This is a genomic window from Enterobacter chengduensis (assembly GCF_001984825.2).
Classification (GTDB): domain Bacteria; phylum Pseudomonadota; class Gammaproteobacteria; order Enterobacterales; family Enterobacteriaceae; genus Enterobacter; species Enterobacter chengduensis.
The window spans coordinates 458,093-687,855 of record NZ_CP043318.1; the positions used below are offsets into that span (position 1 = coordinate 458,093).

General features: G+C 54.0%; 214 protein-coding genes, 5 tRNA genes, 9 pseudogenes and 1 other annotated feature (2 of these 229 running past the window's edge). Of the genes and pseudogenes, 137 read left to right on the forward strand and 91 right to left on the reverse strand.

Annotated features, from left to right (window positions below):
• Both FY206_RS02230 and FY206_RS02235 read right to left on the reverse strand, forming a co-directional pair.
• Positions 1–22, reverse strand: partial view of a nucleotidyltransferase-like protein gene (locus FY206_RS02230; RefSeq protein WP_009654824.1) — the 5' portion only. Its footprint begins 1,115 nt before the window's first position; 22 of the gene's 1,137 nt are visible here — the first part of the coding sequence; its start codon is at positions 20–22; its stop codon lies beyond the left edge, outside the window.
• On the reverse strand, positions 15–641 hold the full coding sequence (locus FY206_RS02235; RefSeq protein ID WP_016154438.1) for a Cap15 family cyclic dinucleotide receptor domain-containing protein: 627 nt from the start codon (positions 639–641) through the stop codon (positions 15–17). Before FY206_RS02235 ends, FY206_RS02230 begins: the two co-directional genes overlap by 8 nt.
• Positions 642–1,049: 408 nt before the next feature.
• Between FY206_RS02235 and FY206_RS02240 the strand changes: the two genes are divergently transcribed.
• The 3 genes from FY206_RS02240 (at position 1,050) to FY206_RS02255 (ending at position 4,585) form a co-directional block, all read left to right on the forward strand.
• On the forward strand, positions 1,050–1,634 hold the full coding sequence (locus FY206_RS02240; protein WP_009654820.1) for an MFS transporter: 585 nt from the start codon (positions 1,050–1,052) through the stop codon (positions 1,632–1,634).
• 283 nt (positions 1,635–1,917) lie between these two features.
• Complete coding sequence (locus tag FY206_RS02245; RefSeq protein ID WP_009654821.1) at positions 1,918–4,056, forward strand: AAA family ATPase; 2,139 nt, start codon at positions 1,918–1,920, stop codon at positions 4,054–4,056.
• A 280-nt stretch (positions 4,057–4,336) separates the two neighbouring features.
• Positions 4,337–4,585, forward strand: a complete 249-nt coding sequence (locus FY206_RS02255) for a hypothetical protein (RefSeq protein WP_016154436.1) — start codon at positions 4,337–4,339, stop codon at positions 4,583–4,585.
• Between the two features lie 384 nt (positions 4,586–4,969).
• Here FY206_RS02255 and FY206_RS02260 read toward each other — a convergent pair whose 3' ends face one another.
• Positions 4,970–5,332 (reverse strand): ArsR/SmtB family transcription factor, encoded by a 363-nt coding sequence (locus tag FY206_RS02260; protein ID WP_016154435.1) that lies wholly within the window; start codon positions 5,330–5,332, stop codon positions 4,970–4,972.
• Positions 5,333–5,377: 45 nt separating this feature from the next.
• Positions 5,378–6,382 carry a cation diffusion facilitator family transporter gene (locus FY206_RS02265; RefSeq protein ID WP_009654826.1) on the reverse strand — a complete coding sequence of 335 codons (1,005 nt, stop codon included), beginning with the start codon at positions 6,380–6,382 and terminating at the stop codon, positions 5,378–5,380.
• A 185-nt stretch (positions 6,383–6,567) separates the two neighbouring features.
• Between FY206_RS02265 and FY206_RS02270 the strand changes: the two genes are divergently transcribed.
• A complete protein-coding gene (locus tag FY206_RS02270; RefSeq protein WP_009654818.1) occupies positions 6,568–9,063 on the forward strand; it encodes a heavy metal translocating P-type ATPase in 2,496 nt (831 codons plus the stop codon).
• 13 nt (positions 9,064–9,076) lie between these two features.
• Positions 9,077–9,541: a Cu(I)-responsive transcriptional regulator gene (cueR, locus tag FY206_RS02275; RefSeq protein WP_016154433.1), complete on the forward strand. Its 465-nt coding sequence runs from the start codon at positions 9,077–9,079 to the stop codon at positions 9,539–9,541.
• A gap of 89 nt (positions 9,542–9,630) precedes the next feature.
• On the opposite strand, the gene FY206_RS02280 is transcribed toward cueR (FY206_RS02275), so the two are convergent.
• Positions 9,631–10,083: a Cd(II)/Pb(II)-responsive transcriptional regulator gene (locus FY206_RS02280; protein WP_009654812.1), complete on the reverse strand. Its 453-nt coding sequence runs from the start codon at positions 10,081–10,083 to the stop codon at positions 9,631–9,633.
• Positions 10,084–10,164: 81 nt separating this feature from the next.
• Between FY206_RS02280 and FY206_RS02285 the strand changes: the two genes are divergently transcribed.
• The 7 genes and pseudogenes from FY206_RS02285 (at position 10,165) to FY206_RS02315 (ending at position 19,971) form a co-directional block, all read left to right on the forward strand.
• A complete protein-coding gene (locus FY206_RS02285; RefSeq protein ID WP_016154432.1) occupies positions 10,165–12,660 on the forward strand; it encodes a heavy metal translocating P-type ATPase in 2,496 nt (831 codons plus the stop codon).
• A 92-nt stretch (positions 12,661–12,752) separates the two neighbouring features.
• Positions 12,753–13,157 (forward strand): helix-turn-helix domain-containing protein, encoded by a 405-nt coding sequence (locus FY206_RS02290; protein ID WP_071532327.1) that lies wholly within the window; start codon positions 12,753–12,755, stop codon positions 13,155–13,157.
• Positions 13,141–13,410 (forward strand): hypothetical protein, encoded by a 270-nt coding sequence (locus FY206_RS02295; protein ID WP_223175622.1) that lies wholly within the window; start codon positions 13,141–13,143, stop codon positions 13,408–13,410. The genes FY206_RS02290 and FY206_RS02295 overlap by 17 nt, the downstream gene beginning before the upstream one ends.
• Before the next feature lie 312 nt (positions 13,411–13,722).
• Entirely contained in the window at positions 13,723–14,670 is a 948-nt protein-coding gene (lpxC, locus tag FY206_RS02300; protein WP_023302364.1) for a UDP-3-O-acyl-N-acetylglucosamine deacetylase, read from the forward strand.
• A 219-nt stretch (positions 14,671–14,889) separates the two neighbouring features.
• Positions 14,890–15,324, forward strand: coding sequence for a Cu(I)-responsive transcriptional regulator (gene cueR, locus FY206_RS02305; RefSeq protein WP_023336667.1), 435 nt, complete (start codon positions 14,890–14,892; stop codon positions 15,322–15,324).
• 149 nt (positions 15,325–15,473) lie between these two features.
• The gene (locus tag FY206_RS02310) at positions 15,474–18,914 is read left to right on the forward strand and encodes a molybdopterin-dependent oxidoreductase (RefSeq protein ID WP_023302365.1); all 3,441 of its coding nucleotides are present in this window, start codon (positions 15,474–15,476) and stop codon (positions 18,912–18,914) included.
• 322 nt (positions 18,915–19,236) lie between these two features.
• A pseudogene (locus FY206_RS02315) lies at positions 19,237–19,971 on the forward strand (IS5 family transposase).
• On the opposite strand, the gene def reads toward FY206_RS02315, so the two are convergent.
• The gene (gene def, locus FY206_RS02320) at positions 19,960–20,412 is read right to left on the reverse strand and encodes a peptide deformylase (RefSeq protein WP_016154430.1); all 453 of its coding nucleotides are present in this window, start codon (positions 20,410–20,412) and stop codon (positions 19,960–19,962) included. The pseudogene FY206_RS02315 and the gene def overlap by 12 nt on opposite strands.
• Before the next feature lie 176 nt (positions 20,413–20,588).
• Positions 20,589–21,956, reverse strand: coding sequence for an OprD family outer membrane porin (locus FY206_RS02325; protein WP_016154429.1), 1,368 nt, complete (start codon positions 21,954–21,956; stop codon positions 20,589–20,591).
• Between the two features lie 382 nt (positions 21,957–22,338).
• On the opposite strand from FY206_RS02325, the gene FY206_RS02330 reads away from it, so the two are divergent.
• Positions 22,339–22,695: an IS4/Tn5 family transposase DNA-binding protein gene (locus tag FY206_RS02330; protein ID WP_016154428.1), complete on the forward strand. Its 357-nt coding sequence runs from the start codon at positions 22,339–22,341 to the stop codon at positions 22,693–22,695.
• Between the two features lie 671 nt (positions 22,696–23,366).
• On the opposite strand, the gene FY206_RS02335 is transcribed toward FY206_RS02330, so the two are convergent.
• From FY206_RS02335 to FY206_RS02350, 4 genes and pseudogenes are all read right to left on the reverse strand, one after another.
• Positions 23,367–23,579 carry a YdgH/BhsA/McbA family protein gene (locus FY206_RS02335; protein ID WP_016154425.1) on the reverse strand — a complete coding sequence of 71 codons (213 nt, stop codon included), beginning with the start codon at positions 23,577–23,579 and terminating at the stop codon, positions 23,367–23,369.
• Between the two features lie 426 nt (positions 23,580–24,005).
• On the reverse strand, positions 24,006–24,746 hold the full coding sequence (istB, locus tag FY206_RS02340) for an IS21-like element helper ATPase IstB (protein WP_269150626.1): 741 nt from the start codon (positions 24,744–24,746) through the stop codon (positions 24,006–24,008).
• Between the two features lie 13 nt (positions 24,747–24,759).
• Positions 24,760–26,303 (reverse strand): annotated as a pseudogene (istA, locus tag FY206_RS02345) (IS21 family transposase).
• A 267-nt stretch (positions 26,304–26,570) separates the two neighbouring features.
• Positions 26,571–27,026, reverse strand: a pseudogene (locus tag FY206_RS02350) (IS66 family transposase); the annotation flags it as partial.
• Between the two features lie 50 nt (positions 27,027–27,076).
• Between FY206_RS02350 and FY206_RS02355 the strand changes: the two are divergent.
• Together FY206_RS02355 and FY206_RS02360 are read left to right on the forward strand one after the other, a co-directional pair.
• Positions 27,077–28,317, forward strand: a protein-coding gene (locus tag FY206_RS02355) for an IS3 family transposase (protein WP_162838707.1) whose coding sequence is annotated in 2 segments (ribosomal slippage) — positions 27,077–27,392 and positions 27,392–28,317 — 1,242 coding nt in all. Because the reading frame shifts where the segments join, the coding sequence is not laid out codon by codon here.
• Positions 27,385–27,501, forward strand: a sequence feature (AL1L pseudoknot). Its footprint overlaps the gene before it by 117 nt.
• 46 nt (positions 28,318–28,363) lie before the next feature.
• Positions 28,364–28,591, forward strand: a pseudogene (locus tag FY206_RS02360) (transposase domain-containing protein); the annotation flags it as partial.
• A gap of 177 nt (positions 28,592–28,768) precedes the next feature.
• Here the strand turns inward: FY206_RS02360 and FY206_RS02365 are convergent.
• The 4 genes from FY206_RS02365 to FY206_RS02380 all read right to left on the reverse strand — a co-directional run bounded on the left by FY206_RS02365 (position 28,769) and on the right by FY206_RS02380 (position 34,025).
• Entirely contained in the window at positions 28,769–30,730 is a 1,962-nt protein-coding gene (locus FY206_RS02365; protein ID WP_016154418.1) for a DUF3732 domain-containing protein, read from the reverse strand.
• Positions 30,727–31,215 (reverse strand): three component ABC system middle component, encoded by a 489-nt coding sequence (locus FY206_RS02370; RefSeq protein WP_016154417.1) that lies wholly within the window; start codon positions 31,213–31,215, stop codon positions 30,727–30,729. Before FY206_RS02370 ends, FY206_RS02365 begins: the two co-directional genes overlap by 4 nt.
• Positions 31,212–32,435, reverse strand: a complete 1,224-nt coding sequence (locus FY206_RS02375) for an ABC-three component system protein (RefSeq protein ID WP_016154416.1) — start codon at positions 32,433–32,435, stop codon at positions 31,212–31,214. Before FY206_RS02375 ends, FY206_RS02370 begins: the two co-directional genes overlap by 4 nt.
• 567 nt (positions 32,436–33,002) lie before the next feature.
• Positions 33,003–34,025 carry an IS110 family RNA-guided transposase gene (locus tag FY206_RS02380; RefSeq protein WP_016154415.1) on the reverse strand — a complete coding sequence of 341 codons (1,023 nt, stop codon included), beginning with the start codon at positions 34,023–34,025 and terminating at the stop codon, positions 33,003–33,005.
• A gap of 175 nt (positions 34,026–34,200) precedes the next feature.
• Here FY206_RS02380 and FY206_RS25500 point away from each other — a divergent pair, with 175 nt between their 5' ends.
• Positions 34,201–34,383: a helix-turn-helix domain-containing protein gene (locus FY206_RS25500; RefSeq protein ID WP_223226790.1), complete on the forward strand. Its 183-nt coding sequence runs from the start codon at positions 34,201–34,203 to the stop codon at positions 34,381–34,383.
• A gap of 43 nt (positions 34,384–34,426) precedes the next feature.
• Here the strand turns inward: FY206_RS25500 and FY206_RS02390 are convergent, their stop codons facing one another.
• Positions 34,427–35,617 carry a tyrosine-type recombinase/integrase gene (locus FY206_RS02390; protein ID WP_016154414.1) on the reverse strand — a complete coding sequence of 397 codons (1,191 nt, stop codon included), beginning with the start codon at positions 35,615–35,617 and terminating at the stop codon, positions 34,427–34,429.
• A 175-nt stretch (positions 35,618–35,792) separates the two neighbouring features.
• Positions 35,793–35,868: transfer RNA gene (locus FY206_RS02395), tRNA-Phe, on the reverse strand.
• Positions 35,869–36,037: 169 nt separating this feature from the next.
• On the opposite strand from FY206_RS02395, the gene FY206_RS02400 reads away from it, so the two are divergent.
• Entirely contained in the window at positions 36,038–36,883 is an 846-nt protein-coding gene (locus FY206_RS02400) for an AraC family transcriptional regulator (protein ID WP_032643750.1), read from the forward strand.
• Between the two features lie 36 nt (positions 36,884–36,919).
• Positions 36,920–37,510 (forward strand): LysE family translocator, encoded by a 591-nt coding sequence (locus tag FY206_RS02405; protein ID WP_032643752.1) that lies wholly within the window; start codon positions 36,920–36,922, stop codon positions 37,508–37,510.
• Here FY206_RS02405 and FY206_RS02410 read toward each other — a convergent pair.
• The 5 genes from FY206_RS02410 to aspA all read right to left on the reverse strand — a co-directional run bounded on the left by FY206_RS02410 (position 37,507) and on the right by aspA (position 43,089).
• Positions 37,507–38,082, reverse strand: a complete 576-nt coding sequence (locus tag FY206_RS02410; RefSeq protein ID WP_032643754.1) for a transcriptional regulator — start codon at positions 38,080–38,082, stop codon at positions 37,507–37,509. The genes FY206_RS02405 and FY206_RS02410 overlap by 4 nt on opposite strands.
• Positions 38,083–38,131: 49 nt before the next feature.
• A complete protein-coding gene (locus tag FY206_RS02415; protein ID WP_032643756.1) occupies positions 38,132–39,823 on the reverse strand; it encodes a protein-disulfide reductase DsbD in 1,692 nt (563 codons plus the stop codon).
• Positions 39,799–40,122, reverse strand: a complete 324-nt coding sequence (gene cutA / locus FY206_RS02420; RefSeq protein ID WP_014168278.1) for a divalent cation tolerance protein CutA — start codon at positions 40,120–40,122, stop codon at positions 39,799–39,801. Before cutA ends, FY206_RS02415 begins: the two co-directional genes overlap by 25 nt.
• 113 nt (positions 40,123–40,235) lie before the next feature.
• Positions 40,236–41,537: an anaerobic C4-dicarboxylate transporter gene (locus tag FY206_RS02425; protein WP_024907357.1), complete on the reverse strand. Its 1,302-nt coding sequence runs from the start codon at positions 41,535–41,537 to the stop codon at positions 40,236–40,238.
• Positions 41,538–41,652: 115 nt separating this feature from the next.
• Complete coding sequence (gene aspA, locus FY206_RS02430) at positions 41,653–43,089, reverse strand: aspartate ammonia-lyase (protein ID WP_003855923.1); 1,437 nt, start codon at positions 43,087–43,089, stop codon at positions 41,653–41,655.
• Positions 43,090–43,424: 335 nt separating this feature from the next.
• Between aspA and FY206_RS02435 the strand changes: the two genes are divergently transcribed.
• On the forward strand, positions 43,425–43,889 hold the full coding sequence (locus FY206_RS02435; RefSeq protein ID WP_023616652.1) for an FxsA family protein: 465 nt from the start codon (positions 43,425–43,427) through the stop codon (positions 43,887–43,889).
• Between the two features lie 23 nt (positions 43,890–43,912).
• Here the strand turns inward: FY206_RS02435 and yjeH are convergent, their stop codons facing one another.
• Complete coding sequence (gene yjeH / locus FY206_RS02440) at positions 43,913–45,160, reverse strand: L-methionine/branched-chain amino acid transporter (RefSeq protein ID WP_032643758.1); 1,248 nt, start codon at positions 45,158–45,160, stop codon at positions 43,913–43,915.
• Positions 45,161–45,339: 179 nt separating this feature from the next.
• Here yjeH and FY206_RS02445 point away from each other — a divergent pair, with 179 nt between their 5' ends.
• The 3 genes from FY206_RS02445 to FY206_RS02455 all read left to right on the forward strand — a co-directional run bounded on the left by FY206_RS02445 (position 45,340) and on the right by FY206_RS02455 (position 47,796).
• Positions 45,340–45,633, forward strand: a complete 294-nt coding sequence (locus tag FY206_RS02445; RefSeq protein WP_003855929.1) for a co-chaperone GroES — start codon at positions 45,340–45,342, stop codon at positions 45,631–45,633.
• 31 nt (positions 45,634–45,664) lie between these two features.
• A complete protein-coding gene (gene groL, locus FY206_RS02450; protein ID WP_014882201.1) occupies positions 45,665–47,308 on the forward strand; it encodes a chaperonin GroEL in 1,644 nt (547 codons plus the stop codon).
• A gap of 134 nt (positions 47,309–47,442) precedes the next feature.
• On the forward strand, positions 47,443–47,796 hold the full coding sequence (locus tag FY206_RS02455; protein WP_008502942.1) for a DUF4156 domain-containing protein: 354 nt from the start codon (positions 47,443–47,445) through the stop codon (positions 47,794–47,796).
• Between the two features lie 47 nt (positions 47,797–47,843).
• Here FY206_RS02455 and epmB read toward each other — a convergent pair whose 3' ends face one another.
• A complete protein-coding gene (gene epmB / locus FY206_RS02460) occupies positions 47,844–48,872 on the reverse strand; it encodes an EF-P beta-lysylation protein EpmB (RefSeq protein ID WP_032643760.1) in 1,029 nt (342 codons plus the stop codon).
• 40 nt (positions 48,873–48,912) lie between these two features.
• Here epmB and efp point away from each other — a divergent pair, with 40 nt between their 5' ends.
• The 3 genes from efp (at position 48,913) to ecnB (ending at position 49,924) form a co-directional block, all read left to right on the forward strand.
• Positions 48,913–49,479, forward strand: a complete 567-nt coding sequence (gene efp / locus FY206_RS02465) for an elongation factor P (RefSeq protein ID WP_008502940.1) — start codon at positions 48,913–48,915, stop codon at positions 49,477–49,479.
• Between the two features lie 58 nt (positions 49,480–49,537).
• Positions 49,538–49,669, forward strand: a complete 132-nt coding sequence (locus FY206_RS02470; RefSeq protein ID WP_032643762.1) for an entericidin A/B family lipoprotein — start codon at positions 49,538–49,540, stop codon at positions 49,667–49,669.
• 108 nt (positions 49,670–49,777) lie between these two features.
• Complete coding sequence (gene ecnB, locus FY206_RS02475; protein WP_003025482.1) at positions 49,778–49,924, forward strand: lipoprotein toxin entericidin B; 147 nt, start codon at positions 49,778–49,780, stop codon at positions 49,922–49,924.
• A 37-nt stretch (positions 49,925–49,961) separates the two neighbouring features.
• Here ecnB and FY206_RS02480 read toward each other — a convergent pair whose 3' ends face one another.
• Positions 49,962–50,561, reverse strand: coding sequence for a helix-turn-helix transcriptional regulator (locus FY206_RS02480; RefSeq protein WP_032643765.1), 600 nt, complete (start codon positions 50,559–50,561; stop codon positions 49,962–49,964).
• Between the two features lie 261 nt (positions 50,562–50,822).
• On the opposite strand from FY206_RS02480, the gene sugE reads away from it, so the two are divergent.
• Positions 50,823–51,140: a quaternary ammonium compound efflux SMR transporter SugE gene (sugE, locus tag FY206_RS02485; protein ID WP_006178944.1), complete on the forward strand. Its 318-nt coding sequence runs from the start codon at positions 50,823–50,825 to the stop codon at positions 51,138–51,140.
• On the opposite strand, the gene FY206_RS02490 is transcribed toward sugE, so the two are convergent.
• Entirely contained in the window at positions 51,137–51,667 is a 531-nt protein-coding gene (locus FY206_RS02490; RefSeq protein ID WP_032643767.1) for a lipocalin family protein, read from the reverse strand. The genes sugE and FY206_RS02490 overlap by 4 nt on opposite strands.
• A gap of 153 nt (positions 51,668–51,820) precedes the next feature.
• Positions 51,821–52,966, reverse strand: a complete 1,146-nt coding sequence (locus FY206_RS02495; protein WP_032644152.1) for a cephalosporin-hydrolyzing class C beta-lactamase ACT-53 — start codon at positions 52,964–52,966, stop codon at positions 51,821–51,823.
• A gap of 132 nt (positions 52,967–53,098) precedes the next feature.
• On the opposite strand from FY206_RS02495, the gene ampR reads away from it, so the two are divergent.
• The gene (gene ampR / locus FY206_RS02500; protein WP_032643769.1) at positions 53,099–53,974 is read left to right on the forward strand and encodes a LysR family transcriptional regulator AmpR; all 876 of its coding nucleotides are present in this window, start codon (positions 53,099–53,101) and stop codon (positions 53,972–53,974) included.
• 29 nt (positions 53,975–54,003) lie between these two features.
• Here the strand turns inward: ampR and frdD are convergent, their stop codons facing one another.
• From frdD to frdA, 4 genes are read right to left on the reverse strand one after another with little or no spacing between them, the layout of a single operon-like run.
• A complete protein-coding gene (frdD, locus tag FY206_RS02505) occupies positions 54,004–54,363 on the reverse strand; it encodes a fumarate reductase subunit FrdD (protein WP_032643770.1) in 360 nt (119 codons plus the stop codon).
• A gap of 10 nt (positions 54,364–54,373) precedes the next feature.
• Entirely contained in the window at positions 54,374–54,769 is a 396-nt protein-coding gene (gene frdC, locus FY206_RS02510) for a fumarate reductase subunit FrdC (RefSeq protein WP_032643771.1), read from the reverse strand.
• 10 nt (positions 54,770–54,779) lie between these two features.
• Positions 54,780–55,514 (reverse strand): succinate dehydrogenase/fumarate reductase iron-sulfur subunit, encoded by a 735-nt coding sequence (locus FY206_RS02515; protein ID WP_032643773.1) that lies wholly within the window; start codon positions 55,512–55,514, stop codon positions 54,780–54,782.
• On the reverse strand, positions 55,507–57,297 hold the full coding sequence (frdA, locus tag FY206_RS02520) for a fumarate reductase (quinol) flavoprotein subunit (protein ID WP_032643775.1): 1,791 nt from the start codon (positions 57,295–57,297) through the stop codon (positions 55,507–55,509). Before frdA ends, FY206_RS02515 begins: the two co-directional genes overlap by 8 nt.
• 310 nt (positions 57,298–57,607) lie before the next feature.
• On the opposite strand from frdA, the gene epmA reads away from it, so the two are divergent.
• The gene (gene epmA / locus FY206_RS02525) at positions 57,608–58,585 is read left to right on the forward strand and encodes an elongation factor P--(R)-beta-lysine ligase (protein WP_032643778.1); all 978 of its coding nucleotides are present in this window, start codon (positions 57,608–57,610) and stop codon (positions 58,583–58,585) included.
• Between the two features lie 198 nt (positions 58,586–58,783).
• A complete protein-coding gene (gene yjeM, locus FY206_RS02530) occupies positions 58,784–60,283 on the forward strand; it encodes a glutamate/gamma-aminobutyrate family transporter YjeM (RefSeq protein ID WP_032643780.1) in 1,500 nt (499 codons plus the stop codon).
• A gap of 37 nt (positions 60,284–60,320) precedes the next feature.
• Here yjeM and mscM read toward each other — a convergent pair whose 3' ends face one another.
• The 3 genes from mscM to rsgA all read right to left on the reverse strand — a co-directional run bounded on the left by mscM (position 60,321) and on the right by rsgA (position 65,782).
• Positions 60,321–63,644: a miniconductance mechanosensitive channel MscM gene (gene mscM / locus FY206_RS02535; protein WP_032643782.1), complete on the reverse strand. Its 3,324-nt coding sequence runs from the start codon at positions 63,642–63,644 to the stop codon at positions 60,321–60,323.
• A 19-nt stretch (positions 63,645–63,663) separates the two neighbouring features.
• Positions 63,664–64,632, reverse strand: a complete 969-nt coding sequence (gene asd, locus FY206_RS02540) for an archaetidylserine decarboxylase (RefSeq protein ID WP_032643784.1) — start codon at positions 64,630–64,632, stop codon at positions 63,664–63,666.
• Positions 64,633–64,729: 97 nt separating this feature from the next.
• Positions 64,730–65,782: a small ribosomal subunit biogenesis GTPase RsgA gene (gene rsgA, locus FY206_RS02545; RefSeq protein ID WP_032643786.1), complete on the reverse strand. Its 1,053-nt coding sequence runs from the start codon at positions 65,780–65,782 to the stop codon at positions 64,730–64,732.
• 107 nt (positions 65,783–65,889) lie between these two features.
• On the opposite strand from rsgA, the gene orn reads away from it, so the two are divergent.
• From orn to FY206_RS02565, 4 genes are all read left to right on the forward strand, one after another.
• Positions 65,890–66,435 (forward strand): oligoribonuclease, encoded by a 546-nt coding sequence (gene orn / locus FY206_RS02550; RefSeq protein WP_032643791.1) that lies wholly within the window; start codon positions 65,890–65,892, stop codon positions 66,433–66,435.
• A 196-nt stretch (positions 66,436–66,631) separates the two neighbouring features.
• Positions 66,632–66,707 (forward strand) — tRNA-Gly (locus tag FY206_RS02555).
• A gap of 36 nt (positions 66,708–66,743) precedes the next feature.
• A tRNA-Gly gene (locus tag FY206_RS02560) sits at positions 66,744–66,819 on the forward strand.
• Positions 66,820–66,855: 36 nt separating this feature from the next.
• Positions 66,856–66,931, forward strand: a tRNA-Gly gene (locus FY206_RS02565).
• 270 nt (positions 66,932–67,201) lie between these two features.
• Here FY206_RS02565 and queG read toward each other — a convergent pair.
• Complete coding sequence (gene queG, locus FY206_RS02570) at positions 67,202–68,341, reverse strand: tRNA epoxyqueuosine(34) reductase QueG (protein ID WP_032643793.1); 1,140 nt, start codon at positions 68,339–68,341, stop codon at positions 67,202–67,204.
• Here queG and nnr point away from each other — a divergent pair.
• The 14 genes from nnr (at position 68,340) to rlmB (ending at position 84,124) form a co-directional block, all read left to right on the forward strand.
• Positions 68,340–69,863, forward strand: coding sequence for a bifunctional ADP-dependent NAD(P)H-hydrate dehydratase/NAD(P)H-hydrate epimerase (gene nnr, locus FY206_RS02575; RefSeq protein ID WP_032643795.1), 1,524 nt, complete (start codon positions 68,340–68,342; stop codon positions 69,861–69,863). The two genes, queG and nnr, sit on opposite strands and share 2 nt — an antisense overlap.
• Complete coding sequence (gene tsaE / locus FY206_RS02580; RefSeq protein ID WP_013095283.1) at positions 69,856–70,317, forward strand: tRNA (adenosine(37)-N6)-threonylcarbamoyltransferase complex ATPase subunit type 1 TsaE; 462 nt, start codon at positions 69,856–69,858, stop codon at positions 70,315–70,317. The genes nnr and tsaE overlap by 8 nt, the downstream gene beginning before the upstream one ends.
• A gap of 16 nt (positions 70,318–70,333) precedes the next feature.
• Entirely contained in the window at positions 70,334–71,671 is a 1,338-nt protein-coding gene (gene amiB / locus FY206_RS02585) for an N-acetylmuramoyl-L-alanine amidase AmiB (RefSeq protein ID WP_032643797.1), read from the forward strand.
• A 9-nt stretch (positions 71,672–71,680) separates the two neighbouring features.
• A complete protein-coding gene (mutL, locus tag FY206_RS02590; RefSeq protein ID WP_032643799.1) occupies positions 71,681–73,525 on the forward strand; it encodes a DNA mismatch repair endonuclease MutL in 1,845 nt (614 codons plus the stop codon).
• Positions 73,518–74,468 carry a tRNA (adenosine(37)-N6)-dimethylallyltransferase MiaA gene (gene miaA, locus FY206_RS02595; RefSeq protein ID WP_032643804.1) on the forward strand — a complete coding sequence of 317 codons (951 nt, stop codon included), beginning with the start codon at positions 73,518–73,520 and terminating at the stop codon, positions 74,466–74,468. Before mutL ends, miaA begins: the two co-directional genes overlap by 8 nt.
• A gap of 85 nt (positions 74,469–74,553) precedes the next feature.
• A complete protein-coding gene (hfq, locus tag FY206_RS02600; protein ID WP_008502919.1) occupies positions 74,554–74,865 on the forward strand; it encodes an RNA chaperone Hfq in 312 nt (103 codons plus the stop codon).
• A 74-nt stretch (positions 74,866–74,939) separates the two neighbouring features.
• Entirely contained in the window at positions 74,940–76,220 is a 1,281-nt protein-coding gene (gene hflX / locus FY206_RS02605) for a ribosome rescue GTPase HflX (RefSeq protein ID WP_032643806.1), read from the forward strand.
• 56 nt (positions 76,221–76,276) lie between these two features.
• Positions 76,277–77,536 (forward strand): FtsH protease activity modulator HflK, encoded by a 1,260-nt coding sequence (gene hflK / locus FY206_RS02610; protein ID WP_032643807.1) that lies wholly within the window; start codon positions 76,277–76,279, stop codon positions 77,534–77,536.
• Between the two features lie 2 nt (positions 77,537–77,538).
• The gene (gene hflC, locus FY206_RS02615; protein ID WP_010427498.1) at positions 77,539–78,543 is read left to right on the forward strand and encodes a protease modulator HflC; all 1,005 of its coding nucleotides are present in this window, start codon (positions 77,539–77,541) and stop codon (positions 78,541–78,543) included.
• Positions 78,544–78,614: 71 nt separating this feature from the next.
• Positions 78,615–78,812, forward strand: a complete 198-nt coding sequence (locus FY206_RS02620; protein ID WP_032643808.1) for a DUF2065 domain-containing protein — start codon at positions 78,615–78,617, stop codon at positions 78,810–78,812.
• Positions 78,813–78,915: 103 nt separating this feature from the next.
• Positions 78,916–80,214, forward strand: coding sequence for an adenylosuccinate synthase (locus tag FY206_RS02625; RefSeq protein ID WP_024907332.1), 1,299 nt, complete (start codon positions 78,916–78,918; stop codon positions 80,212–80,214).
• 201 nt (positions 80,215–80,415) lie between these two features.
• Entirely contained in the window at positions 80,416–80,841 is a 426-nt protein-coding gene (nsrR, locus tag FY206_RS02630; RefSeq protein WP_023310139.1) for a nitric oxide-sensing transcriptional repressor NsrR, read from the forward strand.
• Positions 80,842–80,879: 38 nt separating this feature from the next.
• Positions 80,880–83,324 carry a ribonuclease R gene (gene rnr, locus FY206_RS02635; protein ID WP_032643809.1) on the forward strand — a complete coding sequence of 815 codons (2,445 nt, stop codon included), beginning with the start codon at positions 80,880–80,882 and terminating at the stop codon, positions 83,322–83,324.
• A 65-nt stretch (positions 83,325–83,389) separates the two neighbouring features.
• Positions 83,390–84,124 (forward strand): 23S rRNA (guanosine(2251)-2'-O)-methyltransferase RlmB, encoded by a 735-nt coding sequence (rlmB, locus tag FY206_RS02640; protein WP_032643810.1) that lies wholly within the window; start codon positions 83,390–83,392, stop codon positions 84,122–84,124.
• A gap of 107 nt (positions 84,125–84,231) precedes the next feature.
• Here rlmB and FY206_RS02645 read toward each other — a convergent pair whose 3' ends face one another.
• Positions 84,232–85,374, reverse strand: coding sequence for an IS481 family transposase (locus FY206_RS02645; protein WP_423751906.1), 1,143 nt, complete (start codon positions 85,372–85,374; stop codon positions 84,232–84,234).
• A gap of 130 nt (positions 85,375–85,504) precedes the next feature.
• Positions 85,505–86,779, reverse strand: a complete 1,275-nt coding sequence (locus tag FY206_RS02650; protein WP_032643812.1) for an MFS transporter — start codon at positions 86,777–86,779, stop codon at positions 85,505–85,507.
• Between the two features lie 193 nt (positions 86,780–86,972).
• Here FY206_RS02650 and FY206_RS02655 point away from each other — a divergent pair, with 193 nt between their 5' ends.
• Entirely contained in the window at positions 86,973–88,595 is a 1,623-nt protein-coding gene (locus FY206_RS02655; protein WP_032643813.1) for an isovaleryl-CoA dehydrogenase, read from the forward strand.
• Here FY206_RS02655 and FY206_RS02660 read toward each other — a convergent pair.
• From FY206_RS02660 to bsmA, 3 genes are all read right to left on the reverse strand, one after another.
• A complete protein-coding gene (locus FY206_RS02660; RefSeq protein ID WP_032643814.1) occupies positions 88,592–90,523 on the reverse strand; it encodes a methyl-accepting chemotaxis protein in 1,932 nt (643 codons plus the stop codon). The genes FY206_RS02655 and FY206_RS02660 overlap by 4 nt on opposite strands.
• A 172-nt stretch (positions 90,524–90,695) precedes the next feature.
• Positions 90,696–90,983 (reverse strand): DUF1471 family protease activator YjfN, encoded by a 288-nt coding sequence (gene yjfN, locus FY206_RS02665; RefSeq protein ID WP_032643815.1) that lies wholly within the window; start codon positions 90,981–90,983, stop codon positions 90,696–90,698.
• Between the two features lie 136 nt (positions 90,984–91,119).
• Complete coding sequence (bsmA, locus tag FY206_RS02670) at positions 91,120–91,449, reverse strand: biofilm peroxide resistance protein BsmA (protein WP_025758271.1); 330 nt, start codon at positions 91,447–91,449, stop codon at positions 91,120–91,122.
• Between the two features lie 137 nt (positions 91,450–91,586).
• On the opposite strand from bsmA, the gene yjfP reads away from it, so the two are divergent.
• Complete coding sequence (gene yjfP / locus FY206_RS02675) at positions 91,587–92,309, forward strand: esterase (protein ID WP_032643817.1); 723 nt, start codon at positions 91,587–91,589, stop codon at positions 92,307–92,309.
• Here the strand turns inward: yjfP and ulaR are convergent.
• Both ulaR and ulaG read right to left on the reverse strand, forming a co-directional pair.
• The gene (gene ulaR / locus FY206_RS02680; RefSeq protein ID WP_032643819.1) at positions 92,306–93,061 is read right to left on the reverse strand and encodes an HTH-type transcriptional regulator UlaR; all 756 of its coding nucleotides are present in this window, start codon (positions 93,059–93,061) and stop codon (positions 92,306–92,308) included. The two genes, yjfP and ulaR, sit on opposite strands and share 4 nt — an antisense overlap.
• Positions 93,062–93,171: 110 nt before the next feature.
• Positions 93,172–94,236, reverse strand: coding sequence for an L-ascorbate 6-phosphate lactonase (gene ulaG / locus FY206_RS02685; RefSeq protein WP_032643820.1), 1,065 nt, complete (start codon positions 94,234–94,236; stop codon positions 93,172–93,174).
• Positions 94,237–94,594: 358 nt separating this feature from the next.
• On the opposite strand from ulaG, the gene ulaA reads away from it, so the two are divergent.
• Genes ulaA through FY206_RS02715 form a run of 6 tightly spaced genes read left to right on the forward strand, consistent with a single transcriptional unit; the run spans position 94,595 to position 99,002 of the window.
• A complete protein-coding gene (gene ulaA / locus FY206_RS02690; RefSeq protein ID WP_045890410.1) occupies positions 94,595–95,995 on the forward strand; it encodes a PTS ascorbate transporter subunit IIC in 1,401 nt (466 codons plus the stop codon).
• Between the two features lie 12 nt (positions 95,996–96,007).
• On the forward strand, positions 96,008–96,313 hold the full coding sequence (ulaB, locus tag FY206_RS02695; protein ID WP_003856022.1) for a PTS ascorbate transporter subunit IIB: 306 nt from the start codon (positions 96,008–96,010) through the stop codon (positions 96,311–96,313).
• 9 nt (positions 96,314–96,322) lie between these two features.
• A complete protein-coding gene (ulaC, locus tag FY206_RS02700; protein ID WP_032643822.1) occupies positions 96,323–96,790 on the forward strand; it encodes a PTS ascorbate transporter subunit IIA in 468 nt (155 codons plus the stop codon).
• A 12-nt stretch (positions 96,791–96,802) separates the two neighbouring features.
• Positions 96,803–97,453, forward strand: coding sequence for a 3-keto-L-gulonate-6-phosphate decarboxylase UlaD (ulaD, locus tag FY206_RS02705; RefSeq protein WP_023334265.1), 651 nt, complete (start codon positions 96,803–96,805; stop codon positions 97,451–97,453).
• A gap of 9 nt (positions 97,454–97,462) precedes the next feature.
• Complete coding sequence (locus tag FY206_RS02710) at positions 97,463–98,323, forward strand: L-ribulose-5-phosphate 3-epimerase (RefSeq protein ID WP_032643823.1); 861 nt, start codon at positions 97,463–97,465, stop codon at positions 98,321–98,323.
• Positions 98,316–99,002 carry an L-ribulose-5-phosphate 4-epimerase gene (locus FY206_RS02715; RefSeq protein WP_032643824.1) on the forward strand — a complete coding sequence of 229 codons (687 nt, stop codon included), beginning with the start codon at positions 98,316–98,318 and terminating at the stop codon, positions 99,000–99,002. The genes FY206_RS02710 and FY206_RS02715 overlap by 8 nt, the downstream gene beginning before the upstream one ends.
• Positions 99,003–99,141: 139 nt before the next feature.
• On the opposite strand, the gene yjfY is transcribed toward FY206_RS02715, so the two are convergent.
• A complete protein-coding gene (gene yjfY / locus FY206_RS02720) occupies positions 99,142–99,417 on the reverse strand; it encodes a DUF1471 family protein YjfY (RefSeq protein WP_032643825.1) in 276 nt (91 codons plus the stop codon).
• 341 nt (positions 99,418–99,758) lie between these two features.
• Here yjfY and rpsF point away from each other — a divergent pair, with 341 nt between their 5' ends.
• From rpsF to rplI, 4 genes are read left to right on the forward strand one after another with little or no spacing between them, the layout of a single operon-like run.
• Positions 99,759–100,154, forward strand: a complete 396-nt coding sequence (rpsF, locus tag FY206_RS02725; protein ID WP_014830397.1) for a 30S ribosomal protein S6 — start codon at positions 99,759–99,761, stop codon at positions 100,152–100,154.
• A gap of 6 nt (positions 100,155–100,160) precedes the next feature.
• The gene (priB, locus tag FY206_RS02730; RefSeq protein WP_008502895.1) at positions 100,161–100,475 is read left to right on the forward strand and encodes a primosomal replication protein N; all 315 of its coding nucleotides are present in this window, start codon (positions 100,161–100,163) and stop codon (positions 100,473–100,475) included.
• A gap of 4 nt (positions 100,476–100,479) precedes the next feature.
• Entirely contained in the window at positions 100,480–100,707 is a 228-nt protein-coding gene (gene rpsR, locus FY206_RS02735) for a 30S ribosomal protein S18 (RefSeq protein WP_000135199.1), read from the forward strand.
• A 41-nt stretch (positions 100,708–100,748) separates the two neighbouring features.
• Positions 100,749–101,198, forward strand: coding sequence for a 50S ribosomal protein L9 (gene rplI, locus FY206_RS02740; protein ID WP_024907318.1), 450 nt, complete (start codon positions 100,749–100,751; stop codon positions 101,196–101,198).
• A gap of 68 nt (positions 101,199–101,266) precedes the next feature.
• Here rplI and FY206_RS02745 read toward each other — a convergent pair whose 3' ends face one another.
• Positions 101,267–101,911: an OapA family protein gene (locus tag FY206_RS02745; RefSeq protein WP_032643826.1), complete on the reverse strand. Its 645-nt coding sequence runs from the start codon at positions 101,909–101,911 to the stop codon at positions 101,267–101,269.
• Positions 101,912–102,144: 233 nt separating this feature from the next.
• On the opposite strand from FY206_RS02745, the gene bamJ reads away from it, so the two are divergent.
• Together bamJ and cycA are read left to right on the forward strand one after the other, a co-directional pair.
• Positions 102,145–102,765, forward strand: coding sequence for a BamJ family beta-barrel-assembly machinery protein (gene bamJ / locus FY206_RS02750; RefSeq protein WP_008502892.1), 621 nt, complete (start codon positions 102,145–102,147; stop codon positions 102,763–102,765).
• 310 nt (positions 102,766–103,075) lie between these two features.
• Positions 103,076–104,485: a D-serine/D-alanine/glycine transporter gene (gene cycA / locus FY206_RS02755; RefSeq protein ID WP_032643827.1), complete on the forward strand. Its 1,410-nt coding sequence runs from the start codon at positions 103,076–103,078 to the stop codon at positions 104,483–104,485.
• 86 nt (positions 104,486–104,571) lie between these two features.
• Here cycA and ytfE read toward each other — a convergent pair whose 3' ends face one another.
• Entirely contained in the window at positions 104,572–105,234 is a 663-nt protein-coding gene (gene ytfE, locus FY206_RS02760; RefSeq protein ID WP_032643828.1) for an iron-sulfur cluster repair protein YtfE, read from the reverse strand.
• 245 nt (positions 105,235–105,479) lie between these two features.
• Between ytfE and FY206_RS02765 the strand changes: the two genes are divergently transcribed.
• Positions 105,480–107,129 (forward strand): methyl-accepting chemotaxis protein, encoded by a 1,650-nt coding sequence (locus FY206_RS02765; protein ID WP_032643829.1) that lies wholly within the window; start codon positions 105,480–105,482, stop codon positions 107,127–107,129.
• 79 nt (positions 107,130–107,208) lie between these two features.
• Here FY206_RS02765 and FY206_RS02770 read toward each other — a convergent pair whose 3' ends face one another.
• The 3 genes from FY206_RS02770 to FY206_RS02780 form a co-directional block, all read right to left on the reverse strand.
• Positions 107,209–108,174 (reverse strand): DMT family transporter, encoded by a 966-nt coding sequence (locus FY206_RS02770; protein ID WP_032643830.1) that lies wholly within the window; start codon positions 108,172–108,174, stop codon positions 107,209–107,211.
• A 75-nt stretch (positions 108,175–108,249) separates the two neighbouring features.
• On the reverse strand, positions 108,250–109,074 hold the full coding sequence (locus FY206_RS02775) for an AraC family transcriptional regulator (protein WP_032643831.1): 825 nt from the start codon (positions 109,072–109,074) through the stop codon (positions 108,250–108,252).
• 81 nt (positions 109,075–109,155) lie between these two features.
• Positions 109,156–110,004, reverse strand: coding sequence for an SDR family oxidoreductase (locus tag FY206_RS02780; RefSeq protein WP_077064391.1), 849 nt, complete (start codon positions 110,002–110,004; stop codon positions 109,156–109,158).
• Between the two features lie 84 nt (positions 110,005–110,088).
• Between FY206_RS02780 and FY206_RS02785 the strand changes: the two genes are divergently transcribed.
• Complete coding sequence (locus FY206_RS02785) at positions 110,089–110,475, forward strand: winged helix-turn-helix transcriptional regulator (protein ID WP_032643833.1); 387 nt, start codon at positions 110,089–110,091, stop codon at positions 110,473–110,475.
• A 531-nt stretch (positions 110,476–111,006) separates the two neighbouring features.
• Here the strand turns inward: FY206_RS02785 and FY206_RS02795 are convergent.
• The gene (locus tag FY206_RS02795) at positions 111,007–112,950 is read right to left on the reverse strand and encodes a bifunctional 2',3'-cyclic-nucleotide 2'-phosphodiesterase/3'-nucleotidase (protein WP_077064390.1); all 1,944 of its coding nucleotides are present in this window, start codon (positions 112,948–112,950) and stop codon (positions 111,007–111,009) included.
• Positions 112,951–113,140: 190 nt separating this feature from the next.
• Between FY206_RS02795 and cysQ the strand changes: the two genes are divergently transcribed.
• Positions 113,141–113,881, forward strand: coding sequence for a 3'(2'),5'-bisphosphate nucleotidase CysQ (gene cysQ, locus FY206_RS02800; protein WP_032643835.1), 741 nt, complete (start codon positions 113,141–113,143; stop codon positions 113,879–113,881).
• Here the strand turns inward: cysQ and FY206_RS02805 are convergent.
• A complete protein-coding gene (locus FY206_RS02805; RefSeq protein ID WP_032643836.1) occupies positions 113,875–114,432 on the reverse strand; it encodes a YtfJ family protein in 558 nt (185 codons plus the stop codon). The two genes, cysQ and FY206_RS02805, sit on opposite strands and share 7 nt — an antisense overlap.
• A 324-nt stretch (positions 114,433–114,756) precedes the next feature.
• Here FY206_RS02805 and FY206_RS02810 point away from each other — a divergent pair, with 324 nt between their 5' ends.
• Complete coding sequence (locus tag FY206_RS02810; protein WP_008501430.1) at positions 114,757–114,963, forward strand: DUF1107 domain-containing protein; 207 nt, start codon at positions 114,757–114,759, stop codon at positions 114,961–114,963.
• Between the two features lie 77 nt (positions 114,964–115,040).
• Here the strand turns inward: FY206_RS02810 and paeA are convergent, their stop codons facing one another.
• The 6 genes from paeA to FY206_RS02840 all read right to left on the reverse strand — a co-directional run bounded on the left by paeA (position 115,041) and on the right by FY206_RS02840 (position 122,650).
• Positions 115,041–116,378: a polyamine export protein PaeA gene (gene paeA, locus FY206_RS02815; RefSeq protein ID WP_032643837.1), complete on the reverse strand. Its 1,338-nt coding sequence runs from the start codon at positions 116,376–116,378 to the stop codon at positions 115,041–115,043.
• Positions 116,379–116,575: 197 nt separating this feature from the next.
• On the reverse strand, positions 116,576–118,123 hold the full coding sequence (locus tag FY206_RS02820; protein WP_032643838.1) for an MFS transporter: 1,548 nt from the start codon (positions 118,121–118,123) through the stop codon (positions 116,576–116,578).
• Between the two features lie 79 nt (positions 118,124–118,202).
• Positions 118,203–119,222 (reverse strand): Gfo/Idh/MocA family protein, encoded by a 1,020-nt coding sequence (locus FY206_RS02825; protein ID WP_032643839.1) that lies wholly within the window; start codon positions 119,220–119,222, stop codon positions 118,203–118,205.
• 12 nt (positions 119,223–119,234) lie between these two features.
• Positions 119,235–120,302 (reverse strand): Gfo/Idh/MocA family protein, encoded by a 1,068-nt coding sequence (locus FY206_RS02830; protein ID WP_032643840.1) that lies wholly within the window; start codon positions 120,300–120,302, stop codon positions 119,235–119,237.
• Positions 120,299–121,483 carry a Gfo/Idh/MocA family protein gene (locus FY206_RS02835; RefSeq protein ID WP_032643841.1) on the reverse strand — a complete coding sequence of 395 codons (1,185 nt, stop codon included), beginning with the start codon at positions 121,481–121,483 and terminating at the stop codon, positions 120,299–120,301. The genes FY206_RS02830 and FY206_RS02835 overlap by 4 nt, the downstream gene beginning before the upstream one ends.
• Positions 121,484–121,498: 15 nt before the next feature.
• A complete protein-coding gene (locus FY206_RS02840; RefSeq protein ID WP_032643842.1) occupies positions 121,499–122,650 on the reverse strand; it encodes a Gfo/Idh/MocA family protein in 1,152 nt (383 codons plus the stop codon).
• Between the two features lie 193 nt (positions 122,651–122,843).
• On the opposite strand from FY206_RS02840, the gene FY206_RS02845 reads away from it, so the two are divergent.
• Entirely contained in the window at positions 122,844–123,902 is a 1,059-nt protein-coding gene (locus FY206_RS02845; RefSeq protein WP_080500342.1) for a LacI family DNA-binding transcriptional regulator, read from the forward strand.
• Here the strand turns inward: FY206_RS02845 and msrA are convergent, their stop codons facing one another.
• Positions 123,903–124,544, reverse strand: a complete 642-nt coding sequence (msrA, locus tag FY206_RS02850) for a peptide-methionine (S)-S-oxide reductase MsrA (RefSeq protein ID WP_032643844.1) — start codon at positions 124,542–124,544, stop codon at positions 123,903–123,905.
• 224 nt (positions 124,545–124,768) lie between these two features.
• Between msrA and tamA the strand changes: the two genes are divergently transcribed.
• The 5 genes and pseudogenes from tamA to FY206_RS02875 all read left to right on the forward strand — a co-directional run.
• Positions 124,769–126,502: an autotransporter assembly complex protein TamA gene (gene tamA / locus FY206_RS02855; protein ID WP_077064388.1), complete on the forward strand. Its 1,734-nt coding sequence runs from the start codon at positions 124,769–124,771 to the stop codon at positions 126,500–126,502.
• Positions 126,499–130,275, forward strand: a complete 3,777-nt coding sequence (tamB, locus tag FY206_RS02860) for an autotransporter assembly complex protein TamB (RefSeq protein ID WP_032643846.1) — start codon at positions 126,499–126,501, stop codon at positions 130,273–130,275. Before tamA ends, tamB begins: the two co-directional genes overlap by 4 nt.
• A 2-nt stretch (positions 130,276–130,277) precedes the next feature.
• Positions 130,278–130,622 (forward strand): gamma-glutamylcyclotransferase family protein, encoded by a 345-nt coding sequence (locus tag FY206_RS02865; RefSeq protein WP_014882267.1) that lies wholly within the window; start codon positions 130,278–130,280, stop codon positions 130,620–130,622.
• 121 nt (positions 130,623–130,743) lie between these two features.
• Positions 130,744–130,902: an AbrB/MazE/SpoVT family DNA-binding domain-containing protein gene (locus FY206_RS02870; protein ID WP_080283033.1), complete on the forward strand. Its 159-nt coding sequence runs from the start codon at positions 130,744–130,746 to the stop codon at positions 130,900–130,902.
• Positions 130,896–131,159: pseudogene (locus FY206_RS02875) on the forward strand (type II toxin-antitoxin system ChpB family toxin); the annotation flags it as partial. The gene FY206_RS02870 and the pseudogene FY206_RS02875, both read left to right, overlap by 7 nt.
• Before the next feature lie 88 nt (positions 131,160–131,247).
• Here the strand turns inward: FY206_RS02875 and ppa are convergent.
• On the reverse strand, positions 131,248–131,778 hold the full coding sequence (gene ppa, locus FY206_RS02880) for an inorganic diphosphatase (RefSeq protein WP_010427397.1): 531 nt from the start codon (positions 131,776–131,778) through the stop codon (positions 131,248–131,250).
• A gap of 309 nt (positions 131,779–132,087) precedes the next feature.
• On the opposite strand from ppa, the gene ytfQ reads away from it, so the two are divergent.
• From ytfQ to FY206_RS02905, 5 genes are all read left to right on the forward strand, one after another.
• Entirely contained in the window at positions 132,088–133,044 is a 957-nt protein-coding gene (gene ytfQ, locus FY206_RS02885) for a galactofuranose ABC transporter substrate-binding protein YtfQ (protein ID WP_014882271.1), read from the forward strand.
• 136 nt (positions 133,045–133,180) lie between these two features.
• Complete coding sequence (gene ytfR, locus FY206_RS02890; protein WP_032643847.1) at positions 133,181–134,683, forward strand: galactofuranose ABC transporter, ATP-binding protein YtfR; 1,503 nt, start codon at positions 133,181–133,183, stop codon at positions 134,681–134,683.
• Positions 134,684–134,693: 10 nt separating this feature from the next.
• Positions 134,694–135,719, forward strand: a complete 1,026-nt coding sequence (gene ytfT / locus FY206_RS02895; RefSeq protein ID WP_167513843.1) for a galactofuranose ABC transporter, ATP-binding protein YtfT — start codon at positions 134,694–134,696, stop codon at positions 135,717–135,719.
• Positions 135,706–136,707: a galactofuranose ABC transporter, permease protein YjfF gene (yjfF, locus tag FY206_RS02900; RefSeq protein ID WP_080500341.1), complete on the forward strand. Its 1,002-nt coding sequence runs from the start codon at positions 135,706–135,708 to the stop codon at positions 136,705–136,707. Before ytfT ends, yjfF begins: the two co-directional genes overlap by 14 nt.
• A gap of 84 nt (positions 136,708–136,791) precedes the next feature.
• Positions 136,792–138,363 carry a methyl-accepting chemotaxis protein gene (locus FY206_RS02905; protein WP_032643849.1) on the forward strand — a complete coding sequence of 524 codons (1,572 nt, stop codon included), beginning with the start codon at positions 136,792–136,794 and terminating at the stop codon, positions 138,361–138,363.
• On the opposite strand, the gene FY206_RS02910 is transcribed toward FY206_RS02905, so the two are convergent.
• Both FY206_RS02910 and fbp read right to left on the reverse strand, forming a co-directional pair.
• Positions 138,335–138,691, reverse strand: a complete 357-nt coding sequence (locus FY206_RS02910) for a helix-turn-helix domain-containing protein (RefSeq protein WP_032643850.1) — start codon at positions 138,689–138,691, stop codon at positions 138,335–138,337. The genes FY206_RS02905 and FY206_RS02910 overlap by 29 nt on opposite strands.
• Before the next feature lie 148 nt (positions 138,692–138,839).
• A complete protein-coding gene (gene fbp / locus FY206_RS02915; RefSeq protein ID WP_032643851.1) occupies positions 138,840–139,838 on the reverse strand; it encodes a class 1 fructose-bisphosphatase in 999 nt (332 codons plus the stop codon).
• 197 nt (positions 139,839–140,035) lie between these two features.
• On the opposite strand from fbp, the gene mpl reads away from it, so the two are divergent.
• Positions 140,036–141,412 (forward strand): UDP-N-acetylmuramate:L-alanyl-gamma-D-glutamyl-meso-diaminopimelate ligase, encoded by a 1,377-nt coding sequence (gene mpl / locus FY206_RS02920; protein WP_032643852.1) that lies wholly within the window; start codon positions 140,036–140,038, stop codon positions 141,410–141,412.
• A gap of 100 nt (positions 141,413–141,512) precedes the next feature.
• On the opposite strand, the gene yjgA is transcribed toward mpl, so the two are convergent.
• A complete protein-coding gene (gene yjgA, locus FY206_RS02925) occupies positions 141,513–142,064 on the reverse strand; it encodes a ribosome biogenesis factor YjgA (RefSeq protein WP_032643853.1) in 552 nt (183 codons plus the stop codon).
• A 95-nt stretch (positions 142,065–142,159) separates the two neighbouring features.
• Between yjgA and pmbA the strand changes: the two genes are divergently transcribed.
• The 12 genes from pmbA (at position 142,160) to FY206_RS02985 (ending at position 152,929) form a co-directional block, all read left to right on the forward strand.
• Complete coding sequence (gene pmbA, locus FY206_RS02930; protein ID WP_032643854.1) at positions 142,160–143,512, forward strand: metalloprotease PmbA; 1,353 nt, start codon at positions 142,160–142,162, stop codon at positions 143,510–143,512.
• Between the two features lie 41 nt (positions 143,513–143,553).
• The gene (gene cybC / locus FY206_RS02935; protein WP_014882281.1) at positions 143,554–143,940 is read left to right on the forward strand and encodes a cytochrome b562; all 387 of its coding nucleotides are present in this window, start codon (positions 143,554–143,556) and stop codon (positions 143,938–143,940) included.
• A 316-nt stretch (positions 143,941–144,256) separates the two neighbouring features.
• On the forward strand, positions 144,257–144,595 hold the full coding sequence (locus tag FY206_RS02940) for a glycine dehydrogenase (protein WP_025911967.1): 339 nt from the start codon (positions 144,257–144,259) through the stop codon (positions 144,593–144,595).
• A 10-nt stretch (positions 144,596–144,605) separates the two neighbouring features.
• Complete coding sequence (locus FY206_RS02945) at positions 144,606–144,968, forward strand: SFCGS family glycine-rich protein (RefSeq protein WP_006810339.1); 363 nt, start codon at positions 144,606–144,608, stop codon at positions 144,966–144,968.
• Positions 144,969–144,970: 2 nt separating this feature from the next.
• Positions 144,971–145,270, forward strand: a complete 300-nt coding sequence (locus tag FY206_RS02950; protein WP_006810338.1) for a DUF4312 family protein — start codon at positions 144,971–144,973, stop codon at positions 145,268–145,270.
• 22 nt (positions 145,271–145,292) lie between these two features.
• Positions 145,293–146,069: a DUF4311 domain-containing protein gene (locus FY206_RS02955; RefSeq protein ID WP_032643855.1), complete on the forward strand. Its 777-nt coding sequence runs from the start codon at positions 145,293–145,295 to the stop codon at positions 146,067–146,069.
• A gap of 13 nt (positions 146,070–146,082) precedes the next feature.
• The gene (locus FY206_RS02960; protein ID WP_010427370.1) at positions 146,083–146,724 is read left to right on the forward strand and encodes a DUF4310 family protein; all 642 of its coding nucleotides are present in this window, start codon (positions 146,083–146,085) and stop codon (positions 146,722–146,724) included.
• Between the two features lie 42 nt (positions 146,725–146,766).
• Positions 146,767–147,900, forward strand: coding sequence for an amidohydrolase/deacetylase family metallohydrolase (locus FY206_RS02965; RefSeq protein WP_032643856.1), 1,134 nt, complete (start codon positions 146,767–146,769; stop codon positions 147,898–147,900).
• Positions 147,884–149,002 (forward strand): DgaE family pyridoxal phosphate-dependent ammonia lyase, encoded by a 1,119-nt coding sequence (locus tag FY206_RS02970; RefSeq protein WP_032643857.1) that lies wholly within the window; start codon positions 147,884–147,886, stop codon positions 149,000–149,002. The genes FY206_RS02965 and FY206_RS02970 overlap by 17 nt, the downstream gene beginning before the upstream one ends.
• Positions 148,999–149,739 (forward strand): 2-dehydro-3-deoxy-phosphogluconate aldolase, encoded by a 741-nt coding sequence (gene dagF / locus FY206_RS02975; protein ID WP_032643858.1) that lies wholly within the window; start codon positions 148,999–149,001, stop codon positions 149,737–149,739. Before FY206_RS02970 ends, dagF begins: the two co-directional genes overlap by 4 nt.
• Positions 149,740–149,862: 123 nt before the next feature.
• Positions 149,863–150,999, forward strand: a complete 1,137-nt coding sequence (locus tag FY206_RS02980) for a lactonase family protein (RefSeq protein WP_032643859.1) — start codon at positions 149,863–149,865, stop codon at positions 150,997–150,999.
• 19 nt (positions 151,000–151,018) lie between these two features.
• On the forward strand, positions 151,019–152,929 hold the full coding sequence (locus tag FY206_RS02985) for a BglG family transcription antiterminator (protein WP_032643860.1): 1,911 nt from the start codon (positions 151,019–151,021) through the stop codon (positions 152,927–152,929).
• 32 nt (positions 152,930–152,961) lie between these two features.
• Here the strand turns inward: FY206_RS02985 and nrdG are convergent, their stop codons facing one another.
• From nrdG to treR, 5 genes are all read right to left on the reverse strand, one after another.
• Positions 152,962–153,426, reverse strand: a complete 465-nt coding sequence (gene nrdG / locus FY206_RS02990; protein ID WP_032643861.1) for an anaerobic ribonucleoside-triphosphate reductase-activating protein — start codon at positions 153,424–153,426, stop codon at positions 152,962–152,964.
• Between the two features lie 105 nt (positions 153,427–153,531).
• Complete coding sequence (gene nrdD / locus FY206_RS02995; protein WP_032643862.1) at positions 153,532–155,670, reverse strand: anaerobic ribonucleoside-triphosphate reductase; 2,139 nt, start codon at positions 155,668–155,670, stop codon at positions 153,532–153,534.
• A gap of 375 nt (positions 155,671–156,045) precedes the next feature.
• Positions 156,046–157,689 carry an alpha,alpha-phosphotrehalase gene (treC, locus tag FY206_RS03000; protein ID WP_032643863.1) on the reverse strand — a complete coding sequence of 548 codons (1,644 nt, stop codon included), beginning with the start codon at positions 157,687–157,689 and terminating at the stop codon, positions 156,046–156,048.
• Positions 157,690–157,740: 51 nt separating this feature from the next.
• On the reverse strand, positions 157,741–159,159 hold the full coding sequence (gene treB, locus FY206_RS03005; protein ID WP_032644154.1) for a PTS trehalose transporter subunit IIBC: 1,419 nt from the start codon (positions 159,157–159,159) through the stop codon (positions 157,741–157,743).
• Positions 159,160–159,288: 129 nt separating this feature from the next.
• Positions 159,289–160,236 (reverse strand): trehalose operon repressor TreR, encoded by a 948-nt coding sequence (gene treR / locus FY206_RS03010; RefSeq protein WP_032643864.1) that lies wholly within the window; start codon positions 160,234–160,236, stop codon positions 159,289–159,291.
• 391 nt (positions 160,237–160,627) lie between these two features.
• On the opposite strand from treR, the gene mgtA reads away from it, so the two are divergent.
• Together mgtA and FY206_RS03020 are read left to right on the forward strand one after the other, a co-directional pair.
• Entirely contained in the window at positions 160,628–163,336 is a 2,709-nt protein-coding gene (gene mgtA / locus FY206_RS03015; protein WP_032643865.1) for a magnesium-translocating P-type ATPase, read from the forward strand.
• Positions 163,337–163,535: 199 nt separating this feature from the next.
• Complete coding sequence (locus FY206_RS03020; RefSeq protein ID WP_032643866.1) at positions 163,536–165,920, forward strand: beta-N-acetylhexosaminidase; 2,385 nt, start codon at positions 163,536–163,538, stop codon at positions 165,918–165,920.
• A gap of 76 nt (positions 165,921–165,996) precedes the next feature.
• Here FY206_RS03020 and gbpA read toward each other — a convergent pair whose 3' ends face one another.
• The 5 genes from gbpA to FY206_RS03045 all read right to left on the reverse strand — a co-directional run bounded on the left by gbpA (position 165,997) and on the right by FY206_RS03045 (position 169,592).
• Positions 165,997–167,448, reverse strand: a complete 1,452-nt coding sequence (gene gbpA / locus FY206_RS03025) for an N-acetylglucosamine-binding protein GbpA (RefSeq protein WP_032643867.1) — start codon at positions 167,446–167,448, stop codon at positions 165,997–165,999.
• Positions 167,449–167,586: 138 nt separating this feature from the next.
• Positions 167,587–167,973 carry a 2-iminobutanoate/2-iminopropanoate deaminase gene (gene ridA, locus FY206_RS03030; protein WP_003863373.1) on the reverse strand — a complete coding sequence of 129 codons (387 nt, stop codon included), beginning with the start codon at positions 167,971–167,973 and terminating at the stop codon, positions 167,587–167,589.
• A gap of 73 nt (positions 167,974–168,046) precedes the next feature.
• Positions 168,047–168,508 carry an aspartate carbamoyltransferase regulatory subunit gene (pyrI, locus tag FY206_RS03035; protein ID WP_032643868.1) on the reverse strand — a complete coding sequence of 154 codons (462 nt, stop codon included), beginning with the start codon at positions 168,506–168,508 and terminating at the stop codon, positions 168,047–168,049.
• Between the two features lie 12 nt (positions 168,509–168,520).
• The gene (gene pyrB, locus FY206_RS03040; RefSeq protein WP_032643869.1) at positions 168,521–169,453 is read right to left on the reverse strand and encodes an aspartate carbamoyltransferase; all 933 of its coding nucleotides are present in this window, start codon (positions 169,451–169,453) and stop codon (positions 168,521–168,523) included.
• Positions 169,454–169,487: 34 nt separating this feature from the next.
• Entirely contained in the window at positions 169,488–169,592 is a 105-nt protein-coding gene (locus FY206_RS03045; RefSeq protein WP_022646880.1) for a pyrBI operon leader peptide, read from the reverse strand.
• On the opposite strand from FY206_RS03045, the pseudogene FY206_RS03050 reads away from it, so the two are divergent.
• Positions 169,572–169,689 (forward strand): annotated as a pseudogene (locus FY206_RS03050) (hypothetical protein). The gene FY206_RS03045 and the pseudogene FY206_RS03050 sit on opposite strands and share 21 nt — an antisense overlap.
• 3 nt (positions 169,690–169,692) lie before the next feature.
• On the opposite strand, the gene FY206_RS03055 reads toward FY206_RS03050, so the two are convergent.
• The 5 genes from FY206_RS03055 to arcA all read right to left on the reverse strand — a co-directional run bounded on the left by FY206_RS03055 (position 169,693) and on the right by arcA (position 174,975).
• The gene (locus FY206_RS03055) at positions 169,693–170,172 is read right to left on the reverse strand and encodes an arginine repressor (RefSeq protein ID WP_023334317.1); all 480 of its coding nucleotides are present in this window, start codon (positions 170,170–170,172) and stop codon (positions 169,693–169,695) included.
• Between the two features lie 75 nt (positions 170,173–170,247).
• Positions 170,248–171,651, reverse strand: coding sequence for a YfcC family protein (locus tag FY206_RS03060; RefSeq protein WP_032643870.1), 1,404 nt, complete (start codon positions 171,649–171,651; stop codon positions 170,248–170,250).
• A 47-nt stretch (positions 171,652–171,698) separates the two neighbouring features.
• Complete coding sequence (gene argF / locus FY206_RS03065) at positions 171,699–172,703, reverse strand: ornithine carbamoyltransferase (protein WP_032643871.1); 1,005 nt, start codon at positions 172,701–172,703, stop codon at positions 171,699–171,701.
• Between the two features lie 129 nt (positions 172,704–172,832).
• The gene (gene arcC / locus FY206_RS03070) at positions 172,833–173,744 is read right to left on the reverse strand and encodes a carbamate kinase (RefSeq protein WP_032643872.1); all 912 of its coding nucleotides are present in this window, start codon (positions 173,742–173,744) and stop codon (positions 172,833–172,835) included.
• A gap of 10 nt (positions 173,745–173,754) precedes the next feature.
• Positions 173,755–174,975: an arginine deiminase gene (arcA, locus tag FY206_RS03075; RefSeq protein WP_032643873.1), complete on the reverse strand. Its 1,221-nt coding sequence runs from the start codon at positions 174,973–174,975 to the stop codon at positions 173,755–173,757.
• 675 nt (positions 174,976–175,650) lie between these two features.
• Here arcA and FY206_RS03080 point away from each other — a divergent pair.
• Entirely contained in the window at positions 175,651–176,106 is a 456-nt protein-coding gene (locus tag FY206_RS03080; protein ID WP_032643874.1) for a YhcH/YjgK/YiaL family protein, read from the forward strand.
• Between the two features lie 97 nt (positions 176,107–176,203).
• Here the strand turns inward: FY206_RS03080 and argF (FY206_RS03085) are convergent, their stop codons facing one another.
• A complete protein-coding gene (argF, locus tag FY206_RS03085) occupies positions 176,204–177,208 on the reverse strand; it encodes an ornithine carbamoyltransferase (protein ID WP_032643875.1) in 1,005 nt (334 codons plus the stop codon).
• Positions 177,178–177,273: a putative translational regulatory protein ArgL gene (gene argL, locus FY206_RS25505; protein ID WP_214517575.1), complete on the reverse strand. Its 96-nt coding sequence runs from the start codon at positions 177,271–177,273 to the stop codon at positions 177,178–177,180. The genes argF (FY206_RS03085) and argL overlap by 31 nt, the downstream gene beginning before the upstream one ends.
• 99 nt (positions 177,274–177,372) lie before the next feature.
• Here argL and rraB point away from each other — a divergent pair, with 99 nt between their 5' ends.
• The 7 genes from rraB (at position 177,373) to FY206_RS03120 (ending at position 182,243) form a co-directional block, all read left to right on the forward strand.
• On the forward strand, positions 177,373–177,798 hold the full coding sequence (gene rraB / locus FY206_RS03090) for a ribonuclease E inhibitor RraB (RefSeq protein WP_006810300.1): 426 nt from the start codon (positions 177,373–177,375) through the stop codon (positions 177,796–177,798).
• Between the two features lie 46 nt (positions 177,799–177,844).
• Entirely contained in the window at positions 177,845–178,603 is a 759-nt protein-coding gene (gene miaE, locus FY206_RS03095; protein ID WP_032643876.1) for a tRNA isopentenyl-2-thiomethyl-A-37 hydroxylase MiaE, read from the forward strand.
• A 30-nt stretch (positions 178,604–178,633) separates the two neighbouring features.
• Positions 178,634–179,356 (forward strand): topoisomerase II, encoded by a 723-nt coding sequence (locus tag FY206_RS03100; protein WP_077064384.1) that lies wholly within the window; start codon positions 178,634–178,636, stop codon positions 179,354–179,356.
• Positions 179,357–179,462: 106 nt separating this feature from the next.
• Positions 179,463–179,547 (forward strand) — tRNA-Leu (locus FY206_RS03105).
• A 164-nt stretch (positions 179,548–179,711) separates the two neighbouring features.
• The gene (locus tag FY206_RS03110; RefSeq protein ID WP_023185880.1) at positions 179,712–180,974 is read left to right on the forward strand and encodes a tyrosine-type recombinase/integrase; all 1,263 of its coding nucleotides are present in this window, start codon (positions 179,712–179,714) and stop codon (positions 180,972–180,974) included.
• A 30-nt stretch (positions 180,975–181,004) separates the two neighbouring features.
• The gene (locus tag FY206_RS03115) at positions 181,005–181,643 is read left to right on the forward strand and encodes a hypothetical protein (RefSeq protein WP_044699122.1); all 639 of its coding nucleotides are present in this window, start codon (positions 181,005–181,007) and stop codon (positions 181,641–181,643) included.
• Between the two features lie 369 nt (positions 181,644–182,012).
• Positions 182,013–182,243: a helix-turn-helix transcriptional regulator gene (locus FY206_RS03120; protein ID WP_044699119.1), complete on the forward strand. Its 231-nt coding sequence runs from the start codon at positions 182,013–182,015 to the stop codon at positions 182,241–182,243.
• Positions 182,244–182,339: 96 nt separating this feature from the next.
• On the opposite strand, the gene FY206_RS25250 is transcribed toward FY206_RS03120, so the two are convergent.
• The gene (locus FY206_RS25250) at positions 182,340–182,525 is read right to left on the reverse strand and encodes a YlcI/YnfO family protein (protein ID WP_000190569.1); all 186 of its coding nucleotides are present in this window, start codon (positions 182,523–182,525) and stop codon (positions 182,340–182,342) included.
• Positions 182,526–182,715: 190 nt separating this feature from the next.
• Here FY206_RS25250 and FY206_RS25255 point away from each other — a divergent pair, with 190 nt between their 5' ends.
• The 12 genes from FY206_RS25255 (at position 182,716) to FY206_RS03185 (ending at position 195,344) form a co-directional block, all read left to right on the forward strand.
• Complete coding sequence (locus tag FY206_RS25255; RefSeq protein ID WP_001118612.1) at positions 182,716–182,892, forward strand: host cell division inhibitor Icd-like protein; 177 nt, start codon at positions 182,716–182,718, stop codon at positions 182,890–182,892.
• Positions 182,885–183,244, forward strand: coding sequence for a hypothetical protein (locus tag FY206_RS03130; protein ID WP_149067758.1), 360 nt, complete (start codon positions 182,885–182,887; stop codon positions 183,242–183,244). Before FY206_RS25255 ends, FY206_RS03130 begins: the two co-directional genes overlap by 8 nt.
• Before the next feature lie 31 nt (positions 183,245–183,275).
• Positions 183,276–183,560, forward strand: coding sequence for a hypothetical protein (locus tag FY206_RS03135; RefSeq protein WP_149067759.1), 285 nt, complete (start codon positions 183,276–183,278; stop codon positions 183,558–183,560).
• Positions 183,557–183,940 (forward strand): DUF5375 family protein, encoded by a 384-nt coding sequence (locus tag FY206_RS03140; protein WP_044699115.1) that lies wholly within the window; start codon positions 183,557–183,559, stop codon positions 183,938–183,940. Before FY206_RS03135 ends, FY206_RS03140 begins: the two co-directional genes overlap by 4 nt.
• Entirely contained in the window at positions 183,937–186,609 is a 2,673-nt protein-coding gene (locus FY206_RS03145; RefSeq protein ID WP_149067760.1) for a TOPRIM and DUF927 domain-containing protein, read from the forward strand. Before FY206_RS03140 ends, FY206_RS03145 begins: the two co-directional genes overlap by 4 nt.
• A gap of 401 nt (positions 186,610–187,010) precedes the next feature.
• On the forward strand, positions 187,011–187,772 hold the full coding sequence (locus FY206_RS03150) for a phage polarity suppression protein (protein WP_149067761.1): 762 nt from the start codon (positions 187,011–187,013) through the stop codon (positions 187,770–187,772).
• Positions 187,772–188,044 (forward strand): ogr/Delta-like zinc finger family protein, encoded by a 273-nt coding sequence (locus FY206_RS03155; RefSeq protein ID WP_044699108.1) that lies wholly within the window; start codon positions 187,772–187,774, stop codon positions 188,042–188,044. Before FY206_RS03150 ends, FY206_RS03155 begins: the two co-directional genes overlap by 1 nt.
• 19 nt (positions 188,045–188,063) lie before the next feature.
• Complete coding sequence (locus tag FY206_RS03160; RefSeq protein WP_044699107.1) at positions 188,064–188,876, forward strand: hypothetical protein; 813 nt, start codon at positions 188,064–188,066, stop codon at positions 188,874–188,876.
• A 293-nt stretch (positions 188,877–189,169) separates the two neighbouring features.
• Positions 189,170–191,407, forward strand: coding sequence for an AAA family ATPase (locus tag FY206_RS03165; RefSeq protein WP_077064595.1), 2,238 nt, complete (start codon positions 189,170–189,172; stop codon positions 191,405–191,407).
• Between the two features lie 4 nt (positions 191,408–191,411).
• Positions 191,412–192,254 carry a hypothetical protein gene (locus FY206_RS03170; protein ID WP_044699103.1) on the forward strand — a complete coding sequence of 281 codons (843 nt, stop codon included), beginning with the start codon at positions 191,412–191,414 and terminating at the stop codon, positions 192,252–192,254.
• A gap of 486 nt (positions 192,255–192,740) precedes the next feature.
• The gene (locus FY206_RS03175; protein ID WP_032643879.1) at positions 192,741–194,000 is read left to right on the forward strand and encodes a tyrosine-type recombinase/integrase; all 1,260 of its coding nucleotides are present in this window, start codon (positions 192,741–192,743) and stop codon (positions 193,998–194,000) included.
• Between the two features lie 223 nt (positions 194,001–194,223).
• Positions 194,224–195,344, forward strand: a protein-coding gene (locus tag FY206_RS03185; RefSeq protein WP_085950818.1) for an IS3-like element ISSen4 family transposase whose coding sequence is annotated in 2 segments (ribosomal slippage) — positions 194,224–194,482 and positions 194,482–195,344 — 1,122 coding nt in all. Because the reading frame shifts where the segments join, the coding sequence is not laid out codon by codon here.
• A gap of 991 nt (positions 195,345–196,335) precedes the next feature.
• Here FY206_RS03185 and FY206_RS03195 read toward each other — a convergent pair.
• Positions 196,336–196,962, reverse strand: a complete 627-nt coding sequence (locus FY206_RS03195) for a TetR/AcrR family transcriptional regulator (protein ID WP_049006209.1) — start codon at positions 196,960–196,962, stop codon at positions 196,336–196,338.
• A gap of 138 nt (positions 196,963–197,100) precedes the next feature.
• Between FY206_RS03195 and FY206_RS03200 the strand changes: the two genes are divergently transcribed.
• From FY206_RS03200 to FY206_RS03225, 6 genes are all read left to right on the forward strand, one after another.
• Complete coding sequence (locus FY206_RS03200; RefSeq protein ID WP_072001243.1) at positions 197,101–197,388, forward strand: YtcA family lipoprotein; 288 nt, start codon at positions 197,101–197,103, stop codon at positions 197,386–197,388.
• A 9-nt stretch (positions 197,389–197,397) separates the two neighbouring features.
• Entirely contained in the window at positions 197,398–198,417 is a 1,020-nt protein-coding gene (gene mdtN / locus FY206_RS03205) for a multidrug transporter subunit MdtN (protein WP_032643898.1), read from the forward strand.
• 12 nt (positions 198,418–198,429) lie between these two features.
• Entirely contained in the window at positions 198,430–200,409 is a 1,980-nt protein-coding gene (locus FY206_RS03210) for an FUSC family protein (RefSeq protein WP_052687587.1), read from the forward strand.
• Positions 200,410–200,694: 285 nt separating this feature from the next.
• On the forward strand, positions 200,695–202,275 hold the full coding sequence (locus tag FY206_RS03215) for an AMP-binding protein (RefSeq protein ID WP_045281923.1): 1,581 nt from the start codon (positions 200,695–200,697) through the stop codon (positions 202,273–202,275).
• Entirely contained in the window at positions 202,272–202,724 is a 453-nt protein-coding gene (locus FY206_RS03220; protein WP_032643899.1) for a MarR family winged helix-turn-helix transcriptional regulator, read from the forward strand. The genes FY206_RS03215 and FY206_RS03220 overlap by 4 nt, the downstream gene beginning before the upstream one ends.
• Before the next feature lie 22 nt (positions 202,725–202,746).
• The gene (locus tag FY206_RS03225; protein WP_032643900.1) at positions 202,747–203,283 is read left to right on the forward strand and encodes a hypothetical protein; all 537 of its coding nucleotides are present in this window, start codon (positions 202,747–202,749) and stop codon (positions 203,281–203,283) included.
• Positions 203,284–203,406: 123 nt separating this feature from the next.
• Here the strand turns inward: FY206_RS03225 and FY206_RS03230 are convergent, their stop codons facing one another.
• On the reverse strand, positions 203,407–204,111 hold the full coding sequence (locus tag FY206_RS03230) for a hypothetical protein (protein ID WP_376711895.1): 705 nt from the start codon (positions 204,109–204,111) through the stop codon (positions 203,407–203,409).
• Here FY206_RS03230 and FY206_RS03235 point away from each other — a divergent pair.
• The 7 genes and pseudogenes from FY206_RS03235 to FY206_RS03260 form a co-directional block, all read left to right on the forward strand.
• A pseudogene (locus FY206_RS03235) lies at positions 204,022–204,315 on the forward strand (antirestriction protein); the annotation flags it as partial. The gene FY206_RS03230 and the pseudogene FY206_RS03235 overlap by 90 nt on opposite strands.
• A gap of 157 nt (positions 204,316–204,472) precedes the next feature.
• A pseudogene (locus FY206_RS03240) lies at positions 204,473–204,729 on the forward strand (type IV toxin-antitoxin system YeeU family antitoxin).
• Positions 204,730–204,749: 20 nt separating this feature from the next.
• Positions 204,750–205,103 (forward strand): TA system toxin CbtA family protein, encoded by a 354-nt coding sequence (locus FY206_RS03245; RefSeq protein WP_032644160.1) that lies wholly within the window; start codon positions 204,750–204,752, stop codon positions 205,101–205,103.
• Positions 205,104–205,348: 245 nt separating this feature from the next.
• Positions 205,349–206,356: a restriction endonuclease gene (locus FY206_RS03250; RefSeq protein WP_032643901.1), complete on the forward strand. Its 1,008-nt coding sequence runs from the start codon at positions 205,349–205,351 to the stop codon at positions 206,354–206,356.
• A gap of 510 nt (positions 206,357–206,866) precedes the next feature.
• Positions 206,867–208,192: a site-specific DNA-methyltransferase gene (locus FY206_RS03255; RefSeq protein WP_077064143.1), complete on the forward strand. Its 1,326-nt coding sequence runs from the start codon at positions 206,867–206,869 to the stop codon at positions 208,190–208,192.
• Between the two features lie 55 nt (positions 208,193–208,247).
• A pseudogene (locus tag FY206_RS25510) lies at positions 208,248–208,965 on the forward strand (ATP-binding protein); the annotation flags it as partial.
• 3 nt (positions 208,966–208,968) lie between these two features.
• Positions 208,969–210,327, forward strand: a complete 1,359-nt coding sequence (locus FY206_RS03260; RefSeq protein ID WP_374206931.1) for a hypothetical protein — start codon at positions 208,969–208,971, stop codon at positions 210,325–210,327.
• A 257-nt stretch (positions 210,328–210,584) separates the two neighbouring features.
• On the opposite strand, the gene FY206_RS03265 is transcribed toward FY206_RS03260, so the two are convergent.
• The gene (locus tag FY206_RS03265) at positions 210,585–211,454 is read right to left on the reverse strand and encodes a phosphorothioated DNA-binding restriction endonuclease (protein WP_032643903.1); all 870 of its coding nucleotides are present in this window, start codon (positions 211,452–211,454) and stop codon (positions 210,585–210,587) included.
• A gap of 300 nt (positions 211,455–211,754) precedes the next feature.
• Between FY206_RS03265 and FY206_RS03270 the strand changes: the two genes are divergently transcribed.
• From FY206_RS03270 to FY206_RS03285, 4 genes are all read left to right on the forward strand, one after another.
• Complete coding sequence (locus FY206_RS03270; protein ID WP_077064144.1) at positions 211,755–212,222, forward strand: SymE family type I addiction module toxin; 468 nt, start codon at positions 211,755–211,757, stop codon at positions 212,220–212,222.
• A gap of 217 nt (positions 212,223–212,439) precedes the next feature.
• Complete coding sequence (locus tag FY206_RS03275; RefSeq protein ID WP_045345955.1) at positions 212,440–212,898, forward strand: STM2901 family protein; 459 nt, start codon at positions 212,440–212,442, stop codon at positions 212,896–212,898.
• A complete protein-coding gene (locus FY206_RS03280; RefSeq protein WP_032643904.1) occupies positions 212,892–213,224 on the forward strand; it encodes a DUF1493 family protein in 333 nt (110 codons plus the stop codon). Before FY206_RS03275 ends, FY206_RS03280 begins: the two co-directional genes overlap by 7 nt.
• 18 nt (positions 213,225–213,242) lie before the next feature.
• Positions 213,243–213,740 (forward strand): Hcp family type VI secretion system effector, encoded by a 498-nt coding sequence (locus FY206_RS03285; RefSeq protein ID WP_032643905.1) that lies wholly within the window; start codon positions 213,243–213,245, stop codon positions 213,738–213,740.
• A gap of 55 nt (positions 213,741–213,795) precedes the next feature.
• Here the strand turns inward: FY206_RS03285 and FY206_RS03290 are convergent, their stop codons facing one another.
• Positions 213,796–214,137 (reverse strand): hypothetical protein, encoded by a 342-nt coding sequence (locus FY206_RS03290; RefSeq protein WP_032643906.1) that lies wholly within the window; start codon positions 214,135–214,137, stop codon positions 213,796–213,798.
• A gap of 175 nt (positions 214,138–214,312) precedes the next feature.
• A complete protein-coding gene (gene trpS / locus FY206_RS03295; RefSeq protein ID WP_032643907.1) occupies positions 214,313–215,317 on the reverse strand; it encodes a tryptophan--tRNA ligase in 1,005 nt (334 codons plus the stop codon).
• Positions 215,318–215,516: 199 nt separating this feature from the next.
• Here trpS and fosA point away from each other — a divergent pair, with 199 nt between their 5' ends.
• On the forward strand, positions 215,517–215,942 hold the full coding sequence (gene fosA / locus FY206_RS03300) for a FosA/FosA2 family fosfomycin resistance glutathione transferase (protein ID WP_032643908.1): 426 nt from the start codon (positions 215,517–215,519) through the stop codon (positions 215,940–215,942).
• Here the strand turns inward: fosA and FY206_RS03305 are convergent.
• A complete protein-coding gene (locus FY206_RS03305; RefSeq protein ID WP_032643909.1) occupies positions 215,928–216,935 on the reverse strand; it encodes a LacI family DNA-binding transcriptional regulator in 1,008 nt (335 codons plus the stop codon). The genes fosA and FY206_RS03305 overlap by 15 nt on opposite strands.
• A 185-nt stretch (positions 216,936–217,120) precedes the next feature.
• On the opposite strand from FY206_RS03305, the gene FY206_RS03310 reads away from it, so the two are divergent.
• Positions 217,121–218,209 carry a cellulase family glycosylhydrolase gene (locus FY206_RS03310; protein WP_032643910.1) on the forward strand — a complete coding sequence of 363 codons (1,089 nt, stop codon included), beginning with the start codon at positions 217,121–217,123 and terminating at the stop codon, positions 218,207–218,209.
• A 50-nt stretch (positions 218,210–218,259) separates the two neighbouring features.
• Positions 218,260–219,654: an MFS transporter gene (locus tag FY206_RS03315; RefSeq protein WP_032643911.1), complete on the forward strand. Its 1,395-nt coding sequence runs from the start codon at positions 218,260–218,262 to the stop codon at positions 219,652–219,654.
• Positions 219,655–219,694: 40 nt separating this feature from the next.
• Here the strand turns inward: FY206_RS03315 and mcrC are convergent, their stop codons facing one another.
• From mcrC to FY206_RS03345, 6 genes are all read right to left on the reverse strand, one after another.
• Positions 219,695–220,828 (reverse strand): 5-methylcytosine-specific restriction endonuclease system specificity protein McrC, encoded by a 1,134-nt coding sequence (gene mcrC, locus FY206_RS03320; protein ID WP_045890406.1) that lies wholly within the window; start codon positions 220,826–220,828, stop codon positions 219,695–219,697.
• The gene (locus tag FY206_RS03325; RefSeq protein ID WP_032643912.1) at positions 220,825–222,777 is read right to left on the reverse strand and encodes an AAA family ATPase; all 1,953 of its coding nucleotides are present in this window, start codon (positions 222,775–222,777) and stop codon (positions 220,825–220,827) included. Before FY206_RS03325 ends, mcrC begins: the two co-directional genes overlap by 4 nt.
• 131 nt (positions 222,778–222,908) lie before the next feature.
• Positions 222,909–223,730: an alpha/beta fold hydrolase gene (locus FY206_RS03330; RefSeq protein ID WP_032643913.1), complete on the reverse strand. Its 822-nt coding sequence runs from the start codon at positions 223,728–223,730 to the stop codon at positions 222,909–222,911.
• Between the two features lie 30 nt (positions 223,731–223,760).
• Positions 223,761–225,380: an MFS transporter gene (locus tag FY206_RS03335; RefSeq protein WP_032643914.1), complete on the reverse strand. Its 1,620-nt coding sequence runs from the start codon at positions 225,378–225,380 to the stop codon at positions 223,761–223,763.
• Entirely contained in the window at positions 225,377–225,784 is a 408-nt protein-coding gene (locus tag FY206_RS03340; protein ID WP_032643915.1) for a DoxX family protein, read from the reverse strand. The genes FY206_RS03335 and FY206_RS03340 overlap by 4 nt, the downstream gene beginning before the upstream one ends.
• Positions 225,784–227,655 carry an amidohydrolase gene (locus FY206_RS03345; RefSeq protein WP_032643916.1) on the reverse strand — a complete coding sequence of 624 codons (1,872 nt, stop codon included), beginning with the start codon at positions 227,653–227,655 and terminating at the stop codon, positions 225,784–225,786. The genes FY206_RS03340 and FY206_RS03345 overlap by 1 nt, the downstream gene beginning before the upstream one ends.
• A 218-nt stretch (positions 227,656–227,873) precedes the next feature.
• Between FY206_RS03345 and FY206_RS03350 the strand changes: the two genes are divergently transcribed.
• The 5 genes from FY206_RS03350 to FY206_RS03370 all read left to right on the forward strand — a co-directional run.
• Positions 227,874–228,560, forward strand: a complete 687-nt coding sequence (locus FY206_RS03350) for a hydrolase (RefSeq protein WP_023331928.1) — start codon at positions 227,874–227,876, stop codon at positions 228,558–228,560.
• 61 nt (positions 228,561–228,621) lie between these two features.
• Entirely contained in the window at positions 228,622–228,843 is a 222-nt protein-coding gene (locus FY206_RS03355) for a DUF1427 family protein (RefSeq protein WP_032643917.1), read from the forward strand.
• Positions 228,840–229,100 (forward strand): XapX domain-containing protein, encoded by a 261-nt coding sequence (locus FY206_RS03360; RefSeq protein ID WP_032643918.1) that lies wholly within the window; start codon positions 228,840–228,842, stop codon positions 229,098–229,100. The genes FY206_RS03355 and FY206_RS03360 overlap by 4 nt, the downstream gene beginning before the upstream one ends.
• 23 nt (positions 229,101–229,123) lie before the next feature.
• Positions 229,124–229,504 (forward strand): response regulator transcription factor, encoded by a 381-nt coding sequence (locus FY206_RS03365; protein ID WP_032643919.1) that lies wholly within the window; start codon positions 229,124–229,126, stop codon positions 229,502–229,504.
• A 9-nt stretch (positions 229,505–229,513) separates the two neighbouring features.
• Positions 229,514–229,763: the beginning of a trifunctional serine/threonine-protein kinase/ATP-binding protein/sensor histidine kinase gene (locus FY206_RS03370; protein WP_032643920.1), read on the forward strand. 5,333 nt of this gene lie beyond the right edge of the window; the window shows 250 of its 5,583 coding nt (coding positions 1–250); the start codon lies at positions 229,514–229,516; its stop codon lies beyond the right edge, outside the window.

The window sequence follows — 229,763 nt, forward strand, 5'->3', positions numbered from 1 at the left end:
GCGCACTAAATGAATTAGACATTGTCGATCCTAGTGATTGTCATTGTTCCGTAAGTAGCCCGGCCTTGACCGTTAAAATAATGGCCTTCAGCAGATTTGAGTCCGTCGTCGAACCTGAACTCTGCGAATCCAACATGTGAAGTCAGGTGTTCTTCACCTGTCTTGGGTTGGTTGCGGTAGTTATAAAGCAGCTGGTAACCAATTCCCTCGTCATGAATGATGGAGGCTGTCACACTATCCGAATGCGATGATTGAGTTTTCAGATGAATTCTGACTTTGTCCCATGACTGGACAATTCTCAGCTCACCTTCCCAGGGTTTACCACCTTCAGATCGGGTATGGCCTTCAACATTCCAGCGGCCTGCAAGATTTGGCACACATAAAAATTTCCCGAGGTAGGTGTTATGCCAGAGATTTTTATCAAACCATGTATACAACCCCATGTAGATCCCACCGGCGCTAATAAGTGAAAAAACTGAGGCAGGTATGTGGCTGTTAATGTGAAAGTTTTTCAGCCATTCGATTAGTGTGAGTGCTAGTAAAATCAGAACGAACGATATAACTGAGGCAACAATGGCAATATATCGGCCGACTTTACTGCGGTTAAAACCGCAAATCACAATGTACTCGTGACTTTTCATGAAATGGCGTCCAAGTGAGATGAAAACTAAAAAAACTATATATAGGTAATTTTACTATATCAAACCCTAGATATGGATGGATTGACAGTTATTTCTCGGTATGGTTATCAGAACGAGTTTTAAGTAGATCTGGAAGAAGATACATCCAGATTTCAGTCAGATACCGCCATCGTCATGTCAGCAGGAACCGGATTGATTTCCTCGTTTCATAGCGGTCAGGCTTGCCTGAAAATGATACCTTCGCAGGGAATGTTGATTGAGCTGGGCGGTGTCATTTTTCTGTTTATAGGCGGATTACTTGCAACCCTTGGCTGGCAGTGGCCGTTTTTGCTTCATCTTTTTGCCTAGGTTCTTCTGGTTATGCAGCTGGCGTTTGTGCCGTAACAATTGTCCTCTGGGACAGAAAACATGAATGAAAACGCCGGAGAAAGCGAATCGGTGAGTGCGACTCGATTAGCGCCTGTGCTTTTTGCAGCCCTGCTGTCCATGATTTGCTTCTTCACCAGCATTATCATCATTCCGCAGGTGTTTAGCTGCATGGCTATTGGGGCAGCAGAAACCGGATACTTTCTGTCGTTTATCTCACTGGTCGCCGTCGGGGCTGCTGCGATGATGCCGCGCCTCATAGCGCGTTTACGTGAGTACGGAAATCTGTACACGGCGTTTAGCTGCTACGCTGCCGGACATTTCATATTTTCATTCGCTGATAATGTAGTGTTCTACATCGCTGGCGGGGTTTTAATGAGTTGTGGGTTTGGTCTGTCGGTGCCGCTTGTGAATCATATGACAGTCGAGCAGAGTCACGCTCGCGTCCGGGGACGTAACCTTGCCTGGCTTTCTATGGCTATATTCTCCGGCCAGTTTTTATCATCATTCATGGAAATCATCCTAGGAGATTCATCAGTCGTCTTCCGGGGGACCGCGACAATTGCGGTGGCGGTAATTGTCGCTCTCATGGTGATACACCGGAAACGTCGCTTTAAAACGGCATAACGTCTGTCAGTATCAGCAACGCCGACATTGCTGAGCCGGCTTAGTCTGGTGCGGGTACTGAGGGTGCAAATGTCCGCTCTTGGCACGAAGCGGACATACATCACAAGCGCCGTACATACGCTCTATAAAACAACTGCTCCGGCGCTGCGGTACCAAGGGCGAATCCCGGAGTGCTTTACTCAAAAATGAAACGGTGCTTATATGTTCTGGCTTCAGCTTAAATAATTAATCGGGCCTGCAATATACGGGGCCTGCTCAGTGTCTTTGCCGTAAAGGATTAGGTATGGAAATTGAAATTAATTGCTGTAATAACATCGATAAAGCAAATATAACTCTGGCAGAAAAAAAACTAAATATTAAATTTGCGCCTAACGGCACCGGAAAAAGCACCATTTCCCGCGCGATTCAGTGTACGGTAAACGGGGATGAACAGGGTCTCAGCGACCTGCTTCCGTTTAGATACCGTGGTTCTAATCCCGATGCAGTACAGCCTAGGGTAACTGGTGTCGATGGCCTGCAAAACGTCATGTGCTTTAATGAAAAATATGTCGATCAATTCACTTTTCAACCAGACGAGTTAGTAAGTAATAGTTTTGACATCTTCATCAAAAGTGAAGCGTATCACGAGACAGAACGCGAAATCGAAGCCATGGTCGTGGCCATACGGCAGCAGTTTGCTGATAACGTCGGGCTTGAAGAATTCATCACGCACCTGGGGGAACTCAGCGCCGCATTTAAGCTGAGTAGTACCGGGATTGCAAAAACGTCTACCGGTATGAAAGGCTTATCCGCTGGCAACAAGCTTCAGCACATTCCCGACGGTTTGGAATCTTATAAGCCGTACATCCAAAGTAAAAGCAGCGTAGAGTGGATCGAGTGGCAGACCCGGGGGTATGAGAAATTCTCCGCGCTATCCGACGGCTGCTGTCCGTTCTGTACTGGCGACTCCCGTGAAAAGGCCGAGCAGATTAGCCGCGTCAGCGCGGAGTATGATAAGGCTGTCATTAAAAACCTGATCGGCCTGATCGGCGTGCTAGATAAACTCGGCGAATATTTTTCAGAGCCTGCCCGTGCCCGCCTCGCTGATATTACAACCCTAAAAAGTGGGCTGGAAAAACAGCACGAAGAATATCTCGTGACAGTGAAGAAGCAGACAGACAGCCTGATAAATATGCTGAATACCCTTAAGACTCTTAACGGCTTTACGTTCAGCGCTTCAACCAACGTCAAGGCTGCACTGGAAGCCTGTCGCCTAGACGTGAAGTTTTTCCCGGAGCTGCAGTCGGATAAAACGGCCCGCACCGTAGCCAGTCTCAATACCTCTTTAGACGACCTGACGACGCAGGCCGGACGCCTGCAGGGTCAAATAAATAAGCAGCGTCAGGGCATGCAGAAGCTGATCCTCAAGCATAAAACCGATATCAATACCTTTCTGGCTTACGCAGGCTATCGTTATCAGGTGGATATCACTGGGGAAGGCGATAAATGTCGGCTGAAACTGCGCCACGAAGACTTTGAAGGCTACGTCAGCGGCGGCAGCCAGCATCTCAGCTACGGTGAACGCAACGCCTTTGCCATTGTTCTGTTTATGTATGAATGCTTAGCCAAGAAGCCAGGCCTGATCATTCTTGACGACCCGATTTCATCGTTTGATAAGAACAAGAAATTTGCCATCCTGGAGATGCTGTTTCGCCGCAATACCGGTGAGTGCCTGAAAAATGAAACGGTACTGATGCTGACTCACGATGTTGAGCCTATTATTGATACACTGAAGTCCGTCAGGAAGCTGTTCAGTAATCTGGTTACGGCCTCACACTTGCACTACAGCGCAGGCTGCATCACCGAGCAGCTCATCGGTGAAAGTGATATCCGCACTTTTGCTCAGATCTGCCAGTCTGTCACTGACTCTGATAGTGAAGACATCATCAAGTTGATCTATCTTCGCCGACATTATGAAATTATGGACGACCTCGGTGATGCCTATCAGGTGCTGTCAAACCTTTTTCATCACCGTGAAACGCCCATCGACACCCGTGAACCCGTTGTGCAGGGAGTGGGACATCCTGAAATGTCCGCAGAAAAAGTTGCCTTCGGCTGCCAGGCAATCGCCGATCGCATTCCCGGCTTTGACTACCAGGCCACTTTCGTTCAGCTCACCGACCCGGATCGTATACGTGCGCTTTATCTGCTCTGCCGTAATGGCTACGAGAAACTGCAGGTGTTCAGGTTGCTTCAGACCGGACTCGAGAACGCAGTAATACGTAAATTCATGAATGAGACCTACCACATTGAAAATGAATTTATCTGTCAGCTGGATCCTGCCCGGTTTGATCTCATTCCTGAATATGTCATCAGGGAGTGCGACGCGCTTATACTTCCTCCTCCACCGGCAAATGACGATGCGCTGGAAGAAATTGCCTGACCTGTCGGAGGCGCGAGTATATTAATGCGCTTCAGTTTTCAGTGCGGCTCCAGTCAGGGCCAATAACCACCAGCAGGCGATTACGGTCTGTTACCCGGACCGTTTTCCCCTACCGCAGCGACCTGATGAGCTTCCGGCCTCGCGGCTGGGCCTGACATTCAGAGTGCTGACTGTACCAAGGCAGCGCCACCTCAAGGGAGCAGGAAGGCGACAGGATACATGATCTTGCACGGTAATCGGATGCATTACGGTAAGCAATTCCATCACATGAAGATAAACAATGAACCATCCTGAAATTCACGTCAAAGACTGGATTGATGTGGGCAATCGTGAGTGTGTGGTGCAACGACTTCTTCCTCCAGTGTCTCCCGTCGGCGTCTGTATTGTTGTTCTGAATAAAACCAAACCGACCACCCGGATCGCTGGTTGGAAAGGTGAAAAGTGGTACTTCATGCCCAGCCATGACTTTGGTGGCTATGCAGATGAGTATGATCCCTGTGTACGTGAACTGAAACGGGGCCGTCGCTGACCCCACGAGGTAATGTAGTGCAACTGCGTTTAGGCCAGACTACACGTCACAACACAAGGGCTGCATTCTGATGTTGACCATAACGCATTGTGATGTAGCAATGTCCGCTTTTGGCACGAAGCAGACAAACTAGATTATCCGTGGCTATTCAATAAGCTTGCAAAGCAAGGTTTCTCCTTCATGAGGTGGCCTGCTCACTTCGCTTTATCTGGTGATAGTGAACCATCAGGTATTTATTACATACAAGGGAAGGGGGCAGGTTTCATTATTAAAAGGTTAATTATTAAGGTTTTAATAAATTAATGATGAAACAACTCACCAAAGTAATGAAAAACTAAGGTGAGTTGGAATTACACAAGCTCTACTTATCAAAATTCATTCGGGTTATTCTTCAGCTATGTGAAATACCATGTCCTGAAGAACATGACTTACATGGTGATCCATTATGCTATAAAATATGTACTTACCCTTTCTCTCTCCGCGAACAAGCCTTGCACTTCGTAACAACCTCAGATGATGACTGACCAGAGATTGTGATAACTGGAGCGACTCAGCAATGTCGCCTACAGAGACCGAACCACGCATACAGTAAAGCAGGATTCGTAGTCTTGACTGGTCCCCCAGTAGATGGAAAATCTCGGAAAGTTGCCCAATGTCGTTTTGCGAGAGCATTGATAGATCTGGCTCCGCGACATGATCTGTCGCGGAACAGTCTTGTATGTTGCCGCAATCTGATGTGCTGGACATTATGATTCTCCCTCCTAAATTGATAGTGCATCACCAGAGGCCTGATTAATGTTTGTGGCCTGGACTAGAATGGTTATGCTTTTTTCCGTGTTCGTGTTCGTGTTCGTGTTCGTGTTCGTTACGCAGTTTTGTCGGTGAAAGGCTGCATGTATTATCGTTTTGATCGTAATTCCAGTCGATTCCCACAGTTGCATGTTCTATTTTGAACTGCTCATAAAGTTCTTGTTTTACAAGCTTCACAACGTCTTTTACGTCCACATCTTCCTTGGCTCTTACTTCCAGTGTTGCCATCGTCCGACCTGAGGTTATTTGCCAGACATGAATATGACTTACGGCTGCTAAGCCCTTAACAGAACTGATTAGTCTCTGTTCCACCTTGTCTGGGGAGGCATCTTCAGGCGCTCCTTCTAACAGGATGTGCAGCGATTTTGCTAATAATTTCCAGGCACTACGTAAAACCAGTGCTGCGACAAGAACGGAAAGTATTGGGTCAATCGGTGTCCAGCCCGTGTAGTAAATGACAATAGCGGCGACAATAGCGCCAACAGAACCCAATAGATCACCCATCACATGTAAAATAGCACCTTTGACATTAACATGATCGGTCTCACCACGGGTCATGATCCATAATACCAATATGTTGACCAACAATCCTGCAATGGCAACGATCAGCATTGGGCCTGCCAGTATAATTGGTGGAGCTTGTAACCTTTCCCATGCCTCATATGCAATCCACGCCACAATAGCGAAGAGTGTCAGGGCATTAAAGAATCCCGCGATGACTTCAAATCGCAAATATCCAAAGGTTCGTTTGCTATCAGCAGCTCGACGGCCAAAACGGAATGCCGCATAAGCCAGCGCCAAAGCTACTGCATCTGTAAGCATGTGGCCTGCATCTGCCAGCAATGCTAATGAGCCAGAAAGTATCCCTCCAACAGCTTCGACCACCATAAATGTGAATATCATGAGGAAGGAGATAAGGACTTTACGCTCGTTTGCACTGGTTACTGCTGGAGTATGGTCATGCTCGTGATCATGTGATTGTGACATAGGGCCTCAAGCGGTTGGTTATACATGATGCCTTCAATATAACATATGAATATGTGTTCATGTAAAGGGTTTTTATATCCATTCCTTCCACGGCATCGGCATGTTCAAAATAATGCGCTTGACCTTCCCACGATGGTAAGCCTTAAGGTTGTTCTTTATCTGACCATAACGATGAGAAATACATCATGAGCATTCAAAAAAAACAGCATTCTAATGATGGTGAAACTCAAGTCAGCTTGCCCATTGAGGGAATGACTTGTGCAAGCTGCGTTGGACGAGTTGAAGCCGCTCTGGCTAAGGTTGAAGGCGTACAAAACGTAAGCGTTAACCTTGCAACAGAGCGTGCAGATATCCGCCTAAATGCATTCGTTAATCGTATGGCGTTGGTTGAAGCAGTTGAAAAGGTTGGTTATGAGGTTCCTCAAGCTTCTGTAGAGTTATCAGTTCAGGGCATGACATGTGCATCATGCGTAGGGCGTGTCGAAAAATCGCTCCGAGCGGTTAAAGGTGTAAAAGAAGCCACTGTTAATTTAGCGACTGAAAGAGCTACTGTACGTGGAACCGCAGGAGTTGATGACCTCATAACTGCTATCGAAAAAATCGGTTATGAAGCCAGCCTGGTTGATAACCAAAGCCAGAATAATGATAGTGCCGCAGAAAAAAAAGATGCTGAAAAGGTTGCGTTGAAGAAAGATTTAGTTCTGGCGACCGTACTTGCGTTACCAGTATTTATTCTGGAAATGGGGTCGCATGTGATACCGGGAATGCATCAATGGATAATGGATACCATTGGGCTCCAGGAAAGCTGGTATCTCCAGTTTGTATTAACATTGCTGGTGTTGGCTATTCCGGGGCGGCGCTTTTACCTGAAAGGTATTCCCGCGTTATTAAGACTTGGCCCAGACATGAACTCTCTCGTCTCCGTCGGGACTCTCGCTGCATTCGGTTATTCAATGATTGCGACCTTTGCTCCAGGTCTTTTGCCTCAAGGTACCGTCAATGTGTATTACGAAGCTGCTGCGGTAATCGTCGCTCTTATTCTTTTAGGACGATTTATGGAGGCGCGAGCTAAAGGTCGAACGTCTGAGGCTATCAAGCGTTTGGTTGGATTGCAGGCCAAAGAGGCGCATGTGCTGCGTAACGGCATTGTCATCGATATTCCCATTAGTGATGTAGCCCTTGATGACATTATCGAAGTTCGACCAGGTGAGCGGATACCTGTTGATGGTGAGGTGAGTGAAGGAACAAGTTTTGTCGATGAATCGATGATAACGGGGGAGCCTATCCCCGTCGAGAAAGTTCCCGGAAGCTTAATGGTTGGCGGGACTGTTAACCAGAAAGGAGCATTGAGGTTGCGTGCAACAGCCGTTGGTGGCCAGACGATGTTGTCACAAATAATCAGAATGGTAGAGCAAGCCCAGGGCTCTAAACTACCTATACAAGCCGTGGTCGATAAGGTGACATTATGGTTTGTTCCTGTGGTGATGCTGGCAGCGTTGTTAACTTTCCTTGCCTGGTTAACATTTGGGCCATCACCGGCCCTGTCTTTCGCACTGGTTAATGCCGTGGCTGTATTGATCATTGCCTGCCCATGTGCAATGGGATTGGCTACCCCAACCTCTATCATGGTAGGTACTGGGCGTGGTGCAGAAATGGGGATCTTGTTCCGTAAGGGAGAAGCTCTGCAGTTGCTTAAAGATGCCAGGGTTGTCGCTGTAGACAAAACAGGTACTTTGACTGAAGGGCGCCCAGTAATGACAGACCTGGAGTTGGCCGAAGGGTTTGAGCTTGACTTAGTATTAGCAAAAGTTGCCGCTGTTGAATCACGTTCGGAACATCCTATTGCCCGCGCTATCGTTGAAGCTGCTCTAGGAAAAGAGATATCGCTGCCAGCGTTGACTGAGTTTGATTCAATTACTGGGATGGGCGTCAGGGCTACCGTAGACGGAGAGCGCGTAGAGGTCGGGGCCGATCGATTTATGCGTGAGTTAGGCTTGGATATCGAGTATTTTTCAAAGACTGCGATACGCCTTGGAAACGAAGGAAAATCGCCACTCTATGTTGCTATTGATGGACGTCTGGCTGCCATTATCGCAGTCGCTGACCCTATTAAATCAAGTACGCCGATTGCCATAAATGCATTGCACCAACTGGGGCTCAAAGTCGCAATGATTACCGGTGACAATGCCAATACAGCAAATGCGATTGCGAGACAGCTTGGTATTGATGAAGTGGTTGCCGAAGTGTTGCCAGAAGGGAAAGTTGAAGCAGTTCGTCGGTTGAAGGAGTCTTACGGTAAGGTCGCTTATGTTGGTGATGGCATTAATGATGCCCCAGCTTTAGCCGTGGCAGATATTGGGCTTGCAATTGGTACAGGTACCGATATAGCGGTGGAATCTGCTGATGTTGTCTTAATGTCCGGCAACCTACAGGGTGTGCCTAATGCTATTGGATTGTCTAAGGCAACCATAGGTAACATCAGGCAAAATCTTTTTTGGGCGTTTGGTTATAATGCCGCATTGATCCCTGTAGCAGCAGGCCTGCTGTACCCTGCCTATGGATTGCTGCTTTCACCAATCTTTGCTGCAGGCGCGATGGCGCTATCCAGTGTATTTGTCCTGGGCAACGCACTTCGTTTGCGTCGGTTCCAGCCTCCGCTGGCAGAAGACTCTGAGCACTAAGAAAAGGGGAGCTATGAACATTGGTAAAGCATCGAACGAATCAGGAATCTCCGCAAAGATGATTCGCTATTACGAGCAAATTGGTCTGATTCCTGCTACTGGCCGTACCGAAGCGGGCTACCGTGATTATGCACCCAATGATGTCCATCGTCTGATTTTTATCCGCAGTGCGCGCGATCTTGGTTTTTCTCTTGAAGAGATAGCCGATTTGCTCAAGTTATGGAATGACAAATCTCGCCAGAGCGCCGATGTTAAACGTCTGGCACAAGAGCATATGGATGATTTAGAGCGACGTATGGAAAATATGCGACGAATGGCAGATACACTCAGAGCTCTGATCAAAAGCTGTGCTGGGGATGAGCGAGTTGAATGCCCAATACTCCAGACATTAATGACCGCTGATGCTAAAAGCCATCCTGGTAAGAGAGAAGGGGCAGTGCAACGTCGTTCTCGTGGTAACGAAATGGAAAAAGCCTGACCCCTTATTTTAAGGGCATGATGGCGTAGCACAAAGCTGTATGGGCTTGTGTTACGCCATCAGTCTAATCAACTTATAAGCGCACACCACTAATGCACACCCCCCAAGTGGTCAGTTGGTACGGTTAAAGGAAGATCACCATTCTCTTCATCAGCAGTCAATTTCTGTACTATCCCGCATTCGTCCACGCTCCGGTCTGAGCTGCAATAGTTATTAAGTTCTTTGAGTTGTATTTCCAGGGCTATTAATTCTTTAATACGATGCTGAACATGAGTGAGATGGGCACTGATTATTGCATCAATGGGGCCACAGTCTTTACCGTGATTATTCATTGCCAGTAGCAATGCACGTATTTCCTCATGGGTCATATCAAGAGAGCGGCAGCGTCGGATAAATAATAACTTTTCCAGATGAGTATTGTTGTAACGGCGATAGTTATTTTCAATATCTCTTAATGGAGCCTGAAGTAATCCTTCTTTCTCATAGTACCGAATAGTTTCCACCGGACAATCCGCCTTACGGGCCAATTCACCAATTTTCATGCCTCCCCCCTTATGCGCTTGACCCTCTAGTTAGATTAGGGTCTTTAATCGTCAGTATAGTTAACAGATGAGGCAATGAAAATGAGTGGTGGTGTAAAAAATAGCAAAAACCCTGCAGGAGACGAAGCGGCTAGTTGCTGTGAAACGTTCAATTTAGGGACAGGACTCCGGGTTAAGAATACTGGTGAATCACATAAAGCAAATGATCATGCACATGATCAGCAGGCTCATAATCACAAGAAATGCAGTGATGATCATTCCCATGAAGGTCATAACCATGAAGGCCATAACCATGAAGGCCATAATCATGATGCCCATAGCCATGGCGGCGAAGGGCATTCGCATGATGAGCATAATCATAAGGGATGTAACCATGCTCATGCCGCGCAAGAGCATTCTCATGAAGGCCACGATCACGGCCATGAGGGGGATTGTTGCTCCGCTGCTCCAGAACAATTGAGTAGCCTAGGGGGCTCGCAGGTTGTGGCTGGTGGATTACGGACAGAAATTCGCATTATGCAGATGGATTGTCCTGTTGAAGAAAATCTTATCAAAAAGAAACTGGGTGGAATGAGCGCTGTTAAAGAGCTTGATTTCAACCTGATGCAGCGTGTTTTGACTGTAACCCATACACCGGATTCGCTTGAAGCTATCATGGCTGCAATTCGCTCGTTGGGATTCGCGCCAGAAGTCTCTGATAATACTAGCGGCAAGAAAAATACCCAGGAGAAAAAAAAGCCCTGGTGGCCATTAGCTCTTGCTGGCGTAGCTGCTCTTGCAGCCGAAGTGATGCACTGGGCTGATATGCCTGACTGGCTAGAAGCTGGGTTGGCTTTGATAGCAGTGCTTTCTTGTGGTCTGACAACCTACAAAAAAGGTTGGATTTCGATTCGCAATGGCAACTTGAATATCAATGCACTAATGAGTATTGCCGTTACTGGGGCTTTGGTCCTTGGGCAGTGGCCAGAAGCGGCGATGGTTATGGTGTTATTCACCATTGCCGAGCTGATAGAAGCCAAATCACTTGATAGAGCCAGAAATGCAATAGGTTCCCTGATGAACCTGACTCCTGAAACTGCAATGGTCCAACAAGCTGATGGAACATGGCAGGAAGTTGACGCCAGTAGCGTACAACCGGGCAGTATTGTCAGGGTAAAACCAGGTGAACGAATTGGTCTCGACGGAGAAATCGTCAAAGGCCAAACCACCATTAACCAAGCTCCAATTACAGGTGAAAGTATGCCTGTCGATAAAATTGCGGGCGATGCTGTATTTGCTGGAACAATAAATCAGTCAGGCTCTTTTGAATATAAAGTCACTGCAGCTGCAAATAATACAACCCTTGCTCGCATCATTCATGCCGTTGAGCAGGCGCAAGGCGCCAAAGCAGCTACACAACGTTTTGTTGACCGCTTTTCCCAGATTTATACCCCCGTCGTTATGGGTATTGCTGTTGCGGTTGCTGTATTGCCACCATTGTTTGGGGCAGGAACATGGCAGGAGTGGATCTATAAAGCTTTAGTTATGCTTGTCATTGCGTGTCCATGTGCCCTGGTTATTTCTACGCCAGTAACGATTGTTAGTGGACTTACTGCAGCTGCTCGCAAAGGGATTCTCATTAAAGGCGGTGTTTATCTTGAGCAGGGACGTAAGCTAAAAGCCCTTGCGCTGGATAAAACAGGAACTATTACCTATGGGAAACCAGTACAAACCGACGTAATGGTATTCAATGGGTGGAGCGAGCGTGAAGTTCGTACTACTGCAGCTAGTCTCGCTAGTTACTCTGATCACCCTGTTTCACTGGCAATTGTGAATGCTTCTGCTGATTTGAAAAAGCAGGATGTTGACAGCTTTGAAGCGATTGTTGGGCGAGGTGTGCATGGCGCGATTACAGGTAAGGATTTTTACCTTGGTAACCTGCGTTTGACTGAAGAACACTTTAATTGTCCATCAGAGATTAAAGCAACAGTACAAAGGCTGGAAAGCCAGGGTAAAACAGTTATTTTACTCAATGATGGTAAGCAAGTGCTTGGGTTGTTCGCTGTTGCTGATACTGTTAAAAACAGCAGCCGTGAAGCGATTGAACAACTTCATGAACTTGGCGTTAAAACTATTATGCTGACTGGTGATAACCCACATACAGCTAAAGCAATCGCATCTCAGGTTGGAATCGATGAGGCTCGAGGGAATCAATTGCCAGAAGATAAACATCGTGCAGTTGAAGAGCATTCACGGATTGGAATCACTGGGATGGTTGGTGATGGTATCAATGATGCACCGGCTCTGGCTGCAGCTGATATCGGTTTTGCTATGGGCGCAATGGGTACTGATACGGCGATTGAAACTGCAGATGTAGCCTTAATGGATGATGACCTGCGTAAAATCCCAGCCTTTGTAAAATTATCCCGACAAACGTACAGCTTACTCGTGCAAAATATCAGCCTCGCTCTAGGTATTAAAGCCGTATTCCTTGTACTCACGCTCATGGGAATGGGAACTATGTGGATGGCTGTATTTGCTGATGTTGGTGCCAGTCTTCTGGTTGTGGCAAATGGCCTGAGGTTATTACGAAAATAAAGAGTTGGGTCCCTGAGTTCTTCATGGATGACAGACTCAGAGACCGTATTCTGGTTTGAATATATTCATAGAATATGGTTTGGGGGGAGAGAATGGACACCAGGAAATATTCTGAAAGTGTTGTCAAAGATATTTTGCAGTGGGTTGAAAGTTCATTGAATACAACCTTGCCAGTAGAATTTATTGCTGAGAAGTCTGGGTATTCACGATGGCATTTTCAACGTTTGTTTAAACAGACGACCGGTGTTGCGCTGGGTGAATATGTTCGTGCTCGTCGATTATCATGTGCTGCGATTGATCTGAAATTGACTTCCAGAACAGTCCTAGACATTGCACTTCAGTATGGTTTTAATTCGCAACAAACTTTCACGAGAGCTTTTAAAAACAAGTTTCATCTTCCTCCCGGTCGGTACCGCAAGCAAGGGAATTGGAATTTATCAGCGCTGTGTCCATCTTTACTTTCAGATTATGAGGAGAGATATGCCAATGTTAGTTAATGACCCCGTATTAATTTCTATGATAGAAGATCTGACTGATAAGTATAATAAAATGCAGGATTTTTTAATCGATGATGAACCTTGTATTGATATCGTACGGTCGGTGTATGAGTTGGAGTGTACAGTTAGTGAATTCAAAAAAAGAATTATACTTCAACATATTTCCTATTGCCATTCAGATGAATGTGATGACCCTGACCTGCATGTCGCCTTAATTGACAATATAAAAAACATACTTGACTATCTTGAATAATTTTACAAGAAGGGCATTAGGCTTTCTTAAAACCATTTGTGTTTTGGATGAATAAATATTTTTAATTCACTGATTTCCGTATGGTCTCAACCATAAAGAATATGATGGTAACTAACCCGGGTCAGTCAGTGCGACTCATGCAAGATGCTTGATGTGTATATCGTATAAAATCTTGACCCTATATCAACTTCATGGTTTTTAATGGAACCAAGTCGAGAGTAGCGAGGACGATGAACAGAGCAATAGGGGGAATCATCAATGGAACCTTGTTGCGGACGTTCTGCCTAGTCGCTAGAGCAAACAGAGGTCTCCATGATCAAGCAAAAAACTATCAAGAATATTGTTGAATTAAACGGTATTGGCTTGCATAGCGGTAAAACCGTTAACATGAAAATCATGCCTGCTGGTGCCGATAGTGGCATACGGTTCCGTAGAACAGATGTAACTCCTGTTGTTGATATTCAGCTCCGTGCCGATCAGATTCATGACACTATGCTGGCAACAAGCATTATCAACCCTCAGGGAGTTCGAGTTTCAACAATCGAGCATTTCCTTTCTGCGGTGTCTAGCATGGGGCTTGATAACCTCTTGGTGGAGCTCGATGCTCCAGAACTTCCCATTCTCGATGGGAGTGCCAGAGGATTCATAGACTCAATAATGCACGCTGGTTTGATAGAGCAGTGTGCGCTAAAAAAATATCTTCTGATAAAAAAAACGGTTTCCGTAAAAGATGGCGACAAATGGGCTCTTTTGCATCCAGACTCAAAGTTCTCGATCGATTTTATGATTGATTTTAAGCATCCCTTGATTTCTGCTGAGACTAATAGATTAAATATTGAAGTGTCGAAAGAAAACTATATTAGCGAGATTGCTGATGCCAGAACTTTCGGATTTGTTCGTGATGTAGAACTTCTACAACAAAAAGGTCTTGGGTTAGGGGCAAGTTTGAACAATGCGATAGGGCTTGATGAATATAGCGTTCTGAATCCGGAAGGTCTGCGATTTAATAACGAACTTGTGCGACATAAAACACTGGATGCGATTGGAGACCTCTTTGTATCAGGCCATAATATTATTGGCGCCTACCATGCTTATAAGTCAGGGCATGCATTAAATAATAAGTTGATGCTTGCACTGTTGAATGATGTCGAATCATGGGAATTAGTGAGTGTTGGTGAATATAAAAATGATGCCACTAGAGAAACCATCCTTTCTAAACCCAAAGAAGAGTGTTTTGAGTCATTAAGTATGTGGTCATAAGGGATATGAGTATGTTCGTCACATCTGGTTTTTTACACAGCTTATCTTGATGATTTTTTTCTTGACCTTACCACCACGGGAAGGTCTAGGCTGGATATCGACTAAGTCTTGATGAGCCAAACGGTAACCGTATCACTACGTATGCAAGGTAAGAGTGTCAGAAACGACGTCATTTGAAACTGGATCTGATATTAACAGAATACATTTTGGGAGGTAAGGATGAACATTGGTGATGCTGCCCGGTTATCCGGAGTTTCCGCCAAAATGATCCGCTATTACGAAGAGGCGGGATTAATACCGGAAGTTGCAAGAACTGCAGCCGGGTATCGGATGTACAGCGATATTGATGTGTACAAATTGCATTTTATACGTCGATGTCGGGAGTTAGGTTTCTCTCTGGCGCAAACAGGAGAACTTCTCTGTCTTTGGGGTAACCATTCGCGCCAAAGCGCTGATGTGAAAAAATTAGTCGAGTCACACATCCGCGAGTTGACTGTAAAAATTCAAGAATTTCAGCGTATGGCATCAATACTTACAACGCTTTCTGATTGCTGTGCAGGGGATGATAAGCCTGAATGCCCTATTTTGCGTGCACTGTATCTTGCAGATGTTAACGGTTTGCAGGAATCAGATTCTGGCCCTGAAATTACTTAGCCGCTACCCATATATGACAGTAATTTCAACTGAAATTACGCCCACAAAACAAGATGATATTAACATTAATTGGGTTAGTAATTCTTGGGTGAAAAGAAAGCAATGTGGTTTTTAAAATATATTAACTGTTTTTAGTAGTGAGGTTTACAATGTCAGATATTATTCCCGGATATTGCACACTTTGCCGTTCGCGTTGCGGGACGTTGAATGAAGTAGCAAATGACCACCTGATCAAGGTACGGGCCAACCCTGAACATCCTAATGGTAAGGCCATGTGTATGAAGGGCAAAGCGGCACCTGAGCTGGTGGACAGCGCAAATAGAATTCTGTACCCGATGAAGAGAACCCATCCTAAAGGTGCCGAGAACCCGGGCTGGAAACGTATAAGTTGGGAAGAGGCTATGTCAACGATAGCCGGACAACTGGAAAAATTTAAACGAGAGAACGGAGCTGAATCTGTCGCTTTCGGTTTTACGAGCCCAAGCGGTACCCCCCTCAGCGATGCAATTGAATGGTTAGAGCGATTTGTTCGTATCTATGGCAGCCCAAACACCAGCTATGGAACTGAAATATGTAACTGGCATAAAGACGTTGCACATCGATGGACCTTTGGCTGCGGCATCCCTGTTGCTGACTATTCCCATGCCGATCTTATCCTTCTTTGGGGGCATAACCCCGCGAATACTTGGCTTGCCCAGGCTAGTGCGATTGGTACTGGTCGAAATAACGGTGCAAAACTGATCGTCGTGGATCCTCGCCCGACACCTTTAGCGAAAGAAGCAAATGCCTGGCTTGATGTCAATCCTGGAACTGACGGTGCATTAGCTTTGGGGTTAAGCCATCTCCTGGTAGAAAGAAACCTGTTTAATCATGAGTTTGTTCGAAACTGGACTAATGGTCCTTTGTTGGTTCGAAATGATAATGGTTATTTTCTTCGGGAAAAAGATATTAACCCACTTGCCATCAGTAATCGCTATACAGTTTGGGACGAACACAACCAGCAAGTCACATTTATCGATTCCGAGACTCGAACTGAAGAAACGCTGACGCCTACAGCTGCACTTGAGGGTAATGTTGAAGTTGCAATAGCTGATGGTGCAAAAATTTCCTGCCAAACGGCGTTTTCATCTTTTAAAGATATGTTGGCTAATTATGACCCAGAAAACGTAAGCCGTATCACCGGGGTATCTGTTGCATCAATTGAAGCCGCTGCGAGTTTGATTGCCGGGGCCAAGAAAATCGCCTACCACAGTTGGTCTGGAGTGGCACAACACACTAATGCCACCCAAACAGAACGTGCGATTGCGACACTGTATGCTTTAACCGGTTGTTTCGATCAGGAAGGATGTAATCGAATCTATGCCAGCCACCCGGTGAATGTGGTTAATTCACCGACACTGATGCCAAAATCACAATGGGATAAAGCATTAGGTCTTGAAGAAAGGCCTATCGGGCCGCCTTCACAAGGTTGGGTTCATTCTCAGGATATCTGGCATTCAGTATTAGAAGGTACACCCTATAAAATTCGCGGGTTAATTGGCTTTGGTGCCAACATATTACTTTCACAAAGTGATACTTCTCTCGGACAACAGGCGCTTGAGGCACTTGAGTTTTATGCCCATGTAGATTTGTTTGAAACGCCTACATCAAAGTATGCTGATATCCTTCTGCCAGTAAACACTGCCTGGGAGCGCGAAGGCCTAAGAACCGGGTTTGAAAGTAGTGCTGCTGCTCAGGACCACATTCAGTTGAGAAAAAAAATGGTCTCTCCGCGCGGTGAAAGCCGTTCCGACCTTGAGATTGTTTTCGATCTTGCATGCCGGTTAGGAATGAATGAAGCGTTCTTCGACGGCAATATTGAGGCAGCCTGGAATTATCAACTAGAACCATTAGGTTTGACTGTTGAGATGCTCAGAAATAAGCCAGAAGGTTACGATATCCCGCTTGAGCATAAAGTCAGAAAATATGCTTTCAGAGACCCAAATAGTGGATATCTGGCAGGTTTCAATACAGAAACAAAACGTGCAGAGTTTTACTCTGAGATCCTTCATCGCTATGGTTACAATCCTTTACCTGAGTATGTACAGCCGCAAGAATACCAGCGCAACGATCCTGATTATCCACTAATGCTGACATCCGTTAAAAGCGGATTCTTCTGTCATAGCCAACATCGAAGCCTGACTAGCCTACGAAAAAAAGCACCTTATCCAACGGTAGACATTTCGGCAGCTCTGGCTGACGAAGAAGGTATCAAGACGGGGGATTGGGTAGAAATTGAAACGAGAGCAGGTCTTGCTCGATTTAGAGCAAAAGTGGAAGCCAAACTCTCTCATGAAACTGTAATTGCTGAGTTTGGGTGGTGGCAGGCTTGTCCTGATTTTGGCAAACCTTCATACCCGGTTAAAGGTGAGTACAGTAGCAATTACAATAGCTTAATCAGCGGTGATAGCTATGATCCAGTCAGCGGTGCTTTACCTTTGCGTTCATTCCGCTGCCGCATTCGCCGCTTGAATGATTTTGAGCTGATAAGACGCCCCTGGGAAGGTCGTAAAACATTCAAAGTCATTGAACTGAAAAAAGAAGCAGATAATGTTACGACAGTTACCTTCCAATCGAATAGTGAAGGCTACTTACCTGATTATGAACCGGGCCAGCATATCACTGTTAGCTGTTGTCCGATGAGCGATTCTGAAGAGATCGTTACCCGGGCGTATTCGCTGACAGGCCCTGCGTTTGTTCATGACCGTAAAACCTATTCCATTTCTGTCCGTCATCAGAAAGCGACTGATGAGAAAGGTGAATATGTAGAAGGAATAATGTCATCCTACATAAACACGCATTTGCAGATAGGCAAGGATGTTGAACTTACGCCTCCTGGGGGGAATTTCATTGTCCCGCTCAATGCCGTCCAGCCTGTCGTAATATTTGCTGGCGGTATTGGAATTACTCCATTCATTTCCTATCTGGAGTCTATTAACCCCCAAGCGGAAGGTCCGGAAATCTGGCTTTTCTATGCTAATCAAAATAGTAGGCTACATGCGTTTAAGAAAAGAATTGCGGAGCTAAATGCGTCTATTGACAGGCTTAAAGTAATTAATATCTACAACCAGCCCCTCGACTGTGATATTCCAGGATTGGATTATGATAGAGCTGGTTATGTTGGTGCGGGAGATGTCGAGGCATATCTTATTGAGAATAATGCTCGTTATTACATGTGTGGTCCGCAGCCTATGATGGATGCGATATCCCGAGGGCTTCAGGAGAGAGGTGTACCTGCATTTGCTATTTTCTACGAGATATTTCGTTCTCCGACAAAAATAAATAATGATCCCTCATTACGTCATAAAGTAATTTTTGCAAAATCAGGAAGAGAAGAGATCTGGACCACGGATAAAGGTACTCTGCTGAATTTTGGAGAAAAACTTGGGATTAAAATGCCTAGTGGTTGTCGTGTTGGACAATGTGAAAGCTGTTCAACTAAGGTGATTGCCGGGAACGTGCAGCATCTGAATGGTGTGGAACCCTCTGATGAGGGTGCATGTTTGACATGCCAGTGCATTCCTGCCGGTGATATCACTATTGATGCCTGAGATAGGTATTAGCATCCTTTACATCAGGCCATTTTAGTGGTCTGATGTTATTCAATGGATAACGCTATGTTTTAAAGACATTTTTAATTATTTTGCGCCAATCCAACTCAATAACCGATTTAATGAATTATTTCAGTGCGATCTTCATGAATTTTTATCATCCTCCCCCTTACCTTCAAGTTACTGCAAGTCTTAGCCTGTAAGAAATTACTACAGTCACCAGTTTCGGATTGGCCGAGGAGTTTTAGTGAATGAAAGGCTTGCAATGATAAAATTGAAACTTCATTGTTTTTCTGCATCGAGCCTAAAAAAATGACCGGGTATCCCTGAGCACAAAACCAGCCATCCACTCGATACATACAGGAAACGCGTTGATAACCGCGCTGCCATGGATGCCATATTCTTCTTCCTCAGGACTGGTTGTCTGAACGCCACCGGGATATGTTCATCGAGTTCTGCACACCGGCGCTTTAAGGAGTGGCACGATTCAGGCATTTTTGAGCGCTTCTGGCAGAACGGTTTGCTTGCCTGCGAGCATCTGGACAGCATTGACTGGTCCTGGTTGTCGATGGACGGTTGTATGACCAAATCGCCGCTGTCAGGAACAAAAAACAGGTCGCAATCCTAAGGACAAAGGGAAACAAGGTGTAAAGCGCAGCCTGCTGACGGACGCCAGGGGGCTTCCTCTGTCGCTGGTCGTCGCAGCAGCGAACACGCACGACATCAAATTGGTTGCGGATACGCTCGATGCCCTTCAGGCGGGGCATCCGGGGGGAAACTCAGGCTCTGTCTGGACAAAGGTTACGAAGCTGGATGGCTGAAAACGTATCTGCAGAGTCGCCGTTACGAGCCACATATTCAGTCCCGTAAAGAGGAGTCTGACGCCAGTAAAAACAGGGACTTCAAAGCCCCTCTCTGGGGCGTTGAGAGGACTCATAGCTGGATGAATCGCTTTCGCCGGGTTCTGACCCGATGGAAAAAGAAGGCCGAAAATTACGAGGCTATGTTGCATTTTGCCTGTGGTCTTATCGTCTGGAATAAAGTCCTATTGAGATAGGCTCTTAGTTAATAGAATCCCGTTCATATGGTCTATCATATGCTGTATACAGATCGAGAGAGTACCACTTGCACTAAAATTTATTGTATTCCCAAAAGCATCAAGAGCGGTGACATTTATTTTCTCTGCACGGTATACAAAACGACTGGTTCCTGGTATAGAAAGACATTTTTCCTCAGTGATATTTTTTTCTTCCTTACTCTCAGCAATTACCGGATTAATTAATACTATTGGTTGCACCAGCGATTCAGGGACATCAATTACAGCAATCCTTTGGTGAACACCAACCTGGGTTGCTGTTAAACCTACACTGGATGTACCGTACATAGTGGTAATCATATCCTTAATAAATTGCCGGGTTATCGGTGAAATATGTTCGACGGGCATTGCAATGATCTTCAATTTGGGATCCGGATACTTTAAAACTGATAATAATGACATGCAAGGCTACTCTTTATTTAAATGGCAGTAAAAACGATATGTTTTAAGTCGGACCTGAGTGGAGAACCGGGACAGAAATAACTACCGGACTGACAGCCAGATATAAATCTTCTGCTGCCTGCGAACGTCATTCCGGTCTGTCCTGCTCAACAGCACAACAGACCGGAAACACTATATCAGAGAAGAGGAAGGGTATAACTGACTGTAACCCGGGTTTCATCCTGGTCACGCTGTCCAGCAGAGCCTTTTCTACTTGTGTCAGGCAGAGCGCTGCGCATTGTGGCATTTTTTACGGAGATGCCAAGTCCGTTAAGTATTCCCTCGGGGATAGTATAACTCAGGGCAATATCCCGTTCCCATTCCCCCTTTCGCCCATTCCCGGTATCAATATTATCGGCGTTCAGATAGAGGATACTTAGATTCAGCCCTTTGAGCCCTGCATCAGCAAAATTATAGGCGTACCGTGCCAGCCAGGTTCGCTCCCCCGCCCTGCTGAATTTTAGCAATTGTGCATCAGTAATTAACCAGGTGCTTGTTCCTTCTCCATCACCACGATTCAGATATGGAAAGTCACTTTTCCCCGTCAGCCACTGATAACCACTGCTCACACTGTGACCTCCAGAAGACCATGTCAACTGACCGCTATAAACATTGTTGTCCACTTCTCCCTTTGTGCGATTATTTCCGTAATAACCAGTACTTACATATCCGGCACTCCGTCCTGCAGCACTTCCGTTCTTTCCGTCTGCATCGCTGATGAATATACGAATATCTGATTTCAGGTTCCCGGAAACGATTTTCAGGTTATGTGCCAGTCCGATATAGTTTTGTCTGTAAAAATTATCCAGCTCACCGTAATAGTATGAGAGAGTCATGTCTTTCATAAGAGTATAGTCACCACCGGCGAAATAAAAACGATTACTGCTCCGTGAAGTGGGACCACTTCCATTGGCTCCGGCAATGGACATTCCGCGCATATCTGTGGAGTTACGTCCTTTTGTATGTGTGAGAACGCCGCCGGTCAGACTCAGATCGTCGATATCTGTTGATGATATTTGTCCTCCCTGATATGTCATGGGCAAAAGGCGGGCATCGTTGTATATAACGACGGGATTTTTGGGCTGAAGCGTTCCATAACGGAGTTCCGTATCAGATATTTTTGCCCTGCCGGTAACCCCCAGGCTACCGAACTGATGAACCGCTCTGCCATCATTGTCTAGCGGAAATACTGTACCGGGTTGCCGACCTGACGCCGGTGAGCCTGCTTTACCTCCTCCGTCAAGTCTGATGCCCAGTAGCCCCAGAGTGCTCAGTCCGAATCCCACTGGCCCTTCAGTATAACCTGAATCGTAATTGAGGATGAACCCCTGTCCCCATTCTTCCTGTTTACTGAACCCGTCCCCACTGCGATTATCTGTATTAATATAGAAATTGCGGAGTGTGAGATTGGCCTTACTGTCTTCAATAAAACCGGCTATCGCATTAGGGACTGTAACTCCCGGCATCAAAGCTACAGCAGATATTACGAGTGTAACTATTCTCATTCAGGTAATTCCTTTAGCTTGCCTGATATCAATATACGCGGTAACACGAAGGGAAAATGGCAGAAAATAATGAGGTATTTGTTTACCGCTGCACTAAGTACGAATCCAGTTCATATCAAAAACCATGAAGTGGCTACAGGGTCAAGACTTTTTTTTTCAGACTGACTGCTTATACCATGGATTGGCCCTATGCACCGTGTTTCTGCTGGTTGTAAGACAGGAGACTTCCGTTTAGACCGGCACTGTTTTCAGGGAGGGAATCAATCTGATGTATCAAGCGAATTGGGTTAATTGTAAGCGTCCAGCGAGACTTGCAACTACCCACAATTATATTAAGGTAATCATTATGATAATCAGCTAAATTACTTTCAGGGATGGTTGAATGATTAATCAGGAACAGACTTCGCTTTCATGGCTCGATGAGGAAATTAATTCTTCTGTCTTTAGCGATCGCCGCCGTGCCAGTCGTTTTAAAAGTCTCATGCAAAAACTCTGGCGGGGGATGGGCAACAGCCTCCCTTTTGCCTGCCAGGATAATGCAGCAACAAAAGCCGCTTACCGGTTCCTTTCCAGTGACAGGATTGATGAGCAGCACCTGCTGCAGGGACATTCCGAGGCTACCAGTCAAAGGATATATGCGCTGCAAGGTGAGAAGATTCTACTGCTTCAGGACACCACAACATTTGGCTACCACCGGGATAACCCTGATGCAGTAGGATTTGCAGGCAATCACACCTAATCAAGATGGGGAATGATGCAGGTGTCAATTGTGGGATCCTGATGCATTCGAGCCTGGCAGTGACGACATCAGGGCTCCCGCTGGGTCTGACCGCGGTGAAGTTCTGGACCCGAAAAAAATTCAAAGGCACTAACGCACTTAAAAGGAAAATTAATCCGACCGTTTTTTTACATCAGATCACTGGCTGACAGTCAAAGACGTGGCTCACGTCTTCATGGTTGACATAGTCTGTCCGGACAGAGATGTCCATATCCGAGCAAGTTTCCGGCAGGAACGAGGTTGCCATAGCTCCGGATGAGAGCATGCCAGTCAGAATCAGTACTGCAGTCACGCTAAATTTTTTCATCTGTATATTCCTCTTCATCAGATATCGCCGTTTCACCTGTTAATGTGTATTAAAAACCCTGTGGTTCATACAGGGTCAACACCCTTACGCTGTTTTTTCTGGTGGGATAAGGACAAAAAAAAAGGCTACCTGGGGGTAACCTGACTAAAACAGTCATCAAGGAAAACGGACAACAGGGATAGGGTTGTCCTGGAGGGTGTGTCCGCATGTGAGGTCGCCGGCGGAACCGGAGGTGACCCCCACTATAGTGGCAGTCAGTCCGGCAGTTCCCTCTGCGACCATCTCACGCGTTTACTGCTCAGGTTCAGGGTAATACCGTCCCGGATTACTTATCAAGTACTGCAGTCACGCGGGCAACGTTTTTCTGGTCTGCACTGGTGATGCGGTAGGACGAAGCACCGGATTCCTGGGCGATAGCGGCAATTTTCGCTTCCGCGTTGTTCAGGGTGTCAGCAGTAACGCTGACGGACTGGGCGAAGCCGGAGAAAGAAACTACGGAGAGCATACCGGCAGCAGCAAGCAGTTTGATGTTTTTCATGGTCATATTCCTTGGGTTATCTGGTCATCTGGTCATCTGGTGATACCGGCGTCATCGCCGTCTCACCTGTTGATGTGTATTAAAAACCCTGTAGTAAATACAGGGTCAACAAGTTATTTTGTAAATTATTGTCGGCTGTGTTTTTGTCGTTTTCATACAACCCAGCTCTTGAAAGAGCCTCACTGTGGCTGACGAGAAATGAGAAAATACGGCCGTAACAGACACCGCGAAACCGGGATTGCGCTGGGGAGATAGGTCGGTGCAGGGCAAGTTAACTTACAGGATTAGTGAGGGTTTATGATGTTACGGCTACTGATTAAGTACGCGTGCGTATTCTGGCGAAGTTGAACGGTTATTCCGGAGGAACGTGAACGCGTTATTCCCTAACGCGCCCTAACTTCTTTTTATTACACCGACCGTTCACTTTCAGTCAACCTGTGCCAGTCGTTTTCTCATCGACTCACCCTTCATTTCCAGCCGGTGGGAGTTATGCATCAGACGATCAAGGATCGCGTCTGCCAGCGTGTTATCGCCAACGCAGCCATACCACTCATCCGTTGGCAGCTGGCTTATCATCACCGTGGCGTTCTTTCCGTATCTGTCATCCATCAGTTCCAGCAGATCGTTACGCTGCGCTGGCAGCAACGGCTCAAGGCCCCAGTCATCCAGGATAAGCAGCTGCGTTTTTGACAGCTGAGCCAGCTGCTTTCGGTAACTACCGTCTGCGCGGCTGTGCGTCAGTTCAACCAGCAACCGGTTCAGTCTCCAGTACTGTACGCTGTAACCCTGCTGGCAGGCGTTGTTGCCAAGGGCGCAGCCCACATAGGTTTTGCCGCAACCGCAGGGGCCGGTTATCAGCAGGTTCTGCCCCCTGACCACCCATTCGTTCTGGCTTAGCTGAGCGATCCGAGAACGTTCCAGGTTTCTCGCTGGCTGGTAGTCGATGTCCTGGACCGAGGCTTCAAGCCTCAGGCGGGCTTTTTGTAGCAGACGTTTCTGTTTACGCTGATCCCTTTCGAGTGATTCGCGCGTGACCAGCAACGCCAGTCTTTCCCTGAAGGAGAGCTCTTCGTAAGTGCCGGGTTGCTCCATCTGTGAGGACAGCGCGGCCGCCATTCCCGTCAGTTTCATTTCTGTCAGCTGTTTCATCAGCGTATGTGGCATTATCGGATCCCTTGTTTCAGTGGAAGTGGCGTGGGCCACGGATGTTTTCATGTTCCTGAGGAAGCTCCCGGGACGGGTGCAGATCTTTGTCCGCCGGAACCAGGTCGCGGTTATTCTTCAGGATCGACTTTATCTGCTTCAGCCGGGTTAACCCCTCTGCATTGGCCAGCCGACAGCTGTTATTGACGCGCTCAGAAGGATATTCACGCGTCAGGCTCAGCAGCCCCAGACACAGGCGATAGGCCTGTTCCGGATGCGCTTTTTCAGCCAGACGCTCGCTGACCCACGTGAAGGTGTCGGAGCCCACACCGGCCGCCCAGCTTTTCAGCCGCTCTGGCGTCCACTGCTGATGATGACGATGGCGCTCCGGCATATGTTCTGCTGCCGTACTGTTGCCCGGATGAAGACGCCGCGGGTGACTGGCGATCATCTGCCCGTCAGACCAGACTTCAAGCAGGTTGTCGAAGGCATGAAGCTCCACCGTTTTACCGACGTGCTGATGGGGGACTGAGTAGTGATGCTGTTCATATTCCACGTGATAATCGATATTCACCTTCGCTTTTTTGATGTGCCGGTAGCGCCACTGCTGCACCGGTAATGGCCTGAGCACAGTTTTGTCCAGCCTTTCGAAGGCCTCACGGCGATTGCCCGGCAGTTTTTTGAAGGGACGTTCGTTGAGCCCGGTTACCAGCGTACGGATACAGTGGTTCAGCTCAGCAAGCGAGAAGAAGACCTGGTGACGGAGCCGGGCCAGGATCCAGCGTTCGACGATCTGAACGCCAACTTCCGCCTTCGGCTTGTCTCTGGGTTTTCTGGGGCGGGCAGGTATCACCGCAACCTGATAATGCTCAGCCAGCTGCTGATAGGAGGGATTCAGTTCGGGATCGTAACGACTGGCTTTGCTAACCCCGCTTTTCAGGTTATCCGGAACCAGGATTTCGGGGACTCCACCGAAGAACTCCAGCATCCTGACGTGGCTGAGAAGCCAGTCTGACAGCGACTGCGTATAGGTAGCCTCCGCGAAGGTGTAGTTTGATGCGCCCAGCACCGCCACGAAGATCTGGGCCTGCCGGCATTCACCCGTCTCAGGTGAGATAACCGACACTGTGGGTCCACAATAGTCGATAAAGCATTTTTCACCGGCAAGATGCTGCTGGCGCATGGAGCGTTTCTGTGACTGGCACCAGGTCTGGTAGCGGCAGCAGAACTGCGAGTAGCTGTACGCCCGAACCGGCATCCTCTGGCAGTATTCCTCCCACAGCAGGTGGCGGGTGACGCCTTTTTACGCAGCTCCATATGGATTTCAGCCCAGTCGGGATCCTCCAGCGCGCCAGGACGACTGTCAGACTCAGGATAAAGCAGACTGGCAAGTAGGGGCTCTGACATTCCTTCCGGAAGTGGCCAGGAGATCCCAGCGGCTTCAAGTCGTTTGAGCATTTTCTGGATGGCACCCGTGCTGACATCTGCGCACTGGCTTATCTGGCGGAAGGACAGGCCGACTTCAAAACGCAGCCTTAAAATTTCATGGATTTTATGCATTGCGATTCTCTTGTTTGGCATATATCACACCCTGGAATAAAAGGGATAGATATAGCATCAAAAATCAATGCGTTAAGAATGATTCTGGCAACGTGAACGGCAATTCCGGTCGGGTGAACACCGATTCTGGCAAAATGAACAGTGATTCTGGTCATGGTGCAAAATCGGGGTATTTTCCGCCGGAATACGCGTTCACGCAAAACCAGAAATAGCGTTCACGTTCCGCCAGAATACGCAACGCGATCACCGCCGGAATGTGTAAGCGTTAAACGAGCGCCGTATTGACGGTTATTTATCGGTAAGAACCACGTTCCATGGCAGCAGTTCCGCCACTTTGTTGCTGGGCCATTCCGGCAGTACGCTCAGGATATGGCGAAGGTAGGCCTCCGGATCGATACCATTGAGCCTGCATGTTCCGATAAGACCATACAGCAGGGCTCCGCGCTCACCGCCGTGGTCGCTGCCGAAGAAGATAAAATTCTTTTTCCCAAGACAGACGGCACGAAGGGCTCGTTCGGCTGTGTTGTTATCAGGCTCTGCCAGGCCATCATCACAGTAGTAGCACAGCGCATCCCACTGGTTCAGGGCATAAGCGAACGCTTCGCCCAGACGGGATTTTTTCGACAGAGTGGCGCTTTTCTCCACTAACCAGTCATGCAGGGATATCAGCAGCGGCTTACTTCGGGACTGCCTGGCTGCCAGCCGCTCAGTTGCAGGGAGGCCCCGTATTGCTTCTTCGATTGAACCGCCCCGGGAATCCTGGAGACTAAACTCTCAGTAAAAGGAGATCCCTGATGAAATCAAAATCAGCTAATCGTTACCCGCCGGAATTACGTGAGCGCGCTGTCAGAATGCTCATTGAGCATCTTGATGAATATGACTCTGAACCGGATGCTATCCGTGCCATATCGTCAAAAATTGGTTGTCATTACGATACCCTGAAAGGCTGGCTACGCCAGCACAGAAATGACTTACGCGGTGGTATCAGCCCCGTCAGGACTGGTGATGGCGAGCTGACCAGTAACGAACGTCAACGTTTAAAAGAGCTGGAGAGGGAAAACCGGGAGTTGCGTCGCAGCAATGATATTCTGCGTCAGGCATCAGCCTATTTTGCTCAGGCGGAGCTCGACCGCCACTGGAAAAAATAATGCCACTGCTCGAACGTCTGAGTGGTGCCCACGGGGTCGGGCCGGTATGCCGCGAGCTGGATATTGCCCCGTCGACATATTACTGGCATCAGCAACGTCAGCAATCGCCGGAAAAACACAGCCTGCGCTCGCAGCGTGATGCGCTTCTGAAGGTGCAGATACAGCGGGTGTACGACGATAACTATGGCGTCTATGGAGCCCGCAAGGTCTGGCGTCAGTTACAGCGGGAGGGCATCGGCGTGGCCAGATGTACAGTGGTACGGTTGATGAAACTGATGGGGCTCGCAGGCGTGCTCCAGGGCAAAAAAGTCCGCACCACAACCAGTCGCAGAGATACCGCAGCACAGGACAGGGTAAACCGCCAGTTCGTAGCGGAATGTCCCAACCAGCTTTGGTGTGCAGATTTTACCTACGTCATCACCTGGCAGGGCTTCGCCTATGTGGCGTTCATTATCGACGTGTTCGCTGGCGTCATCGTGGGCTGGCGGGTCTCATCATCGATGGAAACGTCGTTCGTCCTGGATGCGCTGGAACAGGCACTGTGGTCACGGCGACCTTCGGGCACCATCCATCACAGCGACAAAGGCTCTCAGTATGTCTCGCTGGCCTACACGCAGCGGTTGCAGGATGCAGAGCTGCTGGCTTCCACGGGGAGTACCGGTGACTCGTATGATAACGCGATGGCGGAGAGTATCAACGGTCTGTACAAAGCGGAGGTCATCCACCGTCAGGCCTGGAAGAAGCGCTCAGAAGTGGAACTGGCTACGCTGGCATGGGGGGACTGGTACAACAATCGTCGGTTGCTGGAACGACTTGGTCACATCCCTCCGATAGAGGCAGAAAAAGCGTATTACGCTTCCATCGGGAACAAGGTTCTGGCAGCCTGAACTTCCGAACTTAACTCTCTCCAGGAAAACCGGGGCGGTTCAGTATGAAAACGCCCTCCGGGTGGTTGCGCTGGGGCGCCGTAACTACATGTTCTTCGGCTCTGATGGTGGTGGTGACAGTGCGGCAGTGATGTACAGCCTGATCGGTAGCTGCAAACTTAACGGCATCGAGCCGGAAGCCTGGCTGCGCCATGTGATCAGCGTCATCAACACCTGGCCCGCCAACCGCGTGAAAGAACTGCTGCCCTGGAACGTCACCCTCTCTGTAAACTAATTTTTACCCCACGTCCTTCACGGTGCGCTTACGGTCAGGCGGAGTTAAGGTATTGTAGAAGTGTTGATTTCGGCGGGCTTAGAATGCAAAAACGGACCACCATGGAGGTCCGTTGATATGAATTTGGTGCAAGACTCGCAATCGAACCAAAGATGCGGGGATTTTCAAAACTCGTGCTTAATTTGGTAATTCTGACGGTAAAGGCCAGTCTTCTGGTACCAGGGCAGGGGGCTTGGTCCAGGGAAGCTCGGTTAAAGCATCCTGGAACCACTGGTCGCGAAGATTTGCGTGCTCTGTCACGATAAGCTGGAAGCCTGGGACTTCTTCTTGTGTAAACTTCAGCAGTAACGCAAACAGTCTACGTACTGCTGCTAAGTCAGCATCAGCTTCCGTTTTCTGAACAGTACCATCAGCTTCCTGGTAAATTTTTTCAGAAGGGAAATAAACTTGGGTAGGCTGATCAATTAAAAGAAACTGAGGAATGGGGCAATTGTTCTTTGAAGCAAAGAGATGAAGGGCTAACAAGGCAGACAGGTGATAAGCGAGATGATTTTCGCCACCGCCAGTTCGACTCATTGGTACCGGACGATCTGTACGATCAAAGATAATAGTCATTTGGCTTAGATCAAACCGTGCAGGGAGCCCCTGAAATTCTGCATCAAAAGCCTGGATGTAGCGTGTAATCTGTGACGAAATGTTATTCAGAATAGATATGAGTCTTTCATGGCTGCTATCAGCTCCAAATTTCCTTTGTAGGTCTTCGACTTTGAGCTTTAGACGACGATTTTCTGCTTCATATGTGGCCAGTTCTGAGTTAGGTACAAGGTCTTCAAGGAACAAACTTATACGACCAATTACTCTTGCCGCAGCATTATTGCGTGTGCCTAATTGCTCAATAACTTCGTTTGCCGCGATTGCCGCAGCAAGCTCCACTTCTTTGGCTCTTATCGAACTTACAATGGTCTGAACCTCATCTTCTAGTTCAGTAAGATAAACATCCATTTTAGGGCGTTGGCCAGCCACAATGCTCATTTCAGCGTCGAGAGTTGTTAGTTCGCTCAGGAGTGCTTTAGCAATTGGAGATTCCAGTGCTAAATTTGCTTCACAGAATGGCCATTGCCATTCACCAGTTTCCGGATTTTTCGGTAGAGCCTTGATAGAAGATAATCGGTCTTGCTGCTCTAAAACTTCGTTTTCAAAATTACCTGATTGCTTGGCATACATCCGAGCAGAATCAATTCGGGACTGGGTCTGACGTCTGTCTTGTCGTAAACCAGCAATTTCATTTTCAAGAATGGATATTCTATGTCCATCGTCTTCAGGTAGGGGGGACGGAATCCATTGCATTGCAGAACGCAAAACATCAATTACTTCGTCAGTTCCGATTCTCTCTTTGTCTTGTGTGATGATACCCACGGCTCTGGCTTCAGATAAAAGCCCAGAACCTTTTAGCAGTGATGTATCGATTGTATCGCGAGCTTGTTCAAGACGTTTGGCGTTGATTTTCAGATCTCGTTGTGCTGTTCGGAGTTTGGCCTCAAGTTCATAGCGATCATTTGATGAAATACCTAAAAGAATCGGTAATGTGTCGCGAATAGCTTGTGGCTGAAATGCCTCATTTTGTCGATAAAAAAGTTGATCTTTATTTGCTACAAGGCCCTGCTTTTGGAAAAGGTAATAAAAAGTATGCTTGATGTTTGCTTCAAAGCTTTCTCTGCTGTGCCCAATTGCCACGTCTGTACGGTTCTCGCGGATGCCAAGTAATCGTGACAACAGTGCGACTACAGAATCATCATCGGTGTTAACCGAGAGGTCTTTGAAATTTGGTGCGGTCAGTTCATTTCCTCGTCGCAGCATAACGGTGCCACAGCTTGTGGCTCCTGCATTTGGTGTTGGTTTCGCGATTAGTACTTGTTCCTGTGAAAATTGATAAATGACTGCGAACCATGACACTTTATCGCGAATAATACCTTCTGGTACGTTAAAAGTAGATCGACCCATACAGTATTCAATGATCTCAGAAAGAGCTGATTTACCGGTTGAGGAACGGCCAGTAATGACATTTAAACCATTAACCTTAAATTGCAGGTCCCGACGTTGGCCATCATGGCTGTAGACATGAATCGACTTAATTTTCATGGGCGTATTCCAAAGGTCGTGTACACCGTAACGCGATCTGCAATACGGGCAAATTCTTTTCCTATATAGCGCGCGACACGCTGGCATGAGATTGATTCTTCAGTCCCTATGACCGATTTGCGAACTTTATTAGGTATTGTTTTCAATCGGCCGTCTTGCGTTACGACAAAACATCCTCGTTCCATGAGCACTCCAAAAGCTTCAAGCGTAAATGGCAGCATATTATTGACGCGGTTAGCAAAATTAATGAGTAATTTGGGATTGTTTTCTATAGTTTTCAAAAGGTAGCGGCGAGGATTTTCAGCAAACACTTGGCGAGAATCTTTTTGCAGACATAATGGTAAAACTAAAAGAGCGAGAGAAAATGGCATGCCCTGTGAGTTTTCCTCTTCGTAGCTCTGCATTGCTCTGAATAGTACAACACCACAAAATGCAGGATTGAAAAGATTCCTTATCTCGAATGGACGCTGATCCCATTGCTTCATGCTTGGGCTCCCAACAATTGCCCAATTCTATTTAGGAAGTGGGGATGCCAGAAAATTTTGGGTAGTGGTCTACTGTTCGCAAGGATGTGAAATCCTCCTCGAACTACATAAGGCTCAGTCACTCGTTCTCGGATTCGCAATGAGTGAATATTACCACTTTCAAGATCGGCCCATTGATACAATGCTTTTCCCGCAGTAATAAGTACTTCGTCAGCTGAATTTTCATCTAATTCTTCAAAAACTACGTCTTTATAGCGACTCCATTCATCAACAAGGCGGTCTTCATAATCTTCCATCTCTCCTGTTACCAAAAGGTTTTCACGCGCCCATGAAGAACGCTGCTCAAATGCTCGGTAGTAGTCGAGAATAGCGTTTCGGATACGATTAGAGGAAACCCCTATTTCACGGAGTTGCACAACAAAGAGCCTGGGATCATTCATCGCATCGATTTCTCCAACGGGAATTTTTCCTCTGAACGTAATCGGCAGATTGTCCGATTTGTACTCTTCAGAAAATGCTGCAAGTTTGTCGGAAATCTCATAACCAAAAATCGCCTCTTTACGTTTCCCTGTTAGCAGATCGACTATCGTGTTATTCCACCACCCTTCAAGTCGTTCAAAAATAGCGTCTCGGTTATCGCGTCTAATGATACGCATGTGTTGATTTTTGATAATTGTTGGGAGGTCTTCAATGCGAGGCCCGCCATCAAATATGATTATCCGTGATAAGAAGTCATCTTTTTGCTCATCAGTCAGTTTATTGAACTCATCGGCTATTGCCGTGATCAGTTTTGACTTGCTTCTAGCCAGAGCTGTGTTGGTGAGTTGAGTTATTGATACTGAATTATCGTCTTTTGTTGGCGGTTCGACTAAGAAGTGTTGCAGGAACGAGGAGTTTGAGATAGATCCGGTCGTAAACAAAAAGAAACGAAGATTTGCTTCGGTTTTACCATCACGATTATAGCGGTCAAGCCAGATGCGGACTGACTTCCAAAAATCGGTAGACAGGTCGGTTAGAGTATCCCCATCCCCTTTGTGTTTGAGCGATGCCAGTGTTTTGACACCATCAAAACTAACGAAGTCTAGGTCATCATCTTTTTCGATCAAAACAGATGTATCTTCTGGCCACTGAAGAAGCTTAAGTAGCGCAAAACGAGGCTGATAGATATACCCTAAGCCCTGTTCACCAGCAGCGTATTGATCGCTAGATACTCCGGTCATTTTAAGTCCCTGCGTCGATTGCGCTTTCAGCTGTACGGAAAATGGCTCATGAAAGCAACAAGTTACCATCCAATGTTTGGTGGTACGTATCACATCATCGATATTAGCTTAAAACAATACCACTGTGTTTCCTGCGTGAATAGAAAAAGTAAGTACTTGAGAATGCTAAATGTGAAGTGAATAGCCTTCCGTGCCGAGGTTTATCGTGCTGATGAGGCACTTTGTAACCTGAATGGAAAACGGCGTTCGGTCATGTGAAGGTTTTTGTTGTAAAAACGCTTCTTAATAGGGGGACCTATATGGTCTTCCCCCGTATTGCAAGAACGCAGTGACAATGAAAGTAACAGGTTTGCTTTCGTATATTCGGCCTGTTGATGAAGCTACTGCTTCTGGCCTTGATGAAACATTCGCGCATATCGTCCTTAACGCTTACACGGCCTTGATTAATTCTGGCCAAGCCCCGATCCCAGGTTTTCGATATGCAGGTTTGACCTGTTTTTCATCGTTTCTGCTTTCTACGCAATGCTGGAGTTAACGGTATAAATTACCCTGTTTCAACTTCTTATTTCATGCTACCGAAACCCGGTAAACTTCATTACGAGTGATAATAACCCAGACAATACGAATTAACTTATTTGCCAGGGCGACGACTGCCCTGTTAAATCCTCGTTTCTCCCGGACCAGGTTAACCCATGAGCTAAGTTGATCCGTTTTGCCTGCGGATCTGAACAAAACAGCTCGGGCACCATGTATCAGCATTGATCTGACGTAGCTGTTTCCACATTTGGTGATCCCCAGAAGAACCTGTTGCCCCCCTGTGCTGAATTGTCGTGGAACCAACCCAAGAGCCGCTGAAGCATCCCGACCTCTTTTAAACTGTTTTCCATCACCCATCCAGCTTTTCACTGCCAGACTAACCAGTGGACCAAAACCCGGAATAGAAAGTAGGCGCTGGCATACTGAATCCCCGGCGGCATTTTTTCGCTGTCGGTTGTCATACCATATGAGTTCATCATCCAGAGCCGCCAGCCGCTGATATTGCCGTTGTAACAGTTCACGCATCTGGGGCGTAAATCCATTCTCTGCATCTTCAAGCAACTCGGGTAATTTACGTCGAAGCTCAGTTGCGCCTTTACGCAAAACAATACCATACTCTGCCATTAACCCTCTGATATGGTTGATTAACTGCGTTCTTTCTTCAGAAACAAGTCGTCGCATTTTTAAAAAGGTTTGTTCATCCTGCTGAGATAGCGTTTTTACCGGAACTGGGCGAATTGTTCCGTGCCAGCAGGCTTCGGCAATGGCCTGAGCATCGTTATAGTCGTTTTTCTGGCGACGCTGATAAGCCCTGACGTGCTGAGCGGGTAGCATCACAACATCATGCCCCGTCTTTTGAATTTCTCTGGCCCAGTGATGAGAAGCACCACATGCCTCCATGGCGACAATCATCCTGGACTGTGTCGTAAACCAGCCAATCAACTTTTCACGAGAGAGCTTAATCCTTCCACCAGGCTTCCCTTCCGGTGAAAGGCTGAAAAGATAAAAATTTGTTTTCGCAAGATCAATTCCAATAATGTTCAGCCTTGACATGGTTTCTCACCCTTTCAACGCTGATTGAATTACCACCATCATGACGGTATTGAGAGTCGCCGTGAAGGAGGGGGTAGACCATCTCATCGCTTACGTTGCTGATGAAGACATTACAAACATCGCGGTGTATTAATCAACGGGGATCAGGTCAACCCGCCTCAACAATGGCGAGTCACTGACCGTCAGGAGCCTTGCTGACGAATTTAGCATTTGCGAAAAAACAATACGGCGTGATCTGACCGAACGTCTTGCTTACCTGAACTTGCTCCGACAGGGAAAGCAGTACTGGATCGCTTCACGTTTAAGTCCATACAGCGCGGTAAATATGCCAGAAGGTTATAGAACAAACAAAAAATAAAAGAATTACGTTCCCCGCACCTTCAGGTGCGGGTGAACAACCACTAACTTTTTGTCGATGAACTGAGAAGATTGTCAATATAATCAGCGTACCACTGCATCATTTCTCGTCTTCCATCCAGATACTGTGCATGGTTATATGTGCCGCGAATGCTGTTTTTATCCACGTGAGCGAGCTGCATCTCGATCCAGACTGTATTAAACCCCTGCTCATGCAAAATGGTGCTCATAGTGTGGCGAAAGCCGTGTCCGGTAGCTTTACCATCGTAGCCGATACGTTTGATAACCATGTTGATACTGGCTTCACTCATCGGTTTGTTGATGTTGCAGCGCCCTGGAAACACGAGTTGATACTGACCGGTATAAGTGCGGAGTTCCAGCAGGATCGACAGAACCTGGTCTGACAAAGGCACCAGATGTTTGCGGCGCTTTTTCATCCGGCTTTCGGGGATTGTCCACAATGCATTCTCCAGATCAAACTCTTGCCATTCTGCAGCGCGAAGTTCAATCGTACGAACCCCCGTCAGTAGCAGCAGACTGGTTGCCATACGCGTAATGCAACTGCCATGGTAATTAGCCAGACTGGCAAGGAACGCGGGTAACTCGGATGCCTGTAGGTGAGGGAAGTGCTCGGTCTTTGGTGCGGTCAGAGTACCGGTCAGTTCCGCAGCTGGATTAATCGTCGCACGCCCTGTTGCTATGGCGTAACGGAAGATCTGATTGCAGTACTGCCGGACCTTACGTAATTTTTCCAGCGAACCGCGTTTTTCAATCAGCCGTAAAACTTCCAGCATCTCCAGAGGCAGGATCTCAGCGACAGGGCGTTTGCCCACATACGGGAAAATATCCTTCTCCAGCGCCTCCTGAACGCTTTCTGCGTAGCTTTCCGACCATGAGATACACTTATGCTTATGCCACTCCATGGCGAGTGCCCTGAAGGTATTTACGACGGATATTTTTTTGGCGAGTTTTTCGAGCTGCTTTTTCTCACTCGGATCGCCGCCATCAGCAATCACTTTTCTGGCTTCATCGCGTTTTACACGCGCGTCAGCCAGAGAGATTTCAGGATAAACACCGATAGATAACTTTTTCTCTTTACCGGCGATACGGTATTTCATACGCCAGTAGCGTTTTCCGGTGGTGGTTACCAGGAGAAAAAGGCCACGTTCGTCAGAGAGTTTATAGTCCTTCTCTTTAGGCTTGGCGGTCTCGACCTGCCGGGCTGTCAGTGCCATATGGGGGCCTCAATTTTCATTGAACACAAAGAGCCCCCTGAAAAGCCCCCGGATGCAACTTGATTTAGAGAGAATCGAGTTGAGGTCAGTGGAGTTCGTAATGTTGGAAAGTGGCGTATAGCAGTGATTATACTTGAGTTTTGTGATGTTTGGGAGACGTACATTGAAGTGAAAGTGGTGCCCGGACTCGGAATCGAACCAAGGACACGGGGATTTTCAATCCCCTGCTCTACCGACTGAGCTATCCGGGCAACGGAGCGCATTAAACCGCAATCACGCTCGATCGTCAACATTATTTAGGTAAAAGCTGTTCAACTGCTTAAGTTTGCGGCAATCTGTTCGTTTTAGCCGTGAAAATGCACAAATCTTCCAGACAGAACCAGTGTAATACGGCAATGCTGATAGTAAGAGGAGGGCAGTATGGCGAATGACTGGCTTGAACTGCGTCAGCATGCAGATACGGGCATTGAAACGATTAAAGCGCATTTCGAAGGGCATGCCTTTGATCCGCACTGGCACGATAGCTATCTGGTAGGAATAACCCTCTCCGGCACGCAGCAGTTTCACTGTCGCCGTGAGCGTCATCGTAGCCAGCCTGGCGACGCATTTCTCCTTGAACCCGGTGAAATTCACGACGGCGATGCGCCTGTAGAAGGCGGCTTTACCTATCTGACCTTCTATCTGGATGAGCGCTGGCTTCATCGTGCGCTACATGGGCTTTACGAATCTACTCCCGGGAGTTATTCACTCCATTTTGCCCAAACGCTGACGCGAGAGCCGCAGCTGGTGCGCGTTATCGGTGAGACATTCTCTACCCTGCATAATGATGAGATGAAAATCGTTCAGCAGAGCACGATGGATAATCTGCTCTCCCGAATCACCGCCCATTGCCACTGGCGTAAAAAACTGCCGTCGCAGTTACAAAGCGCTGCCGTGGCGCACCGTGCGCGCGACTATCTCTACGCCCATATCGGCGAGAACGTAGGGCTTTCAGACCTTGCGCGCGAGACGGGGACGGATCGTTTTACCCTGACGCGCTGTTTTAAGCGCGAGTTCAACCTGGCGCCGCACGCATGGCTTATTCAGCTGCGTCTGGCAAAGGCCAGGCAATTGCTGGCGCGTGGCGACCAGCCCGTTGACGTGGCTGCCGCAGTGGGTTTTGCCGATCAAAGCCATTTGGGACGTTGGTTCCAGCGGGCTTACCGCCTCTCTCCTGCACACTACCGACGGTTGTGCACAAACCTTCCAGACGTTTCCAAAAAATAACGGCACATTCATGGCTCTAATAAAAAGGAGCCTCCTGTGAGTTTAATACCCTTTCTGCTGTTCGCATTTGTCGCCTCCATTACGCCGGGGCCAACCAATATCCTGGTGCTGACGAACAGCCAGCACTTCGGCGTAAAGAGTACCGTACCTGCTGTTCTGGGCGGGTGTATCGCCGCCAGTGCAATTGTGCTGGTATCAGGCGCGGGCGCTGGAGAAGTTCTGCGTCAGTATCCTCTGGTACGTCAGATAATGAGCTGGACAGGCGTGCTGTGGCTAAGCTGGATGAGCTGGCAACTGTTTCGCGCCCCGGCCACTCGTCTTTCCACTGAAAGCCCTATCCGATTCACCGCTCAGGCGGCGGCGCTGCTGCAGATAGTGAACCCCAAAACCTGGATGATGGCGTTGGCCGTCGTTAGTCTGTTTGCCCCTGCTGGCGACCATGCATTATGGGATATTGCGCTAATGGCGCTATGGTTTCTGCTGATCTCAATAGCCTGTTTGATGTGCTGGGCGTGGTTGGGGAAGGCGGTGAACCGAATTTTCCGCACCACCGTGGCGATGGTGCGTTTTCAGCGCCTGATGGCGCTGTGCCTGCTTGTCTCCGCCTGGGCGGGCATTCTGGTTTAGGTCAGTGCACCGCCCATACGGCACTGAGCAAAACGCAAAATATCTTCCGCCAGGCGATGCGCCGTATCTACATCGGCCTGGCTGCGGTTCACCAGCATGCGGCTGAGGCAACCTTCCAGCACCAGCTCCATCTGCTTCGCCACCATTGCCGGATCATCAACTTCCAGCGTGGTCAGCAGCTCGTGGGTGAAGTCATGTGCCGCCCGTTTTTGCTGGTCCGCCAACTGGTGGATAGGATGGCCAGGGTCGGGAAAATAAGTGCAGGCGGCGATGAACAGACAGCCCGGGTAGCGGTTGTTGCTGACGCATTCCGTCAGGGCGGTATACCGCGCCAGCAGCTTTTGCTCCGCAGTCAGCTCTTCATTCAACATCAGTTGCCTGCGCCAGATATCCACCTGCTGGCTGAGATAGCGCAGGGCATCATAGAGTAGCGCCTCTTTATCCGGCCAGAAGCGCTTAAGTTCATCCAGAGGATAATCGATACGGTCGGCTACCATCTCAAGCGTGGTGCTGGCGATCCCTTGAATCTCAAGTAATTGCAGGGCTTGTCCCAGTACGTCTTCACGTTGCACGATTATCTCCTCCGCTATTCCCAACGGTTTGTTCCGTTTAAAGTGTTGTTTACGGTTGGCGATTGCGCAAATGCGCGCTAAATGCTGCTGCATCCATAAACCCGGTTACACGCTGTTCTGGCTGCTCCTGGCCCTGTTGATTAAAGAACAGGATGGTTGGCAGCCCGAGTACGTTAAGCTGCTTCAGCAGAGCCTTATCCTGCGCATTGTTGGCGGTCACATTCGCCTGAAGTAACACGGTCTCTTTCAGGGCGCTTTGTACCTGCGGATCGCTAAAGGTGTATTTTTCAAACTCTTTACAGGCGACACACCAGTCGGCATAGAGATCGAGCATCACCGGTTTACCGTTCGCCTTTGCCAGGGCACTGTTGAGTTCATCCACGTTTTGAATCTGGGTGAAGTTCAGATGTGCCTGAGTCTGACTCACCGGCGAACCGAACGCCCAGTCCTGCAGAGGACGAACGCTCACCAGCGCGGCAGCCAGCAGCAGGATTTGCACCAGGCGCATCCATGGCTTCTTCGCCCCGAGGCTGACGATAAATGCCCAGGCAAAGAATGCGACGCCAAGCGTCGCCCACAGGCGCAGGCCCCATGCGTCGCCGATGATACGCTCAAGGAGGAACACCGGCAGCGCGAGGATGACAAAGCCAAATGCGGTTTTCACGGTCTCCATCCACGGGCCGCTTTTCGGCAGCAGTCGATTGCCGAAGACCGTGACCAGGATCAGCGGCAGCCCCATGCCAAGAGCGTACAGGTACAACGTTCCGCCGCCGAGCCACATGTTGCCGCTTTGGGCGATATAAAGCAGGATGGCGCTCAGCGGGGCGGTGGTGCAGGGGGAACAAATCAAACCGGCGATGGCGCCCATCACAAATACGCCGCCAGGCGAGCCACCCTGCTGGCGGTTACTCATCAGCGTTAGGCGCGTTTGAAGTGCCGACGGTAACTGCAGCGTGAACAATCCGAACATCGACAGTGCCAGCAGAATGAAGACCACGGACAGGCCAATAAGGACGTAAGGATGCTGCAGTGCGGCCTGGAACTGTAGCCCGGCAGCGGCAACCACAAGGCCAAGGGCGGTGTAGGTCAACGCCATGCCCTGCACGTAAATAAAGGCCAACAGCAGCGCGCGTGCGGTGGAAAGCCGTTGCTTACCGCCCAGCACGATGCCAGAGATGAGCGGATACATCGGCAGCACGCAGGGGGTAAAGGCAATGCCAATGCCAATCAGTAAGGCCCACAGCGCGGAGAACGGCAGGTCAGCAGGAGCTTCACGCTTCTCGCCCGAAGGCAGAGGGATAACCGCGGCAGCCGCTTTCACTTCACTGAGCGGAACGACCTTCGTTTCCGGCGGATAGCAGAATCCCGCGTCCGCGCATCCCTGATAGGTCACCGTCAACGTCGCGCCTTTATTCGCCTGATTCACCGTGACGGGGACGCGCAGGCCCTGGCGGTAGATTTCACTCTTACCGTAGAACTCGTCCTCATGCCACTCGCCAGCGGGCATCTGTAATGCGCCCACGCTGGCCTGCGAAGGGGTAATGCTTACCTGCTTGCGATAGAGGTAATAGCCCTCTTTTACCTGCCAGGTAAGCGTCAGGTCGTGCTGGTTTTGCTGAAAATCGAAAACAAACGCCTGGTCGGCGGGAATGAAGTTCGAACGGCCGGGTGCGTCAAACAACCCGGCAAAAACTGATGTGCTGCACAGCAGCAGGATCAGCGTAAGGAAGCGTTGAGCCATGAGAGATAGTCGTTATCGCCATGAACCACTGGCAAGACCAGCAGTTCCGGGGTTTGGTAAGGATGATGAGACTTGAGGCAGTCCAGAAGCGCCTGCTGATTCGCCAGATTCGTTTTGAGCAGCATCTGGACTTCGTACTCTTGCTCCAGCTTGCCTTCCCAGTAATAAAGGGACGTGGCCCCGGGGAGGAGCGTCACGCAGGCTGCCAGTTTTTCGGCCAGCACTTTGGCGGCGAGATCCTGGGCAGAGGCTTCATCAGGGGCGGTACACAGTACGACAACAGCATCAGGCGTGTTCACAAGTGGACCTCCTCATCACGAAAGGCTTCACTATATCACGCAAGGCGGTTGGTCATTAATGAAACGGGCCGCAGAGCGGCCCGATTTTAACTATTTTTACAATCATTCACCGTTTACAGCACCACGCCGCCAATGATAAAGCCGAGGATCACGCAAAGCGAAATGGCGACCACGCCAGGGATCAGAAACGCGTGGTTAAACACATACTTACCAATACGGGTTGAGCCAGTATCGTCCATCTCCACTGCCGCCAGCAGGGTTGGGTAGGTTGGCAGAACGAACAGGGCCGAAACCGCCGCGAAAGAGGCAATCGCCGTCAGCGGCGTAACGCCCAGCATCAGTGCCGCAGGCATCAGCGCTTTGGTGGTCGCTGCCTGCGAGTAAAGCAGGGTAGCGGCAAAGAACAGCACCACCGCCAGCAGCCACGGATAGTTGTGCAGCAGGTCGCCCGCTACGGTCTGAATATCGCTGATGTGCGCCTTCACGAAGGTATCGCCGAGCCATGCCACACCCAGTACGCACACGCAGGCGCTCATACCGGATTTGAAGGTGCTGGCGTTCAGCACTTCACTGGTGTCAATTTTACAGGTGATGCTAATCAGCGTCGCGATAGTCAGCATAAACACCACAATCGCTTCGTTACGCGGCAGGACCGGGTTCTGGATCAGACCCACGGTGTCGCTGATGGCGGTCGCGTAGAACATCACCGCGACGATACCGATCAGGAACAGCAGCACGGAGCGCTTCGCGTGCGGCTTCAGCTCGAAGACCTGGCTGCCGCGCAGGCTCACTTCGCCTTTTGCCAGACGCTCCTGGTACACCGGATCGTCCTTCAGCTCGGCGCCGAGGAAGTTACACAGCACGGCGGTAATCATCACCGCAATCAGCGTCACCGGAATACAGATCGCCAGCAGCGTCAGATAGCTCACGCCCATCGGCTCGAGGATACCGGCGAAGAAGACCACCGCTGCGGAAATCGGCGAAGCGGTAATCGCAATCTGGGACGCGACGACGGCAATAGAGAGCGGACGAGAAGGACGGATACCCTGCTCTTTCGCCACTTCGGTAATCACCGGTAGCGTAGAGAAAGCGGTGTGGCCCGTGCCGGCGAGAATGGTCATAAACCAGGTCACCAGCGGAGCAAGGAAGGTAATGTACTTTGGATGGCGGCGCAGCATTCGCTCCGCCAGGCTCACCAGGTAGTCCATACCGCCTGCCACCTGCATGGCGGCAATAGCGGCAATAACAGCCATTATGATTTCGATAACGTCGAACGGGATAGCGCCGGGTTTAATCTGAAAGATAAGGGTAAGAACGAGCACTCCAAGACCGCCGGCAAAACCGATGCCGATACCCCCGAGTCGTGCTCCCAAATAAATCGCCAACAAGACGATGACGAGTTCTGCTCCAAACATAAGGACCTGCCTTGCTTATTAACAAGTTGATATTGAATTGTTGTATTTTGGTAACGCCTAAAAAGAAAAAAGGCACGTCACAAGTGACGTGCCCTAAGAAGCCTAGCCTGAACGGTTACTGTTCGCTTTCATCGGTATATCGTTTCGCTTTATAGGCCGGGTGCATCAGGTTCTGGGCGGAGAAGATATCGTCCAGCTCGGCTTCGGTCAACAGCCCGCGCTCCAGCACCACTTCACGCACGCTCTTACCGGTTTCGGCACAAATCTTACCGACGATGTCACCGTTGTGGTGACCGATGAACGGGTTGAGGTAGGTGACGATCCCGATGGAGTTATAGACATAACCTTCACAGACTTCTTTATTGGCCGTGATGCCGTTAATGCATTTTTCCAGCAGGTTGTAGCAGGCGTTGGTCAGGATGTGGATAGATTCAAACATCGCCTGGCCAATCACAGGCTCCATGACGTTCAGCTGCAGCTGACCCGCTTCAGAGGCCATGGTCACGGTCGTATCGTTACCGATGACTTTGAAGCAAACCTGGTTCACCACCTCTGGAACGACCGGGTTCACCTTGGCTGGCATGATGGACGAACCCGCCTGCAGTTCTGGCAGGTTGATTTCGTTCAGGCCAGCGCGCGGACCGGAAGAGAGCAGGCGCAGGTCGTTACAAATTTTGGACAGTTTCACCGCCAGACGTTTCAGCGCGCTGTGTACCATGACGTAGGCGCCGCAGTCTGAGGTGGCTTCAATCAGGTCTTCTGCAGGCACAACCGGCAGGTTAGAAACTTCAGCCAGCTTCTGTACCGCCAGCTGCTGATAGCCATCCGGTGTGTTCAGACGCGTACCGATGGCGGTTGCGCCCAGGTTCACTTCCAGCAGCAGCTCGGAGGTGCGCAGCAGGTTTTTCGTTTCTTCGTTGAGCAGCACGTTAAACGCGTGGAATTCCTGGCCGAGGGTCATCGGTACCGCGTCCTGCAGCTGGGTACGCCCCATTTTCAGGATGTCCTGGAACTCAACCGCTTTACGCTGGAAGCCATCGCCCAGCTGGTTGATCGCATCCACCAGCTTCACGACAGAGGCATATACCGCGATACGGAAGCCGGTAGGGTAGGCGTCGTTGGTAGACTGGCATTTGTTAACGTGGTCGTTCGGGTTCAGGTACTGGTATTCACCTTTCTGGTGACCCATCAGCTCCAGGCCGATGTTTGCCAGCACTTCGTTGGTATTCATGTTGACGGAGGTACCCGCGCCGCCCTGATAGACGTCAACCGGGAACTGATCCATGCATTTGCCGTTGTTCAGCACTTCATCGCAGGCTGCGATAATCGCATTTGCCGCGCTTTTAGGAATGGTTTGCAGCTCTTTGTTAGCCAGGGCTGCGGCTTTCTTCACCATCACCATGCCACGGACAAACTCAGGGATATCGCTGATTTTGCTGTTGCTGATGTAGAAGTTTTCAATCGCTCTCAGAGTGTGAACACCGTAGTAGGCATCCGCTGGAACTTCCCTGGTACCCAACAAGTCTTCTTCGATACGAATGTTGTTTAACATGTGAACCTTCTTTTCAAGCTGCCGATGGATTGTACTAAACACACAGTATATATGTGGTTTTGAATATTTTCTGACCGACGATTATTCCCTCAATCAGCCAGATGCTCGAGATCATATGCTGATGATAGCGAATTGCCGTAAGCTGGATCACTTATTATCGAGCCGATTCCATGATAATTATTAATCTGTGAAATGGGTCACCGCTTTAATATTTCCAGAAAAAATATCCGTGCAAACCGATTGAATTTTCGCTAATCGACACCATCTCATACAAACGCGCGTCGCGAACACATTCAGACAGGGGCCCGATGGCACCTGCCACACAGGAGATGCCAGTGCGCTGGATACCGTTTATTGCTTTCTTTCTCTATGTTTACATTGAGATTTCCATTTTCATCCAGGTGGCCCATGTGCTGGGCGTCCTGCTGACGCTGATTCTGGTGATTTTCACCTCCGTTATCGGCATGTCGCTGGTGCGTAATCAGGGTTTCAAAAATTTCCTGATAATGCAGCAGAAGATGGCCGCAGGCGAAAGCCCGGCGGAAGAGATGATCAAAAGCGTGTCGCTGATTATCGCGGGGCTGCTGCTGATTCTGCCGGGGTTCTTCACCGACTTCCTTGGACTTCTGCTGCTTCTGCCGCCGGTGCAAAAGCACCTGACCATGAAGCTGCTGCCGCATCTGCGCTTTAGCCGTATGCCCGGCGGCGGGTTTAGCACCGGGCCAGGCGATACCTTCGAAGGGGAGTATCAGCGTAAGGATGAACAGCACGACCGTTTAGACCATAAAGACGATCGGTGATGTTGTTGCCCGGTGAGCTTAGCTTACCGGGCCTCCGCGTTTTGCCGCTTCGGTAAAAACATCCACAGCCCCGCCAGCATCACGATCGCGTACAGGCTCTTCCATCCCACCATCGCCAGCAACAGCAGGCAAAGCACGCCCCCAACGACCGCCAGCGCTTTATAATGACCTTTCAGCAAACGACATCCCGCCAGCATGCACAGCAGGTAGATCATGATGAAAATGCCGTTGGCGTAGACGATCAGCGCGTCGAGATTGATCTTCAGCGCGTAAATACACAGCGTGCTCAGCACGCAGCAGCCCAGTACGGCATTCAGGGCATTTAACGGAAGCTGGCGTTTGGACAGACGCGCGAGGCGATTCTCAGGTTTGTAGAGCGCCTGCGACCACACCAGCCGGGCAAAGCTCTGGATATAAATATTCAGGCTGGCAAAACAGGCCAGATAGCCGATGACGCAGGCGATCCACAGCGCCTTCACGCCGAACAGTTCCACTACGATACCCGGCAGCGATGCCGCAGCAGCGAGATCCGCGCCGAACGCGTTGAAGTGTAATACCAGCACGGTGCACGCCCAGTAAACCGTGCCTGCCAGCAGCAGGCCTATCATCAGCGCGCGGGGGAAATCGCGTTCAGGCTGCTTAAATTCAGAGGCCAAATGGGCAAAGGCCTCCAGACCCACAAAACACCAGAACATAACGGAGAGCGCGGCGAAAAGCTGCGAGCGATCGACGTCTTTCACCGCCGGGAAGGGAATGTCCTTGATGGTAATATCGCCCGCCCACCAGATAGCGGCAACGAGCGCGACGATCAGCACCGCAACCAGCGTCTGCAGGTTGGCGCTGGAGCTGGCCCCGCGAGAGCCCACCCACCAGACGATAGCCAGCGTACCCAGTTCGGCCAGCAGTAGCTGCTCGTTATGCCAGCCAAACAGCGCCTGACCAAAGCCGGTGGCAATATGCAACGCCGCGGGAAGACCAACCGGAATGACGGAGAGAAACAGCCAGCCGGTCACTCGCTGTAATCGCGGGCCAAAGGCCAGCCCGACAAAGTGCGCCACGCCGCCCGCGCTGGGGAAATGTCGCCCCAGGATGGCGAACACAATGGCGATCGGGAAAACCAATACAATCAGCGCGGGCCATGCCCACAGGCTATTATTTCCAGCCACCATCGCCGCCAGTGCGGGTACGGCAAACACGCCCGTCCCTAACAAGGAGGTCGAGAGCAGACCAACACCCTGCGCCAGCCCCAACTCCTGCTTGAGTCCACTCATTAACATTGCCCTGCCCGTACCCAAAGAGAGGCGATGGTAACACTTTCGCAAATTTTTTTTTCGACTCCCCCTTGAAGGGCTAAAAAGCTATCCCCATCTCTCAGGGCACTAGTCGGAAAACCGCATGCGGGCCGGCGTCATCCATAACTGATAATGACTTTCTCAAAGGAGAGCTATCAATGAGTATTCGTCCGTTACATGATCGTGTGATCGTCAAACGTAAAGAAGTTGAAACCAAGTCTGCTGGCGGCATCGTTCTGACCGGTTCTGCAGCAGCCAAATCAACGCGTGGCGAAATCATCGCTGTCGGTAAGGGCCGCATCCTGGAAAACGGAACTGTGCAGCCGCTGGACGTTAAAGTTGGTGACATCGTAATTTTCAACGATGGCTACGGCGTGAAATCCGAGAAGATCGACAATGAAGAAGTGTTGATCATGTCCGAGAGCGACATTCTGGCAATTGTTGAAGCGTAATTTACGCACGAGAATTTGAGGAAATAAGAACATGGCAGCTAAAGACGTAAAATTCGGTAACGACGCTCGTGTAAAAATGCTCCGCGGCGTAAACGTACTGGCCGATGCAGTTAAAGTGACCCTGGGCCCGAAAGGCCGTAACGTAGTGCTGGATAAATCCTTCGGCGCGCCAACCATCACCAAAGATGGTGTTTCCGTAGCACGTGAAATCGAGCTGGAAGACAAGTTCGAAAACATGGGCGCTCAGATGGTGAAAGAAGTTGCCTCTAAAGCGAACGACGCTGCAGGCGACGGTACCACCACCGCGACCGTTCTGGCGCAGGCCATCATCACCGAAGGTCTGAAAGCCGTTGCGGCGGGCATGAACCCAATGGATCTGAAACGCGGTATCGACAAAGCTGTCGCTTCCGCTGTTGAAGAGCTGAAAGCGCTGTCCGTACCGTGCTCTGACTCCAAAGCCATTGCTCAGGTTGGTACCATCTCCGCTAACTCCGACGAAACCGTGGGTAAACTGATCGCGGAAGCGATGGACAAAGTCGGTAAAGAAGGCGTGATCACCGTTGAAGACGGTACCGGTCTGGAAGACGAACTGGACGTGGTTGAAGGTATGCAGTTCGACCGCGGCTACCTGTCCCCATACTTCATCAACAAGCCAGAAACTGGCGCTGTTGAGCTGGAAAGTCCGTTCATCCTGCTGGCTGACAAGAAAATCTCCAACATCCGCGAAATGCTGCCAGTGCTGGAAGCCGTTGCGAAAGCAGGCAAACCGCTGGTTATCATCGCTGAAGACGTTGAAGGCGAAGCGCTGGCAACGCTGGTGGTCAACACCATGCGCGGCATCGTGAAAGTGGCTGCGGTTAAAGCACCTGGCTTCGGCGATCGCCGTAAAGCGATGCTGCAGGATATCGCTACCCTGACCGGCGGTACCGTGATCTCCGAAGAGATCGGTATGGAGCTGGAAAAAGCGACCCTGGAAGACCTGGGCCAGGCGAAACGCGTTGTGATCAACAAAGACACCACCACCATCATCGACGGTGTGGGTGAAGAAGCCGCTATTCAGGGCCGTGTTGGTCAGATCCGTAAGCAGATCGAAGAAGCAACCTCTGATTACGACCGTGAAAAACTGCAGGAGCGCGTAGCGAAACTGGCAGGCGGCGTTGCGGTAATCAAAGTTGGTGCGGCGACCGAAGTTGAAATGAAAGAGAAAAAAGCGCGCGTTGACGATGCCCTGCACGCGACCCGTGCTGCGGTAGAAGAAGGCGTGGTTGCCGGTGGTGGCGTTGCGCTGGTGCGTGTTGCCGCTAAGCTGGCTGGCCTGACCGCTCAGAACGAAGACCAGAACGTGGGTATCAAAGTTGCGCTGCGCGCAATGGAAGCGCCTCTGCGTCAGATCGTTTCTAACGCCGGTGAAGAGCCATCTGTGGTTGCCAACAACGTGAAAGCGGGCGAAGGTAACTACGGTTACAACGCGGCAACGGAAGAATACGGCAACATGATCGACTTCGGTATCCTGGACCCAACAAAAGTGACCCGTTCTGCTCTGCAGTACGCGGCCTCTGTTGCGGGTCTGATGATCACCACCGAGTGCATGGTGACCGATATGCCTAAAGGCGACGCGCCTGACTTAGGTGCTGCCGGCATGGGTGGCATGGGCGGTATGGGCGGCATGATGTAATCGTGCGCTCTACGTCGTAGAATGTGAAAAACCCCCGGGCAGAGATGCTCGGGGGTTTTTCTTTTGGTCATCTTTTAGGTATAAGATCTACACACGGACAACTACTGTCCAGCTTATTGAAAACGAGGAATAACATGCGCGTAAAAGTCTGTGCAGGGATTGTAGGGGCAGCATTGCTGCTGGCGGGTTGTAGCTCCAGCAATGAGCTGTCGGCAGCGGGCCAGGGCGTTCGCTTTGTGGAAGATAAGCCTGGCAGTGAATGCCAGCTGTTAGGCACGGCAACCGGTGAGCAAAGTAACTGGATGTCGGGTCAGCATGGCGAAGAAGGCGGCTCAATGCGCGGTGCGGCAAACGCCCTGCGTAACCAGGCTGCAGCCATGGGCGGCAACGTGATTTACGGCGTGAGCAGCCCAACGCAGAGCATGTTGTCCAGCTTCGTGCCGACCGCCAGCCAGATGACGGGCCAGGTCTACAAGTGCCCGAACTGATGGCCTTTTTCCCTCTCCCTGTGGGAGAGGGTTAGGGTGAGGGGAAACTAGCACTGCCGCAGCTGCAAATCCAGCGGCGTCTTGCTCGGCTCTCCGCCAATCTCGCGTGCCAGCTTCGGCACCATATAGCCTGAAACCAGCGTTAACAGTTCGCGCATAATCTGCCGGGCTTCTTCATCCGTCACCATGAAATGCGCCGCGCCCTGAACGCGATCCAGCACGTGCAGGTAATAGGGCATCACGCCCGCATCAAACAGGGCATTGCTCAGGTCAGCCAGCACGCGGGCGTTGTCATTTACGCCGCGCAGCAGCACGCTCTGGTTCAGCAGCGTCACGCCCGCTTTACGCAGTCGCGCCATCGCCGCGCGAAACGCATCGTCAATTTCGTTGGCGTGATTGATATGATTTACCAGCAGCACCTGCAGACGAGACTGCTCCAGGCGCGCCACCAGGCCGTCGGTGATGCGTGCAGGGATAACAATCGGTAAACGGCTGTGAATGCGCAGGCGCTTAACGTGCGGGGTGGCTTCAAGCTGGGTCATCAGCCAGTCCAGCTCATGATCTTTCGCCATCAGCGGGTCGCCGCCGGAAAAAATAATCTCATCCAGCTCCGGATGGGCGGCGATATAGTCCAGCGCGACCTGCCAGTTGCGTTTATTGCCCTGGTTTTCGGCATAGGGGAAGTGCCGACGGAAGCAATAACGACAATTTACCGCGCAGCCGCCTTTTACCAGCAGCAGGGCGCGGTTGTGATACTTGTGCAGTAAACCCGGCACCACGCTGTTTTGCTCTTCCAGCGGATCGGTGCTGTATCCCGGCGCAGTAATGAACTCATCCTGCGACGTAAGCGTCTGTTTTAAGAGCGGATCGTCGGGGTTGCCTTTCTCCATTCGCGCCACAAAGGCACGGGGAACGCGCAGGGCGAAAAGGCGCTTTGCCTCGCGGCCTGCAAGCAACGCTGGGTGCTGATCGAGGTCTAAAAGACGCAGCAATTCATCAGGACTGGTGATTACATCGGCAAGTTGCGATAACCAATCTTCTCTGGACGGGGTGTTTAGGGTTACAATATGCGCCATTTTGTGGCTTAGCTACCAGTTAACAAATTTAGAGGGCCTTATGGCAACGTACTATAGCAACGATTTTCGTGCTGGTCTTAAAATCATGATGGACGGCGAACCGTACGCGGTTGAAGCCAGCGAATTCGTTAAACCAGGTAAAGGCCAGGCATTCGCACGCGTTAAGCTGCGCCGTCTGCTGACCGGTACCCGCGTTGAGAAAACCTTCAAGTCTACTGACTCTGCTGAAGGCGCTGATGTTGTAGATATGAACCTGACCTATCTGTACAACGACGGTGAGTTCTGGCATTTCATGAACAACTCCACTTTCGAACAGCTGTCTGCTGATGAGAAAGCGGTTGGCGATAGCGCTAAATGGCTGCTGGATCAGGCTGAGTGCATCGTGACCCTGTGGAACGGCCAGCCTATCGCTGTGACCCCACCAAACTTCGTAGAACTGGAAATCGTTGAAACCGATCCAGGTCTGAAAGGTGATACCGCAGGTACCGGCGGTAAACCAGCCAAACTGTCTACCGGTGCAGTGGTTAAAGTGCCACTGTTCGTACAGACTGGCGAAGTGATCAAAGTGGATACCCGCTCCGGCGAATACGTGTCCCGCGTGAAGTAATTTACGTCATGATTGACGGCGCAGCGCCCGCTGCGCCTGATTTTTGCAGGCAGGGATGATGAAACGTACCGTTAAAATTCTGCTACTGTTGGCGCTTTCCAGTGCATTGCTTTCCGGATGTAACACCGCGCGCGGCGTGGGTGAAGATATCCAGGATCTCGGCCATATCATTTCTCACGCTGCCAGCTAACACCGTTTAATTTTCCTAAAAATGCTTCCTTTTCCGTCAAACGGCGGGATCTTGTCTATTCTTAAGTTGCTATACACAAAACAACTTTGGCTATAAAAGGAAGATATTATGGTTAAGAAGACAATTGCAGCGATCTTTTCAGTCCTGGTGCTTTCTTCAGTGTTAACGGCCTGTAATACCACGCGCGGCGTCGGTCAGGATATTTCTGAAGGTGGTAGCGCAATTTCTGGTGCGGCAACAAAAGCTCAGCAGTAATATATATACGGTACGAGATCCGTCGGGTTTCGTACCGTCAGCTTTCTGATTCCTGCAGGGATAAGAACGGAGAAAAACGCGTATCCATATGCAGTTTCATGCGGATATTGCGCTTGTAGGTATAGACCGTTTTTCCGTTGATACTCAGGTGAGCGGCAATTTTTTGATTGCTCGCACCGTCCATCCACAACGTCAGCACCTTCTCTTCCTGCCGGGTCAGCAAGGGGGCCGCCGCCGTTGACCGTTCCGCGCATGCGCGCGAAATCAATGCGTCGTTGATGACCGTTGCCACTTCTTCAAGACCGGCATTTTTCAGCAATGACGACCACACCGGGAACTGCCCGAGCCAGTCGGTCATGCCGCGGTCTTCTCCCGATTGCAGCAAAATAAACGGCAAGCGTTCACTGGCATTAAGCAAGGACGAGAGCTGCTGAAAATGGTGGATATCCTGCCTGAAGCCGTACAGGTCAGCGATAACCAGCGTGGGTTTCCATTGCAGAATGTGCTCCCTGGCAAGGAACAGGTTATTCAGCCCGGTCACAACGTATTGTCCCGGGAACAAACCGGAATGATTGAGCCATGCTTCAAACCCCGTGCGGGTGAAGTGACAACGGTCAATCACAAGAATCTTGAACATATTTTATTCGCAGTCGGCTAGTGGTTTGGCTTCCTGCCATCAGAAAGCACATCATCATAGAGAAGTCGGATGAGTGCTAAATGCCGGAACTACGGGCCATACTGCGGCTATTTCTTGCCTTAACGTGTTCAGCAAAAAATGATTGAAAAAAAATAGCACGCTAACCACAATATGGGGCGTAATCTCTGCCTTACGGGACGACCCGTAAGCGTTTCTTTCACCGGGGACGGCCCCAGCTTGTATTAAGTTAAGGAGCCTGAAATGTCCTGGATCATTCTTTTTATCGCTGGCCTGCTCGAAGTGGTATGGGCGATTGGTCTCAAATACACCCACGGATTTACCCGCCTGACGCCCAGCGTCATTACCGTTACCGCGATGATCGTCAGTATTGTTCTGCTCTCCTGGGCGATGCGCTCCCTGCCTGTGGGAACGGCGTATGCCGTCTGGACGGGCATTGGTGCCGTGGGTGCCGCCATCACCGGCATTCTGCTGTTGGGTGAGTCGGCGAGTCTGGCGCGTATCGCCAGCCTCGCGCTGATTGTGGCGGGAATTATTGGGCTTAAGCTCAGCACCCATTAATGGGGCTGTTTAACCCAGATAAGTTTTGATACATCAAACCCTTGCCGGGTCGCGACGTCCAGCATCTGCTGTTTCATTTCTGGCGAAATAGTTGGCGTGCGGGAGAGTATCCACAGATAGTCGTGATCCGGCCCGCAGACCAGCGCGTGACGGTACTCTCTGTCGAGGGCGATCACGTTATAGCCGCCATAGAAGGGGCCAAAGAAAGAGACTTTAAGCGCGGCCCTTCGCGGGTCGCCCGTGAAGTACGCTTTCCCAACTGACTGTTGCCACATCTCCCGGTCGGGATTATAGCCCCGGTTGATCACCTGAATACCGCCATCCTCCATCGGACTGTAATTCGCAGTGACCTTCTCCAGGCCCTGCTCAAACCGATGGTCGAGGCGCGCGATTTCATACCATGTTCCAAGGAAGCGTTGTGCATCGAAAGGCGTAACGACGGTAACGCCAGGAGGTGGGGTTGGGGAACTGCAGGCAACCACTAAAAACGCGGCTGTCACCGCGGCGATAACAGGCAGAATGCGCATAGGAGTTTCCTTACTGTTTTTTGTTAAGTGTAGATGACGGCAAGGAAAATGTGGGGGAGCGTGCGGTTTGTTTCGCCGGGTGGCGCTGCGCTTACCCGGCCTACAAAATCAATCGCCCTCTCCCTGTGGGAGAGGGCATCAGGCCGCAATGTTTTACTGCAATGCGTCGAGAATGCGGTACGCCGCCTCCACCCGCGCAGGGTTTGGATAGCTTTTATTCGCCAGCATCACGATGCCGAGATTTTTCTCCGGAATAAATGCTACGTAGCTGCCAAACCCGCCGGTAGAGCCTGTTTTATGGACCCAGGATGCCTTAACCGGCGGCGCTGGGGGATTCACCTCCCTCGCAGGCAGCGGCGCCAGCGCCACCTTATTGTCGCTACCGTCAACCACGGTTTTGGCATCGACCGGCCAGTTAAGCATTTCCCAGCCTAAGCCCTGGTACATCGCCCCCACGCGCCAGTAGCGAGACTGCGCCAGGGTGATACCTTGCCCGAGCGACGTATCCTGAAGGGCTTCCGGCTTCATGTTGACCATCACCCAGCTTGCCATATCCTGCACGTTGGTTTTCACGCCATAAGCTTCTGCGTCGAGCATGCCCGGCGAAACGTGCACCGCTTTACCGTCACGGTATCCCCAGGCGTAATGCGCCTCTTCCGCTTTCGGAACGTTAATCCAGGTATGGTCCAGCTTGAGCGGCTTAAGGACCCGCGTCGTTATGGCCTGCTCATAGCTCATGCCGGAAGGCTGCACCGCCAGCGCGCCAAAAAGACCGATGCTGGCGTTGGCGTAAAGACGCGTGGTACCCGGCTTCCACTGCGGCTGCCAGTTTTGATAAAAGCGCAGCAGAGAGGCATTATCCGTGACATCATCCGGTACCTGTAGCGGCAGACCTCCTGCGGTATAGGTGGCCAGATCCAGCATGCGGATCCCCTGCCACTGCTTGCCTGTCAGCGCGGGCCAGTACTTTGTCACAGGGTCGCCCAGCGATATTTCACCGCGAGCAACGGCATCGCCACCCAATACGCCGGTGAAGGTTTTACTTATAGATCCCAGCTCGAACAGGGTCTGTGGGGTAACGGGTTTGTTCTTTGCGACATCGGCTTTGCCAAAGGTAAAGTAGTGCGGCTGACCCTCATAAATCACCGCCACCGCCATACCCGGAATGGCCTGCGCTTTCATTAACGGCGTAACGGTTTGTTCCACCACTTCAGCCAGCTGTTTTTCTGACAGCGGTCCAGCCAGCGCTGAGCAGGAGGTGCTGAGCAGCAGGGCGCAGCAAAGAGTTTTTGTCATCATCATTTATCTTCCGTAATAGCAGTTCAAGGGAGTGTCCGGGCCCGTCAGACCGCTGTAGTCTGGTGGATTTGACTATGGCTGACAAACGGTTAAATTTAGCATTAGCTGTTAATTTTTCTAACGGATGAGGCCATGACGCGCAGCTATCTTCCACTCAATTCCCTGCGGGCGTTCGAAGCAGCCGCCCGGCACCTCAGCTTTACGCATGCGGCAATCGAGCTCAACGTCACCCACTCGGCGATTAGCCAGCACGTAAAGGCGCTGGAGCAGCACCTGAATTGCCAGCTGTTTGTCCGCGTTTCGCGTGGGCTGATGTTGACCACCGAAGGCGAGAATTTGCTGCCGGTGCTGAATGACTCGTTCGATCGCATCGCCGGAATGCTGGATCGCTTTGCCAGCCAGCGCGCTCAGGAGAAGCTCAAAATAGGCGTGGTGGGGACGTTTGCCACGGGGTTTCTATTTTCTCAGCTCGCGGACTTTCGCCGCTGCTATCCGCATATCGATCTTCAGCTTTCCACCCATAACAATCGCGTCGATCCGGCCGCTGAAGGTCTCGATTACACCATTCGCTACGGCGGCGGCGCGTGGCATGGAACCGATGCGGAATTTCTTTGCTCTGCGGCGCTGGCGCCGCTCTGCACACCCGACATCGCCTCCTGTCTGAAAAGCCCGGCAGATATCCTGAAGTTTACCCTGCTGCGCTCCTACCGGCGCGACGAGTGGGCGGCGTGGATGCAGGCTGCGGGTGAACATCCTCCCTCGCCGACGCATCGGGTTATGGTGTTTGATTCGTCCGTGACCATGCTGGAAGCCGCGCAGGCGGGCGTAGGAATTGCCATTGCGCCTGTCGATATGTTTACCCATTTGCTCAGCAGCGAGCGCATCGTGCAGCCGTTTGCAACGCAGATTGACCTTGGAAGCTACTGGCTCACGAGGCTGCAGTCTCGCGCAGAAACCCCCGCCATGCGTGAGTTTGCCCAGTGGCTGGTAGAGAAGATGCAGAAATAAAAGGCCCGCCGGATGGCGGGCCAGAGGCGTCAAAGGGTGACTACGGCAATCAGCGTCACCACGGTCAGGATCGTCGCCAGACCGTAGAACACCCATTTCCCGCTTGGGACATGGATTTTCAGGTCATGCATCGCGTGGTGAATACGGTGCAGACCACACCACAGCGGCAGGACGATCATCAGGAAGATGAACACGCGGCCAATAATGCTGCTCGCGAACGCCAGCACGCGCTCGTAGCTCAGCGCATCGCCCGGGAACAGCCCCAGCGGCAGCATAATGCCGACCAGCAGGATGATGACGGGCGCGATGATGGCACTCCACATGCCGCCTGCGCCAAACAGGCCCCAGAAGACCGGCTCGTCCGAACGTTTTGGATTTGGATTGATCACGGGTGTCTCCTTACCAGAACAGTGCGACAAACAGAATGACCACAGTGACCAGGATCGTCACCCCCCAGAGTCCCTTAATCACCGGCTCTGGTCCCATTTTCTCGTCTTTTATGACGATGTTCGCGGCTTTTGGTGCCAGTTCAAACCAGGTTTTGGTATGAAGCAGCGCGGCCGCGAGCACGATCAGGTTCAGAACAACGATGATGGGGTTTTGCAGGAAACCGACAAAGTTCGCCCAGGTTTCCGGCCCGTGCTTGAGGGCAAAAACGCCGTACATCAGCTCAAGGCTGAACCAGACAGCCGGTACCGCCGTGCCTTCACGCAGCATGTAAAAGCGATAAAACGGCAGATTTTTCCACCAGGTGGACGGCACTGGCCGCACGTAGGCTTTGCGTTTAGTCGTCATCATGCACTCCTTAGCGTGGTTTCAGGGTTGCGATAAGAAAGTCTTTCGAGCTTTCCACTTTACCCTGCTGAATGGCGGCGGCCGGGTCGACGTGCTTCGGACAAACTTCGGAGCAATAACCCACAAAGGTACAGCTCCAGACGCCGTTCTGGCTGTTGAGCTGCGCCATACGTTCTTTTTTACCGTGGTCGCGGCTGTCTTCGTTGTAGCGGTGCGCCAGGGTAATGGCGGCCGGGCCGATGAACTCCTTGTTCAGGCCAAACTGTGGACAGGCGGCGTAGCACAGGCCGCAGTTGATGCAGCCGGAGAACTGATGGTATTTCGCCATCTGCGCCGGCGTCTGGGTATTGGGCCCCTGATCCGGCGTGCGCGGGTTGCCAATAATGTACGGCTTAATGGCTTCGAGGCTTTCGATAAAGTGGGTCATATCGACCACCAGATCGCGCTCAATTGGGAAGTTGCCCAGCGCTTCAACCTTAATGCCTTTGGTGTAATCGCGCAGGAAGGTCTTACAGGCCAGCTTCGGCACCTTGTTGACCATCATGCCGCAGGAGCCGCAGATCGCCATGCGGCAGGACCAGCGGTAGCTCAGGTCCGGTGCCAGGTTGTCTTTGATATAGCCGAGCGCATCCAGCAGGGAAGTTTGCTCGTCATAAGGCACTTCATAGAAAACGCTGTGCGGTGCGGCGTCCACTTCCGGATTGTAGCGCACCACTTCAACTTTCAGTTTTTGCATCTCAGCCATTCGCCTTCTCCTTCTTCTCGGCGTCCTCTGCTTCTGCACCGTACACGCGTTTCGCCGGCGGCAGCGTGGTGATTTTCACGTCGCTGTAGTCTAGACGCGTGGTGCCATCCGCATCGCGCCAGGCGAGAGTGTGTTTCAGGAAATTGACGTCGTCACGTTCGGTACAGCCTTCGTCCAGGCGCTGGTGGGCCCCGCGCGACTCTTTACGCGCCAGCGCAGAGTGCGCCATACACTCTGCGACGTTCAGGCCGTGGCCCAGCTCGATGGTATAGAGCAGGTCGGTGTTGAAGACGCTGGAGGTGTCGGTAATGCGCACGCGCTTGAAGCGCTCCTGCAGTTCCGCCAGCTTGTCGACGGTTTTCTGCATCAGCTCAGGGGTACGGTAGATACCGCAGCCTTCTTCCATCGACAGACCCATTTCATCGCGGATCTTCGACCAGTTCTCGTTACCTTCCTGGTTCACCAGATCTTTCAGGCGTTTTTCAACGTCTGCGACCTGCGCATCCAGCGCGGCACCGTTGGCTTCGCCTGCGGTTGCCGCTCGCTCCATCGCGCGCTCGCCCGCCATGCGGCCAAAGACGACCAGCTCCGCCAGCGAGTTAGATCCGAGGCGGTTAGCGCCGTGCAGGCCCACGGAGGAACACTCGCCGACGGCGAACAGGCCCTTAATTCGGGTTTCACACTGCTGGTCGGTTTCGATCCCGCCCATGGTGTAGTGCGCCGTTGGGCGAACCGGAATCGGCTCTTTCACCGGGTCAACGCCCACATAGGCTTTCGCCAGCTCGCAGATGAACGGCAGACGTTCCAGCAGCTTCTTCTCGCCGAGGTGGCGTAGGTCAAGATAGACCACATCGCCGCGCGGGGTGGAGATGGTGTTGCCTTTGCGCCACTCGTGCCAGAAGGCCTGAGAAACTTTGTCGCGCGGACCGAGTTCCATATATTTGTTCTTCGGCTCGCCGAGCGGCGTTTCCGGGCCCATGCCGTAATCCTGCAGATAGCGGTAGCCATTTTTGTTGACCAGAATACCGCCTTCACCGCGGCAGCCTTCCGTCATCAGAATGCCGGAGCCCGGCAGGCCGGTTGGGTGATACTGCACAAACTCCATATCGCGCAGCGGCACGCCGTGGCTGAGCGCCATGCCCATGCCGTCGCCGGTAACGATGCCGCCGTTAGTATTGTAGCGGTACACGCGTCCCGCGCCGCCCGTTGCCATCACCACCGCGTTAGCGCGGATCTGGACAAGCGTGCCTTCCATCATGTTCATCGCCACCAGGCCACGCGCCTGGCCGTCATCAACCAGAATGTCGAGGACGAAGTGTTCATCGAAGCGCTGAATTTGTGGGAACTGAAGGGAGGTCTGGAACAGGGTGTGCAGCATGTGGAAGCCGGTTTTATCGGCGGCGAACCAGGTGCGTTCGATCTTCATTCCGCCAAAGCGGCGGACGTTGACGCTGCCGTCCGGGCGGCGGCTCCACGGACATCCCCACTGCTCAAGCTGGGTCATTTCCGTAGGACAATGGTGCACAAAGTAGTCAACGACATCCTGTTCGCAAAGCCAGTCGCCCCCTGCAACCGTGTCGTGGAAATGGTATTCAAAGCTGTCATGATCCTGCGCAACGGCGGCGGACCCTCCTTCTGCTGCCACTGTGTGACTACGCATTGGATAGACTTTTGAAATCAATGCGATTTTAGCGTTGGGATTAGCTTGTGCTGCAGCAATCGCAGCGCGTAATCCAGCCCCGCCAGCGCCTATTACGGCAAGATCGGCTTGAAAAGTTTGCACGACATTCCTCCAGGTTTTTGTTATTTCGCAACGCGACAAACTAAAGGTAGTTCACCCGCCCAAAGGGACGATTGCGAAAGCGTTTCCACTGCTCCTTTATGGGTAAAACAGTATAACCGTGTAGATGACAGGGAAATTTGACGTGTTCGATTTTTTTGCTGTTCTGTGCGGTGATTTATCATAGTGATTGATGAATTGCGTCACACAATTGTTCACCTAAATGAAATGCGCGTTTTTACTGCGCAAAATTTGTCTCCGCCCCTGCTAACGAGTAGACTTCGTGCCCTTGTCTGAAATCGGAGAACAACTCATGAGCGAAACGGCCACCTGGCAGCCGAGCGCATCCATCCCTAATCTGTTAAAACGCGCAGCAATTATGGCGGAGATCCGCCGTTTCTTTGCCGATCGCGGCGTCCTGGAGGTGGAAACCCCGTGCATGAGTCAGGCAACGGTGACGGATATTCATCTCGTCCCGTTTGAAACCCGTTTTGTTGGCCCCGGCCACTCTCAGGGCATGAATTTGTATCTGATGACCAGCCCGGAGTACCACATGAAACGCCTTTTGGCGGCAGGATGTGGTCCGGTGTATCAGCTGTGCCGCAGCTTCCGTAATGAAGAGATGGGGCGACACCACAACCCGGAATTCACCATGCTGGAGTGGTACCGCCCGCATTATGATATGTACCGCCTGATGAATGAGGTGGACGATCTGCTGCAGCAGGTGCTGGAGTGCTCAGAAGCCGAAACGCTCTCCTATCAGCAGGCATTCCAGCGCCATCTGGACATCGATCCGCTGTCGGCGGACAAAGCCCAGCTTCGCGAAGTGGCGGCAAAACTGGATCTGAGCAACGTGGCGGATACCGAAGAGGATCGCGATACGCTGCTGCAGCTGCTGTTTACGTTTGGCGTTGAACCGCAGATTGGCAAAGATCGTCCGACGTTTGTCTATCACTTCCCGGCAAGCCAAGCGTCACTGGCGCAGATCAGTACCGAAGATCATCGTGTCGCAGAGCGTTTTGAGGTCTATTTCAAAGGCATCGAACTGGCGAACGGCTTCCACGAGCTGACCGATGCCCGCGAGCAGCAGCAGCGCTTCGAGCAGGATAACCGCAAGCGCGGTTCGCGCGGACTGCCGCAGCAGCCTATTGATGTGAATCTGCTTGAAGCATTAAAAGCAGGCTTGCCGGATTGCTCCGGCGTCGCGCTGGGCGTTGACCGCCTGGTGATGCTGGCCCTGGGCGCAGAGCAGCTGGGCGATGTGATTGCCTTTACGGTCGATCGCGCGTAAAGAATTGCCGGGTGGTGCTATCGCTTACCCGGCCTACGCTTCTGGTGGCAATTATCCTTTCCATTTCTTCATGGCAACATTAAAAACTGCCATTTTCTGTGTACACGGGTCTTTTTCTTAATTTGCCCCTTATAGCCACAATGTTTATCTGGTCTTCTGCTACCATCCGCGCAATTTAATTCCTCTTCGGATGGTGCTATGTCCCAGTCACTTAAAAAGATGACCCTCACCGGGCTCATCCTGATGATCTTTACCTCAGTCTTTGGCTTTGCCAACAGCCCGTCAGCGTTCTATCTGATGGGCTACAGCGCGACGCCGTTTTATATCGTTTCTGCACTTTTCTTCTTTATCCCGTTTGCGCTGATGATGGCGGAGATGGGCTCGGCTTACCGGAAAGAAGAGGGCGGGATCTACTCATGGATGAATAACAGCGTCGGTCCGCGCTACGCGTTTATCGGCACGTTTATGTGGTTTTCGTCCTACGTGGTCTGGATGGTCAGCACGGCGGCCAAAGTGTGGGTGCCGTTCTCAACGTTTCTTTTCGGTGCCGATCAAACGCAGGTCTGGTCTTTAGCCGGGCTGAGCTCCACGCAGGTCGTTGGGATTCTGGCGGTCTGCTGGATGGTGGTGGTGACGCTGGTGGCGTCAAAAGGCATCAACAAAATTGCCCGGATTACCGCGGTTGGCGGTATTTCAGTGATGTGCCTGAACCTGGTGCTGCTGCTGGTGAGTATCGCGATTCTGTGCCTCAACGGCGGACATTTTGCGCAGGAGGTCAATTTTGTTTCATCGCCTAATCCGGGCTATCAGTCCGGGCTGGCTATGCTCTCCTTCGTGGTATTTGCCATCTTTGCTTACGGCGGTATTGAAGCCGTAGGCGGCCTGGTCGATAAAACGGAAAACCCGGAAAAGAACTTTGCGAAAGGCATTATTTTTGCCGCCATCGTCATTTCCATCGGCTATTCGCTGGCCATTTTCCTCTGGGGCGTCAGCACAAACTGGCAGCAGGTGTTGAGCAACAACACGACTAACCTTGGCAACATCACCTATGTGCTGATGAAAAGCCTGGGGATGACGCTGGGACAGGCGATGAACCTGAGTCCAGAGGCGGCATCGGTAATGGGCGTCTGGTTCGCGCGGATTACCGGCCTGTCGATGTTCCTGGCGTACACCGGCGCGTTCTTCACGCTGATCTACTCCCCGCTTAAAGCGATTATTCAGGGTACGCCGAAGGCGCTGTGGCCTGCGCGTATGACCCAACTCAACGCGACGGGTATGCCTGCCAACGCGATGTGGATGCAGTGTCTGCTGGTGTGCGTGTTCATTCTGCTGGTGTCATTTGGCGGCGATACGGCGTCTGCGTTTTACAACAAGCTGACCCTGATGGCGAACGTGTCGATGACGCTGCCGTACCTGTTCCTGACCCTGGCATTCCCGTTCTTTAAGGCGAAGCAGGATCTCGAACGTCCGTTTGTGATTTTTAAAACCCGCGCGGCAACGCTGCTGGCCACCTCGGTGGTGCTGCTGGTGGTGGCGTTTGCCAACATCTTCACCATTATTCAGCCGGTGATTGAGGCGAACGACTGGAACAGCGCGCTGTGGATGGTCGGTGGACCGATCTTCTTCTCGCTGCTGGCGATGGGGATTTATGAGAATTACCGTCGTCGCGCGACGGCGTTCGTCCCAGACGTGGCGTAGCGGTAGTATTCCCCTCCCAAAAGGGAGGGGAGATGCGTTACAAACTGCCCGCCGGGCGCGTACGCGCTGCTGACGTCAGCGTTCTTCCCGTTTTACGCCCGTCCAGGCTTTCCAGACGCATCTGGAACGGTGGGAACGGCATATCAATACCGTGTTCGCGGAAGCCAGCCAGAATCAGCTGGTGGATCTCATGACGCAGCGGCATACGGTGCCCCATTTCGGCGGCGTAGATACGCAGCTCGAAAATCTGAATCCCCTGCTGTAAATCCACGAGGAAGACTTCCGGCGCCGGGTTGTCAATGACCAGCGAGCAGCGCTCCGCGGCGGTGTAGAGGATCTGGGTGACCTCTTCGCTGTTGGCGTCCGACGGGGCCGGTACCGTCAGCACCACGCGCGTCACGGAGTCCGACAGCGACCAGTTGATGAACTGCTCGGTGATGAACGCCTTGTTTGGCACGATGATCTCTTTCCGATCCCAGTCGCTGATCGTCGTCGCACGGGTGTTGATCTTCGTGATGCTGCCGGTCAAATCGCGGATCGTCACGGTATCGCCAATGCGGATCGGTTTTTCGAACAGAATGATCAGGCCAGAGATGAAGTTGGCGAAGATCTCCTGTAAACCAAAACCTAGCCCTACACCCAGGGCGGCCACCAGCCACTGCAGCTTCGACCACTCAATCCCGATCATCGAGAAGCCAACCAGCCCGCCAAACAGCATGATCAGATATTTGGTAATGGTGGTAATTGCATAGCCCGTACCTGGGGTTAAATCCAGGTGCTGCAGCAGCGCCAGCTCGAGCAGCGCCGGGAAGTTGCGCACCAGCTGCGTAGTGATAATCAACACCAGAATGGCAATCAGCACTGCGCCTAAGGTTATCGGCTCCAGGCTCTCGACACCCTGCACCGTGGAGGTCACGTCCCAAAGAGAGATGTTTTCCAGGAAGCCAAATGCGGAGTGGATCTCCGACCACAGGAAGATCACCGAGAGGAGAGCAATCAGCATCAGGATGGAGCGAACCAGGCGCAGGGACTGGGTGCTGATGGCATCCAGATCCAGCTCGACCTCATCCGCTTCCGCCGTGCCTTCCGTGCTGTTGACGTGGTTTGGCTCTTCCTCACCCCGCGCACGCTGGGCGAGGATCTCTGCCCGGCGATGCTTGGCGCGGTCGAAGGCCAGACGGCGGCGCTGGATCAGCATCCAGCGGCGGATCACGTGGTACACCACCAGAAGCAGGAACCAGATGGCCACCGAGGTTTCCAGTCGCGCCAGCAGGGCCTGCGAGGTTGCCAGATAGCCCACCGCGGCTGCCAGCATCGCAATCAGAGGCGCGCTCAGCAGCAGGTTCCAGAGGAGCCGGTTGAACATGTTGTCGCCGCTGCCGGATTTATCCAGATACAGCGGTATCCCCGCGCGTTTCAGGCTGAGCGTGACGATGGCCAGCGCGCCGCATATCAGCATAAAGCAGAGGCGCCCCAGCGAGCCTGAGAACTCCCGGTCGTTGAGATTATCGAACATGATCAGCGCCATAATCAGCGGCACAATCAGCCCGATGCTCATCAGGTAGTAACGCATGGCGCGCGCGACGCGGTTACGCGGCCAGCCGAAGTGGGCAATAAACAGGCCATTGGGGCGCGCGAAGGTGGCGCAAATCATGACCACCCACAGCAGCGGCACGGTGGCGGTGACGCCATCGCCAATCGCTACCGCAAGCGGGTAGGGCCAGGCTTCCCGCAGGCCATACCCCAGCGTCATCCACAGCACCGGCAGCGGGGAGGCGACGAGAATCGACCAGAATACCGTGCGCAGCGTCAGCCAGAAGTGATCCTGGGTGACTTTCCCGACCCTTGAGCTGGACCGCTCCAGGAAACGGGTGAAATGTCTGCGCGAGTAAATGCTAAAGCCCACCAGAATCAATGCCCCCAGCAGCGGGAAAATGGTCTCCTTGCTGGTGAACATCATCACGCTGGCCTGTCCCAGCTGGCTGACGGTGTCCAGCGAAATCAGACGGCGCAGGTCCTGGACAATCTCAATCGGCCACGAGAAGGTCATCGGACGCACGTCGGACGTCCAGAAGAGATATCGGTGCGTGGCCTCGTTCACCTCTTTCAGCGCGTCTTCCAGCTGGCTGTTGGACACTTTTAGCTTGGTCAGCTCCAGAATCAGCGTATCCCCGCCCTGGAGCAGAGAGTTCAGCAGCTCACGCTGGGTACGCAGCTGGGCTTCCAGAATCCGGTTCTGATCGCTGGTCAGGGGCTGTCCGTCAGCCTGACGGATCTGGCGGATTTGCGGCTGTTTATTGAGGAGGTCTTCAAAGTGCAGTCGCTGAACGCGCAGCTGGGCCATCTCGGTATCCAGCTGCTGCGGCTTAGGCATTTCCGGCAGGCGCGAGACCTGGGCGCGTAGCGCTTCGCCCAGGAGGTTCGATGACCCGAGCCACTGGGACTGCTCGCGCAGGGTGTTGAGCGCCTGGCGAACCTGCAGTGTTTGATTGGTCGCCTGACGCTGCTGCGAGGCAACCAGATCCATGCGCTGCGCCTGCTGGTTCAGCGCGGCAGAAAGCTCGCGGTTGACCCTGAATTGTTCGTTGATACCGGCAGGCAGGTTTTCGCTGTTTTCCGCCAGCAGTTCTGTACTTTCCAGCGCGCGCTCCGCTTCACGCTGGCGTTGGCTGTTGAGCTGATTGCGCAGGGCCTGAAGATAGGCGTCAAGCTGCTCGCTCTGCTTCTGAGCAAGTTCAGAGCGCATCCGCGACAGTTCCTGGCGGTTATTGGCGGAAAGCTGCGCCAGCTCCAGCTCATCGACAAGGGCCTTCAGGCGAGCCGATTCTGCCTGCAGGCCCAGATTTTGCGCCTGAGCCTGTGGCGTATTGCCGCTTTGCGTACCTACGCGACGCTCCACTTCATTAAGCTGGCGGCGGGCGTCCGTTTGCTGCTGTGGAAGCTGGCTAAGGGAGTCGGCAATTTCACGCGCTCGCTCCTGCTCCTGCTGGGCTAGGCGGCTTTTTTCCAGAAGCTGGCTGCTGACCTGCAGGATCTCCTGGTTCAGGGCGTCGGAGGTCATGCCTGCGGGCACGTCACGCGGCTCGTCACGCAAATTATTGAGCTGTGAGCGCAGCGTCTGCGAGAGTTTGGGGAAGTTGTCGATAACCTGCTGATATTGCTGAGCGCGCTCAAGCGAGCCTTTTCGCTCCTCAAGCGCGTTCAGGGCTGCCTGGAGCGACTCGACGGTCTCTGGCTGAGCGGGTTTTGCCGCTTTGGCCTGTTCCAGTTCCTGGGTTATCTGTTTGGCGTCGGGGGCTGTCGCTGCGTACGCCCCCATGCTGAGGCACCAGGCCATCAGTAGAACGATAATCGGGCGCACGTCAGCGTTCCTTCTGTAGTTAGCCTTCGTCTTTTTTGTCGTCAACCAGCGGGCTGGCGTCGTGCTCGGCGTGGATCTCTTCCTGTGAAAGCGGCGCGGGTTCTGCATCCGGCGTCACGAAGGTTTCGGTCGAGACCGCCAGCGGCTGGCCCAGTTTGGTGACCGACAGGCTTTCGAGCTGTTCAGCCAGCTTCACCTTGCCCGGCGCAAACAGGTTGATCACGGTGGAGCCCAGCTTGAAGCGACCCATCTCCTGACCTTTCAGCAGGGCGACAGAGCCTTCCGCTTCACCGGCAGGCCAGGTCCAGCGCTTGATCACGCCTTCGCGCGGTGGGGTAATGGTGCCTGCCCAGACGGTTTCGATGCTGCCTACGATGGTTGCACCGACCAGAATCTGCGCCATTGGGCCAAATTCAGTATCGAACAGGCAGATGACGCGCTCGTTACGGGCAAACAGGTTCGGCACGTTCTGCGCGGTGAGGTGGTTCACGGAGAACAGGTCGCCCGGCACGTAGATCATTTCACGCAGGATACCGTTACACGGCATGTGCACGCGGTGATAGTCGCGCGGTGACAGATAGGTGGTGGCAAACGTACCGTTGCGGAACAGGTCCGCCATCAGGTAATTGCCCGCCAGCAGCGCTTCCAGGCTGTAGTTATGGCCCTTCGCCTGCAGAATTTTGTCGTCTTCGATGTTACCCAACTGGCTGATCACGCCGTCTGCCGGCATCACCAGGACGCCAGGGTCGGTGTTCAGCGGACGCACGTCGTCACGCAGCGGGCGCACGAAGAACTCGTTGAAGGTGCGGTAGCTGGCGGTATCCGGCTTCTGCGCCTCTTTCATGTCGACCTTGTAATATTTTACGAAAAGGTCGATGACCAGTTTGGTCAGCCAGCCCGCGCGTTTGCTTGCGCCCCAGCCCGCCAGGCGAGTGAGCCACAGTTTTGGCAGAATGTATTGAAGCGAAAGTTTAAATGCGTTTAACAAGGTAGCCTCCAGGCCATTGTTTTGTCGTTCCTGATCCGGCGTTAAGCCGCCGGAACCTGAAAAAAGGGGACGATTTTAGCGATGCTTAGCTTAGTTGTCAGTTATCAGAATCAGAAAAGTTTTTACGCGTTTTTACGTCTTCCATGCTCTCAAGAATGCGGTGATAGTTTTCAAAGCGAGTCTCCGCAATTTCACCGTTCTCAACCGCTTCGCGGATAGCGCAGCCAGGGTCGTTATCGTGTTTACAGTCGCGGTATTTGCAAGCGCCTAAATATTCATGGAATTCGACAAATCCGTTAAAGATTTGTTCCGGCTCAAGGTGCCACAAACCGAACTCACGCACGCCCGGGGAGTCGATCACGTCGCCACCGTGCGGGAAGTGATACAGACGCGAGGCGGTGGTGGTGTGCTGGCCAAGACCCGAGACGTTGGACACATCGTTAGTCAGGATCTCCTGCTGGAGGCCAAGCAGGTTGTTGAGCAGGCTTGATTTGCCCACGCCGGACTGGCCCGCAAAAATGCTGATGCGGTCGGTAAGCGCCTCTTCAAGCGGTTTCAGGCCATCCCTGGTGTGGCTGGAGACCATCAGCACGCGATACCCAATCTTGCGGTAGATATCCATCTGCTCGTTCACGAAGGCCATGCCGTCGTCATCCAGCAGATCGATTTTGTTCAATACGATGATCGGTTCAACCTGCAGCGTTTCGCAGGCGACAAGGTAACGATCGATGATGTTGAGCGAAAGCTCAGGTAAAATCGCCGAAACGATGACGATCTGATTAATGTTGGCGGCAATCGGCTTCACGCCATCGTAGAAATCCGGGCGGGTGAGCACCGACGTGCGTTCATGCACGGCCTCAACGATCCCCTTAACCGTGACCCCTTCAGCGGCCTCTTTGCCTGGTCGCCAGACCACGCGATCGCCGGTCACCAGTGAACGGATGGTGCGACGGATATTGCAACGGTGAATATTCCCGTCGGCGGATTCGACATCGGCATGCATACCGAAACGGCTTATGACGACGCCTTCTGTCGCTTCACCAAACAGGTTGTCGTCATAATCCGGCTTCTCCGAAGTGGTTTTAAGACGGCGCTGGTGGTTGGCGTTTACGCGGCGCTGCTGCCCTTTGGAGAGTTTATTTTTACTCAATCGCGCTGGCTCCTGGTCGCCCGTAAGGGGCAAAACCTCTATGATACACTCTAATTAATACTAGTTAACCTGCTACTGCCGGTTATGCGAGAAGGGTGGAAAATAACATGAGCGCGGATGAAAACAACCTGATTTGGATCGATCTCGAAATGACCGGGCTGGATCCCGAGCGCGATCGCATCATTGAAATTGCAACGCTGGTGACGGACGCCAACCTGAATATCCTGGCTGAAGGGCCAACGATTGCGGTGCATCAGTCCGACGATCAGCTGGCGTTGATGGATGAGTGGAACGTGCGCACCCACACCGGCAGTGGCCTGGTGGAGCGTGTGAAGGCGAGTACGTTCGGCGATCGCGAGGCGGAGCTGGCGACGCTTGAGTTCCTGAAGCAGTGGGTTCCGGCAGGTAAATCGCCTATCTGTGGGAATAGCATCGGCCAGGATCGCCGCTTCCTGTTTAAGTACATGCCGGAGCTGGAGTCTTATTTCCACTACCGTTATCTGGATGTCAGCACCCTGAAAGAGCTGGCGCGTCGCTGGAAGCCTGAAATCCTCGACGGCTTTAAAAAGCAGGGAACCCATCAGGCGATGGACGACATTCGGGAGTCCGTGGCGGAGCTTGCGTACTACCGCGAAAACTTTATTAAGCTGTGATTTTGAGATCCGGCGCCTTGCGTGGCCGGGTTTTTGTCGTTAAATTGTTCAGCTTGCCGATTTAATAAGCATTTGAACTGAATTTCGAAAAAATCGCTTTAAGGGGGGTTGCAGCTAAAAGGATTTCTCGTATAATGCGCCTCCCGTAACGACAGAGAATTACGCGTTACGACAGCAACAAAAGCAGTACAGATTTGCGGGAATAGCTCAGTTGGTAGAGCACGACCTTGCCAAGGTCGGGGTCGCGAGTTCGAGTCTCGTTTCCCGCTCCAAAATTTGAAAGTGCTTTCACAGCACAGACTGCCCAAGCGGGAATAGCTCAGTTGGTAGAGCACGACCTTGCCAAGGTCGGGGTCGCGAGTTCGAGTCTCGTTTCCCGCTCCAAAATTTGAAAGTGCTTTCACAGCACGGACCACCCAAGCGGGAATAGCTCAGTTGGTAGAGCACGACCTTGCCAAGGTCGGGGTCGCGAGTTCGAGTCTCGTTTCCCGCTCCAAATTCTTCATCATCTCTTAAATATCCACAGCGAAGTGTTTCGTTGGGGACGTTTTCTATTGTCTTTGAAATACTCTTGTAAACAGAGTTATCCACAGAAACTGCGCTTAACCGGAATAGGGTTAAAACTTAGCAGGGTGAATAATATCTTTATAAGTTTCTGTACTTAATGAATAAAATTTGATTTCAAAATGTTATTGAGATCACTTGACCTCATCCCCAGCCCAGATGGCTCTTGAGTTTGTAATTTTATTCACAGGCTGTGAATAGTTCAGGCATCCCGCGTAAGTCCTTTTTCGATTACCCTTACCAGACGCTGTTTCTTCGGTAGCTGAACCTCGACTACACAGGCATTGCGCTTCTCAATTTGCTGCGCAATCGCCCATTCTATGTGTTCGTCAAGAAGTGGGTGCTCACCTCTACGGCTTTCAAGTGCCCGCAGATTCGCTTCATCCCAGGGAGCATTACCCAGGGCGACGGCAACATTACGCAGCCAGCGCAGATGGCCGATACGGCGAATGGCCGAACCTTCCGTCACTTTCAGGAACCAGGCTTCGGTCCAGGCGAACAGCTCAACGAGCTGCGGCGCGTGCAGCGCCTTACGCGGGCTGAAATCCTCTTCGTCCGTCAGCTGGGAATAGCGGTTCCACGGGCAGATCAGCTGGCAGTCGTCGCAGCCGTAGATGCGGTTGCCGATAAGCGGCCGAAATTCTTCTGGAATGGCCCCTTCCAGTTCGATAGTGAGGTAGGAGATGCAGCGGCGCGCATCAACGGTGTAGGGCTCGACGATGGCACCCGTCGGGCAAATGGTCATGCAGGCCACGCAGCGGCCGCAGCCTTCTTCTACCGGACCGTCTATCGGCAGCGGCAAATCAATCAGCAGTTCACCCAGGAAGAAGAACGATCCGGCGTCGCGGCTAAGGATAAGTGAGTGCTTACCTGTCCAGCCAAGCCCGGCTTTTTCGGCGATCGGGCGCTCAAGAATAGGCGCGGAATCGACAAAGGGTCTAAAATTCAGCGAAACACAGTGCTGCTGAATGGTTTCCCCGAGCTTTTTTAAACGGTTGCGCAGAAGCTTATGGTAATCACGTCCCAGGGCGTAGCGGCTGACGTAACCCAAAGAGGGGTCTTTTAGCGTGCGCGCAAAGGCCGCGTTGGCGGGCAGGTAGTTCATGCGCACGCTGATGACGCGTAACGTGCCCGGCAGGAGCTCGTGTGGACGGGCGCGCATCATGCCATGACGCGCCATCCACTCCATTTCGCCGTGGTATTGTTTATCCAGCCAGGCCTGCAGTTTTGGCTCGCTGGCCGAGAGGTCGGTATCGGTAATGCCCACCTTCTGGAAGCCAAGTTCAGCACCCCACTGTTTTATTTTTTGCGCTAATTCATTGAGATCGAGGGGCTGTGACATGACGGACCATACGGTGAAGAAAAACCCCGCAAGTATACCACATTCCATCTGGCATGCGGATGACCTCCGGCGCGCCGAAAAAGAGGCCGCGGACAGCCTCGGGATTACCCTGTATGAACTGATGCTGCGCGCGGGTGAGGCGGCGTTTAACGTTGCCCGCAGCGCGTATCCGCAGGCCGCTCACTGGCTGATTCTGTGTGGGCACGGCAATAACGGCGGCGACGGCTACGTTGTCGCCCGTCTTGCGGCTGCGGCAGGTATCCGCGTGACGCTGCTGGCCCTGGAGAGTGAGAAACCGTTGCCGGAAGAGGCGGACGCGGCACGCACGGCGTGGCTTAACGCAGGCGGTGTGATTCATGCGCCGAATATCCTCTGGCCAGAGGCGGTGGATCTGATTGTTGACGGTCTGCTGGGCACCGGGCTTCGCAGCGCGCCTCGCGAAAACGTTGCTGCGCTGATTGAACGCGCGAACAGACATTCCGCGCCGGTTGTCGCCCTGGATATTCCCTCTGGCCTGATTGCACAAACCGGCGCGACGCCGGGAGCGGTGATTCAGGCTGCGCACACGGTGACCTTCATCGCACTCAAGCCGGGGTTGCTGACCGGCAAAGCGCGAGACGTTGTTGGCGTGTTGCACCACAGTGCGCTGGGGCTGGAGAGCTGGCTGGCCGGGCAGGAAATACGCATCGCGCGTTTTGATGCGTCGCAGCTTGCAGCGTGGCTCCCGCCGCGCAGACCGACGTCCCATAAGGGCGATAGCGGCAGGCTGGTGATAATTGGCGGCGATCGTGGCACGGCAGGTGCGATTCGTATGACCGGCGAAGCGGCATTACGCAGCGGTGCTGGCCTGGTGCGAGTGCTCACCCGCATTGAGAATATTGCGCCGATCGTTACCGCCCGACCGGAGCTGATGGTCCACGAACTCACGGCCCAGGCGCTTGAAGAAAGCCTTGAATGGGCAGACGTGGTGGTGATTGGGCCCGGGCTTGGACAGCAGGCATGGGGTAAACAGGCCCTGCAAAAGGTCGAGAATTTTCGTAAACCGATGCTGTGGGATGCCGACGCGCTTAACCTTCTGGCAATAAACTCCGATAAGCGTCACAATCGCATTCTCACGCCACACCCCGGCGAAGCCGCGCGACTGCTTAACTGCAGCGTGGCAGAAATTGAAAGCGATCGCTTACTTTCTGCTCAGCGTCTGGTAAAACGTTACGGAGGTGTTGCTGTTTTAAAAGGGGCAGGCACCGTTGTCGCCAGCGACGAGACGCAGGGTATTATTGATGCCGGCAATGCGGGCATGGCAAGCGGCGGCATGGGCGATGTGCTTTCCGGCATCATTGGCGCATTGCTTGGACAGAAACTTCCCCTTTATGATGCAGCCTGTGCGGGCTGCGTGGCCCACGGCGTCGCGGCGGATAAACTGGCTGCGCGTTACGGCACGCGCGGTATGCTGGCCACCGATCTTTTTTGCACGCTGCGGCGTGTTGTTAACCCGGATGTGATTGACGTAGAAAATGACTAATCGAGCGATTCCTTTACCTGATGAACAAGCCACTTTAGAACTCGGCAAGCGCGTGGCGCAGGCCTGTCAGGGGGCAACCGTCATTTATCTGTATGGTGATTTAGGTGCGGGTAAAACCACCTTCAGCCGGGGTTTTTTGCAGGCGTTAGGGCATAACGGGAATGTCAAAAGCCCAACCTACACGCTGGTAGAACCGTATACCCTTGAGAATCTCATGGTGTACCACTTCGATTTATACCGACTTGCGGATCCTGAGGAGCTGGAATTTATGGGGATCCGTGATTATTTTGCCAATGATGCCATCTGCCTGGTGGAGTGGCCGCAACAAGGTGCGGGTGTGCTGCCTGACCCGGATGTCGAAATTCACTTAGATTACCAGGCACAAGGGCGTGAGGCGCGCATCAGTGCGGTTTCCTCATCAGGCAGTTCCTTACTGGCGCGTCTGGCCGGTTAAGCGTAGGGATGACGGGATGATAAATCGCGTTAAAGGCTGGTTGTTGGCTGCCACCGTGCTGCTGTGCGCGCAGGCCGGGGCGGCAAACCTCTCGGATATTCAGGTATCAAACGGCGAAAGCCAGGCCCGGATCACGTTCAGCTTTATGGGCGATCCTGAGTATGCATTTTCACAGCCAGACAGCCACAGCGTGGCGCTGGATATCAAACAGACGGGCGTGATCCAGGGGCTACCGCTGCAGTTCAGCGGTAACAACCTGGTGAAAAGCATCCGTTCGGGAACGCCCCAGGACAGTCAGTCGTTACGCCTGGTGGTCGATCTGACCGAAAAGGGTAAAACGAAGGCGGTGAAGCAGCAAAACGGCGCGAACTATACGGTCGTTTTTACCATCAATGCAGACGTGCCGCCGCCTCCACCGCCGCCGGTCGTCGCGAAGCGCGTGGAAGAGCCGGTGTATACGCCGCGTCCTGCGGAACCCGCGCGTAATCCGTTTAAATCGCAGAACGATCGCATTACTGCGGCAACCAGCAGCAATACGGTGACGCGTCCGGCGGCCAGCGCGCGACGCGCGACGGTCAGCGGTGACAAAGTGATCATCGCCATTGACGCGGGCCACGGCGGGGAAGATCCGGGGGCGATTGGCCCTGGCGGCACGCGCGAGAAAAACGTGACTATCGCTATCGCGCGTAAACTGCGTTCGCTGCTCAACGACGACCCTATGTTTAAAGGCGTGTTGACCCGCGACGGGGACTACTTTATCTCCGTCATGGGGCGCTCGGACGTGGCGCGCAAGCAAAACGCCAACTTCCTGGTCTCCATTCATGCGGACGCTGCGCCGAATCGTAGCGCGACCGGCGCCTCGGTTTGGGTGCTGTCGAACCGTCGCGCCAACAGCGAAATGGCCAACTGGCTGGAAGAGCATGAGAAGCAGTCCGAGCTGTTAGGCGGCGCGGGCGACGTGCTGGCGAACAGCCAGTCCGATCCGTACCTCAGCCAGGCGGTGCTGGATTTACAGTTCGGTCATTCTCAGCGCGTCGGGTATGATGTCGCCACTAACGTATTGAGCCAGCTGCAAAGCATTGGCGTGCTGCACAAACGTCGCCCTGAGCATGCCAGCCTCGGCGTTCTGCGCTCGCCAGATATCCCGTCCATCCTTGTAGAGACGGGCTTTATCAGTAACAACGGTGAAGAGCGTCTGCTGGGAAGCGACAGCTACCAGCATCAAATTGCCGAAGCGATTTATAACGGTCTGCGTAAATACTTTGAGGCGCATCCGCTGCAGTCCGCACCGCAGAGCGGCGCTGCCCAGACGGCCAGCGCAGCGCTGCCGGGTGAGATGACCGCGACCAACTAAGGAGAATTCATGCCGATTCAGGTTCTACCGCCGCAGCTCGCGAACCAAATCGCCGCCGGTGAGGTGGTTGAACGCCCTGCGTCGGTGGTGAAGGAGCTGGTGGAAAACAGCCTCGATGCGGGCGCAACCCGCATTGATATTGATATCGAACGCGGTGGCGCGAAGCTTATCCGCATTCGCGACAACGGCTGTGGCATTAAAAAAGAGGAGCTGGCGCTGGCGCTGGCGCGTCACGCCACCAGTAAAATTGCTTCTCTGGATGACCTGGAAGCGATTATTAGCCTCGGCTTTCGCGGTGAGGCGCTGGCCAGCATCAGCTCGGTTTCGCGCCTGACGCTGACCTCCCGTACCGCTGAACAGCAGGAGGCCTGGCAGGCCTACGCCGAAGGGCGCGATATGGACGTGACGGTCAAGCCCGCGGCGCATCCTGTCGGCACTACGCTTGAAGTGTTAGATCTCTTCTACAACACCCCCGCCCGACGCAAGTTTATGCGTACCGAGAAGACCGAGTTCAGCCATATCGACGAGATCGTTCGGCGTATCGCGCTGGCGCGTTTTGACGTCACCATTAACCTCAGCCACAACGGCAAGGTGATGCGCCAGTATCGCGCGGTGGCGGAAGGCGGGCAGAAAGAGCGTCGTCTGGGGGCGATCTGCGGCACGCCGTTTCTGGAACAGGCGCTGGCCATCGAGTGGCAGCACGGCGATCTGGCTTTACGCGGCTGGGTTGCCGATCCAAACGCGAGCAGCGCTGCGTTCTCTGAAATTCAGTATTGCTACGTCAACGGCCGCATGATGCGCGACCGCCTCATCAATCACGCGATTCGCCAGGCCTGCGAAGACAAGCTCGGGGCCGATCAGCAGCCTGCTTTCGTCCTTTATCTGGATATCGACCCCCATCAGGTGGATGTGAACGTTCATCCTGCCAAGCATGAGGTACGGTTCCACCAGTCGCGTCTCGTTCACGACTTCATATATCAGGGCGTGGCCGCCGTGTTGCAGCAGCAGGCAGAGCCCGCGCTGCCGCTGGAGAACGACGCGCCTGCACCACGTCCGCTGCCCGAAAACCGCGTGGCAGCGGGCCGCAACCATTTTGCGGAGCCTGCCGTCGCGCGTGAGCCTGAAGCCCCGCGCTTCTCATCCGCAGGGAGCGCGCCGCGTCCAACGGGCGCGAACTACCCGAATGCCCAGCCTGGCTATCAAAAGCAGCAGGGGGCGTTGTACCGCAAGCTGCTGGAAACGCCAGCCGTGGAGCGTAAAGAGCCTCTTCCGGCCCCTCAGCCTTCACTGGACGGCCATAGCCAGAGTTTTGGCCGGGTGCTGACGATCGTTGCGCCGGATATGGCGCTGCTTGAACGTAACGGCAAAGTGATGCTTCTGGCCCTGCCGGTCGCCGAACGCTGGCTTAAACAGGTGCAGCTCACGCCGGGGGAAAACGCAGCCTGCGCGCAGCCGCTGTTGATTCCGGTACGACTGAAAATATCCCCTGACGAAACGAGGGTATTGCAGCGCGTCGGGTCGCAGCTTGCGCAGATGGGTATTGAAACTGTGCTCGAACCACAACATGTGACAATTCGTGCAGTGCCTTTACCCTTACGCCAACAAAATTTACAAAACTTGATTCCTGAACTGATAGGCTACCTGGCGCAGCAAACATCGTTTGATGCCGCCAACACCGCGCAGTGGATCGCCCGCCATCTGGCAAGCGAACACGCGCCGTGGAGTATGGCGCAGGCCATCAGCGTGCTGGCGGAGGTGGAACGTCTCTGCCCGCATCTGGTAAAAACGCCGCCGGGTGGTTTATTACAACCTGTTGATTTACAAACGGCGATGAACGCCCTGAAACATGATTGACGTAAGTAAGGCGAGCCTGCCTAAGGCAATTTTTTTAATGGGCCCAACGGCCTCGGGCAAAACGGCGCTCGCCATTGAGCTGCGTAAAGTTTTGCCTGTAGAGTTGATTAGCGTCGACTCCGCCCTCATCTATCGGGGGATGGACATCGGCACGGCGAAGCCTGACGCAGACGAGCTGCGTGCGGCACCGCACCGTTTGCTGGATATTCTCGACCCGGCTCAGGCGTACTCCGCAGCGGATTTCCGCCGGGATGCCCTGGGCGAGATGGCCGAGATAACGGCGGCGGGACGTATACCGCTGTTGGTTGGTGGAACCATGCTTTATTTCAAGGCGCTGCTGGAGGGGTTGTCACCTCTGCCATCTGCGGACCCGGAAATAAGAGCAAAAATTGAGCAGCAGGCGGCAGAGCAGGGTTGGGACGTTTTGCATCAGCAACTGGCGGAGATTGACCCGGTTGCTGCAGCGCGGATCCATCCAAATGATCCGCAAAGGCTTTCCCGGGCACTGGAAGTTTTTTTCATTTCGGGTAAAACTTTAACGGAACTGACGCAAACGTCAGGAGACGCTCTGCCGTATCAGGTGCATCAGTTCGCCATCGCCCCGGCGAGCCGTGAACTGCTCCATCAGCGAATTGAGCAGCGTTTTCATCAGATGTTAGCTTCAGATTTTGAAGCAGAAGTGCGGGCGCTCTTTGCCCGTGGAGATTTGCATACGGACATGCCTTCCGTTCGTTGTGTGGGATACCGCCAGATGTGGTCGTATCTTGAAGGTGAGATTTCATACGATGAAATGGTTTATAGAGGTGTTTGCGCCACGAGACAGTTAGCGAAGCGCCAGATCACCTGGTTGCGCGGTTGGGAGGGGGTTCACTGGTTAGACAGTGAAAAACCGCAACAGGCGTTAAACGAAGTGATTGAGGTTGTTGGTGATATCGCTCACTGAATGTGTACAATTGAGACGTATCGTGCGCAATTTTTCAGAATCGCAAGGTTCTAAGTACAAAACAAGCATATAAGGAAAAGATAGAATGGCTAAGGGGCAATCTTTACAAGATCCGTTCCTGAACGCATTGCGTCGGGAACGTGTTCCAGTTTCTATTTATTTGGTGAATGGTATTAAGCTGCAAGGTCAGATTGAGTCTTTCGATCAGTTCGTGATTCTGTTGAAAAACACGGTCAGCCAGATGGTCTACAAGCACGCTATTTCTACCGTTGTTCCGTCTCGTCCGGTATCTCATCACAGTAATAACGCTGGCGGCGGCACGGGTAGTAACTACCATCATGGCAGCAACGCGCAGGGTTCTTCAACGCCAGCGCAGGACAGCGACGAGACCGAATAAGGTTTCGCACTGTTATCCACACGGGGAGCCAGGGATCCTGCGTTCCCCGCTGATCTTTTTAGAGAGGTTTACGCTTGTTTGACCGTTATGATGCCGGTGAGCAGGCGGTGCTGGTACACATCTATTTTTCGCAAGACAAAGATATGGAAGACCTCCAGGAGTTTGAATCTCTGGTCTCTTCCGCCGGTGTCGAAGCAATGCAGGTGATTACCGGTAGCCGTAAAGCGCCGCACCCAAAGTATTTTGTTGGTGAAGGTAAAGCAGTCGAAATTGCGGATGCCGTAAAAGCAGCCGGCGCGTCAGTCGTGTTGTTTGATCATGCGCTGTCTCCAGCCCAGGAGCGCAACCTGGAAGCCCTTTGCGAATGCCGTGTTATCGATCGCACGGGTTTGATTTTAGATATTTTTGCTCAGCGTGCTCGTACCCACGAGGGGAAACTGCAGGTTGAGCTGGCGCAGCTGCGCCATCTGGCAACGCGTCTGGTGCGTGGCTGGACACACCTTGAAAGACAAAAAGGCGGGATTGGTTTGCGCGGCCCGGGTGAAACCCAGCTCGAAACCGACCGTCGTTTGCTTCGTGGCCGAATTACCCAGATCCTCTCGCGTCTGGAACGCGTAGAGAAACAGCGTGAACAGGGGCGTCGGGCGCGAACCAAAGCGGACATCCCGACGGTGTCGCTGGTGGGTTATACCAACGCCGGTAAATCGACCCTGTTTAACCAGATTACCGAGGCTCAGGTGTATGCCGCAGACCAGCTGTTTGCGACCCTGGACCCTACGCTGCGCCGTATTGACGTTGCAGACGTGGGTGAAACGGTGCTGGCGGATACCGTAGGGTTTATCCGCCACCTGCCGCACGATCTGGTGGCGGCGTTTAAGGCCACCCTGCAGGAGACGCGTCAGGCGACGCTGCTGCTGCACGTGATAGATGCGGCAGACGTGCGGGTGCAGGAAAACATCGACGCGGTGAACGTGGTGCTCGAAGAAATTGACGCCCACGAGATCCCAACGCTGTTGGTCATGAACAAGATCGATATGCTGGACGATTTCGAACCGCGTATCGACCGAGATGAAGAAAACAAACCGATTCGGGTCTGGCTTTCTGCCCAGACCGGTATTGGCGTGCCACTGCTTTTCCAGGCTTTGACAGAACGTCTTTCCGGTGAGGTGGCTCAGCACACGCTGCGACTGCCGCCACAGGAAGGCAGGCTGCGCAGCCGGTTTTATCAGCTTCAGGCGATAGAAAAAGAGTGGATGGAGGATGACGGCAGCGTGGGGATGCAGGTGCGTATGCCGATCGTTGACTGGCGTCGCCTCTGTAAACAAGAACCTGCCCTGGCGGACTATATCGTCTGATCGGAAAGGGGATGCCTGAATAATTCGCCCTTGCATAACAAATATGGAGCATATACATGGCGTGGAATCAGCCCGGTAATAACGGACAAGACCGCGACCCGTGGGGAAGCAGCAAACCTGGCGGCAACTCTGAGGGAAATGGCAACAAAGGTGGTCGCGAGCAGGGGCCGCCGGATCTGGATGATATCTTCCGCAAGCTGAGCAAGAAGCTTGGTGGCCTTGGCGGAGGAAAAGGTTCTGGCTCGGGTGGCAACTCCACTCAGAGTCCGCGCCCACCGATGGGTGGCCGCGTTGTAGGTATCGTGGCCGCTGCGGTGGTCATCATCTGGGCAGCCAGCGGGTTCTACACCATTAAAGAAGCAGAACGCGGCGTGGTCACCCGTTTCGGTAAGTTCAGCCATCTGGTTGAGCCGGGCCTGAACTGGAAACCGACCTTCATTGACGACGTGACCGCGGTCAACGTGGAGTCCGTCCGTGAACTGGCGGCCTCCGGCGTGATGCTGACCTCTGATGAAAACGTGGTGCGCGTCGAGATGAACGTGCAGTACCGCGTGACCGACCCTGAGCGTTATCTGTTTAGCGTGACCAGCGCCGATGACAGCCTGCGTCAGGCGACCGACAGCGCCCTGCGTGGTGTGATCGGTAAATACACCATGGACCGCATCCTGACCGAGGGTCGTACCGTTATTCGTAGCGATACCCAGCGCGAGCTGGAAGAGACCATTCGTCCGTACAACATGGGTATTACCCTGCTGGACGTCAACTTCCAGGCTGCGCGTCCGCCGGAAGAGGTGAAAGCCGCCTTTGACGATGCGATTGCTGCGCGTGAAAACGAACAGCAGTACATCCGTGAAGCAGAAGCGTACACCAACGAAGTCCAGCCACGCGCTAACGGCCAGGCGCAGCGTATTCTGGAAGAAGCGCGCGCGTACAAGACGCAGACCATTCTGGAAGCGCAGGGTGAAGTGGCTCGCTTCGCGAAGATCCTGCCGGAATATAAAGCGGCACCGGAAATTACCCGTGAGCGTCTCTATATCGAGACCATGGAAAAAGTGCTGAGCCACACCCGCAAAGTGTTGGTTAACGACAATAAAGGTGGAAACCTGATGGTTCTGCCGCTGGATCAGATGCTGAAAGGCAATGCTGCGCCAGCCGCGAAAGGCGACACCAGCGGCGCGAACAACCTGCTGCGTCTGCCGCCTGCCTCAACGGGCAGCGCCAGCACGAACACAACGCCTTCTTCGAACGATGGTGACATTATGGACCAACGCCGTGCTAACGCGCAGCGTAACGACTACCAGCGTCAGGGGGAATAAGGATGCGTAAGTCAGTTATTGCGATCATCGTCATCGTACTGGTCGTGCTTTATACCTCGATCTTTGTGGTGAAAGAGGGCGAGCGTGGGATCAAATTCCAGTTCAGCAGCGTCGTGCGTGATGGCGACAAGCGCCCGGTGATTTACGAGCCGGGTCTGCACTTCAAGGTGCCGTTCATTCAGTCGGTGAAAACCCTTGATGCGCGTATCCAGACCATGGATAACCAGGCCGACCGTTTCGTGACCAAAGAGAAGAAAGACCTGATCGTTGATTCCTACATCAAATGGCGCATCAGCGATTTCAGCCGTTACTTCCTGGCAACGGGCGGCGGCGACGTTTCTCAGGCCGAAGTGCTGCTGAAGCGTAAATTCTCTGACCGTCTGCGTTCTGAAATTGGTCGTCTGGATGTGAAAGACATCGTGACCGACTCCCGCGGTCGTCTGACTCTGGAAGTGCGCGATGCGCTGAACTCCGGAACCGCGGGCACGGAAGACGAAGTGGAAACGCCAGCAGCGGATGATGCGATTGCCAAAGCGGCTGAACGCGTTCAGGCGGAAACCAACGGCAAAGTGCCGGTGATCAACCCGAACAGTATGGCTGCGCTGGGTATCGAAGTGGTGGACGTGCGTATCAAGCAGATCAACCTCCCGGCAGAAGTGTCCGAGGCGATTTACAACCGTATGCGCGCCGAGCGTGAAGCGGTAGCCCGTCGTCACCGTTCACAGGGCCAGGAAGAGGCTGAGAAGCTGCGTGCGGCAGCGGACTATGAAGTCACCAAGACGCTGGCGGAATCTGAGCGTCAGGGCCGTATCCTGCGCGGTGAAGGTGATGCCGAAGCGGCGAAGCTGTTCGCGGACGCCTTCAGCCAGGATCCTGACTTCTACGCCTTTATCCGTAGCCTGCGCGCTTACGAGAATAGCTTCCAGAGCAACCAGGATGTGATGGTGCTCAGCCCGGACAGCGATTTCTTCCGTTATATGAAGACGCCGACCAACGCTACGCGATAAACTCAGGCTCGTTTGAGTATTCAAACCACCGCTCTCAACGGAGCGGTGGTTTTCTTTTATGAGGAATAAAAATGAATTCAACGATCTGGCTCGCACTGGCTCTGGTCCTGGTGCTGGAAGGTCTTGGACCGATGCTCTATCCGCGCGCCTGGCGTCGAATGATCGCCACGATGAGCAGTCTTCCCGATAATATTTTGCGTCGTTTTGGCGGCGGTCTTGTGGTTGCGGGCATCGTGATCTACTACATGTTGAGGAAAACGATTGGCTGATCAAAAAGTGGTCGGATTTGGGATATTCTGAGGTCAAAAAGTGCTGTATATCTGAAAAAGCGATGGTAGAATCCATTTTTAAGCAAACGGTGATTTTGAAAAAATGGGTAACAACGTCGTCGTACTGGGCACCCAATGGGGTGACGAAGGTAAAGGGAAGATTGTTGATCTTCTGACTGAACGGGCTAAATATGTTGTACGCTACCAGGGCGGTCACAACGCAGGCCATACTCTCGTAATCAACGGTGAAAAAACCGTCCTCCATCTTATTCCATCAGGCATTCTTCGTGATAACGTCACCAGCATCATCGGTAACGGCGTTGTGCTGTCTCCTGCTGCGCTGATGAAAGAGATGAAAGGTCTGGAAGACCGTGGTATCCCTGTTCGTGAGCGTCTGCTGCTCTCCGAAGCCTGCCCGCTGATCCTGGATTATCACGTGGCGCTGGACGTTGCGCGTGAAAAAGCACGCGGCGCGAAAGCGATCGGCACCACCGGTCGTGGTATCGGCCCGGCTTACGAAGATAAAGTTGCGCGTCGCGGTCTGCGCGTGGGCGACCTCTTCGACAAAGCCACCTTCGCTGAAAAACTGAAAGAAGTGATGGAATATCACAACTTCCAGCTGGTGAACTTCTACAAAGCTGACGCTGTTGACTACCAGAAGGTGCTGGATGACGTCATGGCGATTGCAGACATTCTGACCGGTATGGTTGTTGATGTGTCCGATCTGCTGGACCAGGCGCGCAAGCGTGGCGATTTCGTCATGTTTGAAGGTGCGCAGGGTACGCTGCTGGACATCGACCACGGTACCTATCCGTACGTAACCTCCTCGAACACCACCGCAGGTGGCGTGGCGACTGGCTCTGGCCTGGGTCCGCGCTATGTGGATTATGTTCTGGGCATCATCAAAGCGTACTCCACTCGCGTGGGTGCGGGTCCATTCCCGACCGAGCTGTTTGATGAAACCGGCGAGTTCCTGTGCAAGCAGGGTAACGAGTTTGGCGCGACCACCGGTCGCCGTCGTCGTACCGGCTGGCTGGATGCGGTTGCCGTGCGTCGTGCTGTGCAGATCAACTCCCTGTCTGGCTTCTGCCTGACCAAGCTGGACGTACTGGACGGCCTGAAAGAAGTGAAAATTTGCGTCGGCTACCGTATGCCAGATGGCCGCGAAGTGACCACCACGCCGCTGGCTGCTGACGACTGGGAAGGCATCGAGCCAATCTACGAAACCATGCCGGGCTGGTCTGAGACCACTTTCGGTGTGAAAGAGCGTAGCGGCCTGCCGCAGGCGGCGCTGGATTACATCAAGCGTATTGAAGAGCTGACCGAAGTGCCGATCGATATTATTTCTACCGGCCCGGATCGTACCGAAACGATGATCCTGCGCGACCCGTTCGACGCATAATGATGGTTTCGCCCGGCGGCGCTGCGCTTGCCGGGCCTACAAAACCCATCGTAGGCCGGATGAGCAACGCGTATCCGGCTTTTTTATCCTCCGTTCTCCTTTCAGTTCAAATAAATTAGCCGCTATCTATCTGGCTGGTTTATCATCATTAATGAATATCTCTGCGGTTTGACCGCGTTTTCCCTTTTTCCTGAGGTTGATGTGCAGTTAACAAGTTTCACCGATTACGGCTTACGTGCGCTGATTTACATGGCGTCGTTACCTGATGGGAAGATGACCAGCATCTCTGAAGTCACAGAGGTCTACGGCGTATCCCGTAATCATATGGTCAAAATAATCAATCAACTTAGTCGTGCCGGATACGTTGCTGCCGTCCGCGGGAAGAATGGTGGGATCCGTCTCGGTAAACCGGCGCAGAGTATTCGTGTTGGCGATGTGGTACGTGAACTGGAGCCGCTGTCTCTGGTGAACTGCAGCAGCGAGTTCTGCCACATTACGCCCGCTTGCCGCCTGAAAAAGGCGCTTTCAAAGGCCGTGCAAAGTTTTCTCATGGAACTGGATAACTACACGCTGGCCGATTTGGTTGAAGAGAATCAACCGCTTTATAAATTATTGCTGGTGGAATGAAGAAAACGTCCACCGGAGCTGACAACGGAGGAACCGACATGTCACATGATCCTTTCCAGGAACGCGAAGCCGAAAAATACGCGAATCCTATTCCCAGCCGCGAGTTCATCATTGAACACTTAACAAAACGCGAAAAACCCGCCAATCGTGAAGAACTTGCCGTAGAATTAAACATTGAAGGTGAAGAGCAAATTGAAGCCCTTCGCCGCCGCCTGCGCGCGATGGAGCGTGACGGGCAGCTGGTCTTTACCCGCCGCCAGTGCTACGCGCTGCCAGAACGCCTCGATCTGCTGAAAGGGACCGTCATTGGTCACCGCGATGGCTTCGGCTTCCTGCGCGTGGAAGGCCGTAAAGACGATCTCTACCTCTCATCTGAACAGATGAAAATGTGCATCCACGGCGACCAGATCCTGGCGCAGCCGCTGGGCGCTGACCGTAAAGGCCGCCGCGAAGCGCGCGTGGTCCGCGTGCTGGTGCCAAAAACCAGCCAGATTGTTGGCCGCTATTTTACCGACGCGGGCGTGGGCTTTGTGGTGCCGGACGACAGCCGTCTGAGCTTCGACATCCTGATTCCGCCTGAAGAGGTAATGGGCGCGCGCATGGGTTTTGTGGTGGTGGTGGAACTCACCCAGCGCCCAACCCGCCGCACCAAAGCGGTCGGTAAAATCGTGGAAGTCTTAGGCGATAACATGGGCACCGGCATGGCCGTTGATATGGCGCTGCGCACCCACGAGATTCCGTACATCTGGCCGAAAGCGGTTGAAGAGCAGATCGAAAGCCTGCGCGAAGAAGTGCCGGAAGAGTCTAAAGCGGGCCGCGTGGATCTGCGCTCCCTGCCGCTGGTCACGATCGACGGTGAAGATGCTCGCGACTTCGATGACGCCGTTTACTGCGAGAAAAAACGCGGTGGCGGCTGGCGTCTGTGGGTAGCGATTGCAGACGTCAGCTACTATGTTCGTCCGCACACTCCGCTGGATAACGAAGCCCGCAGCCGCGGTACCTCGGTCTACTTCCCGTCGCAGGTTGTGCCGATGCTGCCGGAAGTGCTGTCTAACGGCCTGTGCTCCCTGAACCCGCAGGTTGACCGCCTCTGTATGGTTTGCGAGATGACCATCTCCAACAAAGGGCGCTTAACCGGATACAAATTCTACGAAGCGGTGATGAGCTCGCACGCGCGTCTGACCTACACCAAGGTCTGGCATATGCTGCAGGGCGACCAGGATCTGCGCGAACAGTACGCGCCGCTGGTCAAACACATCGAAGAACTGCATAACCTCTACAAAACGCTGGATCAGGCGCGCGAAGAGCGCGGCGGGATCTCGTTTGAGAGCGAAGAAGCGAAATTCATTTTCAACGCAGAACGCCGCATCGAGCGTATCGAGCAGACCCAGCGTAACGATGCGCACAAGCTGATCGAAGAGTGTATGATCCTGGCGAACATCTCGGCGGCACGTTTCGTTGAGAAAGCCAAAGAGCCTGCGCTGTTCCGTATTCACGATAAACCGTCGACGGAAGCCATCACCGCGTTCCGCTCCGTGCTGGCTGAACTGGGTCTGGAACTGCCTGGCGGCAACAAGCCGGAGCCGCGCGATTACGCCGAGCTGCTGGAGTCCATTAGCGACCGTCCTGACGCAGAAATGCTGCAGACGATGCTGCTGCGCTCTATGAAGCAGGCGATTTACGATCCGGAAAACCGGGGACACTTCGGCCTCGCGCTGCAGTCTTACGCCCACTTTACGTCGCCGATTCGTCGTTATCCTGACCTCTCTCTGCACCGTGCGATCAAGTATCTGCTGGCGCAGGAGCAGGGCCATAAAGGAAACACGACTGAAACCGGTGGCTACCACTATTCGATGGAAGAGATGCTGCAGCTGGGTCAGCACTGTTCCATGACCGAACGCCGTGCCGATGAAGCCACGCGCGACGTGGCGGACTGGCTGAAGTGTGACTTTATGCTCGACCAGGTGGGTAACGTCTTCAAAGGCGTGATTGCCAGCGTGACCGGCTTTGGCTTCTTCGTGCGTCTGGACGAACTGTTCATCGACGGTCTGGTGCACGTCTCCAGCCTGGATAACGATTATTACCGCTTCGATCAGGTTGGCCAGCGCCTGATTGGCGAATCGGGCGGCCAGACCTATCGTCTGGGCGACCGTGTCGAAGTGAAGGTCGAAGCCGTGAATATGGACGACCGTAAAATCGACTTCAGCCTGATCTCCAGCGAGCGTGCGCCGCGCAACGTCGGTAAAACCGAGCGTGAACGGGCGAAAAAAGGCGGAAACGGTAAGCCGGGCGGCGGTAAACGTCGTCAGGCTGGCAAGAAGGTGAACTTCGAGCCGGACAGCGCGTTCCGCGGCGAGAAGAAACAGAAGCCGAAGGCGGCGAAGAAAGAAGCCCGTTCAGCGAAGAAACCTTCCGCGAAGACGCAGAAAATAGCGGCCGCCACCAAAGCGAAGCGCGCAGCGAAGAAAAAGCAGGCGGAGTAATTTTCCCCTCACCCGGACCCTCTCCCCAGTGGGGAGAGGGGTAATATTTATTACGAGAACCATCAATGAGTGAAATGATTTACGGCATCCACGCGGTGCAGGCCCTTCTTGAGCGCGCACCGGAGCGTTTTCAGGAAGTCTTTATTCTGAAAGGGCGTGAAGATAAGCGTCTGATGCCGCTGATCCACGCGCTGGAAGCGCAGGGCGTGGTGATCCAGCTGGCAAACCGCCAGTTCCTGGATGAGAAAAGCGACGGTGCGGTGCACCAGGGCATTATTGCCCGCGTGAAGCCGGGGCGTCAGTATCAGGAAAACGATCTGCCGGATCTGATCGCTGAACTGGAGAATCCGTTCTTCCTGATCCTCGACGGCGTTACCGATCCGCACAACCTCGGCGCGTGCCTGCGCAGCGCCGATGCGGCGGGCGTGCACGCGGTGATCGTGCCGAAAGATCGCTCTGCGCAGCTCAACGCTACGGCGAAAAAAGTGGCCTGCGGCGCGGCGGAAAACGTACCGCTGATCCGCGTGACCAACCTGGCGCGCACCATGCGTCTGCTGCAGGAAGAGAACATCTGGATCGTCGGCACCGCCGGTGAAGCGGATCATACCCTGTACCAGAGCAAAATGACCGGCCGTCTGGCGCTGGTGATGGGTGCGGAAGGTGAAGGCATGCGCCGTCTGACGCGCGAGCACTGCGACGAGCTGATCAGCATCCCGATGGCGGGCAGCGTGTCGTCCCTGAACGTGTCTGTTGCAACGGGCATCTGCCTGTTTGAAGCGGTGCGCCAGCGGGGAGAATAAACAGCAAGGCCGTCCACAGGACGGCCTTTAGTGTTTTCTCCCTCTCCCCGTGGGTGTACGGTCCGGGGACATGGTAGACAGGTGTTCGGGGACATGGTGAACACTTTTTAACATCCTTTACCCATGGTGATCGACTTTTTCTTCAGGTCGATCACCCCCACTTTCGTGCTGTACCACCACACTTCATAGCAGCCATCCTCCTGCGTCTCCTTCAGCCCCACCCGTTCTCCCCTGAACGCCTTTCCTGCATTCAGACTGGCTCCCTGTAAGCTCAGCTTCCCGCTGATATCCACTTTCCTGACCAGCACACCTTCATCGTATTCCGGGGGCGTCACGCTGCCGCTGTACTGCCGCGCAGACGGCTGATAGCGTGAGGCCGGGACCGCCATATCCAGCGCCTCGTGCGGGCGTTCAAGGTTATAGACCGTCCGCCAGTGGTCAAAGGCACGCTGCAGCTCGCCGCTGTCCGCGAACCATTTCCCCTGCAGCACTTCCGCCTTCAGGCTGCGGTGAAAACGCTCCAGCTTGCCCTGCGTCTGCGGATGATATGGCCGGGAGTGACCCACCTTAATACCCAGACGCATCAGCCACAGCTCCAGCGCCGTCCAGATGCCGGTTGTGTCGCCCCACGGTGAGCCGTTATCCATCGTCATCCGGTCCGGCAGGCCGTAGCGTTCAAAGACGCTGACCAGCTGTTGCTGCACGGTCTCACGCCGTTCATCGGTACAGTGTGTGAGGCACAGGGAAAAACGGGAGTGGTCGTCGAGCAGGGTGAGCGGATGGCAGCGGCCGCCGCCAAAGGGGAAGTGCCCCTTAAAATCCATCTGCCAGAGCCGGTTCGGGGCGTCATGTTCGAACCGTCCGGTGGCCGGAATACCCGGAGCCGTGCCGGGCAGCAGGCCGTGACGGGCCATCAGGTTATGGACAGTGCTGAAGGCAGGCATACGGTGTCCCTGGTCTTCCAGCCAGCGCTTAATCTTGCGGGCGCCCCAGCGTTCATGACGGTCATGGGCCATGCGCAGCAGGGCGGTGACGTCGTCAGACGAGCGGTTGGGGGAATGATGCGGCGTGCGGGGGCGGTCCTGCAGGCCGGGTTCGCCCTCGACAGCCCAGCGCTGAAGCCACTTGTAGCCGGTAGCAGGTGAAATGCCGTAGCGGCGGCAGAGGGAACGGATGTTCGCCCCGTCCTGCGAGGCGAACAAAACAAACTCGGTACGTAATGACATGGTATCTCTCGCATCCCACGGCATAAGCGACTCCATAAACGGGTTCTTATGCCTTAGTTGTAAGTGTCTACCATGTCCCCGAACAAGTGTTCACTATGTCCCCGGACTGTACAGTGGGAGAGGGCCGGGGTGAGGGCACCAGACGGTGATAACCTCACTCCTCCAGCGACCGCAAATGGTCATCTTTCCTCAGCGTCATCAGCGCGAAAATACTCACCACTGCCGTCGCCATCACGTAATATGCCGGAATATCCAGGTTACCCGTCTGCTTAATCAGCCCGGTAATGATTAACCCCGCACAGCCCGAAAAAATCGCGTTCGACAACGAGTAGGCCAACCCCAGCCCGGTATAGCGCACGCGCGTCGGGAACATCTCAGAGAGCATCGCCGGGCCCGGCCCCGCCAGCATTCCCACCAGGCCACCCGCAATGAGCACCACTATCGCCTTGACCGCCAGCGTGCTCGACTCCGCCTGCAAAATTTTCAGCAGCGGCAGGGCGAGGATCAACAGCAGCGCGGTGGCGATAATCATCACCGTGCGACGCCCGATCCGGTCGCTCAGGAGCCCCGAAGGAATGATGGTGAGTGCAAAACCAATATTCGAAATCACCGCAATCAGCAGGGCCTGGTTAAACCCGGTGTGCAGCGCCGACTGCAGATAGGTTGGCATAATCACCAGGTAGGTGTACCCCGCCGCAGACCAGACCATCACGCGCCCAATCCCCATCACGATGGCCCGGAGCGTGGCGGCCGTATCCGCCTGTGCGACAGCCGGTTTATCCTGCTGCTGCACAAAGCTGGGCGTCTCTTCCATACTCACGCGCAACCACAGCGCAACGACGCCCATGGGCAGCGCCAGGAAGAAAGGAATGCGCCAGCCCCAGTCGTGCAGGGCCTCAGGCGTGAGAAGGGCGGAGAGCAGCGCCACGATGCCCGCCCCCGCTAGCAGCCCCAGCGCCACGGTGAAGGATTGCCACGCACCATAAAGCCCGCGTTTGCCGCGCGGGGCGAACTCCGTCATCAGCGAGACCGCGCCGCCGTATTCGCCGCCCGCAAACAGCCCCTGCAGGATGCGCAGCAGCGTAATAATGAGCGGTGCGGCAATCCCGATGCTGGCGTAGACCGGCACCATGCCGATGGCGGCCGTCGCGAGCGTCATCAGCACCAGCACAATGATTAGCGTCGGCTTACGGCCTATCCGGTCGCCGATGCGGCCAAACACCACCGCACCCAGCGGGCGGAAGAAGAACGCGATGGCGAAGGAGGCGTAGGTGAGGATCAGGCTGGTGAGCCCCGCTTCCCCTTCAAGCTGGAAGAAGTTCTTCGCAATCACGGTTGCCAGAAAACCGTAGACCGCAAACTCATACCACTCGATAAAGTTACCAATGGAGCCTGCAATTAATGCTCGCTTGTGCGCTTCCGGTTGCATAACGATCCTCACTGACAGGGGTAAGAATAAATTATTCAACAAAAGCGAAGTCATGAAATAGTTTATTCTTATGTTCTGTGAGCTATTTCACGAATGATATCAGCGGGATCGTGAACGTGTGACTCCCCTCCCATGCAGCGCGCGCGCGGTCTGTCCATACTTACCGTCATTGCCACTGAAGGAGGGAGACAGCATGCACTGGCAGACCCATACCGTTTTTAATCAACCCGCGCCGCTTTCCAACAGCAACCTTTTCCTCTCTGACTGCGCCCTGCGTGACGCGGTTTCCCGCGAGGGTGCCGAGTGGGATGTTGATCTGCTCGCCAGCATCGGGCAGCAGTTAGGTACCGCGGAGTCGCTGGAGCTGGGCAGGCTGGCGAACGTCAATCCGCCGGAGCTGCTGCGCTATGATGCCACCGGGGAGCGGCTCGATGACGTCCGCTTTCACCCGGCATGGCACCTGCTGATGCAGGGGCTGTGTGCTAACCGCGTGCATAACCTGGCGTGGGAAGAGGAGGCGCGTAAAGGGGCGTTTGTCGCGCGGGCCGCACGCTTTGTGCTTCATGCTCAGGTAGAGGCGGGAACGCTTTGCCCGGTCACCATGACGTTTGCCGCAACGCCGCTGCTGCTGCAGGCGCTCCCCAAACCCTTTCACAACTGGCTGACGCCGCTGCTCAGCGATCGCTACGATCCCCATCTGTCCCCCGGTGCGCAAAAGCGCGGCCTGCTGATCGGCATGGGGATGACGGAAAAGCAGGGCGGCTCGGACGTGCTGAGCAACACCACCAGAGCGGAAAAATGTAGCGACGGCAGCTACCGGCTGGTGGGGCATAAATGGTTTTTTTCCGTCCCGCAAAGCGATGCGCACCTGGTGCTGGCCCAGGCTAAGGGCGGGCTGTCCTGCTTTTTTGTGCCGCGCTTTTTGCCTGACGGGCAGCGTAACGCCGTCCGGCTGGAGCGCCTGAAGGACAAGCTCGGGAACCGCTCCAACGCCAGCAGCGAGGTGGAGTTTCTTGATGCCGCCGGCTGGCTGCTGGGGGAAGAAGGCGAAGGGGTACGGCAGATCCTCAAAATGGGCGGACTGACGCGCTTTGACTGCGCGCTGGGCAGCCACGGGCTGATGCGGCGGGCGCTGTCCGTGGCGCTGTACCATGCCCATCAGCGACAAACCTTCGGCAAAAATCTCATCGATCAGCCGCTCATGCGCGAGATGCTAAGCCGGATGGCGCTGGCGCTGGAGGGGCAAACGGCGCTGCTGTTCCGCCTGGCCCGGGCGTGGGATAAGCGTGCGGATCCGCATGAGGCCGCGTGGGCGCGGCTGTTTACTCCGGTCGCGAAATTTAGCGTGTGCAAAGCGGGCATTCCGTTTGTGGCAGAAGCGATGGAGGTGCTCGGGGGCGCAGGGTATTGCGAGGAGAGTGAACTTCCTCGCCTGTATCGCGAGATGCCGGTGAACAGTATCTGGGAGGGATCCGGCAACATCATGTGCCTGGACGTGCTGCGCGTGCTGGCGAAGCAGCAAGGCATTCACGACCTGCTTGCCGATGAGTTTGCGCAGGTGAAAGGGCAGGACAGACACTTCGACCGCAGCTGGCGACAGCTTCAGCAAAAATTGCGTAAGCCGCAGGAGGCGCAGGGGCGGGAGATCGCGCAGCAGCTTTTCTTGCTCGGTACCGGAAGCCAGATGCTGCGGCACGCATCGCCTCCGGTGGCGCAGGCGTGGTGCCGCATGATGCTGGACACCCGAGGCGGGACGCTGATGAGCGCGCAGGTGCAAAACGACCTGCTGCTGCGCGCCACGGGCAGAGTCGGCTAGCCTTTCAGCTGGAACAGGCTTACCAGCTGAGTCAGGTGTGAGCCCTTCTCGCGCAGCGTTTGAGCGGTTTGTTCGCTGCGCGAGATGCGATCGGCATTGATATGCGACGCTTCGCCAATATGGGTCATGGCGAGATTCACCTGGCCGATCCCGGCCGACTGCTCGCGTGAGGCATGGTTAATCTCGGTGACCAGCTGGCTGATGTTATCGATATGAATGATGATGTCATCCATCGCCAGGCGCGTCTGTTCAGACAGCGCATGACCTTCACTCACTTTTCTGAGCGTATCGCCAATCAGCTGTTCAATCTCCTTCACCGCATTCGCGCTGCGTCCCGCCAGGGCGCGAACTTCCTGCGCCACGACCGCAAACCCTTTTCCGTGCTCGCCCGCGCGGGCCGCTTCCACTGCCGCATTCAGCGCCAGAATATTGGTCTGGAACGCGATGGACTCGATCACGCGCGTGATGTCTTCGATGCGTTTTGACGCTTCGCGAATGTCGTCCATGGTCGACACCGCGTGGGTGACCGTCTCACCGCCCTGATGAACCGCGAGCGAGGTTTCACCCACCAGCTGCTGGGTTTGCTCCATATTGGCGGCATTTTGCTGCACGGTGGCAGCCAGCTGCTCCATGCTGGCGGACGTCTCTTCCACGCTGCTGGCCTGCTTGTTGATCTGTTCTGAAATCTCGCCGGTGTCGGCGGCCAGCGCGTTGGTGCCCAAATGGATCTCGCCCGCGGCCTCGCGGACCTGCAGGACAATTTGCTGCAGGCCGCCGCCGATGCCGTTAATGGCGTCGATCAGCTGGCCAACTTCGTCCTGGCGCGTTACCGGCAGGCTGGAGCGAAGATCCCCTGCGGCATATTGCCGGGCAAGGTGGATCACGCTGCGCAGCGGCCGGGTCAGCACGCGGCGAATAAGAATCACGAACAGGCCAGCAAACAGGATAGATAAGACCACGCCGGCCAGCAGGAAACGATCGCGCATGGCGGTAACGCTTGAGAGCAGCACTGACTTGTCCACTTCGCCGACGATAGTCCAGTTCCAGCCCGGCAGCGGCGTATAGGCCATTTTCAGCGTGCGCCCGTCGTCGCTTACGCGTTCCAGGGTGCCGGGTTTGTCGCCCAGTAGCTGTTGCTGCGTCGCGCCGTCCCACTTCGGCAGTTTGCCCTCTTCGCTGGCATGGAACAGGTATTGCCCGCGCGTTTTGCCGCTGCTGCGATCCAGCACGAAGAAGTGGCCGCTCTCGCCCAGGCGGCGGTTGAGGATTTTCTCGCGCATGACGTTCCAGGAGTGGGTGATGTCCACCCCGACAAAGACGATCGCAATGACCTGTCCCTCGGCGTTTTTTACGGGCTGGTACTGGGTGATGTAGCGCTTGCCAAACAGCAGCGCCAGTCCACGGTAGACTTCACCTTTGCTGACGGCCGCAAAGGCCGGGCTGGCGGTATCCAGAACGGTACCCATGGCGCGGTCGCCGTTCTCTTTGCGCAGGGAGGTGGCAACGCGAATAAAGTCGTTACCGCTGCGAACAAACAGCGTGGAGATTGCTCCCGTACGATTCAGGAAGTCATCAGAAAAAGTCGTGTTTTCATGCAGTTCAGTGTCTCCGCCTTTCAGCAGCGGAACGGTGAGCCCGTTTATGGTCCGTGTCTGCTGCGTATCGACGCTAAACGGCTGGGGCAGAAATGTCGTAAACAGCCGGGTATAGCTTTCGACTTCCTCGCTCAGGCTGGTATTAAACATCTGCACCATATCAACCATGCCGGTGGACTGATTGTGCAGATCTTCGACCGCAAGGGCTTCAAGCTGCTGGCTGGCTTTTTGGCTGAGCAGGAAAGTGAACAGCAGAAACAGCGTGGCGACGCTGACGCCCGTCAGCAGCGATAGCTTTGTTCCAAGGCCCGCACGGCGGAAAAAATTGATCATAAATTGCTCATCATTGAAAAGGTATGGTTCTTCAACGGCAGAGCGGGGATTACGTTTACTGAATTAATGTAACAAAAAGTTATTTTATTGTTATTAATCAGTTTTTAATAAGATAAAAAATTTGCAAAAGCGAAAAGCCACTAAAAATAAGTGGCTTTTATCAGGAGGATTATTACACGTAGAGAATGGCCTGTACCCGCCAGTGGTCGATATGGTTATCTTCCTGCATCTGGATGATGCGATACCATGAAGCACCCTGCTCGTCGGCTTTTAATGCCACGAGGCGTTCAACGTCTTGCGGGCTCCCCGAGATATTATTCACGGAGATCTGGCCAATTTCATTCAGGCCAGTCACGCAGTCAGCACTGGCGAATTCAGCCGACTGCGCGGTGGTGGTCACCAGGCCTGCTGAGAGCAGCAGAGAGGTCAAAGCAAGAGTTCGTTTCATCGTCAGCTCCATTTCACATATCTCCGGTATCCGCCGGGCAATCCTTCGCGAATAAACTCCCTTCCATTGGCGCGGGCATGGAGTTTATTGTGGACAGGAAAATGTCTATGGACGCAAAGCAGTGTAAATCTCGTTCAAAGGAAAACCATTATTTACGGTACAAAATGGCCTGCGAATACCACTGTCCCGTGATGATGGTTTCGTCAATCATAATGATGACGTAATAATCTGCTTTGGCGGCGACGGCCTGTGCTTTTATTGCCTCTTCTGCGTCATCCGGGGAACCGCGAACCAGCGCGGAGACGGTGCCCATTCGTTGTAATCCTTCCGTCTGATTACGACGAATCTCCTGTGGATGATCGGCGACCGGTGGAGCGGGTTGCGGCGTTCCCTGCAGCGCGCTACAGCCACTGAGCAGAAACACCAGCAATAAAGCAGCAAACCTGCGCATAACCATATCTCGTTTCCTGATAGCCATAGTGTAGTTGTCTGTGAATTTAGTTTTGGGGGAATGTTCCCGAAGTGTTATCTGGGACGTATATTTCGAATGAAAATGACGTGAAAGCGTAACCCAGTTCTCAACATTATGAATCATACATTCGTACAGGGTCGACAATGATTGAAATTGAAATACGCCACCTCGGCGACCATGAAATTTTACACGCCATACCCGCGGGTAAACGCGATAAACCGCTGCCTGTTGTGGTTTTTTATCATGGGTTTACCTCATCGAAGCTGGTTTACAGTTATTTTGCGGTCGCGCTGGCGCAGGCGGGTTTTCGCGTGGTGATGCCCGATGCGCCGGACCACGGCGCACGCTTTATGGGTAATGAACAGGCGCGCCTTGGGCGGTTCTGGCAGATTCTGCACGGGAGCCTGACCGAGTTTGCCGGGCTGCGCGATGCGCTTTATGAGGCGGGGCTGGTGGCCGACAATCGTCTGGCGGTTGCCGGGGCATCGATGGGCGGTATGACGGCGCTGGGGATCATGACGCATCACCCTGAAGTGACGTCGGTCGCCTGTCTGATGGGCTCGGGCTACTTTACGTCGCTGGCGCAGACGCTTTTCCCGCCGCAGGATTTAACGGAAATCACCGCGATGCTGGCAGAGTGGGACGTGTCTCGGGCATTGCCGCGCGTGGCCGACCGCCCGCTGCTGCTGTGGCACGGTGACGCGGATGATGTGGTTCCGCCGGAGGGAACCTTTCGCCTGCAGCAGGCGCTAATGAATGAAGGCCTGGACGGTAATCTGACCTGTCTGTGGGAGCCGGGCGTTCGCCACCGCATCACGCCAACGGCGCTGGACGCCACGGTAGCGTTTTTCCGCCAGCACCTTTAAACGCGCAGGACCTTCACGCCCTGATCTTCCAGCTTCTGGAGGATCTCAGGGTTGGCCCCTTTGCCGGTGATCACCATGTCGATCTGTTCGGCACGGCTGAATAACATGCCTGCGCGCTCGCCCACTTTGCTGCTGTCGACCAGCACAACGAGCTTGCCCACGACGTTGAGCATGTTTTGCTCCGCCATTGCCGTCAGCATATCGGTTTTATACAGGCCGTCCGCCGTCAGGCCTTTGCCGCTGGTAAACATCCAGTGCCCGGCGTAGAGGCTGTTTTCGCTGTCCTGCGGGCTAAGAGTGATGGACTGGCTTTTGTTGTACTGACCGCCCATGATCACGACGCTTTCATGCTCCTGATCGATCAGATAGTTGGCCAGCGGCAGGTAGTTGGTGATGATCTGCACCGGCTTGCCGCACATTTCACGGCCCAGCAGAAAGGCGGTGGAGCCGCAGTTAATAACCACGCTCTCGCCGGGATTCACCAGCTGCGACGCGGCTCTGGCGATCCGCACTTTTTCATCATGATTCTGCGCCTGATGAATATTCATCGGCGTCCAGCGGGGGCGCTGCTGGCTAATCGCTTCCGCGCCGTTGCGGACCTTTTTCAGCTTGCCGCTTTCATCCAGCTTGTTGATGTCTCGCCGCGCGGTGGCGGGGGAGATCCCTAAACGTTCGATCGCTTTCTCGACGGTGATAAACCCGGTTTGCGCCAGGAGTTCGAGGAGAATTTGATGCCGTTGCGCTTCCGTCATGAGCTATTCCGATAAGAATTGATTTAAAAAGATGATATTTGAAATAGCGTGAAATTACTAAAAGAAATATGGCATCGCCAGACATCACGTCTGGCGATGTGGCTGCTCAATCAGAGGAAGGACTTGAACGGCAGGTCTGGCTCAATGGTGAAGCAATCGTCGAAACCACGTGGATAGTGATATTCCAGATTATCTTTGTCCAGTGGCCAGGTGAACTTGCCGCCGACCTGCCAGATGAACGGCTTGAAGCCGTACTTCAGGCGATCTTTTTTCATCTCCCACAGCACGCGGATCTCCTGAGGATCTGCCTGGAAGTTTGACCAGATGTCGTGGTGGAACGGAATCACGACCTTGGTGTTCAGCGCTTCCGCCATACGCAGCATATCGGCGCTGGTCATCTTGTCGGTAATGCCGCGCGGGTTCTCGCCATACGACCCGAGCGCCACGTCGATCTGGTGTTCGTTACCGTGCTTCGCATAGTAGTTCGAGTAGTGGGAGTCACCGCTGTGGTACAGGGAACCGCCAGGGGTTTTAAACAGGTAGTTCACCGCGCGCTCGTCCATGCCGTCCGGCAGCACGCCTGCGGCTTTCCGATCGGCCGGAAGCGTAATCAGCGCGGTACGGTCAAAGGCATCCAGCGCGTGGATTTCAATGTCTTTGATTTTCACCACGTCGCCAGGCTTCATCACGATGCAGCGCTCTTTTGGCACACCCCAGCCAATCCAGAGATCCACGCAGGTCTGCGGTCCGATAAACGGCACGTCGTCCGCACAGTTTTGCATCACCGCTGCCGCCACGTTCACGTCGATGTGATCGTTGTGATCGTGAGTGGAAAGCACAGCGTCGATCTGGCGAATGGCAAACGGATCGAGCACAAACGGCGTGGTACGCAGGTTCGGCTGCAGTTTTTCCACGCCCGCCATGCGCTGCATCTGATGGCCTTTTTTCATCAGCGGGTTGCCGTGGCTTTGCTTGCCGGTGCCGCACCAGAAATCGACGCAGATATTGGCACCGCCCTCAGATTTCAGCCAGATACCGGTACAGCCCAGCCACCACATTGCAAACGTGCCAGGAGCAACCTGTTCCTGCTCGATCTCTTCATTCAGCCAGCTGCCCCACTCCGGGAAGGTGCTCAGAATCCATGATTCACGGGTGATGGTGTTCACTTTACTCATCGTTTTGACTCCTGGTTTAATCAAAAATGATCACATTGTGATTTGTTGTGATTAACTCTGGCACCATTTGACGGGCTTTGCAATGACAAAAGCGCGTAATTTTAACTGCCTGACATCACAGAACCTGAGTTTTATTCTTGTTAGACTATCCTTTAATAATCATTAATTGCATGAATTATAAAGAAAAATACATATAAGATGCGTGGTAGTGAAAATCATTACTAACGCCATGGAAATAATTTGTGTGATGCGTCACAAATAATCAAATGCAATCTTGTGGTGATTATTTCTGATTACTAGAGTGATGGCACCAACCACACAGGGATTGCCCCTCGTGTTCTCATTTCTGGAGAGAGTTATGGAGATCCTCTACAACGTCTTTACCGTTTTCTTCAATCAGGTAATGACCAACGCCCCGCTGCTGCTGGGTATCGTGACGTGCCTGGGTTACATTCTGCTGCGCAAAAGCGTCAGCGTGATTATCAAGGGAACCATTAAAACCATTATCGGTTTTATGCTGCTGCAGGCGGGTTCAGGCATCCTGACCAGCACGTTTAAGCCGGTTGTCGCCAAAATGGCGGAAGTTTACGGCATAAACGGGGCGATTTCCGACACTTACGCCTCCATGATGGCAACGATTGACCGCATGGGTGACGCCTACAGTTGGGTGGGCTACGCGGTTCTGCTCGCGCTGGCGCTGAACATTATCTACGTGCTGCTGCGCCGCATTACCGGCATTCGCACCATCATGCTCACCGGGCATATCATGTTCCAGCAGGCGGGGCTGATCGCGGTTTCTCTCTATATCTTCGGCTACCCCATGTGGACCACGATTATCTGCACCGCGGTGCTGGTCTCGCTCTACTGGGGCATTACCTCTAACATGATGTACAAGCCAACCCAGGAAGTGACCGACGGCTGTGGCTTCTCCATCGGCCACCAGCAGCAGTTCGCGGCATGGATTGCCTATAAAGTTGCGCCATACCTGGGCAAAAAAGAGGAGAGCGTTGAAGACCTCAAGATGCCCGGCTGGCTGAATATCTTCCATGACAACATCGTCTCAACCGCCATTGTCATGACTATCTTCTTCGGCGCCATTCTGCTCTCCTTCGGCATTGACGTGGTGCAGGCGATGGCAGGCAAAACGCACTGGACGGTGTATATCCTGCAGACCGGTTTCTCCTTTGCGGTGGCCATTTTCATCATCACTCAGGGCGTGCGCATGTTCGTCGCCGAACTCTCTGAAGCCTTCAACGGTATCTCCCAACGCCTGATCCCCGGTGCCGTGCTGGCGATTGACTGTGCCGCTATCTACAGCTTTGCGCCAAACGCCGTCGTCTGGGGCTTTATGTGGGGCACCATCGGTCAGCTGATTGCGGTGGGCATCCTGGTCGGCTGCGGCTCCTCCATCCTGATTATTCCTGGCTTTATCCCGATGTTCTTCTCCAACGCTACCATCGGCGTCTTTGCTAACCACTTCGGCGGCTGGCGCGCAGCGCTCAAGATCTGCCTGGTGATGGGCATGGTGGAAATCTTCGGCTGCGTGTGGGCGGTCAAGCTCACCGGTATGAGCGCCTGGATGGGCATGGCGGACTGGTCAATTCTGGCACCGCCGATGATGCAGGGCTTTGCCTCTGTCGGGCTGGTCTTTATGGCCGTCATCATCCTGATTGCTCTGGCTTATATGTTCTTCGCTGGCCGTTCGCTGCGAGCTGAAGAAGATGCGGAAAAACAAACAGCAGAAGTGTCTGCTCATTAAGGAGTTTCGATTATGACCGTACGTATCCTGGCTGTGTGTGGCAATGGGCAAGGCAGCTCCATGATCATGAAGATGAAAGTGGACCAGTTTTTAACCCAGTCCAACATCGACCACACGGTAAACAGCTGTGCAGTGGGTGAATACAAAAGTGAACTGAACGGCGCGGATATCATCATCGCCTCTACCCATATCGCCGGTGAAATCAGCGTGTCGGGCAATAAATATGTGGTAGGCGTGCGCAACATGCTGTCGCCTGCGGATTTCGGGCCAAAACTGCTGGAAGTGATTAAAGAGCACTTCCCACAAGACGTGAAGTAAGGACGCCACATGAAACTACGTGATTCGCTGGCAGAAAATAACTCCATCCTTTTACAGGCTGAGGCCAGCACCTGGCAGGAAGCGGTGAAGCTGAGCGTGGATCTGCTGGTTAAGGCTGACGTTGTCGAGCCGCGTTACTACCAGGCCATTCTGGATGGCGTGGCGCAGCACGGCCCTTACTTTGTGATTGCCCCGGGTCTGGCTATGCCGCACGGGCGTCCTGAAGAGGGGGTGAAGAAAACTGGCTTCGCGCTGGTGACGCTGAAAACGCCGCTGGTGTTTAACCACGAAGATAACGACCCGGTCGATATTCTGATCACCATGGCCGCCGTGGATGCGAACACCCACCAGGAGGTGGGCATCATGCAGATCGTCAATCTGTTTGATGATGAAGCCAATTTTGACCGTTTACGCGCCTGCCGTACCGAGCAGGACGTGCTGGATTTAATCGATCACGCCACCGCGGCGGCTGTTTAAGAGGGAATTGAAATGTCATTACCAATGTTGCAGGTCGCGCTGGATAACCAAACGTTGTCCCACGCTTACGAAACCACCCGCCTGATCGCGGAAGAAGTCGATATCATCGAAGTGGGCACCATTCTGTGCGTCGGCGAGGGCGTGCGTGCCGTTCGCGACCTGAAGGCGCTCTATCCGCACAAAATCGTGCTGGCAGATGCCAAAATCGCCGATGCGGGCAAAATCCTCTCCCGCATGTGCTTTGAAGCCAACGCCGACTGGGTCACCGTGATCTGCTGTGCGGATATCAACACCGCCAAAGGCGCGCTGGACGTGGCAAAAGAGTTTAACGGCGACGTGCAGATTGAGCTGACCGGTTTCTGGACCTGGGAGCAGGCTCAGGAGTGGCGCGATGCGGGCATTCAGCAGGTGGTATATCACCGCAGCCGCGACGCGCAGGCCGCAGGCGTGGCGTGGGGCGAGGCGGATATCAGCGCGATCAAGCGTCTGGCCGATATGGGCTTCAAAGTCACCGTGACCGGTGGCCTGGCGCTGGAAGATCTGCCGCTGTTCCAGGGTATCCCGATTCACGTCTTTATCGCCGGTCGCAGCATTCGTGATGCCGCGTCTCCGGTGGAAGCGGCGCGTCAGTTCAAACGTTCAATCGCTCAGCTTTGGGGCTAAGGAGCGGGTATGTTGTCAAAACAGGTCCCGCTTGGCATCTATGAAAAGGCACTCCCTGCGGGGGAGTGCTGGCTGGAGCGGTTACGGCTGGCAAAACAGCTGGGTTTCGATTTTGTCGAAATGTCCGTGGATGAGACGGACGAGCGTCTCTCTCGCCTCGACTGGAGCCGCGAGCAGCGCCTGGCGCTGGTGAGCGCCATTGCCGAAACGGGCGTGCGCGTGCCGTCCATGTGCCTGAGCGCCCATCGCCGTTTTCCGCTCGGTAGCGAAGACGATGCCGCGCGCGCGCAGGGGCTGGAGATCATGCGTAAAGCCATCCGCTTTGCGCAGGATGTCGGTATCCGCGTGATTCAGCTGGCGGGGTATGACGTTTACTATCAGGACGCCAACGATGAAACGCGCCGTCGTTTCCGTGACGGCCTGAAAGAGAGCGTAGAGATGGCAAGCCGCGCGCAGGTGACGCTGGCGATGGAGATCATGGACTACCCGCTGATGAACTCCATCAGCAAGGCGCTGGGCTACGCGCACTATCTGAACAACCCGTGGTTCCAGCTTTATCCCGATATCGGCAACCTGTCGGCATGGGATAACGACGTGCAGATGGAGCTGCAGGCGGGCATCGGGCATATCGTGGCGGTGCATGTTAAAGATACCCGTCCTGGCGTGTTTAAAAACGTACCGTTCGGCACCGGGGTGGTGGATTTCGAACGGTGCTTCGAGACGCTCAGGCAGACAGGCTATTGCGGGCCGTACCTGATTGAGATGTGGAGCGAAACGTCAGACGACCCGGCTGCGGAAGTGGCCAGGGCGCGGGACTGGGTGCGCGAGCGTATGGCGCGGGCGGGGCTGCTGGAGGCTGAACATGCTTAAGCTTAAACAGCAGGTCTTTGAGGCCAACATGGATCTGCCGCGCTACGGGCTGGTGACGTTCACCTGGGGTAACGTCAGCGCGATTGATCGTGAACGCGGCGTCATCGTCATCAAGCCCAGCGGCGTGGCGTATGAGACCATGAAGGTCGACGATATGGTTGTCGTGGACCTCGAAGGAAACGTCGTCAAGGGGCAGTGGCGTCCTTCTTCGGATACCGCTACCCATCTGGCGCTTTATCGACGTTATCCCTCCCTCGGTGGGGTAGTGCATACGCACTCCACCCATGCCACCGCCTGGGCACAGGCAGGGCTTGCCATCCCGGCGCTGGGCACGACCCACGCGGACTACTTCTTTGGCGATATCCCCTGCACGCGCGCATTAACGCAGGATGAAGTCGAAGGCGAGTACGAGCTCAACACCGGCAGGGTGATTATCGAAACGCTGGGTGAGGCAGAACCGCTGCATACGCCGGGGATTGTGGTGTATCAGCACGGTCCGTTCTCCTGGGGAAAAGATGCCCACGACGCCGTCCATAATGCGGTCGTCATGGAGGAAGTGGCCCGCATGGCGTGGATTGCCCGCGACATCAACCCGCAGCTTCAGGGCATTGATGATTACCTGATGAACAAGCATTTCATGCGCAAGCACGGCCCGAATGCCTACTACGGGCAGAAGTGAATAAGCGCTCTGGAATACCGAAAACAGTTGTAACCGGTGGTATTCCGGAGCCTTTCACAAAAAAAGCCCCCGGGCAGGGGGCAACGTCAACTATGGCTATGTTCTCGTTGTTGGCTTTCCTGGTGCTAGCGTTAAAGCGTTATCGGTAAATATCTGCACTGGCGTGCATATTGCCGTTGCTGCCGGGCTCACGGATTAACATCACGTGATAATAGGCTGCGCCCTGTGCATCGGTTTCTTTGTTTAGTGCCTGATCTGCTTCACTTTCTGTGGCGAAATTATGATTGATGTAAATGACGCCCAAGCTTTGCACATCATCCATGTTTCTGGCCTGTCGGCCGTCTATCTTGATGGCTGCCATCGCGTTTGCACTGAGCAAAAGCGCCGCCATTATGGCTAATGCGATTTTTTTCATGATATGCGCTCCACGACTGCGTGCGGTGTGAGGGGGGATGCTCCTCCTTTTATTCGGGTGATCTCTGATTAAAGTGTAATCACTCATCCGGCGGGGATGCGTGACCATTTCTGATGCAGTTGTTCAAAAAAACAACGCTTCCGGATGTGACCAATTTTAAATCACCCACTTAGACCCGCTTCGCGCTTTGTGCGAATTATTTGTGCAATCAGCTTGAGTTTCCGGGGGCGCGCAAGTATTATGACGCGTCAATTTTTCAGCCGACCTTTAACACGTTCCTTGCCTCCCCGGGCCTCGGCTGACCCAGACAGGAGGCTGAATAATCCGTAAGGAGCAATTCGATGCGTCATTACGAAATCGTTTTTATGGTCCATCCTGACCAGAGCGAACAGGTTCCGGGTATGATCGAGCGCTACACTGGTGCAATCACTGCAGCAGCGGGCACGATCCACCGTCTGGAAGACTGGGGCCGCCGTCAGCTGGCTTATCCGATCAACAAACTGCACAAAGCTCACTACGTTCTGCTGAACGTTGAAGCGCCGCAGGAAGTGATCGATGAGCTGGAAACTAACTTCCGCTTCAACGATGCCGTTATCCGCAGCATGGTTATGCGTACTAAACACGCAGTTACCGAAGCATCTCCGATGGTTAAAGCGAAAGACGAGCGCCGTGAGCGTCGCGATGATTTCGCAAACGAAACCGCAGATGATTCTGATGCTGGGGATTCTGAAGAGTAATTTCTGATGACCAACCGTCTGGCGTTGTCCGGCATCGTATGCAGGGCTCCCCTTCGAAAGGTCAGTCCATCAGGAATTCCGCATTGCCAGTTCGTGCTTGAGCATCGTTCTGTGCAAGAGGAAGCCGGGTTTCACCGGCAGGCGTGGTGCCAAATGCCCGTTATTATTAGCGGACACGAAAACCAGGCCATTACTCACAGTTTAACGGTCGGTAGTGCAGTAATCGTTCAGGGGTTCATCTCTTGCCACAAGGCAAAGAACGGCCTGAGCAAAATGGTTCTGCATGCCGAGCAGATTGATTTGATAGATTCTGGAGACTAGCCATATGGCACGTTATTTCCGTCGTCGCAAGTTCTGCCGTTTCACCGCGGAAGGCGTTCAAGAGATCGACTATAAAGATATCGCAACGCTGAAAAACTACATCACCGAAAGCGGTAAGATTGTCCCAAGCCGTATCACCGGTACTCGTGCAAAATACCAGCGTCAGCTGGCTCGCGCTATCAAACGCGCTCGCTACCTGTCCCTGCTGCCGTACACTGATCGTCATCAGTAATCGGGCACGGTCCATTAATACGACTTTAAGAGGATAAGGTAATGCAAGTTATTCTGCTTGATAAAGTAGCAAACCTGGGCAGCCTGGGTGATCAGGTTAACGTTAAAGCGGGCTACGCTCGTAACTTCCTGGTTCCACAGGGTAAAGCTGTTCCAGCTACCAAGAAAAACGTAGAGTTTTTCGAAGCACGTCGCGCTGAACTGGAAGCCAAACTGGCTGACGTTCTGGCGGCTGCTAACGCTCGCGCTGAAGCAATCAACGCACTGGGCACCGTTACCATCGCGTCCAAATCTGGCGACGAAGGTAAACTGTTCGGTTCCATCGGTACCCGCGATATCGCTGATGCAGTAACTGCTGCAGGCGTTAAAGTGGCTAAGAGCGAAGTTCGTCTGCCGAACGGCGTTCTGCGTACCACTGGTGAGCACGAAGTTGACTTCCAGGTTCACAGCGAAGTGTTCGCTAAACTGGTTGTTAACGTTGTAGCTGAGTAATTTTTTACTCTGCTCACGTTGAAACGCCGGCCTTGTGCCGGCGTTTTGCTTTTTACCGATCCGGAAGCTTAACGCGCCCTGATGAAACTGCCGTCCGGCTGACGGGTAAACAGCACCTGTTGTCCATTTCCGGTATCAATCGTTAACCCCGTCACCACACCGCTGGCATTCTGGCGAATCTGTACCATCTGACCATTTTGCAGGTTACTGAGCGGCTTACCCGCACCTTCCACTTTCGCCATGGCATACACGTCGGTGGGCGGCAGGTTGTGATCGCGGAACAGCTGCGCCAGGGTTTTGCCCGGCTCTACGCGATAGGAACGCCACTGTTGCTCAATGCCGGTGGGCTGTTGCGCCTGAGGCTGAGAGGGGGCAGCGGCCTGATCCTGCGGCTGTTCATCCTGAATGGGTTCTGGCTCAACCGGCGCCACCTGACCCGGATCGTTAGACGGGGTGACGAGCTGCGTCTGCATCGGCTGGGCGTCAGGCTGCGGCCGCGTCTGCGACTGAATGTCCAGTTGGGCATTGCGGGTGACGGGGGCGGTATCAACATCATCACCGCCGGAAGGAAGCAGGAAGCCCACAATCACCATCAGCGCGCCAATGATGATCCCTCTGCGATGCAGAGGAGGCAGCGGGTCCATGATGCGAAAATTGTCCGGCGCCTGCCAGATTTTCGCCAGGGTAGGTTTCAGTTCAATTCGCCCGGGCATGGCACTCCTCCTGCTCCGCGTATTTTTTATCCTGTGCCCCGAAGTATAGTTTGCTAACTGCCTGAACGGCGTAGTAAACCCGACATCCGTGACATCAGTTCGGGATTAATCCTGGTTATCTCTATTGTTTCTGTTTCGTCGCGGTTTGTCACCTTAACTTCAGACAAAGTTTTACCCATAAGGGCATGGCTGATATGCTGCCCGCTACTTTAAATGTGATGGAAGGAAAACCCATGACCACCCCGACTTTTGACACTATCGAAGCGCAGGCAAGTTACGGTATCGGCTTGCAGGTAGGACAGCAGCTGAGCGAATCCGGCCTGGAAGGTCTGTTACCTGAAGCGCTGGTGGCGGGTATCGCTGACGCGCTGGAAGGCAAACAGCCTGCCGTGCCGGTTGACGTCGTGCACCGCGCGCTGCGTGAAATCCACGAACGTGCTGACGCCGTGCGTCGTGCGCGCTTTGAAGAGATGGCCGCCGAAGGTGTGAAATATCTGGAAGAGAACCGCGAGCGTGAAGGCGTGAACAGCACCGAATCCGGCCTGCAGTTCCGCGTGATCAACCAGGGCGACGGCGCTATCCCGGCGCGTACCGACCACGTTCGCGTACACTACACCGGCAAGCTGATCGACGGTACCGTGTTCGACAGCTCCGTAGCGCGCGGCGAGCCGGCAGAGTTCCCGGTCAACGGCGTTATCGCAGGCTGGATCGAAGCGCTGACTCTGATGCCGGTGGGTTCCAAATGGGAGCTGACCATCCCGCACAACCTGGCCTACGGCGAGCGCGGCGCTGGCGCGTCCATCCCGCCATTCAGCACCCTGGTGTTTGAAGTCGAGCTGCTGGAAATCCTGTAATCGATTTTTCTTATTTCCTCTCCCCGCATGGGGAGAGGAAAATAGCGTTAAAACCTATAGTTACGGCGCAATCAACATTTTATCTTGCAAACGAAACTGTTGCGTGTATTTTTGTGAGCTGTTTCGCGCTGTATGAGTGATATGACACTCACTTTCAACATATTATTAACATAATATCTAAATCATAGTATTCATCCCGCCGATTCTTACCTAATATCGATTAGCCCTTACAGGGAACGTCATCTTTTGACGTATTTAAAGGCCAGAAGAGCCTTAACAACACAGACAGGCATAAACAGGAAAATATCACATGGTAGATCAGGTCAAAGTCGTCGCCGGCGAAGAGGCGTCGTCTGAACAGTCGCTACGGCGCAATCTCACAAACCGTCATATTCAGCTTATTGCGATTGGGGGTGCCATCGGTACCGGGCTGTTTATGGGGTCAGGCAAAACCATCAGTCTCGCCGGGCCGTCAATCATATTCGTTTATATGATTATCGGTTTTATGCTGTTCTTCGTGATGCGTGCGATGGGTGAACTGCTGCTCTCGAACCTCGAATACAAATCCTTCAGCGACTTCGCGTCTGACCTGCTCGGGCCGTGGGCGGGCTATTTCACCGGCTGGACCTACTGGTTCTGCTGGGTCGTTACCGGCATGGCGGACGTCGTGGCGATTACCGCCTACGCGCAGTTCTGGTTCCCGGGGCTGTCGGACTGGGTCGCCTCGCTGGCGGTCATCGTTCTGCTGCTGAGCCTTAACCTCGCCACCGTTAAAATGTTCGGCGAGATGGAGTTCTGGTTCGCGATGATCAAAATCGTGGCCATTGTCGGCCTCATCGTCGTGGGCCTGGTGATGGTGCTCACCCACTTCCAGTCGCCAACCGGCGTTCAGGCGTCGTTTACCCATCTGTGGAATGACGGCGGCTGGTTCCCGAAGGGCATCAGCGGCTTCTTTGCCGGCTTCCAGATTGCGGTGTTCGCGTTTGTGGGGATTGAGCTTGTCGGAACGACCGCTGCGGAAACCAAAGATCCGGAGAAGTCCCTCCCGCGCGCCATCAACTCTATTCCGGTGCGTATCATCATGTTCTACGTCTTCGCGCTGATCATCATCATGTCCGTGACGCCGTGGAGTTCGGTGGTGCCAAGCAAGAGCCCGTTCGTTGAGCTGTTCGTGCTGGTAGGCCTGCCTGCCGCCGCGAGCCTGATTAACTTCGTGGTGCTGACCTCTGCTGCCTCGTCTGCCAACAGCGGCGTATTCTCCACCAGCCGTATGCTGTTTGGCCTTGCGCAGGAAGGCGTGGCGCCGAGCGCGTTCGCCAAGCTCTCTAAGCGTGCGGTACCGGCAAAAGGGTTGACCTTCTCCTGCATGTGCCTGCTGGGCGGCGTGGTGATGCTTTACGTGAACCCAAGCGTGATTGGCGCCTTCACCATGATTACCACGGTCTCTGCGATCCTGTTTATGTTCGTCTGGACCATCATCCTCTGTTCATACCTGGTGTACCGCAAGCAGCGCCCACACCTGCATGAGAAGTCGATCTACAAGATGCCGCTGGGCAAGCTGATGTGCTGGGTGTGCATGGCGTTCTTCGTCTTCGTGCTGGTGCTGCTGACGCTGGAAGATGATACCCGTCAGGCGCTGATCGTTACGCCGCTGTGGTTTATCGCGCTGGGGCTGGGCTGGGTGTTTATCGGTAAGAAACGGATGGCAGGCATGCGTTAAGCATGTTGCCGGGTGGCGCTTACGCTTACCCGGCCTACGTTCGAGGACGTTGCAGGCCCGGTAAGCGTGAGCGCCACCGGGCTTTTTTATTCCCCCGCTAATGCCCGCGGAAACAGAACGTTATTCTCAAGACTGATGTGTTCCATCAGGTCGTCGATCGTCTCGTTAATGCCGTTGTACATTGCTTTCCACGTCGTGCACGCCTCTGGCGGCGGCGTGACGTTGTTGGTGATGTGTTTGATCACTTCCAGCAGTTCGCCCGCGTCATCGTGCTCGCGTTCCATCACGCTAATCGGCCCCATCGCCTGGCTGCCCATTCCCTGTTTAATCATCGGGAAGAGGATCTGCTCTTCCTTCATCATGTGGCTGGAAAGCTCTTCGTGCAGCAGGGTCAGGTACTTCGCCAGACCGCGCGGAACGGAAGGTTTGTCGGCGTGAACGCGCTCGACCTTGGTCGCCTGCAGGATCAGCTCCGGCAGTTGCTCCCGGTGGCGGTCGTGGTATCGCACGATGATGCGATCGATGATGTCCGCGAGCGGAGCGGTTCGCCAGTCTTTGTCGACGGGCTGCCCGACAAGCTGCGCCAGCTCGGCTTCAATCACCTCAACGTCCAGTTCCTTGCGTGAGGCCGCACGCGTCAGGGTTTGCTTACCGCCGCAGCAGTAATCCATATCGTACTTACGGAACAGCGCAGAAGCGCGAGGAATGGAGAGCGCCAGCTCGCCAAGGGGTTGGTCGCGAAAGGCCATAGCAGTTACCTCGTCATCAAGAATATAAGATGCATATTAAATGCATCTTTAAGGCGGCGCTATAACCCTTTAGAGGGAAGGGAAAAAATGTGAGGCAGATCACGTAAAAAATATTCGGTTTAACGCTCTGAATGGACTCAGGAAAGTGGTTTAGAAACTTTTTAAAGGTGGAGAAACAGTAAACAACCCGCTGCGCCTGCCGATATATCCACGTCAGACAAACCTGCATATAACAAAGGCAACGCATGTTTAAACGTATAAAAGTCATTACCCTTCTGATTTCGGTACTGCTTGCGCTCGGCATCATGCAAGTGATTTCCGCCGGTATCTTTATCAACGCGCTGAATAACGATAAAAACAACTTCACCGTATCGCAGCTCTCCAGCCAGAACGTGGCGGAGTTTACCGATGCGTGGATCAGCCTGAACCAGGCGCGCGTTACCCTGAACCGTGGGATGCTGCGTCTGCAGAGCAGCATGGCCTCTCAAATTAACGGCGGTCAGCTGAACGAGCTGGTGACCACGGCGAAAAACCTGCTGGCTGAAGCCCAGGTCCATTACGATAAATACTATGCCTTACCGGACACGCCGGGCATGGATGAGAACCTGACGAATCAGCTTGAAGAGCAGTACCGCATTTACTCTGCAACGCTGACGCAAATGAACGTTCTGCTGAGCCAGGGCAATCTGGAAGATATGTTCAAGCAGAATGCCGAACAAAAGCAAAACGCGATGCAGAAGGTTTATCGTGAATGGCGTGAAGCGCAGGCCGCGCTCACCGATAAAGGCATTCGGGATAACGAAAGCGATTACAAGCACATCCTGTGGATCCTCTCTGCGGTGATGCTGCTGGTGATTGCGGTGATTATCTCCAGCTGGGTCGCCATGCGCCGCGTGCTGCTGCTGCCGCTGGAGGAGGTGATTAACCATATTCGCGCCATTGCGGCAGGGGATTTAACCCAGCCGATTCAGGCAGAAGGTAAAAATGAAATGGCCCTCCTGGCGCGCAACGTGCAGGAGATGCAAACCTCGCTGGCGAACACCGTGGGCGTGGTGCGTGAAGGTGCCGATACCATCTACACCGGAGCCGGTGAAATCTCCGCGGGCAGCAACGATCTCTCTTCCCGTACCGAGCAGCAGGCCGCCTCTCTGGAAGAGACGGCAGCCAGCATGGAGCAGCTGACGGCCACCGTGAAGCAAAACGCCGATAACGCGCGTCAGGCTTCGCGTCTGGCGCTGGACGCCTCCTCAACGGCGAAGAAGGGCGGTAACGTGGTGGAAGGCGTGGTGCGCACAATGGACGAAATTGCCACCAGCTCCAGCAAAATCGCGCAAATTACTAACGTGATCGACGGCATTGCCTTCCAGACTAACATTCTGGCGCTGAACGCGGCGGTGGAAGCGGCGCGCGCGGGCGAGCAGGGGCGTGGCTTTGCGGTGGTGGCAGGGGAAGTGCGTACCCTTGCCCAGCGCAGCGCCCAGGCGGCGAAAGAGATCAAGGCGCTGATCGACGATTCCGGCGAACGCGTGAACGCGGGCTCGCAGCTAGTTAACGAAGCCGGGGCGACGATGGCAGAGATCGTCAATGCGGTCACGCGCGTCACCGACATCATGGGCGAAATTGCCTCGGCCTCTGACGAGCAGAGCCGCGGTATCGACCAGGTAGGCCAGGCGGTAGCCGAGATGGATCGCGTGACCCAGCAGAACGCCTCGCTGGTGGAGGAGTCTGCCGCGGCGGCAGCGGCGCTGGAAGATCAGGCTGCACGCCTGAACGACGCGGTGGCGGTGTTCAAAATTACCCGCAACCAGGCGGTTAAAGCCGCGCCGGTGAAAACCTATGTGCCAAAAGCGCAGGCCGTAGCGGCGGCGTCTGAAGGGAACTGGGAGACGTTTTAAGGGCTTGCCCGGTGGCGGCTACGCCTTACCGGGCCTACGGTTTTGTAGGCCCTGCAAGCGCAGCGCCGCTGGGCAACGCTCACACCTCCGATGCCGGAACAACCCTCGGTTTTTCCGGCTTCGCTCTTACCGCCATCACCACCCCCACCACCAGCAGCGCGATCCCGCAGGCCGTGAAGAGCGGCGGCACGCTCTGGCGCATCAGGAAGGTATAAAGCAGCCCGGCCAGGGTTTCGAAAACGATCAGCGGCCCCAGGATCACCGTCGGCAGCTTCTGGCTGGCCACGTTCCAGCACAGCGCGCCCACCCAGGAACACAGCACCGCAATCGCCACCATCAGGCCAATAAACACCCACGGTCTCGGCCCGAAGGGCTGGGCGAAGTCCGGGTGCTGATGGCCCAGCCAGAGGCATGCGCCGAGATACCCCACGACTGAAACGGGCAGCGTGACCAGCGCCTGCGCCGTTGCCCACATCATCGGGTGCTTGTCCGGGTTCTCCCGCAGCCAGCGCGCGTTGCGCAGGGCATACCATGCCCAGCACGCCACGGAAATGAACGCCAGCACAATGCCGGAGCCGTAACGCCACGGGTCAACGTCTGCCTGCCCGTGACGCAGCTCGGCAATATTGACGCATACCAGCCCCACGGCGGTGCAGATCAGCGCTGGGGCCATTTTTGCCCACGGCAGTTTGCCATCGCGGTGGCTATAGAGCAGGTTAGCAAAGACGGGGATGACGACCGGCAGCGTGCCGATGATCATGGTCGATACCGGCGCGCCGGTACGCTGAATAGCACTCGCGAGGCAAACGTAATAGATAAGATTGCCCATCATGGTCAGCGCCAGCGCGGTCACCCAGTCCTGACGGCTGAGCTGACGCAGGCGCGCGCGTCCCAGCCACGCAAGAGGCAGGGCAATCAGCCCCAGCGCCAGATAGCGCCCGGTCGACTGCAGTATTGCCGGGTACTCCGGCACAATCAGCGGGCCGACAAAAATCAGCCCCCACATCATCCCGGCCAGCAGGGCATACAACACACCACTAATCATTTTTCCACCTACAGATATTTATGCTGTATGGAGTGTAGGAGGGGGAAATGCGCGCGTATTGTATGAGGTTGCGCATTAGCGCCGGATGACCTGCTTCTGGTAACGCACGGGGGTAATGCCGTAGCGGCGGGTAAACGCACGGGTCAGGTGCGACTGGTCGGTCAGCCCGGTCGCGGCAGCCACTTCGGCAGCGGGCATGCCGTGGGTGAGGAACGCTTTGGCGCGCCACAGGCGAATGGCCATCAGCATCTGGTGCGGCGTCACGTGAAAATGGGCTTTGAACTGGCGCTGGAAATGGTACGGGCTGAGCGACACGACGCGGGCCAGCTCGTCCAGCGTCAGGGCGTGCATGTAGTTGTCGTGCAGATACTCACGGACCCGTTCGAAGCGGTGCGCGCCTTCCAGAACCACCGGCGCGTGATGGGCAAACGGCCGGAAGGTCTCGATCAAATCCAGCAGTAATCCCTTTTGCGCAAGCGGATCGTCCGTGTGCCACAGGCCGTAAATGAGCCTGCCGATCTGCTGCGAGCGCAGCGGGTCATGACGGGTTACCTCGCTGAACCACCAGTCCCGGAGGCCGGTCACCTCTTCCAGCAGATCGGGTTCGATATAGACCATCCGATAGCGCCAGCCGCCTTCGGTGGCGGATTCGCCGGTATGGATTTCGTCCGGGTTCATGGTGACGACGGATTTTTCCGCCGCGAGATGCAGGGTACCGCGGTAGCGAAAGCGTTCGGCACCGGTTTCAATCGTGCCGATCCCGAAGGCTTCATGGGTATGGGGCTCAAAGGCGTAGTCAGAGATATGCGCGTGATACAGCTCCAGGCCCGGCAGCTGCGCCAGATGGCGAAAGCGCGCGCTGTCTCTCTCATCAATAAACTGTTCCGGTACGCCTTGCACGGTGAGCCTCCTTACGGGTCATCGCTTCATTATCAGAGATGACCCGCAGGGATGCCACAAAAAATAACCAATTCGTAACAATTACAGGATGGCGTTGACGCTCTCCGCCAGCGGGGTGGTCGGACGGCCAATCAGCCCGCTCAGGGTACGGCTGTCGTCAAAGAGACCCCCTTTGGACGCACCGACGTCGGAGTCCGCCAGCATATCTGCCAGCCCGGCAGGCAAGCCGACGCTTTTCAGGGCGGCGGCAAAATCCGCTTCGCTGAGATTCTGGTAGGTCACCGGCTTCCCGCTCTGTTTGCTGAGTTCAGCCGCCAGCTCGCTCAGCGTCCAGCCGCGATCGCCCGCCAGTTCATACACCTTGCCCGCATGGCCCTCTTCCGCAATCACCTTAGCTGCCGCTGCGGCATAGTCTGCACGGGTTGCAGAGGCAATTTTGCCTTCGCCTGCCGCACCAATAAACACGCCGTGCTCAATCGCCGGTGGCGCGCTCGCCAGGTAGTTTTCGGTATACCAGCCGTTGCGCAGCAGGGCATACGGAATGCCGGATGCCGCCAGCGCTTTTTCAGTGTCAACGTGTTCAACGTGCAGACCAAGCGGTGATTTATCCGCATGCAGCAGGCTGGTGTAGGCGATAAATTTCACGCCTGCCGCTTTGGCGGCGTTAATCACGTTCTGGTGCTGGGTTGCGCGCTGCCCGACTTCGCTGGAGGAGATCAGCAGCAGCTTATCCACGCCGCTCAGCGCGGCGGTGAAGGCGGCTTGGTCCGTGTAGTCCGCCTGACGAACCACAAGCCCCTCCTGGCTCAGGGCCTGCGCCTTCGCCGGGTTACGGACGATGGCCACAATCTGGCTGGCCGGAACGGTTTTCAACAGCTGTTCGATAACGAGATGGCCAAGCTGGCCGGTAGCGCCGGTAATCGCGATCATGATGAATCTCCTTCGTGTTTGTCTGGTGTTGTGGCACACTAGCACCATAGCTAACTTTTAGTAAGTACGTACAAAAAGGTAAGTATGAAAACAACGATACCGACGCTCAGCGAGCAAATGCGCGATGGCAATCTTTTCGCGGAGCAGTGCCCTTCACGCGAGGTGCTCAAGCACGTTACCAGCCGCTGGGGCGTCCTGATTCTGCTGGCCCTGCGCCAGGGAACGCATCGCTTTAGCGATCTGCGCCGTAAAATGGGCGGGGTGAGCGAAAAGATGCTGTCCCAGTCGCTTCAGGCGCTGGAGCAGGACGGGTTTGTCGATCGCGTGTCGTATCCGGTGGTGCCGCCGCACGTTGAGTATAGCCTGACGCCGATGGGCATGGAGGTCAGCGAGAAGGTCGCCGCGCTGGCGGACTGGATTGAGGTGAATACGCCGAAGGTGATGGCGAATCGGGACGAGCGCGCGGCGTAAAAGCCGGGTATGTGCGGCCTGATGCCCTCACCCTGGCCCTCTCCCACAGGGAGAGGGATCCCCACAAAATAATACTCGCACGGACGCCCCCTCTCCATTGAGGGAGAGGGCCGGGGTGAGGGGGAACATACGGCTGTGGGGGCATTCCGTTCACTTTATGTTCCTTGCTACTCTGTGACGACATGACCGGTGAACGTGCCAGGGTGGCTCAATCGCCACCACCCTGGCGACCCGGGCTCCCGGCGGTAAATCGCCGCTTCGCGGTGCCCTCAGCTTATTCCTTCCGGCTTATCGGGGACGGGCGGAGGTAACGTCCCTGTAAAGCCCGCCCTCTCGGCGCATCCATGCGCCTTGCCCCGGCCTGCAGGAAACGCTTCGGCGATTTACAGCCGGACCAGGTCATTGCTGTGAGGCATTCATAATCCTGATGCTAAATATGTCGCTTCAGGTAAAAAAATTACTGGGGATTCCTCAGCCCACAGGGAGAGGGAATAAACACCAAAAACGACAACGTGCGTTGCCGTTTTGCTTTTACCTGCTCAGGTCTACCTGATAAATCGCGAAGCCAATATCATCCGTCGCGACCTGCTTCATCGGATACTGCGCCTTCTCCTTGATAAACGCCGCGGCCTTATCGGACGGTGACGTTTCGAAACGGATATCCAGCGGCGTATCGCTGTGGATCGGCGCCAGACGCCAGTTGTTGTCCACCGCCGGGCGTATTTCGCCCGCCTTTTTCGACTCCGCGCTGATCCACGCCGCCAGCACCGAGCGGTTCTCGTCCGGCGAGGCAAAGGCAATGTGGCTATCTCCCGTACCGGCAAACTTACCGCCGTAGGCGCGGTAGTTGTTGGTCGCCACCAGGAAGGTCGCATTTGGATCGATCGCCTTGCCGTTGAAGGTCAGGTTCTTGATACGCTCCGCCTGCAGGTTGATCGCCTGACACTCGCCGTCATATTTTGCCGGCTGGGTGACGTCAATCTGGTAGTTCACGCCGTCGATCACGTCGAAGTTATAGGTGCGGAAGCCGTCCCAGTTAATCAGCGGCTGCGGCTTGCTGCTGTGCGGGTCAATCTGGTTAAACTGCCCGGCAGAGCACTCCAGCCACTCTTTGACTTCTTTACCCGTCGCTTTTACCACCACCAGCGTGTTCGGGTAGAGGTAGAGATCGGCGGCGTTACGGAAGGTAAGCTGGCCCTTTTCGACTTCCACATAGCTAGCCGGATCGTTTTTACGCCCGCCCACCTTGAATGGCGCAGCGGAGGAGAGCACCGGCAGCTTTGCCAGATCCGGATCGCCCTGCACAAAGTGTTCGGCATAGGCCTTCTGCGCCATGTTGACCACCTGAACGGTCGGGTCGTCCTGCACCAGCGCCAGGAAGCTGTACATATTATCGGCGGATTTGCCGATCGGCTTGCTGACGAACTCGCGAGTGGCGTCGTGATCGTGCTTCAGCACGTTGACCAGCTTTTTATCTTCCGCGGCCAGTGATTTTTTCGCCGCCGCGTCGTAAATCGGGCGCGCTTCGGCTTTTGACTGGGTGACCTTCCAGCTGCCGCCGTCTTTATTGAGTACGAGATCCACCACCCCCAGGTGGTCGCCCCACATGCCCGGCATCACCGACGGCACGCCGTTGAGCGTCCCTTTCTCAATATCCGCGCCTTTTATGCTGGCGAAATCCTTGCCCGGGAAGACCGCGTGGGCGTGGCCGAACAGGATCGCGTCAACGCCGGGAACATCACTCAGGTAGTAAACCGAGTTTTCCGCCATGGCCTGGTACGGATCGGCGGAGAGGCCGGAATGGGCGACCACCACGACCAGATCGGCGCCTTTCTCACGCATTTCCGGCACGTATTTGCGCGCGGTTTCGGTGATGTCGTTCACGGTCACCTTACCGTCGAGGTTGGCCTTATCCCACGTCATGATCTGCGGCGGGACAAAACCGATATAGCCGATTTTCAGCGTCTGCTTTTTACCGTCCCTATCGACGACGTCCGTCTCTTTAATCATATAAGGGGTAAAGAGCGGCTTTTTGGTCTTAACGTCGATGATATTGGCGTTAACGTACGGAAACTTCGCACCGGCGAGGGCGTCGTGCAGGTATTTTAGGCCGTAGTTGAATTCGTGGTTGCCGAGGTTGCCGACGGTATAGTCCAGGGTGTTCATCGCTTTATACACCGGATGGATCTCGCCTTTTTTCAGCCCCCGGGTCGCCATGTAATCCCCGAGCGGGCTGCCCTGAATGAGATCGCCATTGTCGACCAGCACGCTGTTTTTCACTTCGCCACGCGCCGAGTTAATCAAACTTGCCGTACGTACCAGTCCGAATTTTTCCGTTGGGGTATCTTTGTAGTAATCGAAGTCCATCATGTTGCTGTGCAGATCGGTCGTTTCCAGAATACGCAGATCTACCGTCGCCGCCTGCACGCTCGCTGCAATCAGCGTCGCCAGAAGCGTTGCACTAAACTTAATCATCAGAGGAGTCCTTTTTTCGATGCAGACCACAAAAGAGTATGTATCTATAGCGTGTTGCTTACAGAAATGTGAATCCTGACAGAAAAATGGAACCTGAAACCGGAATTGCTTCACAGATAGCGGAATTGTTCACATTACGATATAACTAAAACAAAGAGTTAACCTCACTGCGTTAACAAAGAGGTGGAAAATGCTAGATAAAATTTGTCAGCTCGCACGGGATGCGGGAGATGCCATCATGCAGGTGTATGACGGTATAAAGCCTATGGAGGTTGTCAGCAAAGCGGACGACTCTCCGGTCACGGCGGCGGATATTGCGGCGCATAAGGTGATTCTGAAAGGGCTTCAGGACTTCACGCCGGATATCCCTGTTCTGTCAGAAGAAGCGCCGCAAAGCTGGGACGAGCGCCAGCACTGGCAGCGCTACTGGCTGGTCGATCCGCTGGACGGTACCAAAGAGTTCATCAAGCGCAACGGTGAATTCACCGTTAATATCGCCCTGATTGAGAAGGGCAAAGCGGTGCTGGGCGTGGTTTACGCGCCGGTCATGAAGGTGATGTACAGCGCCGCAGAAGGGAAGGCGTGGAAGGAAGAGTGCGGCGTGCGCAAGCAGATTCAGGTGCGCGATGCCCGTCCACCGCTGGTGGTGATTAGCCGCTCCCACAGCGACAGCGAGCTGCAGGAGTACCTGCAGCAGCTGGGCGAACACCAGACCACCTCGATTGGCTCCTCGCTGAAATTCTGCCTGGTGGCGGAAGGCCATGCGCAGCTTTACCCTCGCTTTGGGCCAACCAACGTCTGGGATACCGCGGCAGGTCATGCCGTTGCCGCGGCCGCCGGGGCGCATGTTCATGACTGGCAGGGCAAGCCGCTGGATTATACCCCGCGCGAATCCTTCCTTAACCCCGGCTTCCGCGTCTCTATTTACTGAGCCAGAAGCTTATGCAGCAGGTCGACAACCTGCTGCACCTCTTCCTGGGTTAACGCGCCGTCTTTCGCCCACTGTACGCGACCGTCCTTATCCAGCACGATAATCGCGGAGCTCTCTTCTTCCAGCTGCCAGGCCTTACGGGTCACGCCGTTGCTGTCGACGATAAACTGCGACCACGGATAGAGCTTTTTATTGCTCTCAAGGCTTGAGCGCACGAACATTCCGGAGCCCGGAATGGCGTCATCGGTATTGACGATCGTGGTGGTCTGGTAGCGGTCGTGGGGGAGTTTTGCGGCCTTGATCGCTTCCACCAGGCCGGCATTTTTCTCTTTTGCAGATGTACGACCGGCAATATGTTGTACAACTCTCACTTTGCCCGCAAGCTGCGCGCTATTCCAGGGTTTGTAGCTAAACTTATCATTGTCGAGAATCAATTCTCCCCGGTCCGCAATGCCGACTGGCGGTACACGTTGTCCTTTTTCAATGTTGTGAGCGGAAGCCCACAGGGGCAGCAGCAGGCAGGCTGCTGCAAGGATATTACGTAGGGTCATGGCGTTTCCTTATTGTTTGCAGGTGATCCGACCACTTGGTCTTGCGCTTTTAATCATAAGTGCGATCAATGTGGTTTTCCCGCAATCCCGATGCCAGTTTGCGGGTTAACGCACATATCCATGAAAAAACGACGGCTTATACTGCCCTCAGTCACGCTTTGCAAAGATTATTCTGAATAATTGTAATCAAACGGTAAATAAACTTATGCACACTGGGTAACACCGTAGTTCTGGTCTATAGTCATTGGGCATTAAAATTTGCGCTCAGGACAGTCGGGCCGATTGTGGCACCGCAAGAGCGTATGATTCGCAGGAGATACAAGAATGAAAATTTTCCAACGCTACAACCCGCTTCAGGTGGCGAAGTACGTGAAGATCCTGTTCCGTGGACGGTTGTACATCAAGGATGTTGGCGCTTTTGAGTTTGATAAGGGCAAAATCCTTGTCCCAAAAGTGAAGGACAAACAGCACCTGTCTGTGATGTCCGAAGTCAACCGTCAGGTTATGCGTCTGCAAACTGAGATGGCTTAACCAACGTGCTATGCAGTAGTCGTAGATAAAAAGACGGCTCCCGATGGGAGCCGTTGATGTTTGTGGGGGCAGGAACCTTACGCCGACACTTTTTCTTCCGCATCCGGCAGCTTCGGTACCAGCACGGTCGGTTTGTTATCGATGCGCGTCACCAGCAGCTGGTCGATGCGGTAGTTATCAATATCCACCACCTCAAACTTGTAGCCGGAGAACTTCACCGAGTCGGTACGTTTCGGGATTTTACGCAGCATAAACATCATAAAGCCGCCGATGGTCTCGTAGTTTCCGGACTGCGGGAACTCGTCGATATCCAGCACGCGCATCACGTCTTCAATCGGCGTGCCGCCATCAATCAGCCATGAATTATCGTCACGCTGAACAATCTGTTCTTCCAGCCCCTGGCCCACCAGGTCGCCCATCAGCGTGGTCATCACGTCGTTGAGGGTGATAATACCGACCACCAGCGCGTATTCGTTCATGATCACCGCGAAGTCTTCCCCGGCGGTTTTGAAACTTTCCAGCGCTTCGGAGAGCGTCAGCGTGTCCGGCACAATCAGGGTATTGCGGATCTGCACGCCGCTGTTCAGCGCCAGGCTCTGGTTTGCCAGCACGCGGTTCAGCAGGTCTTTGGAGTCGACGTAACCGATGATGTGGTCGATATCTTCATTACAGACCAGGAACTTAGAGTGCGGATGCTGCGCCACTTTGTTCTTCAGGCTCTGCTCATCTTCATGTAAATCGAACCAGATAATGCTTTCACGGCCCGTCATGGAAGAGGGCACGGTACGGGATTCCAGTTCGAATACGTTCTCAATCAGCTCGTGTTCCTGCTTGCGCAGCACCCCGGCCAGCGCGCCGGCTTCTACCACCGCATAGATGTCATCAGAGGTGATATCGTCTTTACGCACCATGGGCAATTTAAAGATGCGGAAAATGACGTTTGCCAGACCGTTGAAGAACCACACCAGCGGACGGAATACGTACAGGCAGAAGCGCATCGGGTTGATGATACGCAAAGCCACAGCTTCTGGCGCAATCATACCGATGCGTTTCGGGGTCAGGTCTGCAAAGAGAATGAACAGGCCAGTCACCAGTGAGAAGGAGAGGATAAAGCTCAGCTGTTCGGCCAGTTCAACGGACATGTACTGCACAAACAGGCTATAAAACGCCGGAGAAAACGCCGCATCACCCACGATACCGCCAAGAATGGCGACCGCATTGAGGCCAATCTGCACCACGGTGAAGAACATGCCCGGGTTTTCCTGCATTTTCAGGATGCGGGTGGCATTGATGTTGCCCTCGTCGGCAAGCAGCTTCAGTTTGATTTTACGGGACGCGGCCAGCGAGATCTCAGATATCGAGAAAAATGCGCTGACGGCAATCAGACAAAGTATTACTAAAATACTGTTTAACATAGTTTATCCGGCTTCTCGCCAGATCCTCAGAAGGGGAGTTGATACCATTTGTGTGAAAACACGTAGAACACCAGCTCGTAGCGTTGAGCCGATTATTTCAGCGGGTAGTATAGCGTAAAGAGATGTAAATCTGCCAGAGGTCACATTTTGGCATAAAAACAGACCGGACAGCGGGGCAGGCTGCCCGGTCTGCGCGGCTATTTCACGGGAGACAAACGGGCACTTCCCACCGTCTGTCGTGTGGCATCGCCTCCCCAAACCTGGTCATACTCGTATCCGGTTAACTGCTTGATGACCGCCCGAGTCCTGTCGTCGCAGTCGCGGTAATCACCGCCCAGTTTCCGCCGCGCAATCTCCTTAAGAAGCAGCTTATGCGTCTCGCGGGTGAGCTTAAACTTATAGGTCGTGAAGAAACTCACCGCCAGAAGCGCCGCGGTGGCGAAGATCATCAGGCCGATAATGGCCCCCAGCGCGCTTTCCGGCTGCGCGCCGCTGCCCTTCACGAAGCCGGACTCCTGCAGCACCAGACCGATAATCATGATGGCCATCGCCACGGTACTTTTGCGGGTCAGGACCATGACGCCGGCAAAAATCCCTTCGCGGCGCTGCTGCGTCACCATCTCGTCGATATCCGGAATGAAGCTGTAGATATTCCACGGAATGTAGTAAAGGCCGGAGCGTGCGGCACCCAGCAGGATAAAGACCGCCGAGAACAGCAGCGTCGGCACCTGCGTTTCGGTGAGGTAGACCGTAAACAGGAATGCCAGCACGCAGAAGATACAGCCGTAGGAGAGGCGCAGCGCGGCGGAAGGGGTAACATTCAGCCGGTTCAGCAACAGCATAAACCCATACGTGCCCGGCACCGAGGCGAAGGCCGCAATGCTCAGCCAGCCGGATACCGCTGCCGCATCCTGGCTCAGGCAATAGACGACATAATAGGTAAAGACCGAACCGAATACGTCCATTGCCGTAAACGAAAAGATATAAATAATGATATGCAGCCGGAACGCGCGAATGCGGAATGAAGAAAAGAGATCCAGAACCAGATATTTCAGGTGATTGAGTATCCCGCTGCTGCGCTGGTTATCCACTTTAAAGTCGGACTCCTGCGGTACATCTTTGGCTTCCCAGGTGGTGTACCAGGTAATAAACACCGCAAGGCAAAATACGCAGGAAAAGATTAGCCCGGTAAGGGTATAGGTAAACGGATTATCTTTACCCGTGAACTGCATAATGACGCCGGGAACGGAAACCGCAAGAAAGCCCCCGAGCTGAGAGCAAATCATGCGCACGCCGGAGAGGCGGCTACGCTCTTCATAGCGGTTTGTCATTTCCGCCGCCAGCGTCTCCCACGGGACCAGCACCATCGCCGACAGCAGTTCAATCGAGAGATAGGTGCCCAGGTAATACCAGTAGCCCATGTCCGTCAGCCACAGCAGGGCATACAGAAACATAAGCGGTGAGCTGAGTAATAAAAAGAAGCGGCGGCGGCCAAATTTACGTCCGAGCCAGGTATCACCGAAATTATCGGTGACGTATCCCATAATCGGGCTTAAGAGTGCGTCAATAACGCGGGCAATGGCGAATATTGAACCCGCTTCAATCACTGAGAGTCCGCAATAGGTGGTGTAAAAAAAGAGCAGCCAGGTGCCGATAATGGCAAAAGCGCCCCCGCCAAACAGATCGGTTACCCCGTAGCCAAGCGCTACGCCGTAACCAACTCTACGTTCAGTTGGTTTGACCATAATAATATCCAGTGTAGGGTAGTGATTAACCTGTGTTTCAGGTCGTTTTTTTATTTACTGCTGGACGACACTTACGTTTCTAATTATTGATATCTATCCATTGTCTTAATTGAGATGAGCGATAAATGGCCTCCACAAGGGTGAGTGATTTCCCGGCAGCATGGATATCGATGTAGTCCGTTTCCGGGTGATGAATGGCATGATAAAAACGGCGGATCGCCTGCTGGTGTCCCAGCCCCCAGTAGCTTTTGACCGAGCCGTCAGGGGAATCATCGGTTGCCAGCTTGCGGCGCTCGCCCGGGGTAATGCGCCAGAGCTCGTTGTCATTGAGCAGCAGCGAACCCCGTTCGCAATGGATCTCAAGCCAGAGGGGGGAATCCGCGGTATTGCAGTTGCTGGCATAAAACAGGCCGCGCGCGCCGTTAGCAAAGTGCAGCGTCGCCATTGCGCTGTCCTCCCCTTCGGTGATGTCCGCCAGCTCGCCGCTATCCACTACGCCTTTCAGGCGCGTGACCCCGCCGGCGAACCACTGCATCAGGTCGAGGGTATGGATCGCCTGGTTGATCAGCAGACTGCCGCCTTCCGTTGCCAGCCGGCCACGCCACGGACTTTCGGCGTAATAGGCGCCCGACCGTGACCACGTCAGCACCGCCTTCATGCCGAGCATCTTCCCCAGCCCGCCCTCGCTTAACTCCTGGCGGATGCGCAGGCTGGTGGGGTTGAGCCGGTTCTGATAGCAAACGCCGAGCAGACCCGGCGCCTGCTCGACGGCCTGGACGATATCGCCGAATTCACTGCTGTTCATCCCCACCGGCTTTTCGCAGAACACATGCTTCCCGGCGGCGAGCGCCGCCAGGATCATACGTTTATGCTCGAAATGCGGCGTACAGATATGGACCACGTCGATGGCATCATCCAGCAGCATTTCCCGGTAATCCTGATAAAAACGGCACTGATAGGCCATCGCCAGCGTCAGTCCTTTAACGCTGTCGATGTCTACCAGCGCGCGCAGTGCGACGTTGGGGATCTGGCGTAATGCATTCACATGGCAGCTGTGAATCGCACCGGCACCGATAACCGCTGTATTCAGGATCCTCATCGTTGCCTCCCGTTATGCCGTCGCGTTGGCCAGCATCTGAGCCTTCACGCAAAGTTCCGCCGCCTTGAAGGCGTGCGCCTGCGTCATGGCGTTTTCGGTTCTGTGCAGGCAGTCGAGGATCAGTTCACCAAAGAACGGGAACCCGACCTGTCCGGCGACGGGATACCGGAATTCGCCCTCTTTGTTCACCAGGTAAACCACATCCTGCTCGCCGCGGGTTAAATCGACATATTTGCGGATTTCGATATAGCCTTCGGTGCCGAGCAGCGTCAGGCGACCGTCGCCCCACGTTGAAAGTCCGTCCGGCGTAAACCAGTCGCAGCGGAAATAGCCGCTGGCACCGTTTTCGCCTTTCAGCATCGCGTCGCCGAAGTCTTCGAAGGCGGGATACTGCGGGTGTTTAACGTTGCGAACCCGGCTTGCCACCACCGAGGCGTCGCTGTTGCCGGTGTAAAAAAGAAACTGCTCAATCTGGTGGCTGCCGATATCGCAGAGAATGCCGCCGAAGTCGCGACGATCATAGAACCACGCCGGACGACCGGTTCCTTCCCGGTGCGGTCCGGTTCCCAGAGTTTGCACGACGCGGCCAATCGCGCCCTGCTGCACCAGCTGTCCGGCAAAGACCGCGCTCTCTACGTGCAGACGCTCGCTGTAATACACCGCGTATTTCTTTCCGGTTTGCTCCACCATCGCTTTGGCATCGGCCAGCTGTTCAAGGGTGGTGAGCGGCGCTTTATCCGTGAAATAGTCCTTCCCTGCGGCCATCGCTTTCAGCCCCAGCGCACAGCGCTCGGACGGGATGGCTGCACCCGCCACCAGGCGCACCTCGTCGTCGTTGAGTATCACGTCCAGCGACGACGCCACGTTGGCCTGCGGGTATTGCTGGATGAATTTATCCACTTTCGCCGGGTCAGGGTCGTACACCCATTTCAGCGTGGCGCCGGCTTCAATCAGGCCGTTGCTCATGCCGTAAATATGCCCGTGGTCGAGTGCGGCAGCGGCAAAAACAAATTCACCTTCCCGGACAACCGGCTGCGGTTTGCCTACCGGGGCATAGTTCATTCCGTCCTTCTTGTTCATGATGACATTCCTCGATCCAGATCTTTTCCCAGGGGGATGGCACCGACTTCGCTGAAGTTGGCCACGCTTGCGGACTTCTCATAAAAACGGGGGGCGAGGGCGTTCGTCCCGCCGGTACGGTAAAACGGGTCATCGCGCTGAATCGGCAGCGGGACGACGGTGCGGGTAATGGCTGATTTATAAATTGCGGTAATCAGTTCGAGGGAACGCTTACCCTGCAGGCCATCCACTAACGGTGCCGTGCCGTGCTCGATGGCATAAAGCAGGTCGTTAATCTGCCCGTTGTGTAGCGTCCATTCGAGTTTCCGGGTGTCGTGAAAAATAGCGTTGAGTTGCGCTTCTCGCGCCAGATCGTGGCTTTCCTGTGGAAAGCCGTTATCGGCACTCACGCTGGCAAAGGCCTGCCACGGCGCGGAGATACGCGCTTTCTCGCCCTGAATGATGATTTTCTGATCTTCCCCGTGGTGCACCACCGAGGCGGTAAGCTGCGTGAGCGCCCCGTTCGGGTATTTGAAGATCGCGGCGCTGAGGTCTTCCACCTCGGCATTGTCGTGCGCCACGTTGGTCATCATTGCCACGACCTCCGACGGGTAGCCGAGCATCCACTGGATGGCGTCGATGTGGTGAACCGCGTGGTTAAGCGTGCAGCCACCGCCCTCTTTTTCCCAGGTGCCACGCCACCACAGGTCGTAATAGCAGCGTCCGCGCCACCAGAACGAATCCACCTGCGCATGGCATATTTTCCCCGCGAGGCCGGAATCCAGCGCCGCTTTTAAGCGCCAGAAAGCATCGGTAAAGCGGTTCTGGGCAATAATGGAGAGCGTTTTACCGCTGGCCTGCTGTGCGGCGATCATCGCGTCGCACTCCTCCAGCGAGGCGGCCATCGGTTTTTCGCACAGCACATGGCACCCCGCGCGCAGGGCATCAATGCTAATCTCCGCATGAACGTAGGGCGGCGTGCAGACGTCGACGATGTCCGCATCGGGCTCCGATGCCAGCATCTGCTGGTGGCTTGCGTACACGCGGGCATCCGTCAGGCCGTAGCGTGCTTTTTTCTCGTAGGCTTTTTCCGGGTAGATATCGACCAGCGCGACGATCCGGCAACGCTGACCAAACTGCAGATAGCCCTGGATGTGGTTATGCGAGATATTTCCTGTTCCCACGATAGCGACATTTAACATCGTGTTTCTCCGCTGTTACCAGGTGCCAGAGGCGTCCAGCGTGATGCTGGCGGCCTCTTTAGCCACTGAGGTACTGATACGCTGCTGAAGCAGGCGCAGATACTGTTTCTCGTTGAGCGGCAGGTCGACCCAGTCGTCTGTCCAGGTGGAGAGGTGCATGGCGTTGGAAAGCGTCAACCCGCGGATCCCTTCCAGACCCGGCGCAATCAGCGGCTCGCCGCGCAGAATGGCGGCAGAGAAATTGGCGGTAATAACGTGGTGTTCGCTGCATTCCGGGGCAACGGGGATGGAGACCTCCCAGCATTCGGGTTCACCAAAACCGTTTTGCCAGCGGGCGTTGAAGGCGGTTTCGGATTCACGCAGCCGCCAGTAGCGCAGTTTCCCCTCTTCGACGACCACCTTGCCGAGGTCGCCAACGATTTCCAGGCGGTTGGTCCCCGGTGTTTCCGCGACGGTAGTGATAAACACGCCCGTCGCGCCACTGGCATACTCCGCATAGGCGGTGACCTCGTCTTCCACTTCGATATCGCGATGCTTGCCGAACTGGCAAAACGCGCGCAGACGAACAGGCATCCCGACCAGCCACTGCCAGAGATCGAGCTGATGCGGATCCTGGTTGAGCAGTACGCCGCCGCCTTCCCCTTTCCAGGTGGCGCGCCAGCCGCCGGAGTTGTAGTAGCTCTGCGAGCGATACCAGTTGGTGATGATCCAGTTGGAGCGGCGGATCTCGCCCAGTTCGCCGCTGTCGATAAGGTCTTTGACCTTCTGGTAGAGCGGGTTAGGGCGCTGGTTGTACATGATGCCAAACACCACGCCGCACTCCCGGGCGCAGGCGTTCATCTCCTGCACCTGAGCCGTGTACACCCCTGCCGGTTTTTCGCACAGGGTGTGGATGCCGCTGCGCATCGCCAGCATCGACAGGCGCGGATGCTCATAGTGCGGCGTCGCGACAATCACCGCGTCGATCAGTCCGCTCTGGAGCATCTCCTGCGCGTCGCTGAACAGGGGGAGATTGCCGACCAGCTGGCGAATGGCCGGATGCTTTTCCGGTGCATTATCGCAAACCGCCGTCAGGCAGGCATCGCTGACCGTACCCGCCAGTAAATAGCGCGCGTGGACCGTGCCGATATTACCTATTCCAATAATGCCAAAACGTACCTTCTCCATGTCACACCTTAATTTCTGTTGAAAAGAAGTGATGACCGGAAAATAGGAAAAGCGGACAGCAGCGACAATGTGTTTTTGTGAGAATACTCGCAAGGTGATTAAGTAATCTCCAGGCCTTTTGAAATTTGGTTTTAAAATCAAAAGACTGTTTCTGCAAATATTTGCAAAAACTGAATGAGAGCGAGGTCACACTATGCCGGGCAGGTTAAAAATGGAGGAGATAGCGGCCCTGACGGGCTATTCCGTCAGTACGGTGTCTCGGGTATTAAGCGGCAAATCGTATACCAGCGATAAAGCCCGGGAGGCGATCGTTCGTACTGCCAGGGAATTAGGCGTGCTGGAGTCCGTGGCCAGCGGCAGGCTGTTAATTAACGGTATCGCTGTTTTTGCACCAGAAAGAACCTTTCAGGGACGCGGGGATATTTTTTATCTGGAAGTGACTAAAGGGATCGCTGAAGCCTGCGCGCGGCACAATGTATGGGTGAGCTGCTGTGGATTAGAAGAACAGCACGCCGATGTGAAATTATTTATGGAAAAGGCCGGTCAGAAGAATATTAACGCGATAATTATTATTGGGACTGATGATTCCACCATATTTAAACTGGCGAGTACGCTAAATAAACCCTGCGTGTTAATTAATTCCATTGACCGGGATCGCGAGCAGGATGCCGTGTCGCCCGATCACCGGGCGATTGGGTTTACCGCCATGCACTATCTTTTTGAGCAAGGGCATCGGCGTGTGCTCACGCTCACCTGCCTGCGGCGAGAAACGCTTTACGCGCGTCTGGACGGCATTAAAGAGGCGTACCGCCATTTTCACGTGGGCTTTGATCCCCAGCGTGATTTGCTCGTGACGGAGTGGTTTACCGCCGAAGAGGCCGAGCGGGCCCTGGACGCGTGGCTGAAGAGCCATGATAAATCGCAGTGGCCGGAGGTGATTTTCCCGAACAGCACCAGCATGGTGGAAGGCGTGGTCAGGGCGTTGACCCGACACGGGCTGCGCATTCCGGAAGATATTTCACTGATAACGACCGATTTTGCATGGAACCTGGCGCACCGTCTGGAAAAACCGGTCACGGGCGTGACGGTGCCCTGTCGGGAGCTGGGGATTGAAGCCGTTCACCTGCTGCAAACGCGGCTCAACCGACCGCAGGCGCCGGTCTTTAACCTGCTATTGCAGGGAAAAGTGATGGATTACGGTTCGGTCTGTAATGCGACGCGCCACGCGGCTCGCGTGGCGCTGGAACGGTGATCAGGCCAGCTGTGGCGGCAGGCAGACGCCGATGCCCCCGATACCGCAGTAGCCGTACGGGTTTTTGTGCAGGTACTGCTGGTGATCGTCCTCGGCGTAGTAGAACGGTTTTGCGGTGGTGATTTCCGTGGTCACCTCGCGCGTATCGCCCGCTTCACGCATGGCCTGCTGGAAGCGCTCAAGGCTGGCGCGCGCGGCGGCATCCTGCTCGGGCGTGAGCGGATAAATGGCCGAGCGGTACTGCGTGCCGTGGTCGTTGCCCTGACGCATGCCCTGCGCCGGGTCGTGGTTTTCCCAGAAGACCTGCAGAAGCTGCTCGTAGCGGATTACGGTTGGGTCATACACCACGCGTACCGCTTCCGCATGCCCGGTTTCGCCAGAGCAGACTTCGCGGTAGGTTGGGTTCGGCGTGTAGCCGCCCGTGTATCCCGCGGCCGTGCTGTAAACGCCGGGCAGCTGCCAGAAGAGGCGCTCAACGCCCCAGAAGCAGCCCATGGCGAAGAGGGCGATTTCCATGCCATCCGGCACGTTGGTCATAGAGTGGCCATTAACGGCGTGTAAGGTCGCCACAGGCATAGGGGTGTTGCGTCCCGGTAATGCATCTGCTTGTGAAACCAGATGCTTTTTGTCGAATAAACTCACGATGGGGCCTCCCGGGGTGCGATGTTTCAGTTAAGGTTGTCACGACGCGTTTAATTGAACACAATAAATGCGCTGAATGAGTCTAGATTTAATCATAAAAAATATTTGGGTGTTACACCCATTTTCAACCCGCGATTCGGGTTTTTGGCCAACGGGCCGTATTTTGCCGCGGAGCGGCAGTTCATTTGCTTCCAGGGTGGAAACAGGGATATTCAGGAGAAAACGTGACAAAAATCCGCCAGTTATGTCTAGTCAGTGTATTGCTGACAAGCGGGATTGCCAGCGCGGCGAATGTCCGTTTGCAGGTTGAGGGGTTATCCGGGGCGCTGGAAAAAAACGTGCGTGCGCAGCTATCGACCATCCAGAGTGATGAGGTGACGCCGGACCGGCGTTTTCGCGCGCGCGTCGACGATGCGATCCGGGAAGGGCTAAAAGCGCTGGGTTATTACGAACCCACCATTGATTTCGATCTCCGCCCGCCGCCAAAGAAGGGGCGTCAGGTGCTTATTGCCCGCGTTTCGCCGGGTGAGCCGGTACGGATTGGCGGCACGAACGTCATCCTGCGCGGCGGGGCGCGTACCGACCGGGATTACCTGGACCTGCTCAGCACGCGGCCGAAAATCGGTACCGTGCTTAACCACGGCGACTACGACCATTTCAAAAAAGAGCTGACGAGCGTTTCCCTGCGCAAGGGCTACTTTGACAGCCAGTTCGATAAAAGCCAGCTGGGCATTGCGCTGGATCGGCATCAGGCCTTCTGGGATATCGACTACGACAGCGGGGAGCGCTACCGCTTTGGGGATGTGACCTTTGAAGGTTCGCAAATTCGTGAAGAGTACCTGCAAAACTTCGTGCCGTTCAAAAAAGGCGATTACTACCAGTCGAGAGACCTGGCGGAACTGAACCGTCGTCTTTCCGCGACCGGCTGGTTTAACTCCGTGGTTGTCGCACCGGAATTTGAGAAGTCTCGCAAAACCAAGGTGTTGCCGCTGCATGGCGTTGTTTCGCCGCGCACCGAGAACACCATTGAGACCGGGGTTGGCTATTCGACGGACGTCGGCCCGCGCGTGAAGGCTACCTGGAAAAAGCCGTGGATGAACTCCTACGGCCACAGCCTGACCACCAGCGCCAGTATTTCCGCTCCGGAACAGCAGCTTGATTTCAGCTACAAAATGCCGCTGCTGAAAAATCCGCTTGAGCAGTATTACCTGGTCCAGGGGGGCTTTAAGCGCACCGACCTGAACGATACCGAGTCCGACTCCACCACGCTCGCCTTGTCGCGTTTCTGGGATCTCTCCAGCGGCTGGCAGCGCGCCATTAACCTGCGCTGGAGCCTGGACCACTTTACCCAGGCCAACGTCACCAATACCACCATGCTGCTCTATCCTGGGGTGATGATCAGCCGCACCCGCTCGCGCGGCGGCCTGATGCCGACCTGGGGGGATTCCCAGCGTTACTCCATCGATTACTCCAACACCATGTGGGGTTCTGACGTAGACTTCTCGGTCATTCAGGCGCAAAACGTCTGGATCCGCACGCTGTATGACAAACACCGCTTTGTGATGCGCGGCAATCTCGGCTGGATTGAGACCGGCGACTTCGACAAAGTGCCGCCGGACCTGCGCTTCTTCGCCGGGGGCGACCGCAGCATTCGCGGCTACAAATACAAATCTATCGCGCCTAAAGACGATGACGGCAAGCTGATCGGGGCCTCCAAGCTGGCGACCGGCTCGCTGGAGTACCAGTACAACGTCAGCGGAAAATGGTGGGGCGCCATGTTCGTCGACGGCGGCGAAGCGGTGAGCGATATCCGCCGCAGCGACTTTAAAACCGGCGCGGGCGTAGGCGTACGCTGGCAGTCGCCCGTCGGGCCGATCAAGCTCGATTTCGCCGTGCCGGTCGGCGATAAAGAAGAACACGGTTTACAGTTTTACATCGGTCTGGGGCCAGAATTATGAGTTTATGGAAGAAGATAAGCCTCGGGGTGCTGATTTTTATCGTGCTGCTGCTCGGTACGGTGGCGTTTCTGGTGGGAACGACGACCGGGCTGCATCTGCTGTTTAACGCCGCGAACCGCTGGGTGCCGGGGCTGGAAATTGGTCAGGTGACGGGCGGCTGGCGCGACCTGCGTCTGAAGAACATCCGCTATACGCAGCCGGGCGTGGCGGTAAACGCCGGGGAGTTTCACCTGGCGGTGAAGCTGGGCTGCCTGCGGGACAGCAGGCTCTGCGTCAACGATCTGTCGCTTAAAGACGTTAACGTGGCGATCGATTCGAAGAAAATGCCGAAGTCCGCGCCGGTCGAGGAAGAGGACAGCGGCCCGCTCAATCTCTCCACGCCGTACCCGATCGCGCTTTATCGGGTGGCGCTCGATAACGTTAATATCAAAATCGACGACACCACCGTGTCCGTGATGGATTTCACCTCCGGCCTGCGCTGGCAGGAGAAAAACCTCACCCTCACGCCAACCTCGCTGCAGGGCCTGCTGATCGCGCTGCCGAAAGTGGCCGACGTGGCGCAGGAAGAGATCGTCGAGCCGAAGATCCAGAACCCGCAGCCGGAAGAAAAGCCGCTGGGCGAAACGCTGAAGGATCTCTTCTCGAAGCCTGTCCTGCCGGAAATGACCGACGTGCATCTGCCGCTGAACCTCAATATTGAGGAGTTCAAAGGCGAGCAGCTGCGCCTGACCGGCGATACCGATCTGACCGTTTACACCATGCTGCTTAAGGTCAGCAGCATTGACGGCAGCATGAAGCTCGACGCGCTGGATATCGACACCAACCAGGGCTCGGTGAACGCGTCAGGGAATGCCCTGCTGCGCGACAGCTGGCCGGTGGATATTACGCTGAACAGCGCGCTCAACATCGACCCGCTGAAGGGCGAAAAGGTAAAGGTTAAAGTCGGCGGGGCGCTGCGCGATAAGCTGGACGTCGGGGTGAATCTCTCCGGCCCGGTGGACATGGTTCTGCGCGCGCAAACGCAGCTGGCGGAAGCCGGCCTGCCGCTTAACCTTGAGGTCGTCAGCAAGCAGCTTTCCTGGCCGTTCACCGGCGAAAAGCAGTTCCAGGCCGACGATATGAAGCTGAAGCTGAGCGGCAAGATGACCGACTACACGCTCTCGTTCCGCACCACGGTGAAGGGGCAGGGCGTGCCGCCCGCGGACATCACGCTGGATGCGAAGGGCAACGAACGGCAGATCAACCTCGACAAGCTGACCGTCGCGGCGCTGGAAGGCAAAACCGAGCTGACCGCGCTGCTCGACTGGCAGCAGGCAATCAGCTGGCGCGGCGAGCTGAAGCTGACGGGCATTAACACCGCCAAAGAGGTGCCGGACTGGCCGTCGAAGCTGGATGGCCTGATCAAAACGCGCGGCAGCCTGTACGGCGGAACGTGGCAGATGGACGTGCCGGAAATCAAGCTCACCGGGAACGTGAAGCAGAACAAGGTTAACGTTGAAGGCTCGGTGAAAGGCAACAGCTACCTGCAGTGGGTGATCCCGGGCCTGCACGTCGCGCTGGGGCGCAACACGGCGGATATCAAAGGCGAGCTGGGGGTGAAAGATCTGGAGCTGGATGCCGCCATCGACGCGCCGAATCTGGACAACGCCCTGCCGGGCCTGGGCGGGACGGCGAAGGGGCTCGTGAAGGTGCGCGGCACGGTAGACGCGCCGCAGCTGCTGGCGGATATCACCGCCAATAACCTGCGCTGGCAAGAACTGAGCGTTGCTCGCGTCCGGGTGGAAGGGGATGTGAAATCCACTGACCAGATCGGCGGTAACCTGAACCTGCGCGTGGAGCGCATTTCGCAGCCTGACGTGAACATCAGCCTGGTCACCCTGGATGCAAAAGGGAACGAGAAGCAGCACGACCTCCAGCTGCGGGTGCAGGGCGAGCCGGTCTCCGGCCAGCTTCACCTGACCGGCAGCTTCGACCGCAAAGAAGAACGCTGGAAAGGGACGCTGGACAACACGCGCTTCAATACCCCGGTCGGGCCGCTGGCGCTGTCGCGCTCCATCGCGCTGGACTACCGCAACGCCGAGCAGAAGATCGGCATTGGGCCGCACTGCTGGACCAACCCGAATGCGGAACTGTGCGTACCGCAGACCATCGATGCGGGCGCGGAAGGGCGCGCGCAAATCAACCTTAACCGCTTCGATCTGGCGATGCTGAAGCCGTTTATGCCGGACACCACCCAGGCCAGCGGCGTCTTCAGCGGGAAAGCCGACGTGGCCTGGGACACCACTAAAGAGGGGCTGCCGCAGGGCAGCGTTACGCTGTCCGGGCGTAACGTGAAGGTGACGCAGGAGATCAACGACGCGCCGCTGCCGGTGGCGTTCGATACCCTCAACCTGAGCGCGGACCTGCATAACAACCGTGCGGAGCTGGGGTGGCTGATCCGTCTTACTAACAACGGTCAGCTTGACGGGCAGGTCCAGATTACCGACCCGCAGGGACGGCGTAATCTGGGCGGCAACGTCAATATCCGCAACTTCAACCTGGCGATGGTGAACCCGATTTTCGCCCGCGGGGAAAAGGCCGAGGGCATGCTGAACGCCAACCTGCGCCTGGGCGGCAACGCGCAAAGCCCGCAGCTGTTCGGTCAGATGCGCCTCAGCGGCGTGGACATCGACGGCAACTTTATGCCGTTTGACATGCAGCCCAGCCAGATTGCGATGAACTTCAACGGCATGAGCTCGACGCTGAGCGGATCGGTACTGACGCAACAAGGTCAAATCAACCTGAGCGGCGACGCAGACTGGAGCCAGCTCGACAACTGGCGGGCCCGTATTGCCGCGAAGGGCAGCAAGGTGCGTATCACCGTGCCGCCAATGGTGCGCCTGGACGTCTCGCCTGATGTGGTCTTTGAGGCCACGCCAAGCCTCTTCACGCTTGACGGTCGCGTCGACGTGCCGTGGGCGCGCATCGTGGTTCACGACGTGCCGGAAAGCGCGGTCGGCGTCTCAAGTGATGAAGTTATGCTCAATGAAAATCTGAAACCTGTCGAACAGAAGAGCGCTGGCATACCGATTAATAGTAACCTTATCGTGCACGTGGGGAATAACGTGCGCTTGGATGCGTTTGGGCTGAAGGCGAGGCTCACGGGCGACCTGAAGGTGGCGCAGGATAAACAAGGGCTTGGCCTCAACGGGCAGATCAATATTCCTGAAGGGCGCTTCCACGCCTATGGTCAGGATCTGATTGTCCGTAAAGGCGAGCTGCTGTTCTCTGGTCCACCGGATCAGCCCCTGTTGAACATCGAAGCGATTCGTAACCCGGAAGCGACGGAAAACGACGTCATTGCCGGGGTACGCGTCACCGGTTCCGCCGACGAACCGAAGGCGGAGATCTTCTCTGACCCGGCGATGTCCCAGCAAGAGGCTCTTTCTTACCTTCTGCGTGGACAAGGTCTCGACAGCGGTCAGAGCGACAGTGCGGCGATGACCTCGATGTTAGTGGGGCTGGGGGTTGCACAAAGTGGGCAGGTTGTGGGTAAAATCGGCGAGACGTTCGGCGTAAGCAATCTGGCGCTGGACACCCAGGGCGTGGGTGACTCCTCGCAGGTGGTGGTCAGCGGCTATGTGCTGCCGGGTCTGCAGGTAAAATATGGTGTGGGGATCTTTGACTCACTGGCAACACTCACGTTACGCTATCGCCTGATGCCTAAGCTATATCTGGAAGCAGTGTCCGGCGTAGACCAGGCACTTGATCTGCTCTATCAGTTTGAGTTTTAGCAATGCGAATATTTGTCTACGGCAGTTTACGAACCAAGCAAGGCAACAGTCACTGGATGACCAATGCCCTGCTGCTGGGGAATTACAATATCGAGAACTACCAGTTGTACAGCCTGGGCCACTATCCAGGCGCGGTTCCGGGTGAAGGAACAGTACAGGGTGAAGTGTATCGTATTGATAACGCAACGCTTGCCGAACTTGATGCCTTGCGCACCAGGGGCGGTGAATACGCACGCCAGTTGATCCAGACGCCGTACGGTAGCGCGTGGATGTATGTCTACCAGCGTCCGGTCGACGGGTTAACGCGGATTGTAAGCGGTAACTGGTTAGACAGAGACCAGTACTGAAAAACGACAACGCCACCGGAAGGTGGCGTTGTTTTTTTGTGCGGCGGCTCGCAGTCCGCAGTGAAATTTCCTCCTGCTTTCTTTTTTCCTTCGAGCGTTATTCCTAATACCAGGTCAGAGTATGGAGACTCAGGTGACAAATAATCAGTTAGTGCTCACTCCGGTGAGTAAGCAGTACTCGCTTGAAGAGTTGTTGGCGCAGTGTGATATGTCAGCCCCGGAAGTTAACAAACAGGACGTATGGGGCACGTCAGGTCCCGTAGGTGATGAAGTATGGTGAAGCGACCTTGTTTTGAACGAGGTGATATCGTTCTCGTCGGCTTCGATCCTGCAAATGGTCATGAACAAAAGGGCGCAGGCAGGCCCGCGTTAGTGCTATCCGTTAGCGCATTCAACCAGCCTGGAATGACGCTGGTTGCGCCTGTTACACAGGGGGGCAATTTTGCCCGCTATGCGGGTTTCAGTGTGCCGCTGTCTTGTGAAGAAGGGAATATTCAGGGCGTCATTCTGGTAAACCAGATCCGAATGATGGATTTGGGTCTGGCAAAAGTTAAGCCAGGGCTTAGCTATATGGCAGATATAAAAAAGCCCCGACTCGCGGGGCCTTCATTATCAGCAGTAAGAATTATTTCTTAGCAGCGCGTTCGAAAGAGGCGATGATTTCTGCTTTCGCCGCTTCCGCGTTGTCCCAGCCGTCAACTTTAACCCACTTGCCTTTTTCGAGGTCTTTGTAGTGCTCGAAGAAGTGAGTGATCTGCGCTTTCAGCAGCTCTGGCAGGTCGTTCACATCTTTGATGTGATCGTACTCTTTGCTCAGCTTGGTGTGCGGTACCGCAACCAGCTTGGCATCTTCACCGGATTCGTCGGTCATTTTCAGCACGCCAACTGGACGGCAGCGAATGACGGAGCCTGGCTCCAGCGGGTATGGCGTTGGGACCAGCACGTCAACCGGGTCACCGTCCAGAGACAGGGTGTGGTTGATGTAGCCGTAGTTGCACGGATAGAACATCGCGGTAGACATGAAACGGTCTACGAACAGGGCGCCGCTCTCTTTGTCCACTTCGTATTTGATCGGATCTGCGTTAGCCGGGATTTCGATAACAACGTAGATGTCTTCTGGCAGTTCTTTACCCGCTGGGACGTTGAGTAAGCTCATGTCGGTGTCCTTTAAAATGGATGGTAAATTCGTGGCAGGTATTATAGCCAACTCGCGCTGAATGTCTCCGCCTGTTTTCGCTTTCTCTCCCCGCTTTCTCCACTTTTCAGACCGATTCCATGACAGGAAAATCCATAAACGTAGCCGCATTTTTAATGGTGAAATGAAAGCGATTACAAACTTGTGATTAACGTTTTATTCACTTTTCTGAAGTGTGATGTAACGCAATTCGTTACCTATTTCATGGGCTATAGTCATTCCGCAGAACATCTTTTAACCAACAATAACTCACCCTACGAGGACGTTCATATGTGGAAGCGCTTACTCCTGGTCACAGCAGTTTCGGCAGCCATGTCGTCTATGGCGATGGCCGCTCCCTTAACCGTAGGTTTTTCGCAGGTCGGCTCTGAATCTGGCTGGCGAGCGGCAGAAACCAACGTGGCGAAAAGCGAAGCTCAGAAACGCGGCATCACCCTGAAAATCGCCGATGGTCAGCAAAAACAAGAGAATCAGATCAAAGCCGTGCGCTCCTTTATCGCCCAGGGCGTGGATGCCATCTTTATTGCCCCCGTCGTGGCGACCGGCTGGGAACCCGTCCTGAAGGAGGCGAAAGACGCTGAGATCCCGGTCTTCCTGCTTGACCGTTCCATCGACGTCAAAGACAAATCTCTCTATATGACTACCGTCACCGCCAACAACGTGCTTGAAGGGCAATTGATTGGCGACTGGCTGGTGAAACAGGTCGACGGCAAGCCGTGTAACGTCGTTGAGCTGCAGGGCACCGTGGGTGCGAGCGTGGCTATCGACCGTAAAAAAGGCTTCGCTGAGGCCATCGCGAAAGCGCCAAACATCAAGATTATCCGCTCTCAGTCCGGCGACTTTACCCGCAGTAAAGGCAAAGAGGTCATGGAGAGCTTCATTAAGGCGGAAAACAACGGCAAGAACATCTGCATGGTTTACGCCCACAACGATGACATGGTAATCGGTGCGATTCAGGCGATCAAAGAAGCGGGCCTGAAGCCGGGCAAAGATATCCTCACCGGATCTATCGACGGCGTACCTGATATCTACAAAGCGATGATCGACGGCGAAGCCAACGCCAGCGTGGAGCTGACGCCAAACATGGCGGGCCCGGCCTTCGATGCGCTGGAGAAATTCAAGAAAGACGGCACGATGCCTGAGAAGGTGACCGTCACCAAGTCCACGCTCTACCTGCCGGATACGGCGAAAGAAGAGTTAGAGAAGAAGAAAAATATGGGCTACTAAGCCCTGACCCTCGCCCCTCACCCCAGCCCTCTCCCCGGAGTGGAGAGGGGGAAAGGCAGGGCGGAGCTGGATATTAACAATTGGCACGATCAATCCCCTCTCCCCTCCGGGGAGAGGGTCAGGGTGAGGGGGAACCATGACCACTGAACAACACCAGGAAATCCTCCGCACAGAGGGCTTGAGTAAATTCTTCCCCGGCGTAAAGGCGCTGGATAACGTCGATTTCAGCCTGCGGCGCGGCGAAATTATGGCGCTGCTGGGCGAGAACGGTGCGGGAAAATCGACGCTGATAAAATCCCTGACCGGCGTTTATCACGCCGACCGCGGCACCATCTGGCTGGAAGGCAACGCCATTTCGCCGAAAAATACCGCCCATGCCCAACAGCTGGGGATCGGGACGGTCTACCAGGAGGTGAACCTGCTGCCGAATATGTCGGTAGCGGATAACCTGTTTATTGGCCGTGAGCCACGGCGTTTTGGCCTGCTGCGCCGCAAAGAGATGGAGGCGCGGGCGACAACGCTGATGGAGTCCTACGGCTTCTCCCTCGACGTCCGCGAGCCGCTGAACCGCTTTTCCGTCGCGATGCAGCAGATCGTCGCCATTTGCCGCGCGATCGATCTCTCTGCGAAAGTCCTGATCCTCGACGAACCCACCGCCAGCCTCGATACCCAGGAAGTCGAGATGCTCTTTACCCTGATGCGCCAGCTGCGCGATCGGGGCGTCAGCCTGATCTTCGTTACCCACTTCCTCGATCAGGTCTACGAGGTGAGCGATCGCATCACGGTGCTGCGCAACGGCAGCTTTGTCGGCTGCCGCGAAACCCGCGAGCTGCCGCAGATCGAGCTGGTGAAAATGATGCTGGGCCGCGAGCTGGAGACCAACGCCCTTCAGCGCGCGGGCCGCACGCTGCTGAGCGAGAAGCCGGTCGCCGCGTTCAGCGATTACGGCAAAAAAGGGACGATCGCGCCGTTTAACCTTGAGGTGCGGCCGGGCGAAATTGTCGGGCTGGCGGGCCTGCTAGGCTCAGGCCGGACCGAAACCGCCGAGGTGATCTTCGGGATCAAGCCGGCGGACAGCGGCAGCGCGCTGATCAAGGGCAAACCGCAAACCCTGCGATCGCCGCATCAGGCCTCCTGCCTGGGCGTCGGCTTCTGCCCGGAGGACCGAAAAACGGACGGGATTATTGCAGCCGCCTCGGTGCGGGAAAATATCATTCTGGCGCTGCAGGCCCAGCGCGGCTGGCTGCGTCCGATCCCGCGTAAAGAGCAAAACGCCATCGCCGAGCGGTTTATCCGCCAGCTCGGTATCCGCACCCCGAGCGCGGAACAGCCTATTGAGTTTCTTTCCGGCGGTAACCAGCAAAAAGTCCTGCTTTCACGCTGGCTGCTGACTAAACCCCAGTTCCTGATCCTCGACGAACCGACCCGCGGCATTGACGTCGGCGCGCACGCCGAAATTATCCGGCTTATCGAGACGCTCTGTGCGGACGGGCTGGCGCTACTGGTTATCTCGTCCGAGCTGGAAGAGCTGGTGGGCTATGCCGATCGCGTCATCATCATGCGCGATCGCAAACAGGTGGCAGAGATCCCGCTGGATAAGCTGTCCGTTCCGGCGATCATGAATGCCATCGCGGCATAAGGAGTGAATCGTGATGCCCCGTTCGCTTTCGCAAACCGGTGAGTCAAAGCGCCGCTTCAGCTGGCCAACCGGCACGCCGCAAATCGCGGCGCTGCTGGTGGTATTGCTGGTGGATAGCCTGGTCGCGCCGCATTTTTTCCAGATTATCGTCCAGGATGGCCGCCTGTTTGGCAGCCCGATTGATATTTTAAACCGTGCCGCACCCGTGGCGCTGCTGGCCATCGGGATGACGCTGGTCATCGCCACCGGCGGGATTGACCTCTCCGTTGGCGCGGTGATGGCTATCGCCGGGGCCACGGCAGCCTCCATGACCGTGGCCGGACACAGCCTGCCGGTTGTTTTACTGGCGGCCTTAGGCACCGGCGTGCTGGCAGGACTATGGAACGGCATTCTGGTCGCGGTGCTGAAAATCCAGCCCTTTGTCGCCACCCTCATTCTAATGGTGGCCGGGCGCGGCGTGGCGCAGCTGATCACCTCCGGACAGATTGTCACCTTTAACTCCCCGAGCCTGGCGTGGCTCGGCAGCGGCAACTTTCTGTTCTTCCCGACGCCGGTGATGATTGCCCTGGTCACGCTCGCTGTCTTTTGGCTCTTCACCCGCAAAACGGCGCTGGGGATGTTCATTGAGGCCGTTGGGATCAACATCCGCGCCGCGCGCAACGCTGGCGTCAACACGCGGCTGATGGTGATGCTGACCTACGTGCTGAGCGGCGTCTGCGCCGCCATCGCCGGGATCATCGTTGCGGCGGATATTCGCGGGGCCGATGCCAACAACGCGGGACTCTGGCTGGAGCTGGACGCGATCCTCGCGGTGGTGATCGGCGGCGGGTCGCTGATGGGCGGGCGCTTTAACCTGCTGCTCTCGGTGATAGGCGCCCTGATCATTCAGGGCATGAACACCGGGATCCTGCTCTCCGGTTTTCAGCCGGAGCTCAACCAGGTGGTGAAAGCGGTTGTCGTGCTCTGCGTGCTTGTCGTCCAGTCGCCGCGCTTTGTCAGCATCATTAAGAGGATCCGTGGCCATGATAAAACGTAATTTACCGCTAACGATCATGCTGGGCGTGTTTGTGCTGGGCTATCTCTACTGTCTGACGCAGTTCCCCGGCTTTGCCTCGACGCGCGTGATCTGCAATATCCTGACCGATAACGCCTTTTTAGGCATCATCGCCGTCGGCATGACGTTTGTGATCCTCTCCGGCGGGATCGACCTCTCCGTCGGCTCGGTGATCGCCTTTACGGGCGTGTTCCTCGCGAAGGCGATCGGCTTCTGGGGGATCTCCCCGCTGGTGGCGTTTCCGCTGGTGCTGGTGATGGGCTGCGCGTTTGGCGCCTTTATGGGGCTGCTGATCGACGCGTTAAAAATTCCGGCGTTTATCATTACCCTCGCGGGCATGTTCTTCCTGCGCGGCGTGAGCTACCTGGTGTCGGAGGAGTCGATTCCGATTAACCATCCGGTATACGACACGCTCTCCAGCCTGGCGTGGAAAATTCCCGGCGGCGGGCGTCTGAGCGCGATGGGGCTGCTGATGCTGGGCGTGGTGGTCATTGGCATTTTCCTCGCCCACCGAACCCGGTTTGGCAATCAGGTTTACGCCATTGGCGGCAACGCCACGTCGGCCAACCTGATGGGGATCTCGACCCGCAGTACCACCATCCGCATCTATATGCTCTCGACCGGCCTGGCGACGCTGGCGGGTATCGTCTTCTCGGTATATACCCAGGCGGGCTACGCCCTGGCAGGCGTGGGCGTGGAGCTGGACGCGATTGCCTCCGTGGTGATTGGCGGCACGCTGCTCAGCGGCGGGGTGGGGACGGTGCTGGGAACGCTGTTCGGCGTGGCGATTCAGGGGCTGATCCAGACCTATATCAACTTCGACGGCACGCTCAGCTCCTGGTGGACGAAGATCGCCATCGGCATTCTGCTGTTTATCTTTATTGCCCTTCAGCGCGGCCTGACGGTGCTCTGGGAGAACCGTCAAAGCTCGCCTGTTACCCGCGTGAACACATCGGTAACAGAGAGATAACATGCTGAAAGTCTAAACATTTTCCGGTAGCGGCCGATACTCTATTTTTATGCCCAGAAATATCTCGCTACCGGAAATAATATCATGCTTAAAACGCTATCGATTCGTACCGGCTTGCTCTCTTTACTGGCCGTTATGACCCTTCTGCTGCTGATTGTCAGCGGCATCGGCATTTATGCCCTCACACAGAGTTCTTCTTCACTGCAGCGCATTAATCACCTTCAGGGTGAGCAGATGGTGCAGCTGAACACCGGCTATACGCTGATCCTGCGCGCGCGCAATGAGGCGGGCCAGGCCGTCCGGATGATGGAAATCGGCATGCTCGATGATGCGGCCAAATCGGTCAAAAACATCAATCAGGAAATCGCCGTGGCTCAGAAAACGCTGAAAGGCGTGATCGACGGCGGCGTGGCTGACGAACAGGGGCAGCAGCTCCTCGACAAAGTCGCGGCCAGCCTGGCGACGTATAACCAGCAGGGGATCGGCCCGATGCTGAAAACCCTGAATGACCAGAGCGCGGACGGGTATTACGACCTGCTGGAGAACACGCTGATTCCGGTGGCGAAGCAGTTCGATAACGACATGCAGGCGTTTCAGAAATGGAGCGAAGCGCGAGGTCAGGCGGAAGTGAGCGCCGTGCAGGCGAGTAAAACCCGCGTGCTGATCCTGATTATCGTCGCCGCGCTGCTGACGGCGGGCATCATCGTCCTCGCCTGGCTGGCGCTGCGCCATATGCTGCTCAAGCCGCTCTCGGCCTCGATTGTTCAGCTGGAAAATGTGGCGGCAGGCGATTTAACCCATACGCTAACGGCCCCCGCGAGCCAGGAGTTTAACCGCCTCAACGCGGTGATAGAGGAGATGCGACAGTCGCTGATGAACTCGGTTCTGCGGGTACGCGATGCCAGCGCGCAAATCGACACCGGCAGCCGCGAGCTGACGCTCGGAAACCGCGATCTTGCCGAGCGTACGGAATCTACCGCCACGTCGCTGGAGCAGACGGCGGCCAGCATGGAGCAGATCACCGCGACGGTGAAGCTCAACGCCGATAACGCCGAGCAGGCGCACCAGCTGGCCAAGTCGGTCTCCGACACGGCCGATCACGGCAGCGAAATGGTCTGCTACGTGATTGAAAAAATGCGCGATATCTCCGGCAGCTCGGCGCGCATCGCCGACATCCTGAGCGTGATCGACGGCATTGCCTTCCAGACCAATATTCTGGCGCTTAACGCCTCCGTGGAAGCGGCGCGGGCGGGCGAGCAGGGGCGCGGGTTTGCCGTCGTCGCGGGTGAAGTGCGCAACCTGGCCAGCCGCAGCGCCGACGCGGCGAAAGAGATCCGCTCCCTTATCAGCGATTCGCAGACCCACGTTAACGAGGGCAGCGAATTGGCCCAGCAGGCTGGCGAAACGATGGATGAGATCGCAACAGAAGTGCTGCGGATGACCAAACTGATGCGCGAAATTGCGACCGCGTCTCATGAGCAGAGCCGCGGCATTGAGCAGGTGAATATTGCGGTGAATCAGATGGACGAAACCGCGCAGCAGAATGCGGCGCTGGTGCAGCAATCCTCCGCCGCGACCCGCTCCCTTGAGGAGCAGTCGCGCCAGCTAATGGAAGCCATGTCATCATTCAAAGTGACGGCTCAGACCGCGGCATAATATTCTCCCGCCCCGGCACGTTCTGTGCCGGGATTTTACTATTCGCTGAATTAACGCCGGCTATATTATCGTGAATTTCACCCATTAATATTTCCAGCGAGCGGGTTAAATCTAACGCTTTTTCCGTCGGCTCAAGATATAAGCCTTTGCGGAAAAATAAAGGTTCATCAAAGAGTTGATTAAAACGCTTTAAGGCCAGGCTCACCGCCGGGCGGGACATCTCCAGGCGCAGAGAGGCCTTTGCCATGCTGCCGCAGCGGACGATCTCAATAAATACAGGGATAAGATTTAAATCTATACCGGTAGTCGCACGGGAATAATTTTTCATTGCAATTCTGCTCCACGAAATATCTCTCAAACTGTTATGGAAATAATGCAGGAGCAGTGGTGAATATTAAAGCGTGTTTTTTATAAACACTTATACGGTAAAATATATAAATGTGTTGGGGAGCCTGACAGGCTCCCCGGGAGAGAGGTTACGCGTCTGGGAACTCACGGATAAAACGTTCAACGTCTTCAACCATGTGGTTGTTGCCGACGAAGAATGAGCGGCGCTGGTGAAGGCTTTCCGGCACGATCTCCAGAATACGCTCTTTACCGTCGCTGGCCTTGCCGCCCGCCTGTTCGGCGAGGAACGCCATCGGGTTGCATTCGTACAGCAGGCGCAGCTTTCCGTCCGGGTGGCTGGCGGTGCTTGGGTAGAGATAGATGCCGCCTTTCAGCAGGTTACGGTGAAAATCCGCGACCAGCGATCCAATATAGCGGGACGTGTACGGGCGCTGCGTCGCTTTATCTTCTTCCTGGCAGAATTTAATGTACTTCTTCACGCCGTTCGGGAAGCGGATGTAGTTGCCTTCGTTGATGGAGTAGGTGTTGCCCTTCTCCGGGAAGCGCATGCGTTCCTGGCTCAGACAGAAAACGCCCAGTGACGGATCGTACGTAAAGGCGTGCACCCCGCAGCCGGTGGTGTACACCAGCATGGTGGAGGAGCCATAAACGACGTAACCGGCAGCCACCTGGTTAATGCCCGGCTGCAGGAAATCTTCTTCGGTCACCGGCGTGCCAACAGGCGTGACGCGGCGGTAGATGGAGAAAATGGTACCGACAGAAACGTTAACGTCGATGTTTGAGGAGCCGTCGAGCGGATCCATCAGAACAACGTATTTCGCGTGTTCACACCCTTCGAAAACAACAATTTCATCTTCTTCTTCAGAGGCGATACCCGCAACGATGTCGCGCGCGCGCAGTGCAGCTTTCAGTTTTTCATTTGCGAACAGATCGAGCTTCTGTTGAACCTCGCCCTGAACGTTCTCGGCACCGCTGGCACCCAGGATATCGACCAGACCGGCCTTGTTGATATCACGGTGGATGATCTTAGCGCCCAGCTTTATTGCCGACAGCAAAGCAGTGAGTTCACCGGTAGCATGAGAGAACTCGTGCTGCTTTTCGACAATAAATTCACCTAACGTTTTCATAACACTTTCCCTGCATCTTTGTGAGTAGAGCGATTGTATGTTCACTAAAACGACTAAAGCCCAACAATCTTAACAAATATTCAAATAGTAGCGCAGAGGTGAATCGCGCCAGCAGGATACGGATTTACCTGAAATGCGTTTCACAGCCGCTAACATGTGAGTAAAATGTGCGCCACATTGAAGAAGGATAGTGACGTATGCGCATTCATATATTGGGGATTTGTGGCACTTTCATGGGCGGGCTGGCAATGCTGGCGCGCTCGCTGGGCCATGAAGTGACAGGTTCGGACGCCAATGTGTATCCGCCGATGAGCACGCTTCTGGAGAAGCAGGGCATCTCTTTAATTCAGGGCTACGATGCCGGCCAGCTGGATCCCGAGCCGGACCTGGTGATCATTGGCAACGCCATGACCCGCGGCAATCCGTGCGTTGAGGCGGTACTGGAACGCAATATTCCGTTCATGTCCGGCCCGCAGTGGCTGCATGACTTCGTCCTGCGCGATCGCTGGGTGGTTGCCGTTGCCGGAACGCACGGCAAAACGACTACCGCGGGCATGGCGACCTGGATCCTCGAAGCCTGCGGCTACAAGCCGGGCTTTGTGATCGGCGGCGTACCGGGCAACTTCGAGGTTTCTGCGCGTCTGGGCGACAGCCCGTTCTTCGTGATCGAAGCCGACGAGTATGACTGCGCGTTCTTCGACAAGCGCTCCAAGTTCGTGCACTACTGCCCGCGCACGCTGATCCTCAACAACCTTGAGTTTGACCACGCGGATATCTTTGACGACCTGAAGGCCATTCAGAAACAGTTCCACCACCTGGTGCGCATTGTTCCGGGCCAGGGCCGCATCATCCTGCCGGAAAATGACATCAACCTGAAGCAGACCCTGGCAATGGGCTGCTGGAGCGAGCAGGAGCTGGTGGGCGAGCAGGGCCACTGGCAGGCGAAGAAACTCAACGCCGATGCCTCGGAGTGGGAAGTGCTGCTCGACGGTGAAAAAGTGGGTGAGGTGAAGTGGGGCCTGGTCGGCGAACACAACATGCACAACGGCCTGATGGCGATTGCGGCAGCGCGTCACGTCGGCGTACTGCCTGCGGATGCGGCGAATGCGCTGGGCTCGTTTATCAACGCCCGCCGCCGTCTGGAACTGCGCGGTGAAGCCCACGGCGTGACGGTGTATGACGATTTCGCGCACCACCCAACGGCGATTCTGGCGACGCTTGCCGCGTTACGCGGCAAAGTCGGCGGCACGGCCCGCATTCTGGCGGTGCTGGAACCGCGCTCGAACACCATGAAAATGGGCATCTGCAAAGACGATCTGGCGCCGTCGTTAGGACGCGCCGATGAGGTCTTCCTGCTGCAGCCGCAGCATATCCCGTGGCAGGTGGCGGAAGTGGCCGATGCCTGCATTCAGCCTGCGCACTGGAGTGCGGATGTGGATGCGCTCGCGGACATGGTGGTGAAAGCCGCTCAGCCCGGTGACCACATTCTGGTGATGAGCAACGGCGGGTTTGGTGGGATCCATCAGAAGCTGCTGGACGGCCTGGCGAAGAAAGCGGAAGCGGTAGCAGAGTAAACCCCTCACCCCAGCCCTCTCCCCAAAGGAGAGAGGGTGTTCAATTCCCCTCTCCCCTTTGGGGAGAGGGTCAGGGTGAGGGGAACAGGCGGTTCGAATATTACTCGTCGTTCTCAGACAGCTCGCGCAGATACTGGAAAATCAGGCGCGCAGACTTCGGCGGCTTATTCCCTTCTTTCTCTTTCTTCGCGTTGCGGATCAAAGAACGCAGCTGCTGGCGGTCGGCATCCGGCCACAGGTTCAGCACTTCCGGTACGGCATCATCACCCTGCTCAATCAGGCGATCGCGGATCTGCTCAAGCTTATGGAAAAAGGCAACCTGCTGGTTATGGCGGTTTTTCAGCTTGTCCAGCGCCTGGCGGATCGGATCGACGTCGCGCTGACGCAGCATTTTCCCGATAAGCTGAAGCTGGCGACGACGGCCTTCTTTTTTGATTTTCTGTGCCAGTTCAATGGCATCACGCAGATCCTGGTCGAGCGGGATCTTGTCCAGCGCGTTTTTACCCAGTTCTACCATTTCTGCGCCAAGCTGTTTTAACTCTTCGGCGTCACGTTTAATTTCACTTTTACTGACCCAGATGATCTCATCATCTTCGTCTTCGATGTTATCACCGGGAACGTCGTCGAGCCAGTCTTCGGGCTGCTTAGTCATGTCAGGCTCCTTAAAAAAAGAGGCTAATGTTACCAGTTAAGACGCGCACTGAAAAACGGTTCTCTGTTAGACTTCAGTTAACTCTCTCTTACAGTATGGCATTTGCGATGAAAGTAACCTCACAAGTTGAAGCGCAGCGTAAGATTCTGGAAGAAGCCGTCTCCACCGCGCTGATGCTTGCTTCAGAAAAATCAGATGGCGCCGAAGTGGCGGTCAGTAAAACCACCGGCATCAGCGTGAGCACCCGCTATGGTGAAGTGGAGAATGTGGAATTCAACAGCGACGGCGCGCTGGGGATCACGGTCTATCACCAGAATCGCAAAGGCAGCGCGTCATCCACCGATCTCAGCCCGGACGCCATTGCCCGTACGGTGCAGGCGGCGCTGGATATCGCCCGTTACACCTCGCCGGATCCTTACGCCGGCGTGGCGGATAAAGACCTGCTGGCCTTTGACGCGCCGGACCTCGATCTTTTCCACCCGGCGGAGGTGACCCCGGACGAAGCCATCGAGCTGGCCGCACGCGCCGAGCAGGCTTCCCTGCAGGCCGATAAGCGCATCACCAATACCGAAGGCGGCAGCTTCAACAGCCATTACGGCATCAAGGTATTCGGCAACAGCCACGGCATGCTGCAGGGCTACTGCTCCACCCGTCATTCGCTTTCCAGCTGCGTCATCGCCGAAGAAAACGGCGACATGGAGCGCGACTACGCCTACACCATTGGCCGCGCGCTGGGCGACTTGCAGTCTCCGGAGTGGGTGGGTAAAGAGTGCGCCGAACGCACGCTGTCTCGCCTGTCGCCGCGCAAGCTCTCCACCATGAAGGCCCCGGTGATTTTTGCCAACGAAGTGGCAACCGGCCTGTTTGGCCATCTGGTGGGCGCTATCGCAGGCGGGTCCGTTTACCGTAAATCGACCTTCCTGCTCGACTCGCTGGGCAAGCAGATCCTGCCGGAATGGCTGACCATCGAAGAGCATCCGCACCTGCTGAAAGGGCTGGCCTCCACGCCGTTCGACAGCGAAGGCGTGCGCACCGAGCGTCGCGATATCGTCAAAGATGGCGTGCTGACCCAGTGGCTGCTGACCAACTACTCCGCGCGCAAGCTGGGGCTGAAAAGCACCGGCCACGCGGGCGGCATCCACAACTGGCGCATTGCCGGGCAGGGCCTCAACTTTGAGCAAATGCTGAAAGAGATGGGCACCGGTCTGGTGGTGACCGAGCTGATGGGCCAGGGCGTAAGCGGCATCACCGGCGACTACTCGCGCGGCGCGGCGGGCTTCTGGGTGGAAAACGGCGAAATTCAGTATCCGGTGAGCGAAATCACGATTGCCGGCAACCTGAAGGACATGTGGCGCAACATCGTTACGGTCGGTAACGATATTGAAACACGTAGCAATATACAGTGTGGTTCTGTGTTACTGCCGGAAATGAAAATCGCCGGTCAGTAATGCCCGTAATGGCGTGTTAATAATAAAAAAGGAAGTGAGCAATGCGTAAACACCTGTTAGCGATCGTCGCAGCTTCAACGCTGGTTCTTGGCTCTTCTGCGTTTGCTGCCGATCTTGAAGAAGACATGGGCATCCTCGGGCAAAACCTGAAGGTGGTGCAAAAGACGGACAATGCGGCGGAAATGAAAGACGCCCTGACCAAAATGCGTGAAGCCGCGCTGGACGCCCAAAAAGCGACGCCACCGAAGCTGGAAAGCAAAGCGGCAGACAGTGCAGAGATGAAGGACTACCGTCACGGCTTTGACGTGCTGGTCGGCCAGATCGACGGCGCGCTGAAGCTGGCAAACGAAGGTAAAGTGAAAGAAGCTCAGGCGGCGGCCGAGCAGTTTGTGACCACGCGCAACACGTACCACAAGAAATACCGCTAACCGATCGCGCATCGGACAGACAAGCAGCGGGGGCCAGCGGCCCCCGTTTTTTATGCGCGGTAATAAGTAAACCCTATCGCCATCACATTTTTGCCTCACCACCCCCGAACGTTTTCGTTTCCTTTCCCCGCATTTGCCCGCCGGAATACGTGATATTCATCACGTAAATACAGTGGTTTATCCAGATTCACCGTATTTATGTGGCACAGATCACTGCTGCGGCTCGCCTTTCCACTTCGAAGTGGAAAACAACTCGCTACAAACAATGCCCCCCCAACGTTAGTTTTATTCCAGAGCCATTAACGGGGTAAGACCAGTGATTAACGGAGCGGTAATGAACGACGTTGGGGAACAGGCGGAGCAAACAGAACAGCTCGCAAACACCATGCTGCAGCAGGTCTATGCCCTGCTGGCCCGGAACAACATCATCCCCAACGCGGTACAGGAGCAGATGCTCACCTCCCACGTCCGCGCCATGGCGCACCGGTCCGTGACCGGCGAGCCGCTGCCGGAGGTCGAAGCGGAGCTGTTCGACGAAATTTCACCCGATTCAATGCGGCTCGCCCGTGAAGTGGTCGCGCAGTTTGGCAACCTTCCTGATGAAGAGGCCTGGCTGCTCTCCGTTCACTTCGAAGTCGCGAAAGACAACCTTTAAGGAGCAACACATGGAACAGATTACAGTCGTGATTGGCGATCGCCTGGGTAAAGGTCAGAAAGTGGCGGCCGGTGTGGAAAAAGCCGGTGGACGCGCGGTGGTTGTGCCGGGCATGGCGGCGGATATGAAGCTCGGCGACGTCATGAAGGCGGAAAACGCCACCTTCGGCATCTCCTTCTGCGGCAGCGGCGGCGCGGGTGCTATTACCGCGCAAACCAAATACGGCTACAAGGCCAAATACGGCATGCGTTCCGTGGACGAGGGCGTCACCGCCATCAACGAAGGCTGCAACGTGCTGGGCTTTGGCTTTATGGATAAAGAAGAGCTGGGCGAGCGTCTGGTGCAGGCGTGGCAGAAGAAATACGGCGCATAAGCATGAAAGAACAGTTCACAACCACGGTGAGGGTAAAGGGGAAGGGCGACGCCAAAGCGCGCGCCTTTGCCGACGCGCTCAACCACGTTCAGGCCGCGGTGATGAAAGCCTCACCGCATATCTTACTGCGTATTGAGCCACAGGATGTGCAGGTCGTTCAGGCGCAAGAAGCGGTGCGTAAAGAAGCGTTTCTGTTCTTCTTTCTGCGCCGGGAAAGACGCACCTACAGCGTGGAGCTGGATGTGACCGTCAACGTGACCGCCATCAATCTTGACCAGGTGGATTTCGTCACGCAACGCTGATTATTCATAAAAGGGCAGACTGATGTTCTTAATTATATTAATAAAATCGCTCATCATCGGCGGCCTGGTAGGCGTCGGTGTCGGGGCCGGGGCTGCACGCATGTTTCATGCGCCTACCACGCAGGGTATGGGCGCGTTTCGTACTTTGGGGGAACTGAACTCCTGCGAAGGGGATCCGGCGTCCCACTTCTCCTTTGGGTTAGGTTTCTTCTTTAACGCCTGGGCCTCTTCCGTGGCCGCAGGGGCTTTCACACAGGACGTTGACCACCGCATCATCCCAAACTGGGGCGCGGCGGCACTGATGATCAAAAACCGTAACGTCGGCGAAACGCTGCACGACCCTAAGCGCATGGCGATTGCCTGCGGCGTTATCGGCATGATCGTCGTGACCTTCCTTAACCTGACCGCCTCCTCCGTTCCCGCTGCGCTTCAGGTCACCGCCGTGAAGGTGCTGGTACCGGCGGCGAACCTGCTGGTGAACACCGTGATGCCGGTGATCTTCTGGCTGGCGGCCATCGACGCGGGTAAAAAATCGGGCTTCTGGGCCACCGTGTTTGGCGGCGCGGCGCAGCTGATCATGGGTAACGCCGTACCGGGCCTGGTGCTGGGGATCCTGATCGGTAAAGGCGTGGAAGAGAGCGGCTGGAACCACGTCACCAGGGTGATGATGGCGGCGATCGTTCTGCTCTTCGTGCTGAGCGGCTTCTTCCGCGGCTTCGACATGAAGATGATCGAATCCTTCCACCTGACCGTGCCGAACTGGCTCGACATGATCCACAACTCGCTCAGCGGTAAATAACAGGAGCCTCGACATGGAACAGAATAAAGGTTTTTGGTATGCCGACTGGTCGTTCCCGATCTTCGTTGGCCTGCTCTCCTCCGGCGTGTTCGCCGGGACGCACATGTACTACCTCTACGGCATCGGCGCGTTTAACGAAGTGGCCTTCGTGGCGATGCTGAAAGCGGGGATGGATACCGGCGTTTACGGCGCGGTGGCGGCGTTCGGCGCAAGCTTCCTGTTTGCGCGCATCATTGAAGGGTCGCTGGTGGGTATTCTCGATATCGGCGGGGCGATCCAGACCGGCGTGGGCCTCGGCGTTCCGGCGCTGCTGCTGGGCGCGGGGATCATGTTCCCGGTGACCAACTTCATTGCCGCGCTGATTACCGGCCTGGTGATTGGCCTGGCGATTGGCTACGTCATCATCCTGGCGCGTAAGTTCACCATCAACCAGAGCAACTCCACCTACGGTGCCGACGTGATGATGGGCGCGGGTAACGCCTCAGGCCGCTTCCTCGGACCGTTGATTATCCTCAGCGCCATGACCGCCTCCATTCCGATTGGCGTCGGCTCTCTGCTGGGGGCGCTGGTGTTCTACATCTGGCAGAAGCCGATCACCGGTGGCGCCATTCTTGGTGCAATGCTGCTGGGCTGGCTGTTCCCGGTCGCTCTTTAACACCTGCGGGCGCTGCGGCGCCCGCCTTACCAGGAGATCCTCATGTTTGATTTACTCCTGCGCCGCGCGCGCCTCGCCGACGATACCCTGACCGATATCGCCATTCAGGACGGGAAGATCGCCGCGACGGGCGACATTATCGCCCCCGCGCGTAAAACGGTTGAGCTGAACGGCGACGTGTTCGTCAGCGCAGGCTGGATTGACTCCCACGTTCACTGCTACCCGAACTCGCCGATTTACCACGACGAGCCGGACAGCGTGGGCATTGCCACCGGCGTTACCACCGTGGTGGACGCGGGCAGTACCGGCGCCGACGACGTGGACGATTTCTATGACATCACCCGCAGGGCCTCTACCGAGGTGTTTGCCCTGCTGAATATTTCCCGCGTGGGGCTGATTGCCCAAAACGAGCTGGCCAATATGGCGAATATTGACGCCGACGCGGTGAAGCAGGCGGTGACGCGCTACCCGGATTTTATCGTGGGCCTGAAGGCGCGCATGAGCAGCAGCGTGGTCGGTGAAAACGGCATTACGCCGCTGGAGCGCGCGAAAGCCATTCAGAAAGATAACGGCGACCTGCCGCTAATGGTGCACATCGGCAACAACCCGCCAAACCTCGACGAAATCGCTGAACTCTTGAGTTCGGGCGACATCATTACCCACTGCTACAACGGCAAACCCAACCGCATTCTGACGCCCTCCGGCGAGCTGCGCGCCTCCATCACCTCCGCCCTGAAGCGCGGCGTGCGCCTGGACGTCGGCCACGGTACGGCGAGCTTCAGCTTTGAGGTGGCGAAACGCGCCATCGCGATGGGCATTCTGCCGCACACCATCAGCTCGGATATCTACTGCCGCAACCGCATCAACGGCCCGGTAGGCAGCCTGGCGAGCGTAATGTCGAAGTTTCTCGCCATCGGCATGTCCTTGCCGCAGGTGATTGACTGCGTCACCGCCAACGCCGCGGACGGCCTGCGCCTGGCGCGCAAGGGGCGCATCGCGCCGGGCCTCGACGCCGACCTGACGCTGTTCACGATTAAACGCCAGCCGACGGTGCTGACGGATGCCGAAAACGACAGCCTGCAGGCTGAACACATTCTGGTGCCGCTTGCCGCGATCCGCGCGGGCAAGGGCTACATGACCGAACAAGGGAGCACGGAACATGCCTTCGATTTATGAGAAGTACCATTTAAAGCAGGTTATCAACACCTCGGGCCGCATGACGGCGCTGGGCGTCTCCACCCCGCGCCCGGAAGTGGTGCAGGCGGCGATGGACGGCATGAATCACTATTTCGAGATGAAGGATCTGGTCAACAAAACCGGGGAATACATCGCGAAGCTTCTTGATGTGGAGGGGGCGACGGTGGTCTCCTGCGCGTCGGCGGGCATTGCCCAGTCCGTGGCGGCGGTGCTGGTCAAAGACAGCGACTGGCTGCTGGAAAACCTGCACGTGACCCCGATTGAGAACAACGAGATCGTCATGCCGAAAGGCCACAACGTTAACTTTGGCGCGCCGGTGGGCACCATGGTGGCGCTGGGCGGCGGCAGGCTGGTGGAAGCGGGCTACGCCAACGAATGCTCCGCCGATCAGCTGGCGGCGGCGATCACCCCGCGCACCGCGGCGATCATGTACATCAAATCACACCACTGCGTGCAGAAAAGCATGCTCAGCGTCGAGCAGGCGGCGGTCGTGGCGCGCAAGCACGATCTCCCGCTGATCGTTGATGCCGCAGCGGAAGAAGATCTGCACGTGTACTACCGCTCCGGCGCGGACCTGGTGATCTACAGCGGTGCGAAGGCGATCGAGGGGCCGACCAGCGGGCTGGTGATCGGCAAAACCCAGTACGTTGAGTGGGTGAAGCGCCAGACGGCGGGCATTGGCCGCGCGATGAAGGTGGGCAAAGAGGGGATCCTCGGCCTGACCTGCGCCATCGAACACTACCTGACGGCGACCAAAGAGAGCGGCGCCGAGATGGTGGCGAAGATGACGCCGTTTATCGACGCGCTTAACACCCTGAACGGCGTCACCGCGCGCGTGGTCTGGGACAGCGCCGGGCGCGATATTGCCCGCACAGAGATTAAGTTTGACGAAGCGACCACCGGCGTGGGCACGGGCGACCTGGTGGCGAAGCTGAAGCAGGGCGAATACGCCATCTATTTCCGCGGCTACAAGGCCAACGAAGGGATTATCGAAGCGGACGTGCGCAGCGTAAATGCTGACCAGCTGAACATCGTGTACCGCCGCATTAGCGAAGTGTTAGGACAGGAGAAAAACGCATGAAACTGACCCCCAACTTTTACCGTGACCGCGTCTGCCTGAACGTGCTGGCGGGCTCAAAGGCCAACGCCAGCGCCATCTACGAGGCGGCAGAAGGTCACGTGCTGGTGGGCGTGCTCTCCAAAAATTACCCGGACGTGGCAAGCGCGGTGGCGGATATGCGCGAGTACGCGGCGCTGATTGATAATGCGCTCTCGGTTGGTCTGGGCGCGGGGGATCCGAACCAGTCCGCGATGGTGAGCGAGATCTCCCGTCAGGTGCAGCCGCAGCACGTGAATCAGGTCTTTACCGGCGTGGCGACCAGCCGCGCGCTGCTGGGGCAGAATGAGTCCGTGGTGAACGGCCTGGTCTCGCCGACCGGCACCGTCGGCATGGTCAAAATCTCCACCGGCCCGCTGAGCAGCGCGGCGCCGGACGGCATCGTCCCGGTGGAAACCGCGATTGCCCTGCTGAAGGATTTTGGCGGCAGCTCGATCAAATACTTCCCGATGGGCGGCCTGAAGTGCCGCGACGAATACCAGGCGGTGGCGGAAGCCTGCGCCCGTCACGGCTTCTGGCTGGAACCGACCGGTGGGATCGATCTGGAAAACTATGAGGAGATCCTGCAGATCGCCCTCGACGCGGGCGTGAGCAAAATCATCCCGCATATCTACAGCTCGATTATCGACAAAGCCAGCGGCGACACGCGCCCGGAAGATGTGCGCACGCTGCTGGCGATGACGAAGAAGCTGGTGAAGTAGCAAAAACAACACCCCTCACCCTAACCCTCTCCCCAAAGGGGAGAGGGGACGATTACTCCCTCGCCCCTTTGGGGAGAGGGCCGGGGTGAGGGGCAAACACCGCACAAACCCAAAGGAGCCACCATGCACACCCGTAACCTGCTTGTCGCTTCACTCTCTTTGCTTGCTACCGCCGCCGTCGCGCAAACCCAGTACGCCTGGGTCGGCACCTACAACCCCAACGGCGAAGGGCTGTACCGCTTTTCCGTCGACCCGCAAACCGGCGCGCTCGGCAACAAAACGCTGGTGAGCACGCTGCCGAACGCCGCGCAGCTTACCCTCGCGAAAGATGGCAAAACGCTCTATCTGGCAAGCGAAGTAGAGCAGGGCGTGGTGCAGGCGCTGCGCGTCGGCGATAACGGAGAGCTGAACGAGCTGAATCAGGTGGCGTCCGGGGGCGCGGGGCCGGTCTATCTTTCGCTGACGCCGAACGGCCAGCACCTGCTGGTGGCGAACTACGTCAGCGGATCGATTGCCGTTTTGCCGATCAACGCAGACGGCAGCCTGGGGGAGGCCACGGACACCCAACAGGATCGGGGCGAACCGGGCGCGGCGAAGCCGGAAGCGGCAGCGGAGGGCAGCTTTGCCATCAGCGATCACAACGGCCCCCACGCGCACATGATCGCCGCCGATCCGAGCGGGAAGTACGTGTTTTCGACCGATCTTGGGCTGGATCGCCTCTATCAGTACCGTTTTGACGATCGAACGGGGAAGCTGACCCCCAACGATCCGCCGTTTGTCAGCGCCTCCTCAAAAGGGGCCGGGCCGCGCCACTTTGTCTTTACGCCGAAGGGCGATGCCCTGTGGCTGATTAACGAAGAGGCGTCTACGCTCACCTACTATGCGATGGAGGCAAACGGCACGCTGAAAGAGGGCAAAACGCTCTCCGCCCTGCCGGAAGGATACAAAGGCACCAGCTTTGCTGCCGGGCTCGCAATAAGCGCCGACGGCAAGCAGCTGTATGTGGCTAACCGTTTGCATAACAGCATCGGGCACTTTACCGTAACGGCAGAGGGCACGCTGACGCATCAGGACGACGTGTGGACGCGCGGCGACTACCCGCGCACCCTGACGCTCGATAAACAGGGACGCTGGCTGTACGTCATGAACCAGCGCAGCGACAACATTACCCGTTTCCGCGTGGCGCAGGACGGGAAGTTGCGCTTCGAGCCAGACTATACCCCGGTCGGCAGCCCATCCCAGATGGTCATTTCACCCTAAGCCGTAAGAGGACAACGACGTGCGATTTCCGAACCAACGTTTAGCGCAACTTTTCGACCTGCTGCAAAACGAGACGCTGCCGCAGGACGAGCTGGCGCAGCGGCTGTCGGTCTCCACGCGAACCGTCCGTGCCGATATCACCGCCCTGAACGCGCTGCTGGCAAGCCACGGGGCGCAGTTTGTTCTGAGCCGTGGCAATGGCTATCAGCTCAAAATTGACGACGCCGAGCGCTATCAGCAGCTGCAGGCCTCCCACCCGCGCGCGCTGCGGATTCCCCGTACGGGCGCGGAGCGCGTGCATTATCTGGTGGTGCGTTTTCTGACCTCGGCGTTTTCGCTTAAGCTCGAGGACCTGGCGGACGAGTGGTTCGTCAGCCGCGCCACGCTGCAAAGCGACATGGCGGAGGTGCGCGAGTGGTTTCATCGCTACAACCTGACGCTGGAAACCCGTCCACGGCACGGCATGAAGCTGTTTGGCAGCGAGATGTCGACCCGCGCCTGCCTGACCGACCTGCTCTGGGAGCTGGCGCAGCAGGACAGCCTGAACCCGCTGGTGACGGACGTGGCGCTCAACGCGGGCGTGGCGGAGCAGATGGTGCCCGTGCTGCACGACGCCCTGACGCGTCACCATATTCGCCTGACCGACGAAGGCGAGCTGTTCCTGCGCCTCTACTGCGCGGTGTCGGTGCGCCGCATCAGCGAAGGTTACCCGCTGCCGGAATTCCACGCCGAAGACGTGGAAGAGAACGTGCGCGAGGCGGCGAAGGATATCGCGGTGACCATCCAGCGACTGGCGGGCAAGGCGCTTTCTCCGTCGGAGGAGAGCTGGCTGTGCGTGCACATTGCGGCGCGGCAGATTCAGGAGATTGCCCCGAGCGCGATTAACGCGGATGACGACGAAGCGCTGGTTAACTACATCCTGCGCTATATCAACACCCACTATAACTACAACCTGCTCAGCGACGCGCAGCTGCACGCGGACCTGCTCACGCACATCAAAACCATGATCACCCGCGTGCGGTATCAAATCATGATCCCCAATCCGCTGCTGGATAACATCAAGCAGCACTACCCGATGGCGTGGGACATGACCCTCGCGGCGGTGTCGAGCTGGGGCAAATACACGCCGTATGCGATCAGCGAAAACGAGATTGGCTTTCTGGTGCTGCATATTGGCGTCGGGCTGGAGCGTCACTACAACATTGGCTACCAGCGCCAGCCGCGCGTGCTGCTGGTCTGCGACGCCGGTAATGCCATGGTCCGCATGATTGAGGCGGTACTCCAGCGTAAATACCCGCAGATTGAGGTCACGCGCACGCTCACCCTGCGCGAGTACGAGCAGGTGGAATCGCTGAGCGAGGACTTTGTCATCGCCACCGCCCGCGTCAGCGAAAAGTCGAAACCGGTGGTGACGATCGCCCCGTTCCCGACCGACTATCAGCTGGAGCAGATCGGCAAGCTGGTGCTGGTGGACCGCACCCGCCCGTGGATGCTGGATAAATACTTCGACGCGGCCCATTTCCGCATCATCAACACGCCCGTTGACCAGCAGACGCTGTTCCGGGAACTGTGCGCGCAACTTGAAGGCGAGGGGTTTGTCGGCGCGGAGTTTCTGGACTCGGTCATTGAGCGTGAAGCGATCGTCAGCACCATGCTCGGCGACGGCATCGCGCTGCCGCACTCCCTCGGCCTGCTGGCGCAGAAAACGGTGGTCTACACCGTGCTGGCCCCGCACGGCGTGCAGTGGGGCGACGAAACCGCGCACGTCATCTTCCTGCTCGCCATCAGCAAGAGCGAATACGAAGAGGCGATGGCGATTTACGATATCTTCGTCACCTTCCTGCGCGAGCGTGCCATGGCGCGGCTCTGTAGCTGCGAGGATTTTGCCGGGTTTAAGGCGGTGGCGATGGAGAGTTTGAGTCGGTTTTGAGAAAAAGGCGGATAAATAATATCCGCTTTTCATTAACGCAAATGATGCACAACCTGGTTACTGCTGCCGCGCCAGATGAGCGCCGGGTCTTTTAAATCCTGCACGAACTTGCCGTCGACCAGCACGTTAATCAACTCCACCACTTCCATCTGAGCAGCATTCAGTTCATCCAGCCTGTATCCCGTCCAGACCCAGATATCCTTTCCCGAGCACTCGCGGCGAATGCGTTTTACCAGATTCAGGATCTCCGGCACGTTTTGCGGGTGCAGCGGATCGCCGCCGGAGAGCGAAATCCCCTGGCGTTTGATGCGCGTATCGTTGAGATCGTTAATGATCCGGTCTGCCATGTCAGCGGTAAACGGCATGCCGGAATTCAGGCGCCAGGTGCTTTTGTTGTAGCAGCCGGGGCATTCGTGGACGCAGCCTGAGACAAACAGGGTACAGCGGGTGCCGGGGCCGTTGACGATGTCGACGGGGTAGTACTGGTGATAGTTCATTGCGAATAACCACGCCGGGTGGCGCTGCGCTTACCCGGCCTACAAAAGTGAGCGGTTCGTAGGCCCGGTAAGCGCAGCGCCACCGGGCATGAACGTGGCAGCGGATTACCCGATCTGCCCATTCCCCAAATGCTTCACGCGGCGCTTCACCTCTTCCTGCTTGCCGGCGTTAAACGGACGCGCGTCCGGGCTGCCGAGATAGCCGCACACGCGGCGGGTTACCGACACGCGTGCCGCGTCGTGGTTGCCGCATTTCGGGCAGGTAAAGCCTTTGCTGGTACACTCGAACTCGCCGGTGAAGCCGCACTCGTAGCACTCGTCGATAGGCGTGTTGGTCCCGTAATACGGCACGTGCTGGTAGCTGTAATCCCACACGTCCTCCAGCGCCTTCAGGTTGTGCTGAATGTTCGGATACTCGCCGTAGCAGATGAAGCCGCCGCTGGCGATCGGCGGATAGGCCGCTTCAAAGTCGATCTTGTCGTACGGGTTCACCTTTTTCTCTACGTCCAGGTGGAAGCTGTTGGTGTAATACCCTTTGTCGGTCACGCCTTCCACAATCCCGAACTCGGCGGTGTCCAGACGGCAGAAGCGGTCGCACAGGTTCTCGCTCGGCGTGCTGTAGAGGCTAAACCCGTAGCCGGTCTCTTCTTTCCACTGGTCTACCGCGTCGCGCAGGCGCTGCACGATGGCGATGCCTTTCTCACGCAGCATTTCGCTGTCGTACATGTGCTGGTCGCCAAACAGCGCGTTGATGGTTTCGTGGATGCCGATATAGCCCAGCGAAATGGACGCGCGGCCGTTTTTGAAGATCTCGGACACGTCATCGTCGGCTTTCAGACGCACGCCGCAGGCCCCTTCCATATAGAGGATTGGCGCCACGCGGGCTTTGACCCCTTCCAGACGGGCGATACGGGTCATCAGCGCTTTACGCGCCAGCTGCAGGCGTTCGTCCAGCAGTGTCCAGAATTCAGCTTCATTACCTTTGGCCTCCAGCGCGATGCGCGGCAGGTTAAGGCTGATGACGCCCAGGTTGTTGCGCCCGTCGTGGATCTGCTCGCCGTTTTCATCCTCGTACACGCCGAGGAAGCTGCGGCAGCCCATAGGCGTTTTAAACGAACCGGTGACTTTCACTACCTGGTCGTAGTTCAGGATGTCCGGGTACATGCGCTTGCTCGCGCACTCCAGCGCCAGCTGCTTGATGTCGTAGTTCGGATCGCCAAACTTGTGGTTCAGCCCGTCGCGGATGGCGAACACCAGTTTCGGGAACACCGCCGTTTTGCGGTTTTTGCCGAGGCCGGAAATGCGGTTGCGCAGGATAGACTGCTGGATCAGGCGCGATTCCCAGCTGGTGCCCAGGCCAAACCCGAAGGTGACAAACGGCGTCTGGCCGTTGGCGGTGTGCAGCGTGTTCACCTCATATTCCAGCGACTGGAAGGCGTCGTAGCACTCTTTCTCGGTACGAGAATGGGCGTAGCCGTCCGCGTCCGGGATCTGCCACTCTTCGGCCGTTTTACGGTGCTTGTTAAAGCTTGCCGTCACGAACGGGGCCAGCACTTCGTCAATGCGGTTAATGGTGGTGCCGCCGTAAATGTGGCTGGCGACCTGGGCGATAATCTGCGCGGTGACGGCGGTGGCCGTGGAGATGGATTTTGGCGGTTCAATCTCGGCGTTACCCATTTTAAAGCCGTGGGTCAGCATGCCTTTCAGGTCGATCAGCATGCAGTTGAACATCGGGAAGAACGGCGAATAGTCGAGATCGTGGTAGTGGATCTCACCGCGCTCGTGCGCCGAGACCACGTCGCGCGGCAGCAGGTGCTGGCGGGCGTAGTGTTTGGCGACGATACCGGCCAGCAGGTCGCGCTGGGTCGGGATCACCTTACTGTCTTTGTTGGCGTTTTCATTGAGCAGGGCAGAGTTGGTCTGCTCCACCAGGCCACGGATCTCCTGGTTCAGACGACCGCGCTTCTCGCGCTGCACGTCACGGTCGTGACGGTACTCAATGTAGGCGCGCGCCAGCTGCTTGTAGGGCCCCGCCATCAGCTGGTTTTCAACCGCGGTCTGGATCTCATTGATATCGACCTGGCTGCGTTCGTTCATCTGGCTGCTAACGACGTCTGCGACGGTGGCGCAGTAATCTGCGTCATCGACTCCCGCTGCTTTAGCTGCACGCAGAATGGCTTCCTGGATGCGCTCTGATTTAAACGGCACTTTACAGCCATCACGTTTCATCACATGCGGTGTCATGATCACTCCATTTTTTGAAAACAGGTTATCCACAGAGGTGGAGAAGTATTCACCGGGCGTATTCCCCGCCGGGCCAAAGACTTCCCGCGTTCCCAGCGCGTGTTATCCACAATTCCGGCCAGCGTAAGCGCCGTCTTGTTGTTGGAATAGTAGACGATAAATACAACATGTTGGGTCGGCGTGCATTTTAAGTGCTACATATAGTGATTTGCATCAAACATGTTTGCGATTTATTTGATGCAGAACAAAGTAAAAAGGCGAGAGTACAAACGGCGGGCGCTACAGCGATTGTAAAGGAGGACGAGAAAAATCTGATTAATTATTCAACAAAAACAGTAAAATAAGCCGGGTGCTGGGCTGCACCCGGCGGGACGGTTACTGCTGCAACCACCAGACGGCTTCAAACGGACGGAGCGACGTCGTTTGCGGTGCCGGGTAGTTACTCATCAGCACTTGGGGCTTATCGCTGAGAGCGTCTGTCCGCCATTCCTGAATCGTATTACTGAGGTTCGCCGCAACGATCAGCGTCTGCCCCTGCCACTGACGGCGATAGCACCACAGGGAAGAATGTTCCGGCAGGAGATCCTCATAATCCCCCCACGTCAGCACCGGCAGCGTTTTGCGCAGGCCAATCAGCGACCGGTAGGTGTAAAACACCGAATCCGGATCGTCCAGCGCGGCACGGGCGTTCACCGTCTCGTAGTTGTCGCAGACCCCAATCCACGGTTCGCCCCCGGTAAAGCCCGCGTTGTGCGACGCGTCCCATTGCATTGGCGTGCGGCCATTATCGCGGGATTTGCTCGCCAGAATCGCCAGCAGCTCCTCCGGATCGCGACCGTCTGCCCGCAGTTCGGCGAACATGTTCAGGCTTTCCACGTCGCGGTAATCGGTAATCCGGCTGAAGTGCGGGTTGGTCATCCCCAGCTCTTCGCCCTGATAGATATACGGCGTGCCCTGCATCCCGTGCAGCACCATGCCGAGCATTTTTGCAGCGTGAACGCGGTGTTCACCTTCGTCGCCAAAGCGGGACACGATGCGCGGCTGATCGTGGTTACACCAGAACAGCGCGTTCCAGGCTTTGTTGTGCATCCCCTGCTGCCAGTGGCGGAAGAGGGTTTTCAGCGCGATAAAGTCCGGCTTCGCCTTCGTCCACTTCTCGCCGCCGGGATAGTCCACCTTCAGGTGGTGGAAGTTAAAGGTCATCGACAGCTCGCTGCCGTCGAGCGACGCGTACTGCTGGCAGTTTTCCAGCGAGGTCGAGGACATCTCGCCCACCGTCATCAGATTGCGCGGGGTAAAGACGTCGCGGCTCATCTCCTGCAGATATTCGTGGACGCGCGGCCCGTCGGTGTAGAAGCGGCGACCGTCGCCCGTCTCGTCGTTCGGGAAAGCCTGATCTTTAGAAATCAGGTTAATTACGTCGAGACGCAAGCCGTCCACGCCGCGATCGGCCCAAAATTCGCACACCTTTTTCAGCTCGGCGCGCACCGCCGGGTTTTCCCAGTTGAGATCCGCCTGCTCCGGCGCGAAGAGGTGCAGGTAATACTGCTCGCTCTCGGCGTGCCAGCGCCAGGCGTTGCCGCCAAACTTGGATCGCCAGTTGTTAGGCAGCTGCTCCGGCGTGCCGTCGCGCCAGATGTAGAACTGGCGGTACGGGCTCTCTTTTTTCAGCGACTCGCGGAACCAGGCGTGCTGCGTGGAGGTGTGGTTGAACACCATGTCCAGCACGATGCGGATGCCGCGCGCGTGGGCTTCGGCAACCAGTTCGTCAAAGTCATCCAGCGTGCCGTACGCCGGGTCGATGGCGGTGTAATTCGCCACGTCATAGCCGTTATCCACCTGCGGGGAGATATAAAACGGCGTCAGCCAGATGGCGTCAATGCCGAGGGTTTTCAGGTAGTCCAGGCGCTGCGTCACGCCGCGCAGATCGCCGGTGCCGCTGCCGGTGGTGTCCTGGAAACTCTTTGGGTAAATCTGATAGATGACGCCGTTTTGCCACCAGTGAGGAAGGGTATTCATAATGCGTTCCTGCAAATGCGAAGGGGCGCAACTGCGCCCCGAAAGAGAAAGTTAAACAATCTGCAGCGAGCCCTGACGGAACTTGCGCTGGTAAACCACGGTAGTCAACGCCATTGGGACGATAATCGCGATGGCCATCGCCAGGGCGAACACCTGCCAGAAAGCGGGCTGGATGGAGAGAATGCCCGGCAGGCCGCCGACGCCAATCCCGTTTGCCATTACGCCGTTCAGTCCGCACACCAGGCCTGCCAGGCCGGAACCGATCATCGCGCAGAGCATCGGGAAGCGGTATTTCAGGTTAATACCGTACATCGCCGGTTCGGTGACGCCGAGGTAGGCGGAGATAGCCGCCGGAACGGAGATCTCACGCTCGTTGTGCTTGCGGCTGACGATGATGATGCCGGTCACCGCGGACGCCTGGGCAATGTTAGACAGGGCGATAATCGGCCAGACCGGCGTGCCGCCGAGGCTCTGGATCATCTGCATATCAATGGCCAGCGTGGTCTGATGCACGCCGGTGATCACCAGCGGGGCGTACAGGAAGCCAAACAGCGCGGCACCGATTGGGGCGAAGCTGCCGGTCATCAGGTGGCGCACCGCGAAGGCCACGCCGTCGCCGATCATGCGACCAAACGGACCGATAAAGGCGTGCGCCAGGAACACCGCCAGAATCAGCGAGCAGACCGGCACCACCACCAGGTAGAGGTAATCCGGCACGATGCGCTTCAGGCGCGTTTCGATAAAGCCCAGCGTCAGGCCCGCCAGCAGGGCCGGGATAACCTGCGCCTGATAGCCCACTTTGGCGATGGTAAACAGGCCGAAGTTCCACACCTCAGGCACCTGCTGACCAAGTAAGTAAGCGTTCATTAACTGCGGAGAGACCAGCGTAACGCCCAGCACGATACCGAGAATCGGCGTACCGCCCATTTTGCGCACCGCGGACCAGCAGATCCCAACCGGCAGATAGAAGAAGATCGCCTCGCCAATCAGCCACAGGAAGTCGTAAACGGTTTTCAGCGCCGGATACATCTGCGCCAGGGTTTTGCCGTCGCTCATCGGCACGTCGCCGATGACGTTACGGAAGCCTAAAATTAAGCCCCCGCTGATCAGCGCGGGCAGGAGCGGGAAGAAAATTTCCGCGAAGTGGGAAATCAGCTGCTCGTGCCACTTCATATTCTGGCGCGCGGCCTTCTTGGCCTGCTCTTTATCGGCGGAGGAGTGCCCGGTTGTCGCCAGCAGAGCCTGATAGTAATCGCCCACTTCGGTACCAATCACCACCTGGAACTGCCCGGCGTTGGTGAAGCAGCCTTTTACCATGGAAAGTTCTTCAATGGCCTTCGGGTCCGCTTTGGACGGATCGTTCAGCACGAAGCGCAGGCGGGTAATGCAATGGCTGACGGTGGCGATGTTTTCGCGGCCGCCGACCAGGACGATCAGCCGATCGATATCTGCTTGTTTGACTTTACTCATCATGAAACCTCATGACAGATGGTGAGAGGGTGTAATGACCTGAGCGCAAGCCTACTCCTTCAGCGTGACGGCGAAAATGGGAACGTTCCCGAAATCGGGCGAAGATCACAATAATCCGTTGAGCGGGGATTAAGAAAGGTGGGCAGGAATGACGATTCGGCGCGGTTCGCTCCGCCCGTTGATCTGCTCGATCAGCTGCGCGGCGGCCTGCCTGCCGGACTCGGCGTAGCCGGGATCGACGGTAATAATTTCCGGGTGCAAAAACTTCATCAGCGGCGTGCTGCCGACGCTCGCCACCTGCAGGCCGTCGATGCGCTGCTCCTGCAGATATTTACTCGCGCCCAGCGCCAGGGTGTCCGTGGCGCACACCAGCGCGGTGGTCTGCGGGGTCAGGACGCTGGCGACCTGCTCGTACCCCTGCTTCATGCCCAGCCCCGGCAGGGAGGCGACGGCCGGGAGGTTGTGCTTTTTGCAAAAGGCCAGATAGGCCTCATGGCGACGCTTGCCGGTGGTGACGTCCGCGTGCGGCACCCCGAGGAAGCTGATGTGGCGATGGCCTTCGTCAAACAGGCGCTGCATCAGGGTGATAATCGCCCCCTCGTCGTCGTAGCAGACGGAGGCAAAGCCCTGGGCGTCGCGCGCCATCATCACCAGCGAAGGCTGCCAGGGTTTCAGCATCTCGTCCTTAATGCCGGTAAACCCGAACAGCACCACGCCGTCAATGTTGCGCCGCTGGAGCATGCCCAGATGCTCTTCAACCAGCTGCGGCGAGAACTGGCTCTCCATCATGATCGGGTCATAGCCCTGCTCATAGAAGGCGGGCAGCATGGTCTGCACGGCAAGGTTTTCAGACAGAGAGTCCAGACGCGAGACAATGATGGCGACGACTTTGTCACTCTGCCCGCGCATGGCGCGCGCGGAGCGGGAAGGGGAAAAGCCGTGCTGATTCATCACCGCCTCAACGCGCTCGCGGGTGCGTTCGCTGACGCCGCTTTCGTTATTCAGCACGCGTGAGACGGTCGATTTCCCCACGCCGCTTAAACGCGCGATGTCTTTAATGGTAAGGCGGTTCTGCATGCTGTATTCCCTGTAACAACGACAAAGTGGTCAATTGAGCCTAATGCTATAGCGCGATTTCGCTATGGGCAAAGTCTGGTTTACGTTCGGTTTATTTGCAGGGGGGTATAATACCGCCCGAATCGTCACAAAGGGTACGCCTAAATCCTTATACTGCGCGGCGACACCTTACTTTTTACTTACCGGAGGCTTCATGGATCCCGATCCCACACCTCTCCTGAGCGAGAGCACGCGTTCTTTCCGGTAAGCCAGCCCGTTGCTGACTCACCGGTGATGTGAGGCAGCAACGTCCCAAACGTTCCTGCTTGAAAAATTGAGTGCCTCTCAGGTACGGCTTTGCCACGCCTGAAGGGAATGCTGCGTCCGCCGTTGCGGATGCGGAGGAATGACTATGTTTAAAAATATCACCCGGCAGCTGCAGGACCTGCTGAGCCGCCACCTGCCGCACCGCCTTGTTCAGCGCGACCCGCTGCCCAATGCCAAAAACATGGCGGGCACCGCGATCCCCGCGTCCCTGACCGAACGCTGCCTGAACGTGGCGGCGATGGATGAAAACGAAGTCTGGCGCGCCTTTGGCGGGCACCCGGAAGGGCTGAACGCGTCCGAAGTGGAAAAAATCCGCGCCGTGCATGGCGATAACCAGATCCCGGCGCAAAAGCCCTCTCCGTGGTGGGTACACCTGTGGCTCTGCTACCGCAACCCGTTCAACCTGCTGCTGACGGTGCTCGGCATTATCTCCTACGCGACGGAAGATCTGTTTGCCGCAGGGGTGATTGCCCTGATGGTGGGGATTTCCACGCTGCTGAACTTCATTCAGGAAGCCCGCTCTACAAAAGCGGCGGACGCCCTGAAGGCGATGGTCAGCAACACCGCGACCGTGTCGCGCGTGATCAACGATCTCGGCGAAAACGCCTGGGTGGAGCTGCCTATCGACCAGCTGGTGCCGGGCGATCTGGTGAAGCTGGCCGCGGGAGACATGATCCCGGCGGATTTACGCATCGTCCAGGCGCGCGATCTGTTCGTGGCCCAGGCCTCGCTGACCGGGGAATCCCTGCCCGTTGAAAAGGTGGCGCGCAGCCGCGACCCGCAGCAGATGAACCCGCTCGAGTGCGATACCCTGTGCTTTATGGGCACCACGGTGGTCAGCGGCACCGCGCAGGCGATTGTCACCGCCACCGGGGGCAACACCTGGTTTGGCCAGCTTGCCGGACGCGTCAGCGAGCAGGAGAGCGAGCCGAACGCCTTCCAGAAAGGGATTGGCCGCGTCAGCATGCTGCTGATCCGCTTTATGATGGTGATGACGCCCATCGTGCTGCTGATCAACGGCTACACCAAAGGCGACTGGTGGGAAGCGGCGCTGTTTGCGCTCTCCGTGGCCGTCGGCTTAACGCCGGAAATGCTGCCGATGATTGTCACCTCCACGCTGGCGCGCGGGGCGGTGAAGCTCTCTAAACAGAAGGTGATCGTCAAACACCTCGACGCCATTCAAAACTTTGGCGCGATGGACATTCTCTGCACCGATAAAACCGGCACCCTGACTCAGGACAAAATCGTGCTGGAGAACCACACCGATATCTCCGGCAAAACCAGCGAGCGCGTGCTGCACAGCGCGTGGCTGAACAGCCACTACCAGACCGGGCTGAAAAACCTGCTCGACGTGGCGGTGCTGGAAGGGGTAGATGAGGAGTCCGCCCGCACGCTCTCCGGGCGCTGGCAGAAGGTGGACGAAATCCCGTTCGACTTCGAGCGCCGCCGCATGTCGGTGGTGGTGAGCGAGCAGCAGGAGGTTCACCAGCTGATCTGCAAAGGCGCGCTGCAGGAGATCCTCAACGTGTCGACGCAGGTGCGCTATAACGGCGACATCGTGCCGCTGGACGACACCATGCTGCGCCGCATCAAGCGCGTCACCGACAACCTGAACCGTCAGGGGCTGCGCGTGGTGGCGGTGGCGAGCAAGTTCCTGCCCGCGCGGGAGGGGGATTACCAGCGTATCGACGAATCCGATCTGATCCTCGAGGGTTATATCGCCTTCCTCGATCCGCCGAAAGAGACCACCGCACCGGCGCTGAAGGCGCTGAAGGCGAGCGGTATCACCGTTAAAATCCTCACCGGCGACAGCGAGCTGGTGGCCGCGAAAGTGTGCCACGAAGTGGGGCTGGACGCGGGCGACGTGGTGGTGGGCAGCGACATCGAGCACCTGTCCGACGACGAGCTGGCGAAACTGGCGCAGCGCACCACGCTGTTTGCCCGCCTGACGCCGATGCACAAAGAGCGCATCGTCACCCTGCTCAAGCGCGAAGGGCACGTGGTGGGCTTTATGGGCGACGGCATCAACGACGCGCCCGCGCTGCGTGCGGCGGATATCGGTATCTCCGTGGACGGGGCGGTGGATATTGCCCGCGAAGCGGCGGATATCATTCTGCTGGAAAAGAGCCTGATGGTGCTGGAGGAGGGCGTGATCGAAGGGCGCCGCACCTTCGCCAACATGCTCAAGTACATCAAAATGACCGCCAGCTCTAACTTCGGCAACGTCTTCAGCGTGCTGGTGGCGAGCGCGTTCCTGCCGTTCCTGCCGATGCTGCCGCTGCACCTGCTGATCCAGAACCTGATGTACGACGTGTCCCAGGTGGCGATCCCGTTTGATAACGTGGACGACGAGCAGATCCAGAAGCCGCAGCACTGGAACCCGGCGGATCTCGGGCGCTTTATGCTGTTCTTTGGCCCGATCAGCTCCATCTTCGACATCCTGACCTTCTGCCTGATGTGGTTTGTGTTCCACGCCAACACCCCGGAACATCAGACGCTGTTCCAGTCCGGCTGGTTCGTGGTGGGGCTGCTGTCGCAAACGCTGATTGTGCATATGATCCGCACGCGCCGCATTCCGTTCATCCAGAGCCGCGCGGCGTGGCCATTGATTGTGATGACGGGAATTGTGATGGCGCTCGGCATCGCGCTGCCGTTCTCGCCGCTGGCGAGCTACCTGCAGCTCCAGGCGCTGCCGCTGAGCTACTTCCCGTGGCTGGTGGCGATCCTCGCGGGCTACATGGTGCTGACGCAGATGGTGAAAGGGTTTTATGCGCGTCGGTATGGGTGGCAGTGATTTTTTTACCCTCTCCCTGAAAGGGAGAGGGGATAATTACACCCTCGCCCCTTTGGGGAGAGGGCCGGGGTGAGGGGACTGGCTTTCCTCTCAAATTCAACAACCTGTGATCGCCGTCGGCGCATTCGCTTGACGACAATTTGTACGCATGTTAACAGAATGTTTTGCCTTAATTTGGCCCGTCAGATAAGGAACATTCATGTTACGGTACAGTCTCTTAACCGCCGGGCTGATGCTCGGCGCCTCTGCCCTTGCCGCCCCGGCAGGGGATCTCCCTTTAATGCCCTGGCCTGCGAAGGTCGAACGCCCGACCACGCAGGGCGCGCTGGTGCTCGGCAACGACGTATCCATTAGCGTCAGCGGGGACGATCTCGGCGACGCCATCAGCCGCCTGCGCCAGCGCATGGCCCTGCAAACCGGCTGGACGCTGCAGCCGCAGGCGGAAAAGCCAGACAAACCGACGATCCGCATCGCCATCGCGAAAAAGGTAAAACCGCAGCCGCTGCCGGACGGCGATGAAAGCTATAAGCTCACGGTGGATGCCACCGGTGTGAACATCTCAGCCAACACCCGCTTCGGCGCCTTGCGCGCCATGGAAACGCTGCTCCAGCTGATGCAGAGCGGCGCGGAAAACACCTCGCTGCCGTGGGTGACCATCGAAGATTCGCCGCGCTTCCCGTGGCGCGGGCTGCTGCTCGACTCGGCGCGCCACTTTATCCCGCTGCCGGATATCAAGCGCCAGATCGACGGTATGGCCGCCGCCAAGCTCAACGTCCTGCACTGGCACTTAACCGACGATCAGGGCTGGCGCTTCGGCTCGACGCGCTACCCTAAGCTGACCCAGCTTGCCAGCGACGGCCTGTTCTACACGCCTGAACAGATGCGTGAGGTTGTGCGCTACGCCGCCGAGCGCGGCATCCGCGTGGTGCCGGAGATCGACATGCCGGGCCACGCCTCGGCGATTGCCGTGGCTTACCCGGAGCTGATGAGCGCGCCGGGGCCGTACGCCATGGAGCGCCACTGGGGCGTGCTGAAGCCGGTTCTGGATCCGACCAAAGAGGCAACTTACGCCTTTGCCGACGCGATGGTCAGCGAACTGGCGGCGATCTTCCCCGATCCGTATCTGCACATCGGCGGCGACGAGGTGGACGACAGCCAGTGGAAAGCGAACCCGGCCATCCAGCAGTTCATGCGCGACAACAGGCTGGCGGACAGCCACGCGCTGCAGGCGTACTTCAACCGCAAGCTGGAGTCCATTCTTGAGAAGCATCATCGGCAGATGGTCGGCTGGGACGAAATTTATCATCCCGATCTGCCAAAAAGCATTCTGATCCAGTCCTGGCAAGGGCAGGACGCGCTGGGGCAGGTGGCGCAGAACGGCTACAAAGGCATTCTCTCGACGGGCTTCTATCTCGACCAGCCCCAGTCCACCGCCTATCACTACCGCAACGAGATCGTCCCGCAGGGGCTGAATGGCGTGGACGTAATAGCCGACACCGACAGCGCCCAGAGCTGGGCCTTTTCCATGCCGCGCCTGAAGGGCAAGCCGGTGGAGGGGAGCTTTACCCTGGTGAAAGGGGATGCGGGCTGGCGCGGGTTTATTGATTTTGCCGGGAAATCCCGCCGCGCGGTGCAGAACATCGAATGGCGCGACGACAGCCAGGTGACGTTTATCGTTGATACCTGGATGGGCGAAACGCGCCCGGTCGTCTCCGTCGATAACGACAAGCTCACCGGTTACTTCCTGGTGGGCAATACCCGCTATCCGATTAGCGGTACCCGTCTGGACGAGGTGCCGAAAGGGATCCCACCGGTAGTGCCGGACGTGGCGAATCAGGTTAATTTGCTCGGCGGAGAAGCGGCGCTGTGGGCAGAAAACGTGGTCGCGCCGGTGCTGGATATCCGCCTGTGGCCGCGCGCCTTTGCGGTGGCGGAGCGGCTGTGGTCCGCCCAGGACGTTAACGATGTCGACAACATGTACACCCGCCTGCAGGCGATGGACAGCTGGTCGACGGTGTCGGTCGGGCTGCAGCAGCATACCCAGCAGCAGGTGCAGTTTACGCGCCTTGCGAATAATGCCGACACGCTGCCGCTGCAGATCCTCGCTCAGGCGGTAGAGCCCGCGCAGTACTACACCCGTCAGCACCTCAAGTTCCAGGCCGGAAACTATCATCAGTTCGAGCCGCTCAACCGCTTCGCCGATGCGCTGAACGCCGAAAGCGCCACCGTGCGCCAGATGCACCGGTGGGCGGACCGGCTGGTGAGCGACGCAGAAGATACGGAAAGCGCCGACGCGCTGCGCCACGTCTTTAACCGCTGGCAGAGCAACACCAGCGACGCGCTGGCGCTAAGCGAAAACAGCTATCAGCTGAAGGCGATAAAGCCGGTGATTCAGGAGGTTGATAAGCTTTCTTCGATTGGCCTGCGGCTCACCGACCTGGTGGCGCGTCAGGGTACGCTGGACGATAAGGAGATTGCGTCGATTCAGCGCGAGCTGGATAACGCGGCAAAGGTGCAGGACGAAGTGGTGATTGCGGCGGTCTATCCGCTGGAGACACTGCTGCGCGCGACGCGGAATCAGTAGAAAAAATACCCCTCACCCCAAAGGGGCGAGGGGCTCGATCGGTTCCCTCTCCCTTTGGGAGAGGGAATCAGGCAACTCAGTTCTTCAACACCCACGCCTCTTTCCAGTGCGAGCCAACGCCTGGCTCATACTGGTTTGCGGTTGCGCTGTACTGCACGCAGTAGCCGCTGTACGGGAAAGGCTTACATTCGTAGGTCTTACCGTCTTTAGGCTGCAGCACCACGGTACCCGCCTTGTAGGAGGCGATATTGTCCGGGAAGGTGAAGTCGTGATGGCCAGTGCTGTCCGCAGCGGCATCGCCTTCGAGCATCAGGTTCAGCACGTCCTGGGCGAACATCGTACCGTCTTTGTTGGTCGCATAGTATTTCAGCATGTGGTGGCCTGGCGTCACGTCATTCAGGGTCATGGTCACGTCCTGGTTGGCGTTGTTCATGTCCTGTTTCAGGTAGCCTTTTTCCGCACCGTGGTGGTTCATCACATGTGCTTCCATATTCACGTCGCCAGTGGTGTTGACGTGGAAGGTCACGGTTGCGTTGCCATGTTCGATTTTGCTGTACTGCAGATCGGTGACGGCAATGGTCTCATTCACCTGCGCCTTTTGCTCTTCATAAGAGACGGCTACGGACTGCAGCGTGCTACCGTCCTTCACGAATACGCTGTTTGCGCCGTGAACCGGGCTGATTTCACCCGCTTCGTCTTTCACGCCGACGCGCACGTCGTTATGGGCAGCGTTGATTTTCTGCGCCAGATCGTAAGACCACTGGTTAGCATCACCCTGCTCAGCAGAACCGATGGTCATTTCGGTACGCATAGAGGTCACTTCGCCGTTCGCGTCGAAGAAGCGTGCAATGACCTTATCGCCCGCGTTCAGGTTGTTACCCGCGATCTGTCCGCTCAGGGTTTTGCTCCACTGGGAAACAACGGCTGGCGTTTCGTCCGGCGTAACGTTACCGCCATTACCGAAATCAACGTCAATGGCCTGATAGAAACTGTTCGCGGTATCCGCAATTTCCCACACGCCGTAAATAACCTGATAGCCGGTACGCTCAGGCACATTACAGTTCATAGACTGCGTGACGGCCGGTGCCTGATTATTACCGTTGATGGTACAGAACGGCGTTAATTCAAACTGATCGCGGGTCAGCGGTTTATTTGGATCCCAGTTTTGTTTGGTGATGTAATAACGCCAGTTAGTGGTTTTGTGCGGCGCGGTGTGATGCCAGACGAACTGATGAGGACCCGCCGTCATCGGGTTTTTGGTCCACGCGTTCAGGCTCTGTTTGTCCAGCTGAGAATACTGGGAAATCCCGGCGCTGGCGAGGTGTCCGTCCGCAGGCTCAGCGCCTGACGGGAAGCCGGACGTTTTCTCCACGCTCTGTGGCTCATACTGTACAGAGCCGCAGTCAACGTTTTGGCCGAGCTTACACATATAGGCGCGGCTGGCTGGTGATTCAATATATCCGTGAGCAAATGCTGAAGACGCAACGGTCACCGTTGCGAGGGCAAGTGCAATTTTAGAAAGTTTCATTACTCATCCGTTATTAGAGAATATTACTAGGCGAGGCAGAGTCTAATAATGGACAGGCTGGCATGTCATATTATACAGAGAGTAAAAATGGTCGAAATAAAAAAGGCAGCCTGAGCTGCCTTCTCTTATTGAAATAAATTAGCGACGTACGGCAATCGCTTCGATTTCAATTTTCACGTCTTTTGGCAGACGCGCCACTTCCACGCAGGAGCGCGCCGGGAAGGTGGCGTTGTGCTCGGTGAAGAAGGCTTCGTAAGTCGCGTTAACGGTCGCGAAGTCGTTCAGATCTTTCACGAAAACGGTGGTTTTGACGATGTCGCCCACTTTCAGTCCGGCAGATTCAACGATAGCCTGCACGTTTTCCAGCGACTGGCGCGCCTGCGCCGCAACGTCGGCTGGCACTTCACCGGTTTTTGGGTTTACCGGGATCTGACCTGAGGTAATGATCATGCTGCCCAGATCAACGCCCTGAACGTAAGGGCCGATAGCGGCTGGTGCATTTTCCGTCGCGAGTACTTTGCTCATGTTTTCTCCAGAATGACAGCGTTAAGAATGTTCCCGGCCATTATAACAGCCGGGATTTCATTACCAACCTCAATTAGTTGGCCAGCACCACATAATGAGAAAACTCTTTTTCGCAGTATTTGCATTTGAGCGCGATGTCATCGGCGCGTTTTTTCACTGCAAAGCTGGAGGAAACCGGCTCAGCATGGCTGATGCAGTTGCTGTTCGGGCAGACCAGCACGCGCTCGATGCGATCCGGCAGGCTCGGGCGGGATTTGCCGACCACTTCATACTCGTCGATGCGGTTGACGGTGGCGTCCGGCGCGTACAGCGACAGCTGGTTGACCTGCTCGTCGGTCAGGAAGGTGTTCTCGATTTTAATCAGGTCCTTGCGGCCCATCTCGCCCGACGGCAGGTTCAGGCCGATGGTGATGCGCTGGTCGGTTTCGGTCAGCTTGAACAGCGTCAGCAGCTTAAAGCCCACCCGGGCAGGGATATGGTCAATCACGGTGCCACGCTTGATGGCTTCAACCTGGAGTTTGTTATCGTGCGTCATGGTCGTCTCCCCTTACAGAGCTAAGTCGCGATTCAGAACCAGTGCCAGTAACGCCTGGCGGGCGAAGATGCCGTTCCCGGCCTGCTGGAAGTACCAGGCGTGCGGCGTTTTATCCACGTCTGTGGCGATCTCATCGATGCGCGGCAGCGGGTGCAGCACCTTCATGTTGTCGCGCGCGCCCTCGAGGTCGCTGGCGCGCAGCACGAACTGCGCCTTCACGTTGGCGTACTCGGACGGATCCAGACGCTCTTTCTGCACGCGGGTCATGTAGAGGATATCTACGTGGCTCATCACCTCTTCGATGCTGGCGTGCAGGCTCCACTGGATGCCTTTCTCGTCCAGCATGTCGAGAATGTACTGCGGCATCGCCAGCGCGTCCGGGGCGATGAAGAAGAAGCGGTTGCCGTTAAATTTCGCCAGCGCCTGGGTCAGGGAGTGGACGGTGCGGCCATATTTCAGGTCGCCGACCATGGCGATGTTCAGGTTCTCGAGCGTGCCCTGCGTCTCCTTAATGGTGAACAGATCCAGCAGGGTCTGCGTCGGGTGCTGGTTAGCACCGTCACCGGCGTTCAGCACCGGAATTCCGCCGGAAAACTCGGTAGCCAGGCGCGCCGCGCCCTCCTGCGGATGACGCATCACAATCGCGTCGACGTAGGTGCTAATCACTGAAATGGTATCCGCCAGAGTTTCGCCTTTTTTACCCAGCGACGTGTTGCTGCTGTCCGAGAAGCCCACCACGCTCGCGCCCAGGCGGTGCATGGAGGTTTCGAAGGAGAGGCGGGTGCGGGTCGAGGCTTCAAAGAAGCAGCTCGCAATGACCTTGTGCTTCAGCAGCTCCGGTTGCGGATTGGCCTTCAGTTTTGCCGCGGTTTCCAGAACCAGTTCCAGCTCTTCGCGGCTGAGGTCGTTTATGGAAATGATGTGTTTTTGATAAAGCGGATTCATGTTTATCTCCTGACGCCGGGCAAAAAAAAGCCCCTCAAATGAGGGGCTCTGGGAATAGGTTTAGCAACGGGAAGAAAAACGGCAGGCCAGCGTCTGATTTCAGACGCGGTAAGACGTTATGTCGTACACGCTTGACCATGCTTCCTCCCGGCAAATTGTCGGGCATTATACGCAGCTCGCTTTGCGGATCAAGCGATTTAATGCACGCTTTACTCAATGCAAACGGTTCTTTGTGAATATTAATGCGTTCTGAGTAAATAATTAATTTGCTTATGCACCAGCGCGGTGCGCTTCACCACCCGGGGCGCGACCCAGACGATACTGCTGCCCGCCACCACGCCTAAAATTTCCGGAAGCTGGTGATAATCCAGAATACGCGCCACCGCGCGGCCATATCCGGCGACGGTATGAACAAGGATAAACTCGCTATTGTGCTCGACGCTGACCACCATTTCGGACACGGTACGCGCGGCGTCGGGAGCCGGGCGCAGCTGGGGATTCAGCGAATAAATCTTTAGCCCTTTGGCATTTCGAATTTTTATGACGCCGAGCAATTTAAGCAGACGTGAAACGGTGGACTGGCTGATGGTTTCAAAACCACGCTCCTGCAAATCCCGGCGGATCTCCTCCTGAGAGAGATAACTCTTTTCTGCGATCAGGCGCTGGCAGACCGTCAGCTGAAGCTGTTCTTTTGGAGAGTAATCACCATATTCCGTCATAACTATTTCCCATGTAAGTGGCTGAAACAAAACGCCCGGTGGCGCTACGCTTACCGGGCCTACAACTTCAAAACATCACAACATCGCCCCCAGGCTTAACGCCACCATGATCACCACCGTCAGGATCCCCAGCAGCGGCGCCACCCATTTCAGATAGCGCACGTAGGGCACGCGGGCGATAGCCAGCCCGCCCATGACCACCGCCGAGGTCGGCGTGACCAGATTAACGATGCCGGAGGCGGACTGGTAAGCGGTCACCACCAGGTCGCGGTTGACGTTAGCGAAATCGGCAAGCGGTGCCATGATCGGCATCGTCAGAACGGCCAGGCCGGATGAAGAAGGCACAAGAAACGACAGCACGACCTCCAGCCAGTACATCACGTTGATAAACGCCACCGTGGACAACCCGCTGACCAGACCTTCCGCGCTGTGCAAAATGGTGTGGGTAATCATGCCCTTATCCATAATGACTACGATACCGCGCGCGATGCCGATAATCAGCGCGACGCCCAGCAAATCTCGCGCGCCGTTGATAAACGTCGACGTCAGCTCCTCTTCGCTCATCCGCGCAATCAGCCCGACGATAATCGCGCTGGCGAGAAACACCGCCGAGATCTCCGCCATCCACCACCCGAGCACCGCCACGCCGTAGATCATGACCGCGAAGGCGAGGGCGAAAATCACCAGGATGAGTTTGCGCACCGGGGTGAATTCCAGCGACTGTTCGCCCTTGTTGCCGAGGAAGTGGGAGCGGTTCTCTTCCTGCTTATCCGCCACGATCGACAGCGATGGATCCTGGCGCACCCTGCGGGCGTAACGCATTACCCACGCCACGCAGATGATCCAGCCGATGACCAGCAACGCCACGCGCAGGGCGATACCGTTGGTGAAGGGGATCCCGGCGGCGTTGGCGGCGATCACCGTGGCAAACGGGTTGATGGTGGAGCCGAGCGTGCCGATCCCCGCGCCGAGCAGCACGGTGGAGGCGGCGACCACCGGATCAAAGCGGGCGGCCAGCATTACCGGCACCAGCAGGGTATAGAACGGCAGCGACTCTTCGGCCATGCCGTAAATCGTGCCGCCCGCGGCGAACAGCGCCATCAGGATCGGGATCATCCACTCCTCGCGCCCGCGCAGCCGGGTGGTAACGCGCTCGATCCCGGCGTCAATCGCGCCGGTTTTGGTGACGATCCCGAGAAATCCCCCGATGATCAGAATAAACAGCGCCACGTCGATCGCCCCGGCCTGGCCGGAGACCGGATCGTACAGCCCGGCAATAGGCGCCATCAGGACGGAAACCAGCCCCTGAGGATGTGACGCCACGTGCGCGTAGGTGCCGGCAATCGGGACCTCTTTGCCGAGGGTCTCGTTCATCGCCATCTGGTACTGACCGGCGGGGACGACCCAGCTCAGCGCCGCCACAACGGCAATCAGAAAAAAGAGAATGGTGTAAGCGGAGGGAAACTTAAACTTGCCCATAATGTTCTCCTTAAACCCGGCGCACCCCGCGGCGCGCCGGGCGATGATTAGTCGCCGAGTGTCGCCACCATGACCGCTTTGATGGTGTGCATGCGGTTCTCGGCCTCGTCAAAGACGATGGAGTTTGGCGATTCGAAGACCTCTTCCGTCACCTCCAGCCCCTTCAGCCCGTAAGCCATCTCGATCTCGCGGCCCACTTTGGTGTGCTCGTTGTGGAACGCGGGCAGGCAGTGCATGAACTTGACGTTCGGGTTGCCGGTGGCCTTCATCACGTCCGCATTGATCTGATACGGCTTCATCAGGCTGACGCGCTCGGCCCACGCCTCCTTCGGCTCGCCCATAGAGACCCACACGTCGGTGTAGAGGAAATCGGTCCCGCGCACGCCTTCTTCCACGTCGTCGGTGAGGGTGATGCGCGCCCCCGTCTCTTTGGCGATGGCGCGGCACTGCTCAACCAGCCCGGCTTCCGGCCAGAAGGATTTCGGTGCCACGAGGCGAATATCCATCCCCATCTTGGCCGCGCCGACCATCAGGGAGTTGCCCATGTTGTTGCGTGCGTCGCCCAGATAGGCAAAGCTCAGCTCCGGCAGGGTTTTGCCCGGCGCGTGCTCCAGCATGGTCATCAGGTCAGCCAGGATCTGCGTCGGGTGAAACTCGTCGGTCAGGCCGTTCCACACCGGCACGCCCGCGTACTCGCCCAGCTCTTCAACAATCGCCTGGCCGTAGCCGCGGTATTCGATGCCGTCGTACATGCGGCCCAGCACGCGGGCGGTGTCCTTCATCGACTCTTTATGGCCGATCTGCGAGCCGCTTGGGCCGAGGTAGGTCACCTGCGCGCCCTGGTCGAATGCGCCCACTTCGAAGGCGCAGCGGGTGCGGGTGGAGGTTTTTTCAAAGATCAGGGCGATGTTTTTCCCGATCAGGGTTTGCTTTTCGCGCCCGGCTTTTTTGGCCGCCTTCAGCTCGATGGCGAGGTCGATCAGGTACTGGATCTCCGCCGGGGTGTAGTCCAGCAGTTTCAGGAAGTTGCGGTTTTTCAGGTTGATGGTCATGTGGGAAATCCTTTTTAAATGAATGTCTAAGACCTTACCCCTCACCCCAGCCCTCTCCCCAAAGGGGAGAGGGTGTTTCAAGTCCCCTCTCCCCTTTGGGGAGAGGGTTAGGGTGAGGGGAGAGGGAGTTTAGTTACGAATCAACGTGCCTTTCTCGCCCGCCAGGATCTCCGCGCCGTCGGCCAGCGCGCCGATCCCGGCAATGCCGTTGCAGGCTTCAACAAACTCGCGGCAGGCGGCCACTTTCGGCCCCATCGATCCGGCGTCGAACTGCATGCCTCTGAGCAGCTCCGGCGTCACCTGCGCCAGCGGGCGCTGGGTTGGCTTGCCCCAGTCGAGGTAAACCGCGTCGGCATCGGTGAGGATCAGCAGGGCATCGGCCTCGATCTGCCTCGCCAGCAGGGCGGCGGAGAGGTCTTTGTCGATCACCGCCTCAATGCCGCGATAGCCGTTGGCGTTTTCCACCACCGGCACGCCGCCGCCGCCGTTGCAGATCACCAGGTGGTCGCGCTGGATCAGCGCCGTGATGGCGTCGCTCTCGACGATGCGTTTCGGCTGCGGTGACGGCACCACGCGGCGGACGTAGCTGCCGTCGGCCTTAAACACCCAGCCTTTTTCCGCGGCCAGCGTTTTTGCCTGGGCTTCGCTGTACACCGGGCCGATGTATTTGGTGGGGTTGCTGAACGCCGGGTCGGCGGCGTCCACTTCCACCTGCGTGAGCAGGACGCTCACCTCACGCTGCGGCAGGCTGTTTTTCAGCGCCTGCTGGAGCATGTAGCCGATCATTCCCTGGCTTTCGGCACCGAGAACGTCCAGCGGGTAGGGCGTCACTTTGTCGTAGGCGCTGTTCTGCAGCGCCAGCAGCCCGACCTGCGGCCCGTTGCCGTGCACCAGAACCACGCGCCACTGCGCCGTCAGCCCGGCGATGGTGCGGGCGGCCTGCTCGATGTTCTGGCGCTGGATATCCGCTTCCAGCGGCTCGCCGCGCTTGAGCAGCGCGTTGCCGCCCAGGGCCACAACCAGAGTGGGTTTTCGTTCCATGATGGCTCCTTTAAATTCCGTCGCGTTCCAGCGGGCAGCTCATGCAGCGCGCGCCGCCGCGGCCGCGTCCCAGCTCGTCGCCCGGGATGGGCAGCACGGTGATGCCCGCTTTGTCGTACTTCTCGTTGGTCCAGACGTTGCGCTCGTAGCCGATCACCACGCCCGGGCGGATGGTCAGCACGTTGTTGGCGTCGTTCCACTGCTCGCGTTCGGCCTCAAAGGCGTCGCCGCCGGTGGTGATCAGGCGCACCTGGCTAATGCCAAGCGCCTTCTCGATGGCGTGCAGCAGGTCGGCTTCCTGGGTGCGCTGCAGGCCGCCGCGCCCGTCCGGGGTGAGCGTCCAGCACTGGGCGTCCTTGCGCACCACTTCCGGGTAGACGGAGAAGGTATCCACGTCGATGTGGGTCATCACCGTGTCGAGGTGCATGCAGGAGCGGTGTTTTGGCAACTCAACGGCGATCACGCGCTCGGCCTGGCGGTGTTTGAACAGGCTGTTGGCGAGGAACTCCACGCCCTGCGGCGTCGTGCGTTCGGACATGCCGATCAATACCGCCCCGCGGCCAATGACTAATACGTCGCCGCCTTCCAGAGTGGCGTGGTCGTAATTAATATTCTCGTCGCCGAAATACTTAATAAAATCGCCGTCGGCAAACGCCGGGTGCCAGCGATATATTGCCCGAAGGTTATTCGTTTCGCGCTGACGGGCCGGTTTGGCCATTGGGTTAATGGAAACGCCGTTATAAATCCAGCAGGAGGTGTCGCGAGTAAATAAATGGTTTGGCAGCGGCTTCATAATAAAATCATTCGCCGTGTGGGTATCCACCACCATATTTTTAATGGCCGCCGGAATTTCGCCGTAGGTTAATCCGCCGCTTAATCTGCGCGCCAGCTCTCGGTGCGGCATATCCGCCAGCCAGCCGCGCACGTCGCCGGCAAAGGTTGGGCCGAGGCGGTAGTCGGAGATTTGAGTATCCAGCAGCCAGGCTTTCGCTTCTGCAATATCAAGGGCTTGTGTCAGAAGGTCGGTCAACAGCAGGACTTCCACACCCTGCTCGCGCAGCGTGTTTGCGAAGATGTCATGCTCCTCACCCGCCCGTTCAACCGAGAGCACGTCATCAAAAAGCAGCTCCTGACAATTCGATGGCGTTAAGCGTTTCAGGCTTAAATTTGGGCGGTGCAGCATAACGCTACGCAATTGACCAATTTCAGAACCGACGTAATGCTTTTCCATAATTATTCCTTTAACTGTTTTTCAGAATAAAAAGGGCATGCGCCATGTGATGTATTTAATTGCATGGCGGCTAAGCTCAATTGATTTCGAGGTTCATACTAGGCGGTTAAATAATGATTATTGTGATGCAGTTCACGCGAAAATGGATATTGAGGGGTTTGTTTTCATTTGCATGATTCGCATCAGATAATGATTAATTTCATATTATTGAAGGGTGAATAGCTAAGCAGGATCCGGTGGCATTATTCGAGGTTGTTATTATTTTGTAGATTTTAATATCTTGAAATATGATCCTATGTTGCTGATTTTTAATCATAAAAATAATGTATAAGAATGGCTATGCAATTAAGGTAATTAACTATTTTTGACTTAAGAAAAATCAATAAATAATTATGGGTTTTTAGAGCAAATTATCAAAATAACAAAGTGTGAGACGGCAGGGGTTTTTGTTAATTAAAGCGCATTATCAAGGGCTTAGAGCGATCTCGCGACACGCGTTTATTAAGGTTATGCATAACCTCTGCATAATTGCCCGGGCAGGATTAACAGAAAACTAACATCTTTCTCGATAAACATGCGCTCGCGCAAACCTCTTCCAAAAAGGGCTGGTATGGCAGCCTGGATTCTCGTATAAGAGATGAAAATGAAACGTTGTTTTATATCGAGGGTTTTCGCATGATCATTGGCAACATCCACCATCTCCAGCCCTGGCTGCCCGACGCGCTGCGCCAGGCGATTGAGCACATCAAAAGCCACGTCACCGACGCAACGCCGACCGGTAAGCATGATATCGACGGCAACAGTCTGTTTTATCTGGTCTCTGAAGACATGACTCAGCCGTTTGCCGAGCGCCGCGCCGAGTACCACGCGCGCTATCTGGATATCCAGATCGTGATGAAGGGCCAGGAGGGGATGACCTTCAGCACCCTGCCGCACGGCACGCCGGACACCGACTGGCTGGCGGACAAAGACATCGCGTTCCTGCCGGAAGGCGAGCAGGAGAAAACCGTGGTGCTGAGCGAAGGGGATTTCGTGGTGTTCTGGCCGGGCGAAGTGCACAATCCGCTGTGCGCGGTGGGGACGCCTGCTAGGGTACGTAAGGTCGTGGTGAAGATGCTGGTGGCAAGTTAAAAGCAAAAACGACAACAGTGTTGTCGTTTTTTAGTGTTTGCTCCCTCTCCCCGTGGGAGAGGGCCGGGTTGAGGGGACCAGCGCGCAGAGGACCCAATCACTCCCCAAGCGTCGCCACCATCACCGCCTTGATCGTATGCATCCGGTTTTCCGCCTGGTCGAACACGATGCTCGCCGCTGACTCAAACACCTCGTCCGTCACCTCCATCCCGCCGTGCAGGTCGAACTCCTTCGCCATCTGCTTGCCGAGCGTGGTCTGGTCGTCATGGAACGCCGGCAGACAGTGCAGGAACTTGACGTTCGGGTTGCCGGTCAGCGCCATCATCTGCGCGTTCACCTGATACCCGCGCAGCAGCGCAATCCGCTCCGCCCACTTCTCTTTGGCTTCGCCCATCGACACCCAGACGTCGGTATAGATAAAGTCCGCGCCCTTCACGCCCGCCGCCACGTCTTCCGTCAGGGTGATTTTGCCGCCGTGCTTCTGGGCCAGCGCGCTGCACTCCGCCACCAGGCTCTCTTCCGGCCAGCAGGCTTTCGGGGCCACCAGGCGCAGATCCAGCCCGGTCAGCGCCGCCGCTTCCAGCATCGAGTTGCCCATGTTGTTGCGCGCGTCGCCCGCGTAGACCAGCGTCATCTCGCTAAACGCTTTGCCCGGCAGGTGCTCCTGCATGGTCAGCAGGTCCGCCAGCAGCTGCGTCGGGTGGAACTCGTTGGTCAGCCCGTTCCACACCGGCACGCCAGCGTACTGCGCCAGCGTTTCGACGACTTCCTGGCCGTGGCCGCGATACTGAATGCCGTCGTACATCCGCCCGAGCACCCGCGCGGTATCCTTAATTGACTCTTTATGCCCAATCTGGCTGCCGCTCGGCCCTAAGTACGTGACGCGTGCGCCCTGGTCAAATGCGGCAACTTCGAAAGAGCAACGTGTACGGGTCGAGTCTTTTTCGAAGATGAGCGCGATGTTTTTACCGGTAAGCTTTTGTACTTCCTTGCCCTTTTTTTTATCGGCTTTGAGCTGTGCGGCAAGGGTCAGCAGAGAAGTGAACTGTGCAGGGGTAAAGTCGAGCAGTTTCAGAAAGTGTTTTTTGTACAAATCGGACATTTTATCCTCACATGGCGAACGCCACTTGTTGAATTAAAATTCACTTTATATGTGTAATTATTCATTTGCAACCCCGTTTCACAAATCTTTCCAACAAAGGTGGAGGCAAACCCGTCCGTGTGTGAAAATAGAAGTATCTGCCGCACTTTAAAGAGGATTGAGCCATGGCAAACCCGGAACACCTGGAAGAGCAACGCGAAGAGACGCGTCTGATTATTGAAGAGCTGCTGGAAGACGGTAGCGATCCGGACGCGCTGTACACCATCGAGCACCATTTCTCTGCGGATGATTTCGACGCGCTGGAAAAAATGGCCGTGGAAGCCTTCAAGCTGGGTTACGAAGTGACCGAGCCGGAAGAGCTGGAAGTGGAAGAGGGCGACACCGTCATCTGCTGCGACATCCTGAGCGAAGGCGCGCTGAAGGCGGAGCTGATCGATGCGCAGGTAGAACAGCTGATGAACCTGGCCGAGAAGTTTGACGTGGAATACGACGGCTGGGGAACCTACTTCGAAGATCCGAACGGTGAAGACGGCGAAGAAGGCGACGACGAAGATTACGTCGACGAAGACGACGACGGCGTGCGTCACTAAGCGTTTCTGGCGGTGGCCCGCGCCACCGCTTTTTCAAGGCAGAACCATGGATTACCCGCAGATACTCGCCCCCGTACTCAACTTCCTCCAGTGCCCGACCCCGCAAGCATGGATTGATAAAGCCCGCGACCCGGCGAATCTGCCGCTGCTGCTCACCGACCACATGGTGTGCGAGCTCAAGGCCGCCCAGACCGCGCTATTACTGGTGCGTAAATACGTTGCCGACGAAAGCGGTGCCGACGTGCTGCTCAACTGGCTCAAGCCCTACGAACAGTTCACCTTCCGCGACGGCCCGGATCCGGACTTCATCGCCCTGCACAGGCAGATTGGCAAAAGCGTGATGCCCAAAACCGACGACCCGTGGGGCCAGGCGCTCATCGACAGCATGGTGCTGCTTATCAAAGAAGAGCTTCACCACTTCTGGCAGGTGCGCGAGGCGATGCTGGCCCGCGACATTCCGTACGTCAAAATTACCGCCAGCCGCTACGCCAAAGGGATGCTTAAAGAAGTGCGCACCCACGAACCGCTGACGCTGATCGACAAGCTCATCTGCGGCGCCTACATCGAAGCCCGCTCCTGCGAACGCTTCGCCGCGCTGGCTCCGTTCCTCGACGACGACCTGCAGAAGTTCTATCTCTCGCTGCTGCGCTCGGAAGCGCGCCATTATCAGGACTACCTGACGCTGGCTCAGCAGGTGAGCGACGACGATATCTCACCGCGCATACAGCTTTTTGGCGAAATTGAAGCCACACTTATCTCGACACCGGACCACGAGTTTCGCTTCCACAGCGGCGTGCCGGTGTAAACCGGCACAACTCAAGGATAAGGATGCGAGATGAATAAAACGTGGACCCGTAGTGTGATTGTCGTCGTCGCGGCTGCCGCCGTGGCGTTCTGGGTGTTCTTCGACAGGCAGCCTGCGCCGGAACAGCAGATGGATGCTGCCCTTAACGCGATGCCCGCCTGGCAGGTGATTAAGGAGCAGGAGCCCGCGCTGCACCAGCGCATCCTCGACCAGATGGCCGCCCTGCAAAAAGCGGGCGAGCCGGAGCAGCAGATTATCGACACCATCCAGCCGCAGATCCTGCATCTGCAGATGTCGCGCCTGCAGAACGCCCCGGACGCCAACGTGGTGAACTACATGACCATCAACATGGAGCAGACCGCCGCCATCCAGAAGGTGAGCGACGACGCCTGCTTCCGCTTCCTCTACCCGGCGGTGAAGGGCGGCGTGAACCCGATGCGCATGCTGGATAAAGACCTGATGGCGCGGCGCATGCAGGCCGACGCCGACATGATGCGCGCGGCCTACGGCAAAAACCGCCACACCGTGACGCAGGCCGAGCGCGAGGCGGCCGTCGAGGACGTGCGGCCGATTATGAAGGCGCTTGCCGATAAGTACGGCGAGGACATCCAGTTGCTGCAGATGCCGGAGAAGGCGGCGGGCAAAGAGAAGCTCTCCTGCGATATGGTGCAGGAGATGTGGGCCAAGGTGCTGGCGCTGCCGGAGCAGAAGGCGGCAGGGGTGATTCGGCTGGCGGTGTCTGAGCTGGACTGACGAAGGGCGCTGGTTTTTTGGGCACTTAGCGCGGGTTTCGCGCGTCGTCGCTTGCATGGCGGCGCGCGACAGGTATAATCCACAACGTTTCCGCATCCCCTTCAGTGCCGAAGTGGCGAAATCGGTAGACGCAGTTGATTCAAAATCAACCGTAGAAATACGTGCCGGTTCGAGTCCGGCCTTCGGCACCATTAACACTTCTTTTGACGTTTCCTGAAGTCTTCAAACCCAGAAAAAAACCTTAAAAACAAGAAAGTTACCGTATTTAATGGTCTTTGTTGGTCTCTTGTGGTCTACCCTCTTTTGGGGGCATAATCGGGGGCATGTCAATTCGATCAGGATTTGTGCCCCCAAAATGAAACTCAATGCTCGCCAGATAGAGACCGCAAAGCCGAAAGAGAAAGCCTATAAAATGGCTGATGGAGGCGGCTTATATCTTGAAGTCTCCCCAAAAGGTTCCAAGTATTGGCGCATGAAATATCGCCGCCCATCTGACAAAAAGGAAGATCGGCTCGCTTTTGGTGTATACCCGACGATCACTTTGGCTGAGGCTCGGGGTAAGCGCGATGCAGCAAAGAAATTGTTGTCTCAGGGCATTGACCCCAAAGCTGAGCAAAAGGGGGCACAAGCTGAAATTGAGGGGGCATATTTATTTGAAACTATCGCAAGGCAATGGCACGCAAGTAACCTAACTTGGAGCGAAGATCATAGCCGTCGCGTTCTGCTGACGCTTGAGCAGTATATTTTCCCCTCGATAGGTCAAATTGACGCCAGAACGTTGAGAACCAGCCAGCTTCTCAATCCGATCAAAGCTGTTGATGCGGCAGGTAAACATGATGTTGCGCAGCGACTGATGCAGCGCGTAACCGCAATTATGCGTTTCGGTGTGCAGAATGACCTTCTTGAATCAAATCCTGCCAGTGATATGGCTGGAGCGCTTTTAAGCGTTAAGGCAACCCATCACCCAGCACTACCCCCAAAAAGAATCCCTGAGTTTCTTGAAAGACTATCACGCTATAAAGGGCGACTAATGACACGGCTTGCCGTTGAATTAACGCTACTCACATTTATTCGTTCAAGTGAGATGCGTTTTGCTCGCTGGAGTGAGGTTAACTTTGAACGAAGCGAGTGGACGATACCCGGAATTCGTAAGCCTATTCCCGGCGTAAAACACTCTGAGCGTGGGATGAAGATGAAAACTGAACATATTGTTCCGCTTAGCAAACAAGCATTTGATATTTTTAAACGTTTACATGCCTTGAGCGGTAAAGGCGAGGTTATATTTCCCAGCGATCATGATCCTAAAAAAGTAATGAGTGAAAATACTGTAAATAGCGCCTTACGTGTAATGGGATATGATACGAAGACAGAAGTATGTGGGCATGGTTTTAGAACTATGGCGCGTGGTGCGCTAAGTGAGTCGAAACTATGGAATGATGATGCCATTGAAAGACAACTAAGTCACGTTGAACGAAAAAACGTGAAAGGTTCATATATGCATACTTCTGAATATCTTGAAGAAAGAAGATTAATGCTGCAATGGTGGGCTGATTACATTGATGCTAACAAGAATGGATCTATCACACCATATGATTTTGCGCGTGTGCATGGAAAATAATTACCATTGTGGTACTGAGGAGAGATTCAAATGAATAACACTCAATCTGATAATAATTTATTTTATTTTAATAGGTTAACGTACATTACGCCGCACGAAGTGGCGCTTGCTATGAATGGTTTTGACTATGATACCGAAAATGATGAATTGACTGATATTCAATTAAAAGAGGTTATTCGGTTAAGAAAGGCAATAACCAGAAATCTACAATTAATTAATGAATATAAAAACATATCCGCCACGCAAAAAGTGGAGGCGAATTTAGTATTAACTGCCGCTTATATCTTTCAGAGGGAGGATATTGTACCTCCTGAAATTAAGGAAAGAATTGAGAACGCATTGCAACAACAAGTAAAAAATAAAGATTGGGGCGATATTTTAATGATGCTAGGAGGAAGTGAATTATATGAGGTTGGTAAAAAGTTAAGGAGTAATGGCAGAGGGCAGTACAGAAAAGATGATGAGGATAATTATAGTTGTAAATTAATTTACTTACTAATTGAGTTGCTTAAGAAATATGGAAAGGGAAACTATAGCGATAATAGTGTTATATATAATGATATTGTTTCTTTTTGTAATGAGAATGAGATTCTATTGAAAGGGGTTAAAAAAGCTACGTTTTATAAGAAAATAAAGCTGGGGAAAGACATTATAAAATACGGAGAGTGAATTTATTATTACTATCTGTATATCTCTCATTAGAAGGGGCTACAAGAGGCTCTAAGGGGCTATAAAGGGTAATACAGTGTAATACTGTGGTAATCCCTGACTAATATGAATCGATAAAACGCAATAATACCTTCTAACGTATGATTTGTTTGTGCTGCAATACTATCTATATGAATTTTATTGATTTTATTTTGTTTTACGTTTTCCTCTTCTCGTGTTCTTTCATATGAACATTATTTCTTTTTTCAGTAGAAACTATCATGTTTCAGTAGAATCAGTGTTTGTATTAATAGATTCCATTATCACTAGAATCACTTTTTTTCAGTGTTTAAAGTCACCGTGAACTTAAGTAGAATACGGAGTAACAAGATGGAATATGCAAACAATCTTTCAGATAATCAGACTCTTATTTCAGCAAAAGAAGTGTTAAGACGCGTTCAGCGTAGCAAGGCATGGCTTTACAAACAGCTTTCAAATAATACATTTCCCCGTCCAGTAAAAATAGGAACTCGTGCAATTTCATTTGTTGAAAGCGAAGTCGATCACTGGATTCAAGAGCAAATATATGCCTCTCGTGGTGAACGGCATGAAAATAACTAATAAAAAAGCCCGACATATTGAGTTTGTGGGCTTAAAAATATTGTCGCTTACTGAAATTAGCATGGAGCCTGAGAGAACGTTTGTTAGCTTCTCTATTCAGCCTCCTTGCTCTGGCTTAACTTTCCTGCGCTGGCGGCGTTTGATCTCACTTTGCATGGATGTAATGATGAATTGTGACGTACTTTCGTCCTCTTCTTTCACCATTTCCATCGCTTCAACTACATCATGTGGCACTCGTGCCTTTAAGGCTTGTGATTTAGCATTCTTTGTACCGGTAGCCATTACTGAATCTCCGTATGTTTGGTGGGCCACAGTATACACGGGAAAAGAACAAAGAAAAGCATTGACGTGGGCCACACCTAATATTTATAGTGGGCCACACCTTGGGTGTTCTGGGGTGAAAAAGGCGAAGCCCGGCAGTGCAGCAACACTAACCGGGCCTCTGACCAATCCGCTGTATGAGGAAACGAAGATGGCTAAACAGAAGTGTACCTGGTTATTTGCTGCGATCAACCGCAGTCAACGCAATGCCCGTCCTGTGATGTTAAGGATCACCGCAGATAACGAGCGCTCAGCGCGGCGCAGACTGGCCCCGGACTACGTGCTGAGCTTTGCCGGTCGCATTCCCTGCGGAGGTGAACATGCGTAATTATCCGCAACCCGGCGAACGCTGGCAGCATGAACGTGGCTGGTCCATCACAATCATCCGATTAATTGAAGCCTCGCCCTCCGTGGCGCTGGTTAATCCTGAATTCAGCTGTGAAGTGCTGATACGTCATGACAGCGACAACCAGCTTTCTTCCTGCCCTCTGGCATGGTTTGAACAGCGGTATACACGCCTGTTTGATGCGCCACTTATCAAACCTTCGCCAGCTCCGGCGGGTGGTAGTGGTTCCGGCCCGCTGAAGCTGCATTCGTCTGTGGTATTTACCCGCTGGCGGGAGCGCAGCATTCGGCATTCTGCTGAACCTGACGACAGTCACTATTCAAAGTTTCTCTGACAAAACACCGCTGAAAACGGAGTAATCCAAGATGAATATTTCAAACGGGCACAACGGTGCTCAGGGCCACGCTTTGCCTGAAAAACACAATAGCGGTGCTTTTGCGTATGGGTTGTCAGAGGACGGTTTCGGAAAGCTGGACCGCGCCAGAAAGGCCTGCGACATGCTGCAGCTTCTCTTTTCTGAATACCCCTCGCAGGGCGGAACTCTGGATGCAGACTGTGCGCCAGGTGTCGCCGCGCTGATGGAGTACCTGCGGGCGGATTTGACGGATATTGCACACAGTTGCGCACTGATTGAAGGAGGTGCCAAATGAACCAGCCGCAGGTTTCCATTTTCCCGGCAGAAATGACTACCGCGCTGTACCGGCGGGCTATTGCATCGGCATGGCGGCAGAAAACTCTGAACGAAACCGGCAGCGATCAGTATGGTCCGCACAGCCTGACGGTTGAGCGTATTGAAATGGCCATTGCGCTGCATATCGAATGCGCACTGATTAACGAGTACGGCGAAGCACAGGGAGCCGCTGCTGCGCTGGCACTGCTGACCGACATGCTGGAGCCGTCACTGCTGACCGCGCCGCCGGTACTGACCGCGCGCGGCTCTGAAGTGATGGCGGAGCTGTACCGCACGCTTCCGGCGGCCTTTGATGACTTCTGCAGCACAGGTGTGGCGCTGTATCAGGGGGAAGTATGACAACACAGACGGTTACGCAGATTTCAGCCGCCGCGCGGGGGAAATGGCCCGTTATTCTGCATATGCTGCGTATTGATGTACCTGAAAATGGCAGGCACGGTCCCTGCCCGAAATGTGGGGGCAAGGATCGTTTTCGCCTCGATGACCTTGACGGGCGCGGGACGTGGATTTGCAGCCAGTGCGGCAATGGTGACGGTCTGGATCTGGTTAAGCTCATGACCGGTTACGGCGTCAGAAAGGCCGCGCAGGAGGTGGCGCAGGTGCTTAATGTGCCGGATGTGCAGGAACTGTCTGTTAAGCCTGCCAGGCAAAAAGCCCCTAAACGTGACATGAGCCTTACCGTTGCGACGCTGATGAAAGAGAGCCACACGGGAGAAAGCCCCTATCTGACCGGAAAAGGGTTCGCCGGATACCCGGCCTCCCTGACCGGGAGCGTTCAGCATATCAGCGGTAAGGATTTTCCTGCCGGTTCCCTGCTGTTACCGCTCACCACCAACGCCGGAGCCGTGACCGGTGCGCAGCTTATCGCCCCGACGGGTGAAAAAAGCATACTGCCCGGCAGCACGATGAAAGGCGCGTTTGTGGCGCTCAGCCCGTTACCGTCTGAACCGCCGGTACAGGTGGTGATTACCGAAGGTTACGCCACGGCGCTGACGGTAAGCCAGCTCACCGCCGGGTGCGTAGTGGCTGCCATATCGGCGGGCAACCTGCCCAACGTGGCGCAGTCGCTGCGGGCACGCTGGCCTGAGGTAAAAATTATCATCGCCGGTGATAACGATTTTCAGGACGGAGGCGAGAATCCCGGCAGATCCTTTGCTGAACGGGCGGCAAAAGCCGTCGGCGGCTGGATGACGCTGCCACCTGGAGAGATTAAGGCTGACTGGAATGATTTCCATCGGGAGCACGGTATTACCCGTGCCCGTGAAGCATTTCGTAACGGTCTGGTGCTGTGCGGGGAAGGCCGCACGCAGCTGCCGCACGGGTTCCGTCTTACCCAGGAATATCTCTGGTATGAAAAACAGGTACAGCGCAACGGTGAGACGGAGATCCAGAACGTCAAAATATGCAACCCGCTGCGCGTGACGGCAATCACCTGCGATGCCGATGGCGGTAACTTCGGGCGACTTCTGGAGTGGGAAGATACGTGGGGTGAGCGCCGCCGCTGGGCGATGCCGATGGAAATGCTGAGCGGTAGCGGTGAGGAGCTGCGCCGGGTACTGCTGGTCAACGGGCTGTCCTATATCAGCACCACCGGTGAGGCCCGCGCCCGCCTGATGGAATATATCTCTCTGTGTAAACCGGAACGCCGCGTGACCTGCGTAAGCCGTACCGGGTGGCATGGTCAGGTTTACGTCCTGCAGGATGAGGTCAGTGGTGAAGGCGCGGAAAGTGTCATTCTCCAGACCACTTCCGTGCAGGGGCGCGATTTCCGCGTGTCGGGCACAACGGAGGAATGGCGGGAGCACGTTTCACGTTACTGCACCGGCAACTCCCGCGTGGCATTTGCCGTCAGTCTGGCTTTTGCTGCACCACTATTACGGCTGGTTGGTATGGACGGCGGCGGTTACCACCTCAAGGGGGAATCGACGGACGGTAAGACCACCACCATGAAAGCGGCAACCTCCGTCTGCGGCGGGCCTGACTACTGGCAGACGTGGCGGGCAACCGGCAACGCGCTGGAGGGATGCGCCAGCCGCCGCAACGATGCCGCCATGATGCTCGATGAGATCCGGGAGGTAGACGGACGCGAGGCAGGCAATATCGCCTACATGCTGGCAAATGGTCAGGGCAAGGGCCGTGCCGGTACGGACGGTGAGCTGCGCACCCGTAAGCAGTGGCGGCTGCTGTTCTTTTCAACCGGCGAGCTGTCACTGACTGAACATGCGGCAAAAGCCGGAGAGCGTACCTTTGCCGGGATGGAAGTCAGGATGATCCAGATCCCAAGCGATTCCGGGAAGTTTGGCGTATTTGAGGAGCTGCACGGCTTCGACAGCGGAAAAGCGCTGGCGGAGCATCTTGAATGGGCCACGTCCAGTTACTACGGTTCGCCGTTCCGGGAGTGGCTGAAAGCCCTGACCGCTGATCTTAACGGGCTGACGGCACAGGCAAAGTCACTGATGAAGGAATATACCGCCGCCCTGACCCCGAAAGATGCGGGTAATCAGGTAGGCCGGGCTGTGAACCGCTTTGCACTGGTGGCGATGGCGGGCGAGCTGGCAACCCGGCTGGGTATCACCGGCTGGCCTGAGGGTGAAGCGCTGCGGGCAACCCGCGTCTGCCTGAACGCATGGCTGAAAGATCGTGGGCACACCGCCAATCAGGAAGATATTGCCGCACTGGAGCAGGTACGCAGCTTCTTTACCGCGAATCAGTACAGCCGCTTTGCTGACTGGCACGATGAGCGCAACCGCCCCGGCAATATGGTGGGCTGGCGCAGGGTGGAGAAAGGCAGTACCGCGCAGGGCACGGAAGCTGTCACCACGTTCTACGTCATGCCGTCCGGCTGGAAAGAAATCTGCCGGGGATTTGAGCCGCGCAAGGTGGCGCGTCTGTGCGCGGATCGTGGATACCTGCTGCCCTCCACCGATGGCAAGCTGCAGACAACTATTCGCCCGCCAGAGATGAATCCCCGCAGGCTCTATGTCTTCAACAGCGAGGTGCCGGGTTAAGGCTTTGCGTGAGTCTTATTTATTAAGGGTAACAGGTGAAACAGGTGGAACAACCGTATTTTACAAGGGCTGAACCTGTTCCACCTTCTGAAATAGTGAGGTGGAACAGGTGGAACGCCAGCCGATCCGCTGTTCCACCTTGTTACCCGCGATGTTCCACCTGTTCTGTGCCTATAAATGCTCTACAAAACAATGTTGTAACACATGTTTCACCTGTTCCACCGCACCGTGGACATAAAGCAGACTGAAACAGAGGGCATTTTTATCTGGCTGGCTTTCATAGCCACGTCTGAGTAACCGCAAATGTGCGATGTGCCAGCCACCACACACTGAGCACTGATAGTGAGCTTGTGTCAGCCACGACACAATTGACGTAGCGAACCAACCCGACAGGAGAAGTCATGAACAACATCGTAGAAAATAATAACCTTTCCACTTTTCCGGCTGTAACGCAGCGGGCACTGGAAACCCTGAACACAGCCAGAAACGCATGGCTTGATGCACGTCGTAAGCAGAAAGCGGCGTCGGATAATATTGCGACAATCCGCCAGCGTCGCGCTGAAATGGAAGCCATAACGAACGCACTGAATGAGGAGTGGCGTACGCTGTTTCGCAAAAGTCAGGGCGTAATCTCAAAGGAAATGAAAAAGCTGCACGCGGAAATTGCGCTGGGACGTGAAACGCTTGAGGATTTTGACGATCTGCTGGCGGCTCAGGAATCCGAGAATGCACTTTTGCCGCAGGAGGCTGCGGAATTAGCCGGAAAGTACATCAACGCGCACGATGCCCTTGTGGGTATTCGCGCAAAACAAATCTGGGAGGATTTTATGCAGTTGCATGGTAAAGCCCTAATCCAGACACTGAGCCTGCTGAAATCCACAATGGGCCGGGAAGCCAGCGCAGTTGTCGGTGTGGTGCATTCAGTTAATGACCCGGACACAGTGCTGAAAGACTTTATTCATAAAAATATCATCAAACCGGCTCTCACTAACGATGCGATGCCGGAACAGGATCCTGTGTTTAAACTGGCGGGCGTAGCCCCGGATTATGCGGCCCGTCTGGATTTCAGTAAGCAACTATCCCCTGCAGCCCTGCATAAGATGAAGATACGTCAGGAACAGATGTTGCTGCAAAAAAACAATAGTGTATCGGAGGGTATGTAATGGCGCTGAAATGTCCTGAATGCGGCACTATGGCCCATGCCAGAACCAGTTCTTATGAAGCACCTTCCGTTAAACGCTCATGGTATCAGTGCCAGAATCTTGAATGTTCCTGCACATTTACAGCGCTGGAAAGCGTTGACACGATAATTATGAAGCCGCATAAACCCGTGCCATCTGAACCTGAGTCGCAGGATGATCCCCCCGCACGTAAGTCGCAGACGCTGGGCCGCTACGGTTCGGCCTGTACCCTTAAAGACCGTCATGCACAATAAAATCGGGAGGAACCATAATATGACAGAACAACAATTGACGGAAAACCAGATTCAGGCCGCAACCGGACATGTAGTGACACTCCTCGCCAGGGCAAAGAAACCACTTCAGGATGCGGATTGGCTCATGCGGTTGCCTGCAGATGAAATCTCCCGCCAGACGGAAACACTGACAAAAGGCCTTTCCTCTGACTGGCAGTCCAGGATAATTGACCTTTACCAAAAAATGCAGGCCTGGGTGGAAGCCAGACAGGCCGAAGATGCAGCTATTGAGAACCTCAGGGCTCTGCGTCAGCATCAGGCCGAAACTGAACAGGCGAGCAAAGACAATCGGATGCAGTTCAGGGAATTGCTTAGCCAGAACGGCGGTATCGTGACTCCAGAGATGAAAGCTCTTCGGGCTGAGTATCTGGAACAACAGGAAACAGCCGCCGAGCTGGCCGGTCTGATTACTGAAAAAGAAGAGCAGTTGCCGGTACTGGCTGACGCGACCGGTCGTAAGGCAAACGCCTACGTAAACTGCCATCATGGCATCACGGAAGAGCGTATTGATGAGCTTCTGCGTGACTTTTTTATTTTCAACGGTGCTGAATTGAGCAGCCTGCTCAGGATGAAGTACAGACAATTTGAGCGGAATAGCTCAGTACATATACCGGGCATTATTGAAGGTACAAATGATGCAGATACACTGTATCGTGAATTTATCCTGAATCTCATGCTGAAATGGACGAGTGAAATATTGCCGCTGAGATTCCGGGACGACGTGATGAGCCTGGCCGGTTCAGCACCGGTATCAGGCTCACATGATGACAGGAAAAAAAGAAAACTGTTTTGATCTGAACAGAACAGCTCACTTAAGCCCGGCTTGTGCCGGGTTTTTGATGTCTGTAGCCTGAGTGCATGTCTATGCTGCATGAAAACGCATGACAGTCATGCGTTATTTTTGACGCAAAAGCCCTTGTGTGGCGGCTCCTGAAGCGATTTACGAGGTGCATGAAAACCACCCTGTTAAGTGGAGCGGGCAGGCGGGCGGGGCAGTGCGCGTTTAGTTTCAAAACATGAAGTTGTTGATTGCTGAGGTATCAAGTAAAGTTGCATTGTATAGTTCCTACACCATTGAGGTGACATATGAATGTCGAGCAAATTCGCCCGCGCATTAGCAAAAATTTAAAAAATTTATTTCTAGATCCTAATAACTACCGTTTTGTTGACAATGACCAGCACAAGCCAGTCTCAGAAAAGGACATGCTAGATCCAACAATTCAGCGTAGGACTCGCTTTTTTATAGAAGGAAATAGACAAGAGAATATCAAAGATCTAATAGCAAGTTTTAAAGCTAATGGATACTTAGATGTTGATGTTATTCAAGTAAAGGATTTAGGAGATAACAATTATTTAGTCCTTGAAGGAAATCGTCGTGTAACGGCGCTGAAAGCATTGCAGGAAGCACATGAAAAGGGTTTTGATATTGGAAAACTAGACCCATCAATTTTTAGAAGTGTGCCTTTCGAAATCCATAATAATCAAGATGTTGAAAAACATTTGATTGTGATGGGATTAAAGCATATAAGTGGCAATAAAAAGTGGTCAACATTTAACCAATCCAAGCTGCTTTATGATTTTTTAAAACCATATGAAGACAAAACTCGAGATGAGTATGTTGAAAAAGAAGATGAGCTAGTTAGTTCGCTCGGTATTTCTAAAACTCGTCTTCGCTCTATGCTTAGAGTTTATAATCTAATTTCCTTATATAAAACAAGTGAGTATGCTGAGCAATTCGAACCAAGTATGTTTGGTATTTTTGAAGAAATAATCAAAAAGCCTGTAATTAAATCTTGGTTAGACTGGAGTGATAACGGTTATTATGCTCGAAATTTAGTGAATCTTGATAGGCTTTTTTCGTGGATCTCTAAAACAGATGAATACCTTGAGAAAAATGAGCTAGAAGATGACATTGAAGAGGAAAGTAATGGTGAATACGTTGAGCTAGAACCAATAATTACTAAATCTCTTGAGATACGAGATCTTGCTCTGTTCATCAATAATGAAAAAGCCTTGAAGGTAATGGAGGATGAGCGTAGCCTTGCAAGAGGATTAGCTGCGAGTGGTTCAGTAAATCAGCAAAACTATAAAAATGCTTTAAGCAAGCTTGAAGACTCCTTAAAGGATTTAAATTTATATAGTAGCCTCATAAACCAAGAAGATTTGCGCTTATTAGATGATGCAAAAGAAAAACTTACACAAATAATGCCAAAACAGACGGCTATAAATATCGAAGGAGGAAACTATACAACTAATTTTGAGTATGGAGTAAAAAAACACTTTAAATCTATTTATATCAAAAAATATAAATTCTTTAAAAATTTCTCATTGGATAATTTCAATAAGATTAATATCATTGCTGGGTTTAATAATGCTGGGAAAACTTCTTTACTTGAAGCGATTTACTTATTGACGCAGCGTAATGATATATCATCGCATTTTAATCTTATTAGGCAAAAAAATAAAATCAGTACTTTGAGTCCAACATTGTTGAATGCTCTTTTCCAAGATAAAATAATCTTATCAGGAGTGTTTGATGATAGTAATGTTACTGTTGAGATGATTAAATATGATGATTCTTCAATTGATAAACAAGATGACTATATAGCGTCTTATAGCTTAAAGTCTAGCATTGATGGAGAATTTAGAAATAACACAGTCCATACTTTTATTCATGAACGTATGAGAAGGAATGCTGATCAAGTTTCGCATTTGTGTTCATCGTCATTTAAAAGCCCTTATTTCTACGATATAGACGATTTGCTCACTGATTATAACAAAAGTATAGGTGCAAGTTTAACGTCTGTAACTGACTCAGAGTCAGATGATTTAAATATACAATCCGCTATCGGCCTGGTTATTGAATTTATGAATAAAATTGAGCCAACGATAAAAGATGTCAGATTCACTGAGGACATGGAGCTCAAAAGGTTTATCGTAGAATCAGCATATGATTTTAACAGAAGTTTCGATCTTACCTCTTATGGAGAGGGTATTCAGCGCATCTTTTATATAGCCTTATCTTTTGCTGCGTGTCGCAACGGTGTACTTTTTATTGATGAATTTGAAACTGCGATTCATTATAGTTTACTATTGGAGTTTACTAAATTTACGCAACAACTTGCAGAACGTTTCAATGTGCAAGTGTTCCTTACATCACATTCGGGTGAATGTATCACAGCTTTTTTAAATAACGATTATAACAATGATTGCATTACTGGATTTCAGTTAAGCAAAGTTGACGATAAAGTAGTTGTGAAAAGGGCTGATGGCGAAAGATTTGGCTATTTGATAAAAAATATTGATCTTGATATTAGAGGCTAAAATTGTGAGTGTATCTTATAATAGAGTCATAGTTGCCTTTTGTGAAGGACAGCATGACGTCGCTTTTCTTAGCAGAATTCTTTTAGTTAATGGATTCCTACTTCAAGATCTCAAAATTGGTCAATTACCTCCACCGTTTGATAAACGCTTTGAAAAAGAACTAAGTCAAGTAAGAATTCCAGATAAAAAACTTGGTTTTCAGCCAAACGGGCCGAAACTACCTTCTGTTTGTTTCTATCATGATGGGAACTTAATTTTTATACATAATCTAAATGGTGATGGCAGAAGTCGTGAAAGGGCTGAGTTAGTTACTATGTATAAAGAACTTTCTGGTACAGATGACTTCAGTATAGAAATTGCATATAGATTTTTATACTTTTTTGATGCTGATGAACTTGGCATTGATGCAAGAATAACAGAGATTAAAAATGAGATAGGATTAGAAGAAGCTACTCAACTCTCCAATGGTAGTATTATTGATTTCGATGGGAGTGAATGGGGTGGTTATATTTTTCATGATGTTCAAACTCAGCTTGGTACCTTAGAGGATCAATTGTTAGGTTATTTTCATAACAAAAGCCAACAATTGCAGCAAGATATTTTGAGTTTCCTTCAAACTAATTTATTGATACAAGAAAGAACGAGGCGATTTATAAGTTCTAATGCTGGTGAAAGTTATAGTGGAAGATCTCAGTATTACGAAAAAAAATCCGTTTTAGGTATGTATGCACAGCTCCAGTTTTCAGGTGTTAGTAATGCTGTTTTGATTAGTAACACAGATTTTTTAAAAGCTGTCGATATTAATGGATGTCAGCAATGTACTCTAATTAATAGCCTTTTTATATGACAATAATAAAGGCAGAGATTAATTTCTCTGCCTTTATTACAGATTTTATTGGTCAAAAAATGTTAAAGATGATTAATCTGAAGTTATCTCAGATTTCTGATGTTCAGGTTCGTGTCCGGTAAGCGGATCCGAACCAGAGTGCCTACATTGAAAAATCTCTTTTTTAGTAAAATTTAGGTTGTTACTCTTGTAATGGGGGCATAAAAAGGGGCATTAATCCATTTTTAAATGTAAAAACAATTAAAATACATCTGGTTAACTAAATATTCGAGTCCGGCCTTCGCACCATCGGAACATCAATAGACGTCAATGGACGTCTTTTTTTGTGCCTGAAATCCAGTATCCGCAAGGCTTTCCTCGCTTTTTCACTCAACCTAAGTCAACCTGATTCAATCTACATCAACTTACTGATGTGGGTACAACTGCGGGTATATCTCGGTTCGATAATGTTTGTACCCACACAGAACCCTTGAAAGGATACTCATCATGGCTCTGAGTGATGTGAAGGTTCGTTCGGCTAAGCCTGAAGAAAAAGCCTATAAGCTTACTGACGGTGAAGGCATGGTGTTGCTGGTTCACCCTAACGGTTCTAAATACTGGCGACTTCGTTATCGCTTTGGTGGCAAAGAGAAAATGCTGGCATTGGGAAAATATCCTGAAGTTTCGCTGGCGGACGCCAGGGCTCGTCGCGATGAAGCCCGTAAGCTGTTAGCAAACAGCGTCGATCCCAGTGAGAACAAGAAGGCCGTTAAGGTAGAGCAGGAGCAAGAGGCAATAACGTTTGAAGTGGTTGCCAGAGACTGGCATGCCAGCAATCAGAAATGGTCGGCATCGCATAGCGCTCGTGTATTGAAAAGTCTCGAAGATAATCTCTTTACTGCTATCGGTAAGCGGAACATTGCGGAACTGAAGACTCGGGATCTGCTTGTACCCATCAAAGCCGTCGAGTCCTCCGGGCGTCTTGAAGTCGCTGCTCGTTTACAGCAGCGTACTACCGCGATTATGCGCTTTGCTGTGCAGAGCGGCTTAATCGACTACAACCCTGCGCAAGAGATTGCCGGTGCGGTTGCTACGGCGAAAAGACAGCATCGTGCTGCTCTGGAACTTAATCGCATTCCTGAATTGCTTCATCGTATCGATCATTATTCTGGAAGACCGTTAACCCGACTGGCGGTTGAACTCACTTTGTTGGTTTTCATCCGTTCAAGCGAGCTGCGTTTTGCCCGCTGGTCAGAAGTAGATTTTGATACTGCCATGTGGACGATTCCGGGCGAGCGTGAACCGCTGGAAGGTGTCAAACACTCTCAGCGCGGCTCTAAGATGAAGACTCCGCATCTTGTTCCCTTGTCGCGACAAGCTCTCGCCATTCTAGAAAAGATCAAAAGCATGAGTGGAAACCGCGAATTGATTTTCGTTGGTGATCATGATCCTCGTAAACCGATGAGTGAAAACACAGTTAACAAATCACTACGAGTCATGGGCTACGATACGAAAGTGGAAGTATGCGGTCATGGTTTCAGAACCATGGCTTGTAGTTCATTAATTGAATCAGGATTGTGGTCGAAGGATGCGGTTGAGCGGCAAATGAGCCACCAGGAGCGTAACTCTGTGCGTGCAGCTTATATTCATAAGGCTGAGCACTTGGGTGAACGCAGGCTAATGCTGCAGTGGTGGGCGGATTATCTGGATGCGAATCGGGAGAGGGGGGTAACCCCGTTCGATTTTGGGAAGCATTTCAAGATCTAAATGTTTCTAAGTACCCATTGGACAGTACCGTATCGCAAGGGTGTGGATATTTGAGAATATAAATTTCAAATATGTATTTTTGAGTATCCATGAGAAAATGCCTAAACATTTAGGTTGATACAATAAAGCTGTATTATGTGAAAATGAATACTTGACCTGCTCCCCGTTGATTAGTACACCCCGATGTTAGTAATGTCTTCATAAGCCACATGAGGACATCCCCATGAAGAAGCGTTTTTCCGACGAACAGATCATCAGTATTCTCCGCGAAGCCGAAGCTGGGGTACCCGCCCGTGAACTCTGCCGCAAGCATGCCATTTCCGATGCCACGTTTTACACCTGGCGTAAGAAGTATGGCGGTATGGAGGTGCCTGAAGTTAAGCGCCTGAAGTCGCTTGAGGAAGAGAACACCAGACTCAAGAAGCTGCTTGCCGAAGCCATGCTGGATAAAGAGGCGCTTCAGGTGGCTCTTGGGCGAAAGTACTGACGACAGACCAGAAGCGGGAAGCCGTGATGTTGATGTGTGATGCGACCGGTCTGTCGCAACGTCGTGCCTGCAGGCTTACAGGTTTATCCCTGTCGACCTGCCGCTATGAGGCTCACCGTCCGGCTGCTGATGCGCATTTATCAGGGCGCATCACTGAGCTGGCACTGGAGCGCAGGCGTTTTGGCTACCGTCGTATTTGGCAGTTGCTGCGCCGTGAAGGGCTTCATGTTAATCATAAGCGCGTGTACCGGCTTTATCACCTCAGTGGCCTGGGCGTAAAACGCAGAAGACGTCGTAAAGGGCTGGCAACAGAACGTCTGCCGCTGCTCCGTCCGGCGGCGCCCAATCTGACCTGGTCGATGGATTTCGTCATGGACGCACTTTCCACCGGTCGCAGGATCAAGTGTCTTACCTGCGTCGATGATTTCACAAAGGAATGCCTGACGGTCACTGTTGCCTTTGGGATTTCAGGCGTTCAGGTCACGCGTATTCTGGACAGCATTGCACTGTTTCGAGGCTATCCGGCGACGATAAGAACTGACCAGGGGCCGGAGTTCACTTGCCGTGCACTGGATCAATGGGCCTTTGAGCATGGTGTTGAGTTGCGCTTAATCCAGCCGGGCAAGCCAACGCAGAACGGATTTATTGAGAGCTTTAACGGACGATTTCGCGATGAATGTTTGAATGAGCACTGGTTCAGCGATATCGTTCATGCCAGGAAAATTATTAATGACTGGCGGCAGGATTATAACGAATGCCGCCCGCACTCCACGCTGAATTATCAGACACCGTCTGAATTTGCAGCGGGCTGGAGAAAGGGTCATTCTGAGAATGAAGATTCCGACGTTACTAACTGAGTGTTGTATCTAATCGTGGGGGCAGGTCACCAGGAGAGCATGCGGGTTAATGAACAGTTTGTAAGTATCCCTGCAAAACGAACCATTCACTTTTAGAGATCTACCGACGTACTGATAATGTCCTCTGAGGAGATCGCCATGCGTAAAGCCCGATTCACTGAACACCAGATCATTGGCGTCCTGACGTTCGTCAAAGCCGGGTGTACCTTTAAGGATGTCTTTCGGTGTGTAACCCAGCTCCGCTGGCGACGCTTGAGGTACTTAACCAGGCGGGTCGATAGATGTTATGTATGATACCGCTGGCCTGTGGCAGAGGTTTCCGGATCGATGGCTTTAACCGTGGGGCCCATGAGTCCCTGAATAACCAGGTGCCGTAAGTGTATAGGTTGGCGGCTGAAACACCAGATATCTCAAAAAGTGCATGGAACAAAAACCAGTGTCCTTACATCCTGATTCACCAGCAATTAGCGCAAAATATCATAAGATACTGGAGAGATTATGCAGATATGGTTATATGGATAAAGACCTATTTGGACACGGTAAAAAGAGAGGGGAACGTGCCTTTTTATATAAATGTTTCATGGCGAAATTAAATGGAAGAATGTAATCACCATCAGTGAAATTAGAAAGCATTTTGGCAATAAATGCTCTCAATATAATAATGGGTTGATTGATTTTAATTGGCTTCTTAAGATGGTTTGTCCACGATTTCTTGATATACTTAAGCGCGAAGTATTCTTCTGAATTTGGCCTGCTTAATTGCAGGCTTTTTTTTAATTATAGAAAATTCAGTATCAAGAACATCGGTTTGCTAACCACATTTACTCACTGGCTGTGACGTTCTTTCGCGGATGTAGCCAGCAGGCAATTCAACCACCTCTTGATGCTATGAGAGGTAGTGCATGGAGCGGGGGGTAACAAACATGCACTTCAGGACATATACTCAGACATATATCAGCAATAAATACCTATGATATCAAAGGTATTTTTACTAATCTGATTTAACCAACTGTACTTCCGTTGATTCAAGGTAGAGTGCTAGAGAATGCAGTATTTTGGGAATGAACTCGTAAGGAAGTTTATTATCCCGTTGGAAAGCCTGCTGCAGAGTACCTATAGCGAGGGAATGAAGGAAGTTCGCTTCTCGTATAATTTCTGATTTTGTAACGTTACGGTTCCTGCGCTCTAATATATGGATCAGGAAAGCAAGAAACTTCGACTGAGTAAAATCCGGATTTATTCTCAGAAGAAGTGGTAAATAGGCCTTGTTCTCAATAAGGAAGTTGGCATAGGGCTGAAAAATAGCATTAATAAGATCGCCTGCAGGCAAAGAGCACCAGTCCTGCTCCACATATTGGTTTTTTTTCGCATCCAACATCTCGGAAAGTTTGTTATCAAAACTGAGCTTCAGTGATTCCTTAACGGACTCAATATCGGGGAAAAAATGATAAAGCGAACCCGGCGCTGTACCTGAACGCTTTGCAAGTTCCTGAATAGTGAGCTTTTCAATGGAGATGTCACTGATAATCTCAGCTGCTGCATCCAGGATTTTTTGAACCCTGAGGTGCCCCCTTCGTTGCATGGGGGGTCGTAAGCGGTTGGTATCTGAAATTGCCATAATGTGTCCTGGAAGAAGGTGACCTGTTGGTTGTCTATTTTGCACGATCTTGAGATTTGGTGCTGTATAAGATAAGCTAAATTTGAATAAAGATTCAAGTTTGGCCACTTTAACATTAAATTTCATGAATATACGAAAATGTACAAACATCCAGGTAAGCCATCATCATTCCATCTTCTGACGGTGCTGTTTATTGCCGTGAGCTCCCTGACTGGGTGTTCTCCCGCACCTTCTGTTGTCTTGTTCGGCGCATCCTTCCCTGACTGGCTTCTGTGTACGGGCATCGGTGTCACAGGAATGACGCTCTTACACATACTTTCCAGTAACTTGCACAAAACGGGCTGGTTATCCCCGGCAGTCGTTGTGTATCCCTGCGTTACAGCATTGATTTCTATGCTGACATGGCTGATTTTCTTCCCGTCTTAAGGTGCCGAAATGACTGTAAAAAGAAAAATTTATGCGCTCAGTTTATTTCTGGTGACGCTGATGGTTTTGGTGCTTGTCTTGTTCAGAATTGATGCCGCACCGCGTACTGATGATGCTTATGTCTATGCTGACACCATCAACGTCGTTCCTGAGGTGAGTGGCAGAATTATTGAATTGCCAGTCAAAGATAACCAGCTCGTGAAAAAAGGGGAGCTGCTTTACCGCATTGATCCGCGTCCATTCCAGAATTCACTGGATGCCAGTCAGGCCCGTCTGATCACCCTGAATGAGCAGATCAAGTTATCAGAACGCTCCGTCAGTGCGCAGCAGTACAACGCCGATGCCGTCGCTGCCCAGGTAGAGAGTGCCCGTAGCCAGTATCAGCAGGCGCAGGATACATATAACCGTAAGCTGGCGCTGATGGGTAAAAACTATGTGTCTAAAGAAGAGCTGGATCAGGCCAGAACAGCGAGAAACAGTGCTGAAGCTAATTATAACTCGACCAGACTTCAGGCCCGACAGGCCAGTGCCGCTGTCAGCGGTGTGGATGCGCTTGTGGCGCAGCGGGATGAAGTAAGGGCACAAATTGCCGAAGCTAAGCTGAATCTTGAATACAGTGAAGTTCGTGCCCCATTCGATGGACGAGTCACGGCACTGAAGACCACTGCGGGTCAATATGCATCCCCGGCACAACCTGTCATGACGCTCATTGATACAGGGCAGTGGTATGTCATCGCCAACTTCCGGGAAACCGATCTGAAAGGTATTACTGAAGGAACAACGGCAACGGTATTTATCATGGCGGATACCGGCAAAGCTTTTTCTGGCACCGTAGACTCAATGAGCTATGGCGTTGCACCGGGTGACAGTGCCACCGTCGGAGGACTGCAGTTAGTCGAAAAGACCATTAACTGGGTTCATGTTTCCCAGCGTTTCCCGGTAAAAATAAAAATGTCTGAAACCGATAAAGGACTCTTCCGTATTGGTGCTTCAGCTGTTGTAACGTTGCACCGCGGCAACAAGTTTTAACGGGGTCAGACTATGGGTACCACGTCTCCTGCTATGAGTGATTTGTGGATTTCTATGCGTCCATATCCCGGGCGTCTGAACCATGTCTTACGTGCTATGGTGGCTTGTACGATTGTGGTGATCATGTCGCAAAGCCTGCAGGTACCGCTGCTGGCTTTGTCATTAATTACCGTTTTTTTTGTCACCCAGACGAACATTGTTGTGACCAGACTGACGGGGATATTGTTTATCGTCGGGTCCACTTTCTCTATTGTTCTGTCATTAATTGTTCTGAAAGTGACATGGAATACCCCATTTTTGCGGATCCTAATCTCCTTCACGCTTTTTTTTGTCAGTACGTTTTTGATGCGGACGACAAAAATCGGCGTGGTATTTTTTGTGGTTGCTATTGTCGCAATATACACGCAAAGCCTTGTGGATATTTCACCTGATGCAGATACTCTGGTCAGAGGGATCCTTTGGGTATGGGTGGCCGTTAACTACCCTATTGCCGTGACATTAATTGTCAATTCTCTCCTGATGCCAATGGAGCCGGAGATTCAGCTAAAACGGACCATTGGAAAGCAACTCTCGGATATGGCTTCTCTGCTTTCAGCTGATGCCGCGTTACTGCGAAGACAAAACACCTTAAGCCAGGCAGGACGCGATATTCAGACGCTGTACCGGCTTTTGCGTTACAAAACGATGCGGGACAAACATGCTGCACAAAAAGGGGGGCATTATCTTACTGCGATCGCAATTGTTTCTGAACTGCGTACAGCATCTTGCCATCTTCCCGCTAGCTTTGAAGGGGAGGATGTATTAAAGGATGCAGAAACACTCCGTAATGCAATAAAGCAGTTAGAATTAATGCTAATTAATGGGGAGCCTGACTGGCAAACGAAACCTCCGGTATTGCATTCCGCAGAACCAGCCTTTATCGCGATAGCGGACATTATCAGCTCTTATAACAAACAAGTGGCGGCAGTGGAAAATAAGGCAAATACCCAGGTACTATCGCCAGGTACACACGCGGGTGTTCTGGTAAAGGATGCCTTCAGCAACGAAAATTATGTATTTTTTTCACTTAAAACACTGCTGAGTGCGGCAGTTTGTTATTTGTTCTATACCGCAACGGACTGGTCAGGTATTCATACCATTATGCTCAGTTGTCTCATTGTTGCGCAGCCGGGTCTGGGGAATACGCATCGGAAAATCATCCTTCGTCTGGTCGGTGCTGCAGTTGGCAGTGTGTTTGCGCTGGTGGCTATTGTCTATCTTACTCCACGGATCGATACGCTGTTTGGCCTGCTCTGTATTGTGCTTCCAGTCATCGCATTGTCTTCGTGGATCTCTGCTGGCCCGGAGAATATAAGTTATGCAGGGGTGCAAATCATGTTCACCTTCGCTCTTGCGACGCTTGAGACGTTTGGTCCGGTCACAGGGTTGACAGAAGTAAGGGACAGGATCGTCGGTATTATCCTAGGGATTATCGTTGCAGGTCTTATCCATACCCTGATAAGACCGGAACGAGAGGGCGGTGTAATGTTGCAGAATCTTGGTGCATTATTTGATGAAGCCCGGAACTGGCTTCACAGTGCAACTCGCCATAATGAAACACGTCAGAAGGTCGCGACCGGTCTCGTGGAATGTGAAGATATCGCGGCCAGAGTTGCCATTGAACCCACCTGGTTTAGCGCTGAAGGATCGCATGATCAGTTGCATCAACACTCTCTGTCGATTTTGAACGCCATAAAAAATGTGCTTTTTTATATCGATCGCGTTTCGTTTGAAAAAGAACATCTGAAAAACCAGGAACCCGCCAATGAATTTATTTTGGGGATTCAGGGTAATATGGACAAGATTTCCAGTGTGTTAAATGGCAGGACTGTAAGCGATAGCGATGTTTATTATCCTGTTCCCGATAGCGTATTGCCGGACTCGTTCAGGGATGCCGCTAAGGGGTTAGAGGAGAGCCAGCGACACTTCTTTAACCTCACCTCAACGTTATAATTTGTCTTGTACTTAAGCCTATGGTAGAGCATAACTCGATGTTCTTGTTTTTTGTAATTTTGTTAAAAAAATAAAAGTTATTTTTCAAATTTATTTGGAGTGTTGTGTTTTTGAGTTATTTGATCATGGGGTTGTGACTATGAAATATAGTGGAAGCATGAAGTAACGCCGTGAAATTAAAATAAGTGAGAGAACTCTCACTTATAAAAAAATACTACTCCAACTCTTGATTAAACATCTCTAATGTTAAAAATTAGTTAAAGACAATGACCGGGGGGCAATGCGGTGAATCAGAACCAGACTAAAGAACATCATACTTTGACCGAAATGTTTGAATCATCTTGCATAACTTATGAGTGCTATCCTGCCATTATATGCAACGATGCGATAGTCAGTTATGCAAAAATGGGCGAGCTCAGCAGAAATATTGCTGCATGGTTACAAAATGAAGCTTTTTTTACGCGTGGTGATTGTATCGCTATCATGCTTCCAAATTCATTACAGTATGCAATTTCAGTCATGGGGGTGTTACGGTCAGGGATGGTCGTTGTTAACATAAACCCAAATTCGACACGCTATGAAATTGAAAAATATATGATGGACTGTCGTCCTAAGGCCATCATTACGTTACCAGAACTGAAAGAAAAATGTCCGGAAGGTGATGATCTTTATATTATTGAAGCTGGTATGGATGATTTTCCGGACACGCCTGATGAATGTCTATCTGACTCATATGAAAAGGGAAATATCACCACTCTCGAAAAAATCATATTTTTGGGACAGTGTTTTTCATTTACCGCTCCCGAGGTAAAACAGAATACCCTGGCCTTTCTTCAGTATACCGGTGGCACGAGTGGAATTCCAAAGGCGGCAATGTTGACTCATGGCAATATCGCGGCAAACCTCAATCAATTACATCGTGTTTGCGGTGAATATCTGACAAAGGGTAAAGAGCGAATTGTAACTGCATTGCCCTTATATCATATCTTTTCACTAACGGTGAATTTTCTTTATTTCTTTTCGATTGGTGCAGTGAATATTTTTATCAGCGATGCCAGGAAAATTGATGACGTCATCAGTGCTATGATGAAGTATAAATTTACGGCCATTACAGGGGTTAACACGCTTTATAACGCATTGTTGAACCACCCTAAATTTGCAGAACTGGATTTCTCAGCAGTTAATTTTTGCGTTAGCGGTGGTACGGAGCTGGTTCGCCCTGTGGCTGAGAAATGGTTCGGCATTACAGGAAAACCGATTCTTGCTGGTTATGGCATGACGGAGTGTTCTCCTCTGGTTTCCGTTCAGTCTTTTGCAACCACGCAATGCCTGAGCAACGTGGGTTGTGCCGTCCCAGAGACGCAGATAAAACTGGTTGATGCCGATGGGAATACTGTTTCACCCGGTGAAAAAGGTGAAGTCGCAGTCAAAGGGCCTCAGGTTATGTCCGGGTACTGGAAAAGAGATGAAGAAACTCATGAAGCCTTAAGGGATGGATGGTATTTCACAGGCGATCTCGCCGTGCAGGATCAGCAAGGCGTCATTACTATTCAGGGCAGAAAGAAAGATATCATTATAGTTTCCGGGTTTAATGTTTACCCTGCTGAAATTGAAGCTGTGGTTCTGCAACACCCATTAGTCAAAGAGGCGGTGGCAATAGGCGTGCAGGATGATGTTACTGGCGAGGCGATAAAACTATTTATCGTACCATCAGATATAACGCCAATGGAAAGTGATATTCGGGAATATTGCCGGAAATTCGTGACATCATATAAAGTACCTAAACATATTGAATATATTGATGCATTACCTAAATCTGGTGTGGGTAAGGTTCTCAGATATAAACTTAAAGGTATTTCTGAATGAGCGAAAAGCCGCTATCGCACGATCTTATTCGTGTGATTGAAAAACTTAATGTCCTTTATCACGAGATGAGGAATGAAGTTAATAAAACTTTATTGCCAATGGCGTTAAGCTTATCAAAATTACGTGTGTTGAAGGTTATACAAGATACGCCACAATGCTATGCTTCAAGCATTATGGATTGTCTGAACTTCACCTCCCGAAGTGTCACGGAAGCTCTGGATTTTCTCTTATTAGCCGGATTCATTACACGTGAAAAAGAATCTGGTAATCGTAAAGTGAAAATTGTCCGGCTCACCACGGCGGGAGAAATTATCCTTGCCAAAGCTATGAGCGAGCGGGACAGGAAACTGAATGAATTACTGTCTTGCATGAATAATAGTGATTTGGAAATGTTCCAGGACGTTATTAACAGAATGTTTATTTCGTACAAGAGCATGAAAGGCTTGTAATGGGGTTATTGAGGTAAGCAACATGATTGTTGAAGGTCTGCATAAACTGAGTGTTTTTATGATGTGTGATCTTTTTGACCATTTTGATTTACGAAATGGCTACGACACAGAGCTTATACGTACTGCTATTTCGACAAACCATTTATGGGCGCTGGAAGTGGCGTATCCCGGTCTTCTGAATGAGTTTGAAGTTCCGGAAGAAACTGTTTTTATTAATGAAATAGCTTGCCTATTTAAGAAACTGCAGAGAACCTATCACATGTTTTCGGATAGTGAAAAGGATAAGCTTTTTACTGCTATTCCAAATTTTTCGCTTACGCACGACCTCACATTTCAGGGTTTTGATTCGATCAGCGAACGTAATATGTTAGATGTGTCAAAAATATTGAAGTTACTGGGTTATCATTCGGACATGGATCTCACTAAAGAAACATACAGCGCCACGACTCAGAGATACACCCGGATGCTTGACCTTGCCATTCCTACTGGCCAGGAGAATGATCCTTCTGGTGTGTTTTCTCTGGATGTTTTCTGTAAAATCATTCTTGCGGGACGTTAATCTGTTAATTTTTTCTTATCATGACGACTATGTAATAATGGATTCTTAATCGACTCGATGAGTCCTTCATCGAGTCGTATTAAAAACAAAGTGAGAACACTGAGTCGGGTTCAGTTTCGGGTATTACTGTTTTAGCAAGCATGGAAGCTGATTATTCAGTTCAAGCAGGCAGCTATTCATATATTTTTCAGTTTCGTTGACAACTTTCTTATAATTTTTTGCATTCCAGTCGCTCAATAGGGCCTCTACAGGTGTTGGGGTACATTCTGCTACTGTAAATGCAGAGAGCATATTCCCGCTTTCCGGGTGTTTATAAAACAGAACTTTATATTTTAGCTGATAAAGCGGCGTTGCAGCATTCGCATCTTTATAGATTAATGCCCAGGTCGCCTTACCAATATACAGCGGTTGTTTATAGAGGTGACCGTTCCCTTTTTCATTCATCCACTGAGTAATATTTTGTTTGGCTTTTGGAATAAACCAGTTGTTTGTTGGGTTCTCCAGGGTTTCGACTGTTGTTCCTTTATAGTTCTCTTTATCAAAATCACTACTGTTGATACTTCCGAGTAATGCACCGACCACCGCGATCCCCATACCAGCCGCTACATGACCCGGAGTCACTTCGCGTAAGTGACTATCGGCCACTCGATTGTTATTCAGTTCTGGAATGGCGGACACGCTGTAAATTTCAATTGAGCTACCATTTGCCGCCTTTACGGTGTCTGGTTTTACCGATCCTTCGCAGACTACTGCGGGGGTATCTGGAATTTTTACACACTGAGTAACGAAGGTGCGTTTACGGCCCCGGAAACAAATGGAGATACCGATGAGAAGTTGGCGCTGTTTAACACCATGAACGGCAATGGCGCAGAGATTACCAGTGAAGCTGCAGGGATAGTCACCTGTCTGATGGCTTACAGCCACCAGGCCTGTCGTACTGAATGTGATGCGATGACTGAGCACTATTATCGCTTACGTAACTTCGCGCTGAACCATCCAGAGTGCAGCGCCATTATGCATCTCATCGACTGAGGAATGCCTGACATGAATACCGCATTATCTCAGGTGTCATCACAGCCTGAACTTTTTCCACTGATGGTTATGGCCCAGTATGATAGCCAGCTCCACGCGACATCCGGATTGACACTATAAGCCCAACGGACTATTCACGCCCTGTTTTGGAGCTCGTCTGGTGCAGGAGGGCAACCGCCTGCATTTTCTCGTTGATCGGGCCGGATTTAAGGGTGCCTTTGGCGACGATGACGCGCTACACCCTGGATCAGGCCTTTCCGTCGATGCTCAAACAACTGGAGCTGATGCCCACCAGCGGAGAACTCTCTCCCCGGCATAAGCATAGTGCCACCCTGTATCACAATGACCTGCGAAGCCGATACCCTTGGCAGTTGCGGCTACGTATACATCGCCCTTTACCCCACTCATCGTTAACTACTTTCATAAGAGCAAATATGAAAACTCTACCTGCAATAAATCCGCAGGCGGCGACGCTATGTCTGTCGCCCGTGGCAGTCTGGCAAAAGCTGCTTGCACGCCTGCTGGAACAACATTATGGACTGACACTCAACGACACACCATTCAGTGATGAAACGGTAATTCTGGAACATATCGATGCCGGTATATCTTTGGCCGATGCCGTTAATTTTCTGGTGGAAAAGTACGGGCTGGTTCGTATTGATCGCAGGAGATTCGACTGGCAAGAACAGTCCCCATATCTGCGGGCAGTCGATATTCTGCGGGCGCGACAGGCAACTGGTTTATTGAAAAGAATTGTATTAGCGCGGCACGGTGAACATTGGGAATAGCCTTCCTGATTCACACTGCAGCTTTCCTTACTTATTTACTCATTCCAAAAAGCACCTGCCGATGCTGGTTGGTGCTTTTACTTATATGGACGAAATATCATGCAAATAGAAGCTGTAATTTTAACTGGGCACATTATCGCAAGTACAATCCGGGAATGCTGGGCCGTCGTTGTTGATGGTTTTGACGCATGCGGCTAACAAGCTTATGATCCAGCTTAATTTCTTTTCCTCATTAAGGGACTGGTATGGGCAACAGAATGTGGATGATCCGCGGTGACGGCGGCAAGCTCTATGACGATTTTCGCGATAAGCAAATTGTAGGCATCGGTTGGTCTCAGCTGGCTCCATTAGTCAAACCCGGCCTGTCCCGAGCCCAGTTGCTCGCCTTATACCAGGAGGCAGATCCCTTAACAAAGTTGGGAACTGCGCGTTCTGGTGCATCGCAGGTCTGGCGTTTTGTGAATGAGATCCAAAAGGGTGATTGGGTTATTACCTATTCGCCAGCCAACCGTACTTATTTGCTAGGCAAAGTCACTTCAGAATTCCAATATCATCCTGAATGGGTGGAAGAGGGGATGGGGATCGCTCGGCAGGTTAAATGGAATACTCAAGAAATCGACCGCGATAGACTGTCAGTTGCTACCAAAAATACATTGGGTTCTACGCTGACGGTTTTCCAGCTTCCAGAATATGCTCTAGAAGAGCTTTTGCAGGATAAGAAACCCACTGTAGACGCTATTACTCATAATCCAACAGCGACAGATGAAGATGAGGTCGTTTCTGATCCGCTTCGCGATGTGGAGTCGTTGGCGCGTGAAGGTATTAAAGATCGAGTTAATGGACTCGATCCGAAGGAGATGGAGTATCTGGTTGCAGGAGTTTTACGCAGCATGGGATATAAAACACAGGTGTCTCCTGTGGGTCCAGATCGTGGGAAGGATATCATCGCATCGCCTGATGGATTTGGATTTGAGAATCCACGTATCGTCGTTGAGGTAAAACATCGCAGGGAGCAAATGGGGAGTCAGCAGATTCGCAGCTTTATCGGCGGTCGCCATAAAGACGATCGCGGGCTTTATGTCAGTACGGGGGGCTTTACGAAAGATGCTCGCTATGAAGCCGACCGTTCGACGATACCTCTGACGCTCTGGACGCTTGATGATCTCGTCCGTGCGCTTATTGAGAACTATGAGCAAGTCGATATCGAGACCAAACTTTTGGTGCCTCTGAAGAAAACTTTCCTTCCTGCCTGAATCTTGCTTGATAGCCATATCGGTGTTCTACTGGTATGGCTTTAGACCCACTCGCAATGTCTATTTTTATACGGATTTTAACTTGTGGGTACAAGTGCGGGTATAACTATTTAGTCCAGTTTATAAAAAACATTAATATCAGTCTATTAGGTGTGAAATTCGAGTCCGGCCTTCGCACCAAAAGATGCAAATTAAAGTCGCTTAAGGGCGGCTTTTTTTGTGTCTGGAATTCTTCTCATACAAAATTTTTTGGTTTTACTTATCAATGCAGTGAATCTTGAACAAGCAGTCTTAGCCGCTTGCGAATTAACAACCGAGTATATCGACAAAATTGATTCCGTGTATATCTTTGGATTAAAATACATAATGTTATCAATAGGTTGTATTGTTTTTTTTCAGTGAGGGCTGGTAAAGCTAATGTAAAAATAAGACGCTAGTCAAATGGAGGTCTAGTATGGGCTTCTATCATCTGCTAGAGTTTTGTACAAGGGAAAATTGAGAAAGACACAAATGAACGACATAAATAAAGACAATATGCTATTGAAAAAAATCATCTCAAATTCCAAAGGTGATAAAGCTTATTGGTCATTTAAGGGGAGAGCAAAAAGACAATATTGCCACGCTTTGATTCAATATCCAGCAATGATGGTTCCTGCAATGCAAGGAGAACTTATCGATGCTGTTTTAGAAGTTGATTCAAGCATAACAAGCATAATCGATCCCTTTGTCGGCTCTGGAACTACTCTTGGCGAAGCGATGTGCCGAGGGCTAGATTTTGTCGGGATGGATATTAATCTTCTTTCAATTTTAGCATGTGAGGTAAAAAGTGGCCCTTTATATATTAAGGCATTTGAAGAAAAATGCGTTCTTTTATTAGAGAAGATCCAGGTTGATGTCAAGGAAGATATTTCAGTTAATATAACAAATATTGATAAATGGTTTACTAAAGAAGTTCAAATAAATTTAAGTAAAATATTTAGAGCCATTCAGAGTGAAGACTCTAAATGGGCTAGAAAAATATTTTGGTTATGTATGAGCAATACTGTGCGGGCAGTATGTAATTCAAGAAGTTCAACTTTTAAATTACATATTAAATCAGTTGATCAAATTGAAAATACACCTAATACATTTGAGGTTTTTTCAAAAAACATTCATAAAACGTTGGTGGCTTTACGAGAGCAGAAAGATATACTAAAAGAAATGGGAAGTTTGAATAAGACACATTCTAAAAGTCGGATTAAAATCATTCACGCGGATACTTCTCAAAAATTAGATAAAAAGATCCAGTGCGATCTTCTTGTAAGCTCTCCGCCCTATGGAGATAACAGCACTACTGTCACATATGGCCAATTTTCTTTTTTATCTTTAAAATGGATTGACGAAAAAGATATAGATAACTTAAAAATAAAAGGATTACTTGAAAATCAAAATAAAATTGATTCAAGCAGCCTTGGAGGCTCTCTAAAAGGTGCCAGTGAAAAACTAGAGCTTTTAAAAAATAAATCACCAACTCTAATTGATACTGTAAAAAATATCTCAGTTGTTAATATTGAGAATGTAAAAAAATTAGTGACATTTATTTATGATCTCGATCTTGCTTTGGATAATTCCTTATTCTACTTAAGAAAAAATGCTTATATGATATGGACCTTAGGAAATAGAAGGATTTCTAACATTGAAGTACCGTTAGATAAAATAATGAGAGAGATTTTAGAACACAAGGGATGTGTTTTTGTTCATCAAATTGAAAGAGAAATATTATCCAAAAGAATGGCAATGAAAAACAGTTTTGCTAATACAATGGATAAAGAATTGATTCTTATGATGCGTAAATAGCTTTACATCGAGATATCGATTCGCATTATCTGATTTTAAAGAGGGAGTTTTATATATGGTATCTACGACATTAAAATTTGGAGGGAAAATAATTGAGGAGCTCTCTCAAAAAATCCCTTCAACATTATTTGCTTTGAATGAGTTAGTCAAAAATTCATATGATGCATTCTCTCCAGATGTAACCATTACTGTAGTCCCATCTAAATTAATGATAACTGTTTCTGATCGCGGTAATGGCATGTCATTAGAAGAAATTAATTCCCTGTTTCATATTTCAAAAAGCACAAAGAGATATGGATATGAATTAAAACAAAATGGGATTACTAGAATTATTCAAGGCTCAAAAGGACTTGGTTTTTTATCAGCCTTTAAATTTGGTGATAAAGTTGAGTGGAAAACATGCAAAAATGGTATTTGCAGTATTTTCTCTATTAAAAAAACGGACCTTATAAATAAAGATGATGTTTCTGGGATTAATATTCCTATAGAAACAGAGCGTTGTGACGAAAATGGAACTGAGATAAAAATATATACTAATCAGCAGGAAATGGATGATTTAATGTCTGATTTATCAGACGATAAAATTTCTAGTAAATTAGTTTCATCAATGCTGGATGACTCTTTTGATATAAAGCTAGTTATAGAAAACAAAGAGAAAACAGTATCAACAAAAAAAAATAAAACCATTTATTTCAGAATGTGAAAGTAGTCAGCTTTTTTATGTGGAATATGACTCTTCGAAAGAGGAAATAAATTTTTATCATAAGGGTGAATTAATCAGTCAAACCCCTTTTCCAATAGACCGTATTGATTATAGCATTGACGTGAAACTAATTATTTTTCTATTTGAAAAAGGACGAAATACAAGAGGTATATCTAATCTCTATAAAAGGGTGCATGATGATGCCCTTTATCCATTGGTATATATTAATAAAAACCTATTTAATAACACTAGAATATTTGATCCAGAGGTGCTTCGAAAGAGAAGTTCTGGTTCTTCTTTACCTCAAATGATAGGTAAAGTGTCAATTTTCAGTCAAAACAGCAATTTGGAGTTTAACTCAGATAGAACTTCATTTGTTGAAAATAAACTAACTAAAAACCTTATGTTTAATCTTAAAAAGTTAAACGAAGCTATTCAGGTTAAAGGTTCTGAGTTAAAAAATAAACTGAAGGCTGGCTCAACCTCTTCCTTGACTGGTAAAGCATATCCAATTGAAGGCGCGAAAAATATAAAAAATAAACCAGCATCAATCTTAATCGATAGAAAAAAAAAGGTGAGTTTTTTTGTACCTTCAGAACAGATTGATCTAAGTGAATATATTTATGTTCTAAAAGATAGTTACGGAAATGAGATTGATAAGGAAAATATTTCTATAAGTGTAAATGGTAGCGATTATACGAATTGGATATTAGAGACTATTGAGGAACCATGCGAATTACAAGTGGTTTTTCGTTATGAGGATAGTATTACAGGCCTTGTGTCAGCCGACGTTAATCTTACTTTTGAAAGAAAAAGTTCTAACATAACGGGTAGTAAAGAAGAAAGCTCATTGTTTACAATACAGTCTGCTTCTGGATATACAGTTCAAATAGGAACAGTGTCATCTATTATTTATGCGATAGATAAGTTGTATTCATTACGTGAAAAAGAGGGCTTCCTTCCACTCATTGCATGCTCAATTCGTTCAATTTTTGAAATATCTCAAGATAAACTTTTTAGGACGCATCGTTTTTTATTTCCTACTTTTAAAAATCAATTATATAATGACGAAGCAAAAAGAGAGATGAGAGATAAACTTCTTGGTAATATTGTTCATATAATTTTACTTGTGAAGAAAAATTCAAATCTATCCACAAAAATAGCTGAAAGACTTGATATTAGTTATTCGACTTTTATGAACTCATTAAATATTGAGGAATTCAAAGCGGCTGTTAAGCACTCCCATGTTGGTGCCCACCAATCTACAAAGTTCCTTTCAAAACCTAAAATAGAAGCATGTGCTGACTCATGCGGTTTATTTGCAGTGATATGTGATGTTTTAATAAATATGAAAAAAGATGATCTTAATAGTATTGGAATAATGAAAGTCACAACGGATGATTTAAATAATTGCTTTAAATCATTAAGCTAATTTTTAAACTAATTTCATAAGGCTATGTTTAAATAAAATATAGCCTTTGTATCTTCTTGCTAAATGGTTTTTTTTGATGGCTTTTTAAATGCGATGAAGTATTGTTGTGATTTTTCTTAGCGATATTTTTTATTTACAGAAAACTCATTCTTCATCTTTTATATTTACATAAATATTTAGATATTATGTATTTTTATTGCTTTCATTAGATACTACGCTTTCATACTATTTAAATGATCTTAGCGTTCATATTTCATTTATTTCCTAAACACTTCCCTCCGATGCCATTCCACAAACCCTTCCCTTGGATAATTCCCTTTGACCATCGGTAACGCAATCTGCTTCCCGACAAAATCCCAGAACAGCTGCCCAACAATCCCGCCCCCATTCACTGCCTCAGATACCAGCACCCGCATACTCTCATCCAGCCCAATTGACCCCTTATCAAACGCCTTATGATGAATCGCACACAGTGCCAATCCGTTCGGGATCTCACACGGTCCGCCAAACTGCTTCCATTTAATATGCGCGGCTTCAAGTCCAACGGAGGCGTTATCATGCCGCATGTTGAATCCGCAGACTGCGCACTCATAGTTATAAGCACGCAACACTTGCTGGCGGAACAGCGGATCGCGAACCTTACGGATCTGCTGAATATCAAAGCCTATCTCATCCGCGATCTCTTCCTGAATGCTTTCAGGAAAATGCGCTTCAAGGATCTGCTGCGCCAGCGAGCCGATCCGGTTTTTGTTCTTACTCAGCAGCGCAAAGTGTTCTTCATCAAACCCGCCTGCAACGTTTTGTTCCACAAGTTCTTTAACGGGCGGCTGCTTACTACCAGTGGTCGAACAGAACTCAGTATTCTGAAGATCCCAAAACCCGTCCCTCTTGAGCCGCCAGAAGGGCATATTTGGGTAATGCGCCTTTCGCTGTGGGCCAAAGCGTTCTAACAGGCTAAGCAGCTGCTCGTGAACCTCGGTTCCGTAATCAAACAGTCGCGCATGCCCCTGCTGATAGTTCGCCAGCACGTACAGAAGCAATAAAGGCTTATGCGGCGCACGCTGTTCGCCTTTGCGCCAGATGGTGATGTCGGCAATTGCCTGTTCGAGAGTTTTGCTGGAAGCCATCGCGTTACGGAAGAAGGTAAATAATTGCGATGATGCTCGCAAAACTCAGGACAGGCAACCCACAATCAACAAAAACATGAGCTTACCGCATATAATCCTATTTCCTGAATCCCCCTCGCAAATTCCAAATTTACCCCACACCAAATAGCTGTATTTATATTCAGCCCTGTATAATGAGCACCAGAAATTACGCCGAACGGCAAAGGAAGTATCAAAGAGAATTTAACGAGGAATTCGCGATATGAAGGTGCTGCAACACCCCCATACCGCTAACCACAACCAACTATCGAGGAGTTGAAAATGGCTGCGACGAATTTTAAGCCAGAGTTTACCGTTTGCAAAACAGAATCAGACGCTTTCACCGGCATAATTGAAAACCGCGAGCTGGTACGCAAAAACAGCGCCCGCCGTCTGCACGGCAACCCGCCCAACGCGGCGCCCGTCCACCCTCGCGCGGAGACGCCGCAGGACAGTGCCGCCTGCTGCGAACTCTATGCTCGCATAGACATGAAATACCTTCTTCTGGGTGGCGACTGGTTAAAACGCGCGGGTTTCATCAACGGTATGCCGGTAAAAATCCGCGCAATGAAAGACTGCATTGTCATTACGCCTCAGCATACAAGAGAATTATGGGGATGCCTGGAAGGTATGAGTGTGGTGAATATAAATAAGCAAAAAGTCGCGCAGTGGTTGAAGACGTTTCCGGGAGCGCTGAATGATACTGGAGATATCCCGGTAGTTAAGCGCAATATAGGACAGGCAAAATAATATCGAATTGGAACACCCTTGATCCTAAATCGAGGGTGTTTAAATTAGTGGAAGGCGTAGTCTATTTTTTTCAATAATATAATTGAACTGAATGTTATAGCTGTGTTTTGATCATTGTGATTATATTAGAAGGTTTTACAGAAGTATGCTGGAGATCTCAATTTAGTTATTGTCTAGCATTTATGATTCTTACTGGAGCAACTCAATGGAATGAACTATGGACACAACAGAAGAACTAAATGAAACGTATTTTTATGCTGGCAGAACCAATCTTACCGCGGCAGGACTTTTTTTTATGATCTACTGTGAATCAATTGCCGATCATTTTGGTATTGACGATGTGGCAGGAATTGCTGCGTTATACAGTGGTGCTAATAATCAAACGACTAGAAAGAAACCCGCGGGAGCTACGGAAGGAACGTCCCGAGCCTCGAAAGCCATGAGGAACTATTTCAAACAGGCGAAATTTCCTTATGGCATTAAGCTGCCTACCTGGGTTGGTGGGTACACTCCGTGGACAGTAAAGTGTCGAATGGTATCGAAAGTGAGTGCGTTTGTTGGCAGGACAATACCGTTAATAGGCATAGTGATATTAGTCGCTGATGTATCACTAATCACCTATGCTGCAATACGTGATTATAATCGAATTGCGCGGGGCAGCGACAAACTATGGTAGAGAATATTGAGCAGCGCATCTACGCCTTAGTCAGACGCTATAACGGCGTTTATCTAATGAATAACGAAGAGAAGCAAAAATTACTGAATGCAAAAACTGATTTGGATACTGACATGCAGCTTGATGTCACTGAAGCAGAAGATTTGATGGACGAGTTTTTTAAAGAATTTAATGTTGATAGAGGGAATTTTAACATAAACACCTACTATCCTGATGAGCCTTTTTCATGGAATCCATTCAAAAAATTCCCAGTGGCGATGGTTCCAGATTTCACTATTGGAATGCTTATCGAATCCGCAAAAGCGGGCGAATGGTTATACGACTAAAATGCAAGGAGCAATAGAATGGCCGTACCTGTACATCTTTTTTTAACTAATGACGGTGGCACAATGATATGTGGTTCCTGTGACGTTGCAAACAGGGAAGGAAGTATTGAGCTAAGAGGATTACAACATAACCTCAGCCTACCAACTGACTCGGCAACGGGAAAGGTCACCGGCACTCGCCAACATTCGCCGTTTCAGTTTACCAAGGAACTGGACAGTTCTTCGCCCTATCTGTTCAAAGCGGCAGCCACGGGCCAGACCCTTAAAACGGCAGAATTCAGGTTTTACCATATTAACTATTCCGGGCAGGAGGAGGAGTATTACCGAATCACGCTCGAGAACGTTAAGGTCATTTCTGTGAGTCCAGTAATGTACGACACCCGAGGCTGTCCGGGGACGGGGCATATGGAGGAAGTGGCGTTTAATTATGAGAAGATTACCCACTTGTACAAGGACGGTAACTTGTTAGCGCACGATGCGTGGAATGAACGCCCAACCTCTGGCACTGCTGCATAACGTTATATAAACTTGCCCGCCAGCGTTTCGTATGCGCGGGCAGGGATTATCATTACTAATCTCTTTTCGTCAATGATGGCCTAAACATCATAAAAATAACCCACGCAAACATCCCAATAATCTTCATCGGCCAGGGTTCTAACACATGCAGACACACAATTGCTCCAATCACTAATAGCGGACCCTCTACCAGTTCAGCTATCCCCTCTAAAATATGTAACTTATGAGGCAGTACCCGATTAAGTAATGTCGCAATAAGCTGTGCACTTCCTAATATGATTGTTATTGCGATTGTACGGTCCTCCCAGTTATCAAAACTAACCAAAGAAATGAGGCTTGTAGCCAGTACATAACCACAAAATAATATATTCAGCATGTAAATAATAAACTTGCCCATAGCATTTGCCGAGACGGTTAAAAAAATAAAGAGTCTATGAATATAGCGCTCTTAACAGAATGACAAACAACAATGGCTAATAATGTATTTAAGAATTTTTGCGCCTTGCTTATTTCCGCAATAATCAAGTTAGCGGCTTCATGCTAATCCCCCGCACTCCACCGCTAAATCGACTTTAACTAAACACCGGCACCCCCAGCCCAACCTTCACCTCCCTCAACGTCTCCTGCGTCACCCCCTGCGCCCGTTCGGTCCCGCGCTTCAGCATCGCCATCAACTCGCCCCTGTCACGCATATACATCGCCCTCCGCTCCCGCATCGGCGCAATCAGCTCCTGCAGGCACGCCTCCAGCTCGTTCTTACAAACCCGGTCACCCAGCCCGCCCGCCTGATAGTGCGCCTTCATCGCCGCCACTTTGTCCTTGTCCGGATGAAACGCGTCGAGATACGTAAACACCACGTTCCCCTCAATCTGCCCCGGGTCGCTTACCTTCAGGTGGTTCGGGTCGGTGTACATCGCGCTCACCGCACGATGAATGGTCTCTTCGCTGGCCGAAAGGTGCAGCGTGTTGCCCAGCGATTTCGACATCTTGGCGCTGCCGTCGATGCCGGGCAGGCGGCTGGTGTCGCTCAGCATCGCCCTGCAGTGGCGCAGCACCGGGGCGGGCAGCAGGCTGTTCATCTTGTGCACAATCTCGTTGGTCTGCTCAATCATCGGCAGCTGGTCGTCGCCGACGGGCACGCACTCGGCCTTAAACGCCGTGATGTCCGCCGCCTGGCTGATGGGGTAGGCCATAAACCCGACCGGCAGCGAGCGGGCGAAGCCCTTCTGCGCAATCTCGTTTTTCACCGTCGGGTTACGCTCCACGCGGGCGACGGTGACGATGTTCATATACAGCATCGTCAGCTCGGCGAGGGCGGGCAGGGCGGACTGCAGGCAGATCGTGGTCAGGTTCGGGTCGATGCCCGCGGCGAGGTAGTCGGCCAGCACCTCGGGGATGTTGTCGCGTATCTTCTGCGGGTTGCTGCCGTTGTCGGTCAGCCCCTGCAGGTCGGCAATCAGCACAAACTGGCTGTGCGTCTGCTGGAGCGCCACGCGCTGGCGCAGCGATCCGACGAAGTGGCCGAGGTGCAGCGGGCCGGTCGGACGATCGCCGGTGAGGATGGTGGGTGCGTTCATAAAGACTCCTTAACGTTGTAATGCCGAAAGGGGTCTTAGATGTGAGAAAGCCGCCTTTCGGCGGCTATCTGAAAATGAGGAAAACTACTCCGTGCCGCCTTTAAGAAGGCAGCCACCAGCGGTTTACGGTGAGCACGGCGTGGTTTATGTTCATCTCTTTACCGTACCACGTCCGGCGCGAAAAACAAAAGGGCACGTCATGCTGCAATCACTCAACCACCTGACCCTCGCGGTCAGCGACCTGCAAAAAAGCGTCACCTTCTGGCACGAGCTGCTGGGCCTGACCCTGCACGCCCGCTGGAATACCGGGGCCTACCTCACCTGCGGCGATCTGTGGGTCTGCCTGTCGTACGACGAGGCGCGCCAGGTCGTGCCGCCGCAGGAGAGCGACTACACCCACTACGCGTTTACCGTGACGGAAGAAGATTTTGAACCGTTCTCGAACAAGCTGGAGCAGGCGGGCGCCACCGTCTGGAAGCAGAACAAAAGCGAGGGGGCGTCGTTCTATTTTCTCGACCCGGACGGGCACAAGCTGGAGCTGCACGTAGGCAGCCTCGCCGCGCGGCTGGCGGCGTGTCGCGAGAAGCCCTATGCGGGCATGGTATTTACCTCAGACGAGGCTTGAGGCGCGCACCTTCAGCCTGCCCGCCAGCGTCACGTGCGTGGCGGCATCTTCCTGATTGCACAGGTACTCCACCGCCAGCCGTCCCAGCTCGCTGTAGGGCAGCTGGATGCTGGTCAGCGGCGGGGTGAGCTGCTCGGAAATCTTCTGGTCGTCGTAGCCCGCCAGCAGCATGTCCTGCGGGATGCGCACGCCGTTCACCACCAGCGCCTGATAGCAGCCAATCGCCAGCCAGTCGCTGGCGCAGAAGATGGCGTCCGGGCGCCCGGCCAGTTCCAGCAGGGACATGGTGGCGGTAAAGGACTCGCTGAACTGCCAGTTGGTCTGGCGCACCAGACCGTCGTCGCACGCGAGTCCGGCCTGTTCCAGCGCCGCCCGGTAGCCTGCCAGACGCTGGCGCGAGGCCTCCATCCAGCTCTCCCCGGTAATGTGGGCGATGCGCGTGGCCCCGCAGGCGATGAGATGCTTAGTGACCTGGAAGGCGTTGGCGTAGTCGTCCGGGATAAACGACGGCAGCAGCGGCGAGCCGGGGTCGCGCTGGTTGAGCAGCACCAGCGGGATGCGGGTGCAGTCCTGGAAAGCCGTCATGTCCACCAGCGTGGTGACCGGGGAGGCGAGAATAATCCCGATGCAGTTGCGCTTCTCCAGCTGGCGGATGATGTTCAGCGCCAGCTCGATGTCGTCGCCGTAGTCGTAGACGGTGAGCAGCGTCTCGTTGCGCCACGCCGCTTCCCGCGCCTGGCTGATGGCGTCGATAAACGGGTCGAAGCTCTGCATGGAGCTGACCAGCAGGGCGATCTCTTCCTGGTTGCGCGGGGCGTGAACGGCGGGGAGGCGGTCGTAGCCGAGCTCGGTGGCCACATTAATCACCCGCTGGCGGGTGTCGTCGCTGAGCTTGATGTTGCGGGACTGGTTAAGCACCAGCGATACCGTCGCCTGCGACACCCCTGCCGCCCGCGCAATATCGTTCATCGTCACTTTCGGTTTTCGCTTCATCCGTCCTCTCCCTTTTGCGACTTCGCATCATACCCTAACCGCGCGCTTACGCGCCGTCGATCACGTTTCTTATTCGCGCCTGCGTGAACTTTGTGAAGGCCGTCGCTTTTCTTCGTGCGGCAAATTGCGCATTTATCCCGCAACTAATATTTATTAGCTAAATATTATCAGTAAGAGGATGCGTAATGAAAGAGCAGTGGAGCAGGGAGCAGGCACAGGCGTGGTATCAGCAAAAAGGCTGGCTGTGCGGGTTTAACTATCTGCCGTCGACGGCGGTGAACTGGACCGATATCTGGCAGGAAGAGACCTTCGATGCCGCCACCATCGAGCGCGAGCTGGGCTGGGCGGCGGAGGCGGGCTACAACACCCTGCGCATCAACCTGCCGTTTATCGTATGGGAGCATGACCGCGACGGGCTGATGGCGCGCATCGACCGGTTTTTAACCATTGCCGACGGTCGCGGGTTCAGCACCATGCTGACCCTGATGGACGACTGCGGCTTCTCCGGCGACGAGCCGTACCTCGGCCCGCAAAAGCCGCCCGTACCGGGCAAGCACAACAGCCAGGCGGCGGCAAGCCCGGGACGTGACAAGGTGTGCGATCCCGACTGCTGGCCGCAGATTGAGCGCTATATCCGCGACGTTGTCCGCCAGTTCCGCGACGACAGGCGCGTGCTGCTGTGGGATCTCTACAACGAGCCGGGCAACCGCGGCATTTTCGCGACGGGCACGCAGGAGGTGCAGTACGACGCGAAGCTGGAGACCTGTGCCCATAAGCTTATGAAGCTCGCATTCCAGTGGGTGCGTGAAGAGAACCCGACCCAGCCGCTCACCGTCTGCGCCTGGCGTCTGCCGCCGGAAGAGGAGGGCGAGACGTTCTTCCAGCATCCGCTGGACCAGACCGCGCTGGCGCTCTCGGACGTGGTGAGCTTCCACGCCTACACCCACACGGGCCGGATGACGGCGATAATCCAGCAGCTGCAGGCGCTCGGTCGCCCGCTGTTCTGCACCGAATGGCTGGCGCGCCACGTGGGCAGCACCCTCGAAGAGCAGCTCCCGCTGATGTACGCGGCGAAAATCGCGCCGTATCAGTGGGGGCTGGTGCGAGGCAAAACCCAGACGTGGCTGCCGTGGCCGGTGGTGATGAAGGAGTCCACGGACTACTGCCGCCTCTGGTTCCACGACGTGTTTGAGGAGAACGGCATTCCGTTCTCGCGCCGTGAAATCGCCCTGATGCAGCAGCTGCGCAAGATCGCCCCGAAAGTTCAGGGCTAATAATATCGACCCGGCGGTCCACCGCCGGGCAACCAGGCAGGCATATAACAATGGCAACGACAATGAAAATACCGTCTCGCGAGCTGTGGTCTTATTTTGGTTATGGTTTAGGTCAGTGTTTTAGCTTTGGTTTAGTGGGTTCGTTTATTAACTATTTTTACACCGACGTGCTGGGGATCTCGGCACTGGCGGCGAGCACCATCTTCCTGATTGCCCGCGCGTGGGATGCGGTTCACGATCCGCTGTTTGCCAGCATTATGGACACCATTAACAGCCGGTTCGGCAAGTTTCGCCACTTTTTGCTGATCGCCCCGCTGCTGATCACCGGCGTCACGCTGCTGTCGTTCTATAAAATCGAAGCGGACATGACCACCAAAATCCTCTACGCCGGGGTGACCTACATCCTGTGGGGGACGCTGTATGCCATCTCCGATATTCCGTTCTGGTCGATGTCGTCGGTAATGACCAACGACTCCGGGCAGCGCACCCGCGCGGTGACGGCGGCGATGCTCGGGGTGAACGCCGGGATTGCCTGCGCCAACATCTTCTTCCCGAAGCTGGCGGCGTTCTTCGCCCAGTACAGTAACGACAAAGGTTACTTTATGGCGGCGCTGGTGATGATGCTGGTGGGGCTGCCGCTGATGCTTAACGGCTTTATGCAGATCAAAGAGCGCGTGCCGCCGAGCCCGGAAAAGGTGACCATCCGCGACACCTTCCACAACCTGCGTCAGAACAAGCCGCTGTTTATCGTCCTGCTGTCGTTCTTCTTCTGCGTGTTCCACAACGTGGCGGGCGGCCTGTATATCTACTTCTTTATCAACAACCTGGGCGACGGCAGCCTGCAGATGGCGATTGGCGTGATGGGGATTGTCGCGGCGGTGCTGTGCCTGGTCGCCCCGATGCTGACGCGCCGGATGCAGAAGCGGAAGCTGTTTATGATCCTCTGCGGGCTGGACGTGGCGGTGCGCGTGGTGATGTGGTTTGTCGGGTATCAGCAGGTGACGATGCTGTTTATTCTGCTCGGCCTGAGCACGCTGTTCGTGATGATGACCAACATCCTCACCTCGTCGATGATTGCCGACACCATCGAGTACGCGGAGTACCACACCCACAAGCGCTGCGCGGCGATCACCTTCTCCGGACAGACCTTTACCGGCAAGATGTCGGTGGCGGTGGGCGGCGGGTTAATCGGCGTGTTTCTGACGATGATCGGCTACGTGCCGCAGGCGCAAATTCAGAGCGAGAGCGTGCTGTCGGGGCTGTTCTTCGGGATCTGCCTGCTGCCGGCGATTGGGTCGCTGATCCGGATTGGCTTTATGTCGCGCTTTACCTTCACCGAGGAGAAGCATGCAGAGATTTGTCGGCTGCTGGCGGAGCGCAGGCATCATATAGAAAATAGCGGTTCGGAGAATAAGCGGCTGGAGCGCCCGGCACCGGCGAACTAATCCAGGTGGGCGCCTGTCATGCAGGCGTCCACTTCAGAACTTAATTCACGTCAGCTATCCCACAGCAATCATGGGCTAATTTCAATAATTGCTGAGTCATTGTGACGGCATCTGCTGCTAAATCAACGGTGGCAAAGTGGATTTTATGCCCCTGTACCTCAACGAATTCGGAGAGCATTACGTCGACGGCTGGATGAAGTAATAATCCGGCCGAACGGAGAGATAGCGGGTCTGTTCGATTCTCCTGCGTGCGCAGATAGGTATACATCTGGTAGATATAACCGCTGCGCAAGCTCTGATCACGATACCAGCCTTTAATCAGAATGTTATTGAATTTAGTGTCGATGATGATGCGCTGTGCAGGTTGCCTGTGCTCAAGAATGATGTCCGAGTTCATGGTTGGGAAAATACTTTCGCTCCCTGCACTGTGAGACGTTAATCTCCATTTCAACTCTTTTCCGGCAGCGACTGTCCAGTCTTTTTTGGGAAGATGGACGTGATAGAAACCCGCCATACTTTTCTCGAACAGCTTACGCATCCAGTAAGGGTCATCAGACGGCGTTGGCAAGAGTTTTTGCCCCGCAGTTTGGGTTGGTAGCCATAATTCAAATGCCAGCTGCGCGGCATCTACCATGGCTTTATCTGCCGCATCATGGCGACCAAAGCGCGCGATTGATGGCAGTTCACCTTTGCTCGGCATACCGCCTTCGATACCTCGACGACGCAAATTGATTGCCATTGCGCGACATTGCCCAGCCAGCGCGCCGTCGCTGAGTAGTGGGACAAGGTGCTCTAACGCAGAACGAACATAGCGATTGCGGGGGGTATCCAGCGTCATTTCCTGAAACTGACAGGCTACCTGTGCCCGCTCAAGCAACTGTCGACTGGTTGTGCGCAGAACATCAATGCGTCCCCTTACCCTGTTTAGCGTGGCGCGGCGAGTTTGGTATCCCATACTTAAATGCCTTAACAGCCGCTGCTCTACTTCGTGAAGCAGGATCCTGGCCACCAGCGCCGGGATTTCCTCCGGGTTGTTTTCAGCGGCAACCATGCTGCGCCCGTGATGGCGAAACAGACTAGAGGCATACAGCATCAATAGCCAGATATTGCGCAAAGGAATGCGCAATACGGCTGCCCGAGCCTGCGTATCGCCACGTTCATCAAGATAGGTCATACGCTGAGGAGTTCCTTTCTGGCATCCAGAACTTTCTCCGGCGCATCGAACCAGTATTCGGCAAGCAAAGGACAGATTTCTGTTTCGACAACCTGCTTGTACCAGGCCATACCGTCGTCAATCTTCAACCCCGCTGGTGGGGTAACGTAGCTATGCCCGATACAAAACTGTGGTCCCAGGGCCGCATCCCTGGACAATTTTTCATTTAACGCAGTTATTTGGGATTCGATTAGGGCTAATGTTTCCACGCTCACATTAAACCGTTGGTTAACCCATTTTTTCCACGCGTCGTTAAACTCGGGCTTAAGATCAATAAACGCAAAGCGGCGCCGTAATGCTAAGTCGAGCAGGGCAAGCGAGCGGTCAGCGATATTCATCGTCCCGATGATGTACAGGTTCTCAGGAATGTAGGTTTTTTCATCCATATCAGATCGGTATGAAAGCTCAAGCGCCTCATTCGGCGTGCGTTTATCCGCCTCCATCAGCGTCAGCGTCTCGCCAAAAATTTGCGCAGGATTACCCCGGTTAATTTCCTCAATAATGACCACGTACTTAGTTGTCGGATCGTTTACTGCTTTGTCGATCGCATGGAGAAAAGGCCCGTCTACCAGTGCCAAACGTCCTTCATTGTTAGGACGCCAGCCGCGAATAAAGTCTTCATAGGAGAGGGTGGGGTGGAACTGCACCGCGCTGATGCGCTTAGAGGTTTCCTCGCCCATAAGGCAATACGCCAGGCGGCGGGCAAGCCAGGTTTTACCGGTTCCCGGCGGGCCCTGCAGGATCAGGTTTTTTTTGGCCTGTAACCGCTGAAGGATGAGTTGGATTTTTTCCTCTTCTAAAAAGCAGCCCTCATCGATCAAATTGCTTATCGCGTAAGGCTTATGGGGGATTTCCGCTGGCACGTTCTCTTCAACCGTTTCCTCGGTGATGCTCTGGAATTCACCTTTATCGAAGTTGAGGTATTCATAGTTGCCGGGGGTCTGAAACTCCAGTTCATCATCATCACGTAGTTTTTGCAGATAATATGAAATGGACGATTCAACCGTATTGTTATTGGGATAATCCGCCTTAATCTCATCCAGATAAGCCTCTTTTAACTCCCTCAAGGAGAAATATGGGCTGTCTTTTTTCAGGCACAGTAGTTTGATTTTATTAAGCAAATACGCTTTCCATGTCAGCCGCTCGACTTCATCATTTGACTGATGTAAATCGATATTCCATGCCGCCAGGGAGAGTTCAGGGAAGGAGTGAACCGGATAGTTTGGCTGGGTAAAGGCCTTTTTGAGCGCCAGCGCTACGGTCTGATAGTTGTGTCCGCTGCAGCGCCCTTTGGCACCTTTTTTAATGATTTTAATATTCAGGACTTTCTGGATGTAGTACTGAGATTGGCTATCCAGCGTAGGGTAGAACCAGGGGCGTAGCCAGTACAATCCCATCGTCAGGTTCCAGCCAACATTGCGCACGTTAGATGCGGCGTCATAAGAAAACAGGAAGTCCGTGGGATCGGCGTTTGGGGTGTCGGCGAAGGAGATTGCCTGAGAAAACATTTCCCACAGCGTATCGATGTCTTCAGGCTTACGTGATTTCTCATAGCCAAAGAACCATGACTTCTGATTGTTCAGAAGCGGAATACCGTCGAACGACTCAGGAACCGGTTCGCGAACGCCTATCAGTTTTGCCAGGCTGGCTGCGATATTTCTTCGGTTGGTAACGGTAAGCGAGCGATTAAATAAACCCATAGTGGTGAAAGGACAAATGTCTTTCAAGGGATGGGGAGCGCCATTAGCGGGCTTGTCCTGCAGGTGTGACATACTGCCAATCTCAGCAGCAATGCGGTGAATACCCGCCACCAGCTCCTCTCTTCGATTTCGCCAGGTCAGTAGCTGAGAGGCAAATGCCTGATAGAAGTCTGCCCATGCGAATCTGACGTCTTGCTCAACTGCGTCCATATGCTCTCCAGTAAAATTTCAGGCTTCAGTAACCTGGCGACTGAATTTTACGGGATTGTAAGCCTTAGTGAATAACTACCTAAAACAGTGATCTATAAGGGCATGCCGGAACGACATGCCCTCATATGACATTACAGCGACTTCACAAACGCCAGCAGATCTTCGTTGAGCTGGTCCTGGTGGGTCAGCGCAAAGCCGTGCGGCGCGTTGTCGTACACCTTCAGCGTGGCGTTTTTGATCATCTCTGCCGCCAGCTTGCCGGTGCTTTCAAACGGCACGATCTGGTCGTTGCTGCCGTGGATCACCAGCGTCGGCACGTCGATTTTCGCCATATCCGGGCGGAAGTCGGTTTCGCCGAACGCGGTCACGCAGTCGATGGTGCCCTTCAGGGAAGCCAGCAGGGCGATGTTCAGCGTCTGGGTCAGGGCACCGGCAGAAACGGTTTGCCCGGCGTTGGTGCCGTAGAACGGGGTGGCGAAGTCGCTGATGAACTGGGCGCGATCTTTACGCAACCCGTCGCGAATGCCGTCGAACACGCTTTGATCCACGCCCTGCGGGAAGGAGTCGGATTTACCGAAGATCGGCGTGACCGCGCCAAGCAGCGCCAGCCCGGCGACGCGTGAGCTGCCGTAGTTATTGATGTAGCGGGTCACGTCGCCGCCGCCCATGGAGAAGCCCACCAGCGTCACGTCCTGCAGGTCCAGGGTGGTAATCAGGTCGTTAATGTCGGACGCAAAGGTGTCGTAGTCGTAGCCGTTCCACGGCTGATCCGAGCGGCCAAAGCCGCGACGGTCAAAGGCGATGGCGCGGAAGCCGCGCTCGGCCAGGTAGTTCAGCTGGCTGTCCCACATGTCGCCGTCCAGCGGCCAGCCGTGGCTGAAGAGAACCGGTTTACCCGCGCCGCCTTCTTTGTAGTAAATCTGCGTGCCGTCTTTTGCCTTAAACGTTGCCATAGTGTGTTCCTGTACAGGTGATGGTTATGGTTATACCGGCGCGACCAGGTAGCGAATGGCCGGTGAGGTTGTGCCCTGATGAAAAGCCAGAACGCGGCTCTGCAGCAGGAGGTCATTCATGGTGTGGCGCTCCTGCTGGCGCAGATGCTCAATCCACGAGCCCATCAGGAAGGTCTCGATAAACAGGCCGGGACGCTCGATATCTTCATATACCGCCCAGCTCATCGCCCCGGCGCGGCGGCGCACCCGGCGCAGCTCGTGGACCGCCTCCAGGAAGGCTTTGGCGTTTTGCGGGTCGATGAGATACTCGTGCGACACCAGCACCGGGCCGCGCTCGTTCGGCAGGTCAATCTCCACGCCGTCCAGCGGCTGGCCGCTCAGGTCGAGGTTCAGGTCCGGATCTTTCTCCAGCTTCCAGCGGAACACGGTGGCGCTTGCCAGCACCATCCCCAGCGTGGCGACCACCAGCGAGGTTGGGGTACCGAACCGGGAGGCGATCTGCCCCCAGAGGGCGCTGCCCGCGGTCATCGAGCCGAAGAACACCGTCAGATACACCGCCAGCGCGCGGGCCTTCACCCAGCGGGCGGCGCTGCGCTGCGCGCCGAGGTTGAGGGTGGAGAGCACCGCAATCCACGCGAAGCCGGTGAAGAATTCAAACAGGTTGAGCAGCCAGACGTGGCGCACAAACGCCAGCGCCAGCATGGTCAGGGCAAAGGTCAGGCTGGCGGCCACCATCAGGCGGTCGGCGTTCAGCCGCTGGCGCAGGCGCGGCAGCAGGATCGCCCCGGCAATCGCCCCCAGCCCAATGCACGCCAGCATCACGCCGTAGCCCGCCGGACCTAAGCCCAGCTCGCGGCGCGCCACCAGCGGCAGCAGCGCCCAGCCTGCGCTGCCGAAAACGAAGAAGGCCACGGTGCGCACCAGCACGTTGCGCAGCACCGGCGCGGCGTGCACGTAGCGAATGCCGGATCGCACCGCCGAGAAGAAATGCTCCGGCGGCAGGCGCTGCACCGATGGGGCCTGACGCCAGCGCCACAGTACCCACGCCACGCCGACCACGGACAGCGCGTTCAGGGCAAACACCATCCACGGCCCGGCGAGCGACAGCAGAAAACCACCCAGCGCGGGGCCAATCGCCCGGCTGATGTTTACCCCGAGCGAGTTCAGCGCCACGGCGGCGCCCAGCTCCGGCTTGCTCACCAGGTCCGGCACCACGGCCTGGAACGGCGGCGAGCTCATCGCCGCGCCGACGCTCAGCAGAAACGTCGCCACCAGCAGCACGGCGGGGGTGACGTGTCCGGTGAACGACAGCACCGTAAGCCCGGCGGCGGCGATGAACACCCACAGCTGGGAGAAGAGCAGGTATTTACGCCGGTCGACGATGTCCGCCATCACCCCGGACGGCAGGGCGAAGAGGAACATCGGCAGGCTGCTGGCCGCCTGCACCAGCGCGATGTCCAGCGGATCGGCGCTCAGGGTCAGCATGCTCCAGTTGATGCCGACATCGCTCATCCATGAGCCGACGTTAGAGACCACCGTGGCGATCCACAGCATCCTGAACACCGGCTGGCCTAGCGGCTGCCAGGGTGAAACCGTTGATGCGGACGTCGTCTCGACGTGTGCGTCGCGAACGTCGTTAACCTGGGTCATGCGAACCTCTCCGCTGCCTTACGCTGCAATCGCCACTGGCCCGGCCCGGTGAGGGCAAGGGTGGTGAAGATAATCAGCAGCAGCCAGCCAAACTGCCCTTCGGCAATCGACCAGTTCGGGTGGACCGCCAGCATCGCCACCAGCAGCACGGCGATAATCGGCAGGCACGCCAGGCGGGTGTACACGCCCGCAATGATAAACAGCGGGCAAACCACCTCGGCGACAATCGCCGGGATCAGGCTGGCGTAAGGCCCGAAGCCGAACGGATCTTCAATGCGCGTCAGCTCTTCGCTGAAGTGCAGCACCTTCGGCAGGCCGTGCACGTAGAGCAGCAGCAGGCTGCCGGTCAGGCGCAGGAAGAACAGCCCCAGGTCAACCCGGGGCGGCATAGTGGTGTTTTTCATCAGAATGCAAAGCAGCTGCAGCCCAGCGCCCCCCAGAAAGCGTTATCGTCGGACACCGGCATCTCTGACGTGCGGGCAAAATCATGCTGGTGGCGGTGAACCCCGCACGGGCCGCTGCAGTGGTGAACGGTGCTCATGCCCACGCGTGCGGCCTGCGGCGGCGCGCTGCGGTAGTGGCCCGGCACCTTGACCACCGGGGACCAGTCGGGCAGAACCGGAATGGCGGGCGGCGCGAGCGGGCCAAAGGTGCCTGCTGCGTAGACGATATCGCCGTTGACCACCGTGAGGACGGACTCGATGCCCTTGATCTCCTCCTCCGGCACGCGGAAGTAGTCTTTGCTTAGCACCGCCAGGTCGGCGAGCTGGCCGACCTTGATCTGCCCCTTCTGATTCTGCTCGCTGGAGAACCACGCGCTGCCCTGGGTCCAGAGCATCAGGGCGGTGTCGCGATCCAGACGGGCGCTGTGGTCGTACATCCGCATCCCGCCGACGGTGCGGCCGGAGACCAGCCAGTAGAGCGCGGTCCACGGGTTGTAGCTCGCCACGCGGGTGGCGTCCGTTCCCAGGCCCACCGGGACGCCGGTCTCGAGCATTTTCGCCACCGGCGGCGTGTGGCGGGTGGCGTCGATACCGTAACGCTCGGCAAAGTACTCCCCCTGGAAGGCCATGCGGTGCTGGACGGCAATGCCGCCGCCGAGCGCCTTGATGCGGTCGATGTTGGCCTGGGTGACGGTTTCCGCGTGGTCAAAGAACCAGTGCAGGCCGTTGAACGGAATGTCGCGGTTCACCTTCTCGAACACGTCCAGCATGCGGCTGATGGACTCGTTGTAGGTGGCATGCAGGCGGAACGGCCAGCGGTGCTCCACCAAATGGCGCACCACGCGCTCCAGCTCGTCCTCCATGCCCGGCGCGAGATCCGGGCGGGGTTCGAGGAAATCTTCAAAATCGGCGGCGGAGAAGACCAGCATCTCGCCCGCGCCGTTATGGCGGAAGAAGTCGCTGCCCTGGCCCGGCGTGAGCATGTCGGTCCATTTCTCAAAGTCCTCCAGCTCGTGGCCCGGACGCTGGGTAAACAGGTTGTAGGCGATGCGGATGGTCATCTGCTTTTTCTCGTGCAGCTCGGCAATCACCTCGTAATCTTCCGGGTAGTTCTGGAAGCCGCCGCCCGCGTCGATGGCGCTGGTCAGCCCCAGGCGGTTCAGCTCGCGCATGAACTGGCGGGTGGAGTTGACCTGCTGCTCCAGCGGCAGCTTCGGCCCTTTGGCCAGCGTGGCGTAGAGGATCATGGCGTTAGGGCGGGCAATCAGCATCCCGGTCGGGTTGCCGTTAGCGTCGCGCTGGATCTCGCCGCCCGGCGGATTCGGCGTGTCTTTGGTGTAGCCGACCACCTTCAGCGCGGCGCGGTTGAGCAGGGCGCGGTCGTAGAGGTGCAGGATGAAAACCGGGGTGTCCGGCGCGGCGGCGTTGATCTCGTCCAGCGTCGGCATGCGGCGCTCGGCAAACTGGAACTCGGTCCAGCCGCCCACCACGCGCACCCACTGGGGCGACGGCGTGCGCAGGGCCTGCTCTTTCAGCATCCGCAGGGCGTCGGCCAGCGACGGCACGCCTTCCCAGCGCAGCTCGAGGTTGTAGTTCAGCCCGCCGCGAATGAGGTGCAGGTGCGAATCGTTCAGCCCGGGGATGGCGGTGTGGCCTTTCAAATCGACCACTTTCGTACCGTCGCAGTGGTGTTGCATCTCCTCGGCGACGGTACCCACCTCCAGAAATTTTCCATCGCGCACGGCAACGGCTTCCGCGATGGGGTTCTCGCGATCGACGGTATGAAACTGGCCGTTAACCAGAATGAGATCGGCTTTACCGAGGGTAACCATAACTGCTCCTGACTGAGAGGGGAATGGTCAGGATTATGGGAACCGGTTTCGGCAAAGATCCAGTTATACAATAGGATAGGTATACCAAAGTATAACTATACCTAAGGTTAACTATACGAAGAGATAATTACGCCCAGGGGCGATAAACCGCAGGATGAGGGTGACTTTATCGCCGTGGCGATCGCGGCGATTTCTCCCCTTAACCACTGGAAAATGCTATGACCTCTTCAAAGCTCGAAGTGTTAACCCCTGCGAACTGCCAGATTATCTTTATCGATCACCAGCCTCAGATGGCGTTTGGCGTGCAGTCGATTGACCGCCAGGTGCTGAAAAACAACACCGTGGCGCTGGCGAAAGCGGCTAAGGTCTTCAACATCCCAACCATCATCACCACCGTAGAGACCGAAAGCTTCTCCGGCAATACCTATCCGGAGCTGCTGGACGTCTTCCCGGGCCAGGACATCCTGGAGCGTACATCCATGAACTCCTGGGACGACCAGAAGGTGCGCGACGCGCTGAAGGCCAACGGCAAGAAGAAGGTGGTGGTTGCCGGCCTGTGGACCGAAGTGTGCAACAACAGCTTTGCCCTGTGCGCGATGCTGGAAGGCGACTACGAAATTTACATGGTGGCGGATGCCTCCGGCGGCACCTCCAAAGAAGCCCACGACTTCGCGATGCAGCGCATGATCCAGGCGGGCGTGATCCCGGTAACCTGGCAGCAGGTGATGCTGGAGTGGCAGCGCGACTGGGCGCGTAAAGAGACCTACACCGCGGTAATGGATATCGTGCGCGAGCACTCCGGCGCGTACGGCATGGGCGTTGATTACGCCTACACCATGGTGCACAAAGCGCCGTCTCGCCAGAAGAGCGAGCACCGCACCTTAGCGCCGGTTCCGGCTCGCTAAGCCTCGTCGGCGGGCTGGTCCCTCATCCGGCTCGCCGCTGCTTTTTTCTCTGGAGTTCACAATGAGCACTGGGCTGATATCCCTTGCCGCAGGCGTATTGATTGGCCTGATGTATGCCGTGCTGAAGGTGCGATCCCCCGCGCCGCCCGCGCTGGCGCTGATTGGCCTGCTGGGGATGCTGGCGGGTGAGCAGGCGACGCGGCATCTGTTGTCCCGCGACGCCGTGCCGCCGCCTCAGGTGGCCGCTCCGCAGGGCACCTCGCAGACGGGAGCGTCGTCATGAAAGCATGGATAATTTCGCTGGTGTGCGGCGTGGCAGCTGGGGTAATTTACGCCCTGCTCGACGTCCATTCCCCGGCGCCGCCGGTTGTCGCCCTGCTTGGCCTGTTTGGCATGCTGGTGGGCGAACAGCTCATCCCGGTGGGACGGCGTTTACTGAGTCGCGAACCGCTTACCCTCGCCTGGTTTCGTCACGAATGCGTACCGAAAATCAGCGGCACGGCGCCCCCTGCGCCCGCGAAGGACGATCGCGACGCTTAATGATTTGTGAGAGGAAAGACAGCATGACGCTGCCGTGGCGCATTGCCATCATTGATGACGAACGTTCCGTTCGCAGCGGGCTGAGTAATCTCCTGGAGTCGGAAGGCTATTCGGCCGATACGTTTGATTCGGCAGAGGTGTTTCTCAGCCATCCGCTCGCCCTGTCCGGCGCGGCGCTGGTGATCGCCGATCTCAAGCTGCGGGGCATGAGCGGCCTGGAGCTGTTTGACAAGCTGCGGCTGCTGGCCGTCCCGCCGCCGCCCGTGATCTTTATCTCCGGTCATGCAGATGAAAATATGCAGCGGTACGCTCTCAGCCTGGGCGCCGCTGCATTTTTGCGTAAGCCCATTAACATCGATATTCTGCTGGATCATATTCAGCGGGAGCTGGCCCGCCGACAATAAGGATCGCGGATGAACGAACACGAGCAGCCTGCATTCTGGCCCGCCCAGGGGAATCTTCACCAGGGGCGGGTTTTTGTCCTTAAAGAGGATGTGATGTTTACCGTGCTGGCGCAGGAGGGCGGCATCGCCTGGATGCACGCGCGGCATCCGCATTCCGGCGGCTCGTTCATTATCGCCACCGCGGTGAGCGACGAAGAGGAAGAGCGGGCCACCCGGCTGCTTAAAAACGAGTTTGCGCTGCGTGACGTGCTGCAGGACG

Bases quoted from the DNA above. Each gene is read 5' to 3' on its own strand.
- FY206_RS02235 (WP_016154438.1), bottom strand. From the start codon at position 641: ATGAAAAGTCACGAGTACATTGTGATTTGCGGTTTTAACCGCAGTAAA.
- FY206_RS02240 (WP_009654820.1), top strand. From the start codon at position 1,050: ATGAATGAAAACGCCGGAGAAAGCGAATCGGTGAGTGCGACTCGATTA.
- FY206_RS02245 (WP_009654821.1), top strand. From the start codon at position 1,918: ATGGAAATTGAAATTAATTGCTGTAATAACATCGATAAAGCAAATATA.
- FY206_RS02255 (WP_016154436.1), top strand. From the start codon at position 4,337: ATGAACCATCCTGAAATTCACGTCAAAGACTGGATTGATGTGGGCAAT.
- FY206_RS02260 (WP_016154435.1), bottom strand. From the start codon at position 5,332: ATGTCCAGCACATCAGATTGCGGCAACATACAAGACTGTTCCGCGACA.
- FY206_RS02265 (WP_009654826.1), bottom strand. From the start codon at position 6,382: ATGTCACAATCACATGATCACGAGCATGACCATACTCCAGCAGTAACC.
- FY206_RS02270 (WP_009654818.1), top strand. From the start codon at position 6,568: ATGAGCATTCAAAAAAAACAGCATTCTAATGATGGTGAAACTCAAGTC.
- cueR (WP_016154433.1), top strand. From the start codon at position 9,077: ATGAACATTGGTAAAGCATCGAACGAATCAGGAATCTCCGCAAAGATG.
- FY206_RS02280 (WP_009654812.1), bottom strand. From the start codon at position 10,083: ATGAAAATTGGTGAATTGGCCCGTAAGGCGGATTGTCCGGTGGAAACT.
- FY206_RS02285 (WP_016154432.1), top strand. From the start codon at position 10,165: ATGAGTGGTGGTGTAAAAAATAGCAAAAACCCTGCAGGAGACGAAGCG.
- FY206_RS02290 (WP_071532327.1), top strand. From the start codon at position 12,753: ATGGACACCAGGAAATATTCTGAAAGTGTTGTCAAAGATATTTTGCAG.
- FY206_RS02295 (WP_223175622.1), top strand. From the start codon at position 13,141: ATGCCAATGTTAGTTAATGACCCCGTATTAATTTCTATGATAGAAGAT.
- lpxC (WP_023302364.1), top strand. From the start codon at position 13,723: ATGATCAAGCAAAAAACTATCAAGAATATTGTTGAATTAAACGGTATT.
- cueR (WP_023336667.1), top strand. From the start codon at position 14,890: ATGAACATTGGTGATGCTGCCCGGTTATCCGGAGTTTCCGCCAAAATG.
- FY206_RS02310 (WP_023302365.1), top strand. From the start codon at position 15,474: ATGTCAGATATTATTCCCGGATATTGCACACTTTGCCGTTCGCGTTGC.
- def (WP_016154430.1), bottom strand. From the start codon at position 20,412: ATGTCATTATTATCAGTTTTAAAGTATCCGGATCCCAAATTGAAGATC.
- FY206_RS02325 (WP_016154429.1), bottom strand. From the start codon at position 21,956: ATGAGAATAGTTACACTCGTAATATCTGCTGTAGCTTTGATGCCGGGA.
- FY206_RS02330 (WP_016154428.1), top strand. From the start codon at position 22,339: ATGATTAATCAGGAACAGACTTCGCTTTCATGGCTCGATGAGGAAATT.
- FY206_RS02335 (WP_016154425.1), bottom strand. From the start codon at position 23,579: ATGAAAAACATCAAACTGCTTGCTGCTGCCGGTATGCTCTCCGTAGTT.
- FY206_RS02365 (WP_016154418.1), bottom strand. From the start codon at position 30,730: ATGAAAATTAAGTCGATTCATGTCTACAGCCATGATGGCCAACGTCGG.
- FY206_RS02370 (WP_016154417.1), bottom strand. From the start codon at position 31,215: ATGAAGCAATGGGATCAGCGTCCATTCGAGATAAGGAATCTTTTCAAT.
- FY206_RS02375 (WP_016154416.1), bottom strand. From the start codon at position 32,435: ATGACCGGAGTATCTAGCGATCAATACGCTGCTGGTGAACAGGGCTTA.
- FY206_RS02380 (WP_016154415.1), bottom strand. From the start codon at position 34,025: ATGTCAAGGCTGAACATTATTGGAATTGATCTTGCGAAAACAAATTTT.
- FY206_RS02390 (WP_016154414.1), bottom strand. From the start codon at position 35,617: ATGGCACTGACAGCCCGGCAGGTCGAGACCGCCAAGCCTAAAGAGAAG.
- FY206_RS02400 (WP_032643750.1), top strand. From the start codon at position 36,038: ATGGCGAATGACTGGCTTGAACTGCGTCAGCATGCAGATACGGGCATT.
- FY206_RS02415 (WP_032643756.1), bottom strand. From the start codon at position 39,823: ATGGCTCAACGCTTCCTTACGCTGATCCTGCTGCTGTGCAGCACATCA.
- FY206_RS02425 (WP_024907357.1), bottom strand. From the start codon at position 41,537: ATGTTTGGAGCAGAACTCGTCATCGTCTTGTTGGCGATTTATTTGGGA.
- aspA (WP_003855923.1), bottom strand. From the start codon at position 43,089: ATGTTAAACAACATTCGTATCGAAGAAGACTTGTTGGGTACCAGGGAA.
- yjeH (WP_032643758.1), bottom strand. From the start codon at position 45,160: ATGAGTGGACTCAAGCAGGAGTTGGGGCTGGCGCAGGGTGTTGGTCTG.
- FY206_RS02445 (WP_003855929.1), top strand. From the start codon at position 45,340: ATGAGTATTCGTCCGTTACATGATCGTGTGATCGTCAAACGTAAAGAA.
- groL (WP_014882201.1), top strand. From the start codon at position 45,665: ATGGCAGCTAAAGACGTAAAATTCGGTAACGACGCTCGTGTAAAAATG.
- FY206_RS02455 (WP_008502942.1), top strand. From the start codon at position 47,443: ATGCGCGTAAAAGTCTGTGCAGGGATTGTAGGGGCAGCATTGCTGCTG.
- epmB (WP_032643760.1), bottom strand. From the start codon at position 48,872: ATGGCGCATATTGTAACCCTAAACACCCCGTCCAGAGAAGATTGGTTA.
- efp (WP_008502940.1), top strand. From the start codon at position 48,913: ATGGCAACGTACTATAGCAACGATTTTCGTGCTGGTCTTAAAATCATG.
- FY206_RS02470 (WP_032643762.1), top strand. From the start codon at position 49,538: ATGAAACGTACCGTTAAAATTCTGCTACTGTTGGCGCTTTCCAGTGCA.
- ecnB (WP_003025482.1), top strand. From the start codon at position 49,778: ATGGTTAAGAAGACAATTGCAGCGATCTTTTCAGTCCTGGTGCTTTCT.
- FY206_RS02480 (WP_032643765.1), bottom strand. From the start codon at position 50,561: ATGTTCAAGATTCTTGTGATTGACCGTTGTCACTTCACCCGCACGGGG.
- sugE (WP_006178944.1), top strand. From the start codon at position 50,823: ATGTCCTGGATCATTCTTTTTATCGCTGGCCTGCTCGAAGTGGTATGG.
- FY206_RS02490 (WP_032643767.1), bottom strand. From the start codon at position 51,667: ATGCGCATTCTGCCTGTTATCGCCGCGGTGACAGCCGCGTTTTTAGTG.
- FY206_RS02495 (WP_032644152.1), bottom strand. From the start codon at position 52,966: ATGATGACAAAAACTCTTTGCTGCGCCCTGCTGCTCAGCACCTCCTGC.
- ampR (WP_032643769.1), top strand. From the start codon at position 53,099: ATGACGCGCAGCTATCTTCCACTCAATTCCCTGCGGGCGTTCGAAGCA.
- frdC (WP_032643771.1), bottom strand. From the start codon at position 54,769: ATGACGACTAAACGCAAAGCCTACGTGCGGCCAGTGCCGTCCACCTGG.
- FY206_RS02515 (WP_032643773.1), bottom strand. From the start codon at position 55,514: ATGGCTGAGATGCAAAAACTGAAAGTTGAAGTGGTGCGCTACAATCCG.
- epmA (WP_032643778.1), top strand. From the start codon at position 57,608: ATGAGCGAAACGGCCACCTGGCAGCCGAGCGCATCCATCCCTAATCTG.
- yjeM (WP_032643780.1), top strand. From the start codon at position 58,784: ATGTCCCAGTCACTTAAAAAGATGACCCTCACCGGGCTCATCCTGATG.
- orn (WP_032643791.1), top strand. From the start codon at position 65,890: ATGAGCGCGGATGAAAACAACCTGATTTGGATCGATCTCGAAATGACC.
- nnr (WP_032643795.1), top strand. From the start codon at position 68,340: ATGACGGACCATACGGTGAAGAAAAACCCCGCAAGTATACCACATTCC.
- queG (WP_032643793.1), bottom strand. From the start codon at position 68,341: ATGTCACAGCCCCTCGATCTCAATGAATTAGCGCAAAAAATAAAACAG.
- tsaE (WP_013095283.1), top strand. From the start codon at position 69,856: ATGACTAATCGAGCGATTCCTTTACCTGATGAACAAGCCACTTTAGAA.
- amiB (WP_032643797.1), top strand. From the start codon at position 70,334: ATGATAAATCGCGTTAAAGGCTGGTTGTTGGCTGCCACCGTGCTGCTG.
- mutL (WP_032643799.1), top strand. From the start codon at position 71,681: ATGCCGATTCAGGTTCTACCGCCGCAGCTCGCGAACCAAATCGCCGCC.
- miaA (WP_032643804.1), top strand. From the start codon at position 73,518: ATGATTGACGTAAGTAAGGCGAGCCTGCCTAAGGCAATTTTTTTAATG.
- hfq (WP_008502919.1), top strand. From the start codon at position 74,554: ATGGCTAAGGGGCAATCTTTACAAGATCCGTTCCTGAACGCATTGCGT.
- hflK (WP_032643807.1), top strand. From the start codon at position 76,277: ATGGCGTGGAATCAGCCCGGTAATAACGGACAAGACCGCGACCCGTGG.
- hflC (WP_010427498.1), top strand. From the start codon at position 77,539: ATGCGTAAGTCAGTTATTGCGATCATCGTCATCGTACTGGTCGTGCTT.
- FY206_RS02620 (WP_032643808.1), top strand. From the start codon at position 78,615: ATGAATTCAACGATCTGGCTCGCACTGGCTCTGGTCCTGGTGCTGGAA.
- FY206_RS02625 (WP_024907332.1), top strand. From the start codon at position 78,916: ATGGGTAACAACGTCGTCGTACTGGGCACCCAATGGGGTGACGAAGGT.
- rnr (WP_032643809.1), top strand. From the start codon at position 80,880: ATGTCACATGATCCTTTCCAGGAACGCGAAGCCGAAAAATACGCGAAT.
- rlmB (WP_032643810.1), top strand. From the start codon at position 83,390: ATGAGTGAAATGATTTACGGCATCCACGCGGTGCAGGCCCTTCTTGAG.
- FY206_RS02645 (WP_423751906.1), bottom strand. From the start codon at position 85,374: ATGCCGTGGGATGCGAGAGATACCATGTCATTACGTACCGAGTTTGTT.
- FY206_RS02650 (WP_032643812.1), bottom strand. From the start codon at position 86,779: ATGCAACCGGAAGCGCACAAGCGAGCATTAATTGCAGGCTCCATTGGT.
- FY206_RS02655 (WP_032643813.1), top strand. From the start codon at position 86,973: ATGCACTGGCAGACCCATACCGTTTTTAATCAACCCGCGCCGCTTTCC.
- FY206_RS02660 (WP_032643814.1), bottom strand. From the start codon at position 90,523: ATGATCAATTTTTTCCGCCGTGCGGGCCTTGGAACAAAGCTATCGCTG.
- yjfN (WP_032643815.1), bottom strand. From the start codon at position 90,983: ATGGAGCTGACGATGAAACGAACTCTTGCTTTGACCTCTCTGCTGCTC.
- bsmA (WP_025758271.1), bottom strand. From the start codon at position 91,449: ATGGCTATCAGGAAACGAGATATGGTTATGCGCAGGTTTGCTGCTTTA.
- yjfP (WP_032643817.1), top strand. From the start codon at position 91,587: ATGATTGAAATTGAAATACGCCACCTCGGCGACCATGAAATTTTACAC.
- ulaR (WP_032643819.1), bottom strand. From the start codon at position 93,061: ATGACGGAAGCGCAACGGCATCAAATTCTCCTCGAACTCCTGGCGCAA.
- ulaG (WP_032643820.1), bottom strand. From the start codon at position 94,236: ATGAGTAAAGTGAACACCATCACCCGTGAATCATGGATTCTGAGCACC.
- ulaA (WP_045890410.1), top strand. From the start codon at position 94,595: ATGGAGATCCTCTACAACGTCTTTACCGTTTTCTTCAATCAGGTAATG.
- ulaB (WP_003856022.1), top strand. From the start codon at position 96,008: ATGACCGTACGTATCCTGGCTGTGTGTGGCAATGGGCAAGGCAGCTCC.
- ulaC (WP_032643822.1), top strand. From the start codon at position 96,323: ATGAAACTACGTGATTCGCTGGCAGAAAATAACTCCATCCTTTTACAG.
- ulaD (WP_023334265.1), top strand. From the start codon at position 96,803: ATGTCATTACCAATGTTGCAGGTCGCGCTGGATAACCAAACGTTGTCC.
- FY206_RS02710 (WP_032643823.1), top strand. From the start codon at position 97,463: ATGTTGTCAAAACAGGTCCCGCTTGGCATCTATGAAAAGGCACTCCCT.
- FY206_RS02715 (WP_032643824.1), top strand. From the start codon at position 98,316: ATGCTTAAGCTTAAACAGCAGGTCTTTGAGGCCAACATGGATCTGCCG.
- yjfY (WP_032643825.1), bottom strand. From the start codon at position 99,417: ATGAAAAAAATCGCATTAGCCATAATGGCGGCGCTTTTGCTCAGTGCA.
- rpsF (WP_014830397.1), top strand. From the start codon at position 99,759: ATGCGTCATTACGAAATCGTTTTTATGGTCCATCCTGACCAGAGCGAA.
- priB (WP_008502895.1), top strand. From the start codon at position 100,161: ATGACCAACCGTCTGGCGTTGTCCGGCATCGTATGCAGGGCTCCCCTT.
- rpsR (WP_000135199.1), top strand. From the start codon at position 100,480: ATGGCACGTTATTTCCGTCGTCGCAAGTTCTGCCGTTTCACCGCGGAA.
- rplI (WP_024907318.1), top strand. From the start codon at position 100,749: ATGCAAGTTATTCTGCTTGATAAAGTAGCAAACCTGGGCAGCCTGGGT.
- FY206_RS02745 (WP_032643826.1), bottom strand. From the start codon at position 101,911: ATGCCCGGGCGAATTGAACTGAAACCTACCCTGGCGAAAATCTGGCAG.
- bamJ (WP_008502892.1), top strand. From the start codon at position 102,145: ATGACCACCCCGACTTTTGACACTATCGAAGCGCAGGCAAGTTACGGT.
- cycA (WP_032643827.1), top strand. From the start codon at position 103,076: ATGGTAGATCAGGTCAAAGTCGTCGCCGGCGAAGAGGCGTCGTCTGAA.
- ytfE (WP_032643828.1), bottom strand. From the start codon at position 105,234: ATGGCCTTTCGCGACCAACCCCTTGGCGAGCTGGCGCTCTCCATTCCT.
- FY206_RS02765 (WP_032643829.1), top strand. From the start codon at position 105,480: ATGTTTAAACGTATAAAAGTCATTACCCTTCTGATTTCGGTACTGCTT.
- FY206_RS02770 (WP_032643830.1), bottom strand. From the start codon at position 108,174: ATGATTAGTGGTGTGTTGTATGCCCTGCTGGCCGGGATGATGTGGGGG.
- FY206_RS02780 (WP_077064391.1), bottom strand. From the start codon at position 110,004: ATGATCGCGATTACCGGCGCTACCGGCCAGCTTGGCCATCTCGTTATC.
- FY206_RS02785 (WP_032643833.1), top strand. From the start codon at position 110,089: ATGAAAACAACGATACCGACGCTCAGCGAGCAAATGCGCGATGGCAAT.
- FY206_RS02795 (WP_077064390.1), bottom strand. From the start codon at position 112,950: ATGATTAAGTTTAGTGCAACGCTTCTGGCGACGCTGATTGCAGCGAGC.
- cysQ (WP_032643835.1), top strand. From the start codon at position 113,141: ATGCTAGATAAAATTTGTCAGCTCGCACGGGATGCGGGAGATGCCATC.
- FY206_RS02805 (WP_032643836.1), bottom strand. From the start codon at position 114,432: ATGACCCTACGTAATATCCTTGCAGCAGCCTGCCTGCTGCTGCCCCTG.
- FY206_RS02810 (WP_008501430.1), top strand. From the start codon at position 114,757: ATGAAAATTTTCCAACGCTACAACCCGCTTCAGGTGGCGAAGTACGTG.
- paeA (WP_032643837.1), bottom strand. From the start codon at position 116,378: ATGTTAAACAGTATTTTAGTAATACTTTGTCTGATTGCCGTCAGCGCA.
- FY206_RS02820 (WP_032643838.1), bottom strand. From the start codon at position 118,123: ATGGTCAAACCAACTGAACGTAGAGTTGGTTACGGCGTAGCGCTTGGC.
- FY206_RS02825 (WP_032643839.1), bottom strand. From the start codon at position 119,222: ATGAGGATCCTGAATACAGCGGTTATCGGTGCCGGTGCGATTCACAGC.
- FY206_RS02830 (WP_032643840.1), bottom strand. From the start codon at position 120,302: ATGAACAAGAAGGACGGAATGAACTATGCCCCGGTAGGCAAACCGCAG.
- FY206_RS02835 (WP_032643841.1), bottom strand. From the start codon at position 121,483: ATGTTAAATGTCGCTATCGTGGGAACAGGAAATATCTCGCATAACCAC.
- FY206_RS02840 (WP_032643842.1), bottom strand. From the start codon at position 122,650: ATGGAGAAGGTACGTTTTGGCATTATTGGAATAGGTAATATCGGCACG.
- FY206_RS02845 (WP_080500342.1), top strand. From the start codon at position 122,844: ATGCCGGGCAGGTTAAAAATGGAGGAGATAGCGGCCCTGACGGGCTAT.
- tamB (WP_032643846.1), top strand. From the start codon at position 126,499: ATGAGTTTATGGAAGAAGATAAGCCTCGGGGTGCTGATTTTTATCGTG.
- FY206_RS02865 (WP_014882267.1), top strand. From the start codon at position 130,278: ATGCGAATATTTGTCTACGGCAGTTTACGAACCAAGCAAGGCAACAGT.
- FY206_RS02870 (WP_080283033.1), top strand. From the start codon at position 130,744: ATGGAGACTCAGGTGACAAATAATCAGTTAGTGCTCACTCCGGTGAGT.
- ppa (WP_010427397.1), bottom strand. From the start codon at position 131,778: ATGAGCTTACTCAACGTCCCAGCGGGTAAAGAACTGCCAGAAGACATC.
- ytfQ (WP_014882271.1), top strand. From the start codon at position 132,088: ATGTGGAAGCGCTTACTCCTGGTCACAGCAGTTTCGGCAGCCATGTCG.
- ytfR (WP_032643847.1), top strand. From the start codon at position 133,181: ATGACCACTGAACAACACCAGGAAATCCTCCGCACAGAGGGCTTGAGT.
- yjfF (WP_080500341.1), top strand. From the start codon at position 135,706: ATGATAAAACGTAATTTACCGCTAACGATCATGCTGGGCGTGTTTGTG.
- FY206_RS02905 (WP_032643849.1), top strand. From the start codon at position 136,792: ATGCTTAAAACGCTATCGATTCGTACCGGCTTGCTCTCTTTACTGGCC.
- FY206_RS02910 (WP_032643850.1), bottom strand. From the start codon at position 138,691: ATGAAAAATTATTCCCGTGCGACTACCGGTATAGATTTAAATCTTATC.
- fbp (WP_032643851.1), bottom strand. From the start codon at position 139,838: ATGAAAACGTTAGGTGAATTTATTGTCGAAAAGCAGCACGAGTTCTCT.
- mpl (WP_032643852.1), top strand. From the start codon at position 140,036: ATGCGCATTCATATATTGGGGATTTGTGGCACTTTCATGGGCGGGCTG.
- yjgA (WP_032643853.1), bottom strand. From the start codon at position 142,064: ATGACTAAGCAGCCCGAAGACTGGCTCGACGACGTTCCCGGTGATAAC.
- pmbA (WP_032643854.1), top strand. From the start codon at position 142,160: ATGGCATTTGCGATGAAAGTAACCTCACAAGTTGAAGCGCAGCGTAAG.
- cybC (WP_014882281.1), top strand. From the start codon at position 143,554: ATGCGTAAACACCTGTTAGCGATCGTCGCAGCTTCAACGCTGGTTCTT.
- FY206_RS02945 (WP_006810339.1), top strand. From the start codon at position 144,606: ATGGAACAGATTACAGTCGTGATTGGCGATCGCCTGGGTAAAGGTCAG.
- FY206_RS02950 (WP_006810338.1), top strand. From the start codon at position 144,971: ATGAAAGAACAGTTCACAACCACGGTGAGGGTAAAGGGGAAGGGCGAC.
- FY206_RS02955 (WP_032643855.1), top strand. From the start codon at position 145,293: ATGTTCTTAATTATATTAATAAAATCGCTCATCATCGGCGGCCTGGTA.
- FY206_RS02960 (WP_010427370.1), top strand. From the start codon at position 146,083: ATGGAACAGAATAAAGGTTTTTGGTATGCCGACTGGTCGTTCCCGATC.
- FY206_RS02965 (WP_032643856.1), top strand. From the start codon at position 146,767: ATGTTTGATTTACTCCTGCGCCGCGCGCGCCTCGCCGACGATACCCTG.
- FY206_RS02970 (WP_032643857.1), top strand. From the start codon at position 147,884: ATGCCTTCGATTTATGAGAAGTACCATTTAAAGCAGGTTATCAACACC.
- dagF (WP_032643858.1), top strand. From the start codon at position 148,999: ATGAAACTGACCCCCAACTTTTACCGTGACCGCGTCTGCCTGAACGTG.
- FY206_RS02980 (WP_032643859.1), top strand. From the start codon at position 149,863: ATGCACACCCGTAACCTGCTTGTCGCTTCACTCTCTTTGCTTGCTACC.
- nrdG (WP_032643861.1), bottom strand. From the start codon at position 153,426: ATGAACTATCACCAGTACTACCCCGTCGACATCGTCAACGGCCCCGGC.
- nrdD (WP_032643862.1), bottom strand. From the start codon at position 155,670: ATGACACCGCATGTGATGAAACGTGATGGCTGTAAAGTGCCGTTTAAA.
- treC (WP_032643863.1), bottom strand. From the start codon at position 157,689: ATGAATACCCTTCCTCACTGGTGGCAAAACGGCGTCATCTATCAGATT.
- treB (WP_032644154.1), bottom strand. From the start codon at position 159,159: ATGAGTAAAGTCAAACAAGCAGATATCGATCGGCTGATCGTCCTGGTC.
- treR (WP_032643864.1), bottom strand. From the start codon at position 160,236: ATGCAGAACCGCCTTACCATTAAAGACATCGCGCGTTTAAGCGGCGTG.
- mgtA (WP_032643865.1), top strand. From the start codon at position 160,628: ATGTTTAAAAATATCACCCGGCAGCTGCAGGACCTGCTGAGCCGCCAC.
- FY206_RS03020 (WP_032643866.1), top strand. From the start codon at position 163,536: ATGTTACGGTACAGTCTCTTAACCGCCGGGCTGATGCTCGGCGCCTCT.
- gbpA (WP_032643867.1), bottom strand. From the start codon at position 167,448: ATGAAACTTTCTAAAATTGCACTTGCCCTCGCAACGGTGACCGTTGCG.
- ridA (WP_003863373.1), bottom strand. From the start codon at position 167,973: ATGAGCAAAGTACTCGCGACGGAAAATGCACCAGCCGCTATCGGCCCT.
- pyrI (WP_032643868.1), bottom strand. From the start codon at position 168,508: ATGACGCACGATAACAAACTCCAGGTTGAAGCCATCAAGCGTGGCACC.
- pyrB (WP_032643869.1), bottom strand. From the start codon at position 169,453: ATGAATCCGCTTTATCAAAAACACATCATTTCCATAAACGACCTCAGC.
- FY206_RS03045 (WP_022646880.1), bottom strand. From the start codon at position 169,592: ATGGTCAAGCGTGTACGACATAACGTCTTACCGCGTCTGAAATCAGAC.
- FY206_RS03055 (WP_023334317.1), bottom strand. From the start codon at position 170,172: ATGACGGAATATGGTGATTACTCTCCAAAAGAACAGCTTCAGCTGACG.
- FY206_RS03060 (WP_032643870.1), bottom strand. From the start codon at position 171,651: ATGGGCAAGTTTAAGTTTCCCTCCGCTTACACCATTCTCTTTTTTCTG.
- argF (WP_032643871.1), bottom strand. From the start codon at position 172,703: ATGACCATCAACCTGAAAAACCGCAACTTCCTGAAACTGCTGGACTAC.
- arcC (WP_032643872.1), bottom strand. From the start codon at position 173,744: ATGGAACGAAAACCCACTCTGGTTGTGGCCCTGGGCGGCAACGCGCTG.
- arcA (WP_032643873.1), bottom strand. From the start codon at position 174,975: ATGGAAAAGCATTACGTCGGTTCTGAAATTGGTCAATTGCGTAGCGTT.
- FY206_RS03080 (WP_032643874.1), top strand. From the start codon at position 175,651: ATGATCATTGGCAACATCCACCATCTCCAGCCCTGGCTGCCCGACGCG.
- argF (WP_032643875.1), bottom strand. From the start codon at position 177,208: ATGTCCGATTTGTACAAAAAACACTTTCTGAAACTGCTCGACTTTACC.
- argL (WP_214517575.1), bottom strand. From the start codon at position 177,273: ATGAATAATTACACATATAAAGTGAATTTTAATTCAACAAGTGGCGTT.
- rraB (WP_006810300.1), top strand. From the start codon at position 177,373: ATGGCAAACCCGGAACACCTGGAAGAGCAACGCGAAGAGACGCGTCTG.
- miaE (WP_032643876.1), top strand. From the start codon at position 177,845: ATGGATTACCCGCAGATACTCGCCCCCGTACTCAACTTCCTCCAGTGC.
- FY206_RS03100 (WP_077064384.1), top strand. From the start codon at position 178,634: ATGAATAAAACGTGGACCCGTAGTGTGATTGTCGTCGTCGCGGCTGCC.
- FY206_RS03110 (WP_023185880.1), top strand. From the start codon at position 179,712: ATGAAACTCAATGCTCGCCAGATAGAGACCGCAAAGCCGAAAGAGAAA.
- FY206_RS03115 (WP_044699122.1), top strand. From the start codon at position 181,005: ATGAATAACACTCAATCTGATAATAATTTATTTTATTTTAATAGGTTA.
- FY206_RS03120 (WP_044699119.1), top strand. From the start codon at position 182,013: ATGGAATATGCAAACAATCTTTCAGATAATCAGACTCTTATTTCAGCA.
- FY206_RS25250 (WP_000190569.1), bottom strand. From the start codon at position 182,525: ATGGCTACCGGTACAAAGAATGCTAAATCACAAGCCTTAAAGGCACGA.
- FY206_RS25255 (WP_001118612.1), top strand. From the start codon at position 182,716: ATGGCTAAACAGAAGTGTACCTGGTTATTTGCTGCGATCAACCGCAGT.
- FY206_RS03130 (WP_149067758.1), top strand. From the start codon at position 182,885: ATGCGTAATTATCCGCAACCCGGCGAACGCTGGCAGCATGAACGTGGC.
- FY206_RS03135 (WP_149067759.1), top strand. From the start codon at position 183,276: ATGAATATTTCAAACGGGCACAACGGTGCTCAGGGCCACGCTTTGCCT.
- FY206_RS03140 (WP_044699115.1), top strand. From the start codon at position 183,557: ATGAACCAGCCGCAGGTTTCCATTTTCCCGGCAGAAATGACTACCGCG.
- FY206_RS03145 (WP_149067760.1), top strand. From the start codon at position 183,937: ATGACAACACAGACGGTTACGCAGATTTCAGCCGCCGCGCGGGGGAAA.
- FY206_RS03150 (WP_149067761.1), top strand. From the start codon at position 187,011: ATGAACAACATCGTAGAAAATAATAACCTTTCCACTTTTCCGGCTGTA.
- FY206_RS03155 (WP_044699108.1), top strand. From the start codon at position 187,772: ATGGCGCTGAAATGTCCTGAATGCGGCACTATGGCCCATGCCAGAACC.
- FY206_RS03160 (WP_044699107.1), top strand. From the start codon at position 188,064: ATGACAGAACAACAATTGACGGAAAACCAGATTCAGGCCGCAACCGGA.
- FY206_RS03165 (WP_077064595.1), top strand. From the start codon at position 189,170: ATGAATGTCGAGCAAATTCGCCCGCGCATTAGCAAAAATTTAAAAAAT.
- FY206_RS03175 (WP_032643879.1), top strand. From the start codon at position 192,741: ATGGCTCTGAGTGATGTGAAGGTTCGTTCGGCTAAGCCTGAAGAAAAA.
- FY206_RS03195 (WP_049006209.1), bottom strand. From the start codon at position 196,962: ATGGCAATTTCAGATACCAACCGCTTACGACCCCCCATGCAACGAAGG.
- FY206_RS03200 (WP_072001243.1), top strand. From the start codon at position 197,101: ATGTACAAACATCCAGGTAAGCCATCATCATTCCATCTTCTGACGGTG.
- mdtN (WP_032643898.1), top strand. From the start codon at position 197,398: ATGACTGTAAAAAGAAAAATTTATGCGCTCAGTTTATTTCTGGTGACG.
- FY206_RS03210 (WP_052687587.1), top strand. From the start codon at position 198,430: ATGGGTACCACGTCTCCTGCTATGAGTGATTTGTGGATTTCTATGCGT.
- FY206_RS03220 (WP_032643899.1), top strand. From the start codon at position 202,272: ATGAGCGAAAAGCCGCTATCGCACGATCTTATTCGTGTGATTGAAAAA.
- FY206_RS03225 (WP_032643900.1), top strand. From the start codon at position 202,747: ATGATTGTTGAAGGTCTGCATAAACTGAGTGTTTTTATGATGTGTGAT.
- FY206_RS03245 (WP_032644160.1), top strand. From the start codon at position 204,750: ATGAAAACTCTACCTGCAATAAATCCGCAGGCGGCGACGCTATGTCTG.
- FY206_RS03250 (WP_032643901.1), top strand. From the start codon at position 205,349: ATGGGCAACAGAATGTGGATGATCCGCGGTGACGGCGGCAAGCTCTAT.
- FY206_RS03255 (WP_077064143.1), top strand. From the start codon at position 206,867: ATGAACGACATAAATAAAGACAATATGCTATTGAAAAAAATCATCTCA.
- FY206_RS03265 (WP_032643903.1), bottom strand. From the start codon at position 211,454: ATGGCTTCCAGCAAAACTCTCGAACAGGCAATTGCCGACATCACCATC.
- FY206_RS03270 (WP_077064144.1), top strand. From the start codon at position 211,755: ATGGCTGCGACGAATTTTAAGCCAGAGTTTACCGTTTGCAAAACAGAA.
- FY206_RS03275 (WP_045345955.1), top strand. From the start codon at position 212,440: ATGGACACAACAGAAGAACTAAATGAAACGTATTTTTATGCTGGCAGA.
- FY206_RS03280 (WP_032643904.1), top strand. From the start codon at position 212,892: ATGGTAGAGAATATTGAGCAGCGCATCTACGCCTTAGTCAGACGCTAT.
- FY206_RS03285 (WP_032643905.1), top strand. From the start codon at position 213,243: ATGGCCGTACCTGTACATCTTTTTTTAACTAATGACGGTGGCACAATG.
- FY206_RS03290 (WP_032643906.1), bottom strand. From the start codon at position 214,137: ATGGGCAAGTTTATTATTTACATGCTGAATATATTATTTTGTGGTTAT.
- trpS (WP_032643907.1), bottom strand. From the start codon at position 215,317: ATGAACGCACCCACCATCCTCACCGGCGATCGTCCGACCGGCCCGCTG.
- fosA (WP_032643908.1), top strand. From the start codon at position 215,517: ATGCTGCAATCACTCAACCACCTGACCCTCGCGGTCAGCGACCTGCAA.
- FY206_RS03305 (WP_032643909.1), bottom strand. From the start codon at position 216,935: ATGAAGCGAAAACCGAAAGTGACGATGAACGATATTGCGCGGGCGGCA.
- FY206_RS03310 (WP_032643910.1), top strand. From the start codon at position 217,121: ATGAAAGAGCAGTGGAGCAGGGAGCAGGCACAGGCGTGGTATCAGCAA.
- FY206_RS03315 (WP_032643911.1), top strand. From the start codon at position 218,260: ATGGCAACGACAATGAAAATACCGTCTCGCGAGCTGTGGTCTTATTTT.
- mcrC (WP_045890406.1), bottom strand. From the start codon at position 220,828: ATGACCTATCTTGATGAACGTGGCGATACGCAGGCTCGGGCAGCCGTA.
- FY206_RS03325 (WP_032643912.1), bottom strand. From the start codon at position 222,777: ATGGACGCAGTTGAGCAAGACGTCAGATTCGCATGGGCAGACTTCTAT.
- FY206_RS03330 (WP_032643913.1), bottom strand. From the start codon at position 223,730: ATGGCAACGTTTAAGGCAAAAGACGGCACGCAGATTTACTACAAAGAA.
- FY206_RS03335 (WP_032643914.1), bottom strand. From the start codon at position 225,380: ATGACCCAGGTTAACGACGTTCGCGACGCACACGTCGAGACGACGTCC.
- FY206_RS03340 (WP_032643915.1), bottom strand. From the start codon at position 225,784: ATGAAAAACACCACTATGCCGCCCCGGGTTGACCTGGGGCTGTTCTTC.
- FY206_RS03345 (WP_032643916.1), bottom strand. From the start codon at position 227,655: ATGGTTACCCTCGGTAAAGCCGATCTCATTCTGGTTAACGGCCAGTTT.
- FY206_RS03350 (WP_023331928.1), top strand. From the start codon at position 227,874: ATGACCTCTTCAAAGCTCGAAGTGTTAACCCCTGCGAACTGCCAGATT.
- FY206_RS03355 (WP_032643917.1), top strand. From the start codon at position 228,622: ATGAGCACTGGGCTGATATCCCTTGCCGCAGGCGTATTGATTGGCCTG.
- FY206_RS03360 (WP_032643918.1), top strand. From the start codon at position 228,840: ATGAAAGCATGGATAATTTCGCTGGTGTGCGGCGTGGCAGCTGGGGTA.
- FY206_RS03365 (WP_032643919.1), top strand. From the start codon at position 229,124: ATGACGCTGCCGTGGCGCATTGCCATCATTGATGACGAACGTTCCGTT.